This is a genomic window from Candidatus Nitrospira allomarina (genome assembly GCF_032050975.1).
Classification (GTDB): Bacteria; Nitrospirota; Nitrospiria; order Nitrospirales; family UBA8639; genus Nitrospira_E; species Nitrospira_E allomarina.
This window is the reverse complement of the sequence record NZ_CP116967.1, coordinates 1,211,029-1,441,714: the sequence shown is the minus strand read 5'-3', so window position 1 is coordinate 1,441,714 and position 230,686 is coordinate 1,211,029. Positions and strand designations below refer to the sequence as shown.

The window sequence follows — 230,686 nt, the reverse complement described above, 5'->3', positions numbered from 1 at the left end:
ATTCCAATACCCAGCCGGCATATGCTTATCCGCATATTCCGGTGGAGCAGGAGGAGGCGGTTGCGGGGGACCTTCTCCACCACCACATGCTGACATCGAAAGGCCCATAACGGCCAAACCACTCACTAAAAGGCTTTTTACTGTTTGATACTCGTTCATTGTTCCCCCTCGTTTACCTGATTCTTGATTTTCCAGATTCGACCTTCCTCAAAAAATCTTAGTCACTACGGAACGACACGGCATGATTGCCAAAAGTTTGGCGAAAAGATTCGCTCCGTCCCTGTATCAACCCGGCCAAACTCCACTCTCCGAATCGACCCAAACGCTCCAGATGGTATAACCAAGAGATGCCTCTGGCTTTCATTGTCAAAATGGAAATCGACTTTGTTAAATCCATGTCATCTGCTTTCCATTCCTCGAAACATCTGTCCGAGCATCCAGCACGGAAACAACAGCTGGCTCAAAGCCATTCCCGCCCTTTCCACAATCCAACCCTCGATCGTAAAGCGATGGTCTACATTATGAAGAGCATAAAACACACGGATAGGAAAAATGGTTTAACAGAGTAGAATTCAAGGTAGAACGACGTGACCGGAGTGCACCATATGCGTACACCCTACATCCCTCAGTTTTCACGAGCCTTCACATTTCCTTCCAATGAAAATACTCTGCCAACCCTATTTATCCCCTTCAAAAATCTTTGAGCTACATAGGTCTCCTGGGCCCAAAAAAGTTCAGGACTTCTATCACAGTCAGAAGCCAACCGTCAATTATTTCTTCCGTTCTTGCGCGCTGTTTCCCACTTGCCATGCCTGTGTTTTCAGAGAATAAACATATTAGTGCATGAGTCGAGAGAGAAATAAATTTCTCATCACGCCAGAGTCCGATGACAAGGAAAACCTGCTTTGATTTATATGGATGCTTCAGCACATTGGAGGGATAAGAAGGCTTGGGAGAATTGTGTCTTTAAGAGCTTGCCTCGGGCTTCTTCCACTTTTGCGCCCAGTCCTCCCAGGATCGACCAAACGCCGTATCTTGCCCTGAGAATACGATTCCAGTCACCTCTTGGTATAAAACCGTACGAGGCTGCTGATCTCCTGGCAGGAATAGCTTAATATACGGCTGAGGAGCCTCCTCCTGACGATCAAATACAAATCCTATAACCTGCTCCCCTGTTTTCAGGTGAATCGTCACATCGCCTCGATAATCAAATATGCGATCCATGGCTTCGTGCAATTCTTTCTCATTCGAAGGCTGCAGATGCCGTCCTTCCCATGATTGAGGAGTATCAGTTGGAGATACATCTAAACCCATGATGACCCCTTATTGACAGCTAAACGTGGAGACATTTTCCAGTGGACCCAGAGTTGAGGAAAGAAAAGAAAAACACAGAGGAGTAGCCTCACACAGCATTGGGAAACAGGGTCGCCCTGACCGTCCCAAAAAACCCACTCCATGAGCTGAAGGTATCTTTCACGGCAGAAGCTTCATACCCACAATGCACCATACAATCCCGGCATTGTTCATGTCGTCCCGTCCCATAACGCTCCCACTCCGTTTCTTCCATTAATTCTCGAAAAGTGGATACGTACCCATCCTGCAATAAATAACAGGGGCGCTGCCATCCAAAAATGTTGTACGTGGGATTCCCCCAAGGGGTGCACTCATACTCCCGTTTTCCCATCAGGAATTCAAGAAATAACGGAGATTGGTTGAACTGCCACGCACGTTTACGTTGGGCCAGCAATTGCGCAAATAACGAATGCGTCCGTTCACGGCTTAAAAAACTATGCTGATCTGGAGCCTTTTCATAACTATACCCAGGAGAAATCATCATGCCTTCCACACCCAACTCCATCATTTCATCAAAAAATCGCCTGACACGAGCAGGCGCCGCATCATTAAATAATGTCGTATTGGTCGTCACCCGAAAACCTTTGGCTAAAGCAGCCTTAATGGCTTTCACGGCAACGTCATAGACGCCATCTCGACAAACGGCATGGTCATGCTCTTCCTTGAGACCATCCATATGGATGCTAAATGTAAGGTATTTCGAGGGAGTATAGTCCTGTAATTTTCGTTCAAGCAGAATGGCATTTGTACAGAGGTAAACATATTTCTTTCGCTTCACAAGCCCTTCGGCAATGGCTGGCATTTCAGGATGAATCAGGGGCTCTCCTCCAGGAATACTCACAATTGGTGCACCACATTCCTCAGCAGCAGCCCAACATTGCTCAGGCGTCAGTCTCCGATTCAAAATATGATCCGGGTACTGGATTTTTCCACACCCTGCACATTCCAGGTTACACCGAAAGAGCGGCTCTAACATGAGCACAAGAGGGTATCGCTTCACACCCCGTAAGTGCTTTGAGAGGGCATAATGAGCTACGGTATACATTTGAGATACAGGTACCGACATGATTATTTTACTCCCTCTAGATTTTCACCATAATTCAAGCGCATCCACTCTTACCCCCAGCCTACATTCTAATCCTCTGCCTGGTTTAAACAGGATAAAATAATAAATAAATGGAGGCGCCGAGCGGGTTCGAACCGCTGAATCGCAGTTTTGCAGACTGCTCCCTTAGCCACTTGGGTACGGCGCCTTTGCGAGCCCATTATAAGAAGTCTATTTTCTCTTGTACAAGAAAAAGTCTGACTTTCTCTTTCTTTAGTCCTCAAAAGGCTGGAATCATTACTGACGAGGCAACACGGGAAGTTCTCTGGAGACAGATCGTATCGGGCTTAAGGAAAGATCTTCCATTGGGGATTGATGAATGGAGCCGGCATCGGGCGTCTCATGACCATTGACGCTCGAATCCTGACCACCCTGCTCTTTGGCCATCAACTCCACTTCTTCAATCAAAGTATGAAGAAGGTCTTCAGATGGCACACGTTTATATAATTTCCCTTTTTTAAAAAGAATTCCTACGCCTTGACCTCCGGCAATTCCAATATCAGCTTCTTTCCCTTCACCAATTCCATTCACTACACAACCCAAGACGGATACAGTGATTGGGGTGGTGATATGTCCCAGTCGATGCTCTAATTCGTTAGCCATTTTCACCACATCAATTTCCACTCGCCCACATGTTGGACAAGCAATCACATTGACACCACGATGACGAAGCTCCAGCGATTTCAGAATTTCAAATCCGACTTTGACTTCTTCTACCGGATCGGCCGCTAAAGAGACCCGAAGGGTGTCGCCGATGCCCTGAGAAAGCAGCCAACCTAACCCAATAGCAGATTTCACCGCACCTGTCATCGCAGTTCCTGCTTCGGTAATGCCGATATGCAATGGGTAATTGGCTTGCTGGGCAAACAACCAATAGGCATCAATCGCCATGTGCACGTCAGAGGCCTTCAGGGACACCTTCATATTCGTAAACCCAACATCCTCCAACGCATGAACCGCGTTCAATGCCGATTCCGCAAGTGCTTCAGCCGTGGGGTAGCCGTATTTTTCAAGAAGATGCTTCTCCAAGGAACCGCCATTCACGCCAATTCTGAGTGGAATGCCATAGTCATTGACAGCCTGAATCACTTCTTCGGTTTTCCACCATGGCCCAATATTCCCTGGATTAATACGGACGCAATCCACAACTTTGGCGGCTTTGAGTGCAAGACGATGGTCAAAATGGATATCTGCGATCAAGGGTACCGTCATTTGTGATTTAATTTTGGGAAGCGCATCAGCGGCTTCCATATCGGGTACGGCTACCCTAATTAATTCACATCCAGCTTTCTCTAATAGGTGAATCTGCTCCAGAGTCCCAGCAACGTCCCTCGGATGAGGAATCGTCATAGACTGGACCGTTATGGGGGCATCCCCACCAACTTTGACCGATCCAACCTGGATTTGTTTGGTTTTTCGTCGAGAAATATACACGAGAATAGACTAGCGTATCACTGCTTGCAGAGAAACCCGGTCATGTAACGCCTTGGCCTGATCATAAATCCCATCCGCCGTGAGACCGTATTTTTCCCTGAGCAAATCCTGAGGCCCTTGTTCAATGTACCAATCTGGTAATCCGAGTACTTTAGTCGGAATACTCCAACATTCCTCTTCCGATAAAAATTCTAGGACCGCAGATCCAAATCCGCCCATTCGGCACCCTTCTTCGACAGTAATTAAGCATTTTACTTTGTTGGCAATTTCTCGAATAAGGGTTTTATCCAGCGGCTTCACAAAACGTGCATTAATGACAGCCACGGATACGCCTTCTTCTTGTAAGCGCTCAGCCGCTTTCATCGCCTCCGAGACCATAACCCCAATTGCGATAATAGCCACATCTCGCCCATCGGATAATAGCTCACCCTGGCCGATAGTAAGGGGAATGGGTTCAGAATCTAAAGGCACCCCAAGGCTACTACCGCGAGGATATCGAACCGCCACCGGACCATCATGCACTAATCCTGTTTGGACCATATGTTGGAGTTCATTTTCATCTTTTGGGGCCATAATTACCATATTGGGAACATGCCGCAGAAACGCAAAATCAAAAGCCCCATGATGGGTCGTTCCGTCTTCGGCCACCAATCCTCCCCGATCAATACAAAAGGTCACCGGCAGATTTTGGGTTGCCACATCATGCACAACCTGATCATAGGCCCGCTGCAGAAAGGTCGAGTACATACAGATAACCGGCCGCATATTATCCGCGGCGAGACCAGCTGCATATGTCACCGCATGCTGCTCGGCAATCCCGACATCAATCAAACGGGAGGGAAATTCCTTTTCAAACTCAGACATTCCCGTTCCCTCGCACATCGCAGCCGTAATGACCAACACCCGGTTATCTTTTTTGGCTTGACGAATCAGGGTTTTAGCAGCAATAGAACTATACGAAGGGTGACCGGGCTTTTTCATCGGTTGCCCAGTCTTTGAATCAAACGGTGAACAGGCATGGAACCAAACAGGATTCTTCATTGCCGGCTGAAAACCCAATCCTTTTTTGGTAATCACATGCAGGAGAGTTGGCCCTTTTAATTTCAAAACATTCTCCAACGTCGGGAGTAAATGCTCAAAATTGTGTCCATCAATGGGACCGACATATCGAAATCCCAACTCTTCAAATAGCAGACCCGGGAGCAGTAAGCCTTTGGCCAGCTCTTCGGCCCGAATCGCCATTCGCTTTACGGGTTCTCCAATTTGCGGAATGGTTTCCAGGAGTTGAGAGGTTTCCTCACGAAGTCTTGTATAGAACTCCCCGGTAAAGGTCCGATTAAGATAGGCGGAAATAGCTCCGACGTTTCGTGAAATCGACATTTGATTATCATTAAGGATCACCACACAGTCCCGGCCCATATCTCCGGCATGCTGCAATCCTTCCAATGTCATTCCGGCAGTGAGTGCCCCGTCTCCTACGACGCAAACGACCTTATTGGACTTGCCTAATTGCTCACGTGCCTCCACAAAGCCCACGGCAGCGGACACACCGGTTCCGGCATGTCCGGCATTAAACGTGTCATAGATGCTTTCTTCTCGTTTACAAAATCCGCTTATTCCCCCGAACTGGCGGACCGTATGGAATTGTTCACGACGGCCCGTTAATAATTTATGTGTGTAAGCCTGATTACTGGTATCCCAGACAATTTTATCGTCTGGCGTGTTCAATAAATACTGCAAAGCCACCGTCAACTCCACCACGCCTAAATTGGAGGCCAAATGCCCCCCCCACATGGGAGATTACCTCTATAATGAGTTCCCGAATTTCCTGACAAAGTTCAGGGAATTGGTCCCGAGAAAGTTTCTTTAAATCTGCTGGACTTTCAATCCTTTTTAGCAAGGACATTGGGCATCCTTTCTTGAAGAACCTAACGTATTGTTGGGGAATAACTAAAAATGTCCAAATTCTGACATGACTAAACAAAATCTTCCCATAGCTGCTATTGCCTGTCAAGCATTTGGTCTAACTTCAGGGATGAGCAGTGGAACGGTCAACATCCACCTGGCCTAGGGCCTGCTGGAGCAGGGCTTGAGCTTCCGGTCGATGAATCCGTTCCCATATCCATCGCTTTTTAAGAGGGGGGGTATTTACAACCCGGTTTAGCTCCTTCACTGCCTCCAAATTTTGTCCGTGTTTCAGGTACCATTTCGCAAGATCCAACCCTGCCGGTGCATACCGGCTATCGAGAGAAACCGCTTTTTTCAAATGCTCTCCAGCTACGTTCTGATCGCCTCCTAACACCCAGGGTAACTCCTCATACATCCGTCCTAACATATGGTGAGCCTGAACATTGTTTGGATCAAGTTCCAAAACCCGATTCACATGCTTCTTTAACTTCTGAATCGTCAATGCCGCCGAAACCAAACCCTCCAACTCCGCCGCACTCCCAAGATTGGCGGCATACAAAAAATGGGCATCGGCAGAAGACTCACGAAGACCAAAGGCTTTTTGAGCGAGACGGGCTCCTTCCTGGAAAGCTGCCAACTTCTGCTCCCGATCAACGTATACCCCGTACCCTAGATCCAAATACAAACCGGCCATCCGAAGCAAGCGCGTAAGATCGTTTGAATTAGCTGCTCCCTCCCTCACCAAAATCTCCAGCTCCCTTTCAAGACTCTCGGGATTTTGCTGGTCGATTGAGTCCTCACCCTGCAATGCCCCAGAAAAAAGAATGAGGACTCCTACGAGGAAAAGTAACCCTATTGGCACAAATAAACGCGTAGTCCTTGATCTTGTCATTACATGTTTTTTTTGGAAGAGCAGATTGACTATGGGCTGTATCAAAAAGGATAGTTGAGGCCAGCAAAGACTGCTCCACCTTCCCTACTGTACCCCCAATCCACCCGGGCCATGACATTGGGACGGACAATGGCTCGGAAGCCTACTCCAGGTGTAACTTCCCAATCATGAAATTGACGAAATTTAAAATCCTTATAGGTTCTCCCCATATCCACAAATGGCGTTAATTCACATTCTATACTGACATTGAACATCTTCATCCCAAATAGATGTATACGTTCCTCCACATTAAATGCCACCATATGTTTATCAATAAACCGATCCTTCCCATATCCTCTCAGGTTGTCTTCTCCTCCCAAGGAACTTTGTTCGTAAAAGGGGATCCCATCGCCAAAACTTAATTGCAGCATCGCTCGGGCCACAAAAATATACCGTTTGGAGGGACTCGGTATCAGGTGCCTGATATCAAACCCTGAACGAAAATACAACAGATCCTCTTCTTTCCCAAAATCAAAGTTCTGCGCCAATTCCCCGAATGCTTCGACTCGGGTGCCCGCGGTCGGGGTATTGAGGTTATCTCTGGAATCATATTGAAACACCAGACGGTGGGCTAAAATCGTCGCACCTTTTATCCCCGGATCCCGCGGGAAACGATCCTTAGTATATGGCTCGTCATCTACACCTCCCGGTTGAATTTCAACATTTCGAAATCTTTGGTTAACGGATAATCGCGTCACATCATTCAAATGGATACCAAAGTTCCAATGAATGTGAATTTCACGCCCCGTATAGTTTGATTCATTACTTTTGGGAGTGGTTTGTCCTAAACCATAAAACCGCTTGGTCGCATTTTTGAAAAACTGTGCTCCAACATCCACAAAGAACAGCCCTTCGATAAACCCAGGATCCTGGTAACGAAACTTCAGCTTTCGTTCAATTTCCTCTGTATACGAACCGACTGTCTCCATTTGCCTCCCACCAGACCAATAATGAAAATAGTTCAAGGTTCCCCGGACTCCTAAAAATGAATTGTGAATCAACATGGGAGCAAAGAGAGAACGAAGGTTACCTTCCGCATCCGAATTCAATGACGGGGCAATCAACCCAAAGTCTTGTCCATCATTTTTGGAGGTAGAAAACGCAGGAACCACAAAAAAAGAATTTTCGGCGAGGACTTTAGAAGATTGAAGGATAACGCCGCCTAAGGCCAGGCACACCAATACCAGGCCCCACGAACGAAACGATATCACAAAACCGACTCCTTAGGACGAAGTCCCCAGGTCGGCTTTTGAACGAAGCTTCTCGAGAAGAGCTTCAAACGATGAGGAGTTAATAATACGGGAAAATTGCCCACGGTAATTTTTCATCAAACTTACTCCATCAATCACTACGTCATACACCCACCACTCTCCATTTTTTTGCAACAGACGATAGTCCAAGGGTATTTGCACTTTCGGAGACACCACTTTAGTCTGAACTTCAGCGAATTCTCCTTTTTCGCGCTCTTTGAGGTACTCCACTTCTTCCCCCGAATATCCGTCTACATTGCCGACATAGGAATTTGCCAAAAACTGTTGAAATAAAGTCACAAATTCTTGTTGTTGCTCTGTACTTAATCCCTTCCACTGAGAAGCCAGGGTACGCTTGGCCATTTCGCCATAATCAAACCGCTTTCCGATGATTTCTTCCAGCTTGGCTCGCCGTTCCGTCTCTCTCGAAGGATCCTTCAACGCTTGATCCCTCAGCACCACAAAAACCTGATCAACGGTTTCCTTAACTGCCCCCGTTGGAGTACCTCCTCCCCATGCGACAGTCATACAGGCAAAAGAAACTACTATCCAACCAAATAATAACACTGCCACATTTCTTGAAGAATGTTTAAACTGCACCCTTCGAGGTTCACCTGCACTGGCTCTCACCTTTAACTCAGGTTTCTTAACCCATTCCCTTTGCATATTTCCTCCACATCTATTTCACCAAACAAGCCTCACTCAACATTGCCATGGATAAATTGACTAATCACCTGCTCTAGGTCAATTCCAGATTCAGTGTCCACAATGGTTCCACCAGTCTTCAAACGTTCGCCCGCCCCGCCGGGAGATAATTCCATGAATTTTTCTCCGATAATGCCACGAGTCTTGATTGAAGCAATCGCATCGTCAAACACCGTGATCCCATCCTGAATCGCTAGGACCACTTGAGCCCGATCGTCGTTCAGTCCGATTTTTTTTACACGGCCCACCTCTACTCCGGCGATTTCTACCGACGCGCCGTTTTTCAACCCGGAAGTGGAAGAAAATTCTGCCTGGAGTTCGTAATAATCCCCTCCAACCAGCTCAAGCTTTCCAAGTTTGATCGCCAAATACCCAAGGCAGATGACCCCCACTAACACAAATATTCCGACGATTAATTCAAGTTTTCCACGTTCCATCATAATATTTCAGTTCGAGTAATTGATGTTTTATTAGGGCAAGGCCCAGGAAGGATAATGCATATAGTTCAGCTTGACACTTATCACTCCCTAACCCACTCCCGAGAGCCAGGAGATTCAGACTGGAGCGAGATTAATACCATTATTGACCGAAATAAACTCACGCACCACAGGATCGGCAGTCTGCTGAAATTCATTTGAAGGACACATAGCAATAATCTTTCCATTCTTTAACATAGCAACCCAATCCGAGATAGGGAAGATCTCTGGGATTTCATGGCTCACCATCACACCGGTAAAGCCAAAGGTTTTATGCATAGCCAAAATGAGGTTATGGATGGCATGGGCCATCAACGGGTCCAACCCCGTCGTCGGTTCATCAAATAATATAATCTCCGGCCCCATCACCAGCGCCCTGGCTAATCCTGCACGTTTCTTCATTCCTCCGCTCAGTTCTGCAGGAAATTTATGGCCCATCTTGTCCAACCCTACCCTCTCCAGCATCTCTGGTACCCATCGACAAATTTCCTGTTCAGTCATCATGCGTTTTTCTCGCAAGGGAAAAGCGACATTATCAAATACAGTCATAGAATCAAACAAGGCAGCCGATTGAAACAACATAGCAAATTTTTTGCGTATGTCATTCAATTCTTGGTCATTAATTTGCGTAAGGTCCGTTCCATCAATAATGACTCGGCCTCGATCCGGGCGAATCAACCCAATGATGTGCTTAAGCATCACACTTTTGCCCTCACCGCTCGGACCGATAATCGTCGTAATTTTACCTTTAGGAATATCGAGAGTGATCCCTTTGAGCACAGATTGTCCTCCTAAGGTCTTTTCCACCCCTTCCAGCTTAATGACCATCGGTAGACTCGTAGACATACGTAACGTTACATAAGGACGGAGGTTAAAAAATAGTCCCACACCAAAATAAGAACTGCCGCCAAGACCACAGATTCAGTGGTAGCTTTCCCTAAACCCTCGGCACTCATTCTCGTGTAATACCCTTTATAGCAGCAGACCCAGCTGATAATCAGGCCAAAACTAATCGACTTTAAGATCCCCCCATAAACATCTTTCCATTCCACCGCTGATTCGATTGAACTCCAATAGGATCCCCCGCTGACTCCGAGCAACTTGACCCCAACCAGATACCCTCCCCATATTCCCACCACGTCAAACATAGCAACCAACAAGGGCACCGAAATAAGCGACGCAACAACCTTGGGAGTAATCAAATACTGCAAGGAATTGATTGCCATAGTCTCCAATGCGTCAATTTGCTCGGTAATACGCATAATTCCAATTTCTGCGGTCATGGCTGATCCCGCGCGAGCCGTCACCATCAATGACGCTAATACCGGACCTAGCTCACGGATCATACTTATCGCCACCGCAGACCCTAGCAAACCTTCAGAACCAAACTTCCTCAGGGAATAGTACCCTTGAAGCGCTAACACCATTCCGGTAAATAACGCCGTCAGAATCACAACAAAAGAAGACTTGAATCCCACAAAATGCATTTGCTTGATAATTTGAGCGATTCTCACCGGTGGTCGGAACAACCATCCAAACGTCCGTATCAAAAACACAAACATGGCCCCCATTTCTTCTATCAAGAAAAGAGTCCGTTTCCCAATTTGTTGCAATAATATCATGGAATTTCTGCGCCAGATTTATTGATGGCCATGGAGAAAGTTTGAGCTGAAACAATCGGGAAAAAATTTTCAAAAAAACTAGAAAGTTGGATTCCGGCCTGCCTCGAATGCCGATACAAACGAAAAAATCCCTTCCAACATCGAGGTGAGGATAGGACCTGTCCTATACCCCCAACCCACCCAAATGGCTTGAGAAACATATTGAAGTCTACCGGTAAATCCTCGTTAATACCATCAGATATCGCACGAATAATCAAAAAAGGGAAACCAAACTGCTTCGCCACTTCGCCTATCGCTCCACTCTCCATATCTACAGCCATCGCTCCGGTCCGTTCCCCCAGAATACGTTTTTGTGTAGCCTGTGTCAGCACTCGATCCGTCGTTACAAACCGACCAACTTGAAGAAGGCACCCATCCGTCAATGGGACCCTTAATGCCGCCTTGACCCACTCAGGATGACACACAATTCGTTGCAGATCAGAATCAGAGAACATCTCTGTAGACTGCCCCAAGAGAACCTCTTGCCCGACCACCAGCGATCCGATTGGGGAAGAATTGAGAGCACCGGCAAAACCGGTAGAAATGACGACATCCCATGCTTCGCTCTCTAAAATTTGCCGGGTAACCCTTTCAGCCTTTCCTGGACCTATTCCCGTCTTCACTAATAAGACATGGGTTGAAGCGCCCTGACTCTCTAAGCCAGCATACCCTGGGAGATTGGCAGAGCACACACGGGGAAGAGTCCGGCCAACAGCGTTAAACTCTACATGGGTTGCAGTCAATATGACGATTTTGGTCAGAGGAGGCTCCTGCCATCATCGGGAAATGGGAAATATGCAAAAGGTAGGCAGTCAGGACCGAAATTACACAAGCTTACTCTGGCGTCTGGCCACTTGGGCGGCCTTTCGTAATTGATCGGCCCTTGCTTCCCCGGTTATTTTTACATTCCGGTACATACCCAGGGCCCAGATGGGGAAATATTTAAAATACCCATGATACCGTAAATAAAAGACCCTGGGGAACCCGGTACCCGTATGAAACGGCTCATCCCAAACTCCATTCTCACGTTGATGGCGAATGAGCCAATTGACTCCCCTGACAACACTTATGGAGTCCGATTCTCCAGCTTGAAGCAGGGCCATGAGGGCCCAGGCGGTTTGAGATGCGGCACTTTCTCCTCGCCCGGCCTTCTCCACATCAGCGTAGGAATCACAGGATTCCCCCCAACCCCCATCAGAGTTCTGAACGGACTCTAGCCAAATCACTGCCTGCTGGATCCACGGCACCGTCATATCAATGCCTATTGCACGAAGGCCTGAAAGGACACACCACGTCCCATAAATATAATTGACCCCCCATCGGCCATACCAACTTCCGTTTGGCTCTTGCTCCTTGCGTAAGAACTCAATTGCGGGGTTCACGGCAGGGTGAGACTGGTCGTACCCTAACGTTCCTAACATTTCCAAGCAGCGACCGGTTAAATCGGCCGTACTGGGATCCAAAAGAGCCTGATGATCCGCAAAAGGAATCTTGTTAAAAATTAATTTATTGTTATCCTTATCATATGCGCCCCAACCACCATCTGACCCCTGTAACGCCAAAGCCCATCGGAACCCTCGTTGAAGGACCTCATCTGAACCGAACACGTCGGCAGAATTAATCTTGGCCAACCCCGTCACCACAGCCGCGGTATCATCGACATCGGGATACCATTCATTTTCAAATTGGAACGCCCATCCACCAGCCCGAGCTTTTGGAGCCGACACCGCCCAATCTCCTACTTTTTGACACTGACGGGCTCGCAACCAAGCATCCGCATGTTGCAATGAGGAATGGTCCAGCGCAAGGCCCCGTTCGATCAACGCATTAATCGTCAAGGCTGTATCCCAAACTGGAGAATGACAAGGCTGTAAATGCAGCATAGTGGGCGTTGGGGTATTACCGGGATTCGAGTAAATTTCAAGTGCTTCTATTTCCCTCAATGCTTTTTGAACCAACGGATGATCGGTAGAGTATCCCAAAGCTCGAAGGGCAAAAACCGAATAGGCCATTGCCGGATAGATGGCTCCCAATCCTCCCTCTCCACCCATATGTTCAAGCATCCAAGACTGTACGCTACTCAAAGCTTTTTTCCGGAGGGCCTTTATGTGATAGGCCTCATATAAACGAAGCAGCCCATCGACCCAAACAAAAAAATTCCGCCAGCTTATCAGGGTGGAATCCCTGTGCAACGGTGGCACATGAGCATAGTCCACCTCCTGACGAGGCTGAAGAAAAAGTTCATCAATCCCTTGTTCCTTGGAGATGGTGCACATAGGTCGATGGGCAAAAATAATTAAAAGCGGGATAATGACTGCACGGGACCAATATGAAACGGCATATAAATTAAAATAAAACCATTGAGGGGCTAAAAATATTTCTGGAGGCATACACGGTATCCCGCGCCAATCATATTGCCCGAATAATGCTAAGGTGATTTTGGTGAAGACATTGGCCTGAACGACACCACCCTTGCCGAGGATGAAACTTCTCGCACGTTGCATCACGGGCTCATCAGGAGAAACCCCTGCCAGCTTAAGCGCAAAATAGGCCTTTACAGATGCACTGATATCTGCAGGCCCTCCGAAAAAAATGGGCCAACCCCCATCCTCGAGATGAGTATGAAGTAAATACCGAATAGCTTTCCGCTCTCGATCCAGATCAACCACATCCAGAAACCGTCGAAGCATCACATACTCAGAGGTCAGGGTCGTATCCGCTTCCAACTCCTCAACCCAAAATCCCTGTTCAGGATCTTGCATGTTCAGTAACCAGTCTTCCCCTTTTTGAAGAGCTGATTCCAGAGCACTCATATGGCCAAGATTGGCTGTTCGTTGGAGGGTACGATCCTGAGAAACCTCCGGATGAAGGTTATGGGAAACCAGCTTAAGGGGCGGTGGCTTTTGCTTTACACGATAGGGTCCCAACTTTGGATTCAGGGTCTCAAAGATATTCCCCGATAACCGTACTAAGAATTGCTTGAGCAACTTCATGCGGTAGGTCTTTCAGCGATTCAACTTTTGATAATGCAATTTTGGGGGGAGTGCTGCCAACAAATGAGAGATTCACAAGACACAAAAAAGCCCTGCTTAAACAGGGCTTTATAACTAAATACAGTAAGACTGTCAAGCCGATGTGTTTAGTATTGAAACGCTCCTTAGGTTGAAAGCAGCACAATACGATCACGGTGATGCTTCACCTGACGAGTTCCGTTACGGGTATCAAATACCACGGGAGCGTGCTCAACAATCAACTGGTAATCAAAAGCAGAATGCGCGGTCAAAATCAGAGCGCACGCACTGCGTTTTAACAATTCAGGGTTTATCTGTTGAGATTTATATTCCTTTCCTTGAATAATAATGGAAGGAGTAAAGGGGTCTGAATATTGCAAAGCTGCTCCTTCATGTTGCAATAGTTCCATGACTTTTGTAGCAGGCGATTCACGTGGATCTTCAATGTCGGCCTTATAGGTTACTCCCAACACAAAAATGATTGAATCTTTCAAGCATTTACCTCGTTGATTTAAAATCCGCTGAACCTTATTCATTACGAAATAGGGCATATTTTCATTGATCTCACCAGCCAGTTCAATGAACCTGGTATGGACATCATACTCTTTTGATTTCCATGCTAGGTAGTATGGATCCAGGGGAATGCAATGTCCACCCACACCAGGGCCAGGATAAAAAGGCATGAAGCCAAAGTTTTTTGTGGCTGCGGCATCAATCACTTCATAAACATTTATATTCATCCGGTCACACAACAAAGTGAGCTCATTCACTAATGCAATATTCACTGAGCGAAAAACATTTTCAAAGACCTTCGCCATTTCCGCAACACGTGGAGAGCTGAGAGGAAAGATTTTCACGATGGATTGTTCATAAAAGGCTTTGGCAACTTCCCCGCAAACTTTGGTAACACCACCCACCAATTTAAAGGTATTATGAGTCTTAAACTCTGCATTTCCGGGATCAACCCGTTCTGGCGAAAATGCGACAAAGAGATCTTTTCCAGCCGTTAAACCTTTTGCTGTCAAAGCAGGTAAAATGACCTCCTCGGTTGTTCCTGGATAGGTTGTACTTTCTAACACAACGAGCATATTCGGATGTGAATAATCGGCAAGATGCCCAAGAACTTTCACAATCGCCGAGATATCCGGTTCTTTATTTTTGGTAAGAGGAGTCGGCACACAGATAAGTATGACATCGCACTGTCGCAACACGGAGAAATCAGTTGTCGCCTGTAGTTTTTTTTGCTCTACGACTCCTTGTAACTCAGAGTCCACCACATCCAAAATATAATTACGCCCTTGATTTACCATTTCAACTTTGGCTACCACTTCATCCACCCCAAATACATGGTACCCCGCTTTAGCTTGAAGAACGGCTAAGGGAAGCCCCACATAGCCCAATCCAATCACTCCAACTTTGGCCGACCGATTTTTTATTTTTTCGAGTATGTCCACTGTTGCCCCCTCCTGAGGTCACGTTAACCGATTCAGTTTAAGTTCGGGGAAAATCAACTTTTCTTGAGTTGGTTTCCGTTGAATGCATTGCGCTCTGATACAACAACGCTAGGAAGACACATCATTTGTCACATTCGTGATGACCTTTCCCTCATTAATTGTCCACACGTCGCAGGTTGCGTCTCCATCAATGTTTCCAATGGCAACCGCCGTAAAGCCTAATGCACTCACAGAATCCAAATTCGGGTCGGTACACCCGGGAGGTAAAGTTCCAAGATTGGCATTGCCGATTTTATAAAAATATCGCTGCGAAGACCCACTCATGCCAAACCCAATTGCATTAAAATCGTCTATATATCCATTATTTTCAGCAAAATAGGCAATTTCTGCGGTATGGATTGCCACCAAATTGCTTTTGGCCTCTGTTTGCTTGGCCTTCGCCTGGTAACGCAAAAAATTTGGAATGGCTATCGTCGCCAAAATTCCAATAATTGCCACCACGATCATCAGCTCCGTTAAACTGAAACCCTTTTGTTCATTGAGTTGAGTCGGCATCCTACGAATCCTCCATGGAGAACTATCCTCCAACAGATTGTTAAGTATCTCACCCTCGGATGATGGTACACCTGGTCTTCTCAAGTAGCCAGGGCTCCACTGATAATTAACACAGCCTTAAAGACGGCAATAAAACGGCATTAAATGTCACCAAATTCATATAACGGACCATTTCAGGGACACAGAAAATGGAGGGCCACATCGTCATGCAAGGCAAATACAAAAAGGCGTGACTAGATTATTCGCCAGAAAGAAAGCAAATCTTAAGAATCAGCGGCTGAAAATGAATCAGACATGGAACCTATCAAGAAGGCTCATACCACCTTTTATAATGAACTGGAGGTATCACTTGATAAATTTATTGGCTAAATCACAGCGAAATATCTAGAATGACGAGAACCTAGGGAGCCAGGGTAGACTGATGGGAAAGGGTAGGAATCGGCTCCCCAAAACCGGCCTCACGAAACCGCTTGCCCAGCAACTTATTTGTTGAATCGAGTTGCAGTGAATGAAGCCAGGCCTCTCGTGCCTTATTTCGCTCGTCTTGCTTTAAGAAAATATCCCCCAAATGTTCATAAATAACAGGATCATCGGACACTAAAGAGACCGCTCGTTGAATCGTTTCCAGTGCTTCTTCAATACGTCCCAGCTTATAGAGTGCCCAAGCTAAACTATCTACGTAATACCCATTATTCGGTTTTAAGGCGACGGCACGTTGCGTAAGGGACAAGGCCTGCTCCCCCTTGATGCCACGATCGGCATAGCTATACCCCAAATAATTCAAGGCATCCGCATGTTCCGGATCCAACTCCAAAGCCTGTTCCATTTCCCGAACCACATTATCGAAATGGTCTAATTTGTCATAGACCGTGCCTAAATTAAAATGGAGTTCGGCATTTGAGGGGTCATGGTGAATACCCTCCTCTAATCTGGCCTTGGCCTTGTGATATTCTTCCATTTGAAAATGGGTCAGCCCCAGTAATAAATATGGCTCCGGCCGCTTAGGATTGAGGCTAACGGCCTGATCCAAATACGAGAGAGCTTCCTGGTTGCGTTTTAACCGATAGGACACAAAGCCTAAATGCAGAATACTATCAAAAAAAGTGTCGTCCATTTGGACATTCGTTCGATAGGCCTGAATCGCGCGCTCATAATCCTTCACTTCCTCATATAACAATCCCAGAAAGTCGCGAACGCGCAATTCGTTAGGTCTCACGCGCAAGATGGCGTTCAACTGCTCAATTGCAGCTGGGAAATTCCCCATTTCACCATAAATTTGAGCCTTAAGAATCTGCGCATGCAAATCATCTGGGTTTTGCTGAAGAAAATAATCCAAATGGTCCAAAGCCTTGTCCGTGTTATGTTGGCCAATATACAGCCGAATAACACGCAACCGGAATTCCCGGTGATGCGGATTTACTTCAATCAAGTAGCGCTCCAAAAGGTCAATAGCCACCTGGGGCTCCTCTGCTTCTTCGGAAATGGCCACTAACTTCAGGTACGCCCTTTCAAAGGTGGGATGAAGAGCAATGGCGTCCTGAAAATGTTCCTTGGCTTCTTGTTTCGTTTTCGCCTCCAGAGCAATCACCCCCAAATAATAATGGGCTTCAGCGGAGCCCGGGACATGAACCAATAAATCATGGAATACATTTTCAGCCATTTGAAGCTCTTTGATATTTAACAAAAGAGTCCCATGAGAAATGTATATCCGTTCATCCTGAGGAAAGTGTCGTTCCCCTTCAGACAAAATTTCCACGGCCCGTCCGATATCCCCTCCCCCGGCAAAAATTTTCGCCAAATCGAAAAACATTGCCGCCTGAGAAATTTCCGACACAGGGATTTGTTTTGCTAGGTCCACGGCTTCAGTCAGATGCGACATCGAGAAGTGCAGTTTGGCAAGGCGAAATTTCAAAAAATTCGAATTCCCGTCAAATGCCATACCTGCCTGGTATTCCTCTAAAGCTGTTGTGGCATTGTTATTCAACTCGGCAAGGGAACCTCGAAGGAAGTGATAGTAGGCCTGAGGGTGGACAGTTTCCCGCGTCGCCATGGACGCTTCCTGTCCATTCAAAGTGGGAGGGGGAGCTGTCCCGCAGGACACCACCAGCAGTGGAATTCCCCACAAAAGGGTTCTCAGACGACCCAACCACATTGGGAATGTCCGTCCTGACCTAACCTTCTTCGCCATAGCTTGCACAGTTGTAGAATTCATATACCGTCCCTCAACAATTTCTTTATACTATACCAGCCTGTCTCTCTCTCGTTAAGTTATTAAATTTGGCATACCGGTCATGAAATTGCAGATCCACTTCTCCAATCGGTCCATTCCGATGTTTTCTCACCAGGATTTGCGCAATGCCTTTCTGCTCAGTATCAGGCTCATAGACCTCCTCGCGATAGATAAACATCACCACATCGGCATCTTGCTCAATCGCACCCGACTCGCGCAAATCAGCCAGCACGGGGATGGGCGGTTTTCGATTTTCCACCGCCCGGCTTAACTGAGAAAGGGCAATCACAGGAATATTCAATTCTTTTGCCAATCCTTTCAAGGCCCGGGAAATATCCGAAATTTCTTGTTGACGAGATTCTGAATCTCCACGCCCTTCCATCAATTGCAAATAATCGACCACGAGGAGGTCCAACCCATGCTCGGCTTTCAACCGTCGAGCCTTCCCTCGCATTTGCTGAAGAGTTAAATTTCCAGAATCGTCTATGAAAATCCTGGCCTGCTCCAGCCGACTCGCTGCCTCAGTTAAGGCTACCCAATCATGTTTGGTTAACTGTCCAGTCCGGAGAGCATGAGAGTCTAACAACGCCTGGGAACTCAACATACGCAAAACCAGCTGCGCACGAGACATCTCTAAACTAAAGATTCCGACTACGGCATTGGATCGAAGAGAAGCATACTCGACCATCCCCAAGGCCAAACTGGTCTTCCCCATACTCGGCCTACCCGCCACGATAATTAAATCAGATGGTTGAAGCCCAGCCAGCATATTATCCAAGTCCGAAAAGCCGGTGGGCACTCCGGTGATCCGTTCTTTTCGGCTATACAACCGGTCAACAATCTCAACACTATCCTTAATGATACTACTGACAGGCGCAAAAGTTCCTCCCAAATGCCCCTGGGCCAATCGAAAAATTTCCCGTTCGGCAAATTCAAGGAGTTCATTCGTCCCCGTCGTCCCCTCATAGCCTCGCATGGCCACCTCGGTGGCAGTTTGAACAAGGCCACGAAGCAAGGATTTATCTCGAACAATATTACTGTGATAACGGATATTGGCGGCACTGGGAACCACCTGTACGATTTCTGCAATATACGAAGCGCCCCCGATCTGGTCGAGTTCGCCGGTCCCTCGCAAATAGTCTGTCAGAGTAATTTGATCAACAGGTTGATTCCTCTCTGACAATGCCACCATGCCACGGTACACGATCCGGTTGCCCGTTCGATAAAAGTCATCCTCCGACAAGATTTCCATCGCTCGATTAAGCGCCGCATTATCAAGAAGAATGGCGCCAAGAACGGATTGTTCCGCTTCGAGATTTTGGGGAGGGACTCGAATCTCTGGCGCTTCAGATATTGCCATGGCTGAATGCTTGTAACCGTTGAGGAAGTTCTTGAACTAGCATCCGGGTTTGCCGGGGCCTTTGAGAAAAAGAGGTGAATTCTAATAAGAGCACCGATTGCGGGGTGGATGTCTTTTCTTCAAAAATCATTGCACACGGCACCCCTCGACGCCGAACAGCTTTGGTAACCCAGCTCAAAGCCGATTTTGGAGAACCTTCTATCATTTCTTCAATCACACAAATCCCAGCCCCCCGTAATCGCTGAGCAAGAGCAAAGGATGCCTCGGACTGAAGAGGAGAAGTAAAAATTCTGACAGACTTCAATCCATTGCCGCCCACCTTTCCTCCCCGCTCCAAGGCGGAAAACACGCGGTCCAAATCCAACCCTAATCCAATGGCAGAAAGGTTCCGGCCAAACCGCCCAACCAAATGATTGTAACGCCCTCCTCCACCGATTTCACTGCCGAACGTAGAGGTAAAAACATCAAACACGACACCATCGTAATAGTCAAAACCACGAAACTCCCCAAGGTCCAAAAGAATATGATCTTGCACGCCGTTTGCGATTAATTGCCGGTACACCTGCATCAGACGTTGTAAGGGCTTAAGCAATTGCGCATCCTTCCCGGCAATTCGCATTCCCCATTCCAGCACTTCGTCACGGCCGTACCGTTCGGGCACCTGCAATATGTCCTTTACCTTGGAACGAGATAACCGTTCAGTCTCTAAAATTTTTTCAAGCTGAGGAAGGTCTTTATGGGCTGCCGCAATTTCTGCCTGCTTTCGCCCACTGAGAGACAAACCGGATTGGGCCAACAACGCCTTAAAAAATCCGACATGACCAAGAGAAATTTTCCATTCTGGCAACCCAATTCGTCCCAGAAGCCCCGCCAATAAAGTCACGACTTCAGCATCACTTTGAGAAGTATCCTTGCCAAGCAGTTCAAATCCGACCTGAAATACTTCACGGTCCCGTCCACGATGTTCCGGTTCATACCGAAAAACTGTGGTCCGATAGGAAAACCGCAAGGGAAGAGCATTTCCTCCGAGGCCCATGGCCACCATCCGAGCAATCTGAGCGGTCGCATCAGGTCGCAAGACCAGAATTCGGCCTGACCCCCAATCCGCAAATTTATAGCATTTCTCCAGGATTTCAGGAGCCAAGCCCACGGCTAATACATCAAGATACTCAAAGGTGGGGAGAATGATTTCCTGATAGCCCCAGGTGGAACAATGAGCCAACAATTGCTCTTCCAACCACCGGACGCTTTGCGCCGTATGGGGAAGTAATGTAGCTGTACCAATGGGAATAAGCGAGCGGAGTGGTTTCATGAGGCGTATGGAAGCGAACCTGCCAACTCGAAAAGTTTGGCTAAGATAGTCTGCAGAAAGAAGCCGTCAAGCTAGCTGAGATCAACCATGCGGACGGACAGAATATCTTTTTCTTTCTTGAGAAGATCCAACACGGCGGAAGCAAGCGGGGCATCCAGACCAATAATCAGCAGTGCTGATGCACCACGCTCGACTCTGGCGCATTGCATCCTGGCAATGTTGACATCATGCTGGCCTAAAATCTGACCAACCATACCAATTACCCCGGGGCGATCCACGTTATCGATCAAAATCATTTGGCCTTCCGACACCACCTCAACCTGAAATTGGTTTATTTCGACAAAACGCGGTTCTTGACGATGAAAAAGAGTTCCACCCAGGGAATACGTTTGAGAACCAGCTTCGACTTTGATCCGGATTAAACTGGAGAAGTCTCCGGCATCACTACTCTTCACTTCCTTAACTTCAATACCACGTTCTTTTGCCACGATAGGGGCATTCACGTAATTGATGACATCTTCCAAAATAGGAGAGAGAAGGCCCTTTAACACAGCGACGGTCACGGGTGCCACGGTCAGTTGAGCTACTTCACCAAAGTATTCAACGGTAACGGATTTAATCCCTCCATCTAATAATTGGGCCTGAAATCGACCCATACGTTCGGCCAAGACCAAATAGGGCTGCAGTTGGGGAAGCACTTCAGGGGCCACAGAGGGAACGTTCACAGCCCCTCTGGCAATACCTCGCTTGAAATAATCAACGAATTGTTCAGCAATTCCAATTGCCACATTCTCTTGAGCTTCTTCGGTAGAAGCACCTATATGAGGGGTGCAGATGAAGTTATCAAGATCCATGAGAGGATGCTTGGGATCCACTGGCTCATTTTCAAACACATCAAAGGCCGCCGCGGCCACTTTCTGAGATTTCAACGCTTCGCATAAATCCAGTTCATTAATGATACCGCCTCTGGCACAATTCACGATCATGACCCCATCTTTCATCTTTGCTAGGGTCTCGGTATTAATGAGGCCCCTCGTTTCATTGGTCAAGGGCGTATGAACCGAGATCACATCAGAACGATGGAACAATTCATTTAAGTCTACAACCTCAATCCCCATTTGTTTGGCCCGCTCCACGGCTAAATAGGGATCATAGCCAATGACATTCATTGACCACCCCTGGGCCAGTTTTGCAACATACGACCCAATCTGGCCTAACCCCACCAACCCCAACGTTTTATTATAGAGTTCCGTTCCCATGAACCGGGTTTTTTCCCACTTTCCTGCCTTCATGGACATGGTCGCCTGTGGAATTTTTCGACTCATCGACGCAATCATCGACATTGTGTGCTCCGCAGTGGTAATTGTATTTCCACCTGGAGTATTCATGACCACAATGCCGCGCCGGGTTGCCGCCTCACTGTCAACATTATCCAAACCGGTTCCGGCACGTCCCACAATACGAAGACGACTGCCCGCCTCAATCACGTCTTTAGTGACTTTGGTTGCAGACCGAACAACTAAACCTTCATATTTGGGTATTTCTTGAAGCAATTCCTCTTTCGTGAGCTTAGTTTTCACATCCACCGAAAATCCGGCCCGCTCTAAGACTTCAACTCCTTTAGGGGAAAGGCTGTCACTCACTAAAATATTCATAGTATCTCCAAATATAGGGGAGGCCCCACTTTAGTTTTCACAGGGAAATCTTTAGCAGTCATGCCATTTTTTGTGGCATCTCCCACACGCAGGGTTGTCGCAAACATATCCGGACTATTATCTGTCTTGTATATTTATTTTGTATGTTGGCGAGTCATTCGCAACCGGATTTCCGAGGAGACGTTAGGCTTTGCGTTTCTCAAAATCCGCCATAAAATCAATCAACGCATCAACGCCAGCTTCAGGCATCGCGTTATAAATACTGGCCCGCATTCCGCCAACAGATCGATGGCCTTCAAGTGTGGTTAATCCTGCCTCTGTCGCTCCTGCAAGAAAGGCCTTATCCAAATCCGGATTGGCCAAGACGAAGGGGACGTTCATCCAGGATCGAGAGGCCTTTTCTACGGGATTCCGGTAAAATCTAGACCCATCAATTGCTGCATAGAGTTTGCCAGCCTTCCGTTGATTAATGGCACTCATCGCCGAAAGCCCACCTTGTTTTTTTAACCATTTAAACACCAATCCGGCAATATACACGGCATAAGTTGGCGGTGTATTCAACATAGAATCCGCTTCTGCTTGTTTGGCATAATCGTACACGCTTGGGGTAATCGGCAACGCATTCCCAATGAGGTCGTCCCGCACAATCACTAATGTCAATCCGGCCGGGCCAATATTTTTTTGTGCGCCAGCATAAATGATTCCGAAGCGACTGACGTCAATGGGACGCGATAAAATAGTGGATGAAAAATCGGCAACTAACGGCACCTCGCCGGTATCTGGGACCCAGTGAAATTCAACCCCACCGATCGTTTCGTTGGGCGTGTAATGCACATAGGCGGCATCCTGACTTAATGCCCAACCTTCAAATGGCGGAATACTCGTAAATTTATCGCTTTCGGAAGATGCTGCAACATTGACCACACAGTATTTTTTTGCATCGCTTACAGCTTTTTTGCCCCACGCACCGGTTAAAATGTAATCAGCTTTACTTTTCCCACGTAAAATATTCATGGGAATGGTGGCAAATTGCGTGGACGCCCCGCCTTGCAAAAAAAGCACTTTATAATTAGCAGGTACTCCCAATAAATCGCGGACATCTTGCTCGGCTTCTGCAGCCACCGAGACAAACTCTTTCCCACGATGGCTCATTTCCATGATTGATGCACCAGACCCACGCCAATCCGGCAATTCGGTCTGAGCCTGCTTTAACACTTCTTCCGGCAAGATCGCCGGACCCGCACTAAAGTTGAATATCCGCGACATTATCTGACTTGTCCTCCATGCCTAAACTGGCGTCATACCTATTGAATTACAATCCTCACCAGGGTGAAAAAGAGGTTACGCTAGCACAGGGTCCTAAACCAGTCAAGAAGAGGACGCAACCTTGTTATTCCAATTTTGGATACCCTACAATGACCGGCGATTGGAGACGGCTTTCATAGATTTTCAAGAAGGTTGGAGAACAACTTGGGAACACAAACGGGTCTGAGATTAGAACAACGGGGGGACGGGAATTATTATAAAGTCATCCTCCACATCGGGAGTACTTTGATCCCCATCAGTGATGACATTGTTGAGGAATTGCGAACCCAGACTGCGCTTCCACCTGATCAATTTTTCGCCTTTTTCCTCAACAAGGTGGGATACTCGTCCTACCTACAAGAGCAGTTACGCCGGGAAGTACGAAACACCGGAGACCTCAATCCTCAAATATCAGCCATTCAAGAGTTTTTTCGGCAGGGATAACTTCACATCGCTTTCGAAGAATGCCTGATGCCTGTCCGTCCCCTTTTATCTAATTTATCCAAGCAATTTATCCATAAAATTGAGAATGCGCATCTTCTTATCCGGGTCTTTTTCTAAAGTCAGTGCCCGCTGATAATGCTGCACCGCCAATTCCGGCTTGCGCTTTTCTTCATAGATACGGCCAACCCCGAATGTCGCTTGGGCATCATCTGGGTTTGCTTTGAGCGCTCGACTGAAATAATCCATGGCAAAATCGTCTTGCCCCTTATCATATAAAAACCAGCCAATCGCGGTCGCGGCCGGCGCAAAGTTTGGTTCCAGCCGAAGGGCTTCTTCGTACTGTCGTTTCGCCAAATCCAGTCTCCCCTTGTTTTCGTAAAGGCCTCCCAAGGCGAAATGAACTTCAGCATCATGAGGATCAATCTGCAACGCCTTTTTATATTCTTCAATCGCCGGCTCAATTTTACCTTGTTCCGCTAAGGCACAGGCCAGATTGGTATGCCCAAAGGCATCATCGGGACGGAGCTTCAGGACTTCCCGATATTGTGGAATGGCCATCTCCAACTGCCCTTGATCCTGATAGGCCACCCCGAGTTTGAGGCGAGCGGCCACATAAGAGGGGTCCCGCTTAATTGCTTCGCGGTAGGCTTTAACGGCCTGATCGATGCGATCTTTGGCCTGATAAATTTGCGCCAGGAAAAAGTATGGATAGGGAGAGTCGGGAGCCAACGCTCCTACTTGTTCATAACTGGCCACCGCCTCCTCCAACCTTCCGGATTGTGTATAAAACACTCCTTCAAATAACAAAAAATTCGGCGCATCTGACCCCTGAACCCGCAAGCGTGCCATCCATTCCTGAAGCAGTTGCACATCGGCCTCTTCTCCAAAAGCCCGAGGATAGATCTTCCACGCTTCGGCAAAATCTCCCCGCAACATGCACACGACATTCAGCGCGAAATAGGGCAACGGCCCGCAATCAGCCTGTCCAGACCACTTTCGTGCCTCTGCGTAGACCACATCCCATGCTCCCTGGCAAATGGCGTCATTAATTACATGCTCAAAATCTATACTCATGCCCACATCCTTTTAATCCTAATCGAGTTCAATAATGCTTATTCATTCGCTACCGTGTCAGCGAATCTTCAATATCTGGCGACGTGGCCTCCATGAGGCTGCCTAGATACGGATGTCGCTCAAGCATCTTTTGTTTCATAAGCCAGGCCACGGTTCGATACGACCAATGGCCCTTTACCCCGGACCGCAATTTGGCAATATACTCAACTTCAGCAAAATCCATTTTAAACAAACACCGAACACGAAAACCAAATGGAATGGCATAGAGAGCCGCCTCCTGATTACTGACACGCAACCGCTCTATATCCATTCGCACGGCATCCATGGCTTGCCGATATTCTCTCTCCACTCCTGCCTCCGATAAAACGGACGGTACCTCGTACCCATGAATCGTCGTAAAATTTTGCTGAATCTGCTGACAACGCCGGTGCCGGTGCATATCCCTCCACCCACCGATATCCATCAGAATGTCAAAGATAAAGGCATATCCGGAGCGGAATTCCTTTATCAAATCGTCATGAGGACCACGACCGCGTAGCGCGGCATCGACCACTTCCTGTTTCTCTTTTTCCGACCACTCTTGTACCCACTCAAGGAGAAACCGGTAAGGGGCATGGCTCACTCGGTATACCAGCGTCGTCACTAATTCATCTAATGGCGCATGCGGTTCCAGCAAATCAACCGGCTGATCCCTTCCTTTCCAGGATTGCGGATCATCATAGCCAGCCTGTTTGAGTCGCCCTTTCACCTGGCGAAGTACGTCCTTATATACCGAACCTTGATATTCGTTAGCCCCTGCATACCGGGCTAAGGTCGGCGCCAAGGCCTCTAACCCTTTGGTCTCTTCTTGCTGCAACTCGGCCCATACCGTTGAGGGTGATTTGGCACATGCAGCCTTCAGATCTTCTCCAATTCCCTTTAATTCCGGCAATTGAGCAGACAGCAACCGCGTGATTTGCTTTTCCAATGTGCGAATACTGACCACCTGCCCCACATTCGTCATCGCCGCCAGTGGAAGCAGATAGCGAATGACATCATAGGTTCGAGCACTGAGGGTTCGATCGTAATCTGCGGATTTCATACTCTCCGGCCTGGGATATCGCTTCCCCAAATGGGTTTGGATCGGATCTTTCAACAACCGATAAATGTTATAGAGGCTGCCCAGGATGCCGCGATATTCCCCTTCGATTTCCGTATTAGCAATCTCGCTAGGCACGTAACAGCCGGCTGCCGCAAAGTTTTGATAGCGGCTGGATTTGGCTTGCCCATCCCACAGAGGTTCATCCTCAAGACGAATAGCCGCCAGTTCAGAAATATGTTCGAAACACACCGTCGCATGCCCAAGATCGGCAATCGAACCGTGCCCATAGGCAAAATAAAACTGCTCCCAAAACTTTTCGGAAGAATGGGAATGGACCCATCGCAGACTTTCCTCAATAGAATCCGGTGAACGACTATATCGAGCTAGGGCATAGGCAGATTTTTCCGGCGGCATGGGGGCCAGAGCAATCACTTTCCGATTTCGTTGCTCGTCACTCATCAATTCAATCCTTCCAACTTATCCCAAAGAAAACACAATCGAGACAGAGGAGACGACACTATAGTCAGACAGGAGTGACATCTCAAGTCAGGCATTATCTCTCCGCCAAACATGCTCCAAGGACCTTGAAAGTGCCTGACACCTTCACTACACTCCACCGGATCTCCAGGTAGAATTCCAATCCTCAATGAATATTTCCGATCGACAATCCATGCATGGCCAATGGTCCTCCCGATGGACCTTCATCCTTGCGGCCACGGGTGCGGCCGTGGGGTTGGGTAATATTTGGAAATTCCCCTACCTCACGGGACAAAATGGAGGAAGTGCGTTTGTCCTGGTGTATATCCTCTGCGTGGCAGCCCTGGGAATCCCCTTGATGATGGCCGAAATTTTGTTGGGCCGGAGAGGACGTTCCACGCCAATTCGTTCCATGCAAGTGCTGTCGGAAGAAACCAACACCACTCAATGGTGGCAAATTGTTGGCTGGTCCGGCACTTTGGCAGGCATGTTGATCCTTTCCTACTACAGTGTCATTGGCGGCTGGACGCTGGCCTATATTTTCAAATCAGGCGCCGGGACTTTCAGCGGGACGACGGGCCAATTTGCTGCAGACACCTTTAGCAATTTTGTAGGGAACGGAACGACGCTCTTCATTTGGCACACGGTATTTATGATCCTGACCATGACCGTCGTGGCAGGTGGGGTCAAAGGGGGATTGGAAAGAGCGATTCAATTTCTCATGCCGACTCTTTTCCTCCTTTTGCTGCTTATGGTCGCCTACAGCATGACCACGGGGTTTTTTGGAAAAGGTCTGGAATTTCTCTTTACCCCGGACTTCAGCAAATTGACCGGCGCAAGCATGTTGACAGCCATGGGTCAAGCCTTCTTTAGCCTCAGCCTGGGCATGGGCACCATCATGATCTACGGCTCGTATGTTCCCAAGGACACCTCAATTGCCTCCACCTCAATAATCATTGGCCTAGCTGACACCCTTGTTGCCTTATTAGCCGGGATGGCCATTTTTCCAATCGTATTTGCAAACAATATGGAGCCAGGCTCCGGTCCAGGTCTCATTTTTCAAACACTGCCCGTCGCGTTCGGCAACATGCCCGGCGGCCTTGCCTTCGGTTCGCTCTTTTTCATTCTCCTGCTTGTGGCCGCCTGGACGTCGTCGATTTCTTTGATCGAGCCCCTGGTCACATGGCTCATTGAAACGTTTGGATTATCACGAATCAAGGCTTCCTTGTATTCAGGGGTCATCACCTGGCTGATTGGCCTCGGTACAGTCTGGTCATTCAATTGGTGGGCAGAAATCAAGTTTTTTGGTTTAACCTTTTTTGACCTGTTAGATTTTGTGACATCCAATCTCATGCTCCCCCTGGGTGGGATTCTCATTGCCCTCTTTGCCGGGTGGCTCATGAAGGCCGAAAGCACCCAGTCCGAACTCAACATTCATCATCCCAGCCTCTACTTTGCCTGGCAGTCCCTCGTACGTTACATCGCCCCAATTGCTGTATTTATTGTCCTATTGAACGCCATCGGCATTTTATAGCCAGCAGAGGACAGCCTTCCCTGATCATTCCCGCATGCATGATATGAGGCAGAGCTCCTGAAATTTCCGCCCAAAATCGGTCAAGAATTCCGGAAACTGAACCGACAAGACCTTATAGGATAGGAAAGGAGACACCTTTATGAGTGAAATTTTTGCGTTAGCGGCCGCCAATTTTCTCACCCAAGCTTCGCTTCCGCTCATCCAAGCAGCTGTGGTTCCCCAACCCCAAGGAAATCCGTCATCTTCTTCCACCCAAGACACGGTATCGCTTTCATTGGAAGCCAAAGCCCTGCACGCCAACCACAGGTAGTCTCAACCTGAACGCTGGCCAAGGCAACCATAATTGTAAACCAGGGGACAGCATCGATCATTTCAACTGTCCTCATTAATCCCTTCATACTCCTAGTCTGGTAATTCCGGGGAATCTTTAGCAAGCATCGTTCAACTCTGTCATTCATCTCACCACATTACAAACGCGATTCAATTTCAGAAAACGTGCCATCCACTTGAGTGAAGCCGGGTCGAATCCCTGTCTGCAGCGGGGGCTCAAACATCTATTCGGCAACACGGCCAAATTCCCTCTGAGTTCACCTGACTCAAGAATCTCAAGACTCACAAGCCCTGGGAATTAATCTAAAGCAGGGCTCCCTCATTGTCCGCGCGATCACTTGCCAGGTTTCTCGGGAGACCGTTTGAGTTGCTTAGAATTTTGTTGAGAACTTTCACGGCCTGATCACGGAAAAAATGGGAATTCTTTTTGGTAGAGGAAAGAAATGAATTTTAAGAGGATTGAGGAAAATTGCTGTGACTAAATCGATCGGCGGCAGGGCTTTTGGGGTGGAATGCACTGCTCAGGCTGGATTGAGTGATCCATGGGGAGGGCTTGTTCTGAAAGATGAGCCAGTTGATTGGCCCGGTTGATGAGTTTATCTAACTCGCGGACGGCCAAGGACAGTCGCGCAAGGGGATCTTTCATTGCTTTCTTGGATGGCGAGTTCAAGGATAAAGGGGAAGATTCCATTTTTTTGACCTCAATAATCTAAAGATTGTAACCCTTTAGATTAAAAAGTTCATTGAATTGTTGGTTCCAATTATGGGAAATTCCTGCTCGATAATAGAATTTCTTGCAATGCTCCCGAGGAAGTTGCGGAAACCGGAAGCTGAATGAGGCTTAAATTGCAAATTCTCTGACTAACTCATGGGAATGATTTTCAGACAAACAAAAAGGAATTTTAATGTTTAAGGGATTCAAAAGGGAACAATTCATCATCGAAATGACTGGCATACTTTTTATGCTTTGTATGGTTGAAACCGCGTGGGGTGTGGATTTTGATGCCAGAGATCGTGTGACCAAGGGCACCCTCGAGTTCGGATTTCTCACCGGCTATTGGCAAGGGAATAACGCCTTTGGTAATGAACCGTCAGCTAATCGCAGCGCCGTCTATTTCCTACCTCAATTGGGTCTGGTGTTGACGGATGAAATTAGCTCAGGTTGGACCTCCGGTAATGTCGAAGTGTTAATTGAACCGTTGGCTGCGCACTATTACCAACCGTTTAGCGCCTCAGCGTTCGGAGGCTCGTTAATGGTGAAATATAATTTTCTCAACTTTGGACGGTGGATGCCATTTTGGGATGGTGGAGCAGGCATGTTGTGGACGGACCTGGGACCCCGGATTCCCGAACAAAGCACGCAATTTAATTTTGTCCTCCAAACGGGTCCGGGTGTCTCGTATTTTGTGACAGAAAATACGGCGGTGACCCTCGGTATTCGCTTCCATCATATTTCCAACGCAGGGATTGGGGAACGGAATATTGGGTTGAATGGCTGCCTCTTCAATGTCGGCATTTCTTTTTTTTCCCCGTGAAATATGGTCGTTCGAGAACCCGCAATTCTTGGATACTCGCCTGCTCGTGCCCACACTCTGAAAAAATCTGTCTCAACCCTTCCCGTGGTTGTCGTCTCTCGAGCAATTCAGAAAGTTTTTGAACACACAAAAGGGAGGACAAACCGGGGAAAGGGGAATCAACTTCTTAGACGGGAAAAACGCTACTATAATGGATTTCTTTCCCCAACAAGGATTTGAATAACCACGATATTTAGAGCAGGCTTCAAAGAATCGGATTTGCCCATTTTCAATGGGCGAATTAAAAGTTGGGACAAGGTAACGATCTTTGATAGAGAAGCTTACCGAACGAAAGTTCTACGCTCACCAACCTTGCACCAATCACCTACGTGCTACCGGGAAATTCTGTCGAGGACAAGGTCAGGCCATCCATGAGCCAGACCGCCACCTGTCCTGTACTGCGATTATGCCAGATCACATCGGCCTTTCCATCTCCATCTGCGTCACCAACCTGCGCAATACGCCACCCCGAGGGCATACCCGGTAAAAAACCGGATACCTCAATTGCCCCTCCGTCCATCAACCAGATCCCCACCTTCCCGGTGCTAGTATGACGCCAGACCATATCAGTCGTCCCATCTCCGTTTAAATCACCAAAGCCAGCTTTCTCCCACGCTGGTGTGGTCCCTCCGAGGAATCCCACCGAGGTGATCGTCGCCTCATCCATTATCCACACAGCAGATACCCCTCCGCTATGGCGCCAAATGATATCCGCCAGACCATCCGCATTCACATCACCTATCCCAACGATCTGCCACGCTAAGGGCACACCGGGCAGTGAACGGAATCTGCTAATTGAGGGCCCATCCATGAGCCAGACCGCAACAGCTCCGTTTTGCATATTGTGCCAGATGAGATCGGCACTTCCATTGCCGTCCATATCGCCCACTCCCTTAATTACCCAATCCAAGGAAGCGCTCCCGGGGAAACTGGCCGACGTGATCGTCAACCCGTTCAAAAACCATACAGCCACCGCGCCACTTAGAGTGTTGCGCCAGACAATATCAGCCATTCCGTCATTACTCACATCACCCACTCCAACGATCTGCCAATCGGATGAGACCCCACCCAAGAATCCAGAAGAACCAATCAAACCACCATTCATTAACCACACCGCCACTTCACCGGTTCTCACATTGCGCCAGACAATATCCGCCTTGCCATCTCCATTGAGATCAGAACTGACAGGGGCACGAGGAGAGGGTTCCTCTAAAGGAGGCTGAAGGCCAAGGAATACCCCAGATTCTGAGGTAAAGCTTACCCCCTTTGGCAGAATTAATCGGATAGTCGCACTTGGATCGCTGACATCAATGAGGTTATTCATCTCAACCCTGGCCGATAAAAACGCCTCAATGGGTAGCTCCTGCCCATCAACAACTGTGACTCTAACCTCCAATTCCTTTGGATCCGGTAGAGGAAGCCCAAGAGCCTGGTCACTCATCTCTCCCAAACGAATGATCGCATTGGTAAAACAATTGGAAGACAAATCCCGACAAGAGGGAAACCCGTCGACCCTCATAGAAAATCTGATGTTTGCAATGGCCACGCCCGGATCCAACCTAAACCTCAACCGATCATTGATTTGAATGGAGGCCAATCCCATGCCCTCTTGCGAACTTTGATCTGGAGTCGTCGAGGTCACTTTAAGCGCGAGGGTTCCAGTGGCTAAATTAGCTGTGGCATAGGCAGAGCCGGCTTCACCGTCTGGTCCGATTACCGGACCCGTGTCCAATTGGATTTCAGTACGTCCATTTTCCTCGACAACTGAATTTCCCCCAATCGGCCCTGAAACACCAATTTGGATTTTATACGCATGGCTCTGTGACGGGACAGACAGACCCACCATCCCCACCAGAATTAGGGATATGATAGTCTGGCTCAGACCGGGTAGGTAGGGTATTATCTGTTTCGACATCAGTTGATTTGACATAAAAGATTACATGAGCAAGGTTGACTAACCTTATCGGATAGACAATTCCATTCTTAAAAATCATGCACCACATTCCAGATTTTCCCTCCCTCGCCATTTCTTTATTTTCTTACCAGACTCTTCGAAAACGTCATCCTTTCTATTAAAACTCAACCGGAAATTACGGAGATTATGGGTTGAAAACAGAAGGAACCGAATGGCTATTCGTTTCTTTGATCCGAAGAAAAGGTACCAGGTTTGAGTGAAAAAGTCGGACCTTATCCTACTCGGAATGGTTTGATCAGGAAGCAGGGCACATGAACCGGACGAGCACGTTTTTATTAATTAGCAGGAGGGAGCAAACCATCGTGGAAGAGAAAACCAAACAGCAATGGAACAAGGGATTTGTCCCGAAAACAATATCGGCGAGATGCGTTAACCTGCGACAGAATTACAATGAGAGACCCTCCCCATTTATACGCAGGGAAAGTCTCTTCCCGTAACCTCAAGAGAGCAAAATGAAAAGTGAGGTAAGGTTTTCCATGCAAAAAGCCTCACACCCGAAGATGTGAGGTTTCCACAAAAAACAAAATATTGTCCTACCGCTTATATCTTAAATTTTCGCATTCTGTCGAAACAGCGGGATTGACAGTCCGGCTCCCTCTGCGCTTAGTAACACGAGTTCCGCCGTAGAGCTATAATGAAACCAGCATGCCCATGTTTGGGTTTGCGGTTTGGCCTTGAACATTTAGCCGTGCCAAATTACGAGATCATCCTTATTGAATCTCCCAGTCGGTAGAGGTGCCGCGCGGAAATTTGGTATCCATGACGTCTTTCCCGTTCATTAACCACAGCGCCACCGCCCCACTAGTGCGGTTTTGCCAAATGACGTCATCCTGACCATCCGCATTCACATCACCCATTCCCGTGATCTGCCAGTCCAGGGGCACTCCACCAGGAAATCCGACAAAGGCCACAGTGGGCCCGTTCATAATCCAAATGGCCACCGAACCATTTAACTTATTGTGCCAAACGATATCGGCGGTTCCGTTGCCATCCACATCCCCGATTTCCTTAATGACATAACTGAGAGGCGCACTCCCGGGAAATCCCGTCGACGTATGGGTCAAGCCGTTCATGAACCACACCGCCACCGCCCCGGTCGTCGTGTTCCGCCAAATCACATCGGCTTTTTCATCGGCATTCACATCACCGACACCGGTGACTTCCCATTGCACAGGCGCACTGCCAGGGAACCCAAATTTGGTAATGGTCGACCCGTTCATAAGCCAGATAGCCAAACCCCCGCTGACGCTATTGTGCCAGATAAGATCCGCGGTCCCGTTGCCATCCACATCACCGATTCCTTTGATTACATATTTGAGGGACGCGCTCCCGGGAAATCCCGTCGACGTATGGGTCAACCCATTCATAAACCACACCGCCACGACACCGGTCGTCGTATTTCTCCAAATCACGTCGGCCTGGCCGTCGGCATTCACATCGCCCGTACCCATGATCTGCCAATTCGATGAAACACCACCCAACACACCGGTGGTGGTCACCGCAGCATCATTCATGAGCCAGCCCACCACAAGCCCATTGAGGCTATTTCGCCAAAGGAGGTCTGCCGTTCCGTCAGCGTTCAAGTCGTTAGATAACTTCCTTGCGCCCTGATTGTTCGCGGTAATAGTCAAATCTGAACTACGTAAGAACTCACCATCCGTCACAGACAACCGCAACACATAGGTTCCCGCTTGGCTGAAACTGGCGGTTGTATTCAGGGCCGACGCATTACCAAAGGTCACCGTTCCCGGTCCGCTCACTTTACTCCAGGTACTGGATACCGTCCCTGGGGTAGCCGGCAGACCATCATCCGTCACCGTCCCGTTCAGCGAAGCCGTATTCGGCAGTGCAACTGTGATGGAGGGTCCTGCACTTACCGACGGCGGTTGATTTCCGGGATTCTGGGTAAAGGTAGCCGTCACCGTCCGTGCGGCCGTCATACTCACCGTGCAGGTGCCCGTGCCCGTGGCCTCACATCCGCTGCCACTCCAGCCTATGAACGTCGAGCCTGCACTCGCCACCGCCGTCAGCGTCACCGACGTTCCATTGGCATAGCCCTCCGTACAGTCGCTCCCGCAAGAGATGCCCGCGGGCACACTAGTCACCGTCCCACTGCCCGTCCCGGCTTTCGTGATTGACAGGGTCCGTTGCACGGGCGCAAACGTCGCGGTCACCGTCTGCGCCGCCGACATGGTCACGACGCACGTGCCTGTGCCCGTACACCCGCCGCCGCTCCAGCCCCCAAACGTCGAGCCTGTACTCGCCACCGCCGTCAGCGTCACCGACGTCCCGTTGGCATAGCCCTCCATACAATCGTTCCCGCAAGAAATGCCCTCGGGCACACTGGTCACCGTCCCACTGCCCGTCCCGGCCTTGGTCACTGTCAGGGTCTGTTGCACGGGCGCAAACGTCGCGGTCACCGTCTGCGCCGCCGTCATGGTCACGACGCACGTGCCTGTGCCCGTACACCCGCCGCCGCTCCAGCCCCCAAACGTCGAGCCTGTACTCGCCACCGCCGTCAGCGTTACCGACGTCCCATTGGCATAACTCCCCGAACAGTCGTTCCCGCAGGAGATGCCTCCGGGCACACTGGTCACGGTTCCACTGCCCGTCCCGGCCTTCGTAACCCTCAGGGTCCGTTGCACGGGCGTAAACGTCGCGGTCACCGCCTGCGCCGCCGTCATACTCACCGTACACGTCCCCGTGCCCGAACAGCCGCCCCCGCTCCAGCCCCCAAACGTCGAGCCTGCACTCTCCACCGCCGTCAGCGTTACCGACGTCCCATTGGCATAACTCTCCGTACAGTCGTTCCCGCAGGAGATGCCCGCGGGCACACTAGTCACCGTCCCACTGCCCGTCCCGGCCTTTGTGACCGTCAATATCCGTTGCACGAGCGTAAATGTGGCGGTCACCGTCCGCGCAGCCGACATACTCACTGTGCACGTGCCTGTGCCTGAGCACCCGGAACCGCTCCACCCAGCAAAGGTTGACAGGGATGCCCCGAAACTAGTCGGAGTGGCGGTAAGAGTGACGGAAGAAGGTGGTTGAACAAGGTCGTAGGGTATGGTTCCACTCCTAAATATATTGAATGTAGCGGTTCCTGTCCCACTTCCATTGACCTGTCCCGTTCCCGTTCCCGCAAAATTGACAGTAAGATTGACAGGGGGAGTGACCGGGGGAGTGACCGAAACCAGATCAAAGGTCACGGTCACTGTCTGGTTAGTATTTAGCACCACCGTGCACGTATTGCCAGACGATGATGGGCAACTGGGCCAACCAGCAAATGTGGACCGATCTGCACCTTGTCCCGTACCTATTGCCGTAAGGATAACAGGGGAGGATGGTGGTGTATCATAAGCTATGGTAACAGTTTTGGAAGAGGTGTTGAAAACACTAAATGGATCTGTATCCGGCGGCCCCGGACTTCCTTCAACCCTTCCTCCGGGCCCTGAACCCATAAAGTTAATGGTAAGGTCCACGGCCTGAGCCATGGACGGAAACACTCCACCTAACAATACCAGGACAAAAACGATAGCCCCCAAAGGCAATACCTTCATGTGAGCTTTCCGCATTGTGCGTCCTTTCTCATTTTGTTTCATCAATATTCTCTAGAGCGCCTAAGGCTTCTACATATCTTCAGGCTATCTGTTTAACAAAAAGGCATTCCTATCCACCGTATATGGCATTTCAATTAATATTCAAGGCGTCGTGATTCGGATCAGGGAAGCCTTGATCCTGAGGAATATATAAAAATAGTTTGGGAATTGCCTGAATCAGGCAGGTAGGCATGTCAGGAAAGGACGTTGGGGGCATGACACTATCCTGGTACACGATAACTCAGCTTAATTATGAAGTAAGATGTCGTAGTCTACATCATTCTACATATTAATGGAACTAAAAAATATGCTTTGAGGGAACATTCTATTGACCTGTTGACCAATTTGTTCATGATCATCTCCAAACGCCATTCCGATAATTTTCTGAACCGCGTTTCTCTCTATTCATGGGAAAACCACCGACCCAGGCGAGTCATGCAGATAAATCAATCCAAAAGAGTAAAGAGAGAACGGGATGCCATGAAGAATGCCATTCGAATGCTTCCCATGGTGCCTCGTGTGACCATCCTGAATAGCGTTTTTCAGTCCTCCTTAAAAATATCTTCAAAATTCGCACACACACATGAGTTCTTTTCGCATTTTCCCCTCCGATCCTCGTCCCGCGCCGATTGACCCTCCGATGAGTTCTTTGGTATTTATCTGATCCTCCCAAAATCCGGTTATATTCTATCATCAAATGTCCAACCGAGGGTCGGAAACGGAACCCTCAACGGAGTTCAAAAAATGACTGTGGGTATCTGTTTTCTTAAAAGTCCCCCTATTTTGGGTTTGCCTGTTCGTGCTCCGCAAACTTTGGAGGAATATTCTGTGGTGTCGGCACCGGTATCTCCTCTCTCGCACAGAAAACAGCTCCTGGAGAACACTTGCCCCTCGAATCTCCTAGCATATCCGGTGGCCCGGATATGCTGAATCGCCGACAGTTCCTCTTGGTGATGGGCGCTCTTGGTGCCTTGGCTGGACTCCCGCAGGCGCGAAGTAGAGCCGGGACTTACGGAATCCAGTTTGGTACGGCCAAACCTTTCTCATTTGATGAGCTGAAGCAACACGCCAAGACGATGGCCACCAGGCCCTATGAGGAGCCGCTGGTCCGTCATGACGAAGTCTTGGAATCGATCGACTACGACGCCTTTCAGCAGATCGTCTTTAAACGCGAGCGGGGCCTGGGCGAGGACGGTAGCGTGAATTTTCCTGCTCAATTCTTCCATCTTGGCCGGTATTTCAAAGTGCCTGTAAAGATTCATGCGCTTGAGGATGGTCAATCCAGAGAAATTCTCTACCGTTCCGAGTACTACACCTTCAGCGGAACCAGTCTCGGCCAAATCTTCCCAGATGATCTTGGCTTCTCCGGCTTTCGCCTCCAAGATGGACCAGGAGCGACCACTGATTGGATGGCGTTTCTTGGCGCCTCTTATTTCCGCAGCTCCGGGGAACTCAATCAATACGGCCTTTCGGCAAGGGGTGTGGCGATCGACCCGGCCCTCCCCACTCCGGAGGAATTTCCACGATTCACCGAATTTTGGTTGGAACCAGGAGCCCCGGACAGCAAGGAATATGTGATCTATGCCCTGCTGGATGGGCCGAGTGTGACTGGGGCTTTTCGCATGGTCTGTATTAAAAACCAGCAGATTGTCATGGATATCGACGCCAACCTCTATCCACGCCAGGACATCAAACGCCTGGGGGTCGCTCCGCTGACCAGTATGTTCTGGTATGCCGAGAACAATCGCCATCAGATCAGGGACTGGAGGCCGGAAATTCATGACAACGACGGTCTGGCGATGTGGACGGGCGCAGGCGAACGTATTTGGCGCCCACTCAATAACCCGACATCCGTCATGACCAACAGCTTCGTCGACACGAACCCCAAGGGTTTTGGGCTGCTGCAGAGGGATCGCGCCTTCTATCACTATGAGGATGACGGTGTATTCTATGACCGGAGACCGAGTGTCTGGATCGAGCCAATAGGTGAGTGGAACGAAGGCGAAATCCAATTGATCGAAATTCCGACTGACGACGAAATCCATGACAACATCGTCATCTATTGGTTGCCGAAGGAACCGGTGCAGGCAGGCTCCGAGTGGCACTACGCCTACCGGCTCCATTGGGTGGCAACCGAGCCCTATCTGTCAGAAGCCGTCGCACGGGTCAACCATACCCGACTCGGCAATGCAGGTATTCCCGGGCAGCCGCGCCCGAAAGGCGGCCGGAAATTCGTGATCGACTTCGAGGGTGGGCCGCTCAATGAGGTCGAAAAGCTGGACAAGGTTCAACCGGTCATCAGCACGTCCAAGGGCCGAATCGACAACGAATACGCGCTGCAGATAGTCGGCACGAGGAGCTGGCGAGCGTTTTTCGATCTCTATGTGGAAGGCAAGGAGCCGGTCAATCTCCGCCTCTTTCTCAAACTTGGAGATCGAACACTGACCGAAACCTGGCTCTACCAATACCTGCCCTTTAGCTATGACTAGAAGCCTGTCGAACTTCTGATGAATAGGCTCCAAAAGTGCCTAAGCGAGGGGAAATTTTCGTTATCGATTCCCAAAGTCCGACAGACTCCCAACAGGTAAAGTTTTTATAATTAGAAGTTTCCTGCTGGAGGTCTTTTTTTACCAAAAACATATCTTACGTAGCCTTAGCCACGCGATGAAAGTGTGTGGCCTAGAAAACGTACCCACACAAACAGATTCGCCTGCGTTGTAAAAATGAATGTGACGGGTGACGGGTTTCGAATGTACAGTGGAGATCACGCATCACAACTGGTTCGCCAGCATGGTCTGACAGGAAAGGAGACATGAGATCTCCTGTCCGCTAACCCGAAACCTCACGGTAACCTTAAAAGACTTTGTCGTCGGACTAATTTTTGAGGTGATCGATGGGAACCAATTCCTTGCCTTCCTCTCGATCTACTCTCTTCTAAATTTTCAAACTCTTTTGCCTGTTCGGTCAACTCTGTTGAGAAAATTTGTTATGGAAACGTGCCGCCCCTACCATCCCCCCGTACCCGTTAGGCCTTTAAACGGGCCAACAATTTCCCTGGTCACCCATCCTCCATAAAACCCGCCCGGTTGGGGCAGCACACGCTCATCATTGACGTAGCATTCCACGCGACCGGGGTAGAAGGAAAAATATCCGGCGATGGATTCAAATCCCGGATAAGGATGAGGATATATCCAGGCAACCGGATCCCCCTCATTCTGACCTTCTGCCAGTATCCAATACTGAGCGGTTCCTTTCCATTCACAGAGAGATGAAGCGCACGTAAGAACCAGACCGGACACATCCACATCTGCGGGGGAAAGATAAAAAGTCGGAGGGCTCGCCGTCTCCAAAAATCGAAACGTGGAGCTGGAATCAGCCAGAACCCTCTCCCGAATACGGACCACCACTCGGCGATGATCAGGTATCAGACGAGGTGGCCTCGGATAATCCCAAACGGATTCCTGGCCAGGAGACGGCTTTTCCGCAAATGGCGGTCTTTCCTGTCCACGATATTGCCATTTGGAACGAGCCGCCCGTAACCATTCAGGCACATGTTGGGTCATAAGGTTCCCAAGGTTTTCCGGAAAAGTGATTGGGGCATCATCGTTCTCATCCGGTTATTTAAAGGTCAGAATGGCCCAAGATGCCCACAGAATTATCAACAATTCACCGAGGAGAAGACAGCCCAAAACTGCAAGAACAATTTTGTACCACATGGGAGCCATAAGTTGTTCGAAAGACCCTCTGTGATTGGAATATCTCAACGCCCCTGGCTTCCTCAATTTCGAAGGATCATTCATGACCGGCACGCGGGCGGGTCGATCAAACTCCCAGGTGTGTCTTGTTTGCCTACCCGATCAATCCATGTATATCGTGGATCAACCCTTGCAGCTTCCTGGAGAAATGTGCCCGCTGATCCCCGGTCAGAATCCGGTCAATGTCCAAGACGGCCCGTTGAACTCCTTCACGCCATTCCCTGGAGACCACGAGATATTCCTCCGTGGCACCGGTCTTGGAGTCGGCCAGCCACTGAAAGAGACCCTGTTCCAAGCTAAACGGATCATGAGCGGAACGAAGAAGGTCAAGCAATTTTTCCTGCCGCCTTTTGCGATGGGCCAGCCACACATCCGTGGTATCAGGGATTTTCCTCATTCTCTCACGAATATATGTCTCTTGGTCCACCGACAACTCTCCCACCCATATGGTTAGGGTTTCCGATGTGGTTGCCATGCGTTTATCCAAACGCATCTCCGGGTCGTCTCCGATATCGGACACAAGCCGTCGATAGTCTTGATCCAACATTTCTTCGAAATGACGTATTTGGGCAGGCGTGACAGTGGCTAAAAATTCCGCACCCGGTGGAGAGGCTCGCCTGGCAAGATGAACACGAAAGTATTCAACAGACGCAAAGATGTTCTCCAGCTCTGCCTGACTCAGTTCATTTTTTGAAAATTCATCTATTTGAGCCAGAAATTGGGCGTACAGGGGAAGTTGATGGTGTCGATGCCAGACATGAAATGCCTCGACCTGGAGATCCAAATAATTTTCTTGAGAGGCAGACAGATCAAAATACCTATCCAGTTTCCATAAGAGGATCCAATCAGCCGTCGAATACGTGATGTGGAGAGTGTTACAGGAAACCAACAAGGGGCACAAAAGCAGAATTCTACACAACCCCCGCCAATATGACCGATGGAGGAAACCCAAATCTTTCATAGGTGCCCTGAAAAAAAAAGATCCGGTCGATGACCACCCTCACTTTCCATTTTACCCTGACGGGTCACCTCTAATCAGCTATAAGGTGGCTCTCCAGTGAATTTCACATACTGACCGAAGGAAATATCAAAAACAGAAATGGGCTTACCCCCCGGTCTGCTTGAGCGATGGAACCTCCATTCTCACAACCGGACTCCAAAAGAGGCCCTCGTACTCAGATGTTGACGCACGTCCTCACCACGGGGAAACAGAATGCGCTCGATTCAACGTTGCCGCAAACAAAAAAGCCCAGCACGGTGAGGAGCCAGGCTCTTGGAAACGTATACGGAAAGATATGATTCTTTCGCCCTATTGTATCTCCCAGCCTGTGGAGGCGGTCCCTGGGGAACCCTTGGTGGTGATGGTCAAGCCATTCATGATCCACACCTCTACTTCACCTGGACGGCTATTCCGCCACACGATGTCCGCTTTGCCGTCCCCATCGACATCTCCAACCTGTTCAATCTTCCATTCCGAGGGCATGGCACCAGGGAAGCCGGAGGACGCAATCGTTGCCCCATTCATCAACCAGATCGCGGTGGCGCCACTGGTGCCATGGCGCCAAATGACATCCGCCTTGCCATCCCCATCCACATCATCTACCTCATTGACAGTCCAAATGTTGGGCGCGCTCCCCGGAAAACCAACTGAAGTGATCGTCAGCCCATTCATTAGCCATATCGCCACTGTCCCACTAGTGCCATGGCGCCAAATGACATCCGCCTTGCCATCCCCATTCACATCACCTACGCCCTTAATCTGCCAAGCCAAGGGCACTCCACCGGGGAAGCCAGCGGAGGCAATCGTTGGCCCGTTCATGAACCAGATTGCTGTGGCCCCACGACTGTTGCGCCACACGATGTCCGCTTTGCCATCACCATTGACATCACCGACGGCTTGAATTTCCCAATCCGTCGACGGGCTGCCCGGAAAACCTACGGACCTCCTGGTCACCCCATTCATCAACCAGATCGCGGTGGCGCCACTGGTGCCATGGCGCCAAATGACATCCGCCTTGCCATCCCCATCCACATCACCCACACCCTTAATCTGCCATTCGGTTGCGACTCCTCCTGGGAAACCAGTTGAGGTGATTGTCACCCCATTCATCAGCCAGATCGCGACCATGCCATTGGTATTGCGCCACACGATATCTGCCTTGCCATCCCCATTCACATCACTGCTCGGTGAACTGGTTCCCTGATCTCTGGCTGTGATGGTGACATCCGAACTCCTGGAGAGTGCACCATCCGATGCAGTCAGCCGCAACACATACGTTCCCGCGCTGAAAAACAAAACGGTGGTATCTACGGCATTTGGATTGCCAAATGCCACAACGTTGGGGCCACTGACCTTACTCCAAGTCGTCATTACAGTACCTGGGGGATTCGGTAGGCCGTCATCCGTCACTGTTCCATTAAGCAGGGCCTGGCCAGGAAGGAAAATCGTTTGCATTGGACCCGCATCCACCATTGGCGCTTGGTTTATAAGCGGAGGCGGAGGATTAACGGTTATGGATATTTCATCACTAGCGGTTAAATCTCCATCATCAGCCGTAAGACGCACCACATAGGTGCCAGGGAGACTAAATCTGGCGGTGGTTTTGACTGCTGAGGGATCAGCAAATGTCACTGTTCCAGGACCACTAACCTTTTCCCAGATAGTAAGAACAGTGCCTGGAGGGTCCGGTAACCCATCATCCGAGACAGAGCCATTAAGATTGGCTATATTGGGCAAAATTATTGTTTGCGCAGGTCCTGCTTCTACTGTTGGAGCAATATTATCTGTGGCTATTTTCATTACAAATCCGTCAATTACACCAGCATTAAAGGCTTGAAATGGATTCATGATTGGGAAATCCGTTGACTCCGTTTGTCCTGCCACATAAATATTTCTCGAAGAATCTAGTGCAATATCTATCCCGCTATCATTATCTGATCCTCCAAGGTAACTGGAATAGCTGAGCGCCGAACCATCAGGAGTGATTACAGTCACAAAAGCGGCTTGAAAACCAGATTTGGTTTTTTGAATTGCGTCTGGAGTGGTCGGAAAGTCAGAAGATGCAGCTTGTCCCGTTACATAGGCGTTTCCGGCAGCGTCAACCGCTATGGCGTTGGCTTGATCCCTAAATGGCTCCGAACCCGACAGGTAGGTCGAGTAAATTAGACCTGATCCATTAATGGTGAATTTAGTAACAAAACCAGCCTGCTGTGTGAAGTTTGTATTAGATTCCAGGGCATCGGACTGCAAAGCATTGGCAGTTGGAAAATCATTTGAATTGGTCCATCCGGCCAAATAGGCATGTCCGGCATCGTCGACGGCTATTCCTGTTGCCTGTTCCAGGTGGGATTCTAAGCCGTCAATGGGACCAATACTCCCACCCAAATATGTGGAATAGATAAATGCGGACCCATCCGGACTCAATTTTGTTAAAAAGATATCACTATAACCCAACAAATTTTCCTGGAATGCGTTGACAGTTGGAAAGAAATCGGAAACTGTCACCCCCGTTATATAGGCATGGCCTGTTCGATCTACGGCTATAGCCATACCAGCATCATACCCCTGATCCACCAATCCCTCTGGATTAACCCCTCCGCCCAAATAAGTGGAGTAGATCAGCGCGGTTCCGTCTGGAGATAACTTGGTCACAAAGGCATCTCCGCCAGGACCCGAAGCGAGAAACCCACCTGCATTCTGAGGCTGAATAGCATTTTTTAATGGAAAATCATCAGACCCCGTAAAGCCTGTTATGTACGCGCTTCCGGCAGCATCAACTGCTATCCCGGTGGCCGCATCGTGTCCGAAAAGAAAAAGTTCTTCATGACTACTACCCCCTAAAAATGTTGAATAAATGAGAGACGATCCATCGGAGGCTAATTTGGTTACAAAGGCGTCTGCACTTTCGGCTTTTGTACCCTGAAAGGGATTCATAATTGGAAAATTGTCGGATGAAGTCCTTCCCGTCACATAAGCATTTCCATCCGCGTCTACTGCAATATCTCGCCCTTCGTCGATATTGCTACCGCCTAAATAGGTGGAATAGATTAGTTCCGAACCATCCGCTGTAAACTTTGCTATAAAAACATCGCTTTGAGAACTATCAGGTGCGGAGGGAGAGCCCCCCATATTGGATGCCTGGATTGGATTGGCAGTAGGGAAATTTGTGGAAAGGGTATGTCCGGTGATGTACACCTGCTTTTTAGAATCTACTGCAATTGCTTGAAGCCTTTCGGTTTTGCTCCCACCCAAATAAGTGGAGAAACTTATGACTGGATCTATTATTAGGGCTTTTGTGGGATCATATTTTTCCACCTGAAACCCAACCTGATGTGAACTTTTTACAAGATAGTGTCCTCGGATAATTTGTTTTTTCTCATTAATTTTCTGATAGATGACAGGCTTCCGTTGGCGAATAGTTCCACCTGGAGTCTGCAATAACAAATCACCATTGGGGTCAATGTTGAGGGTATCCACACCTTGGAAGTTAATCGTAATGCTTGCTGGATCTTTTCCAGGGGCTATTATGAAATCATATTCCAATTGCTGCTGATTGCCGTAGTACACTAAATCAATTCCCGGATAAATTTCTGCGTACCGTACTTGAGCATAAGTCGATACATTCTTCTGCCATTTATTGGGATCGTTTCCTTTGAAGTAATGCGCCTTTCCCGAAAGCTTCCTTTCTCCAGCAATGGTTGGAAAAGGATTACTAGTCACCAGCTGCATCCGTACTGTGGCGGTCCTCCTCGGCTCGGATTTGTTTGCAGATTCAGCTGTTCCTGTGTTTGTTTGGTCAGCTTTAGTTAAGGTTAATACCGCTTCATTTGACGTAAGAAAGAGATTATAGCCGTTTCCACGTGAGAGATATTGAACATGGGAATCCGTCTGTCCTTGGTTGGCTTCAAAACTTAATGGTGTATGGGAAAAAGTGGAATGGGGGGAAGGAAAGGAAGGATTAAGAGCCTTATAGAAATCGGGTTCATTGGTTGTGCAGCTTGGAAGAATTAAAAAACTTCCGGAAGCGAGGACTAGGAATAAATATTGGAGGAATCTCATCATTAATCATCCCCTCTGTTTATATATAAAACTAGGCCTGGAAATGCGGAATGATCCATTCAAAAAGCCAAAATTGGTTTCTTAAATAGCAGGGAAAACGTTTCACTACTTTACACTTTTCAGCTTAATAAGCAACGAAAAACGGAGGGGTGGTGGATGGTTGGGGAACATATAGGATATACGTATAAAAACTAAGTACCTATATCTATCCCGTAAAAAACTGTATCCCTCCGGTGGTTTTTTAAAGTATGAGTGAGCAGTAAATACCTACTGGGGTGATGCTCATATTCACTAACCAATCACGAAACAGTTTCCATTTCCTGGCTGGCTTTCCGCTTTTCGACATCGCCGAATTTCTGTCAGGATCCATTCACTATTTAAGCTATGATCAGAAGGGACCAGTAAGAGTTTGTCATGAACTCGGATGGCTGAATCAATTTGATCATAGAATGTCTTTCCACCTTTCATAAGGTTCAGACAAGTCGCAGCCACGGAGAAAAATGACAGCGATGGGCCACGACAGTCGAATCTTACGGAGATCTATGGCGGAGGTCCAAAATGAATACAATTTTCCAACTTAGCTTTCACAAGATTCGTAAATTAAAAAAACTGTTTCATAGAGCTTGGGATTCTGAAGGTTTATACGACAGACCGGATCGTTGTGGGTGGCCGATATCAACTTTCTGACCTATGAGAGTGGCTCTACTTGGCAGTGGTGATGGATCTCTACTCGCGGAGAATTGTTGGTTGGTCAATAAAGGGGACTTTGGTCAAATAGATCGTGCTGGACGCCTTACTGATGACCGTGTGTGGCGAGGCAAGCACGAGCAGGACGTGATTAACAGGGGTCAGGGGTCGCAGTGCAGTAGCGAAGAAAAAAATCGATTCTGCCAGACGCCATCAGCACCTTAGCCATTTCAGCCTAACCGCATATTAACAGCAGATGGAAACCCTAGTGTGTTTGCCTACAAAACTAGGGGATTAGGAATCGGTAGTTAGAAAATGATCGGGCCTCAAAACACTGGCATCCAGGACAAACACGCTTCCCGAATGCCGCTCGAGGAAAGGTTTCAGCGCAAAAAGAATGGGCTCAACCTTTTCCTCAGGAACGACGGTCAGGACCATTTGCAAACTGCTCGTATCATTAAACATGAGGTGACCCTCATGGTATCCGCTGTGGCCTTTTCCCGAAATATTACTGAAGACGGTATACCCGCTCGCTTTGATTCTATCCAGGACATCCGTGACAAAACGGATATGTTCTCCTTCAATAATGATCTTGATCTCTTTCATGGGAAATAGCCTGATGCTCATGGCCTGTCCTGCCTCCTCGCAATGATATTAAAGAATGATCCGCCAATCGTCGGATGAATGGTATAGAAAAAACTCCATGGTGATCGGATCAAGGGCCACCAGATTGACCCATTGATTACCCATCAGCTTCTGCAAAAGATCATGCCTCGCAATGATGGCGGATATGCGCTCCAAGGGCGCCTCGATGATGGCCATCAGCCGCATCGGTTCATGGTAGGGCGTGGAACCATCATAGACGGTCTGCACGGGCAGTCCGATGCGCATGTCACTTTGCGAGCCATACATCACCCCGATCCGGCCGACGACGTTATGGTACACTTTGCTCCCGGCTCCGTATACCTCCGGGTCCACCGTTGAAAAATAATGTTCCATGTTGATCCAATTGCCCACAATCAACGGCGCGGTCATGATAATTTCCAGATATTTTCCCGTGGTGTCCTGCAGGTAATCATAGGAATGTAAGAATGTCCGTCCTTCCAGATTGATGCCTCTCGTCAATAGCCGCCGCCCGACAATGAATGCCGTGTGTCTCGACAAGCCCCATTCGGGCCTCACTTGAGACCAATCCATACTTCGCCGTTTGGCCAGACGCAGACTTCTGTTCAGCGACGGCATGCCATGTTCATCCGGAAAGCGGGACAATCGTTCCTGACTATTTCTGCGTCCCGCCTCTTCCAGATCGCGTTCAAGGCGCAGGAGGTCTTTCCGGTGAGTGGCCGGAACATCCTCCAAATCGAACAACTCTACCTCGTCCGTGGTGGTATTATGCTGCCCCGGTAAAAAATATGTGTCTGCGGGAATGTGAATGCCTTTCTGGGCGAGAAGCTCCCGGACGTAGGGTTTATTCGCCATTTCCACAAAGGCCCGGGCGTTGGAATACCCCTCGTTGCCTCCGCAGGCGCCGCAGTCCAGCGCCGACTCATAGGGATTGTTTTCCGAGACACTTCCATGGGCGCAAATCAATATCAACCTGGAAAAGCCATGTGTAAAGCCGAGGATCCGCAGGGCGGTTTCTACGAAATAGGCCTGTTCTTTAGGAGTAAATCCTACCTGCGTGATCCGGTGCATGCGCCGGCTCACCGCCCGTTGATGAATCCCGTGATTCTGACGTAATTCCGCGAGAAATTGGTCATGGGTGGCGGTATTCCATCCTAACAACCGGCTTAAGGTTTCTTCGTCCTCACTGTCCGTTTCAGCTTGATAAAGAGCCTGTTTGCGAAGACGATCCACTTGATCATGTAAAACGGCTAGGCCCATGCGGCCGTACCGTTCAATTAAAAGACGATGAATGGTCGCCCGATGTTCGGCCGCCACCATTTCTTCCGCTTCCTCATGGGACAGCTTGTCGACCGTTAACGTGGTCCCAATCGGAATCGCAAACCATTCTTTCACCCACGACGTGAATGTCCGGTACCAGGCAGGCGCAATAGTCTGACCGAAGAGCCGGAACCCGAAAAACCAGCCGATCGCTTCGACCATGACATAGGGTGTAATCACATTTTCTTTCAGATCATGAAGTAGCGCATGTCCGGTTTTCGCCAGATTCTGACGTTGGAGGTATTGTTCAGCCGCTTTGCCCTGATAGGCCCTGGGAATTTCCCTGACCCGGTGTTTGGGTTTGAGCAGGACTGGACATTGATCCGTTTCCCGTTCGCTGCCGAACCTCTGAAAGCAGATGGGGACTCCGAAAAATCCGGCGAATCCGAACGTTTCATTTCCACCCACTTCCTCCAGATGCCGCCGGAAGCCCTCAGATCGCACATCGATGCAGAACATGGCCTGGGCCGGCGGTCTGGAAAATTCGGGCTTTTCCTGTTTGGAATCCCATTCACGAACGAGAGCCAGATTGGGGGCCAGATTGGTGACGAAACGTTTCATGTAGCTCATCTCGAATGCCTGAAGCCACAAGGGTCCATGGTTGGATTCGGGAAAATTCGTGATCCATCCCACCAAGGTATCCACAGTGTCAGGCGGACATTCCGTCACGTCCTTCAGGGCAATGCCGAGGGAATCGGCCAGATGATGAAGGATCAAGGCGTGCCCCTTTGCCGTTCTTTCACGTTGAATCCTTCCCCATGTACCGTCCGCTTCCCGTCCCCATGCATCAAGAGTTTGCAAAGGAAGGGGGTCCACGGTAAACATCCCTTCGTCCAAAGCCGGTAGCATCTCCGGATCTAGGTTTCCGGTACGAAAAACCTTGTAGAGACTGAATCCAAACGGGAACCGCTCCAGGGCGGACGTAATGGCCGAATAGGTGCCGGGTATCCCGAGTTGTTGGTGGCACAACCTGCTCACCAACTCACGCTCATAGAAGAGCCGTACCGCCATATACTGAACCAGATCGACGGGAAACGCCTTCTGCCACTCATGGTTCACCTGATCGGCACGCCACTTGAGAAATCCCGTCCATCCCGGCAATTGGGCCAAATGCAGGGTAAACACGTTGCTCCAGAGATTCTGAGGCAGATCCAAATCCTGGAGGCAGGCCAGCACGGCATCTTCCGGCCGGTCAGGAAGTTGCTGAAGTTTCAGCTTCCAGTCCGGGATGCCCAGAAGAATACCCGTGACCTCCTTCTGAGCCAGGGCTTTCCAACTCCCATAGAAGGTCTTTTCCCGCATAGGCATGGACCAGGGAGCGTGGCCTTCGTCCAGAAATCCGGCACACCATTTGATGAGTTCCTCATTGATCTGCTGCTGAAGAGAGGTTTCAAATGTCTGGTCGCACCATGCAGCAAGTGTATATTGATTGGCGACATCCTGGCGTGCGTGGTCTGTCTTTTGGCGCAACGACAGATCGGTATCCTTGAGGATGCCGCCGGATTGCAGGCGGGTGAACAATTCCACTACCTGGGAGTCTCGAGGCAGACTGTCGAATACGGCATCACTGATATCATGAGGGATCGTCCCGCTCCCATGAATCAGGATCGTCCGCAAGACTTCGATGTGAGAAATGTTTCGCGTGCCGATGGTGACATACCGGTTCTCTGAGAAGGGCATGACGGCATCGGTAATCGCCTCATCCAGGATCCGGCCCTGCCGGTATAGGTTTCGATATTCCTCATTGGGAAGATACCCGCGGCCTCCCAGAAATTTTTCGGCTTGGGCAATCGCCTGGTGGATATTCAAGTGTTCCAGGCCATGCAGCGGATTGTGGTGAATGAAGGTCTGCATGGGCCAAAATTGGGAAATGGTTTCCCCCGCCAAATGAATCAGCGATCTGACCTCGATGCGTTCTAATTCTTTATGAGATTCGACTTCACGTGCCGTGGAAACCGTCATCTTCTGTATCCTCTGGTGTTCTGCATAGGAGTTATAAGATTAAGCGGGTATTCCGAAAAAGCCTGCTGTGCCCATTAACAGGATGAGTGTCCACATTTCATACAGCGACAAATCGCGATAGGGTACGTCGGATCGGGCCTTTCCAAATGCGGTCTGATGCAGCATGGTGGTAAAGACCCAGCTGACTGAGAACCACACGATAAATAACAACAGCAACACGGGGAACAGTGAGGCCTCGGGGCCGTTAAGCGGGATGGTCAAAAATCCGGCTACCACCGGCAGAAGCGGTAGCAGCATGACCAGTGAAATCATGAACGTGAAGGCCCCCCGAAAGCGCGGCAACCCGGAACCCAACCCTTGCAACGATACCAGATTATGTGTCCCATACCGTTCGCGTAAAAAGGCAAAGGACTGCAACATCCCACTCATCAGCAATGCGACCGCGATTCCATAGGGAACTCCCCATACCCCCACATGGGAAAAACGTGGCGAGCAAACCCCACAGTAAGGCGAGGAGGGTGATGGCAGCATAGGCAATGCCTTCACGAGGGAGAAGATGTCCCGCGGCTTTCAAGGAAGCGTACCCGGCACTCACCAGCGCAAACACCGGAATGATCCACAGCCCTTCCAGATGAAAAAATTCCTCGACGTTCTTGAGTTGGGATAGACCTGTTGCCAGCCAGACCACGACCCACACCCCGGCGAGGGACTCCCGGGAAGACCGCACGACTCCCAAAAATGGCAGATGAAACGGAACCAGTGGCAAAAAGGTGACTAACAGAAAAAGCCCGGCGACCATGAGACCGGTTTCATCCAGGAAGAGCGTCACGATGCCAAACACCACGGCTAATCCGAGATGCACCAGAGCCAGGGTCTTTTGCAGAGAGGCAGCCATGTGCCGGGACAGAAAGAAACCCCCATAGCCGAGCAGGCCGATCATGAATAGCCGGTTGATCGGCTCCACCGCGATCACTCCACCCAGACCCAGGCCGGCAAGCAGGATGATAGGTACCGCGTCATCAGATATACGGGAGGTGTCCTTTTGCCACAGGATGGCACAAAAACAGGAAAGAAGTATGGCGCCGGCCGGAAGACTGACAAAGGAAGAGATCTCCGCTTCCCAACTAAACGCGACGAAGGCCCCCCCGGCTATCAGGACAGAGGCTAATCCCACACCCCACCATGCTGAGGGGGAGGTCCGTTTCATGATGTTTCCCGCCATGAAAAAGACCGGGACAAGAGAGAACAGTAGCAACAGATCATGATCAATCGACAACTCACCTGATGACGGTTAATACCGGTACGCGACTTTCTGCGCCAAACGGAGCAGGGCACTGCCGGTTTTTTTATAGATGCCGTCCACATAACACCGGTTGATTAATAGGACCCAGCCGGCTTGCCGTATCGCGAGCACCCAATTCGGATTGAGTATTTTTTGGCCACGGGCCGTGGTGTACAGAACCAGCCAGCCGAACAGCACCACCAGCGTAGAAAAAATGATCACCGCATCGAACACTTGCGGCGGGAAGGCCGCAGCCTTGAAAAACCCATCGGCGACGCCCGGCTCCGGATAGAGAAAATGCGTAAAGGCTTCGCCCGCCCATAAATAGACGAATCCGATGAAAAACAGCGTCACGATCATGGCACCGGCGACCTTCCAGGAAGCCACGGCATGCAGGCGGTAAATGCTGAAAATGGCTTGTGAGGCCGTGACCCATCCGAAAAAGAGAAAGATCACCGCCCCGTGATCATCTTGAAGAGGCACGTCCAGGACCCCATGGGCTACCAATAGAATAATCAGCGGCATGAACAGCGTGACGAGCAATCCTGTCGTCCACGTCAGTTTATTCGGCAGCCGGGTCGGCTGATGGCCCGAGGCCGGAGGAAATTTCGGTTCATGCCGCGCATCCTGAATAATACTGCCTGAGGCCAGAAAGAGGGAGGCTTTGAAAAATCCATGGGCGATGAGGTGAAAAATGGCCAAGGCAAAAGCGCCAAGGCCGCATTCCATGATCATGTACCCCATTTGTCCCATGGTAGAAAAACCCAAAGTTTTCTTGATGTCATTCTGAACCAACATCATCGAGGCTCCGAGCAGGACGGTGAGGACTCCCACGAGGAACACCAGATGGAGGGTCGAGGGAGACAGGGCGTACAATGGGGCCAACCGGTTCAGCAGGAACCCGCCGGCGTTGATGATCCCGGCATGCATCAGGGCGGAGACCGGGGTTGGAGAGTCCATTGTGTCCGGAAGCCAGACGTGGAGAGGAAATTGTGCGGATTTGGCCATTGCGCCGACAAAAATCAGCAGTGCGATGACCGGCACGATGCTGATTTCAAAAGTAGACCCAGCCCATAACCGGATCATCGGAGGATCTGCAGCCGCCCGTTGAAATACGTCCAAAAATTCGAACGTGCCGAAATACGCATAAATAAGCAGGAGGCCACAGAGAAAACTGATATCCCCGATTCGATGCACCAATAACGTTTTTCGCGCATACTCACATGCCGTGGGATAAGAGAAATTGAAAGCCAATAGGAGATACAATACCCAGCTCAGGAGTTGCCAGAATAGAAACAACATCAAAAAGTTTGCGCTGGCGACTAAGGAGAGGATGGTGAAGGTCATCAACCCGAGTAACCCGAAAAATCGCTGGTACCCCGGATCACCCTGTAAATAGCGGCGGGAATACAGATGAATGATGGTACTGACACTGGAGATGAGCACCATCATCACGGCCGTCAGTCGGTCGACCAACATCCCGAATGTCAGTGAAGGCGAGGGTCCGTGCCCCCACGACCAGAAGGTGAGCTGAAACGGGCCTTCGGTACTGACGTGGTACAGGGCCAGAAACGAAAAAACGCTGGACCCGGCAGTGGCAACGATCCCGATCAACGCCACGCGGGACGCCAGACGTTTACCCTGCCAACCAATCAGCATGGCGGCCAGCAGCGGAAGGAGAGGAATGAAAACGGCTGTAGTCATAGGAAACCAACCACAGTCTCAGAAGCGAGGCGGCATCGGGAACATCCCGATAGCGCATTCCCCGAGACGGAAATCCCTGTAATTAATATCGTGTTCCGTTCCAATCAAGCATAATCCCTTTACTTAACGTTTGATGTGGCGATAAGCAATAATGTGTTAGACCCAACTCATGGGCCTTTCGGGTTCTCATATCTTGGTGCCATTGGGGAGAGAAAATCATGCCCGCTGAAACCCGCGGCCCATATCTCAGATCAATGGGACAGAAAATTAAATCCCGAATCTTTTTTTAGACGAGACGTACCTGACCGATCGATTACCAAGATAGGACGGATAAACTGGCCTTCTACCGTCTGGAATCGACCAAAGCTTCCATACACCAGAACAGGGCAGCTCCCGTCCCTAACCGAAAAACAAACTAAACCTGAGGCCGATCTAACTAGTGAAGAGGTTCGCCCCAAACGCTTTACGCGGAGACCTGTCCTTCTGATTATTCTTCAATTTGTGCAGTTAAAGTGGAAAAATGGGGTGAGTGACGGGAATTGAACCCGCGACCTCCGGATCCACAATCCGGCGCTCTAACCAACTGAGCTACACCCACCATCACATGGAAGTTTCGAGCGGAATGAAGAGAGCGATCTTATCAGAGGACCATAGGTGTCGCAAGGCACATAACGATCGCGACCAAAGAGAATAGTTGACTAATTTTTCGAGAAAACCTCATATTTGAAGGGCCAAATAGGCATTTAAACACCCCGAAAATTTACCCCCCGTTCAATTGACCACTTTCATGGTATTGTGTTAAAAATCACACTTCGATTTTTTCTGGAGGAAATTATGGCTAATCGACATCATTCCGCAATTAAAGCAGCTCGACAAACTCTGAAGCGGCAGGAACGCAATCGGTCTATCATGCGACGCGTCAGGACTTTTATCAAGAAAGTTCATGGAGCGGTCAAAGAGAACAAGGGCGAAGAGGCTAAGGTTTCTTTGCGAGAAGCGACCTCTGAGCTGCATAAAGCCGTAACTAAAGGCACGCTTCATCGGAACACCGCCTCTCGTTGGGTTTCCCGTCTTGCATCCCGCGTCAACGCACTCTCACCCAAATAATATGGTCAAATAGGTACGGGTTCTCACAACTTGTGAGATTTGCGGCCACCGAAGACCTTGCTGCCTTGATCAGCTTTAGTGGCCCGGCAAAGTTGGATGACCAGGTCATCCAAGATGAGCTTCGGACGTGATGCCCGCCCTCCTTTAAGAGCCGAATCCGCTTGAGCGAATAATTCCCATGCTCGACGGAGGTGGGATGGCTTCCACCGCTGCACCTGCTGGATAAATTCCCGCGCACGAAACGGAGGAATGCCTGATTGGCGTGCGGCCTGTCCGGCATCATACCCTTCTTGCATCAACTCGTGCGTTTTCCAGATCTTCCGCATCTGCCACAAAAAGGCACCCAACATTCGTAAGGGTGCTTCGCCGGTTTCTAAATTTTTTGCCACGATATCCAATGCCCGCCCCTGATCCCCTCGCGCAACGGCTTCCGACCAATCAAACACCGAAATTCCAGGGGGTTTTCCTCTGAGCGTTTCCACGTCTTGTGCCCGAACTCGATGGCCCTCCGGCATAAACGCCACCAATTTCTCTAATTCACCGGCCGTCCCATACAACCCTTCGGCAACCTGATCCTTCAATATCTCGAGGGCACTGTCTTCCAACTGCAAGCCTAACTCTCGCGCTCGCTGCGTGACCCACCCTGCTCGCTGCCCCTCAAATAAGGGAGCGCATTCCACCACCGTCCCCCGCTTTTTAAGATCTTGAACCCACTTCGTCCGGCCGTCCAGTTTGGCTGCAGTGATGACCATCGTGGTCGTTTCATTGGGAGTCTGAAAATAGGGCATAAGAGCTTCCCCATCTCGAGCAGAGAGTTTTTCTGCCCATTTAATGATGAGGAGTCGTCTCGATGAAAAAAACGAGGTCTCTTCCGAAATGGCTAATATCTCGGACGCATCGGTTTCATCCCCATAAACGACATCGACATGAAACATCTGGGAGGAATCATAGGCCGATAAATGGTCCGATGATTTTGAAGCATCCTTTTTCTGACCTGCCTCACGAAGAATGCTCAAGGCCTGATCCCGGAAATAGGGCTCTTCCCCAATCACCAAATACAGAGGGGATAACCCATGCCGGTTGATCTGACTTTGAAGTTCATGAACTTTCATGGTGAATACGCCTCAAAAAGCAGACAATCCTGCTAACCCATTCAGGTAATCAAGGCATCTGGGAGCCTGGAGTAATGAGATCTCCGTAAGGCGCTGAGATCTCGGGGGATTCACCACCACCCGATTCCGGATCCGGGATGGTCTCCTTTCTATTCCTGTCAAAAACCCCCTGCTCCCTGGCCCCCAAAAATTGATCGGCTAAATCGGCAGCCACCTGTTGCCCCGCTTGCTCAACCGCCCGATCCTGCAAAACCCGGTTAAACTGCAATCCGGTTTCGGCATCTGAGGTGGATGTGGCACCCACAAAAAATTCGGCTGTACTGGTTCCGATTTGAGACCATCGGACTTTTCCCGTTTTCCGATCCTTCACCTTCAACAACACTTTCACCATAACCCGGCTTTCTTGTGTCTGCGTGCGAGTAAAGGCTAATGAAGAAAGCCCGACCGATAGAATCGCCCCTTCCATCACAAAATCGGCGGAGCCATCATCGACAAATTCTGCGCTTCCGACAGATTGGAACGCCTGGCGAAAGTATCTGGTGTATTTGAATTCCAGGTTTGGTTCAAAGCTGTTATTTTTGAGCACCGGAAAGACCATACGAATCGGCGGTCCTTGCGCCACATGGCCGGCACTCCCCCCGATGACCGGGCCCGGCCCCTCAACTGTGAATTGGTACCCACATCCGGCAATCAGGCACAGCCACACTCCCCATCCGGTCATCAGGAATCTCACCCGCTGAAGAAGCCTACCCGGTCGGCCTGGGTTAGATGACAAAATTCACCAGCTTTTGTTCCACATAGATAATTTTGCGAGCGACCTTCCCTTGCAACCATTCCACCAACTTTGGATCCGCCTGAGCGCCTGCAATGATCTGTTCCTTTGTCGAACCGGCTGGAACCACGATCTTACTCCGAAGTTTGCCATTCACCTGGAGAGGAATCGTCCATTCGGCACTGGCCACCAGAACGGGATCAAAGTCAGGCCACGCCTGCCGGCTCATCCCTGGGCGCTTCCCTAAGAGTTCCCACAACTCCTCAGTCACGTGCGGAGCAAAGGGTGCCAGCAACACTACTAACGTTTCCAACGTTGTTCGCCACTCCGCTCGCTCGCCAGCAGTTAAGGCCTCCCCCGGAAATTCTTTCCAGAACTTATACAACTCATTTACAAACTCCATAAGAGCCGCAATGGCCGTGTTAAATTGAAAGCCCCGCTCAAAATCTTCTGTGACCTTTTTAATCGTCTGATGCGTCGCCCGCTGCAATTGAGGCAAAAGCACCGACTCGCGGGATCCCTGATTGGAAGCTACCCCATTCAAGACCGGAAGAAGATCCTGTACCAACCGCCAGACCCGGTTAAGAAACCGATAGCACCCTTCAACCCCGGTATCGCTCCATTCCAAATCCTTTTCCGGTGGTGCGGCAAACAACGAAAACATTCTGGCCGTGTCCGCTCCATAGCGATCGCACAAGTCCTCAGGGGAAGCAATATTTTTTTTAGACTTGGACATCTTCTCCGTACGGCCTGTCACAATACTCCGCCCACAGTGAATACAGACCCGCTGCTCGCCCATTTTTTTTATTTCGGTGGGAAGCATCCATCGATGCTCTTCACACCAGTAGGTTTCCTTGGTCACCATGCCTTGGGTGAGCAAATGGATGAAGGGTTCATCAGCCATTGTGAGACCCAGGTCTCGTAAGACTTTGGTAAAAAAGCGCGCATACAACAGATGCAACACCGCATGCTCGATTCCGCCGACATATTGGTCCACCGCCATCCAATGTTGTGCGGCTTGGGGATTCACGGCTTGCGTGACGTCTTTGGGCGAGCAATACCGAAGGAAGTACCAGGACGAATCTACAAAGGTATCCATGGTATCGGTTTCGCGGCGTGCCGGACCGCCACACATGGGACAGGTGGCCTGTGAAAACGACGGAGATTCCTTAAGCGGAGACCCACCTTTCCCGGTGAATGGCACATCGTCAGGCAGCAACACCGGCAGGTCGCCTTCGGGAACCGGGACAATGCCACAGCGATCACAATACAACATCGGAATGGGCGTCCCCCAATAGCGTTGCCTGGAGATACCCCAATCTCTTAAACGGAAATTGATGGATCGCTTTCCCCATTCCTGTGTTTCCACATATTCGCCGATGGCCTGTTTGGCTTGCGACACGGACATGCCGGAAAAATTCCCTGAGTTCACCAGGAGTCCGGCGGCATCCTGTTCTTCATAAGCCGATTCCAGAGCTTCAGAGCTCAGCCGGCCTTCCGGATCTTGAATCACCAGTCGAGCCGGGATGCGATAGGTTTTCGCGAATTCAAAATCTCGTTGGTCATGCGCGGGAACGGCCATAATCGCCCCCGTGCCATATTCATACAACACAAAATTCGCCACCCAAATCGGGATACGTTCCTTGGTAAACGGATTGATGGCGTAGGCGCCGGTAAACACACCTTCTTTCTCCCGATCAGCAGCCGTACGCGTCGCTTTATCCACGCGAGACACACGAGTCACAAACGCTCGAACCCCGGCGGCCTCAGGTCTTCCGGCTATCAATTGTTCGACCAGGGGCGATTCTGGTGCAAGGCTCATGAAGGTCGCGCCATGAATGGTATCCGGTCTAGTGGTAAACACCCGGATCGCCTGTAGCCCGGCTACGGTCTCCGCTAAGGGAAAATCCAGCTCCACCCCTTCGCTCCGCCCAATCCAATGCCGCTGCATGGCCAGCACACGAGCCGGCCAGGTCCCCAACCGTTCACAGCCGTCCAATAATTCCTGCGCATAGGACGTAATACGGAAAAACCACTGCTCCAATTCTTTTTGAATGACGACCGACTCGCATCGCCAGCACACCCCTCCGTCTTTTCCTTCTTTCTCCAAGACCTGCTCATTTGCCAATACCGTTTCACAAGAAAGACACCAATTTACTGCCGAGCGTTTTCGATAGGCCAATCCACGCTCAACCATTTTCACAAAGATCCATTGATTCCAGCGGTAATAGTCAGGCTGAGACGTATTCACCTCACGATCCCAATCATAGGACAGACCCATCCGCTGAAGTTGTCCTTTCATATAGGCCACATTTTCTTGAGTCCAAACGTTGGGGTGCACCCCTTTCTCAATTGCGGCATTCTCTGCCGGCAACCCGAAAGCATCCCATCCCATCGGATGCAACACGTTATACCCACGCATCGTCTTATAACGGGCCACGACATCCCCGATGGCATATACGCGCACATGGCCCATGTGTATCCGGCCCGAGGGATAGGGAAACATCTCCAAACAATAATATTTGGGTTTGTCCGAATCTTCCTGAACCTGGAACGTCCCGGATTGAGCCCAATATGCCTGCCACTTTGCTTCAACAGCCTGATGATCGTACGTATGCGCCATGCTTATGCCTTATGAAAGAAAATACGGTGATCGCCTCGATGAATACGTTACAAAGACATCCCTACTTCGCTCGTCACATGTGTGAAGAAATGTCGGTATGGGTAAACACTTGTTCCGCGTCAAATTAGATACGGAATTCCGGAACCGTGAGGGTCATTGCCTCTGAATTTGACGTTGGGAAACGCTGCATTTTCAACAGCATCCTGAGGAATCTAGCATAGAGAAACCCACCCCACAAGCAAATCGCCAGGAGGCCGTTCAGACCACAGGATCGCGAATATTTGCACAAGGAAAAGGGGAAAAACAGAACGACTAAAAGGACCGCTTGTTCGCCTGGCGCGACTTCACGGAAATGGGTGAGGGAGGACGAGCGGCTGATCCGGAAATGGCACCAACCACTTCCTGATGTTCACGCTGCAGATGACGATGATGCTCAATTAACGGATCAAGGACTTCTCCACACATCAGACACCGCCAACCCGGCATCCAAATCTCGCCACTCGTGGCCATATCCACAAAGTGATCGACTATCATGGTCCCTTGACATCGAGGGCATTGCATCCGTCATACCTCCCTATAAGTGATGTATGTATCCATCGGTGAGGCCCTCAGAGACCTTAAATCTTTTAAAGAGGAGAAAGGGAAGCCCCGTGTTTGTCGAACAATGGACAGCAGGACGATACAACCTCAAAAAAACACTCTCTCTCTTCCTATCTCATCACCGCCATCTTAATGTTAGCAAGGAAACGAAAAACCCACTTGCTCCTAACAAAATTCCCACGCAGCATGTCGGAAATCCGCCCACACCTGTGTTCGAAGAAGTCCCAGATCACATTTTGCGATCATTGGTGGGCATCACAACCATCGCCGACACCAACACCATAATTTGGTGAAGGACTAGAAACTCCCCTTCGAAGTTTTTGCGGAACGCAGGGGAGAAAGAGGAATCATCGCGTCACCCCGCAGTTTGCGGTGAAAGGTGATAGCAAAGCGATGCGCTTCATCTCGAATGGTTTGGACCAGCCGTGTTGCCGGGGATTTCAGGGGCAGTATGATGGGCATCTTCCGACCCGGCAGAAAAATCCTTTCGTCTTTGTCACCCTTCGCTTTGGCTAAACCACAAATCGCGACATGTGAGAGATTAACGGCCGCCATCGCCTCCATGGCCGCGCCTAATTGTCCGGCTCCACCATCAATCACCACCAGGTCCGGCTCCGGTAGGGTTTTCCCTGGTTTATTAGCCAACGATCCGCCGTATCGGCGTTTCACCACTTCATGCATACTCGCAAAGTCGTTGGCTCCTTCTACCGTTTTAATCCGGAATCGCCGATAGTCTGACTTTTTCATTCTGCCCTGTTCCCAAACCACCATGGACGCCACGGAATTAGTCCCCATGGTATTGGAGATATCAAAACATTCAATTCGGGTCGGAATTTGTGGCAACGCTAAGAGCGACTGAAGTTCTTCCACCGACTCACTGGATTCGGTTTGCACCCGAAGATGTTCGTTGAGAGCCACCGCAGCATTTTCCTGTGCGAGCTGGAGTAATTCATATTTAACCCCTCGCTCAGGAACCAGTACCCGAACGGTTTCCTCTTTCTTCTCGGACAACCACCGCTGGACTAGCGATTGATCGTCAAACCCCACAGGAAGCAGAACCTCTTTGGGAGGCACGACTGTTTTGGCATAAAACTGTTCGAGCGTCGACCTCACCAGTTCCTCATCGGTGACGCCGTGAGCGTCGGACCAGAAAAAATCCCGACGGCCAATCAACAGGCCTCCTCGCACAAACAGCATCTGAACATCCACTGCCCCTCCCATTCTGGCCAATCCCACGATATCCTGCTCCCGGGCGCTTATTTGTGCCACCCGTTGTTTGGCCAACATCCGCTCAATGTTTCCAATCTGATCACGCAGTCGAGCGGCTTCTTCAAACGCCTCCCGCTCCGCCGCATCCTGCATGGCTGATCGTAAGGACTCGAGTAATTCCGTATCCCGTCCCTCTAAAAACCAACGAACCTGCTTTACAATCTGATGGTAGGCTTCCTTCGTCTGATTTCCCGTGCAAGGAGCCATGCAACGCTTGATTTCAAATTCCAGGCATGCCCGCTCAGCGCTTCCATTAATATCGATTGTGCAGGTGGCCAGGGGGAACACCTTACGAATAACTTTCAGGGTGTCGCGCATAGCTCCCGTAGGGACATACGGACCAAAATATAACGCCTTGTCCTGTTTGACCCGGCGGACTATCGACAGCCTCGGGAAATCATCGTGAATCGGCAACCGGAGATAGGGGTATTGTTTGTCGTCCCGGAGGACCACATTGAACCGTGGGCGATGCCGCTTGATCAGATTACTTTCTAAAATGAGGGCTTCGAATTCCGAGTGGGTGACGATCGTTTCCATATCCGCAATCTGCGAATACAGCACCCGGTTTTTAGGAGTGAGATCGGCCGCATGTTGAAAATACGATCGCACTCGGTCCGATAACACGGCGGCTTTTCCAATATAGATAATGTCGCCTCGTCGATCTTTAAAGAGATAGACCCCTGGTTGCTTGGGAAGATTATTCAATATTCCGCTCAAGCGACCTGGATGGTCCGAGAGGACCTGAGAAGTGCTCGTGGGTGTTTCCCTCATCTCTTGTTTTGTCACCTTGATCATCAGACGATGGCGACTCCCGCTGGTCGTTGTATCAACTCAATTTCATAGCCATCCGGCGCATCGATAAAAATAAACCGGCTGCCGGAGGAAGATTGGGTGGGGCCATCCGTGATCGGCACACCTTTGGCCTGGAGTTCCTGAATCGTCTGTTCCAAATCCTCCACTTCAAAAGCCAAATGCACAAGATCCTCTTGAACCTTGACCGTCCCGCTACTCGGAAAACTGCACAACTCAATCAATTCCTCACTGTTGGGGACAGCCAAAAATGCCAGATGCGAACCTCGTGGCGATACCTTTTGCTCCACGACTTCCAGCCCGAGTACCTCTCGATAAAAGCCCAGCGTCTGTTCCATGTCACTCACTCGCATTCGCGTATGCAACAGTTTTTTCACCCGCATGCCATTCTCCTTTTCAACATTCACCTGTCCGACCACGGGAACGGAATCCCTCTGCATGAATTAAACTTCTTCGAAAAACAGAGAGGAAGTCCGCAATCTCCGGTCTGGAGGTATGACTTTCGCTATTGTCACTCGTTGCTCATCCCTGATCAAGATTGCTATCTTCTCTTGTTTTTCATAGACTTCCCCGGAATTTCTGATCGGTTCCCGCTCTCAAGGAGGAGACGTGACGACATTGATCATCTGCCGCCTGGTCGCTCTATGCCTCATCCTTGGGCTCTTCAATACCATTATCACTCCTCAAACAGTTCGGGCTGAAGGTTTTCGTATTCTCGATCATGGAGCTTCGGCTACCGGCCAAGGCGCGGCCTTTACAGCCCAAGCCGATGATGCCTCAGCCCTGCACTACAATCCAGCGGGTATGACCCAGTTAAAAGGCATCCAATTTTATGCAGGGACTCTCTTGATCGGTGGCACGGTCAGATTCAAAAGCGACCTCGGACCAACCGTCAAGGGTGGTGTTGGTGGAACGATCTCCTCTCCCCCACCCAGTTCATTATTCCTCACTGCAAACCTTCCGGCCTTAGGCCTGGACAATCTCCCGAATTGGACCGTAGGAATTGGGGTTACCACCCCGTATGCCCTGAATATCGAATACCCCGATGATAGCCTAATTTCTCCCATACTCACGAGTGCGTCTCTTCCCCTTATCGATATCAAGCCCACGCTCGCCTACAAGGTGAATGACTATATCTCTGTAGGAGGGGGGCTAGATATTTATACCTTTGCCAGCTTTCTGGGAGAAGGTCAGGCAGAGCTCCAACAAAATGCGGCTCCAGGCAATCCGTTTGGTATACCCGCTGGGACAGGCCTGGAAGCGAACGGGACTGACTCGGCTTTGGGATTTAATGCCAGTGTCCTCTGGACACCTTTCCGCAATCAAGACGGTCATCCACTCGTCAATCTTGCGTTTGTCTATCGGAACGGACCCAATTTGGACCTCAAAGGGGATTTTTTAGCCGGTGGAACCCGCCTTGCCGGTGCGACCACAAACATTCAACTCCCCGATATCTACACGTGGGCCATCGCCGGATGGCCTATTCGCAACGCGCAACATGAGTGGAAGGTCGAAGTGGATCTCGATTATGCGGATTGGTCCGGATTCAAGGACCTCAACCTGCAACTCTCTAATGGAGCCGTCATCCAAAATCCCCGAAACTATGGAGATGCCTGGATACTCATGGTGGGAACGGAATTCAAAGCCCTCTCCCCCTCTGCGCTCCCTCATTGGGATGTGGCCTTTCGAACGGGATACGTCAGATCGGAAAGCCCTATTCCCAACCGGACATTCGAGCCAGCGGTTCCAGACTCCGATTTTAATGCCTTTTCAGCCGGGATGGGCTTTCTCTGCCATGCTCCAGGAAAATTTTTGGGGATCCTCCCCTGTGACATTTTTGGCGCAAAAGGCATCGGGATGGATTTAGCCTATCAAGCGTTGCTGTATGATGAACGGAATGTTCAGAATAACCAACAACCTCTCTTAAACGGCAAATGGGATACCACCCTCCACGTCGGAGCCTTATCCGTGCGGATGAATTTCTAATGCGTCTTCCCTGATTTTTTGCTCCCCCCCTTCACCCTTTTCGCCGATTCCATTACAGTCCCTCTACCGGTTGACCTTCTCAATAGGGACATTCATGTCGCTCTTACCAAAATCCCATCGCATTGTGGAACGTCCACTCATGGAGTTTCGTCCATTCGGGAAGGATACTCAGGGTGCAACGATCCAGGATGTGAGCGGAATCGCCATCCGCGCCAATCTTGAATATCTGGAAGAGGCCATACAGCAACACCAGGGACCGGAGGCCGCAGAAGAGGCCTTGCGCACTCTTGTCGCCCTGCTGAACGAGCGAATCCCCGACCGGACCTATCATGTGACCGTCGATTTCCTCAAGAATCACTGGAACAGCTATTCTTATGAGTTTGCCATGTTTCTGGCCGAATTTTCTGTTCAGCTCTCGCACGAGGAGAACTTTCACTTCAATCTGGGGCGGGAAAAATTTCTCTCCCCCATTATTCAAATCCTCGGGCGGCCCTTCTCCATAACCCAGATATATCGCCTCTTCCCGCACTTTGTCGAAAAATTCACCAAAGGTTCGCTCAAGCCGGAGGTTGTATCGGTCACCAATGGCCATGCCGTGATGCGGCTACAATTGTCCGAATCCACAATCAGGCAGTTCGGCCCGTATCTCCAGGGCTGTGCCGAACGAATATGCCACACTACAAAGGCGACGGTTGCAGAAGTCCCGGCCCGCATGTTTGGAAAACGGGCTGCCTCGATCCAGGATCGGAGCTGTATCGCCGAGGGTGCCCCCCATTGTGAATGGGCCTTTACCTGGGAACCCGAGCGACGGACCATGCGGGGATGGATTTTGGGCGGACTCGCCTTGTGGCTGGCCACGGTCACCACATTGAGAGTTTTTTCTCCCGATCAACCCTGGTGGGTCAGTGCGGGGCTGTCCCTGCTTCCCTTGCTCATTGTTCCCTTGGCAAAACGGCTTTGGGATGATCGGCTGGAGATTCAAGAGCGTGGGAAAATCATTCAAGAACAATTGGAGGCGGCAGAACAACGGCACGAAGAATTGCGGGAGGCCTACTTAGCACAAGAACATACATTGATCGAGATCCGGCGACGAGTCGATGAATTAACCATGCTGCATCAACTCACCCTCCACATCGGCTCAACCCTTGACCGCGAAACCATTATCGGCTCAGGCCTCAAAGCCATTGTGGGCTCACTCTCCTTTGACCATGCCTGGGCAGTTGTATGGGACGCACCGCATCAACATTTTCACAAGATTCAATCAGAAGGCATGTCGGAACAGTGGACGGCTTTGGTTCAAGACACCAACATTCCCTCAGCCCCACAGGACCTCCTTCACCGAACTCTCCACTCGCAAGAACCCATCCTCATAGAGGACATCACGGAAATTCTGAGTCAGTGCCATCCCACCACTCGACAGATTTTGATGGAAGCCGGGACGAAAAGCGGATTCTCACTCCCCCTGATTAGTCAGAATCAACCACTTGGTGTGTTGATCGTTGGGAGTATGCAACAGAAAGCCATCCCCATCTCTGAACAAAACTTATTATCTACGGTCGCCCATGAAATGGCGATTGCCCTTGATACGGCGATGGCCTATGACGAGATTGAAGCCTTGAACATCGGCTTGGAAAACAAAGTGCAGGAGCGAACGCTGGCATTACAACAGGCTAACACAGACCTGGAAACCGCCAATCACCGGCTCAAGGAACTTGACCGGATGAAATCCCAGTTTCTCTCACATTGCTCTCATGAATTGCGCACACCCTTAACCTCGATTAAGGGATTCACGGAAAATCTGCTTCATGGGATGGTGGGACCGCTCGCCGAACGCCAACACCTCTACCTCACCCGAATCAGTGCGAACGCCAATCGACTCACCCGTATGATTGCGGACCTTCTTGACTTATCGCGCATCGAGGCAGGGACCGTCCGGTTAGCCCATGGATCTGTGGCATTGTCCGATCTCCTTGAGGATGTCACGCAGGAATTGCTGCCACTCACCCAAACCAAGGCCCAACACCTGACGGTCGAACTCACAGAAGACCATTTGACTCTCTGGGGAGACCAGGACCGTCTCCATCAAATCGTCACCAATCTCGTCCACAACGCCCATAAATTTTCTCCACAAGAGGGACGCATCCTGGTGAGAGCTTCTCCCGCTCCACCGGATCACATCCTCCTCACGATCTCCGATACCGGTCCGGGTATTCCTCGGGAAGCTCAGGCCAGCCTCTTTCAGCCTTTCTTCCAGGCTCACCGGATGCCGGAAATCGGCACGCAGGGTCTGGGGTTGGGACTCTCAATTGTGAAACAATTGGTGGAACTGCACGGTGGGACGATCTCTGTAGAAAGTCAGCCTGGAGAAGGTGCCACGTTTCACCTTTGTCTCCCGGCAGTCTGCCCTTCAACGCTCTCACCGTCCGCTCAAGCCTGCCATGAACCTCCAATCTAGGAATGCTCAATAGACTGCCTACCTCAATACCATTCCCTCAGAATCCATTCTTCTGTTCGGCTTGTCACAGATCGACAAAAAATTCCATGTAATCCCTCAGGATTTTCATCGACCTACCGATAAACGTGGATAGTATTGCCTACGACATTATTGGAAGGGAGGTGGAACCATGAAAAAAGTCGCGAAAAAGAAGCCGGCAAAAAAAGCCGCCGTGCGAATGAAAAAGTCTCCGGGGAAGAAAAAGGCGTCACGATAACGCCCCTCGGGCATCACACTGTGTAGGGCCGGGGAGACGAATCTATTCCCCGGCTTACACATTTCTTTCCTCCAACCCCACACTCGCTTCCTCATTTATCTCAACCTCACAACCCATGTTCGCATTCGCACAAGTTGAGTTTGCAGTCCGGTTATGTGATAACTCCCGATCATTAATCCGCATGTATTACGAGAGCACCCGTTATGGACATTAATGCACAAACCCAACTCTGCGGCCTGTTAGGCAACCCGGTCGATCATTCGCTTTCTCCAACTATTCACAATGCAGCCTTTCGTCAATTGGGATTAAATTTTGTCTATCTGGCGTTTCCCGTCCAGGATCTCGAAGGCGCAGTTCAGGGCCTCCGGGCGTTGGGCCATATTCGGGGACTCAGCGTGACCATCCCACATAAAGTCACCATTTTACCCTTGTTAGATTCCGCCGAAACGACCGCCAAACACATTGGCTCGGTAAATACCATCGTCAAAGACCGTGGCCTGTTAGTGGGCTCCAACACTGATGCATCCGGCGCGCTCAAAGCCTTGCAACACGGTGGAGTGGAAACCACCGGACAACGGGTTGTCATTCTAGGATCCGGAGGAGCCGCTCGCGCCATCGCCTTCGCACTCGGCGTGGAAGGCAAAATTGAACATCTGACTCTCCTAGGCGTCGATGATCAGGAACGAAAGACCTTGGCGACCGACCTCAAAGCCAAAACATCCATCCTCTTGCACGACAACTCCTTAACTCCTGAAACCTTGCAATCTGCGTTGGCACAGGCCCAATTGCTTATTCATTGCACCCCCATTGGCATGCACCCAAAGGTCGAGGAAAGCTGTGTCCCCAAGCATCTGCTGCACCGCGATCTGACGGTGATGGATATTGTCTACAACCCACTCAATACGCGTTTATTGCAGGATGCACAGGCGGCGGGGTGCCGCACCATCCAAGGGATCAACATGTTTCTCTATCAGGCTGTGGGGCAATTTGAACTCTGGACCGGCCAATCCGCACCAATCGAGGTGATGCGTAACGTGCTCACCAGCCACTTCTCTTGAATGACGGATATCGGGTTCGGATTTTGCTCCCAGCCTCAACGAGAATCCTTGCGATGGAGAATTCCATAGGAGAAAGTGGCCATGGTGATATTCCTCCCCATGTGTCACCTGCCCGCTGGCCGGAACAAAATTCGCCCTGCCTCCCCTCCGGTATTCTCAACGATTCTCACAAGAATTTTCTCTCCGATACTGTTCCAGCCTGTCCGAAACTGGTTTCTTACCAACACCTCAAAACAGGAGATTTATGAATATTGTCTTCATAGGATACCGAGGAACGGGGAAAAGCACTGTGGCAACAATCCTGGGTCAACGTCTCGGACGAAGAGTCATCTCCACTGATGAGGAAATCGTCAAGGAGGCCAAGCAAACCATTCCTCAGCTTATCGAGCACTTCGGGTGGGATCATTTCCGCGGGCTGGAAACGCAGATGTGTCAAAAGCTCACGGGCCAGGACAATCTGGTTATCGACACGGGCGGGGGACTCATCCTGAAGGAAGAAAACGTCAAAATGCTTAAAGAGAATGGAAAGATTTTCTGGCTGACTGCCGAAGTTTCAACGATTGCCAGCCGGATTTCCGGCGATACGCAGCGGCCCTCTCTGTCAGGCACCAAAACGTTCGTAGAAGAAATCGAAGAAATTCTTGAGATTCGCAAACCTCACTACCAAGCCGCTGCCGATCATGTCATTCCAACGGACCAAATTTCCCCGGACCAAATTGCTGATGCCATTCTTTCCCACATTTCGACCTAGGAGCCTGTCGGACTTGGGGGATCGAGAGCGAAAAAGCGGCTGAGCGAGGGCAGATTTTGACGATTTCGCTGGCCCATAGTGGGACCATGGTCCAAGAAAGCGGCGAAATATGGACCGCTTAGACACTTTTGCAGCCGATTCATCCTAAGTCCGACAGGCTCCTAGACCGTTCACTCAGGGAACTGGACAGCAGGGATCAGTCATTGCCAAAGAAAAGAGAGTGCGTAAGAGACTCCGCTGGGCTTGCATCCTGTCCGCATTTTTTCCCATGTCGGCTATACGGTTTCGCCACGGCCACAGACCAGGTTCCCTTTCCACCCTCCCCCCATTGGGGCAAGAGGAGTCGCCAAACAGTATAGGAGTGTAGATTAAAGCAGTCTAATAATGCAGGTAACCAACTATGGTATCCATGTCGTTTTTGGAGATGCCGGGTTTCGCCCCGGCGAACGAGGTCCTTTTGTTTCGGCAAAAGGACCCAAAACCATTAACGCCCAGACAGGCTTCATTGGATGGGACCGACGCGAACCTTTGGAGAGCAGACCAACTCGCTACGCTCAGACAAGGTCTGCTGAATGCCCAGAGCGTCGGTCCCGTGAGCCTGTCAGCAGGCGTCGAATAAAACAAAGAGGGAAAGGTAAAGTTGGGTTTGACGTTGGCCGCAATCTAAGATTTGAATTTGCTGTTTTCTTTATTCAATGGAATTTGTAAAATTATTCCTTCTAATAACGAAAGATTTGTTTAATAATAGGAATATCCTCCTTTAACTCATGAAAGAGCTTAGACAACGGCAGCTATTTAAGGAATGCTGAGCGGTCGGGAAAATAATTTTCTTGAAACCAAAATTTCTTTGCTTAGCCAGAATAATATTTGAAATAATAAAGAATGAATCCTTTAAAAACTGATCAAAAGAAAGTCGGGCCTGAACTATTTTTTGGGTTGGCAGGTGCAATCGGGACAGATCTCGGTGCAGTAAGTCGTGGGCTTATTAAAGCACTTGAATTTGTTAATTATGATTCTAGGATTATTCATATCATCGAAGAGATTCACCAAATCGACCAATATAGGTCTTTGGAAGAAACCGCCAAATTACAGCGATATAGAGAGCATATGAATGCAGGGGATGATTTTCGTGAAAAATTAAAACTTCAAGATGGATTGGCTCGTATGGCAATTGTGTCCATTCGTGAAAAACATAGAGCCCCTAATAATGAAGATTGCAGGACGCCTAATGAACCTTATAAACCTTTGTCTAATACAGCCTTTATTCTTAGATCTTTTAAGCGTCCGGAAGAAGTTTCCCTTTTTAGAAAAGTTTATGGAAAGAGTTTTTTTCTAATTTCAGCATATACACCCCGTGAAACAAGAATTCAAAACCTAGCCAGTGAATTAGCTTCCTCTCACTATGACAGCAATGTATCAAAGTATCGTGAACATGCTGAAACATTGGTAAACCGAGACGAGGAGGATCTATATAAAGACTATGGACAAAAGGTTAGGGACACTTTCCCAGAGGCTGATTTTTTTGTAGATGCGCAAAAAGCCAGCCACATAAAAGATTCAATTCTAAGATTTATTGAAATTCTTTTTGGAAATACGTTCTTGACACCTACCCGTATGGAATACGCCATGTTTCACGCTAAAGCTGCAGAATATCGTTCTGCTGAATTGGGACGCCAAGTAGGGGCCGCAATAATTAATTAATAATGAAGGAGATATCTTGGCAGTGGGTACTAATGATGTCCCAAAATTTGGTGGAGGATTGTATTGGGGGGAAGATTCTGATGATGCTAGAGAGTTTCATGGTGGTTGGGATACCAGGGATAGGAAAAAGGAAGAAACTTTTGCGGAGATACTTAAAGTTCTAAAAGAAAATGAATGGTTAGGAGAAAATTTAAAAAATTTAGAAATCCCCGAATTAGTCAAGAGAGCCACGCCACTTTTGAAAAGAACCAGATTATTTAATTTAATTGAATTTGGAAGAGCTACTCATGCTGAAATGGAAGCTTTGTTAAGTGCAGCACGGAGGGGAATTTCAATTAAAGATTGTACTTTATATACCACAACTTTCCCTTGCCATGATTGTGCCAGGCATATTGTTGCCTCCGGTATAAGAAAAGTTGTATACATAGAACCCTATGCAAAAAGTCTTGCTTCTCAATTTCATTTAGATTCATTTTTGGTAGATCAAAATATTGAAACATCTGGCTTTGTTTCATGCCATTCATTTGTGGGTATTGCCCCTAGAGTATACATGGAATTATTTCCAATGCTTCAAAGGAAAGATAAGGAAGGAAGGGTTAAGCTTTGGAATAGAGAAATTGCCATTCCAAGAATGCATAGCTCACCTTTAGCTTATATGGATAACGAGGCGAAGGAGGCTAAAACACTTTCTGAGAAAATGAATGAGGCAGGATTTAAACCAATTTAAAATAGGAGGATTCGTCTCATGAGGCAGTCTTGGTTAAGGGAAGGATTGGAGAAAGTAGAAGCAGAAATTCAAAAATGGCCGGAGTGGAAAAAAACAACTGATTCTGAAACGATAATTGTTTACCATGAAAAACAGGAGCTTCCTGTAAGAATTTCATCTGCAGTAAAAAGAGAGACTAGTTCTGACCCGCAAAGAACATAAGAATTTAATATTTTATAGTTGCGAATTTTTCATCTTTTAAAAAACAGTAAATCCTCTATCCTGCTTAGATTTTGGCTTATTAATCTGAATGGGAGGCATTTTCGCGATTATTAAAGTTTTTTCTCTGATTCAGCCAGTCTTTCCTACGCCAACCTTTTTCAATAATTCCTAGGGGCTCACATCCTGTCCTTCTTTTCTCCCATGTCGGCTATACGGCTTCGGCACGGCCACAGATCAGGTTCCCTTTCAACCCTCGCCCCGTTGGGGAAAGAGGAGACGCCAAACGGAGTGGGGAATAAATCAGTCTAATCATGCAAGTAACCAACTATGGTATCCATGTAGTTTTTGGAGATGCCGGATTCGCCCCGGCGAACGAGGTCCTTTTGTTTCGGCAAAAGGACCCAAAACCAATAATGCCCAGACAGGCTTCATTGGATGGGACAGACGCGAGCCTTAGGAGAGCAGACCAACTCGCTGCGCTCAGACAAGGTCTGCTGAATACCCAGAGCGTCCGTCCCTTGAGCCTGTCAGCAGGCGTCGGATGAGACAAAAAAGGGGGAAGTGGATATTAAATACCACGTTCCAAAGCAGCACGAACGGTTTTTGTGATGCCGCAATTCGTACCGAAAGGTCAGAGCATCATTAGAATCCCGTGGCCTTGTGGCAAGGCCTAGTCGTGTTGCCGACTTCGGAGGAAGGCGCGCATTGTTTGAGCCCTTCGGCTTCGCTCAGGACAAGCTCCGCGAGTTTGCGCGCCGCCGGAGTCGGCAACACGGCGCAGGGCACCCGAAGGGGCACGCCACGGCCACATTGGTTTTGGGTCCTTTTGCCGAAACAAAAGGACCTCGTCCGCCGGACGATAGCCGGCACAAAAAGATATCAAGAAGGCGCCGGTTCATTTTTGGATACAAGCCATCCTTGCCCAGGCAAGCAGCCATGGGATCCACCACGGCCGGACCAGCTCAGATGATCTCGACTTGAAAGATTCATGATTGCCAGACCTGTCCCCAAATGCGCTTTGGGGCTTTTTCATCGGCTATGAGGTTATACCAGCTAGGGAAGGAGCGCATATCTAAAGCGGTTTCTCAAGGTCAAACCAGGCCTTGGTCCAACAATTTGTCAAGTTGGTCTCGAAACTGCAGATGCAGATCCGCCGTGTTCTTATACCTGGTCCAAAAGTGCCCAAGCTCACTAAGCTTATCCTGAAACTTCCATAGGGATTGCAAATCATTCCTGTTTCCCGAAACTGTGGAAACCTGAGCATCTTGGAAAAAGGTATAGATCCGAGGTGTGCCTTGCTCCTTAAATGCGCGATGAGCCACATCAAACTCATCCTCGGTATACCCGCCGGTTTTTGTCTTAAATAAGCTCACAAAAATATTACAAGACCGGACCTCACGGTTGTACTCATCCTGAAGCCCACTGTCGGACATGGCATCCAGAAAATTTTCCCACCGGACAATCTCCAAGTACGCGCCGTGTTGACGCAACCGATCATTCTGCTGTCTGAAATACAGATCGAACGCATCCCGGTCCTCACGTAGCTCCTCAGAAGAGGCCAGGAAGATTTTAATGTTTTTGACTGGGGCCTGTTCGGGAGAAAAAGCGTCATATTCACCATTCCGGTCATCTGACGGCTTGTCGGCCCAGCGCGGAAGGTTCTCCAATTTCAGGCCATCGAGCAACTCCAGCAGGCTGACATCTTCGTAACTATCAGCTGGACAATCAATTGTGAACCGACGACCGTCTTGCTTACGTTTAAGCAGACGTTTCTGTTCAAACATTCCAGGTGAAGCTGAGACCACACATTTAGAACAAATACATGGAACCCATTTACTCAGCTTTTCCTCGAGGCCAGGAAAGCCCGCATTGAGCGCGTCCAGGTCGCTTGAAATGACGCTCAAAAGCGCTTGCCGCTCAGGTCCTCTTGCCCGGAGGACAATTTCATTGCCTCTGGGTGTGATCTGAACAAGCACTTGAGTCTCCTCTCGTTCGAACAGCACGCCCGTGACCCACGCCATCTCTGGCCGCGGAACAAAACGATGCATGCGAACCATCAGACGGCTGACAAGGCCTTTGGGTAGGAACCCATACCGGTAGCTTAAGACCAGATCGCCTACTTTGGCCCACCCATCCAGCGCCGGATGAACTGAAGGTGAGAGCAGTTGAGGGGCCAGCCAAGTGTCGTTCTGATCTCGCAGGGCATAACACAATTCAAATTTTTCCATCAGCGCCAGCAGCTCAGGATGCATGTTGGCGTATTCCGAGGTCGCCCAGACCCGTTCGCAATCCGTAAACGTAAAACGGCCGAGACGCTCCACCACCGTGGGATCGTCCAAGATGCGGAACACCGCTTCGGTCGCCCAGGGGTTTTGTAATATTACGGTCCGGCGCAATAAGCGGTCGTCCTGGAAATGCAGAAAGACACCCAGGTCGTGCAGGTAGCGGCTCAGATGCAGGGCCTTGGTGGGGGCGAACTCAAGATACCGACGGTAGATGCTGAAATAGTCTTCCTGCGACATATAGGGCCGGTGAGTGGCTTCCTCCTCGAGAGCCGCCCGGATGGAAACCCATTTCGCAGGGACCTCCTCTCCCACATGAGGAAGACGCTGCACAGAAAATTCAATCGCCGCAGAGAGGGTTTTGACTGAGTCGGGTTTATCCAAATTGCCCCGATACACCTCCTTCACATTCGGAAATCGGCTTTTGATTCCGGCTTCGTCAATTGCCTTACTCCGTCCACCCTTTTCATTCTGAAAAATCAAGACCGGACTCCGGGCACTAAGAAGCTCGATTACCTCCAGCCAATACCTGAACCCTTCGTCAGTGAGTGACTTGTGATTTTTTGCCGTATCGTCCAGGAGGATGTAGAGGGAATTTTTCGTCAGAAAAAACTGGTGTGTGGCATGGTAGATCTGTTGTCCGCCAAAGTCCCACACATTGAGCCGAAACGTCCGGCCATTGGCCAGTTGAAAATCATGCCGATGGATATCGATGCCTTTGGTGGTCTCTTCTTCATCCGGCAATGGTTGATCGGGCTGATAGAGACGACGTAACAGACTCGTTTTCCCAGCCCGTCCTTCTCCCACGATCAGCATTTTGGCCTCGAAGAGCCGATCCACACCCTGTGACTGGATCTCCCGGAAATAGTTCACGACCGCCTCGTGCCCTTGCTTGATCACCTCTGGGGGAGGATGGATAAGCGGACAACCCTCCACAAATATGCCCTCCTCCCATCTACTCTCCGGCTCCCATCTGGCAGGTATGCCCTTCTCAAACAGAAGCTTGAAGGGCGATAAGTCAGTCACCTCCGCCTTGTTAAGATTAAGGATATTGAGGTTGCACAGCTGCCCCAGGGCCTTGGCCCCCTCGTCGCCAATCCGTGTGCTCCCCAGCTCAAGCGTCGTGAGGTTCCTCAGCCCCGCCAGATGCTTCACCCCGGCGTCCCCAATCTGATTGTTCCTCAGCTCGAGCGTCGTGAGGTTCCTCAGCCCCGCCAGATGCTTCACCCCGGCGTCCCCAATCTGATTGTTCCTCAACTCGAGGGTCGTGAGATTCGTCAGCCCCGCCAGATGCTTCACCCCGGCCTCCCCAATCTGGTTGTTCCACAGCTGGAGCGTCGTGAGGTTCCTCAGCCCCGCCAGATGCTTCAGCCCCGCGTTCCCAATTTCGTTGTTCCTCAGATCGAGCGTCGTGAGGTTTGTCAGCCCCGCCAGATACTTCAGCCCCGCGTCTCCAATCTGGTTGTTCCACAGCTGGAGCGTCGTGAGGTTCCCCAACCCCGCCAGATGCTTCACCCCGGCCTCCCCAATCTGGTTGCTCCGCAGCTCGAGCGTCGTGAGGTTTGTCAGCCCCGCCAGATACTTCACCCCGGCCTCCCCAATCTGGTTGTTCCACAACTGGAGCGTCGTGAGGTTCCCCAACCCCGCCAGATGCTTCATCCCGGCGTCGCCGATCCGGTTGTCCCCCAGCTCAAGCGTCGTGAGGTTTGTCAGCCCCGCTAGATGCTTCACCCCGGCCTCTCCAATCTGGTTGCTCCGCAGCTGGAGCATCGTGAGGTTTGTCAGCCCTGCCAGATACTTCACCCCGGCCTCCCCAATCTGGTTGTTCCTCAGCTCAAGCGTCGTGAGGTTTGTCAGCCCTGCCAGATACTTCACCCCGGCCTTCCCAACCTGGTTGTCCCCCAGCTCGAGCGCCGTGAGGTTCGTCAGCCCCGCCAGATGCTTCACCCCAGCCTCCCCAATTTTGTTGCTCCGCAGATCGAGCCTCGTGAGGTTTGTCAACCCCGCCAGATGCTTCACCCCGGCGTCGCTAATCTCGTTGTTTCTCAGATTGAGCGTCGTGAGGTTTGTCAGCCCCGCCAGATGCTTCACCCCGGCGTCGCTAATCTCGTTGTTTCTCAGATCGAGCGTCGTGAGGTTTGTCAGCCCCGCCAGATGCTTCACCCCGGCGTCGCTAATCTCGTTGTTTCTCAGATCGAGCGTCGTGAGGTTTGTCAGCCCCGCCAGATGCTTCACCCCGGCCTTCCCAATCTGGTTGCCCCCCAGCTGGAGCGTCGTGAGGGCAGAGAGAGCGAGAAGTTTTTCTGCCAGGCTGTCCACAATCTCGGTCAACTGAAACACACATGGATAATCTTTCAACCTGTCCGGCCAGTCTTCAGAAGATGGGCTTAATCTCGCACCTGGGCCAAGCAGAGCAAGCGAGGAGCACTCCAGGCTTCTCATTTTCGAGATCAATTCATTCAGCTCAGTAGGTAAAATTTTTTGTAGGGTCTTTGTCTTTTCCGTCATGTCCCCGTCTCCATCCCCCAGTTTGAGCGATCACCAACATGGTGCCCGAATAGCTTTTCACCATTTCGGCTTATTGGCATTGCCATAGCGGTAAACAGGGCGAACTTTAGCATTCAGATTTAAGGAGTCAATCCTTAGGCATTGGGAAAGAGCGTTAATTAAAGTTAGGAAGGGAAGTTCCTGGCTGGGGTGTTTTCCTGTTTTCTAGAATAGAAAAAAAGCAGTTGGTTCGACGAAAATCATCTAATAGGACGTGTGAAATGTGGGCAATGGCAGGTTGTTACGGATACTGAATCCGATGTGTTCGCTTTTCGCTGTTTTGGAAAATTAGTAATGCTTGGTCCTTTTCAACGAATCCAAAAGAGCATTACACTGCTTCTGATTCCACGCCCACCATCATAACCCAGATGAATCCCTCCACTGACAAACAGATGAACCAGTTTGCCGATCATTGGCGGAGACCATGGGTTATCGAATGGACCCAATACCTGCTGGATAGCTATGCCTATTGGTTAAAAAATGAACTAATTCCCCGTCAGGGTACTGCGCTGGAACAAGCCGAATGCTTGTTTAACTCACCATTTGTGGTCGTCTCTCACGGATTGGAGGATGACCCTATCCTCAATTATGGAAACCGGACCGCGTTAACCCTGTGGGAAATGGATTGGGACCAACTGACTCAAACGCCCTCCCGGCAAACAGCCGAACCTGTGAATCGTGAAGAACGGGCCCGCATGCTGCATCAGGCTAAAACCAAAGGGTTCATTGCCGATTATCGTGGTGTCCGGATTTCCCGATCCGGAAAACGTTTTTTAGTGGAACACGCCACGGTATGGAACATTCGCAATCCGGATGGGACTCCGCTCGGACAGGCGGCTACCTTTTCAACCTGGACGTTTATATAGGTCGTCGAACGTCTCCTCCTCACAGTATGGGTCTGTTGAAAAAAGCCGCCAACTGCGTTCTCGCCATTTTTCCGTGCTCACGTACTTCATGTACGCTCCGCGCGCAAAAATAGCTGTGGCCTTGCTGTACGCACTTTTTTGAACCGCCCCGAAACCTCTGGCCTTCAAAGTTGCCATGGGGGTTTTAGCCCATGGAGAACAGTATTATTCAACACTCACAGTATATTCGACCTTTCCCCCGTGATGCGGAATTTCCAAGAGAGGCTCCCCAGGCTCTCCCTTGCCCTGAGTATTTTAGCTGGGCTATGGTGCCGCAAGTCTGAAAATTGACGCTTCAAGTAATTTTTACGGGAAACATGTCATGATTTTAGCAGCTGATGTTGGTGGGACAAAAATTAATCTGGCCCTATTTGACTGGGATAAGGAACGGGTAAAGCCTATTCGTGAGGACACGGTCTATACGGCTGATTACGAGTCTTTCGAGGAAGTGTTGACCGAATTTCTTGAAGAGCCGGCTTCTACCGACACCGAATCGGAAGAAGCCTCTGGCGACAGTGAGGCCCTTTCGTCTGAACCCGCCACTCCTTCTCCACTGAAACCCCTGACCGCCGCCTGCTTTGGCGTACCGGGACCGGTCTTGAATAATACCTGCAAAACCACAAATATTCCGTGGATTATCGAAGGAGACAAGCTCGCTGAGTTTCTGAATATTCCACATGTCCGTTTATTAAATGATTTGGAGGCTACTGCCTACGGGCTACGGCTCCTTCAACCGGATGAAATCGAGGATCTCAACCCCAACGCCTCTTCTTCCCCACTTGATGGCACGCGGGTCTTATTGGCCGCGGGAACAGGCCTGGGAGAATCGCTCCTCCTCTGGACAGGGAAGGACTACCACATCTGTCCGTCCGAGGGGGGCCACGCCGATTTCGCACCCACCAACGATTTGGAAATCGATCTGCTGCGATATTTGCGAACCAGCTACTTACATGTCAGTTACGAACGGGTTCTTTCCGGCCCCGGTCTCCATAGCATTTATCAATTTCTCCGGGACACCAAGAAAAACGAGCCCACCTGGTTTGCCGAAAAGCTCCCAACCGGGGATCCGACCGCATTGATTGCGGAAGCCGGACTGACAGGCAAACCAGAAATTTGTAAAGAGGCCCTGCAGATCTTCGTCTCTATTTACGGGGCCGAAGCCGGCAATATGGCACTCAAAACTCTGGCCATGGGTGGCGTTTATCTTGGTGGGGGCATTGCTCCAAAAATCATATCCGCGTTACGGGAAGACACCTTCATGAAAGCCTTTCTGGCGAAGGGCCGGTACAAACGATTATTGGCCAAGATTCCCGTTCGGGTGATTTTGAATCCCCATACCGCATTGCTCGGAGCGGCGTCGGTCGCTGCAGGCATGGCTGGCTAACACCATGAAAACAAAACTTGTCCTGGGTATTCCTCAGGACTTAGACCCCACATCCTCCCTTCGATATCATACTGCCAGACATTTGCCTCTGTTTTATTCCCCCTCGTCACAGCCGTTTTTCCCAATAACACTCGCAGAGCTACAGATTTGAGAAAGAATGTCTGCTAGTTTCAATGAAACCAACGCCTTCGGCCGTTTGCCAACGAATACATCCCGAGCGTGAGACCCTTCTATGCCATCCTTATCGACGCCATTGACACCCGATCAGCAAAAAGCTCAAGCCGCCCTCAAAGCCCTCGAGTTCATACAAGATGGCCAGATCTTGGGACTCGGCACCGGTTCCACGGTCCATCATTTTTTGACAGCCTTAGGCCAGCGCGTACAACAAGGATTACGAGTCCGTGGGGTGCCAACCTCACAAGCCACAGCAGCTTATGCCAGACAATTGGGCATTCCTTTACTGAACAATGATGACCCCTGGGACATTGATGTGGCGGTAGATGGGGCCGATCAGGTCGACCCCCAACTGAATCTGATTAAAGGTGGAGGGGGGGCGTTAATGCGGGAAAAAATTGTGGCAAACGCAGCTCAGCAATTCATTGTTATTGTGGATCAGGCCAAACAGGTGGACCGTCTTGGACTTCCCTTCCCCCTACCCGTTGAGATCGTGCCATTCGGTTGGCGTACGACACAACGGCATCTTGAGAATCTGGGATGGCCTTCCCTGTTGCGAAATAGAGCCGGCCAGCCATTCCTCACCGACAATGGAAATTATGTGGCAGATCTCCATATTCCTGAAATTACCGACCCCTCCGCGGTCGAATTGTCCCTGAGCCAAATTCCGGGCGTGGTTGAATGCGGGCTCTTCCTGATGATGACATCCCTATTGATTACCGGCACGAATGAGGGTCCCGTGCTCACCCGCGCATCTTGAGTCATGCGTCTTCTTTGGTAGAATTAACCGAAGATTTGTTTGCCGTTGCATGCTACCGCCCTTGCAATCAAAGTTGATAAAATGGGAAACATGGATAAGGAACAAGAAATTAGGGGTCTGCTAAGAAGACTCCCGTAACCGACAGAGGAAAAAGGTATTCTGCATGAGAGGACGATATCAGGGGCAAATTTCCTCCGTAAGAAACAGACACCATTTTGGGAGAGTCGCGATCGCGGTGGCCCTCCTGGGATTTATCTTTATTCAATGCTCCCAGGCACCATCCTCCCCTCCTCCGGAGACTGCCCCTGCCATCACCGCAGCCCCCATGGAGACCGAGCTGCCCCTACCTGTCGTCCATGCAGCTGATTCGCCGACCGGGGTTAACGTCTCGACCCCACTTCTGGCTTCGAACGAAACCTTTGTGAAAATCGCCAAAGAGGCCATGGCCTCGGTTGTGAATATTTCGGCGACCAAGCGCACAGTTCAATCTCCCGGCACGAATCCCCTGTTTGAAGACCCATTTTTTCGAAGATTTTTTGGAGAGGAATTTGAACGGCGGTTTAAACAACCCCGCGAACGGCAGGAGCAAGGCTTAGGTTCCGGAGTGATTGTCAGTGATGACGGATACATCGTCACCAATAATCACGTGGTAGAACAGGCCGATGATTTGATGGTCCTCTTGGGAGATAAACGGAAACTTCCTGCGACACTTATTGGCACGGATCCCAAAACCGATTTAGCGGTGATCAAAATTGAAGCCACCGGATTATCCACCTTACCCTGGGGAAATTCTGCGGCACTGGAAGTTGGAGAATTGGTGTTGGCGGTCGGCAACCCCTTTGGATTGAATCAAACGGTCACAATGGGGATTATCAGCGCTGTAGGCCGCGCCAATGTGGGCATCGTCGATTATGAAAATTTCATTCAAACCGATGCCGCCATTAACCCAGGCAATTCCGGAGGTGCTCTCGTCAATCTACAAGGCTATCTTATCGGCATAAATACCGCCATCTTCTCCCGAACGGGTGGCTACATGGGTATTGGCTTTGCCATCCCCAGCCAAATGGTCAAAAGCGTGATGCAAAGTCTGATTGGGCATGGAAAAGTCATTCGTGGGTGGCTGGGCGTGTCTATCCAAGAATTGTCGCCGGATCTCGCGACTCAATTCGAGGTACCTGATACCCAGGGCGCGTTAGTGGGAGATGTTTTTAGCGAAAGCCCGGCGGGGCAGGCCGGATTGAAACGAGGTGATATTATCCGCACCTATAATGGCGTCACCGTGAAGGATCCGAACCATTTGCGCACGCTGGTGGCCGAAACGACACCGAAAAGTGCCATCCCTCTTGTGGTGTGGCGAAACGGCAAAATTGTCAATCTTTCGGTTTCCATCACTGAAATGCCTAAAGATACTGCTGCCTTGACAGAAATGGCTCCTAGTTCAGTCTCAGGGAACCACGCTCTCTCCGGGCTTTCAGTAGAACCCGTCCAACCGGGACAAACACGAGATGGCCAGGGGGTGGTCGTGACTCAAATCTCACCAAACTCTCCGGCTGAACGGGCTGGCGTTCAACCGGGTGATGTAATACTGGAATTGAATCGCTCTCCCATTGGATCCGTGAAGGATTTCGAACAGCTTGTGAAGCGATTGGAAGCTGGAGACTCGGTCTTAGTGCTCTTGCAGCGCGGAAAGGGCGCCATTTTTCTGACCATCAAACCCTAGCGACTGGAAGAACCAGAGCCTCTCCCTGGCCAGACCTGACACCCTGAGAGCCGAACATCCATGACGCCACCGTGTTCATTCGGGACATTCCTTCAACTAAGCCAATTGCTCTGCTTTACGGTTTTTCTCCTATTCCCGGTTTCCACGCAACCAATTCTGTGGGCTTCTTCTCCGCAGATTGCCATCCAGGCTGAACCGCCATTTTTTTCTCCGACCCACCTGACGATCCGCCTGGATACCGCCCTCACGTGGAAAAATCAAACTCGAGAAGCCCATTCGATCGTGGCAGACGACTGTCAGTCCCGGTCCCAGTGCTCATTTGACTCAGGCGTCATTCGTCCCGATCAACAGTTTGTCTTAACCCGCTTAGCCCCCGGGCAGTACCCTTACCATTGTGGACTCCACCCCTTTATGCGGGGTTCGTTAACTATCCATTCCGCGCACTCTCCGTCCTCTGATATCTGATTCAAAATCCTTATTTTTGTGGTCGCAACTTTCCTCCCTTGTCAACACAGGTGATTGTACGTCCGTGATCCCTGACATCTGCCCTTTTTTCGTTGCATGCCACAAGTCCCTAATGGTACATTTCTGACATGCCTGGTATGGGCAGAGAGTACGACTTTCAATTAAAACAGACACAGACTGGTCCCATCGTCTAGCCTGGTCTAGGACGGCACCCTCTCAAGGTGCAGACACGGGTTCAAATCCCGTTGGGATCACCAATCGCTATTAGGAGCTGATGTTCGCCCCTTCCTGATTGTTCGCACCCGCTCCCGCTAGAATCAGACTCTTCGTACTCCCGTCTGGTTATTTCTTTCATCTATGCCGTAAGGATCTGTGATGACTACGAGAACTTTTCACGATGGCGAAAGCGACGGCCTGGAAGCCCTGGAGGCTCTGGATCCGGAGACGATTGAATCTTTTTCCGACCTGCTCTCAGCCATGAAAAAGACCGCCTTTGGGGGGCGACGTCTGGGCGATGCCTTTGAGATTTTGGACAAAATGGTCGAGGATCCCGATTGTACCGTGATCTTAACCTTGTCTGGGGCCATGACCATCGCGAAAATGGGAAAGATTATCTGCAGCATGATCGACCGAAATATGGTGCAGGCCGTGGTATCCACGGGGGCTTTAATTGCCCATGGCTTGAGTGAAGCCGTAGGCAAAACACACTATAAATATCACCCATCCATGACGGATACCGAACTGTATGAAAAGGGCTATAACCGCGTCTACGATACGCTGGAGATGGAATCCAATCTCAACCACGTCGAACGGGTCGTCAGCCAAACCTTAAAGCGCATGACTCCCGACACACCCATCTCCTCGGAAATTCTGACTCGCGAAATCGGGAAAACCCTCCACGACCATTACGAAGGACCCGGGATATTGAAAAGTGCCTATGAAAAGGGTGTCCCGGTCTATATTCCTGCATTTACCGATTCTGAAATGGGGCTGGATGTCTCCATTTGGGCCATGAAGGAGAGGCGACAATCTCAAGCCACACCTCAATCCCCCGATCTCTCCGATCAGGAAACCTGGCAGATCTTGCAGCAATCTCGTCCGTCATTTAATCCGTTCTTAGATCTCAATAGTTATACCGAAAAACTGCTGTCTGCCAAACGGTTGGGGATTTTCACCATCGGAGGCGGAGTTCCCCGTAATTGGGCACAACAAACGCCACCATATATCGATATTCTCAACCTCCGGATGGGTACCCAATTAACCCCTCCGCGGTATCAGTACGGTGTCCGCATCTGCCCGGAGCCTGACTACTGGGGTGGTCTCAGCGGATGCACGTATGAGGAGGGTGTATCATGGGGAAAATTTGTGCCTCGAAAAGAGGGAGGAATGTTTGCTGAAGTGTTGAGTGATGCCACAGTGGTTTGGCCACTTCTCATGATGGGGCTCCTGGAAAAAGCCCGTCGCCGTTAAATTCAACCCCTTGGCACGATCAACCTCTTCTCTCGACACGGTCCGCCAGGAATGTAACAATAGCCCATAGCCATGGAGTGATGATGAACATTGCCCAAACCCTCAAATCGACCGTTTTGCCCGCCATCCTTCTTGGCACGCTGCTGATGAGTCCCACGATTCACGGGAAAACTCCTGACTTTTTGATTCAGGATGATGATGTAGTGCGAGGGAATCCCAAGGCTCCCATCACCCTGTTGGAATACTCGGATTTCACCTGTGGCTTTTGCGAAAAGTTTTTTCATGAGACCTTTCCTAAATTGCTTTCGGAGTACATAGAGACCGGAAAAGTGCGTTTTGTCTATCGGGATTTCCCGAGAGGCATGGGCAGTCCACTTCGAGCAGCTGATGCCGCTCGATGCGCAGGAGAGCAAAACGCCTACTGGCCTATGCATGATCGGCTCTTTAACAGTGAAGGCCAGTTGTCTCCGGATCATCTCAAACAATATGCCAAGGAACTCAATCTCAACGGAGAACAATTTTCAGAATGCTTGGCTTCCCATCGCTACATGAAAGATATTGAGAAAGATTTACAGGATGCGGGTTCCCTGGGAATTCGGGGCACGCCGGCTTTCGTTCTCTTTCCGACAACCCTGCCAGAAGATCCTCATCTTATTTTAATTCCCGGCGCCTTTCCCTATGAGACGTTCAAGGAAGAAATTGATAAATTGCTCAAGCTGCATGGAGGCTCGACTTCTTCACTGTCTTTGCCAGTCCTGTCCTCTACTCACATCGAAGGAGCATGAATCCTCCATGCATTCCCTCTCTACACAATTCCTCATTGATCTGACAGCGTGATTAGGTGTACATTTGCACAGGCAATCCTAAAATTCATGTTTTTACCCACAGAATGGTTTTGAGTCATGACGGAATCCCAATCTTTTTGGCCTGTTGAATGCGCGCAAGGTGAACCTGATTTGTTTGTGTGCTTAACCTGTTTTGATGAGGTATTCAAAGCCAAGATGCCGGTCGACGGGTGTCCGAGCTGTGGAGCCATCGCCGCATTCGAACCGTTTAGTTTGGATGCAATCAGGGAATGGGGAACGGAGAATCTTATTCAGAAAGCTGAACGGTTGCCTTCTTCATCCCATCCCGGTTCCGACCAGCCAGCTTCATCAATCTAACCACCTCCATTTCACGAGGTTTTCACCTTTTCATGACTGTGGCCACGGCAAAGCCAATCCTTATAGGCGGCCAATGGGTCCAGACTTCCTCTGCGGAGCCGGTACGCAACCCCTATTCCAATGACGTGGTAGCCATGGTCTGCCAGGCCGAGCCTGAGCATATCCACCAGGTCACCAACTCTGCCAAACGGGTCTCGGCCGAAATGTGCCGGGATACCGGCACATGCCAGAGCAAAGGCGCTCCTGCATATCGCCACAGGCCTTTCCACCAGACGGGAAATGTTTGCGGCCACAATTTGTCAGGAGGCCGGGAAACCGATTACCGATGCACGCCGTGAAGTCGATCGGGCCATTCAGACCTTTCGCTTGGCCGCAGAGGAAAGCACCCGCATCCCTGGAGAAATCATTCCGATGGATCTCACCCCAGGAGGAGAGGCGTACTCGGGATCTGTCCAACGCTTTCCGATCGGGACGGTTCTTGGCATTACCCCGTTTAATTTTCCCCTTAACTTGGTGGCCCACAAAGTGGCCCCTTGCCTGGCAGCGGGAAACCCGATGGTATTGAAACCAGCCCCCCAAACCCCGCTAACTTCGCTCATGTTGGGTGAAGTGTTTTTGACGACAGAATTGCCTCCGGAAATGCTGACGATCATCCCCTGTTCCAATACCCTGGCAGAACAGATGGTGATTCATCCCAATTTCCAAGCCTTGAGCTTTACCGGCTCTATGACGATTGGGTGGATGCTGAAAGGAAAGGCCGGATACAAACGGGTTCTGCTCGAACTCGGAGGAAATGCCGGGGTCATCATAGAACCGGATGCCAATCTTGATGTGGCCATAGACCGTTGCGTAGCCGGAGGGTACGGGTATGCCGGACAAACCTGCATCTCTGTGCAACGAATCTTTGTCCATGAATCGCGTTACGACGACTTCCTCAAGACCTTTGTGGAGCGAGTCCGATCATTGCCAATGGGCGATCCTTCCCTCGAAAACACCGTCGTCGGTCCCCTCATTAACGAACAAGCCGCCCGCCGGGTCGAGACGTGGATCCAAGAAGCCGTTTCGCATGGGGCAAGAGTCATGACTGGCGGGACACGAAAAGATTCATTCATCGAGCCTACCGTCCTGACCCACGTCAACAACAATATGAAAGTCTGTTGTGAAGAAATTTTCGGGCCGGTGGTAACCGTCACCCACTATGCAGACCTTGAAGAAGCGTTTGCCCTCCATAATGATTCTGATTTCGGGCTCCAAACAGGGATTTTCACCAGCAACATCGACACCATGTATCGGGCATACTCACGGTTAGAAGTGGGCGCCCTTCTGGTGAATGAAATTCCGACTTTTCGGGCCGATCACATGCCTTATGGAGGAATCAAACAGTCAGGATTAGGGCGAGAAGGGGTGCGGTATGCTATTCAGGAACTGACCGAGCCTAAATTGTTGTTGGTCAAAAGGCCTTCTTAGGCCACCGTATTTTTTCTTGAACGTTCAGTCCTCACAATCTTGCACCTTGCCAACCAGTCTTGGTAAAAATACCGGCGTACGTGGCAAGGCTGTTCTTTCCCGTGGTATTCGAATCGTCCAGGCTTTCCCATATAGAGTTTGCGCCAACAGATTGGAGAGCGAGGTTGTGAATCAGATTCGACGATCACCTAGTTATCTCCTGCCTATCCCAATCCACCACTAACTGATCGACGAAGGAGTCGCGATGGTCCCAACGCAAATGTTTCTCACCAGAGGTGTGGGCGTCCACAAGGAAAAACTGGCATCTTTCGAAGAAGCCCTCCGGAGCGCGGGAATTGCGTATTGCAACCTGGTGACCGTCTCCTCCATTCTTCCTCCAGATTGTAAAATCATCTCGAGAAAACGTGGCGAACAGTTACTGAATCCAGGCGAAATTACCTTTTGCGTCATGGCCAGATCTGAAACCAACGAGCGGAATCGCCTGATTTCGGCTTCAATCGGCGTGGCCATTCCCTCTGGAAGGAAGGTTAATTATGGCTACTTGTCGGAACATCATGCTTATGGCGAAACGGACGAAGAAGCGGGAGAATATACCGAGGACCTCGCGGCCCAAATGCTCGCAACCACGCTTGGCATCAAATTCGATCCAAATGTTGCCTGGAAGGAACGTGAGCAAGTATTCAAAATGGGAAGGGATATTGTTCGAACCCAGAACATTACTCAATCTGCGATCGGCAAGCCCAATCTCTGGACGACGGTAGTTGCGTGTGCGGTCTTTATTCCCCTTGAAAACATCACTGACGATCCAAAGCCCCGTCAGAAAAAATCAAAATAGGATCGTGGATTGGGCAACCCATGCTGATGAATAATTGCTTCTCTTTCTCGAGTCTTTAGCAACCTGCCAAGACCACATTCGTAAATCTTTTTATGCAATAGAATTAACCCTCTTTTACCACAATCGGTTCTGCAAGAGCCGCCCTTTTCCCTCAAAGTGGGACTGTTGAAAAAAGCCGCCAGTGGCGTTCTCGCCATTTTTCCGTGCCCACGTACTGAAAGTACGCTCTACGCGCAAAACAATAGTTGTGCCCTTCGGGACACGGAAGGCAATTTGCGGCCTTCCCTAACGACATGACTCAGGGCAGGACTGGACGAACCCTTCGAAAGGCTCAGGGCATGCTTTTTTGAACTGCCCCGAGGCCCCTGATATGCAACGTGCCTGTGGGTCAATATGCCCTTGGAAATTATTATTTAACACTCTCACAGTGAGAATTCAGCGCACAGGACGGTATGGTCCGAGGGGCTTTCCGCACGACGCGGCTGAACATCCACCTTCACCTTGTGAGAATAGGGAAGAAGCGGCGGAGTAACCAGAATGTGGTCTATTCGCCACCCGCGGTTAGCTTCCAAAGCCCCTGGACGTCGATAATCCCAAAACGTAAATTGCTGACGATGCGGAAAATGATGCCGAAACACATCCTCGAATCCCCAGGACACCGTCTCCTGATAGACACGACGCACTTCTTCATGGAAACACACATGCTTGAGGTGTTTTTCGGGACTATGTACGTCAACCGGTTCAGGGGCCACGTTCATATCTCCACACCAAATCACGGATTGTCCTGGTGAGATCACACGCGAGAAATACCGCCTCAATCGCTGGAACCACCTTAATTTATAGGCATACTTCGGTGAATCAATCGCAAATCCCTGCGGAACGTAGGAATTAATAATCATGATGCCATTGACCACCACTCGAACCAGGCGAGTGGAATCCTCCGGTAGTTCCCCGTCCTCAAAACCAAAGGCCACCGTTTCCGGCGATGCCCGGCTGAATATGGCGACGCCGTTGTAGGATTTCTCACCACAAAAGTTGATGACATAGGGTAAGTCGGAAAATGCTTGAAGCGGAAACTCATGATCCTGTACTTTAGTCTCTTGAAGGCACATCACATCGGGGTTGTGTTGCCGTAACCACTTGTGAAGAATACCGATCCGCTTTCGAATTGAATTAACATTGTAAGTCGCAATTTTCATTCTTCTTAAAACTCCTATTCACCACTCACGCTGCAGATATTCCTTCACAAACGATCATGGGTAAGTGAGGTACATAAACTTATGGCTACCAGTCCTCTCTTCACTCCTGACGAATTGGCCATCCTGGCCGATCAGGATTTTTTTCGGAAGAAAGCCGTAATCTCGGTCAAAATCAAACAGGTCCTGGAACACCTTCATGACCGGCTCGAGGCAGAAATCGGCTTACATCACCTTTTGGCTCCTGAAGGGTTCGACCCTCAAGCCAGCCAGTTCGTCAAAGGCGAACATCTGGAAAATTTCCCCTATCAATATGTCGATTTCCCAAGATTGTATACCCGTGAGAACAAATTCGCGTTCCGTTCCCTCATCTGGTGGGGACACCACATGGTCTTTGCTCTGATTGTTGAGGGCCCGCTTGTGAAGCAGTATCGACGCAATTTATTTAATCGATACTCGGAGGTGGCAGACCATCATCTCTGCCTGTGTCTCAGCCCATCTCTCTGGGAGTGGAAAATGGGACCTGGGTTGACACTTCCAATTACACACGGTCGACGATCAGAAATCGCGGCAACACTCGACCATCGTACATTCTTTAAAATTGCCAGGTTTCTTCCCATGCATGATCCGGCAGTACAAACAGGTACCATCGTGGATGAAGGTCTGAAAACCTTTCAGGCGATCCTACCGGTCATAACGGCTTAGGAGCCTATCGGACTTCGGATGAATCGGCGGCAGTTGCGCTCCTAGACACACAACATTTGTCGCACACAGGGACCCAATCAAAAAATACCCCTCGGTTTTCGGTCCTATTCTTCCTCAGCCAGGCCAAGTAATCCGGTGATCTGATCCACCGAATACTTCTGTGTGGTCTGAAGAATGATCGATTGAATTCCCGCCGCCTTCAACAGAGTCTCCACAAATCGATCTCGGTCTTCGCGTCCTGCCGTAGGTGGAGCCTCCTTGTTCAAGGTAATCACTGTCATGACTTTAAGTGACCCGGGATGGGCAAGAACGACATCACAGCGAACAGGCTGAATCGTTCGCATGGCTGCCTTTCGAGCTTCTTCATCTTTATCGACAACCGACAGAACACTCAGAAGCGGGATTTTGGCCAAAACCAGCATATGATCACGAGCCGCTAAGGTAATCAGATTGTAGAGAGTCGCTTCTTCCGGCGACATGATAGGCCGAGCGGTCACCACACTCTCACCGGATTCAGGATTCAAAGCTGGTAGAACCCCTGCCGGAAGGGGACGGCGCCAGATCCATCGCAACAAAAACACGACTCCGAGCATGAACCCAGCCAGGAGAATCAATGAAAGTCCGTTCTGAGACATCAATCTGTCCGTCATTTCACCAGTGGGAAAAAGCCCGAAATAAAAAGGAACGTTCTAAGGAAGTCCGTGAATCCCGGGAGTTACCGTCCCCAAAATAACCGAATGGCGAGCACCCGTGACCTTAGGCAAATTGGCACAGACACCCTTCACTGTTTGATAGGCCAGCACCGCAAAGGCCTGCGCCTCAAAGGCCTGGCTGGATGCTCCGCATTCATCCATGCGCATCACGGGAATGGGATCGAACACACCGGACAGTTCTGACCAGAGCCGAGCATTTCGCACCCCTCCACCGCCAAACACCAACTCATCAGGGACTTTCCTCATCCACTTTTGCGCCTGGTGAATCACCTGAGCAATAAACCGGCAGCTCGTCGCTAAAAGGTCAGAAATAGCCAAATGGCGACGCTTCGCTTGAGCCCACACACGCTGGATATAGTCCTCTCCAAACATCTCACGTCCCGTGGATTTGGGAGGCCTGCGAGACACATAGGGATGCGTCAGCAGCCAATGAAGCAGGCCCTCATCTACCTGCCCCTTCAAGGCAAGGCGACCACCCCGGTCAAACCTAGCTATGCCCTTTGTCTCCATCGCCACCAATCCATCCAACAACATATTACAAGGGCCTGTATCAAACGCCCGAACCGTTGACAGACTTCCCCCGCTGGGTAATAGGGTCACATTAGCAATCCCTCCCAGATTGACCACCATTCGTGTGGCATGTTTCTGAGCAAAAAGAAGGGCATGGACATAAGGAGCTAATGGAGCTCCCTCTCCACCGACCGCCAAATCTCTGCCTCGAAAATCCGATACAGTCGTGATTCCGGTACGTTCCGCAATCACATGAGGATCTCCAATTTGCAGTGTCGAACGGATCTGACCAATACCGGGCTCATAGATTGCGGCAGGCCGATGATGAATTGTTTGACCATGCGAGCCGATCAGCGCCACTCGTTGAGGAGAAATTCCGGAATGCTTGATGGCTAATAACGCGGTTTTAGCAAATACTTCGCCCAGGACCACATTGAGGTGACAGATCTGCCCGACGGTTCCCTGCTCACAAACTTGTAAAATTCGTTGCCGAAGTTTGGGAGCATACGGACGACCGACATGTTTGAGCAGGACACTCTTGAGACGATGTCCGGTTCCTCGAATATCTACAACTGCGGCATCCACCCCATCCGCCGATGTCCCTGACATCATCCCCACAACAATCATTGTTTACCTCAATTTATTGGCCTACATGCCTTAATGGAATGACACTCGATATGTTGCAGGACTTGCCATGGCCCATCTCTATTCATTTAATGGTTTCGTGGGAGGAGCAACATGCTTGCTCCGATCCCAAACCATACCAGTCTGTTCTTTATCAGAAAATCCCAAAGAAGCGTAAAACCCCTGATAGCGCCTGGTGCAAAGCCAAAACAATTCCACCCGTTCCAACTTGGGATGCGTTAAAATTCGCTGGATAATCCCTTTACCAATATCCCGATCCTGATAGGCCCGATCCACGATCACATCCCAAATCGAAGCCCGATAGGTAAAATCTGTCAACACCCTCCCATACCCGACGAGTCTTGATTCATCCCAGGCGGAAATGGCCAGATCCGTATGAGCGAGCATATGTTCAGTGTCCTCCAATGAACGATGACTAGCCCAATCCGTTTGGCAAAACAGTGCCAACAGCTGTTGCGCCTTAACGTCATGGGAATCCAAAAAATTGATCATGCGTTGGCAGATTGTGGCAAGATGTATTACACTAAGTCTACTAGAAATCCGTGACAAAAAACTGGAGTCGTGCCGATGCCGATGTTAGTCAGAAAATGTCCAAAATGCAGTAAGTTATTTTGGAAAAAAGAAGAAGAGGTCCAATATGCCGACGAGAATACCCTGAAAGTCGTTTGCAATCACTGTCACCAGACTTTGCGAATTCCGCTCATCACAGAAGGTGCCAATGCCGGCGCCCCGAAAATGGGACATTAGGATTTTTGAACGTTCCCCTTCCAGCATCAGAGTCACATGTTTACCCAATCATAGCCAATTGAAAATATTCCCCTTCTCTCTTCTTCATCATTAGACTTTTGACTGTATGCGACACGAACATTGGGCCGGTTTAGACGTCTGCATTACAGGGGGTATGGATCGCCATGGGAGTGGTGAAGGTCCCCTGGTGGTTCTCTTGCATGGATTCGGAGCACCAGGGGATGATTTAGTCGCCTTATGGCGGTATCTGAATGTCCCGGATGATGTCCGTTTCCTCTTTCCTGCCGCTCCACTCCAATTAAACATGGGCTTTGGGGACGCCCGAGCTTGGTGGATGCTGGACATGGAACGCCTCACACAAGCCAGAGCCCAAGGGCAGTGGGAGACCTTGTCACAAGAAATTCCCCGTGGCTTGCCTCCGGCCCGCACCCAAATGCAGGATGTCCTTTCTCTTGCCACAGAAACCTTGTCCGTACCTTCACCATCGCTGATCCTTGGAGGGTTTTCCCAGGGAGCCATGCTGGCGACCGATTTGGTCCTTCATACCGATATTCCCTTCGCAGGATTGGTACTACTTTCGGGCACCCTTATCGCCAAGCAAGAATGGCTTACTCGCCTACCCAATCGCCAAGGCCTCCCGGTGTTTCAAAGCCATGGGACCGACGATCCCATATTATCCTTTTCCATGGCGCAGCAACTTCGTGAGCATATCCAAATGGCTGGCTTACCCGTCAGTTGGGTAGAATTTCGTGGGGGCCATGAAATTCCCATTCAAGTGTTGCAGGGCCTCGGAGCCTTTCTACAATCACATCTCTACCCTTCTCCGATCTAAAAGGAATAATGGGGGGGAAAATTTAGGAGTCCGGAGACAAAGGAGGACCCCATCCTCACCTTCTTCCTTACCTCATCTGCATTTTTCCTCTTCACGCCTCGCATTTGACCTCGGATAGGATCTTTCCACACCGCACGAACGGGATTAAATAACCATCGTACCCCGTCGGAACCATTTATTCAGAGAAGATTCCGGACCCGCATTGCGCAGAAAATTCTCTCTCCGGTATAGTGGGGTCTGAATATTACATCATTTTTCACCAGGAATAATTTTTTCTATGATGACATTTGAAGAGCTGAGCACTCAACTTCAACAAGCGTTAGGCGATGCTGAAGTTTCGGTCCTTGATCGAACCGGTACCATGGACCATTTTACGGTCAAAGTCATTTCCAATGCCTTTGAAGGAAAGAATTTGCTGGACCGTCATCGAATGATTTACCAAGCCCTCGATGCGCCCATGAAAGACGGACGCATTCATGCCCTAGAAATTCAGGCCAAAACCCGCAATGAAGCCCAAGGAGGATAATCTTATGAGTACACCCATTGAAGACGAAATTAAAAGAGAAATCGCTCAACACAAAATTCTCATTTACGGAAAGGGCACCAAGTCTGCCCCACAGTGCGGATTTACCGTGGAGACCATGGAGTTTTTTAACAAATTCGGCTATCCCTATGAATTAATCAATGCCTTGCCAAATCCTGAAAAGCGGGAGGCTCTTTCTAAAATGACCAATTGGCCCACTTTGCCAAAAGTTTTTATTAATGGCCAGTTTTATGGGGATACGGATGTCTTGGGTCCAATGGAAGAAAAAGGTGAATTACAGCCACTTTTAAAAGCCGCTTTTCCTGATCAAGCCACCTAACAATCAAGCCCAACGTTTCCTGGTTTAACAAGACCCTCCTCAAATTGAGGAGGGTCATGTTATTCGTCTCAGACCTTCCCCCAGTCGGGAACACTCCTCCAGCATGACCCGAACTTCCTTCATTGATACCTCAAGGACCCTGTGGCCGATCGTTGATTCAAGGAATCGTGTCAGGACCATCATGCATCTCTAATAAACCCTCCGACTATCTCACAACCCTATGTATTCTTTTGTTGGCCGTTCCTAGCTTATTGAGTCGGGTTTTTGGAAACTTGGTTAACACTTCACGCGTAATCCCTTAAGCATGTTGCCTATTGGCCGATAGGTTCAATCTGGAACCACTGAGGCAATGAGGCATCATGAGACATCCCATCTTAGTACCAAGGGCAAAAACCAAAGGAACATCTAGAATCCCAGGATCATCTTCGGGCACGTTCATCCTCAGTATTATCCTTGGTCTGGGAATAATGACCTGGTCTACCGCCCAGGGAAGTCATTTGACGCTTCCCGGCTCCCAGGACTTGAGTCATGGAGATGAATCCGACCTTCAGCCTTTTATCCGGCAACTAGAAAAGATCAACAACTATATCCCTCCCCAGGCTCAGCCTGATCGCAAAAACGCCGCCTCATCAAAGATTGAGCACTCCACTCTTCCTACACATTCCCTTCACCCGTCGCCCACTGAACCCAAACCCACAGGTTTTGAGCAATCCCATTCTTCTCCATCAAAGAAACCTATACACATCGCCATCCTGCTTCACAACAATGACACTGAAGACCAGACGAATACGGGATGGCGGTCATTGTTAAATGGTCGGCCGGGAGACGCAATAGCGGCTTATCAAGAATCCCTCAGGATCGACCCCAAATCAGCCGAGGCATATCTCGGCATGGGCATCGCGCTGAAAAGCCTGGGCTTTATTGACCATGCCAAAGATGCCATTCAACAGGCGCTTGAACTCAACCCTCATCTTTCTTCAGCACTCGTTCATCTGGGATATCTTTATGCAGATGGCCACATCGGGCCATCAGATTCCAAAGCCGCTCACCGACTTTTCAGTCAAGCAACTCAACTCGGGGATCCATTTGCCAGTATCGCACTCCTAGACCTGCAATCCCGCTCACGGCCGCGATCCTGATTTCCCGGCAAGACAAGATGGGTTTAAGAATGCTGTCCCATATGCCGATGGACTTTTTATGGGCGGGTCATCAATACCATTTTCCATATTCAGCCTGAAACTTGGCGGAACGACGCGCCCTTCGTAAAGGAGAACTGACAGATGCCAAAAAAACTATTCCGGCCGCTTCATCATTCCCAGGGGTTTACCCTGGTGGAAATGATCGGGGTATTGGCCATCATCGCCATACTAATTGCGTTGTTACTGCCAAAGATTTTCACTCTGATTGCCTCGTCTAAAGCCAGTTCCATGGCTGCTGCTGTGAGAACGTATGAGACCGCCGTCGCAAAATATTATGGCGATATCGGAACCATCTGGCCTCTCAATGCCGCTGGAACTCCGGCGCAAGAGACCGGAGGTAACAGCGCCACCGTTACCTCTCTTGGAGCTCGTTTAACGCTCGACGCCTCCGATCCGTTAAATACCGGAACCAATCAATGGAGCCGATTCCGAGGACCCTATCTGGAAAAATTTAACACCAATACGCCTCCGGGACTGGGCACAACCATGTACATGCCGGCTCAAACGGCAGTTGCACTCGGAACAGCGACAACAGGGACGAATGTAGGATGGGATCTGAAGGGTGATGATGGCAATAGCGATCTCCCCACTGGAGCCCGAGTGGCCTATCTCAGAGTCGACGGAGTTTCCGATACGGAATTCAATGAAATTGATGGGGTCATCGATGCCGGTATCGGTGCAAGCTTAACCGAACGCCAATTACGCGGACGCGTGAAATACAACCCGAGCAATGATCGCATGTATATTTATCTTACACATCAATAAATTCACATCCTCGTTCATTGAGGGATGATTGAGAAAATCCCAACAATGGCTGTGCTCCCTCCTCCTATGCGTTCCTCACAAGCGAGCACCCATTTGCTGTCGCCTAAAATCTTCTCCTAGCAGTCCGGCCCATGCCAACCACACCCACACCTCCAACAGCCGCACGGCCTCTCCTCGGAACGTCTCTCCTCCAGGACGGCTGGATCACTCAAGAACAATTGGACTTGGCGGTCCGGGAGACGAAGAGAAAAGGTGTGATGCTCGGCCAAACCCTCATTGGTCTGGGATTCATTACCGAAAAAGTCCTGGCCCATTACTTGGCCGAGGGCACCCAAACCGGCTTAGTCGACCTCTCCACGATCTTCATCCCACCGGACATTGTCAATCTCATTCCCTACGACATCGCTACCCAGTTTCAAGTCCTCCCTCTTAGCAAACAGGGGAATGTGTTAAACCTGGCCATGGCAGATCCGTTGAATATTGTCGCGGTGGATACCATTGAAAGTCGCATCGGGCTCAACGTCCACACCCACACGGCCCCTGCCCAAGAGTTAATTGAAGCGATCGAGCGACACTATGCGCACCGGGAATCCATTAAGCAACTGCTTGATGAATTAATGGTCAAAGGGATCTCCGATCTCGGGGAAGACGGGAGCCGGGTAGCGCCGATGATCCGCTTGTGCAATCAACTCATTACCGCTGCCATTCAATCACGGGTAACAGATATCCATGTCGAGCCGGATGAGTACTATTTACGGGTCCGAATGCGCATTGACGGCATCCTCACGCAAGAAATTCTCATTCCAAAACCCCTTCAGGCGCCCATTACCGCCCGGTTTAAACTCATGGCCAATCTTGATCTCACAGAAAAACGAACTCCCCAGGACGGCCGGATTCCCTTTACATTAGGCACTCGCCGAATTGATCTTCGTGTGTCGACCCTTCCAACGAATTTCGGAGAAAGCATTGTCCTACGAATTCTGGATAAAGGGGCATTGAAATTAGAATTCCTGGCGTTGGGGTTTACACCCAACGACCAATCGCGCATTCAATCCCTGATCCACCGTCCCCATGGCATTATCCTCGTGACAGGTCCCACAGGGAGTGGAAAGACCACGACGTTATATACGGCCCTCCGTCATGTCGATGCCAAAGAAAAAAGTGTGTTTACACTGGAAGACCCGATCGAATATCAAATGCCTCTCATTCGCCAAACGCAAGTCAATCCAGACATCGGCATGACCTTTGCTGCCGGACTTCGTGCCCTACTTCGGCAGGATCCTGACGTCATTCTTGTTGGTGAAATCCGTGACCAGGAAACGGCCGATCTGGCCATGCGCGCGGCTTTAACCGGACATTTGGTTTTTTCCACACTTCACACCAACGATGCGTTAGGAGCCATTCCACGTTTAATCGACATGGGTGTGGAAGCCTTCCTCCTCGCCTCCGCTCTGACCGCCATTATCGGACAACGACTTGTTCGGTGTATTTGTCCCGAATGCAAGGTTGAACGAACGGATGCCGCCACTGTCCTTGCGGATCTTCGAATGGAATTGCCGGACAACATTCCCCCGACTCTCTGGATAGGAAAAGGATGCCACGCATGCGGCCAGACAGGCTATAAAGGCCGGGCAGGTATTTACGAAATAATCCAGATTTCAGAGGAACTACATGGGCCTATCGTGCACGGCCCGGATATGGCAGGTATTCGGGCAATTATCCGGCGGGATCGAATGCCAACGATGTTTGATGACGGACTCATGAAAGCCCTCCAGGGAATCACCACTCTCGAAGAAGTGTTGAGGGTGACCGGTGGCTAATTTTCAGTACCGCGCCATCGACGCCCATGGGAAGCCGATTGAGGGAGAAATGGCGGCGCCGGATCTTTCCCACCTGGAACGCCAGCTCCAGGACATGGGACTCTGGCTCGTGCGCACGTTGGAATCCAAACCGAAGTCACTCGCGCGAACTACTCAAAAAAGAGGGAGAGTCAAACCCCGCGATCTGATGGAATTCTCCACACACATGTTTACCCTCCTCGAGGCCGGCATTCCCCTTACCCAGGCTTTAAAAAGTTTGTCGATCGAGACACCCAACCTTCATTTGCGTACGACCTTGCAGGCAATCTTTCAACAAGTCGAGGCCGGAAACACCTTGCATGATGCCATGAAGCAACATCCCAGGATTTTTCCTCCTCAAATCACCAATCTGGTGCATGCCGGAGAAGACAGCGGCACCTTGACCGAGACCTTCAAAGAATTAGAACGATATCTGGATTGGCTCGATCAGATCCGTGGAGATGTCCGTCAGGCCACCATTTATCCGAGCATTGTCATGGTAGCGGTGATCGGATTACTGGTCTTGCTCTTTACGTTCGTCATTCCCCGATTTGTCCCTATCCTGGAAGGCCTGCATGTGCCTCTCCCGACTATCACCATTCTCATTATCACCCTCAGTGAACTTTTCGTCGGGAGCTGGTGGCTCTGGAGTTCGTTCCTCCTGCTCGGCCCAATGGTGTGGACCCTGGGGCGAAAATACCTGCCGGGATTCGCTCACTGGCGGGACCGCATGGTCTTACAACTCCCCGTTCTGGGGGAACTCATCCGGATGCTCACGATATCCAAATTTGTTCAAAATTTTGCCGTCTTGTATCGAGCCGGCATCCCTGTTCTGCAATGCCTGCAACTGTGCCAGGGACTGGTGGGCAATTCTGTGATGGAACGGGCGCTTCAGGACACACAGCGCGCCGTGTCCGAGGGTTCCACCATCAATGAATCATTAAGCCGTCATCCGGTCTTTCCGCCAATGGTGATTCAAATGATCTCGGTCGGGGAAGCCACCGGGACATTACCCCACACACTCATGAATGTGGCGAATTATTATAATCGGGAAATTCCCCGTAAAATCAAAAAAGTTTTTGGCATTCTCGAGCCTCTGATTACTCTGGGATTAATCGCGATCGTGGGAATCGTCGCGCTATCTCTCTTTATGCCCATGATGAGTTTAATGGGTGGAATCCATTGACAAGCTACCTGGGCCAGCTTGGCGTCGCCTTACCTTCCCCGTCCCGCCAACCGAATGTCTCTGACCCGGAAGCCGGAATGACCCTCATTGTTTTTATCGGCCTGTTGGCGATTCTATCTATCGGGCTCGCTGTTGTGTCGCCCTCCATGGTCAGAGTCTGGGATCCAATGAGTGAAGACCGTGAAACTCGTGATCTTCAACTCATCGCCAACGGAATCATCTCGTATCTTCGACAGAACCACGCGTTCCCCCCTTCGCTACTCATCCTTTCTCCTGACTTTGCGCCATTGCCTCAAGCCCAAATGACGCGAAACGCACGAGGGTTCCCCCGCTATTATGCGGTGCATCCCTCCATAACCGGATTTCAAAACTCGACCGGACTGACTGGCGGTGAACTCATCAATGCCCGGTTTCTTCTCATATCCCATCTCGCACAAGATGCGGCCCCGGCCATCACCACACCCGCCTCCTTTGAAACCTGGTGGAACATGAATGACAGCACGACCCCTCCGCTCATTATTCATCGTGGAACGGTCAGCCATCTTTTTTATATGGTAGACCTTATCCCCAACGGAAATGGCGGAAGTTTTTCCATTGACCACCAACCAACTCATTCCAACGGCGCGCTTCTTCCAACACATAGCCGCCTTCACCTTCTAGGCACCGAAATCGGTTTGGACGAGGACAATAGCTACAACATCCCTGATTTTGAGTTCTCTCTTACCACCAATACCGGTTATTGGTTCGATCCCTTGTGTGTCCCCACCAAACGATGGAACCCTCTGTCTCCACCCTGTTAGGCGAAAACATTCTCGAGACTTTCTCGCTCTCTGACCCGGCAAAAAATGCCTGCTTTTCCACCCCCATAACCTGACCTCCGGCTGATCGTTCCGCCCCCTTGTGGTCTTCGCAAACCCGCCCTGTGCATTTGAAAAGTTTAAGAAAATTAAGATTGGCTTTTTAAACACCGAAAGAAAGGTTGGTGGACTACCAGGCGGGATAGGCCCGATGGAGAGAAGAGTACGTACACTCACCCCCGAGACAACTACCTCGCTGAGAAATAGCAAGTCGGGATCGGACTCATGACAAGACGCAACGACTTTCCCACTCAAGCCATAGGGCTCCAGACGGCCTCGATCGCATTCGAGACAGGCTGGCGTCCCGGCACCGGCCTCCAGTTCAACCGGTGCGGAAACCGGAACACCGATCAAAGAATAGGCCGGAATTTTTTCAGATTATTTGAGGCCTCACGCTGTCTTTCTACAAATGGATTTACGCTTGTGGAAATGATTGGCGTCCTGGCAATCATCGCCATTCTCGCCAGCCTTATTGCGCCAAACGTGATCAATCAACTGGCCGCCGTGAAGCGGGATGCGGAGGATGAACAATTAGCAACAATTGCCCGAGGTATTGAACTCTACATTCGGCAGACCCGTTCATTTCCGGCAACACTCACCGCGTTGAGTCCGGATTATGTCGCGGCCGCTCTAGGACAACTCACCACGAACCCTAATGGATTTCTCCGCTATTACTTCGTACAACCCAACATCAGTGGATTCACCAACTCCACAGGTCTCTCCACGACAGCCTTGGCGGATGCACGATTTATGGTCATTACCCATCTGTCCCAAAATGTGAATCCCTCCATTACCACGGATGCCGACTTTGAAACCTGGTGGAGCACCGATGAAACTGGAATACCGGATCTGAAAATTCATCGCAGGCACGTTGGCCATTTATTTCTTCTCCTCAGCCTTTCTGCCAATGGAGCCGGAGGCAGTTACGCAGTCGATGGGAGCCCGACTGATTCCGGTGGCGGCACGCTTGTGCCGCATAGTCGCTATCACTTCTCGGGAACCACGGTTAGTTTGGACGAAGCGAATACATTTAGTGTTCCAGAAACACAATTCACCCTGACCACCGAAGCCGGATTTCAATTTGACCCCGACTGCGCGGCAGGATCCAAATGGCGAATCAACAGTAGCGGTTGCTATAGCCCCTGATACTATGATCGACACCCCGCAATCACCCCCATCATTTGCCGACGCCCAGACACCTATGCTGGAGATCCCCCTGAACCTCCAGAAGACCCTGGTGAAGAAAAAACAGACGATTTTAAGCGTCAGCCTTTCAAATGGTCGATTGAAAGCCTTATCAATTGTGAAAAATACTATTGGACGGAGTTGGGAACGTCCAGGCCGGCACGTGTCCCTCGACACGCTTCGCGAAGCATTGGAAGAAGCAATTCACCACACCCAATTTCCCGGCACGCACCTCGCAATGCTCGTTGACCATCCACGGCTTGCCTCGCGAACCATTCAAATCCCTCCGATGCTCCTCACTGACCTCCTTCCCTTTCTTGAACGAAAGGTCCAACAGGAAAAACCGTGGGAGGGACCAGCAGCTTGGCGATATCGGATTGGCCTGGAAGCGAGAGGAAAATTAAATATTCACCTTGATATATGGCCCCAAGACTATATCGATAAGATCGTGCACATCTGCCAAGAGTTGGGCTTATCTCTTCGCCAGTTGGCTCCTCTTTCTACTCTGGCTGAGAGTCAACTCAGCACGTTGCCCGTCGAACCGGGAAAAGGTTCGATCCTGATAACCATGCTCGAAAGCAAAATCATGATTGTCGCAGGAAATGATGAGGGAACCCCCATTTGGACTCGACATCTGTTCCCCGCTCAAGACTGGGTTCCACTTGGAGAGCGGGTCGGAACCGAGGCCAATCGAACGATAATGTTTATCACCCAACAAACCAATTTAAAGTTTCCCTGCATCTGGTTTTGGGACGATGAAGAACGATTAACGGCGGGTGAAATACAGCCACACGTCAACACTCCCCTCATACCATACCCCATCAAGCCGGACTGGAATTACTGGCTGTGGGTCGGTGCGATGCTTCCGGTCAATCTGCATAGCAACTTCACACCCACGCAGGTTCTCCAAGCCCCGCTACGGAAGACCCTTACCAAGGCTTTTGTCGCCATCCTTGCGGTTTTTATTCTTTTCGGAGTCGCAACAACCAGCGTCATCGAAGGTTATTTAGCCAGACATCGCACAGCGATGCGGACCATGACCGACCAGGTCAGCGCCCTCCAGCAGGATTACGCGCAATGGGAAAGTCGCCTCATGTCATTAGACACGAAACGACAATGGGCTCATTCCGTCAACGAAACCACCGCGCCGGAATTAGAAGGCCCGTTTCTCAGTTATTTGGGAACCATTATCCCCAGCCAGGTCATCTTGCGCAAAGCCTTTGTGGAGCGAACCCAGGACGGATGGAACGTGGAGCTGGACGGCAGCACTTCTACCAATCTTGCCGCCACATTGCTTGTGGTGGATCAATTCGTGCAACAGCTGGCGGATGGACCATATCATGTGTCCCTGCATGAGGATTGGCGAGATCAACTCTTGACCCAAACTGCCACCTCAAGCAATGAACGCTCACTCTATCGGTTCACCTTGAAGGGAACCATGTCATGAAGTGGCTTCCCCGTTTTGAGTGGCCCAATCCCCAACAACTCAAAAGCACGACACTCGTGGTGCTACTGATTGGCACGTTATCCATTGTGGGCTGGGTGAGTCTGGATAAACTTTTCACCATTCAGAAGCGCCAATCGTTGACTCAAGATGCGATCGGCTTGGAACAACAGGTGTCGGAACTTCGCTCTCAATACCTTCAGGCTCGTCCGGATGCGCTTGACACTCACCTCCAACTGGCTGAGCAACGCTTACTCCACAGCTTCACCCATTTGGCGCAATGGGCGCAAACGCTTCAAATCGACGGGAAACAGTGGAATCTCCTCATCCAGTATCGGATTCTGAGCACAGAACGCACCACCTCTCCAATCCAGGGAGTGACATTGGTTCCATTGGAAATTCAAGTCAACTCGCAGGGAACCCCCAATGCATATCGTTCCTATCTTCAGTTTCTCAAAGCCCTGACCCGGTCCGGACCAAGAGTCGACATTCAGAATGTGACGGTCATGGGGGATGGTCAACAAGCCACTCATTTAACCATTGGATTGTCGGTATGGATGAAAATCAACGATTCCGTCGAGCTTTAAAAAATCCGTTTGTCGCGGTTGGTCTGTGCCTTCTCGCAGGATTCGCGGTCTATACCAATATCGTGGACACGGCATCCGATGCACCGGGAATCATCTCCGTGGGATTGAATCGACTGCTTTCGGCTCCGACTCTCCCTTCTCTTTCCCCTACGGGGCGACCCCATGACGATGAGGCTGGTCAATGGATCGAATACGCCAGTCGTGATCCTTTTGCTCCTATCGTGGCGGCCTCTCAGGTTCAACAGGACCCAGCTTCGATGGGAGCGGACCAAACAGAGGAGAAGCAGGTGACGAATACGTTTACCCTTAAAGCCATTGCCCTCGAAGGTGAACAACGGAGTGCCGTGATCAACCGGACCGTGGTGTATGAAGGAGAAATGATTAACGGGTATCAGGTCCTGTCCATTCAGCCCAAAGGTGTGTGGCTCAAGCATCAGGGCAAAAACCAATGGTTAACATTTTCCAAAAAAGCCACGTCATAACTTTACTCATTACCCTATGAAAGACGACATGCCACACAACACCATAGTGATTCTTCAGACGTCCATTATTTCCAATCGACCGTTCTACGGAGCATCCATCACATGGGGGGGACGAGTTATTAAAATTTTGGCTCTTTTGGGCATGTTCAGCCTGTGGGGATGCACCATCGCCAATCCAGATGCAGATCGGTCAATCTCAGATGCCGACACCACACAGACTTCACAGAGACTTTCCCTGAGCTCAGATTTGGCGGCATCATCCGTGAGCAACCCTCGGGGGACATTTTCCCTTGAGGATCGCATGTTGCTCACCAGCGATCTCCCCAAGCCTCCGACACCGCCACCTTCCCCTTCTTTGGGGCCCTTGTATTCCTTTCGCGCACAAGATCTGCCTGTCATCGACGCGTTGGCGTTGTTTGCTCGAAGCAATCATTTAAATATTGTGGCCGGGCCAGAAATCACCGGCACCATTACCGTGGACTTTCATCATCTGCCTCTGGAACAGGCGATGTCAGCCATTTTGGAAGCCCATGGCTTTTACTGGGAACACCACCAGAACCTGATCCAGGTCAGGCAATTCAAAACGAAAACATTGAACGTTGATTACATCCGTCTCGTTCGGAGTGGGACAGGACAAAACCGCGCGCAGCTCAGCTCCGGTTCCAGCGGGGGGAGCGGAGGCGGCGCATCACAGGACACCGGACAAATCACGGTGAACCAGGAAGACGAAATAAAATTCTGGGAAGAATTGGAAATGCAAATTAAGACTCTGATGTCCGAAGAGGGACGACTCGTGGTCAATCGTCTCTCAGGAACGATTCAGATATCCGATCGGTACAAACGGGTCGATGAAATTGACGATTTCCTTAAAAGCGTTCACGAGGCCCTATACCGACAGGTAGAGATCGAGGTGCGGATTTATGAAGTCGCCCTGGATGATCAGTACAGTTTGGGCATTGATTGGAGTAGGATTAATTTTGATGGCACAAATGGCGCCATTGCCCTCGCAAACATAATTACCGCACCCTTCGGAGGTTTCATGGCGAAAGCTGCCACGACCACTATTTCCTTCGAGGATGGGAGTTTTGATGGAGTGCTTACAGCCCTGGAAGAACAGGGCGACATTCGTGTGATCTCTCAACCTCGCGTGGTCACCATGAATAACCAACCGGCCTTAATTAAAGTCGCCACCGATGAACCCTTTTTTTCCTCAACCGTTGCTCAAGGAACAGCGGGGAGTGGCAATATTGTCACTGAGCAGGTGCGATCCGTGACGGTCGGCTTGGTCCTTTCCGTTACGCCCCAAATCTCCGAAGATGGATGGATTATGCTGGATGTAACTCCTATTCTTTCCCGACTCCGTGAAATTAGAGAATCGCCAGGTGCTAAAAGGGGGGAGGGCGGAGCCACTGCTCCGGTTTTAGATGTCAAGCAATCATCCGGATTGGTCAGGTTGAAAGATGGAGAAATGGTCATTATCGGTGGGCTTATCCAAGAAGAAAGCTCAGAAACCGAGCGCAAGGTTCCGCTTTTAGGGGACATTCCCTATCTTGGTCGCTTATTTAAGGGAACCTACACAGCTAAAAAGAAAAGTGAACTGGTCATCTTTCTCTCTCCTAAGATTATACGAGCCTCATGATGACGACGTTAGATCTCAGCATGTGCTATCAGGAATTGGGGTTTTCGGAACCCCCATTTCGCCTGACACCGGACACCGATTTCTTTTTCCCCGGCAGCCACCATCTGGAAGCGCTGAACCATCTCAGATTTGGCATTGCCAGTGGTGGACTCACCATGCTGACTGGAGAAGTGGGTCTCGGCAAAACCCTGTTGTGCCGGCACCTGCTTCGCCATCCGCCGACCGGCGTCCGGTTCGCTTATCTCATGAATCCGGATCAGTCCTATTCTGATTTACTTGTATCCATTTATGAAGATTTGACCGGGACACTGCCTGAGGATCAGTCCCTTGGGGCGTTACAACGGGAACTGCCTAAGCTGTTGCTCCGTCTGGCCGTGGAAGGAGAACGGGTCGTCGTGTTGGTGGACGAAGCGCACCGGCTCAGTGGAAAAGTTCTGGAAGGACTTCGACTTCTCTCCAATCTGGATACCGAAAAGGATAAATTGATGTGCCTCCTGCTGGTTGGACAACCGGAGTTGGAACAAAAGTTGGCGACTCGGGCCTTTCGACCATTGCGGCAGCGCATAAGTGTTCGCTATCGGCTGGAGTCATTTACCTGGCAGGAGACTCGTGCGTACATTCGACATCGATTGCATATTGCCGATGCCAGACACCGATTTCACCTTGGTGTAGGAGTTCTCTGGCTCATTTATGCTTGGAGCCGTGGAGTCCCACGCCGCATCAATCAACTGTGCGACCGGGCCCTGTTAGCCGCTTATGCCCAAGGCCGACATACGGTGACTCCCATGATGATCTGGCGCGCAACCAGGGAATTTCTCCCGTAGCAATTACGGAAATCCAACAAACCATGAGTATCATCGCAGACACCCTCCAGCGACTTCAGACCCAGACAAAAAATGAAGGGACTGACACGCCCCAGCACGCACCTCTTGTTCTTCCGGCTAGAGTGAGAAGAGAACCGGGTTGGCACCGCCGGCCCTCTCCATTAAAGTTTTGGTTGATCGGGATCGGCATGGCAATCGGATTGAGCAGTCTAGGGATGGGTGCCTACTGGATCGGCTTACATCTGGACTTCGGAATGCCAACGGAAGCCTCTTCCTTACCCAGACAGCGTGTGGCTCTTTTACACTCCCCTCCACTTTCGGAGACTCCATCTGCTGATTCGCTGTCTTTTGAAGCCACGCAGATACCAACTGCTGGCCGAGTGGAGAGCCTTCCCGTACCTGCTGCCCAGGAACCCGACGAGGAATTGCCCGCACCCCAAAAGGAAGCTTCAATGGAGACATCCTCTCCATTGAAGGTCGAACTTGCCCCCCCCGCAAAATCCGTGGGAGAAACTCCCGCATCCTCCCCCCCACCTGCAACACCAGGAATAACCTTCACATCCGATAACACTCCACAGAAAACCGTGGGCATATCCCTTTCAACGCCACACACAACAGCCGCCCGAGCACCGAACCCCCCGAGCACTGATCCGATGAAAATCGCAACCAGTCCTCCAAACCCAGTCCTTGCCCAAACAGAACAACCTGATTCGGGCCTTGTCGCAGTCGCATCCGTCAATGAACCAGGCACACCCATCCCCTTAGAAACCGATTTAGAGGAAGAAAAAATCACTTTGCATGGGCTCACAACCGCCACGTCTCCTGAGAATGACGAGGTTCCTGTCCCGCTCAACACGACAGCCCTGAATCTGAAAAACGAGGGATTTCAGATGAACGGTCACAACACAGGTCCACCTCAACCATCTCCAGCCAACAGGCTCCATCGGGCCCGAGAACTTATTCAAAACGGTGAATACAAAGAGGCACAGGCCATGCTCTCACCCCTCTTCCGTGATCCCCCCGTCACCTGGGAACCATGGTTTTGGATGGGAACGGCATACTTGGGGGCAGGCCAGCTTGACCAGGCCGATCAGTATTTTTTGAGCGGCCTCGCACGTAACGACAAAGTTCCGCAATTATGGATCCAACGTGCTCTGGTGGCCCAGCAACAAGGGAGTTTCCAACTTGCGGTGCATGAACTTCGGCAAGCGGAGGCACTGCAACCGGATTTACCCCATATCCATTTGAATATGGGCTATGCCTATGAGCGAATGGGAAATAACCGGTTAGCGAATCAATATTTCGGTAAATTTTTACAATTAACCGAAGGCCAGCCGGAGTTCTTTGCTACCAGAAAAAAACTGTTTGCCCGATTGACGTCCATGACCAGGGCCCAGGACTCGACAATAGACACTCCTATAGGCCTTCGGGGAGAATGATAATAACCGCGCCGGACAGGGTCTTCATCATTGTGAGCGAGTGTCGGGACCCGATCCCCTCAAGGGTCTCCGCGTGTCCTCGCTTCGAATAGTTATCAGACGTATTCCATGTGAAATTTGGCCATTCCGTCATCACAATGCCCTCGCAACCGTCTCGGCCCCATCCTGTAAAGAGCCTCCGTGTCTGGGGATCCCGTGTGGAGAATATCCCATGCCACTAACACCAACGTTTCAACCGCTGACCTGGATGCTGACCTGTACCTTGGTCCTGCTGATGTAGGCGGGATTTACTTGTTTGGAAGCCGGCATAGTCCGAGCCAAAAACAGCATCAATGTCGAACTGGCCCAATTGGGTTACAAATCGAGATCATCGGCAAGGTCGGAGAGGGACCCGTTCCACCTGACGGGGAAACCCAACTTTAAGACGCCTTTTAACAAACCCGAACCGAACTCGAGAATGTTTTTAAAAGACAGAAATGGGGGAAAGCGTTGGTATAGAAAAATCCTCGCCTTTGTCTCTTCACCACTTTTAGCGCAAGACTCCTCTTCCAAACCATTCCTTCCTGCTCCAGGCTTCTTTCCAAATCAAAAGGCACGTTACTTCAAGTTTCATTCGTTTTGACCGACATAAACAAAAGATAAATACCATCCCCAGGCGGAAAGAATCGCTCAGGAATGGATGCAACGACTACCCAATCTTATGGTTGGCAGCCGTCCACCCGACCTCATGCTCAATGAATACGTTGATCCTTTGATGTCAGACGGACTTCAATGATTTCCCAACAGCAATGCCATAACGCCTGCATTTTGATCGTTGATGATCAAATGACCAATATCATGCTCCTGGAGAGCATTTTACAAAACGCCGGGTACAGCCGAGTCCATTCAACTCAAGATCCCACTCAGGTATTGCCACTGTTTAAGGAGCTGAATCCCGATCTGATTTGCCTTGATATCCGCATGCCCAAACTCAATGGCTTTCAGGTGATGGGACAACTCAATATTATTCACAAGCACGCATTTCTCCCGATTTTGGTGCTCACGTCAGAAGACGACCGTGAGACCCGCCTCCGCGCATTAGAATCGGGCGCCAAAGACTTCCTGCATAAACCATTCGACAAGGTGGAAGTGTTAATGCGAATCCGAAATTTATTGGAAGCCAGCCTACTTAACAAGGCGGTGTCCCAGCAAAAGGCTTCGCTGGAGGAAACCGTCCGGATCCGTACACAGGAACTCAGAGAAACCCAACTCGAAATTGTCCACCGCCTTGCCCGTGCAGCCGAACATCGCGACCATGAAACGGGGGCACATATCATCCGAATGGCTCATTTTGCCGTGGCCTTAGGCCGCGCAGCCGGCATGACAGAAGATGAGTGCGATGTGCTCTTTCACGCGACCCCCATGCATGACGTCGGGAAATTGGGGATTCCGGACCGGATCCTCTTGAAGCCCGGAAAATTAGATCACGAAGAATTTGAAATCATGAAACAACATACAGTTATCGGCGCCCAACTCCTCTCCAACAGCCACTCTCCCGTCCTACAAATGGGAGAGGCGATCGCCCTTACTCATCACGAAAAATGGAATGGCTCAGGATACCCAAATCGCCTGGCCGGAAAGGATATTCCGTTAGTCGGCCGAATTTGTGCCATCGCCGATGTCTTTGATGCGCTCTCATCCAAACGATGCTATAAAGACGCCTGGCCCCTGGATAAAACCCTCAAGGAAATGCACTCCCTGTCAGGTAAACAGTTCGATCCCCACCTGGTAGACTTGTTTAACGAACTCCTGCCTGTGATTACCGACATCCAGCAAACCCACACGGATATTGAGATTCCCAAATTCGACCTCATGGAATCCAATTACCACGCCTAAGCAACTCCCTCCCACCATTTTCGCTCCATAGACCTGTTTCCTCCCTCCCTCTCTCTCATTCACTCACTTGCTCATATTTATTATGCTTCATATTTATTATGCTTGATTTTCTCACCCCCACTTGACGCTCAGAGAGTGTTCCATTCATTGCGTCCCCAAATGGACCTGTGTGGTCAATAGGATGTGATCCTATTCCCCGAATCATTTGGCTCCAGGCGAATTTCCCACGGGTCTGATTGGTGTGTGGATGCAATGACCCCTTGGAATAACGTAGGATAAATGCCATGCTTCAACTTCCCTCATGGCCCATGGCACTTCATTCGCATTTCTTTGTTACTTTTTTCCCGGATTTCCCCTTAATTTCACATTTCTTCCTTCCGACAAAGTCAGTAGCAACATTGTTGTAGAAAAACAGCCCGCAACGGGGCAGATAATTTGTATATTCTTTGCCCCATGACCACACACAACCAGAGGTCTCAATTGTCAGACAAACCCGATCCGGACGTATGACTGAAATCGAGAGTTAACATGTCCTTCGTTCGACTTCATGCAACCGCTCTGCGACTGGGATTGTATATCAAGATTGAGGGATCTTGGTTCAGTCATCCGTTCCCAACCAATTCATTCAAAATCGAATCGGCGAAAGATCTCGAAACACTTCGTGGACTCATGAAGGTCAAGTTGTATTTCGATCCAGATCGTTCAGACCCGGAAGGGACTCCTTCCGACCACACCAAGGCGCTTGACCGGAAGGGGGTTCAAAGCCCTGAAGAAACGGATCAAGAACCTTCAAACGGATCTGAGGCCATCACCCCACACGATTCCATAGAAGAGGGAGCAACTCCGGAAGATCCAATACAACGAAAAGTCGCCCAACACCAAGCTTTCCAGGTCTACCAGGAACATTTGCAAGCAGTTGGTGGTCAATTTCAGGAGGTGGTTCAAGAAGCCAAACAGGTCATGCAGGACGTGATCACTGGTCGACCCCGAGGACTCCGGACGGCCCAGAAAATTGTCGGAGAGCTTTATGAGATTCTTGATATCGCGGACAACTCGAGAGCACTGCTAAACCTCATCGGTTCCAACGAACCGAATGAGGAATTTTTCCTGCATGCGCTCAATGTCTGCTCATTATCTCTCATGGTCGGACAGGATTTAGGATTATCACGGGAAGAAGCTGAAAAGCTGGCTCTGGGAGCTTTGTTCCATGACATTGGGGAACTCAAGTTTCCGGCAGAGCAATTATTACGAAAAGGGTCGATGTCTGCTTCCGAACGGAAGAATTTTTTGAGTACGCATCCGAAATACGGCGTGGAGTTGGCCGAGAAATTGCCTAATTTCCCTTATGAAGCGATTGACGTGATTCGCCAGCACCATGAACGCCTCAACGGATCAGGATTCCCAACAGGGAAAAAAGACGACCAAATCAGTAAATTCGCCAAAATTGTTATGGTAGTGGATGAGTACGATGAATTGTGCCATCACCCGGACCCAGCCAAATCTCTCATTCCCTCAGAGGCCCTATCCTATTTATACGTCAAATGCCGGCCCACCCTATGGCATGACGTGGTCGTTTCGTTAATCAGTCAGTTGGGTGTCTACCCTCCAGGCTCACTGGTTAACCTGAGTAATCAGAAAATTGGAATCGTCACCAGCGTGAATCTCGCGAACCGGCTCAGGCCGGTCATCCTCGTCTATGATGAACACACCTCTTCAGATGAACCCATTATTTTGAACCTGTCCGAAGAGGATGAGTCGCTCTCCATTGTCAGTGCCATTCGACCCGTTGACCTTTCTGCCAAAATCAGGGAATGCCTCAACCCTCGTCGAATCATCAGCTACTTTCCCTCTGCCTCTTCCGCAGAATCCGGAGTCGGGGGCCTGCGAACGTTGGCCGGATCCACATAATCCCTGCACAGGAACGCCTCGCTAGACCATCCTCACGAACACATCTTTTGTCGTGGGCTACGTGGAGACCTATGAGCGAAAAGACCGCCCAACGATCTGACGGATCCAGGCCACCCATGTTTTCCTCGCTTCAAGAGGAACCTCGGGATCAGGATACTCCACCCACAGCTCCTGATTTCCTAGATACTGCTCACCAATGAAGATGCGTTGGGTTCGTAATTGCCGATAGCCCCTCTCATGCAACATGTGAATGAGACCGTGCAGGACCTGATCTTCGGTAGGAACGGGATCGACATTTATCTGAAGCGATTCATAGCGGAGCCTGGCCTGGAATCCTCCTTCACAGGGAATGACATGAATTTGCCGATTAAATCCACGGTCACGGTCATCCAACCCGGCTACATGATAGATATGGACGTGAGGAGATGTAGAACTCATACGCGTAAGGGCCTATCATACCTCGGCTTGTCATCTTCGCATAAGAGGAAAAAGGCCGTCGAGCCCCCGGAGGCACGTACAGCCTTTGCCCGCACCCATACAGATTCTCTTCAGCCCACAGCATGCCTTCGTCCAAAAGTCGGCGCTCTCGACTACCGGCATAATTCATCATTTTCCGCTAACTCCCCTTGCACTCACTGGCGCGCTTTTCGTATCGTGTTCCCGAAGTATTGTCACTGAATGCTGGGGGAATATTTATGTCGTATTCCTCATTTTCATGTATTCCCATAAGACCCCATGCCAAGTCCGCTGTCCCTTCAAAACTCGGTTGAACGCCCTCAAAAAAATCGGGGGCAAGTCTTAGGTCTAGCCTTGCTTGTGGCCACAGTGGTTTTTGTCGTGGACCTCTTCCTCCCTATGGGAGTCGCCGAAGCGGTCCCTTATGTCGCTGGCGTGTTGATTGCCCTCCGGTCTCCGGATAAAAATGATCCGTTGCGTCTGGCCGGTCTCTGCACCCTTTTAACAATCATCGGGTTTTATTTTTCGCCTTCGGGAGCCGAACCATGGATTGGCATGACGAATCGATCGATTGCCTTATTTGCGATTTGGTCGACCGCCCTGTTAGCCATGCAGGTGAGAGAGTCTGACGAGGCGACTCGTGACCAGAGTTCCATGCTGACCGGCATCTTGTCGAATATGCCGGCTGTGGCATTTCGAATCGATCAGGAAGGGGTCATGCATGATTCCTTCGGGCGCGGCCTGGCTCGTTTCGGGTTAAAGGAACTGGCCGCCATTGGCCGTATTCCCTTGGAGCCACCTGATCGGATAAAAAACCAAGTCAAGCAAGGAACTCTTGCCAATTCAGTGTTTTACGAAAGCAATGGAATCCTGCAGGGTAAGCCCTGGTGGTTTTTAAATTGCCTGTGCAAATTGGAAGGCGACCAACCGGACCTCATTGGGTTCGGCATTGATATTACTGATCGTAAGCGTGCGGAGCGACGTCTGGCCTTGCACGATGCCATCGCAGACATCCTGACCACCGCATCTAACATTTCAGAGACATATCCCCAAATTCTCAAAGCCATTTGTCACACACTGGATTGGAAGGTGGGAATCCTCTGGCGAATGGACTATCACCGACAGGCTCTGGGAGCCGCCGTCATTTGGCCACCGGACTCTCCTCAAGCTCAAGCGATGTCATCATCAAACTCCAGTTGGTCGCTCACGCCTCCTGTAGGATTGGCTGGACAGGTGTGGGACATTCGAAACCCTCTCTGGATCAGAGACCTCGCCGACTACCACAAAGACCCTAGAAACCAGGTGGCCTTGGAAGTGGGACTTCACGCCGGATTCGCCATTCCCATTTGCCTAGCTGGGAATACGAGAGCGGTGCTCGAATTTTTCTCCCCATTCCCGGAGGAAGCGGATGATATGCTGCTTCAACGGCTTTCCAATATCGGTTTTCAAATTGGGCAGTGTATCGAACGGGAGCATAAGGAACGTCGACTGGCCACGCATCACAGTTTAACCAATGTTCTCGCCGAATCAGCTGGAATGACTCAGGCGGCCTCCCTTATCCTGGAAGCCATTGGTGACAATTTAGGATGGGATCTCGGAGCTATCTGGACACTGGACTCCTCGCAACAGGCCTTGCGTTGCCTCAATGTCTGGCATTCCCCTCACCTAAACCTGGATGCCTTTCGGCAGGCCTCCCAAGCGATCACGTTTGCACGGGGTGTGGGATTACCCGGTCGAGTTTGGAAAAGCGGCAAACCGTCATGGATCACCGATGTGGTATCCGACCCGAATTTCCCGCGCGCGGCCGCTGCCGCACAGGAAGGTCTCCATTCCGGATTCGCCTTCCCCATGAAATCGGGGACCGAAATTGTCGGCGTCATCGAATTTTTCCACAGAGATATTCAAAAGCCCGACGAAGAACTGCTGGCCATGTTTGACTCCATTGGTCTTCAAATTGGCCAATTCATCCAGCGGACCGCCAAGCAAAGTTTCAATGGATAATCGATGGTCGCGTGAATTAATTTACGGCCCGACTGATTGGTAACCACGACATGCACCGGGTCTATCATTTCCTAAGAGCATTTGTGACCTATCATCCGAATCTACCGCCTCCCTCCTAAAAAATGGCTGCTACTTTTCCAGTGCTTTCATGGGTTCATGGCCTTCATTTCAATAACATACGGGGAGACCTGTATGGTGGATTAGTGGCGGCGGTTGTAGCCTTACCGCTAGCCTTAGCCTTCGGAGTGACATCTGGACTCGGGGCCATTGCCGGTCTGTATGGAGCTATTTTTGTGGGGTTTTTCGCAGCCCTCTTCGGCGGGACTCCTGCACAAGCCTCAGGACCAACCGGTCCGATGACCGTCGTGATGGCCGGCATTATCTTGAACTTTGCCGATGAACCGGCATTGGCATTTACCGCTGTCATCCTCGGCGGGGTCTTCCAAGTCTTATTTGGACTGATGGGATTTGGTCGGTATATCACTTTGGTCCCCTATCCGGTCATTTCAGGATTCATGAGCGGCATCGGAGGAATTATTCTCATTCTTCAGGTTGCCCCCTTTCTCGGTTTGGAAGCAAAGTCCAAAGTCGTGGCCAACCTCATGGCCATGCCTGATTACCTCCAATCGTTTTCTCTCCCCGCCATGTTGGTGGGTTCTCTCACATTGGCCATTGTCTATTTCACTCCCCCCACTATCGGCAAACGCCTTCCCCCGGTGTTGTTGGCTCTCATCGTTGGAACGATGGTCGCTGAGATGTTCTTTCCAACCCTTCCGGTTATCGGAGACATTCCCACAGGATTTCCCACCCCGATTTGGCCGGCCATGCATATCAATGCTCTCGTCGTAATGGTTGAAGAAGCCCTCGTCCTGGCATTATTAGGAACGATTGATAGCCTACTGACTTCTCTCGTGTGTGACAATATGACACGGACCCAACATGACTCCAACCGAGAATTAATCGGCCAGGGCATTGGCAATATGGCTGCGGGGTTTTTCGGAGGCCTCCCTGGAGCCGGCGCCACTATGCGATCCGTGGCAAACATTCGAACTGGAGGCCGCACACCTCTTTCTGGCATGTTTATGGCGGTCGTCCTTCTCGGCACTCTTCTTGGCTTAGGCCCTCTGGCTGAAAAAATTCCACTTGCGGTTCTCGCCGGTCTGCTTATCAAGGTCGGAATCGATATTATTGATTGGCGATTTCTGAAACATATGGCGCAAGCTCCACGAACCGAAGTTTTGGTGATGATCGTAGTCTTATTGGTCACGGTGTTGGTCGACCTCATCACGGCGGTTGGCATTGGCGTGGTACTGGCCAGCGTGATGTTCGTGAAGCGAATGGCCGATCTGGAACTTGAAAACCTCAGTGTGATCACGGGTGCCTCGACAGAAACACCGCTGTCGAAAGAGGAGCAACGCATCCTGAACCGAAACCGCGAGCGCATTATCATGATTCATGTAAATGGGCCGATGAGCTTCGGATCAGCTAAAGACATGGTTCGTCGCTTAGAATCGGTGAAAAGTTTCAATACCTTTTCCAGCGTAATTCTCGATCTCACATCGGTACCTTCCATCGACGGAACCGCTGCGTTAGCCATCGAAGACATGGTGGCGATGGTGAAAACTCATCAGCAGGATGTCTTTTTTGTGGGTATGCGTCCGGGAGTCGCTCGAGTTCTCAAAGGACTCGGGGTGCTCCATAAGGTCCCACCTGAACATCGATACCCTCTTCGGTTGGATGCATTACGCCACGCTGCTTATATAGGCGGATCCACCCATCCGTACGATGTCCCTCCCACAGAAATTCAATCTAATCATTCAATACCTTCATGAGGTAGTTTTTGATAATGTAGCCTTCTCTGTTTCTGAAAAAGCATTAATAGTGTAGCTGAGAAACTCTGCCCTGCACCCACCCCTTTTAAGGCCGGGATGCGAGAAAGGTCACCAATCAGTGCATTGACCCTAAAAGTATTGGTTTAATCAGTCAGACTCTATCTGGGACCGCCGGTCCGAAAGGTTACCTAACTGAAATGAAGACAACAGTCCCTCAAGCGCTCATACAGAATTTCCTGAACCACACTCCAACGTGGTACAAGCTGACCATTCTAGGATTTTTAATCCTCAATCCCATCTTGTTGATGAGCATTGGACCGTTTTACACCGGATGGGTCCTCATCCTGGAGTTTATTTTTACGCTGGCCCTGGCTCTCAAAAGTTATCCACTGCAACCCGGTGGTTTGCTCGCACTTGAAGCGGTCCTATTGGGAATGACTACACCCGCTACGGTCTATCATGAAGCACTCAATAATTTTCAGGTGATCCTGTTATTGATTTTCATGGTGGCCGGGATTTACTTCATGAAAGATTTGCTTTTGTTTCTGTTTACGAAAATTTTATTAGGCGTCCGTTCAAAAATTTTGTTGGGACTCTTGTTTTCCATTATGGGTGCCTTCCTTTCGGCATTTCTCGATGCCTTGACGGTCACGGCGGTCATCATTGCCGTCGCCTTGGGTTTTTATAACATTTACCACCGGGTGGCCTCTGGTAAATCGTCTCAAACCTCTCATGATTCGACAAGCGATCAGGAAATCGGCTCGCTTCACCGCGAAAATTTAGACAGCTTCCGAGGCTTTCTTAGAAATTTATTAATGCATGGAGCGGTGGGAACAGCCTTGGGCGGAGTCTGTACTCTCGTGGGGGAACCTCAAAATTTATTGATCGCGGACAAGGCGGGCTGGGAATTTATGGAGTTCTTTTTGCGCATGGCACCTGTGACAATTCCAGTTTTAGCCACGGGATTGTTAACCTGTATGTTTGTTGAAAAAATACGATGGTTTGATTATGGCTTTCAACTCCCGGATCCCGTTCGCCTCATTTTGGTGGAATTCGAAACTGAACAACAGAAACGACGGGATTCCGGGGACACGGCCAAGCTTATTATTCAAGCGATTGCCGGCATTTGGCTGATTGTTGCCTTGGCCTTTCACCTGGCGGAGGTGGGAATTATCGGACTCACGGTGATCGTATTTATTACCGCCTTTAACGGGATTATCGAAGAGCATCAGCTTGGAGAAGCGTTTAAGGAAGCGCTCCCTTTCACGGCTCTCCTCGTCGTCTTTTTCGCCATTGTGGCGGTCATCCAGGATCAGAATCTGTTTTCCGGCATCATCGGGTATGGATTAAGTTTGCAAGGATCTCATCAAATCGGCATGTTTTATCTGGCCAACGGTGTTCTTTCGGCTATCAGCGACAATGTCTTTGTTGCAACGGTTTACATTCAGGAAGTGCTCCGTGCCTTCCAGGCGGGCACCATTACCCGGGACCAATTTGACCTTTTGGCCGTTGCCATAAATACCGGCACGAATATCCCCAGTGTGGCAACCCCCAACGGACAAGCCGCATTTTTATTTTTATTAACCTCCTCACTGGCTCCGGTTATCCGCTTATCCTATGGGAAAATGGTATGGATGGCACTTCCCTATACGTTGACCATGGCCAGTGTCGGCCTGTTTTCCGTGTATTTTTTGTTGGATCCGGCGACAGCATATTTATACGAGACCGGACTCATCCAACACCATAGCTTGGATAGCTCGGGCCATCCCACAGAACCGCTGGCACATTAATGATTGAAGAGGTCAGATAATAAGATCGGGAAAAGAAACGGCATCTCTGCATCAAGGTTGACACATGGCTCGATGCAAGAGAGGAATGAAATGGTGAACCACTTCTGAAGCCCAATCGTTTGTTGTGGCCCTCGCCTCTTATTACGGGGCGAGTGTCGCCACAGTTTCATTGCCCTGAATCACTCGTTCCGGATAGAGGACAATTTCCACACGACGATTTTGAGCTCTTCCCTCTTCTGTCTCATTCGTCATCACCGGTCGCATATCGGCATAGCCCGTCGCTGAAAATTGTTTGGGATCCATTCCGGTTTGTTCAATCAGATACCGTAACACTGTCGTGGCGCGTGCCGTTGAAAGTTCCCAATTAGTGGGGTACTGTTTTTGTAGTTGTCCATATATGCGGTGATTGTCCGTGTGGCCTTCCACTTGAATATTTTTCCCTGGCACGGTCGCTAACACCTGACCCACCTGCTTCATAATCCTGAGACCCAGAGGGGTCAAATCTGCTTCACCCGATTCAAACAGGACTTGTCCCAGCATGGTCAGGACCAATCGATCATGGTGTTGAGTCACCACCAGACTGTTGCCAAATTTGTCCTCAAGGGCCTTGGTAATGCGATCAATCTCCTCCCCGACTGTGAGTACTTCATATTTGACCTTCTCCAATTGCGCTTCCTGAGCCTCCCGAGCTTTTCGGACCAATTCCAATTCATGTTTTAAACGCTCCACCTCTTTGAGCCTGGCCTCCAGCGCCGAAAGCTCTTTTTCCAACTGACCATTCTGTTCACGAAGGTGGGACATCTGACTGATTTGCCGGTCCAAACCCGACCTGACCTTTGTGAGCGCAGCCGCCAAATCATGAAAATCCACCGGTTCTCCTCCAAAAAGAGGATCAGTCAAAGACCCGGCTCCTTCCGAGTTTACGAGTTTTCGGATTTGCGTATACACCGCTTCGACTTCTTGTTGGACCGCGGCTAATTGTTCTTCCTTGATTTGATCTTGCACTTCAACGGTATGCTCAAGGGCCGTCTTAGTTTCTTGAAGCTGCAGGACTTCTGCTTGCTTCTCTTCAACAGCCTGCTGCAAGCGCTCAAGTTCCGCTATCGTGGACTCTTGACTTTTTTCGAATTCTTGGAGAGCACGTTCATGTGATTGTTGACTCACACAACCGACTACAACCGCACATGCCACTGCCACAAGTAAAGTGTTCCACAGTTTCATAGTGCCTGCTCCTTCACGTTTCCCGCCTCTCCTCACCCCAGGTTCTCTACTATTAATGACACCTGAGCATTCAAGACTGGTTGGTAACTTTTGGCCTATATGGTTTCAATCTACTCTTCTGGGTGCGATGGCCAACCTGAGTGACCGGAAGGTTCATTCGCCACCAGAGAGAGCAGTGAAGATTATTCTCGGCATTCTGGATCGGTCACTTGAGAAAACCTGCAGAAACAAGGAGGAAGTTGCTCCAAGAGGTCAGAATGACCTGTCAATATTTCCCAATGAGCACCACCGACAGTGTTTCAATTCGCAGGGGATCAATGCGGAAAGAGAAAGGGAGAAAATGTTGGCGCGGAGGGGTATTGAGGATAGAAGAAATCATGATCTCTCGTTCTCACCAACCGAGAGACGGCCAACCCATGGTTTATCGGAAACTATCGTTTTTATCGCGATTGCCGGCCTCGTCCCTCACCGAAGAGACACCTCGTGGATCATCCCCACCTGGTACTGTGCCATATGCTGAGCCAAGTGCGTGACGCTCGAATCCATCATCTCCATGAGTGGTGACGGGTACAAGCCGATCCCCAAGATTAAAACGGCAAGAGGCATCACCGTGACCAACTCTCGCATGTTCAGATCCGGTAGTTGTGCAATGGTCGAATTTTTTGGTTGACCCAACACCACTCGTTGGAGCATCCAGAGCATATACGCCGCCGCAAGGACAATGCCCCCCATGGACAACAAGACCATGACATAGCTTTCAAAAGACGTTCCGACCAAGACCAAAAATTCTCCAATAAAATTGCATGTACCAGGCAGTCCGAAGGATGCCACTGAAAACAGACAAAAAAGAGCCACAAACCGGGGCATCGATTTTTGCAATCCTCCGTAATCCTGAATCGACCGGCTATGGGTTCGATCATACAATTGACCGACCGCCAAAAAGAGGGCTCCTGTGGTTATTCCATGGTTCACCATCTGCAAGATGGCTCCTTGAATACCATAATTATTGAACACGAAAATTCCCAATGTCACGAATCCCATATGCGAAATGGACGAATACGCCACCAGTTTTTTCAGGTCCGATTGGGCCAAGGCCATATACCCCCCATACACAATAGCCGCCACGGATAACCACAAGATAAAGGGGGCAAAGGTCACTGAGGCCTCAGGAAACATGGGGAGACAAAATCGTAAAAATCCATATCCACCCATTTTCAAGAGGACCCCGGCCAGCAGGACGCTCCCGGCGGTGGGGGCTTCGGAATGGGCATCCGGTAACCATGTGTGAAACGGCAGCATGGGTAATTTAATGGCAAAGGCTAGGAAAAACGCCAAAAATATCCAAAACTGGGCGTCGGGGGAATAGGTGTTCTCTGCCAAGGCCAAAATATCAAATGTCCGCCCCCCTTCCACGTACAATCCGAGTATCGCCAAGAGCAAGATCAGGCTTCCGGACAAACTGTACAGAACGAATTTGATGCCGGCCGCTATGCGTTGGGGGCCACCCCACAGAATGATCATGAAATACATGGGAATCATCGTGACTTCCCACAACATGAAAAACAAAAACAGGTCCAGGGCCGTAAAGACCACAATCATGGCCCCTTCGACCAACAGAATCATGGCCATAAAGGAGCGTACACGAGTGGTAATTGACTTCCAGGAGCATAGGACGCAAAAGGGACAGAGCAGAGTGGTGAGTAAAACCAGAAGAAGACTGATACCATCCACTCCGACAGCATATTGAATATTAAAGGTGGGCATCCATGCCATGCGTTCCACAAATTGCATCCCTTGAAAGGAAAAATCGAACTCTTTCAATAGAACCAATGAGAGAGCACCATCCCCCAGCGTACACCCGAAAGCCACACGCCGAATCCATTCCTGATCCTGAATGAAGGCAATGATCGCAATGCCCAAAAACGGAATAGCAATCATGATACTCAAAAGATGTTCGGTGAAGATTGTGTTCATAGTCTCCCCTTCATGACATGCCGGTCATGGCACCTCCAGGACATGAAAGACGCCCTCTCGTTTTTCACACTTCGCGGGCTTGAATTTCAGTGTCGTGTTCGTTATCCCTCAATCACTGACAAGCTATCTGCGGAATCACACGACAAACCAAAACAACAACCCAATCCCCACAATGAGCCAGAAAATCATGACCAGTAAATGGTGCTGTAACGTGCGAGGCTCTAGTTCCTGTATCATATTCCCTGTGCTCGCAGCCTGATTCCCGGCACGGACCACATTCTTGTCGAGAACTTTGATCTCGATTCTTTTCCATAACCAGTTGGCGATACCAAGGCTGCGTTGGCCGACACCCACAACGACCCGATCGACACCACGAAGGTCCACCACCCGCCAAAGCCAACCGGCCATTCCTACGCTGTTCCGTCCCAAACCTACTACCAGCCCGTCAATTCCCCGAAGGTCCACCACCCGCCACATCCACTTCGCCGCCAACACCGACACATTTGCGATTCCCATGATCAGGGCGTCAAACACATTCCGGTCGACAACCCGCCATAGCCATCGGGCTAACCGGAGAGTGGGCACCACAACATACGCCTCATATATTTCATCGAAATACAATTTATTCAGAAAGTGGACATACCATCGCTTGCTCATATCCGATTGCTGGAACCAGGAACCAGAAAATTTTGTCAAAGAAAAATACCCGACCGCGGTACCGCCTATAGCCACGGCACATGCAAAAAGAAGTTGCAAGCCGGCCTCATTCGAAGTTTCCTTTGGAATCTGAGCCATCCGATGTCCCACGACAGGGGACAGAAATTCCGAAAACCAACTCCACAAGACCAGCAACAGGCTTCCAAAAATTCCAACGACAGCCAAAATTCCCAGAAAGTGGATGGGGGAAAAGAAACGAGGCTGGATGCCCTGCCTCCCCATTCCACTTCCATGACCTATCACATGCGGTTGACCAAACAAGATTAGGACACCCCGCATGACATACACGGCAGAAAAAAATACCGTCAGAAATCCCAACATCCAAAAAGTCCATTGGGCGGAGGATCCCGGTTGAATCATCCACAATCGCTCATACGGGCCGAAAAAAATGAGGAACGGCGGAAGACAGGCCAACAGCAAAGCGCCTAACACTAAGGGCCCCGTAAAACGCATTGATGCCCCATGAGGAAAATGCGACGAAGACACATGTTCATGGGAGCCAACGGAACGAAGTGCATTTCCAGTCGACAGAAATAAGAATCCTTTCAAACATCCGTGGGCTAACATATGAAAAATAGAGATGACAAAGGCTCCGACTCCGCAAGTCAGGATCATGAAGCCGATTTGACCAATGGTGGAAAACGCCAGCATACGCTTAATATCCACCTGAGTCAGGGAGACAAGGGTTGCAAACAGTGCGGTCACGCCTCCAACCAATGCAATAACGGCCATGGCGTCGGGCGAAAGGATCACGAGAGGACTCATGCGAACCAACAAGAAGGGTCCGGCATTCACCATGGTCGCGGCGTGAATCAACGCGGAAACGGGTGTGGGCGCTTCCATGGCAAAGGGGAGCCAGACATGGAATGGCACTTGTGCGGACTTTCCCATGGCTCCCAGGAAAAGAAAAAGTGTAATGAGCGTGAGGATATGAATGGGTACGTCTCCCCCTAGCCAGCCGAACAGGTTGATGGTGTTTCCCTGTATGGATGAGGCTTCCCCTACAATCGTCTGAATATCCAGTGTTCCAAAAGTGGAATAGGTCAGAATGACCCCAAAACCTAAGCCCACATCCGCGACCGAATTCACGAGAAAGGCCTTGGTCGCGGCCTGAGCAGATGATTGCCGCTCCCCCCAATGAGAAATTAACAAATATGAACAAATCCCCATGATCTCCCAGAACATAAACAGCATGAGCAGATTATTGCTCATAACCAGCATGATCATCGAAAACGTAAACAGCGCGATGACCGCAAAGAAACGGTTATACCGGGGATCGCCGATCATATAACGTGACGCATACACATGCACCACACTGCTCACACCGGTCACCAAGAGCAGAAGCAACACCGTAAGCTGGTCGACATAGAGACCCAAATCTACAACCAGGTCTCCCGATTTAAATAGTCGGTAGAGTGGAATGGAGAAGGCCCCGTCTGATGCGACTCGAGCAAACGCGATGGCGGAAAACGCGAAGGAGAGAGCCATCGCAGGAATGCCGATCTTGTGGCCTTGCTCTCCAAGCCAGGGTTTCCCCAACACGAGAATCAGGACGGCCATCAGAGGAAGGAGGGGAATAAGGATGAGGAATGTCATAATCAGGATGTCACCAATGCCCGATCCTGCTAAAGCCCGGGTGGAACCGCGTTTTTGAGGAGAAAGCTGACAATGTGATCGCTCATCAGTCCCAAAACAATGACCGCCACCGACGTGGCGCCGAGACTAATTTTCACCGCCAATGGAATCTCACGTATGAGAGCAGGTTGCTGGGCGGAGCGGTCGCGAAATACCCGTTCAAATAATTTCACGAAGTAGGCCAGAGTTAACAGAGTCGCAATCAGCACCGCGACAATGGCAAGGTAATTTTGCGCTTCCACCGCGCCAAGAATGATATACCATTTTCCAAAAAATCCCCCGGTTGGAGGAATCCCGATCATCGACAGGGCTATGACGACCAGAGCCACCGACATCCATCCCGTGCCTCCCTGCAGTCGCCCAAGATCCTCAATCGTGCGAACCCCGTAGAGATGAATAATCGCCCCCGCCCAAAAAAACAATCCCGCTTGCATCACGGCATCATTCAAGAGGTAAAACACTCCTCCGACAAAACCGGTTTGATTTCCGAGACTAATCCCCACCAGAATCAATCCGATATGCGAAAGCCCTCCATACGCAAACATGCGTTTGATTTCTACTTGGGACAGAGCCAGGAATGCGCCAACCAGGGCTGCAAGAGCCCCAAGAATCCCCACTAACACCAAAAGGCGGATCTGATAGACCACCGCCTGGGCCCCAAGAACCCAAAACATAATGCGAATCCATCCATACAGCGCGACCTTCGTCACTAAAGATGCCAGCATCGGTGACACTCTATCTGGCGCATACGTATACGCATCCGGCAACCACCCGTGGAGGGGTACTAATGCCATCTTGATACCCAGTCCGATGAACATGAATAACACACCAACGGCAAGGGCCTTGGATGTCACCAGAGGGGGCACCCGTTGAGCCAGATCTGCCATATTGAGCGTACCCGTCTCGGCGTACAAATACCCTACTCCCAGGAGATATAAGGAGGCTCCGAAGGTGCCTAAAATTAGATACCGGAACCCGGCAACAAGCGCTTTCCCACCGGCCAACCCGACCAAGGCATACGCACACAGTGCGGATACTTCTAAAAACACGAAAAGATTGAACAGATCCCCGGCAAACACCATGCCGGTCAGGCTGGCGATCAATAATAAGACCAGGGTATAAAATGGGACAATCCGACTTCCAAGGTAAGGAAACAAGACTGAACTGAGGAAAGTGATACACACCAATCCAACGAGACTCAAAGCCACGGTCATGACGCTGGCCAAGCCGTCCGCCACCCACTCAATCCCGACCGGAGCGGCCCATCCCCCAAAGTCATAATGAATGGTCCCGTTTTGAAGAACTCCTAGCAAATTAGCGAAGGAAACCGGGACCATCGCAGCCAGCACACCAATTGATAATGGCCGACACCACTCACGATGCTTGATCCCGATTAATGGTAAACAAATGGCCAAACCGAGAGGTAAGAGGAAAAGAATTGCGGGCAGGTGTCGCGTCATTCCAGCCTTTTTAGAATTTCTTCTTCGTCCAGGCTGCCGTATTTTTTATAAATGGCATCGGCCAGCGCCAAAGATACTCCCAGGGTGGCAACACCCACCACAATCGCCGTCAATGTCAGCACATGAGGGAGAGGATTCGCATAGACTTCCGGTCGAACGATCTCGGTAGTGGAGAGCAAAATAGGCACCGTGGCGCCTTGCTTGGCACTTGTGGTGACAAGGAAAAAGATCACGCTCGTTTGCATGAGATACATACCAATGAGTTTTTTCACCAGATTGTACCGGGTCACCATAATATAGATGCCCCACAGAAACAGCAGGACAAAGGCAATGTAGTTGGGGCGCTGAAGCCACCCTCCGATCATCTCAAACATCATATTCCTGCTCGGTATCGTGGTAAGCCAAGCTGAGAACGATAGAAATCCCTGTCACCGCCACATCCACGGCCACGCCGATTTGTGCCAGCAAAATCCCTGTATACCGACGAGCGGGAGCATCCAAACCCGGAATCTCCAAATTGGCATAGTTCAGAAATTCCCCACCTCCGATGAGGCATAAGCCACCTACTCCTACAAAAATAATCAATCCGATCCCATCGCCATGCAAGACCTTTTCCACCAAACGTCCCTGGGGTGACTTCAGCCCGAACACCAAAAAAGTCAGGATCATACTGGTGGTCCAAATGACGCCGGCTACAAATCCTCCTCCAGGACCGTACTGGCCGAAGAACAAGACGTACAACGCAAACAACTGGGCCAGAGGGATAAGTAAGCGACTCATGGTCTGAACAATGATGCTATCGTGGATCTGTTTCATGAACCTGGCTCGCGTAATAACAAGGCACAGGCAATGCCGGCCGTAAATATCACCACGGTTTCTATCAACGTATCAAATGCCCGATAGTCCATCAGCACCGAGGTGACCACATTCGGCGTGAGCGTGTCGGCATAGCTATTCTGTAAGTAGACGGGAGAAATGTGCACGTTGGGCGGAGAGGTAGGGTCGCCAAACTGAGGAAGATCATTCGCCGCTAATAACAACAGCAGGCCCAGCAAGGGCAGTCCGAGGACTCCCGCTAGAGGAGGAGGGGGACGACGAAGGCGGCTATCCTTCGGAGCGGTATCAAACAACGTGATAAGGAACAACACGGTACCCAACCCGGCGCCGATAACGGCTTCGACAAATGCCACATCCACCGCGCCTAACCAAGCCCAAACCAGGGACAGAAAGAAACTATACGACCCGAGGATAAACACTGAACTCATTAATTCCTTGACCAAAAATGTGGCGCTGGCCGCGGTCAGGACCAGAAGTAACAGCAAGGCAATATTCACGGAATACATCATTGGTCTTCCTCCGTCTGAGGTTTGAGGCCAGACCGATAGGCCGCTCGAATCGTGGCATGAGCAATGACCGGATTCAACAGGATGAGCAAAACCAGGACGACCAGAATCTTCAACATATTGATCCCGAAACCCTGGTACAAAGCAAGGCCCGCCAGAACACAAATTGCGCCTAAGGAATCAGTCAGGGAGACTGCATGGGATCGCGAAAACACATCAGGGAGGCGTATTGTGCCAATTGCGGCCACCACCAGGAAAAATACCCCCGCCAGAATTAACCCGATGGCAATAACGACCATTTAGGGCGCTCCTCGTTGCTCAAGAAACTTGGCAATGGCAAACGCTCCCACCAGGTTCAGAAGCGCATACCCCGTGGAAATGTCCACAAACATTTCCACACGGTCATAAACTGTTCCCATGACGACGCCCAAAATGATGGCTTTGGTCGATATACCCGCCAATCCTAAAACCCGATCAAACACCGTGGGCCCCTGGATCACCCGGTATAAATACACGAGGATCAGAAATGACAACGTAATTAATAAAACCAGAAAAAAATCAATCATCACAAATTCGTATCTTCCTGAAAGACCCGGGCAATTTTGCGCTCCATCCGGCCGGTGGTGAGATCATTGCCTGCTGCCTGATCTATGGCATGCACGAGGAAAGTATTGCCGTTAATTTCCACGGTAATGGTGCCTGGCGTTAGGGTCACAGAATTCCCAAGCACAACGATCGCGCCCCGATGTTTTAATTGAGATCGATAGGTGATAAGTCTGGGCTTAATGGGTAACGAGGGATTCAGAATGAGTTTCGTCAAATGCAGACTACTCTCCACAATCCGTAAAAAAAGCCAGGGGCCGTACAGCACCATACGGCCCCATGGGAATTGCTGAAAGGGAGAATGAGGGAACCCCGTATTTAACCAGGCAACTCCACAAGAAGCCGTGAATCCGAGAACGAGGTGAAAATTGTCGTACTTCCCTGATAACACAAGCCAGCCACAAAATAAGGCCAAGGTGTTAGCGATAAACTGTTTGGGGAAGGAAGATTTCATCTACATTATCTTCAGATCAAAACCGGAACGGCTCGAATCACAACCCGATAAAGTATAAAAAAAGCCAACCAAACGTTTTTCGAATGAGGTGTTCAAAAAACCTGGTTGGCTTGTACTGTCTCCAGCCAATCGGAATTAACCAAATGCTGGGAACCCTACTGCCATGCTGAACGATATTTCGGCAAACCGGATGCTCCCACTCTCCCGATTCAGCCTGCGCCAAATTAAAAAAGGTGGCCTCATCCTTTTGAACAATCTGAAAGCCTCCGACCTTATACCAGGCACCCTCTTCCATCCACAACTCCGAATCAAAGAGATAGGTTCGACCGGAGTCGATTAACCAACCTGCTGAAGACTGCTTGATCCTATAGATGAAACCGAAAGCCTTAAGGCATACTTAATCCCCCGTGGGAGATGATAGGAGATTCGATCAGGAATCAAAAGCACGGCAGCAGTCAAAAAGTCATTCCTTCTGATCGGGAAATTATATGTTCATCGTGACTGGTTCCCAGGTTAAGTCAGAGAGATACCGTGAAAAGTTTTTAGGGCCCGGATCAAACGCGATGAGGTTCATCCATTGGTTATGGAATACATGCTGAAGCAAAGCGTGCTTTTGAATGATAGACCGTATTCGATCCGGCGGCGCCTCAATGATGGCCAGTAAGCGCATGGGCTCATGATAGTGTCGCGCCCCATCGTTAACCGATTGAAGAGGAAGACCTTTTTGCAGGTCACTTTGACTCCCTAACATCACGCCAACTCCGGCAACCATATTGTGAATGACCTTGCTCCCACCCCCGTAGGCCCAAGGATCCACCGACGAAAAGTAATACGTTAAATTAATCAATTCGCCCACGATGAGGGGTGCGGTCATGATTTTTTCAAGTAGACTCCCATCAGAATCCGGCGTAGGGTCGTAAGAATGCAAAAAGACTCTCCCATCTAAATCCAGACCTTTGGTAAGTGCCCGCCTTCCAATCAAAAATGCGGCATTCCCTGACAATCCCCATTCAGGACGCGAATTAGCCCAATCCATGCTCCGCTGCTTGACATGCTTGAACGCGTCACTGGGAGAAACTGTGGTGGGAGCACCTGGAATGCGCTGGCATCGTTCCAATGCCTGATGTGTGCCAGCCTGCTCCAAGTCTCTTACCAACTGTGCTAAATCCTCTATATGGGTAGCAGGAACATCGACCAGGTCATACATCGTCACTCGATCTGTGGTCGTGTTGTGTTTGGCGGGAAGAAACCAGGTGTCTTCTGGGATGACCAGACCCCGATCGCTCAGAATTTTCCGAACCTCAGGATTATTGGCCATGGCGGCAAAGACACGAGCATTCGGGTCACCATGACTGCCTCCACATGCGCCACAATCCAGCGCCGCATAATAAGGGTTGTTTTCGGACTGGCTCCCATGACCGCAGATCATCACAAATCGGCCAAAGTTTTTCGTGAGCCCGATCACTCGCAATCCCCCTTCCACAAAGGCCACTTGCTCCAATAGGGTGAAACCTAGTGCCAGTGTTTCCAATCGTGCATGTCCCTGCTCGTTTCCACGTGAAGCCTCAACGGGAATTTGCGTGGCAACGGTGCCCCCCAACCATTGGTGCAACCACTGCTTGACGGCATCGAAGGATCCTCGAAACAGGGTTTTTCCTACCAACCCGACGCTAAAAAACATCCCTAGCACATCAATTAACATACAAGACGCAAATGGATTGTGTTTCAAATCATGAAAGAGATGATGACTGAGTTGATGCCACCTAGTTCCCGAGAGATAGTCCTCCACCCGATCATTCTGCCCGACTCGCGGAACTTCGGTCACTTCCGCATTTGGTGTCAACAAAATCGGACACAAAGCCAAGTGGTCGTGGCTATCAAATGCCATATGACTCATGGGCACCCCAAAAAATCCCGCATATCCCAATGTTTCATACGACCCTTGAGCTTCAAGATGACGACGAAACGACTCCGAGCGAGCATCGATACAAAAAATCCCTTGTGCCCGCGGCCGCTCATGGTTAACGGGTGCCACTCCTTGATGTCCGCTGATGTTTCGCAGCAAATACTCCCGATAGATATCCTCATACGCCTCAAGCCATACCGGTCCATGTGCAGATTGGGGGAAGAGGTCCAGCCACTCCAGTAAGGTTGACATGTCGCTGTACGACAAGTCATGGACCTCAATTGGGGTCAATTCCAAAAACTGAGCCAAGTGAAAAAGTCGCCAAGCTTGATGACACACTGCATGATTATTCGGGTCGATGACATGATAAGGAGGAAGGCTCAACGCCTGTTCACGCTGACGTTGTTCGTTCCAATAACCGAGGAGTGCAGGTAACGTCCCTTCGATGTCCCATTCCCGTTGGCAAAGTCCCTCTACCATTCCAGATTCATAAAAAAGGCGAACGGCCAGATATTGCAGTGGATCAATGGGATAGTGTTGTTGAGCAGGATACCCGGTGTGGTCACTACGCCATCGGATAAATCCTGCCCAACCTGGCAATTGAGCCAGATGCCGTGAGAGATAGCTTTGCCAACGTTCCTTTGGAATTTTGAGATCTTCCAGATGTTTGCACAACATTTCCTCCGGTGCTTCAGACAGTTCACCAAATTTTTGTTGAAGATCTGGAATCCCGAGGAATCTACCTGAGAGATCCCCTTCGGCTAATTCTTTCCATGCAGCATAAAACCCCTTGTTTCTTGAAGGCATACTCCATCCCGCAACACCTTCGTCGACAAATGCCCCAATCCATTTGATCATGTGGGTATTGATGGTCTCAACCAGCACGCTACCCGTCTCACTATCCAGCCAATCACCCAGCGTCCTGTCTATAGGTAAATCAACCGGGACGAATGCAGTCTTACGTTCTGATGTATGAGCGCTCCGACTGGGATCAGGTGCATGAAAAGAAGGCAGACCCGACACTGGGTCAGACAACTGGCACGCCGCCAACGAACTTTTCCAAAGGTTATGCAGGTAGGCGGACTCCGGATCATGGCGGCACTTCTCGCACTCCCGAATCGTTCGGTCAATAATGGAGGAACGAGAATCCTCAGGAAGATCGGATCGAAATCGTGTGGTCAGACCCTCTAATTCCAGGTTCCACGTCAGCAGCACAGCAGGTAAGATTTCAATCCCATATGCCGCATGAATGCGCCAGACATCTTGGACATGTATGGTGCGTGCTCCAACTCGAATGGTAGCCCGTGAAGGTAATGGGGGCCCTACCCGGCCAAGTGCCCGCTCAAGAGCCGGCAGAGTAATCCGACCTTGATAAAAGAATTGGCGATACTCTTCAACAGGCAGAAATCCCTTGGCGCCCAGCAACTGATTCGCTTCCTCAATCGCACGGGCAAAGGGTAAATGCTCGAGGTCCCGAATGGGATTGTAATAGGCAAAGGTTTTCATCGGCCAATACGGACCGATGGGCTGACACGCCTCCTCAACGATTTCTCGCAGCCATTTCCAATTCGTCACCGTTGAACGATCTTGCTCAAGCCTGTTCATTGCTCCATTTCCCCATTTTAAGAGCACGGACATCCCATAGCGTCAAATCAAGGTTTAAAGAAATCATTTGTGCTCTTACTGGTTAAAATAACGGGAATCAGGCTGAAATGGCAGAGGGGAAAGCCTGACAAGATCATGCATCCATTTCCCTAGATTTAAGTGAATTGAGCCGCGTGCAAAAAACTCTATTTTCAATAAAAAAGCCAACCGATGGGCGTCTCCTTTTTTTAGCTTCAGGAGATCACTCGGTTGGCTTTTTCCATCGCGTACCTCAATCCCACGCTGAATGATGCAAGCGATCCGACAAACCCGTTCTACGATCAAGGTCAAAATCAGCACAATTACCACCCTCCTCAGGCATTCGAGGAGAAGCCCTAACTCTTCTTGACCTCACATGAACAATACGCTTATATCAGGGGGATAGGTTGCTCCTCAAGTTCCTGAGATTCTTTCATAGGGAATTGTGAAAGATCGATAGTGAATGGGCCAAGCTTAGTCTTGCCGGAAAGCATTACTCTATGAAACCCCTCTTCACACGAGGTGAAATGGAATCGGCGATCCGAAATGCCATCATTAAATTCGAACAGGAATTCATGGGCCGTGGACCCACCGATGTTCGAGCCAGCATTCTTCGCGACACCATCCTCATTCGTCTCAAAGGTGTTCTTACGCCAGCCGAACGCCAATTGGCTAAGAGTGAAGAAGGCATTGGAATGGTCAAACAGATGCGCCAAAATCTCATCTCCCAGGGAAGAGAGCAACTGTGTCGTGAAATCCTGGAGATCACCGGTGCGGAAACCACTGCCCTGTTTACGGATATCGATACTCGGATCGAAGAACGCATCATCGTCCTGACGTTAGATCGTGATTTGGAAGCGACATTCCGGTAAACAGCCTCTTTTCGAGATATCAACCACTTCACAGATACCCTGTAAATAACCGGGGTGGTCAGACCGTCTGCGATTTCTCATGTACCGGCTTTCTACTTCCTTTGTTCTCCATTTCCCGGATTTTTGGTGGACAGAAAAATTTGAGTCTTGACTTCCCGTGGATTTGCCTTATCTTTGAGAGTATGAAAGCCCAACGTGTTTTAACCCATGATGAGAAAAAAGCTTCTGAGGCGGCCTTTCGGGGATTGCCGATGGATGATGCGTGGACGGATTCTGCCAAAGCCGTTTATGAAGGTCTTCTTCAAGCATTAGGGAAGACCCCTTTGGACAATCTAATTCCCTCAAAAAGTGAACACACCCAGTCTCCAGAAAGTTCCGATCTTGTGCATTCAGATTTCTCTGAACCGTCCCAATCGCCTCTTTCACTCAGTTCAGGGGATATTCCTCCTGATTTTGAATCACTCCCGATCCGATCCAGGAAAGAGGCTATTGAATCCGGAATACTCAAGGATGTCACACCAATCGCACAAAGCGTGGGGCTGGATTTCTCCGTGGGCATGACCAACCCCCTCTGGGATCAATACATCACTCCCTCCCGGGATTACACCGAAGAACTCATTCAAACCCGTCTACGCGATACACTCGTGGCTGTCCGCCTCAGGTTGGCCACCTTGAAAACACCTACGCCGCTGGTGGATGTTCCTATCTTGTTACAATTTCCTCCTGAACCCACCCCTCAGCTCTGCCTCACTTTTGCACTATTTCACAAGGATCCGGTTGATGGCGATTGTCTGCTTCTGATTCATCCAGGCGAGGTCTTCGCTACCCGTCAAGCATTTGAGAACAATTAACCCGCTCATCTGCCATACCTCAGGACATTGCTGTCGGCAAGCAAACTCTCCTCCCGATTCCACCCCATACCGATTGTGATTGCTGCCGGCCAATATGGCTCAAAATAGACCCTCAACACTGTTTTGGGGCCTCTACCAATTAGTGATGAGTCGAAAAGCCAGGGAATGATAAGGAAAAATTTGAAAACCAGGTGGCTTGTTCCTCCTGCTTGTACCACCGCACAACAATAAAAACGGCAATGGCGGGACATCTCTCATTGCAGGAAAGGGTTCAAACCCGTGAGCTTTTAACCCACGGGTTTGATGCCAAGAGGCAGGGAAGAACGAGGAAAAATCCCTTTATTCCAAATCGCTTGGATCGTTAAATAATGAAGGCAACGCAATATTGCCATGTTCATACTGAGGGAAATTATGTGATTGAGAATCACCCGGGTTCAAATTGGAGGCCGTATCGTCAGGTGGAAACAACACTAACGTCTGGAGAAAATCAATTATCTGCCCCTGCTTCACTTCCGGTAATCGGGCAAAGCGATCGCGAGCATTTTGCGCTTCACCACCGTGCCGCATGATAACCGACCACAGATCAATACTCCTCCCGTCATGCCCATAAGGGGCAGTCGTCCCCACTCCCCATAGCGGTTCGGTCATCAACTCCTTGGTCAAGGTACCATCCCAATTGCGTTCCCAGAATTTTGGGCCAAGATTATGCCGTTTGAAATCTGCATAAATATTCTTCACAACAAACCGCTGACCCTTGGGTTTTTTCACCGATGGAGTACCTGAACCAGGAACTTCTTGGAACAAAGGAGTCGCCACGGCAAACAGGTCATTGAAAATCCCTCGGCGGCGGTCAAATGAAGTTTCCACATCAGCCACCCGTCGATCTTTTTCAATGACTAAATTTTGGATATGGCAACCGGTGCATTGAATGTCCTGAAAGAGTTTCTGCCCTTGTTCAGCATCTCTGGTCTGGCGGCCTATGGCGGGCTTAAAATAATTCAACAAATAGAATTCCAGGTGGTCCACCAGACTCACGGGAATTTCATTGGCCACCCCATCCCGATCCAGATCATCACTTTCACTCAGAGCCGGAGGTGCTTCAATGGTATCAATCTTTCCATTCAACACCATTCCCGATGGCGTTACCACTTCTCCACCCTTAGCCGCCTTGGCCAAATCCGGATCAAAAGCCTCCATACCCATTTCTCCATTCAATGCCCCGACAACAAATTCCCTGATGGAAATGGTGCCGCCATGATGAAAAAATGGCCGTACCCGAAGATCCTCATCAACCCCTTCTAATCGGGATGGATCCACCGAACCGTCAGGATTCACTCTAATGGTTCCATAGGAAATCCCCTTACTCTTTAACGACACCTCCACCGATTGTCGTCCCCCCTTGGCTTTGGCAATGGCCTGATCCCGGGTTTGCCGGAGGTCTTGAGAAATTTCATCCGCAAGCATTTCGATAATTCCTAACCCGAACAAATGTGGGGCATCCCGGCTATCCGGACGGGTAAACACAACTCCACCAAATCCTGCCGATCCTCGTGGACGTCCGTGGCAGGCCGCACAACTATCGGCTAACCCTGCGCCCAGCGAAGCATCGGCGCTAATATCTCCGAATCCGTCACCATTGCGTGGGCCCATTCCTTGAGATATGGTGAATTTTCGTTGAAAGAGATTTCGACCACGACGAATGGAGCGAAACGGATCCCGGCTAATGATGTACAGCGAGGAATCGGGAGTGTTAATATCTCCCCTGCCAGCCCCAATTTGCTGCTCCAAAGATTTCTTAATCCCTGCCTGTTCAGTATTAGGATGTTGAAAAATATCCGTTTCCTGTGCCTGGGCTCCAGGTAAACCTGTTATAAACGATATCGTGCTCAGCACTATGAACACAAAGAACATGGACATACCATTCTTCTCATACCGTCGCATAAGGAAGCTCGCTTTCCTGGGGGAAAACAGTTGAAATTATTGAGGGGGAGTCAGAATTCTCTGACAAAAGCAGTTGAAATTACTGATGGCGAAACAGACTTCTCTTTTAATGCAGAAAAAATAATGCAGAAAATTTCTTGGATCATTAAAAAATAAATTTAGACAAAAAAGACTTTAGAATTTATTTTTTGTACAAGAAGAAAGTCTCAGCAATTTCAATACCAAAAATAGCAAATGTCAAAATTACAGGATTTTTCCCCTTATATCGGGCATTGGATCTTGAATAATTAAATGTCAATTTAAGGAAATTCTGTATGGTTTACCCTTCGGTTTGAATTCATCTGCTTGAGGACATTCAATTCATTTTTGGTCACCATAGATTTCATGGCCCACGTTTGACAGAACTATTTTGCAATAGGAGATGGCCTTGTCCGCTGAACACTCACCTCTTTACGAACCACCACCCAATCCTTTCGGGGGAAAAACGTTAATTGTAGATGCGGAGCACCCAGATTGCTTCACCCTACCCAGCGAAGCTCTCGCTCACGCACAACAAGATGATCAAATATTCATTCGACCGGGGGTCTATGAAGATCGGTTGGTAATGACTGAACGAAGCATCCATCTTGTCGGCGCCGGTCGGGATCAGGTCACAATATTCAATCGGCGGAGCGGTCCTTGTTATCTTCAACGAGTTTCCGGCGGACAGATCAGTGGTATCACGTTTCGGTATGTGGGCAGCGACCAACATTCTGCCCTGAATATTTTAGATTCGGTGTGCACCATATCTCACTGCAGGGCCACAGAAGGGCTTTTATCCGGAGTTGTTATTTATGGACCGGATTGCCGCCCGACCTTGTTCGACAACGAGATCTCTCATAATCGGGAGTCCGGTATTTTTTCGTTTGCCGGCGCTCAACCGTATCTCCGGGAAAATACATGTTTTGGCAATCATCATTTTGGAATGGCCGCACGGGACGAGGGCACTCGACCCGATATGATTAAAAACATCTGTCGGGAAAATATGCTAAGCGGCATTCTGCTCTTTCACCTCGCTAAGGCGCTTATCCTCGAGAATACTTGTGAAGAAAATGCGCATTGGGGAATCGTGCTCACTCCGGATTGTGAAAGCACCCCAAAATCTGATGACCTCCCTCAGTCAAACCATTTGGTCCATAACCCTCGCGGAGCCTATACCCTCACCACCGAACCTTTGGCTGATATTGGTCGCTAGATCGAATCGCCGCACGGCTGGTCATTCACCAAAACCATACAGGATGCTGGGGAACGAGGGTCTATGATATGGTGGCCGACGTTGACAGGACTTTTCAGGACAATTTGAGATGAATGATCATTTGTGGCATCAACTGAACGCTGTGTTGGGAAGCCTCACCGTGACGGTGGGTCTCTGGTTATTGGTGGGAGCCCTATCGGTACCTTTGGGGGTGGCTCTGGCCATCGGATTGGCTATCCTATTGGCCTGGAAAAGTCCGTCTATTGGATCTATCTGGGCGATTTCCACACTTCTCTTAGGAGTGGAAAGTCTGGCGTGGCCCATCATGCAAATGGCCGATCTTCAAAAGCTGGGACCAGAACCTCCATTAGAAGAATTGGAACGGATTTTCACCGCCGTGTTGTTTGGCTTGTTTTCCGGCGTGTTCTGGATGACCTTTGCCTATGGCATCTTCAAACGCACTCGAGAGAAGAACACCCCGACCTCCCCTTCAACAACCCTTCCCAAAACAAAAAACCAGAAGAAACAGTCAAGAAGGCGATCAGGGTAATCCCGTGATAAGACCAAACCCCTGCTATTGAATGTCCATGGGGTCCACATTAAATTCAACGATTACCGGATCTTTGGGAAATTCTGCTTCATACGCCCGCTGAAGGCTGCGAAGACCTCGCTGTGCTTCCGATAAATCAACCGTTTTTATCAAAAAGATTACACGATTTTTCTTAATCCGTCCTGGTTTCTTGGATGCCATCGGCCCCAGGACCATTGGGGTTCCCATGCCCCCTTTTCCCGCTGCACCTGAAGGTCTTCTCCCTTCAAACTCTTTCAATCGTTGTTGGAGAAAGCCCACGATTTTTTGCACCCGTGTCGCCTGCTCCCCCGTCACAACCAACAAAATTACGTGGGTAGTCGGGGGATACCCTAAGAGGTCACGCAACTCCAGTTCCTGGTCATAAAACATTCGGGGCCACTGGTGCCCAATGGCTGTAAGTACATGATGATCAGGTATTCGGGTTTGGAGAATCACCTCCCCGGGCTCCTGTCCATTCCGGGCCAATCTGAGAGCCCTCGACAACATCTGAAACGTTCGTTCGGCTGATCGGAATTCAGGAATATGGAGCCCAAGATCAGCTTGAGGTAACCCAATGACAGGAGCCGTAGGTGGCTCTGATTGATGAACTAAAAATTCCGTCCCGATCATTACCCCAATATCCCTCTGCCGGAATTGGCGTAACATCGTATCAGCCGCTTCGGGGGTTTTTACATTTTCCCGATCGAACCGAGCAACCGGGACTGCGGGAAAAAGACGCCTCACCTCTTCTTCCAGTCGCTGCGTTCCCATGCCGGAGAATCGAAACACCCTGCCCTGACATGTGGGGCAGGTTTCAGGGGTTGGTTGAATTCCCTCACAGTAGGTGCACACCAAACGGGAAGGTCGCTGATAGAGTTTCAAGGCAACCCCGCAGGTGGGGCAGCTCGGAGCCTTTCCACAATCCCGGCACACCAGCGCACCGGAAAACCCTTTACGATTGAGAAGTAAAATTACTTGCTTCCCCTCGTCCAAGGACTGCGTGATCCTGGTGATTAAAACCGGGGACATGATGGTCTCATACGAAAAGGTTCGCAAATCAACCATATTCACATGGGGAATCTGCTGTGATGAGCGTTCCAATGCCTCACCGACCTGCTCTGTAAATCGTCCGTAGAGTTCCAAGGAAGGCGACGTCGAACTATATACTACGAGAGCCTGGTCACATTCTCCCCGCATTCGCGCGACTTCCCGGGCGTGAAAATACGGAAGATGCTCATCTTTGTAGGACGGATCTTCCTCCTGATTGATCCAAACGAGCCCCAAATTTGGGACTGGCAGAAATAGTGCTGATCGAGTCCCCACCACGACCTGCACGTCGCCCTGTCGAATTCGTTCCCATCGAGCAGCACGAACCATTGTCGAAAGATGGCCATGGTAGACCTCAACCTGAATATTGCCAACAAGTCGTACCTGTTCGCCAAGGATTTCGGCTTGCTGAACTTCTGGAGCAAGGATGAGGACGCGGCGGCCTTTATTCAGAATGGTCTCAATCATCGTGAACAGCAGATCCTGTCGAATTGATTCCAATCCCACAACAGGCACCTCCTGAAAACCGCCGGTTTGGACGGCAGTGAATAAAAGGTTCCATGTCCGGTTGTCTTTAAAGCCGGACGCCGAACGTTGAAGAGATTCCGGGATTTCCCTTGATTCTTCTGGAGAATCAAATAACCCTCGGGAAGCTGAATGCATGGGGTTTCGTCCAACTCTGCTTCCACGAACCGGACTTTGACCCTTGGATCCTGAAGGCAGGGTCGTCTGTTCGATAATCCATCCCTTCCTTTTCGCACGAGCCAGAATATCTGACCCATTGTTCATCGTTCGCATAAGAGAGGATCGGAGCAATCCCCTGGGAGCCTGTTCTAACTTGCGAAGCACCAACTGGACGTCAGATGCCAGCGAGCGGTCCGATAAGGCCTGTCGACCGTCGTCCGTTAAGGATATTCGCCTTATTACCGGTATCGAATGTGGAGGGACAATCAACCGCAAGCATGCGGAGAAAGGAGCCAGATAATAATCTGAAATTTTTTCAACCAGCCGAAGAAGGTTGTGTTCCAACGGACGGTTCCCGGCATCGGCCTCCAACGAAAGAATGGCACGTAACGGTTTTTGACGGAACTGCGTTTGCAGGGAAGAAGAGTTTTGTGTTTCAAAAAGCGACACGACCACTCCAGAGACAACAGTAGAGCCTAAAGGCACCATTACGGGACTTCCTACCTGCAACAGGGAAAGGAGATGGAGGGGGACTTGATAGGTAAAGACCTGGAACCGTCTGGCCGGCAGGACAACGTCAGCAAGCATGAGTGATTACGGTTTTCATGAGCACACAATTCTATCAGCGAGTTATTCTGCCTACAACGCTATTCCACCTCAGCCCTCAGATCAAGAAACATCTTGGGGGCCACAAGCAGATAAGCACTGAGCCTATAAAGCTTCCAACCGACTTGCCTGCTCATCCTCATAATCAATGCCTGAAAAGCAGGTTATCATCTTTCATCACTAAAGCTTGCAGAGATCCTGTTTGATACGGCACCTTGACGATTTCGATAAAAACAGGAAAGATAGAAACAACCGGATGAAATCCTATCCAGCCGGTTAAGCAAGAATCGGTCGGTTCACAGGCTTTTGACCATACAACATACCGCAAGAGAGATTCACAACGAAGCCACGCAATCGGAGGAGGATAGCAAGATGGGAGGCTTGGAAACACTTGGAATCTTGGCTCTGTTGATTGGAATCATTGGCATCGTTGTTCTTGTAAAAAGTCGAAAAAATTCCCAATAAGTGCCGGTTCATTCTCCCTGGCCACCTCAAGGTATCAACTTGTTCTCTTGTTCTGAGAGACGAACATATAAACACCTTCATAAAAACAGCGTAGGATACCCCTCAGCCTGCTGAGGGGAGGAATGCGCAATTGCAATCAGACAACACAATTAAAAGATGCCCCCAGTTTGCTGGGGGGAGCTTCACTTGGCGGTTATTTCAGGCACCAACAGATAGGATCAAGACTCGGGGATTTTTTTGAGACGGCGGTCCAAAGCAAAACGGGTAATGCCAAGATATTTGGCAGCGAGACTTTTATTATAATCAGATAACCGCATGACTTCTTCAATCAAATCGCTTTCAATCGCCGCAAGGGATTGCTCTCCGAGAATCATTTCCATGCGCACCACCTTTTGATCTCCTCGAGTGACCGCATTTACTGAGGAACGAGCCTCTTCATGGACTTCACGAGGCAGATCCCCTTCCGTCAAACTTTTCCCACGACAAAAAATAGCCGCACGCTCCATAATATTTTCCAGTTCACGAATATTTCCCGGATAGGGATAGCGCTCCAACAGTCGTTGGGCCTCCGGCTCAATAGCCGAAACCTCTTTGCCAAGGTCGCTACTTTGTCGAATCAACGTCGCAAGAGCCAGAGGGATAATATCTTCTATCCGATTCCGTAATGGTGGGAGATTTAATGACACCACATTCAGCCGAAAAAACAAGTCCTCCCGGAATCTGCCTTGCGCCACATCTTTGCGCAGATCCCGATTGGTGGCCGCAATCAGACGAAAATCCACCTCAATATCCTCTTGTCCACCCAACCGTTTAAACGAACGCTCCTGTAACACTCGAAGCAATTTCGCCTGCATGGAAGGATTGAGGTCTCCAATCTCATCTAAAAAGAGCGTCCCGCCTTCCGCCTGCTCACAGAGGCCGGGTTTGCGCTGGTTCGCACCCGTGAAGGCCCCACGCTCATAGCCAAATAACTCACTTTCAAATAATTCCTGGGGAATGGCTGTGCAATTCACCCCCACAAAAGGACCTTTGTCCCGAGGCCCGTTATGATGAAGTACTCGAGCGACAAATTCTTTTCCCGTTCCCGTTTCTCCAAACAGGAGAACCGTCGTCTTCAGATTCTTTGCCATTTCCTGAATTTGCCCAACCAATTCCTTCATACTGGGACTATTGGCAATCAAACTGTTGAAGGCATATCGACCAGGCCTATCCTGCGTTTCAAAATCGATACGGCGCCGTAGGGACAGATAGTCAAGCGCACGATCGATCACAGGTTCCACGCTGGAGAAATCGACGCTTTTAATCAGGAAATCATAGGCCCCGAGTTTGATGGCCTCCACTGCATCTTCCACCGTGCCATAGGCTGTGAGGAGAATGACAAGGGACTGTTGAGATTTCGCACGAATATGTTTGAGAGTCTCCAGTCCGCTTAACCCGGCCATTTTCAAATCTAACAGAATGAGATCTGGCGCATCATGATCAAGGGCTTCCAATAAGGCCTCTCCCGAAGCAAAGCTTCGCACATGATGGTGTCGTTTTGCGATCCGTCGGCTGATGGCTTGCCGAACCACATCATCATCATCCGTCACAAAAATGTTCGCGCGCATGGGTTACACCGTGGGAAGTTGGGGTTGGCAAACGCAAGGCAGCCACCATGTCATGGTGGTCCCAATACCTGACTGACTTTCCGCATGGATCTCTCCTCCATGGGCTTCAATAATATTTCGACAAATAGGCAGTCCCAGTCCAGTTCCACGATGCTTGCCGGTGGTAAAAAACGGCTCGAAAATTCGAGGAAGAGCACTTGGACTGATTCCCTTTCCATTATCTTGGACTTTAATTCGCAGCCCCGGTATTCGTTCAATGGTTTCCTCTTCAACGGACAGACGAAGACATCCGCCCTCCGACATCGCCTCAACGGCATTTTGGATCACATTTAGCAACACTTGCTTCAGTTGATCTCGATCAGCCTGGATGGAATTCAGTTTGGCAGGCGGATGAAAATCGATCTGAATGGCCTTTTGTTTGATGGGTTCATTGAGGACCTGCAAAGACTCCTGTATCAGATCTTGCAATTGAAAGGTTACCGGAAGCAAGTCTCTTGGCCGCGCAAAGTCAACAATTTGGTTCACAATGCGATCCAGTCTTCGGGTTTCCTTGAGAATGGTTACGAGGTCTTCATGCCGGGAATCACCATCAGGAAAATCCTCCATCAGCAACGTCGTGGTTGACCCAATACCCACCAGCGGGTTTCGAATCTCATGGGCAATACCTGCAGCCATTTGTCCCAATGTGGCCAAGCGGTCAGACCGGTTCAATTGGGCACGCATATACTCTAAAGCCGTGATATCCACATTGAATCCCTGGTACACCATGGTCTGCCCACCGTGATCTTGAATGGGAACCGCGCGACATAAGACCTTGCGCACAGCTCCGTCTGGATGCAAGAAGCGAAGGACCCGCTCAAAGGGCTCACTTTGAAGGCAGGCATCTTGAAATGTTTCGCGCACCCCCTCCCGATCGTCCGGGTGAATCGCTTCCCACATATGTTCAGGATCCAACACCTCATCGGGATTTCTCCCGGCCAGGATCCAATTCTGCCGGTTGCTAAAAATCAGATGATCTTTTTTTGCCGTGAATATTCCGATGGGCGCATAATCCACAATCCCTCGATATTTGGCCTCAGAAGAAGTTAAATCCTGGTTCAGTGTTCGGAGTTCCTGTTCGGATTGTTCAATACGCCGGATATGATTCCGGATTTGGGTGCCCATTGTCTGCATGACTTTCGTCAGTTCGCCAATTTCATCGTCCCGTTGGAAAACGGGAATATTCGGAATATTCCCTCCGGAAACATTTTCCACCGCCTTGACCAAGGTCGTTAATGGTCCTGTAATGGACCGCGCAATGAGATGAAGAGGCACCAGCAACAAAATCAACGCCAACGACCCTCCCCACACGACCACCCCCATCAGGGCCGCCCGGTCTGCGGCACTACTCCCAAGGGCGTGTTGCAATTGCGTGACTTCTCGCCGGTCAAATCGAGCCATTTCTTCACGAATGGCAAGCATGAGGATACGCCCTTTTTCACTCTCGACATAATCCGTGGCCTCCTGCGGAAAACCCGCCTTGACCCGTTCAATCAGCCGATCTTTGTCATTCATCAATTGCTCGACCATTCCTTGAACAGTTTCGATTACCTGTCGCTGATCCTCAACAGACTTGACCATCTGTCTCAATGAATTCCCGAGTAACAACACTCGTTGCCTGGCTGCCAAATAGGGCTGTAAAAAGGGAGCCTTTTGAGTCAGAATAAATCCGCGAAATCCGGTTTCGAGATCCACAACTAAGCGCATATATTCAGCCGAGGCACTTTGCACCAGATACACATCATTCAGGCGATCTTCATCCAAAGAAAAAGTCTGAACGCTTCTATAGGTCACCAGGCTCAAAATCAAGACGGCCAAAACCGGGACTCCGGAGACTAAAAGCAGCTTTCTGGCAATCGGAAGATTTAAAAATAATTTATTGAGAGACATAGGGAATTCTCCGAAATTCTCTTACAATCTCATCAAACCCTTCGCTGACAGGCCTGACACAGCCCGATCCTCACGCCACTATACCCCAATAGCTGGTCTAATCTCATTATAGGAAGTCCCTAACTTAGGATCATTCCTCTACATAGAGTCAATTGCTTGAACAGGTTGACCCGGTGGTCCGCCCCCAACTCACGGTGAAAGATTCCATGTTCAGATCAGGGGAATCTGTGATCACAGGCAGAAATACATGGCTGGCAAAACCGCATAGTGAAATTCGGGGAGCCTGCAAGCATGAGGAAGAGGTAAGAAGTAGACGCACCCAAGACTTAATTATAAAAGGTTTGAACCAACCATGAATGCGGGAATTCCTTGAGCTGAATGGGGTGCTGCGACAGCGGCCACTTGATGCGTCAAGACCCCTTGTCCATAATAGGTTCCGTTACTGATTGCAACACCACATACACAGCCAGGAGTCCCCAGAGGGTCATGGTGACTGTATAGGAATGAGCCATCCACACCATCCGGCCATACGAAAGGCGAATAAGTGTGGCGAGAGCGGACGTCAACAGAAAAAGAAAGGCCGCCTGCCCATCTGAAGTGGCCACATTAGGAATATGAGGCCCCCTGTAATAGCGACCGCCAAAAGATTCAATTGATCACGGGAATCCTCCCTGCTGAAATGCCCGCAGGACCGTTTTATATAGATCGTGGCGACAAAGACGTTGTCGCTGATCAAAGTAGTTGCTCCTGGATCACTACCACAAAAAACACTACAAGGACCGTAAACGGGAGAGCCTCTTAAAATGCCTCCCCCAACTGACGCTCCTCAATAATTTCATTCAAGGCCGTCACTCCCATGACTCGTAAGCAAGCAAAACGACCACGCTAACCTCCCGTCAAAACCGGTTCTATGTGGGCTTGTAGCCTAACCTCCACAGCCTTTTTTTCCACGATCTGCATAGCGGTATCCAAAGCTTCATTAAAATGTGTGCAGATATAGTCTTCCTTCAGTCTGGAAAGCTCATTCAAATCGGCAAGAATTTGTCGGGTTCGAGGGGACATGCCGGCGGTTAACACCGCCACCCCGCGACTGTTGGCCGCTTCAATTAAATCGCCTAACGCATAAGCACCGGACAAATCCAATTCATCCAACCATTTGCAACGAATGATGAGCACATCTTTACTGTCAAGATGTTCCACCGTCTCGTTCAGCCAATCGATCGCACCGAAGAATAAAGGACCGTGAGGACGGACGATGGTAATCCGGTCTCGAACGATATGTTCAAAACGACCGCTCAGCTCTCCCATATTGGCCCCATTCCGGCTGATTTTTCTGGCATAATCCCTGGCGAAGGAAAAAATGAGGTCCTCTTCTTCCTGTTTCACATCTTCATCGCGTTGGCTGAGATCCGCCTTATAGCGATCGGACTGATCCTTCACAAAACGGAAAAAGGCCACTGCGAGTCCCATCGCCATGGCGGACAACAGGTTCCAAAACACGGTCATTAAGACCACCAGACCGAATACCATCAAATCAGACGTCGGCAATCTTCGGACGACAGGCAGCACCCGCATATCCAGAATGTCATACCCCGCCTTGAGAAGAATCCCCGCCAATGCGGAAAGAGGAATGGATGCGGCAAGGGAACCCAGACCGAGAATGAAGGAAAGCAGGACCAGTCCCATCGTTACCGAAGCCAACCGGGTTCGGGCTCCGCTCTGGATATTCACGACACACGGCATCGTATTGGTGGCTCCACCCAACCCTCCAACCAACCCCGAAAAGAGATTAGCTGATCCTTGGGCCACCAATTCCCGGTCGCTGTTGTGGTGAGTGCCGGTCATATTATCAACGATGAGACAGGTCAGGAGACTATCGAATACACATAATCCGGCCAAAGCCGCAGCCGGGACAAAGGCTTTTTCCAGAAGGGAAAGATCGGGAAGGTACAGGTCAGGTAAGCCCGTGGGAATATCTCCTATTTTCGGAATGTCTAACCCGAGAGCAACCGTAGTTCCCGTGCCGGCCAATAATCCGATTAGTGGACCTGGCAGCCAGGTCACGGGAGAAATTTTCGGCCAATATACGACGATGAGTAAAGTCAACAGCCCGACTCCCACTGCCACAGGCGACGCATGAGCTAAACTGGAGGGTAATTCCGTGATGGCGGAAGTGATACTTTTGACGCCGGGAAGTCCCAAAAATGGGTTGAGTTGCAACAGCATGTACAACACACCCAAACCCGTCATAAATCCCGAAATAACTGAATAGGGAGTAAACTTGATAAACTGCCCGAGCTTCAACAGGCCCATCACAATTAAAAGAAAGCCAGCTAAGGCGATGGTCGTAAATACGAAAACCAGATCGGGACTCCCATCGGCCAATTGATTGGTTTGAGTCATGGAGAGGATTTGGATCGTCAGCGGCCCCGTGGGCCCGCCCACCGACCACGCTGAGCCACTTAATGGACCCGCGATAAGGCCGGCGGCCACTGCCGACCACATTCCCGCAATCGCTCCCAGCCCGGAAGCCACGCCAAAAGCCAGTGCCATGGGGAGCACCACCATGGCTACCGTAATCCCCGCCAACACATCCCCTCTCACATTGCTGGCAATCCCTTTAAAATTATCTTTAAAATTGAAATCTTTAAGATATACACGAATACCCGCAATCAGGTGCTCCATTCCTAATTTCCTCCGACTCATTCGCCTAATTCGTTATCGCCTAAACAAAAAGACAAAAATTTTCCTTTAAAATTTACAACAAGCTTCACGCGCAACTTACATGCCAATAATCGAACCATGAGGGTTCAAAGAAATTCCGTTGATTTTTTCTTTATATTTTCAATAATATCTGTAACCAAATCCCTTCCAAATTAAAGACAAATTTTTTTCGCTAAGGCCTCCTGTGCGAATTCGTACGGTGTGACCTGTGCGAAATAACTCCCGATACGACATGAACAAGAGAAGAGGACGCTTCCCTTATAGGAAGGATGAAGGGAGGGGCCGGTGAAACCCTATCAGGATTAACCGAGGAATTAGAATGTCAATGTCGCCATGGTATAGACATAATCGACATCGGCCGTCCCAGGGCTTTGTGGCACTCGGTTAAAATAGGAGCCTTTGAAAAAACGCGTATATCCCACCTCAAAAGTTGTATGTCGGAAATAACCGTTCTGAGGGGCCCACGTTATGGAGCTATCCAACATATTGCCAAGGAAGGTGCCCGCTTGACCGGTCGGATCCTGCAGACCGCTACCCACAAAAGGGCCGCGGCCATCTGCCAGCCAGAAGGCTCGATAAGATGCCATCAATCTGACCGTGGAGATCGGTTGGAGAGTCGAGCGAAACCCAAGAGGTGAAAAAATATTGGATGGAAAGATAATTCCCAAAATTCCGCTTGGTCCATATTCTGCGCGGCGTTTTGCGAACAAGAAATCAAAATTCTTTTCCGGATTCCGATTTCCGGACGAGTAGTCGAACAGATAGACAAATCGTAAGGGCCATTCAGTCGCAAAACTATAGCCCACCTCACCGTGATGTCGATGTGCAAAGTGTTTCGGATGATCGACCTCTCCAACCTGGTACATCGATTCTATTTCGTAATCAAATTGTTCTTTTGCAGGTTTGGAAAATACCCGAAATCCCATAGTGGAAAGATTACGTTTTTGAAGATTACTCCCCTCATTCAACTGAAAAATATATAACTCCCCATTAGCCCAGGGGACATGACGGCTGGAAATCGCCGCACCGGAAAAGTAGCTAATGGGGCTAGTCCAATCCGGGCTAACCGTATGACGTTGGACCGGTTGTGTGACAAAGGCACGGAGACCCCAATCAGAGCGTTTATCTCCCCCGAGGGTTAATTGCACACCATCAAATGATGGAGTAAAGCTTCCAAAACGATGCCCTGCGATGAGACGCCCTTCTCCGAAATCCATGACTAAACGACCGACTTCCAGCTTACCTGAGGTCCCTGTTCCTAAAAAATTCTGCGACACCAGATCAAGATGGAGTTGAAAAATATCCAGATGATCGACAAAATTGGGATTGTGATCCTGCCCCCGATCAGCCACAGGGGCCCGAAAATCTGCGAGTTCTAGTGTGAATCGGATAGGGTCCCAAATATCCTTAATTCCCAACAGAATTCTCGTCCGCTGCGCAACCATCTGATCACTTCCTGCTGTGCCTTTCGTAAAACTTTGATTAAACGTTTCATAGCGTGTTCGATGTTCAACTCCCAAATCCAGCCATTCCGGCGTCAGAGCAGAAAGAGTATTCGGCTGTTGCAAAACAGTTTTTAAGCGATCAAAATCACTCGGAAATTCTTTGGTATGAGTGCCATTTTCAGCCCCATGTGCAGGATTTTCCTCTAACAGACCTCCAAGCAAGAAAAGGAGGCCTAAACAAACCACCCCAATATTTTTCATCGAATCTCCATACAAGACAGAAGCCGATCATAATAATTTTCATTTTCAAAATTTTCCTATTTTTCTTTTGCTACGCAAAACTAGTACCAATTTCTAGACATCGAGGAATCTGGGAACGGTAGTTGAGAATCACAAACAATATAGGATGCATTCCTGCCGCCTTAACCGTCAGGTTAAGGGTGAGGCAGTGGATTCCGATTAATTTTCAAAATTTGCCTTATGTTCCTATCCATTTTCCCTGGCTTCTGCCTTCATGCACAGTGACCAAAATCTGAACAATGGTGCCATTTCACACATAACCCCCTGTGCATCATCGCACGCCAGCTGATCGTGTTTGGCAATAGGGCGCAAACTTTATTGATAAGGCATGACTGATAATTGTGGGGAACCAACGAATACCATTGGTGGGGCTCAACTGTTGAGCCCCAAAATTCCAGAGGTCCCCTAGGGTATAGACTTTGCGTAATAGCGTTTAAAATGAGGACGCGACAAATACATTAACGAAAGCATGGCTGTTTATTGTCATTCTGGGATTGGCGATCGGCATCTACCTGGCCGAAACGTACAACTACTTTGAAATGGTTGAACCTCTGCGCTATGCGTGGGAGCCATGGTGAGTGCGGCAAAAAAAGATGATATACGACATTCAAACGCATTGCCCAAACGCAATGCCTCTACTCCCAATCATGCTTCATTGAGGTCGAGTTCTTCCGAAAGTCAGTCATGACAATTCCATTACCCATGAATTCAGGACGATGGCTGAGGCTCTCTTTTCAATTATCACAAAAGACCCATACCGAAAAAAATCACTGCTTCCGCAACTCCTCTGCGGTTGATATCGATGACCAAAGATGGGAAAGTACAAAAAATGCCGGTACAACTTCTTTAAAGATCTCCTAAACAAGGACTGCTATGCGTGCAACAATTTATGTGACCGACGATGATCAAAACGTATGTTCTGCGTTAAGTCGCCGGTTGGTGAGAAAAGGGCACCTCGTAAGAAGTTTCCATTCAGGACCCTCGCTCATTGAGGCTTTGGAACATGAACTGCCTGATTTGCTGTTCCTGGATCTTAAAATGCCGGAAATGGATGGACTCGAAACCTTACGCCAAATTCGACAAAAGATCCCGAAAACCCTGGTTGTCATGTTGACTGCTTATGGAAGCGTGGAAGATGCGGTGGAGGCGATGCGGCTCGGAGCTTATGATTTTTTGATAAAATCCATTGATTTCTCAACGGTTGAACCAGCCTTACATCGAGCCATCACCTTCCTGGAGCTACGGCGTCGAATTGAGTTTTCTGCTTCTGAGAAACAACGGCAATATTCATGGGAACATGTGATCGCCAGGAGTCCAGCCATGACCAAGGTCATTGAACAACTCAAATTTTTCGACGCCCAAGACGTCCCCTTAGTGTTTCTTCAAGGGGAGGTTGGGACGGGGAAAGAATTCTTGGCACGCATTCTTCATTATAATAGCCACAAACAGCTCGGCCCGTTTGTCACCGTCAGTTGCAACGAACAGAGGGGATCACTCCTTGAACCTCAAATATTTGGATATGAACGCGGGGCATTCAGTGGTGCCAGCCAAAGCATGCCGGGAGCATTTGAACATTCCGATGGGGGAACCCTATTTGTTGATGAGATTGAACATCTGCCAATTCCCATTCAGGGATCATTGGCCGAGGCCATTCGAACACGTGCATTTTGTCGAATGGGAGGATTTGACAGACTCCCCATCAACAATCGAATTGTAGTGACCAGTTCGATTCCGCTGGATCAACCGGGCTACCAGGAAATATTTCATCCAGAATTACGTTCGCTACTCGAAAAACAGCAACTCTTCATTCCTCCCCTGCGGGAACGAAAAGAAGATATCATCCCTTTGGTGATCAAAACCATTCACGCCTATGGTGAAGAGATCGGCCGTCCAAAACTCGATATTGATTCTTCGGTACCTCCGCTATTGGATACCTACCAATTCCCGGGGAATATTCGAGAATTAGAGGCTATGATTCGCAGAGCGGTGTTGTGCTCGCAAGGACCTGTCCTTACTTCTCTGGATTTTTATTCTCAACATCCTGGCAGCGGAGAAGGTCTTCCTCCAAATACTGGTCGGGTGCTCTTTGAAATCGGCCAACACAGTCTACAAAATATTCAAGTCATGGTGATTAATGAAGTCTTGAGATTCACCAAGCAGGACAAAGAACAGGCAGCTGGCTATCTTCACATTTCCACACGGGCACTGGATGAACATATTCAATTATGGAAAAACTTCTCCCACGAGACAGAGGGATCCTGAGAGAATAGGCGGTAGTCCCTCCATTCATTCGCCTTTCTCTTTTTTCATTCCTCTCCTATTTAATACGGGGTAGAATTCCTACATATTCCCTGAGCTCGAAGGCAGGCCTTTAAGACTTTATGGGGCAGTTGTCATGGTCCCACCGATTATTTAAAAACATTCGCCATAACTTTCCTCCCAATATCATCCTCGAAGCTGTCCATTGAATAGGGCGTAAATTTTTTGAACAAAGAAGCTTCCTTTCCAGAGACCCAAAATTTCCGCCTGGGAAAGATTTTTTTATCAGTTCAATAGAGCTATGCATTGCAACCATTTTTTGTCCTTTCCTGAATCCGAACAATTATTATTCAAGAAATTTTTAGCACAGTTCACATGGTGCAATCCCGCACCCATTCTCTACCGTTGCGTTGTCTAAGGAAAAGCAAATACCGATATACCCAAGTAAATTCTAGTATTTGTCAGGTAAAAGCAGAGTCCAGGGCTGGCACTCCTTTTGCTTCGATCAATTCGTTATTGAGAATCTATCCACATTCCGAAAACTCATCGAAAAAGGAAAATGCACCCATGCCGACTCTGTCAGCTCCCATTTCTCCTTCAAAGATAAATCATCCAGAATCTTTCGATTTCATGAAAAACTTGGAAGGGAATTTCCCAGGTGCCTACCCCTCCGATGCCTTCGTGGAATATTCCCAATTCCGGTTACATCCTTTTGGCATAAATCAGAAGAACTCAATCGCTTGCGTGAGCGTGTGTCGAGACGAGATAGCCACCCCATTAATGAACAGACTCCATAATGCCTGAAATGGAGCATTTAACTTTTCAAGTCTGGCCGGAATGCTGTATCTGGGAGTCACGGGATTTCAAGCGGCCCATCATCATGCACCCAATACTGATGGCAGAGAAAGATACGTATGTTTTGCCTTTCCCCATATTGCCATCGATGAAAATGGCGCTTTCGGAAATTGTCGCCGCACAGGGCGCCAGGCCTTGTCTCAAGCTTGTGGCGCATTGATTAAGATTCTCCAAGACCGTTCTCGAGGAGAAGCCAGCCTTGACCTGAATCCGGACGACGTGGAGCAGAGCCTCCTAACCCATCGCCTGTTTAGAAAATTTGGATTCGGAGAAATTCCCGATTTGGTCACTTTGACCAAAGCCACCCAACATATCATCCGAGAAGATCTGGAACGGATGATCCAACTAACCGTCGATCCCAGCAAAACCGACTATGCGGTATTTATCGGTGCGCAGATTCACGGTCCAACCCATAAAGACTGGATTTGGATCGAGACTTCTTATGTTTTCGTTGATGGGAAAAGAAACCCATTACTGTAAAAATTTTAATTCTTTTTTACTAATTAAAATAATTGTTTGACCATGCAAATTCTCATTTATTAAATGAGTGACGCCGGAAACGTCTCATAAAACTTCAACGAACAAAAAAAAGATCTCCCGATTTCAGGCAATTACCCTGAATGGGCCACCCCTTTTGGCGATTTCATCAAGGCATAACCGGCAAATTCCTAATATGAATGAAATCCTATAGGCAATGGTGAAATTTATAGGTTTAGGGAACTAGCTCTAGGACATCCGAGCCCCCATCTTCACACCTGACATATCCTGTTTCTGGCTACTCCGAAATATGGTGAAAATTTGAAAGTCCTTGGCTGATTTCTCAAAGGTTTCATGTTCTTAACCAGAGCGGCATTCCATCCGGGCCCCACCCTCCTTTTATAGCCACGGTGATTGTATTTCTTATTGTCTTATATCCTTTCCCTTCAAAATTAGAGCGATATCGCACAGGCCTTACTTAATAAATCCGCTCATTTTCATGGGTAGAAATGAATGCACTTTTCTTTTGGATATATAAGATAATGAAATATTTAATGAATTTCTCAATCATCCCACTTCACCAATTTGGCATTTACCTTGCTCTTTTAGTGGTCACACAAGATTAAAAAGTATTAGGAGGATGATAAAAATGGAAGGCTTTACCCTTATTTTACTTATCACCTGGGCGGTACTTTCGAGGTTCTAACATGGAACATGTCCCTCTCATCGCAATTTTGACAATCATAGTCATTGCATTGATGAATCGATTGGGTTTGGATTAATTTCCGAACCTCCCTTCGGTTTTCCTAATTCTGTTTTTTGCTGCTCTTCGTCTGCTCTTCGCCCAACGTCCGATTGCCCTATACACAATTTAATGTTTTAAAAGGTATGAGGTCTTATTGATCTCCTGCTATAGTTTTGTATAACTCCCACTCAGGCAAAGAGTGAACTGTTTGCAAGAAAAATGGTATGTAGACTCACAAGTTAGATTAATTTATGACTCGTCAGTTCTTTTTTATACTCCTTTTCTCCATTCTCATTTCCTTGGGAATTGGTGTGGGTATCGGAGGACGACTTGCACCACAGGAAGGCATGCCTATTCGTGTGGTTGCAAACTATTTACATGCCGTTCTTCAAGCAGACCGGACCTTTTACACCCAACATGTCGTGGAACGGATGGAAGACATGCTTATTGTGACTGCAACAGAAAATTGGCGGGAAGAACGGACATTGCCCTTGCCCGCACAATTTTTTAAAGAAGCCTCCCGTGGATTACAGGTTGCCGGCAAACCGTTTCGATACCGGCTGATGGGTCTTTGGCCTTTGAATCCAGAAAATGCACCTCACAATGACCGTGAGCGTAAAGCCCTGGAACAAGTTGTGGAATACGGAGAAGTGACCGAACAAGAAATCCAGATAGACAACCAGTCTTATTATCAAGCTATCTTTCCTGATCGAGCAGTGAGCCGAGCCTGTGTCAACTGCCATAATGCCCACAAGGAAAGTCCTAAACGGGACTTTAAATTAAATGATGTCATGGGAGGACTGGAAATTTTAATTCCCCTTAACTAACCTTCACCGTATTAAATTTATAGCCCTTTTCGGTCACCTCCTTTTCTCTAATCTTATTCTTTTTCTCCTCGTTACACTTGTGAAAACCTTTTTCGCTTCCCACTTGACGAAGAACGGTGTGATAGAGTGAAATCCTCGCCCAGTTTGTCTTCATTTTTATCCTAGGATATGCCCTATGGGGCTTGTTCACGGGTTACATTTCAACAACCTTCGCGGTGATATCTACGGAGGGATGGTTGCCGCTGTGGTGGCCCTACCGTTGGCGCTCGCTTTTGGCGTCGCTTCTGGCCTAGGAGCCATTGCGGGTTTATACGGGGCGATATTCGTCGGATTTTTTGCTGCGCTTTTCGGAGGTACCCCCGCTCAGGTTTCCGGCCCCACGGGCCCCATGACTGTGGTGATGGCTGGAATCGTCACAATCTTCGCAGGCAATCCTGGTTTAGCCCTGATGGCCGTGATTCTTGGCGGTGTCTTTCAAATCCTGTTGGGACTTTCCAGGGTGGGACAGTACATCGCGTTGGTCCCGTATCCAGTGGTCTCCGGGTTCATGAGCGGCATCGGCTGCATCATTCTCATTTTGCAATTAGGCCCCCTAGTTGGCCATGCTTCCAGCCCCGAGGGTGTAGTCACGACACTCAAGTCAATTCCGGGATTTTATGGAAACCCGGTGTGGGATGCCGCCCTCGCCGGAGTCCTTGTTTTGGTCATTATGTATTTGACTCCCGGCAGGATTGCGAAGGTGGCTCCTCCTTCTTTATTGGCCTTACTCGTGGTTACCCCACTCGCCTATAATTTTCTTCCTGATGCTCCTACCATCGGAGAGGTTCCGCGGGGATTCCCCACCCCTCTCATGCCGACATTTACCTGGGACACCCTGCAAATCGTACTAGAATCAGCCGCCATCCTGGCTGTTTTGGGAGCGATCGACAGCCTGTTAACCAGCCTGGTCTGCGATAACATGACCCGGGCCCAACATGACCCGGACCGTGAGCTTATCGGCCAGGGCATAGGGAACATGGTCGCCGGTGTATTTGGAGGTCTCCCAGGTGCCGGAGCCACCATGCGGTCAGTAGCCAATATCCGAACCGGAGGACGGACACCGATCTCCGGCGTACTTCACTCCATAATTTTATTGGCAGTTCTTTTGGGACTTGGCCCTTTGGCCGAGAAAATTCCCTTGGCCGTTCTCGGGGGGATTTTGTTCAAGGTTGGCATTGATATTATTGACTGGCGGTTCTTACGACACATCCTGCAAGCCCCCCGTATTGATGTCGTCATCATGACAGTGGTGTTACTGACCACCGTGCTCGTGGATCTCATAACCGCCGTGGCGGTGGGAATGGTCTTTGCCAGTCTGTTCTTTGTCAAACGCATGGCGGATTTGGAACTGGCTAATCTCCACATCGTGACGAATCCGACTCCCAGCACCCCTCTTTTACCGGAAGAAGCTACAATTCTGGAACAAGCCAACGGGAAAATTCTCCTGATTCATGTGGATGGCCCTATGAGCTTTGGATCGGCCAAAACCATGGTCCGCCGCTTGGAAACCGTCCCGGGCTTTAATACGTTTTCTAGCGTTGTTTTGGATTTATCCAAGGTCCCGGCCATAGACGGGACAGCGGCATTGGCGGTGGAAGATATGTTGAATATCGTCAAGGCCCACCACCAACATCTCTTCTTTGTTGGCATGCAGCCTCACGTGACCGAGGCATTGGATGGCTTGGGAGTACTGGTGCAGATTCGGCCCGGCCATCGCTTTGCCAGCCGTTTGGAGGCCCTACAGAAAGCCTCCTTGGTAGAAAAAGCCCACTCTAAGGAACCACCACGACCTTCGGCACCAAACACGAATCTTCCTGCAACTCCCTCTGAATAGGCCTGATTTTTGGACCCTAAGAATTAGGTTATTGGAATATGCACGAAACACCCATCCAGACCATCTTTGGTCTCTCCCCACTTTGGATAGCTACATCAATTTTAATTTTGACCTATGCCGTTATTATCGCTGAACGGTTTAATCGGGCGATTGTAGCGCTTCTTGGAGCCTCTGCCGTTATTGGAACAGGAGTCCTCACACAGGACCAAGCGATTCAAGGCATTGATTTCAATACTATCGGCCTACTCACCGGCATGATGATCCTGGTCGGAATTACCAAAGAATGCGGCATCTTTCAATTTCTCGCGATCAAAGCCGCGAAGGCCGCCAAGGGTAGTCCGTGGGGCATCCTGGTTATGCTCTCAATGGTCACCGCAGTGCTCTCGGCATTTTTAGATAATGTCACAACGGTGCTGTTGGTCGCACCAGTGACCCTGCTCATCGCCGACGAGCTGAAAATCAATCCGTATCCTCTGCTCTTTGCAGAGATTAATGCCTCGAATACAGGGGGCACGGCTACGCTGATTGGTGACCCCCCCAACATTATGATTGGCTCTGCCACCAGTTTGACATTTAATGATTTTGTGATTCACCTGGCTCCCGTCGCCATTGTGGCCTTCAGTGCCACACTCATTCCTCTTTGGTTTATATTTGGAAAAACCATGTTCGCATCACCAGAAGCCCGAGCCCGCATTATGGCTTTCAACGAATATGAAGCCATTCGGGATGTTGGTTTATTGAAACACTGTCTCCTGGTCTTTAGCCTGGTTATTCTCGGATTTATCTTAGCCCATTCGATAGGCATGGAACCCGCCACCATTGCTCTGGGTGGCGCCGCCCTGCTCCTGTTACTCGTTACATTCTCCTTAGACAACGAACAGGCAGGGCATAAAGTTCATGCATTATTCGGGCAGGTGGAATGGATTACCATTTTCTTTTTCTGCGGCTTGTTCATTATCGTCACCGGTGTTGAACATACCGGCCTTTTACAGTTCATTGCAGATTGGACCTTAAGTCTCACCGCAGGAAATTTCACCGTGACAACCCTGGCCATTCTTTGGGTTTCGGCTATTCTTTCCGCTATTGTGGATAATATACCGTTTGTGGCCACCATGATCCCTATGATCAAAAGCATGCTCCCGGTCTTTCAGCAGGCTGGCATTCCACTTGAACAGGCCGAAACCCTCTGGTGGGCATTATCGTTAGGCGCATGTTTAGGAGGGAATGGGACGTTGGTGGGAGCTTCCGCCAATTTGATTGTGGCGGGAATTGCGGAACGGAATGGCGTGCCATTTCGATTTTTGCCATTTTTGAAAGTCGCCTTTCCCCTGATGATCCTACAAGTCTTGATCAGCACCGGTTACATTTGGATGAGGTATTTATGAAGGCCCAGGACATCATGATCCGTCAGGCACACACCATCCCGCCCCAATGCACGATCGGGGAAGCCCTTCGCCAAATGACAGATCTCCGCCTCCAAGACTTTCCGGTCGTGGGTGAGAAGAAGATGTTACTGGGAACACTGAATTTCTGGCAGATTCTTGAACGGGCCATGCCTCCCTACATTTCTCAAGGGGATCTTCCCGATGTTCGTTTTGCTCCGAACCTTGTAAGGTTTCATGAACGCCTCGGAGAACTTAAACCAAACCCGGTCACTCAGGTCATGAATCCCCACCCTCCATGTGCCCGACCGGATGACTCCGTACTGGCCTGCGCCGCTTTGATCATGAAAACTCCAAAAACGGTCTATTTACTGCCCGTGGTGGAAGGAGATCATCAATTGGTGGGAATTATCTCTGCCTGGGACATCATTAAAGAAATCGCGGGGTAGAAGATAAGCCGGGACATGGCTGCATCATCCTCTGCAGCTCCCGACTCCTTCCGATTCAAGGACCCGTATTAAACGATTCCGTATATACTTCCACCTGATCGATTACCCACCTGCCCTCAGGATTCTTCAGCAGGACATACAACTCATCCTGCGGCTGATCACCCATCAGCGTGACAATGTGAGCATGGACAATCACATGGGCTTCTTCTCCCACCATCTTCTCATGGGCTATCTTGGCACGCACATATTTCAACTGGAGGTCCCGAAGATACGGGCCTCGGATTGCAATCCATTCTTCTTTGGATACCCCTTCCCTAAAGGCCGTTGTCGTCAGCTCAGCGGCCCGTTCCATATTTCCCGGGTAAACTGCAAACCACTGTTCCACCACCTGGCGAGGTGTGGAAAAAGATAACTCTTGAGACCCCGCTATCCCGCCACCGGCCATGCACACGGCAATCGCTAGGCAGATCCCTGCCCCCCACCAGACAACCCCTCGCCCTTTGCCTTTTGACTTCATGGTAGAGTCCCCCTTATCTGGCAAATTCCGGATATCGTGAAAGCGTCCTTGGCCATATCAATGGACTAAACGGGTAGGGTCCAGAAGAAAACATGAAATGCTGTTCCAACTTTGCACGGTCATTACTTGTCCCCTCCCCTCACAGATATTTTTGTTGGCATCGAGAGTGCCACGAAAATTGGTAATGTAAAGAAAATTTTAAGAATTAACTCGACATGGCACCATTGACAAACAAACCTGGAATCCATCAGGGGGAAAAAGCTCACCCCCAGGAACATCTCACCCGTCTCCTAGCCATCCTCTTTACCGGAATTGTGGGTTTCCTCATCTTCGTCATTCTTTGGCCAAATCAACCGTCTCTACTCGACATCGTCATTCGGCTTTTGGGCATCACGCTGGGCGGCGCCTGGTTGTACCGCTTCCTGACTCGTCATATTCGGCACCGGGCGAGGATTCGTCAAGCCCCGTTTCCTACCGAATGGGAAAAAATTCTGGCACAGAATGTCCCATTCTATCAGGCGCTTTCTCTCCGCGACCAAAACCGTTTTCGAGAAGAAGTTCATATTTTTCTTCGTGAAAAGCGAATCACCGGCATCAATACGTCGGTTGATGACACCGTCCGGGTATTGGTTGCAGCAAGTGCCATCATTCCCATATTTGGATTTCCAGGCTGGGAATGGGAACATATCAGGGAAATCCTGATTTATCCGACCTCCTTCGATGAGGGGTATCAAATGGGATCAGCTCAAGAGCACCCTATCTCAGGCATGGTTGGAACAGGGGCGATGAACCGCATGATGATTTTGTCCAAACCGGATTTATTGCAAGGATTTCTCCAACCCTCACATGGACATAATGTGGGTATCCATGAGTTTACCCATTTATTGGATAAATCTGATGGCACCGTAGACGGGGTTCCTGAGGTTGCCTTGCCCGGCCAGGCCATTAGACCCTGGCTTAACCTGGTTCAGAATGAAATGAACCAAATCCGAAAGGGGCATTCAGACATCAATCCCTATGGGCTCACAAACGAGGCGGAATTTTTCGCGGTGGTCTCAGAATATTTTTTTGAAAAACCCGCGAAGATGAAACAGAAACACCCTGCACTCTATGCAATGTTGAAACAGATCTTTCGCCAGGATCCCCAATCACGAATTACCGGTGCTCTCAAGGCCATGCTCCGCCCAAAACAGGCTTCTCTGAAAGATCCTGCTCCCTGCCCATGTGAAAGCGGAAAGCCTCTTTGAACAGTGCAGTCTCACCAATGATGCAAATTCCATCTTCGACAAATGACGCCGCTTGAGAAAACAGGAATAATGCCAAACGATGGAAGCTCAACAATTCTTTGATCCTTTTGGGGACATCTCGACTTGAGTGCCTGAGTCAAGATAAAAAACATACAGGGCTGACCGACGACCCAAACCCCAGTCACAGAGCGTCTAAGAAGGCAGGACCATGCAAGATCACCATGAAAAGATGAAAGAGGAGAAATGACCAATGCGAGTACTACTGGCCACTGATGGATCGGAACAATCCTCCCACGCCACAAAGGCTGTCATGAGCTTAACCTCAGTCAGGACCCTGACCATTCTGCATGTTATAGATCTCCCTCGGTTAACCTTTTCTATGCTCGGGCCTGAAATTGCCTTTGACCTGTCGAAAGTCGCAGAGGAAGCACTCCGCAAAGACGGGGAGCAGGCTTTAACACGCAGCAAGACTCTCCTCTCAGACAAGGTGAAGTCGCTGGAAACCCGATTGGAAGAAGGCTCACCGGCCGAGCTCATTTTATCGGTGGCCCAGGAGGAACATCCTGATCTCATTCTGATGGGCGCTCGTGGAAGGGGGCAGGTAGAGGAGCTTTTTCTGGGGAGTGTTTCGCAACGGGTTCTGACCCACGCAGTATGTCCAGTCCTGATCACCAACGGGCCATTAACGGAAATCAGGAAAATTCTGATTGCCATCCAAAGCTCCACTGATGTTGAAAAGGTGCGCCAGTTTTTAACCAAACACCCCTTTCAACCACAGACAGAGATCACCCTCTTGTCGGTGGTACCGCTTCCACGGTCCCTCTTTCGGGGAGGCGTCTCTGCACCGGAGGACAAAATCGAACAGGCCTTAAAGAGCACCGAAGCCTTCCTTGAGCAGGCCGTCAGTCAACTCAAGGGTTGTTACGATTCAGTCAAGGGATATGTGGGATTAGGAGCCCCGGCGAATACGATATTGGAACAGGCCTCAATCACAGAACCAGATCTCCTGGTGATGGGAATACACCATCCTTCAACGATCACTCGGTTTGTGTTGGGCACCGTGTCCCATACCGTGCTCCACCAGACAACGCGATCCATTCTCGTGATTCGGTAAACAGGACGGGCTGCGCTCGGCGTTAGCGTTCTTTGGCTTTTACTCCTGGATGATAGGTGGAATAGACATACACGGAAATGGGTAAATCTCCGAGATGCTTTTCAATTAATGGTTTCACATCCTTCCAATCCAATCCCCCCACTCCGGTCGCAAGCCGTGGTAACGCCACACTGCTGAACTTTTCGGATTCAATCATTTTCCGAAGCGCTTTCAAACAATGATTGATATTTTCAACCGATGCTTTTCCCGGATTGGCCCCGTGACTCGGTGGAGCTTCCTGTGTCAAGAGATTGATAATCCGCACGTTTCCGGCCCCGGCCCAACTCCATAATTCACCGGACTTCGGATTGGAAACCTGGCAATAATGACGAAAGTCTTTGTACATCGCGGGCCACCGCTCCCGTAACGCGAGCGCCAATCCATTTGCGAAATTGTCATGTGGGGCTACACCATGGGCAACAGCCACGGCCTCACTTAATAGAATGTCACCTTCCACTTCATCAATCATGCGCTTCTCTCCTTGTCAGATATCCCCCTTTGTCTGGTAAAAGAGAAATAACCATAGCACAAGGCGCTCAGACGATTCATGCCGGCCTTTCTCGCATGATCATTTAAGACGACTCTCGCCCCTACCGAAATACATAAAAGAGCGATCGAGATATCCGTCCCTCTTCAACAGGTCCTTCTAGAAATGAGAAATCCAGTACCAGCCTCCGGCTGGCTCAAGGGCCAACGCTCAAAAGGGATATCCCTGGCCGACCGGCTCCGATCGGGCTATCATCGATTCTGGTATGAAGCCTCGCAAGCTCTGCGATGGTCTCGTGGACCATTCCGCGAAGGTCTCAAAGGGCCATTGACCAATCTGACATCGATCCAAGAACATAGAATCGACCAGCTGGCGAAGTCATATCGTTCGCGCTTCGAAATATCGCTTACTCCCGAAACTGCTCTTCTGAATTATTCATATTTGGACATTTTGGATCGTGCCAGACATGCTCTTGGTTGGCCTGTTCCCCTCAATCAACGGGTCTGTGATCTCGGGAGTGCCAATTTCGCTTATGCTGCGGCCCTACACACATTCTTCCATCCCAACCGCCTGACCGGCGTCGAGATAGATGGGCATCGTCTGTATTGTAACGGGCGAAGCCGCATCGATTATGCCAGGGGCCACATTCAAGATTTGTCGCAAACCCAGTATGTGGTTGCAGACTTTCGCCAGTTCACCGGACAGGCCGATATTATTACGGCCTGGTATCCCTTCGTCACCCCCCAACCCCTACTGGCCTGGCGATTACCGCTTAGCTTATTCAATCCGAGCGCTATATTCGCCCGAGTGGCCAATAATCTCGTTTTTGGCGGAACCTTCGTCATGATCAATCATAGTACCGCCGAAGCAGAGGTGGCGGGAGGCATCGCGGAAGACATCGGCCTCGTTTGTGTCGGCCACTATCTTCACCAAGCTCCCCTCCGTCCGCGAACGGCAGACCCGGTGTTAACCATCTGGCATCATGGGTAATGGGAATTAACTGGTTGGTGCTTGTTTGTCACAGGGAACGATCTCCGACTCCATCTCACGATTTTCAATCTCTCGTGACCCCTACAAGACCAAATTGCCAAAGGCTCTACTAAGACTCCCCACTAATAGAAACTATCATACCGTCCTCCACTCAACTATAATGCCGCAAAATTTGTTTGGCGCTTAAGGCCGGATCCCGGAAGGGCACTTCGATTCTCACGTTCGTCCACTTGGAGAAAATCCTTGCAGAACGTAAAGAGAAGAGACCGCAGCCTCCAACATCCACAATCGAGGATGTGGGCCCTGTCCCTTCTCCTAATTGTCGCGACGTTCTATGTAGACCTTCACATACCCTTAGGAGTTGCCTGTGCCATACCGTATATCTTAGCCGTCTTGATCGGGTCTTTTCTGCATCCCGCATGGGCTATGCCCGCAATAGTCCTTGTGTGTTCTATCTTGACCATTGTCGGGATTTTTCACTCACCCGAACCATTGGTTGTCCCAATTTGGAAAGTTTTTACGAATCGTGGATTAGCGCTTTTTGCAATGTGGATCATTGCCATACTGTTGTATCATCGCAATGCGCTCATCGCCCGAAGAGAAGAGACCCTCACACGAATCCAATTGCTGGAAGGACTTTTACCTATCTGCGCGGATTGCAAAAAAATTCGTGATGAGAGGGAGACCTGGCACCAACTGGAAACCTATTTTACCGCTCACTCCAATATGACCTTTACCCATGGCATTTGCCCGGAATGTGAGAAACAAGCCGTGGCAAATTTTAAACGTGAACAAATAGTTCAATAATGTTTCATATTTTGTTGAGAAAGAAGATGAGAACAGGACAGGACAATAAGGAGTACCTGCGCGCGGCGGTCCAGGGAAAATTCCTCACACTCCCCGCATAAAATCCTTTACGGGTTAGCTAAAGTCGGGAGAGCAAGCCCACGCAGAACCGGGACAGGAGGACGGTTGAATATGTTCTCAGGCCATTTGAAAATTTTTCGATCCAATCAAGCCAATTGTTGATGTGAGAAGATGCCGATTGACACAACCTTTATAATCGATGGCTAAAAAGGGGGCCAATCAAGGAATGACTCAAAACCGAAAACCCAGGAACGGAGTGAAATCTTCAAAAATGGGTTCCATTACTTGCGAAATACACTTAGTCTTTTGATTGAATCAAAACTCCCTTTCGTGCTGTTCCACCACCTGTCTCAATATTTAAAAATGTGACGCCGGATCGTAACCCTTCCGGTACGACCACTTCCACGCGTTCATCATCCACAAACGAAAATGCCTTGGCCGGGACAGAACCAAAAGTCACACCGTGCAAACACTCCTTTTTCTTTCCGAAATACTTTCCCTCTACCACAACGCTATCACCGGTTTTCATTTCGTCCGGTTTTACATGATCAATTTGAGGACGGACGCTGGAATCACAGATGGGATCATTTTTGACCTTTTGCTCATCAAACCCCTTAATCGATTCCGGAATCACAAAACCACCTGATTCTTCCACAGATTGACCAGGTACCCCTTGTCCCCAGGAACCATCCACCCCGATCAGGCCAAACGCTAAAAAGACAAGGGGTCCAAATAGGTAGGAAATCCTCACCAACATGAGAAACCTCACAAGTTTAAGTGTTAGGAAAGTGTCTCTTATCCCAATTCCTGAATCAGAGCACGCATTTCCGGAACGAGATCCCCACCCCCGCTGGACCGGCCTGACAAAGCCGCATCGATACCAGCCACCAGCACAGTCTTGGCCTCCTCATGACGCTTCAGTCCAGCCAATGCCCGCCCTAAAGCCAAATGGGAGGCGACATGAATGGGATCCAATGTGACAGCAACACGCAAGTGCTCCACCGCTTCTTCAAGATGCTCCCCTTCCTTCAGTAGCTTGTCTCCAAGCCCATATCGTCCTAAAAACCCATCGGGTTTTTTCGCCACCATTTGGCGAAATATGTCAATATCCATACTTTGACCACCCTCTCCAAGAGAATTAATGTAGGATCCCATCATACCATCTCCCTCAAGGGATCAGCCAGACACAAGCCACATGCAATGCACACCCTCACATTTTTGTGAAAAGACGAGAGGAAAAGATTGGCCACACGAACCGTAACCCATCCCCACTTAGACAAATTCACGAACTGAAAAAGCAATAATCCATTCCTGTCATCTGAATTCATCAAAGCCCTTTTCATAATTTGGTGCCTATTGATCTGTATATTCCTATACAGCCGGAAAAGATTAGAAGGATAGACTCTTTTCCCAAGCTACTAGGAGCTGGCGTTCGCTTTGGTGAGGGTATGGACAGCGAAGGGGTGGCGATGGAGGTGGGTTAACCTTTTCAGAATGCCTGCCAAACCGTTCATGACATCTGCATTTTAATTGACCAGAACGACCCACATAAACCCCTGAGTGAAATGGACGATGCATGGGGAACGAACAGAAGACACCACAACGAACCCGGAGATGGCTGGTGATTATCAAAACCTGCCAAATGTAATTTTTTTTGTAAATCCTGCAGTTTCACGCCCTGGCAAACACATATGGTTAGCTTAAGGGAAAATTTCCTCCCCATTTCCTTCATCCCGGTTCACATATCCTGAAGATTTCCCTGAAAACCCATAGATTTTTGCAAGACTTTTCCTACGAGAGAACTCAGCTCAGGAAGATCATGCGGCTTTTTCAGCACTGCCTCGAATCCGGACTCTAACGCCTGCCTACGAATCTCCTGATTGGGACTGCCTGTCACCAAGACAAATGGGGGGCAACACCCATTACCCACATATTCAAGGTTTCTCCGTAACTGAATGCCATTCATCGCAGGCATTTGGAAATCCGTCAGGACGAGGTCATAGTGACTCATTTGAATATGGGTAAATGCCCAAGCCACATCTGAAACTTGACTGCATAGATACCCTTCGAGTTCCAAGTATGATTGATAAAGGTCCAAAAGTTGGCGGTCATCATCAATAAGCAGAATTCTTTTAGTGTGGCCTCCTGACCCAGTGCTGAGAAAATTCTTCTGCCGATTCTCACCTGGCAACATTTCCAGGGAGTAGGCTTCAAGCATAATGGCTCTCATCAGGTGAAGGAAATTTTCCCAAGCATCATATGTTTTTCCATCCATGCTTTCCCCACCCAATTCCATCAGCACATGTAAGAGCGCATATACGACAGGAGGATAGTGCTTGCTTTTAATACCATATTTCCTATGCCGTTCCCCCAATTGAACGAGGGATGAACGTAATTCCTCAGAGTTTTCCATGTGCATGACCAGGGTGCGGAATCCGCTTAGAAACGCCGCATATTGTTGGGCTAACTGGGCCTGAGAGAAAAAGGTCTGAAACTCCGGAAATTTATCAAACAACACATGATAAAATCGGAAAACGATCTGCTCTCCGTGAGAGGCCACGACCTCAAAACTTTCCTGAATTCGTGATATATCAGGAGTGGGAATTCCCCGAGAAATATTCAATTTACCATTCTTCATGGCTTCCTTTCTGAGGATAAAAATCCTTCCTGGGTTGACAGATTTCTAATAAAAGAGTCGGAGACATTTATCGGTCAATATGTCTGGAGCGATCGGCTTGATGAGATAGTCCATCGCTCCCTTAATAATGGCAAGCTGCATTTCCGATCGGTGTTCAGAGGGTGACATCACGATCACCGGCGGAAGCGTTGAGGACTGCGCTAATTGTTCCAGCATAAGCAGGCCTCCCATGACCGGCATGCATAAATCGAGAAGTACCCCATTGACCGTGTGATGTTGAAGAGCCTCAACCCCTTCCTTCCCATTGGCAGCAGTAAGAACCTCAAAGCCCAGGGCATTCAGACGATCTCTCAAAAACAGGAGGACGTCCGCATCATCGTCGACAATGAGAATGCGCTTTTGACTTTTCATCGGTCGTCAACCGTCATCTTATGGAGAGGTCCTCCCATCCATGACGATCCATAGAATGGATGAACGAATGAATATGGAATACCTACCCACCCCCATCTCACTCCCTAGACTCCCTGACATCGACATCAGTGACCGTGAAGTGTTCGTGTATCGTACCTTGGCTTATAACCGTGTGATGGGGAAGAACAATAATTTCACCCCTCATGATGGGATGAAGCACGCAATAATAAGGATACCGACCGGGAGGCAGTGAAGGGATCGTGAATTCCTGCCCGGGTTGAACGCCACCCGTATCAAATGCGCAAGGCCCACCTGTTCGACAACCATCGTGTGTGACGCTATGCGGTGATGAAGTCGGATTCACAACATGAATCGAGACTCCATCGGGGACAATTGCCAAAGCCGGTCTATAATAGGGTGCCCAATAATCCATTGAGACCCTCACATCCGAAGACTGGGTGGAGGCCAAGGAAGGGCCACAGATTGATAGAAATAAAAGGAAAATTCCTAACCCAGTCAGAGCGGGAGAGGCCGTTGTCCAATTCAAATTTTTCATCTGTTCACCTCCCGATTCCTTCTTCTTCCAAGCGGTTGTAGTGGTTTATCTAGATGGTAATTATCAAACCCATAAAGAATCTATTTGATTTGTGTCCCGTTCAAATAAAGATTTCATAAAGATTCCTGATAGCGCCATTTCCTGATTCCTGTTTAGATCAACACGGTGTTGGGCAGGGACGAATGCCATGGAATGAAGAAGAACGGATTGAGCCACTCACCAGCCCACGAGCGAGTAAAGAGGCCATACACTCTATCCGGATGAGCATGGCAGGGCCTGCCGACGCGGTTTTGGAAGGACGTTGCGCTGGAAGAAATTTAATCCAAGGGGGCCTAAGAAATTACACGAGAGACCACAAGGAGAGGGAAGGATTACAGCAACTGGGAAGGCAACAGGCAATGATTGATAAGGAACACCTCACATGCAAACGGTCAATCAGGAAAGGCTTTCATTTTCCTCAAAATCGGTGGCAAATCGATAGCCGACTCCAGGATCGGTGAGAATATACTGAGGTCTTGCCGTGTTTTTTTCCAATTTTTTCCTTAAATTTCCAATAAAGACACGTAAATATTGAGCCTGCTCGCTATATCCCGCACCCCAAATGGCCCGGAGAATGGTTCCATGCGTCAAAACTTTTCCGGAATTCTGAATGAGGTATTTCAACAGATCATATTCCGTCGGGGTTAATTTCACCGCCTGGTTCCGAATGCAGACATTTCGACTCTCGAAGTCAACCTGTAAATTTCCAAATGTGAACACGGGATCGGTGCCGTAAATTGAGGAGGTCCTCCGCAGGACTGAGCGGATTCTCGCCGTCAGTTCTTCCATGCTAAACGGTTTGGTAACATAGTCATCTGCCCCGATTTCGAGAGCTTCAATTTTTTTCGCTTCCTCTCCAATTGCGGAAAGGATAATGATTGGAATCTGGTAGGTTTCACGAATTTGACGGGTCAGGTCAATGCCATCCATTCCGGGAAGCAGTAAATCCACGAGGGCCAGGTCCGGAAGGCGGTGGCTCATAATTTGGAGGGCCTCTTCTCCGGTGTCAGCCGTCAGGACTTCATATCCTTTTGCCTCAAGATTGATCTGTAGGGAACGACGTATTTGCCGCTCATCATCAACAGCTAATATTCGAGATCCATGCGCCATGGGTAAACCGTTTACTCCTCTTCCCGGTCAAAATCTATCATAGGGGGTGTATCAGGAGTCGGCAACGTAAAGCTAATCGTCACGATTCGATTCTGTGATTCGGCCCAAATTCGACCACCATGGGCTTCGACCATACCTTTACAGATCGCCAATCCGAGACCGGTACCACGAATGAGTCGTGTCCGCGGACCCTTTAACCGGTAGAATCGGTTGAAAATACTTACCAACTCTTCCTGAGGGATTCCTTCTCCATCGCTGGAGACTCTTACCTCCACCTGGTTAGGCGTCATGCGGCCAACAATGCTGACCAAGGAGCCTGGGGGAGAATATTTAATGGCATTATCCAACAGGTTGATCAGAACTTGCTGAATTTCCATCCCATCCACAAAAATAGGGGAAATTTTCTCCCCCAGGTTCACTTGCAAAGATCGGCCTTTTAAAGACATTTCCAACCGTCTGATTGCGCCTTCGACCAGATCTTCCAATAAATGCCATTCACGATGAGGAACCAGGGTTCCCGCTTCAACCTTTGACATGTCCAGAAGATTATCAACCAATCCATTTAAAAAATCGATTTCCTGATTGATACCCTGGAGAAATTCCTGCTGCACCTTGGACGCATCCTGTCTGGAAAGTTCAATCAACCCGGCTATGGAGGCCTTGATGGCAGTAAGTGGAGTCCGTAGTTCGTGGGAAACCAAAGACAGCAGAGCGGTTTTCAGGGCATCGCTTTGGCGAAAGGCCTCAACTTTTGCGGCTTCACTTTTTCGTAAATTTTCCTCTACCCGTTGCCGTTCGAACCCATTCACGAATATTTCTCCGGCCATTTGGAGGAGCCTGATGTCTTCTTCAGACCAGGTCTTTTCTTGCATCACTGAATCAAATCCGAGAAACCCGAACAACTTGCCGCGCAAGGTCATGGGCACAATCACCAGCGATTGGATTTGCTGCATTTGAAATAGCTGCTTTTCGGCATTCGCCTCGAGCGGAAGATTTGCCACGCTTGAGATTTGATAAAACGGGCAGGAGATAAGACGTTCTGCAAACCAGGGTATGTCCTGCATTCGAAGGCCCTGAAGTCTTGATAGCTGGGCCTCAATACCGGTCTGACACCATTCATGGGTATTATTCATGGTCGTACCGTCATCCTCAAATATAAACACATAACTTCGATCCACCCCACCAAACGTTCCGATGGCTTCCAGCGCCCGATTTATCTCCGCATCCAAATCTTTTGCTTCAAGACTGATGAATTGGGTTGAAAGATTTGTCATGAGATTTTCAATTTCGATTCGATAGCGTAGAGCCGTTTCTATCCTGGAACGTTCCTGGATTTCATGTTCAAGTTCCTGATTGGCCAGTTTGACCTGTCTCGTTATCAGAATTCCGAAAATTATCACTACGGTACCGATCAACGATTCCCAAACGATCATGTTCGAGATCTTTTCCCGGGAATTTCTGCTGTATAACTTGACCGCCTTGTTGGCAAGTTCGATTAACCGGGCATTTGAAGCCAGGAGCCCGTCTAACCCCAAAGAATATCCGGGATGATCGGATGGCGTTTTCAAAAAGGTGTCGGCCCGCTGCATAAATTCGGTCATGAGTGTTTGTTGCGCACCTAATGCCAATTGTATGTCCCGGGTTGGAGGGGGAAGAAGGACCGCCGTATCCCCACTTTCCTGATTTATCACAACCTGTCCACCGAGGAGTAAGGCATCCAGATTTTGATTCAGGATCTTTTTGGTGAACCCGTAATCAGCAGGAATCCCTTGCGAAATCAATAAAATTTCATTCATGAGTCGTTGAGACAACATCCGCTGTTGTCCCGCCAGATCTACCATCACACTGTCGAGCTTTTGATTCTGAATTGTGGTGATTGTATAGAGCAGGATGCCGAACAAGGCTAAAATAAACACGGTGGAGAGAATCAATAACGCTCGCCCGATTGATCCTGTTCCTAGCCATGCACGTTTGGGTGGCTTCACGACTTTCCATCCTTTAATGTAGACCCTGGTCGCTCAGTCCCTACAATAAAGGAATTTCCTGACTTTCTCATCCTACCCTAAATTCTTCGATATTTTTCCAAACTCATGGCTTACGGATATGTGAGGTGCCAGTAACCTCAGGAGGCTTACGAAAAAGTTTCGCTCCGACTCGATATTTTTGATCACACGATCTATACTGTGCCCCAGTAACGAATCATTCAAGTCCCTACCCTCTTCATTCTTCATTTCGCTTAATGTCAGTCCAAGACCTCATACGATTCCAGCTATTGCTCTATATCGCTGAAATTCCACAGGCCTTTCCCTTCACGGTTGTCTTCTTTCTTGGAGAAATTCATGAATAAACAATCTCAAATGCACTTAGACAGACAGAAGGTAAGCGACGCTCTCATTGTCCTTGAAGGCTCTGCGTCCCGGTCCGGGAAATCGCCTCTCCCATCTGATTTAAGAAAAACGGGTCTTCACCCGGACAATTGGTATCCGCTCGCACGCTCCAGAGATCTGAAAAAAGGGAAAATGCTTGGGGTGTCCTTTGCCGGCAATCCCATCGTGTTAGTCAGAACCGAAAACGGCATCGTCTATGCGCTCGAAGACCGATGCGCCCATCGGCAGGTACCGCTCCATTGCGGGGTGGTGCATGGGGAATATGTCCAGTGTGGGTATCATTCCTGGACATTTGACCAGACAGGGCGATGCATGGGTGTACCATATTTAGAAAAAAACCAACCACGACCAGCAGGAGTCAGGAGCTTTCCCTGTCGTGAAGCCTATGGGCTGGTGTTTGTGTTTCCGGGAACAGTAAGCCGGGTGAATGAGGTCGGGTTCCCGGATGTATCCTTAGCAGATGATCCACAATATAAAACTCGATACCTTGACCGTCAGGTAGGCTGCCATTACTCATTCATGCATGAAAACCTTATGGATATGAACCATCAATTTTTGCATCGTCGACTCATGGGCGGGATCCGAACGGTCTTTCTGGAACTTCGGGAGCGGCCGCATGCCGTGGAAGTCGATTACACCTTCTCTCGAATCAAAGGCGCACAACCACTCGGGGAGAAACTCATTCTAGGGAGAACCAAGGCATCAGCAGATGGGCCAAAGCATGATCTGATGACCATCTGTACCAACTACCCCTATCAAACGCTCCAGTTTTGGACAGCCGGAAGTATTCACCCTGCGTTAAATCTCTGGAATGTGTACGTTCCCGTTGATCCTGCACAACGAATCAATCACACTTTTGGATTGATGATGGTCCGGAAACCTTCAATTCCCGGTCTCATCCACCTCTTGTGGCCGTTTATTGTATGGTTTACCAATGGAATTTTTGCACAAGATCGGTGGATTGTAGAGGAAGAACAGAAAGCCTATGATCGCCAGGGTGCCGACTGGAACCAGGAGGTTTTTCCGGTAATTCAGAGCTTAAGAAGTTTGTTAGGTCGCGAGGGCATTGCCATGTGAGAACTTTCCCCCGTCATGCTGAAAAGGGTTTACAAGCCGGCAGCCGGATTGCCCCTGTGTGCCCTCGGTTTTGGTACCTTGATCAGACCATATGGTACCGAAAAGAGGACGGAGCCTCATTCTTTTGCAGGATCCTGCGACAGGCTTCCTTGAGAGATTTCAGATGAACCGGTTTCAAAAAAAACCCTTGAGCCCCCTCCTGTAGCAGTTGCCGGAGGGCTCGTTCGTCCGACGCGCCAGACATCATCATCACAGGCATTTGATGTCCCAACCATCGTAATTCATCCAACATGGTCCTCCCATCCATAATGGGCATATCCATATCCAATAGAATGCCATTCACTGTTTGACGGCTTGCCACAGCCAGACCTTCCCATCCATTTCTCGCAACGAGGACCTTATATCCCCATTCCTTGAGCGTCTGACTTAACAGCCTGCCCACAGAAGGATCATCATCGACCACCAACAGACATGGACGGACTTCCTGGGTCTCGGTTTCATCAGAAGGCACACTCCCGGATGCTGTGTTGAGTGCCTGAAGGGTTTGCAAACAAGAGGGACAATAGGTATGCACAAGATCGATCTCAGAGAATTTGAGATGGTCCATCGACAAGAAGGACGCTAATGTCTGCCTTCCTTTCGCACCAGCCGGTACGACAAAGGGACCCGGCAGGCGTTCACACCATGCGCACGAAGAAACGAATCGGGAGGGAGTCGAAGTTGGGAGACAATGCCGTAACACATTGGCCTTGGAGATGACTCCGACAAGAATCTGATCACACACCACAGGCATTCTCTGGATGTGTCTTTGGGTCATCAGATTCAACACGGTATCAAGCGTTTCACTCTCATGCACATAAACGGGCGAAGTTATGGTGTCTTCGACTCTAAGCTCATCCAGCGAATCCAAGCGTGAAACGGCCTCGAACAGCCGGAGATCCGACACGACTCCAAGAATTTTGCGGGTGGAATCAACTACCGGCCATCCACAATATTGACCGGAGAGGAATTGTAAGGCCAGATCGTTCTCGAATTTCCCACTTCTAAGTGGTAAGGCTTTTGGGTCCATTAAGTCTTTTGCCAATGGAGGCGATGAAGGCAGGTGGTTCATGAGAGGGCCTCTCTTTCAAACCGGTTTTAAACAGAAAACCATTGGGTGAAGGGGGGTGGGGGATGAACCGATCAATGATGATCGGACTAACTATAAAGAACTAGACGAAAGCAAAATAGAACTATAATTAAATTACAGCAATATACAGGCCAAAAAATATTAGAAGAGCCATCTATCAAAAAACGCTTTTATTTCATATGGTTTAGGAGAGCCTGGATACCTGCCAATAGATTCCATAAAGGTTGGACGTATCAACATAAACAATATCATTAGGGTAAATCATACAATCTGAGGGTGGAACAATTCCATGGACTGAACGTTAAAACCTCATCAAACATCCAGGACAGGTAACGGTTTGAGCCATAAGACCTTACCTTTGGCACCCACTTAACCCCCATGGGTGCCAACTCTCAGAGTGTATGCAAGTTACGTCTCCCCACATTAAAGGCAGCAATGGAATGGGTAGCCCGCGCTACCGAGACTCTTTTATTTATCATTCGAGCCAGGGGGAAGATAAGAAGCGGTATAGGCCTCAACTCTTAAATACTTGTCTGCAAGTTTGTTGGAGAGATTGAAGATGAGGCGGTTTCAAAAAGAAGCCTTGGGCTCCTTCCATCAACAGTTGACGGTGAACCTTTTCGTCCGACTCGTTTGACATCATCAGCACAGGAATCTGATATCCCAACCATCGCAATTCACGAAGCATGGTCCGCCCGTCCATGATAGGCATATCCATATCCACAAGCATTCCATCCACCGGTCGGCGACCCACCAGAACCAAGGCTTCCCATCCATTTCTTGCCGCTACGACTTGGTATCCCCATTCCCCTAGTGGTTCTTTTAACATTCCCGTCGCAGAATCATTACTCACAATCATTAAACATGGACAATTCTCATTGGTATTCCATTGAGATTTAAACTTCCTGGAAGACGCGATCTCCGATGTATTCAGAGGAGAGGCCAGTGTAGGACAAAAGGAGAATTGTTCCATGAGTAGCCCGCCTTTCCAAACGGTTTCGAAATTAAAACCGGCACATATTAATGTATTAATAAGGGTAATATTCAGAAATGGGTACTCTATAAAACCCTAGTTTTATCCAAATTATCTTCAATGCCATCAATTCTTTTAAAAAACCTTAAGGGCAGCGTTGTAGATCTAGTCAATTTGAGGGGTAATATTATCCTGGTGAGCAAAGCAAAAACCTATTTTTTACAATTTAAGTCTTTTAACCGTGGACATCCACCATCTCTGCTTCGGCTCCATTTGAAGGGTCTCTGGACTGCCAAAACTGTCTGCCGGTTTTGGACTGAAAACTGGATTGGGAATTAGCATGGTTTTTTAATTTTGGTTGCGTCAGCCTGCTCTTGTTCCTCGGATTCGCTGAATCGGGTTGGAGTGCGACGATTGTCGGAGGGGATGTGTTGTTCACTGGTCGGGCAAAGGCAATATGTTCGAAATGGAAGACTACCGGAAATTTTTCCATGGAGAGGTAAACGGCATACTTGAAGAGCGCCCTCCTTTGCGGAAATCGCCAGGGCTCTTTAATCGGGCACAGATCCGTTGCCAGGTTTGCCATAAACTCTAGCCTTCTCTCATCAAATTGCATGTTTTTCAAATTTTAAATCGTGCAAATTCCTGTTGAGTCGATTCTGCCAGGTCCTAGATCCGCTCTCGATAAGATGAACGCCAGTGCTACCCATGATAGAGTGAGGAGAAATTTTGTACACCGAAGTTATTGCTTCCGGGAAGCCATCAAGAAGAGAACACCATGCCCGCTGAGGCATCTTAAGAATCATGATGAAGTCGTTGAGGACGCGATGAGCAAAAAACCACAATTTCCTGACGAACAATCCAGTGACGGCGCTTTTACACGGCAAGGCGATGCGTTTCGGGAATGGGTGACTGATGATGGGAGTTCAAAATTTCCTGCGGCGCGTGGACGGTATCATCTGTATGCCTCTTGGGCATGTCCGTGGGCACATCGCACAATTATTGTGCGAAAGCTCAAGCGATTGGAAGACGTGATTGACATGACGGTGGTTGATCCTATCCGGGATGAGCGAGGTTGGGCCTTTCGAGACGGCCCTGGACATTCGACCGATCCTATCAATGGGTTTCAGTTTCTGAGTGAGGCGTATCGTTTGACCGATCCGGCCTATCGCGGACGCGTGACGGTGCCCGTATTATGGGATTCTGAAACCAAACGTATCGTGAGTAATTCCGATGACGACATCCTGCGGATGTTGAATTCGGCATTCAATCAGTTTACCACCAGTACGTTAGACCTTTATCCGGTTGATCTCCGGCAGGAGATTGACCAACTGAATAACGATATTTATGAACAGGTGAATGATGGGGTCTACCGCGCAGGATTTGCGACGTCTCAATCAGCCTATGAACAGGCTGTCCGGCGTCTTTTTGAGGCGTTGGATGGATTAGAATCGCGATTAAACATACAACGATTTCTCTTTGGCATGAAACCGGTGGAAACAGATTGGCGTCTGTTCGTGACGCTCATCAGATTTGACGCGGTGTACCACGGACATTTCAAATGTAATATCCGGCGCATTGTGGATTATCCCAATTTGTTTGGCTACCTCAAAGATCTCTATCAGTGGGACGACGTGGCGGAAACCGTCAATATGGATCACATCAAACGGCATTACTACATCACTCACGATGACATTAACCCCACGGGTATCGTTCCCCTCGGTCCAGAACAGGATCTTCGTTCTCCCCATGGCCGGGAACGTCTGTAAAATGCCAACCGTCAACCATGGCAAGTGATAGTGCGTCTCCTGGGAAATTCGCTGCCCAGGCAGTCCATGACCCCATTCCTGACTGGGGGCAAATTCAACAGCCCTTTCCATTTCTCCAAAAATACCGTCTGAATACCTGAAAAATACAAGTGAAGTCGCTAGAATAGGTCCCACATTTCCATCTTTCCACTAAAGAAATTGGACAGGAAGAAGGCAAAACGGGTAGGTCGTTGAATCTGGAGGAATCGTTATGACATTGATCGCACATAATAATGTCCCCCTTCCCTCGTTGATGTATGGCACGGCGTGGAAAGAAGGTGCTACGACCCATCTGGTGCAATTAGCGGTGGCGTCGGGATTCACGGCCATTGATACGGCCAACCAACTCATTCATTACCGGGAAGACCTGGTGGGGGAAGCTCTGCTGGTCCTCGACAAGCAAGGAGTGAAGCGGGAGGCCCTGTTTTTGCAAACGAAATTTACGCCGGTGAACGGACAGGACCATCGAACCCCCTATGATGCCTCAGCCGATCTCACCACTCAGGTGCAGCAATCATTTGCCAGTTCGCTGGCACACCTCCACACCGACTATGTGGACTCATATGTCTTGCACGGGCCGTATTCACGATTCGGTTTGGGAGAATCGGACCGGGAAGTGTGGGCGGCCATGGAGGAGCTCTATCAATCCGGGAAGACGAAAATGATTGGCATCAGCAATGTCACAGCCGGACAACTCACCCAACTGTGTTCGGAAGCGAAGATCAAACCCATGGTCGTACAGAACCGGTGTTATGCCTCCCAAGGATGGGATAGAGAAGTGAGGGGGATTTGTCAGACTCATGGCATCATTTACCAGGGCTTTTCACTCCTTACGGCCAACAGGGACGTGATGGGCGATCCCGACATACGGGCCATCGCCAAACGGTTAGGGACAAGTCCGGCGCAAGTGGTCTTTCGCTTTGCCATGCAGATCGGGATGCTCCCGTTGACCGGAACGACCAGCGACCAACATATGAAAGATGATCTCCAGGCCGGACAATTGGCGTTATTGCCTGAAGAAATCGAACTTCTTGACACCATTGCCGATTGACCAGACCACTCCTTCCCGAGGGGGAGATGTGGACCACCCTTTTCCTGGATTATCCCGGCCACATTTGACGCCTGATCGTATCGACCTGTCGGATTCGGGCCGCAGGCTTCAGAACTGCCTGCTTCCGGTTATTCTCCTCATCATTCTTCTTCCCTTCTCTGCCGGAGAAGGCAGCGCGATCCCCGAGCTGATGTTGGCTGACGTCTATCGGCAGGGTCTTGATCTCAGCCAATACCGGGTCAGCGAAAAACTTGACGGCGTCCGCGCTCGTTGGGATGGGACACATTTGATTTCGCGAGGAGGCAAGGTGTTTGCGGCACCGGAATGGTTTATCACAGGATTGCCAGCCATGCCCTTGGACGGAGAGTTGTGGGTGGGGCGAGGTCGATATGAAGAGGTATCGTCGATTGTCCGGACACAACACCCCCATGATGGGTGGGGACATGTGCGTTACATGATCTTTGATCTCCCGACACACGGCGGAACCTTTGCCCAACGGGTGATCGCGATGAATGGCTTGCAGACGGAAAGCGCCTCTCCCTATTTAGGGATCATTGAACAACAGCGGGTCGGGAGCGAAGAGGACTTGTTGAAATGGTTGCACAGAGTGATCGATGAAGGCGGTGAGGGGTTGATGCTGCACAGGGACACCGCGTTATATGCCAGTGGCCGTAGTCAGGATTTGCTGAAGTTAAAATTATTTACTGATGCCGAGGCCACAGTCATCGGGTATCGACCAGGCAAAGGTCAGTTTGTCGGTCTGATTGGTTCACTCGAGGTGCGCTCGGATAATGGGATTATCTTCTTTATCGGAAGCGGGCTCAGTCATGAGCAGCGGCGTCGCCCGCCACCGTTACAAAGCCGGATCACGTTTCGGCATCAGGGATTGACCGGAAACGGCATCCCTCGCTTTCCGGTTTTTGTACGAATCCGCGATGAGGAACCCCGTTAACCAGAGGTTGTGCCCACGGGGGTAAAAGATATCCATGGCCTGGCTCCGTTCGGCAAGGCTGTCTTCTTACCCGCCAAACCCCGGCACGCCAAGACGTGCCTCTCCGCGGGCAAAGCCGCAAGCGGCGAAGAGGGCGAGGCGCAAAGGGGAGGGTACGTTGAGCCCCTCGAGTAACGAGAAGGCCGCTGGTGGACTTTTTCAACCGTTCAATTCAGTAACCTTCCCGCTTCACACAGCCATACCTTAACTTCACATTGGCCCGCCGACACGTCCTTCCCAGCAGCTGATGATGCCCAGGCGAATCGGTGACGGCAACAAGACTCAGGTGTCGGCAGAGCTGAATACTATAGTTCAGAGCTGCAGATGTTTTTATCAATCCAAATCCATACTCAAATGTCAGTTTCTCCTGTTCAGACAACCGCCTTCGGCTCATGACTTGAAGGTTTTCGACGGTATAAGACGCGAACTCTCTTTCCGGCTGTTGGAATGCCGCCAAAAGCGCAACGTCTGTCGGAACGGAACTTCGCCCTTGGCTATCCTGGGAGAACGCCACTAACCCTCTCTGAAACCGTCGATTATCCTTCAAGGCCTCATGAAAGATCGAGCGCCAAAGAGGATCGGCGAGATCATGATTGACCGCCGTAACCATCGTCGGACTCAGTGCCCCACTGACACCATGCCCTTGGATGATTCTACCTGTCTCTAATAGTTCCGGATAATAATCTCCCATCCGGTCTGGAAACCCTGTTGCCCCCATGAATGGGGTTAATTGCAAGGCCATAAAATCCAGAAAATGGACATGTGAATAGTTCTCCACAAGCTGATGGAGAGTCTTTTCGTGACACAAATGAAAGGGGTAATACAATGCATCCATCGGGGGAGAGCCTGGCAAAATTGTTTCAAGGAGCGTGGAGTAAGGTGAAACCGGCTCTCGTAACGAGTGTGGTATTAGGAAAAACAATCTCGTTGCGACCCGAGTTTTGAGAAAAGCTCCTGGCAGGCGGTTGAAAAATCAATAATTTTCTGAGGCATATCAGGATAAAAATTCTTAAATTTTCCATGAGCAAAGCAGGATGTTCAAACAGGCCCATCCAGTCCTGCCCTGAGGCCTCTCGAAGGGAACGCCGCAGCCGCTTGGACGGGCGGAGCGTACAAAAATAACCTGAGCACGGACAAGGGTCGACTGCCTGCATGAAGCCGCACCGGCGAAGCAGGAACGTCGCTGGCAGGCTTTTTCAACACCCTGCCAGCACTCAAGACATACCTTAACTTCCACCGGTGAAACAGATCTTACCGGAATTCGGCGCAACGTTGGACTCAACGGGAGGAATAAGAATGCCCGTAAAAGTCCTGTGACAATCCTTCTGACGGGTTAGACCAATATCAACGTGAGCATTTACCCGCCCACATGGGCCTGAAGAATTTTAGAACCGGCAATCATCGGATCAGCCGGAGCCAGCTCCAAGGCCTTTTTGAAATGGTTCGTCGCGTCGGCGTGGTTTCCCAACTTATCCAAGGCGAGCGCAAGATTGTAATGCGCTTCCGGAAGGTCAGCATTGGCGGCTATGGCTTTCGTAAAATGTTCTTGGGCCACGTCCCAATGCCCCTGTTGAAAATGGTTGACCCCTTCCTCATTTTCTGCTGCACCGGCAACTCCGGCAGTTACCATCAGGGCACCTTCAACCTGTGAAGTTTCCGCCATGCCCGGAGCCTCGGCCGGCGACATTGGCGTACTTTCCGCTTTGGGTTCCGGTTTCGTTTCTTTTCCGTATTCGCCGGAATCACATCCACTCAAAACCAACATCATGAGGAACAGTAATCCGAGACCGAAAGATCGCTGATTCATCGTATCCTCCTTATGAAATGGTGAGCGGCCCTCCAGCAGACCGCGAAACACTCCTGGGAAAGTAATACATTCACGATTTGGATTGAACAATGTCAATAGCGGCCAGATTGTTCACCCTCATGGTCGTCATGGCCCGAACGCCCATACACCAACACAAATACGGTTTACACAAAGACGTTTTCAAAAAACTTTCCCCAATGTCGGCGAACAATTCCCATCCTACGATCAGGATAAGTCTTGTCTGTTTTTCCGACAAACAGGCACGCCATTACAAGGTTTTGGCATTCCTTATCGGATTCTCTAAAAGGCCTTACGGTTGAAGCGAGAGGGTTGTGGTCATGGCTTTCTTCAGGTCAATTACGCTGATTGGGCTCCCTCTGTTTCTCATTATTTCCGCTTCCATTCTCGTTCCTACCTCGATCTGGTGTCCCAAACAATCTCCCACTCCTTTTACGCATTTCCCCCGAAAATGATCGTCCTACTTGACTCCCGGAATTTTGAAATTATTTTATAAGTAACATCGATGAATGTGTGACCTTCGAAGGTATCCCGACAAATTACCTAGCATTTGGAAGAATGAAGTAGGAGAAGTTCAAAGAGGAGGGGTAAACTATGGTCATTCGAAGATTTGAAAATTGGCCGTTTGATGGTTTTTCGGGCGGAGTTTCAGAGCTAGACCGGCTTCGACGAGATCTTGGTCACTTGTTCAATGGACTATCCAGGGTAAATGGTTGGGATTCTCCAGCGGGCGTCTATCCGCTTATGAATGTGTCACAGGATAGCGATAATGTATATGTTCGCTCGGAGGTTCCAGGCATGACGCTCGATAAATTGGAGGTGTCGGTCACAGGCCGGAATCTTACTGTCACAGGTGAGCGGGCGATTCCGGATGAGCAATCTAATGTGCGATATCATCGCCGAGAACGGGAATCTGGAAAAATCCGGCGACAGTTAACATTGCCCACTGATGTGGACAGTGAGCGAGTGCAAGCAAAATATCAACACGGTATTTTAATGGTGGTCTTGCCTAAAGCCGAAAAGGCTAAACCAAAAAAAATCGCCATTACAGGATAAAGATTGAAATTGAGGCGAGTAATGGGGAAGACCCCATTCAATACAAAGGAGGATGAACTTATGACAACACAAACGCAGGATATACAAGTGCGGGATAAGCGGGAAGTCAAATCGGATGCGGAACAAACAATCCCTGGTCGAGTGTTTTCACCCAATGTTGACATATTTGAAGACGATCAGGCCCTGACAATTGTGGCGGATATGCCCGGGGTGCCATCCGAAAATGTCTCAATTGATCTGCGTAACGATGTGCTTTCTTTGAGCGGTGTGCCGTCAGTTTCTGTTCCTGAGAAAGAGGAGCATGTTTTACGCGAGTACGAGACCGGGAAATATTTCCGCCAATTTACTCTTTCTGAAGTAATTGATCAGGAACACATTGAAGCCAAACTGAATAATGGAGTATTGCGAGTAACCCTGCCAAAGGTGGGGCCTGCAAAACCTCGCAAAATTCAAATCACTGAAGGGTAATCAGATCTCAACATTCGAGGGGGAGCCGTTCAAGTACGGCGGCTCCCCTTTTTTTGCGTGGGTGATCGCTCACCGGGGATGGACGATTTTGAGCCCTTTGATACGCTGCCAGGAGGTCCGCCTCAGGTCAGAAGTCTCTGCCAGAAGACTGAAGCCCATGGGTGAACCACTGGAGACCCCCGTTGGCCCAAGCCCGTCAACATGGTCATCTTAAATTAGTAATGGGAGAGCGTAAGTCCGCTTTGTCCCATTCCATCGTGAGCGACAATATAGACGGCATCTCCATCGTAGACTTTAGTCTCTTCACTGGCAATTCGTTTATTCACGGTTACCATGACTTTTTTTTCTTTTAACAACTGAAAGATTTCCCGAAGCGGTTTACCTTGTTTTCTGATCAGTTGCTTCACGGTGACGGAGTCAGCAATCTCGCATCCAAGGGCTCGCTCCCCATCAACAGTTTGCAAATCACCCATTAACGTAATCGTAACCATAATTTCCTTTTGTTCATTATCAATATTTCTCCAAGGATCTTCATGAGAGCCCGGAAACCTTTCATTCGGTGGTTGATCTGATGAGCCCCTAAGGCACGGTTGCAATAATTCGAGCCGGTCCTCCTGTGCCTCCATGAATCTTCATCGGGAGGGCCGTCATTCGAGCTCCTCTGGGTGGCAACAGTTCGAGGTGCGCCACATTCTCCAACGCATAGCGATTTGCTCGACCCAGAATTTGATGAACTGGAAAATCTCGTGACTGCCCGGCATCAATGCTGGCTGTATCTATTCCAATTCCTAAAATTTCTCTTTTCGTAAGCAGAAATGTGATGGCTTTGGCGGAAAACCCGGGGAAATGGAGCGTAGCGGGATCTTCCGGAGTGGAGCTACCAAGATATCGGACCTTGTCCGGCCAATACCGTCCAAACCCGGTCAAGAGTAACACGATGGCTTTGGGAGGGATTGGACCGTAAGAGATTTCCCATTGGGCAATATCGTCAACCTGTAAAGTATAATCCGGATTGGACTCCACCTGTGCTCGAATATCCAGCACGATCGCGTCACCTGTTAACTGGTCGACGGGGATTTCGTCCACACTCCATCCGGACTCTGCAAAATGAATTGGGGCATCGAGATGAGTGCCACCATGCTCTGAAGCGGAGTAGACTGCCGATGCATACCAATGCCCCTGCTTGCTGGGACCCCAATTCGTTTTCTTCCAGTGAAAGGACTCATTCGTTGGCCAATACACGGTATGCTCATCAAAGGGATAGGTCAGATCGACGATTGTTCCCGTAAGGGGTTGGCTCATGGTGCATCCCCCGAATGCGAGAACCATTAGCAAGACCCGGATCAACATGGGCTGAGACCTACGAGATTCAGAATAATGACCAACGGCAGCATAGGGAAAATCCTAACAAGTTGAGAAAGGGCACAGCAATGAAAGAAAGTCCCTGTGAATCAACAAACATCTTTGGGAAATGCCGTTGACGGCATATGTGGAATCAAAACTGAAAACATGGTACAAAATGCTATCTATCTCAAAAGGCCCATCACACATCATGTATAAAATAATTACAATTCTCATTCTTTTAGTGATCTTATTCTTTATGGTTCGTCGAGCTTTCCGTGAATGGAGTCAGCCCAAACTTGACCCCGCCACCCCAGGAAAAGATGTGATGATTCAAGACCCCGTCTGTAAGGTATACGTAGCTGCGGGCACAGCGATTGTACAGGAGCTCAAGGGAAAGAATTATTATTTCTGTAGCCAGGATTGCGCCAGGCATTTCAAGCTTGAGGACGTCACCTAAAGAAAGACCGGATTCGAAAACTGATGATAGACGATGGAAGGCAGGCGAATTAGGTCAGGGCTCCACCACACGATGAACCGGAACCTGCCGTACATCCCAGGCAATGGGGTCCGACCGCAATTGGTCGGTGTTTCAGTTCCGTCAAATTGAACCGGTCGATCCAGGCTTGAGATTCCGGCTGGATCGGCAGATCCAACATTTGATTAAAATCACAGTCATAGAGCCGCCCGTCCCATCCCACACTCAGCAGAGACCGACACATGAGCCCATTGATAGCCATTGGATTAAAATGATTCAACAAGAGCGTGTAGTAATGTTCAAGTTGTCCGGCCTCGTGTAATTCATCCCAGAAACGACTGATCGGCATATTGGTAATGGTATAGAGCCGGTTAAACCGAATCCCAAATCGCTGGCCCAATTCTCCTTTAAAGTCCTGTTCGAGTTCGATTTGAGGCGGCGGAAGGACCGGACCTAATGGGTTGTAGACCAGATCCAGCATGAGGCCGGTGCCGTCTGTTCCATATCCCAAGCCATTGAGAGTCTGCAGCGCGGTAATGCTCCGATTAAACACGCCTTTTCCCCGTTGCTGATCGACATTGTCGGCTTCATAACAGGGGAGGGAGGCGACAATGTCCACGTGATGGTCTGCAAGAAATTGAGGAAGATGCGCTTTCCCCTTGACATAGAACACCGTCAAATTACAGCGGTCGATCACCTTCCGGTTTCGGACCCGACATTGCTCAACCAGATACTCAAAATGGGGGTTCATTTCCGGCGCCCCACCGGTGATATCCACCGTCATAATCTGAGGGGTGCGATCGAGCACGTCCAGGATTTGATCGATAGTGGCTTTGCTCATGCTTTCCGTCCGGTGAGGCCCGGCATCGACATGGCAATGGTGACAGGTTTGGTTACAAACCTTCCCGACATTAACCTGAAGCGTGGAAATAGATTGGGCCTTGAGGGGCAGGGAATAATGGGGGGCCAGCGCTTTCTCAAACGACGGAACCATCCCAGAAGATTGATTCGGGGCAACCATGGGGAGAGCTGAAGTTTTCATCGTCTTGATGGCCGTAATTCTTCACACACCGAGAGGGTGATTTTCCGGATATTCCTAACAACACCCGGTGGATGGTCCACAAATGACGGGTTCGGAGTCCACGCCCTCTCTGGATCGATTAATGATCGCAAAATAGGGTTGATACGAAGTGGTCTGGAGGACGTTGTGTGTTTTAGAGCAAATTTCCACCGGCTCACCGCATCGATACGTATGGTCGTCATCATCACAGACCTCTAAGAACGGTCCGGTCAACACGGCAAATTGTCCTTCCCAAAGACACGGCGCATCTTCGGGATAGACCGCCAGCATTCGAGAATCTTGAACCGTCAGAGCCACCGGTTTCTCGTCAATAATGAATCGCTCATGATAAGGAGCTAATGCCAATAATTCGGCCGTTCGTTCATCGATTTGCTGAGGATTGCCTCGAGTAAATGTCGTACCCAGCTCATCCAGCACCTGGGAAAATGGCCCGGTAAGGGTTGCAAAGACGGACGACGGAGCGGTCGATGTGGAGGCCAGTTTATACCCCGTGAGTGTCACCGAGAGGAACTGGATGCCGTCAATCACTCTCCATGGAATACTATTGACCTGATGAAGCCCTTTAAATCCGGCGTCTCGAAGCCCGCCCCAATAGTCTTTGATCGTAAGGGCGCCGGACAAACAATCGCCCCATTTGGCCTTGTCATAGATTAAGTAATTCGGAATGGGTTGGTCGGCAACAATATCGGAAATGGTGAACCGTCCACCAGGTCGAAGCACGCGCAACATTTCCTGGAAGACCTTCCTCTTATCCGGAGCGAGATTAATGACACAATTCGAAATAATGAGATCCACCTGATCGTCTTCAACAGGCATGGCGTCGGCAAATCCCTTTCGAAAGTCCACATTCGGCTCCGGATAACCCAGATTGCTGGCAACGGTTGGGGCGTGCGTACGCGACAACGCCAACATTTCATCGGTCATATCAATGCCAATGACACGACCTCGGGGCCCGACTTTCCGGGACGCTTCAAAACAGTCGATCCCGCCTCCAGAACCAATGTCCAGGACGACTTCACCAGGTTGGACAGTTGATAGGCCAACCGGAGTTCCGCAGCCATACGACACATTTAAGACCGGTTCTGGTATAAATTGTCCCAAATCTTCATGGTTATACCCGGTCGGGCAACACAACTGTTCACCGTTGGTTACCGCTTTAGCGTATCGCTGGCTGACCGCCTGGGTGATAGAATGATTTTCCTCTTTTGTTTCATTGGTCATAGTACCCTCATGGAAATTTGAGAAACCCTGTTAGTTCCTTGCATCCTGTCATACTAAGACATAGGACAAGGAATCAATCCAAGATAACACTGTCTGGACATGCCTGGAAATGTTACACATTTTACCCCTAAAAGAGAACAGAGAGATGAAGTCAAGAAACCCAATTGTGAAAAAACCCGCCCTCCCTTGAGAAGAGCAAATCAGATGAGAGAGAATAGCGGAAGGCTAGCCTCTTCCCTTCATCTCTGATTCGGTTCAAGAAGGAGGAAGACACTCCTGCATTTACACATCATTCAAACAAATCTTCCAGGTATCGACGTTGCCTTCCTGAAAGATCAGGAAGAAATATGCTCGAAAAATCTGTGAAATAGCGAAAACGGAAATTTACTCCATGGCCCTTGTTCCCTGCCCTGAATGTCACAAAGAGGTCTCGACCGAAGCTCGAGCCTGTCCTCAATGCGCCTTCCCTTCTCCCGGGAAGCATGCGTTAGAAGAGGAACGGGCATCCGGACTACACACCTGCCCACAATGTCACGGTCTGGTCTCGCCGGATGCCCGCACATGCCCATATTGCCGGGTGTCGTTAGCCGGAGGACACCCACAGCAGGAGGATAACAGCGAATCAATCCAGGAAACGCTGGTGTGTCCCCATTGTCGAGCATCCTATATCCATACCAGGAAAGTTCCCCAACCTGTAAAGCCAGAGACAACGTCACCAGGGAAGATACCCTCAGTCGCCCCAGTGAAAAGGGGAGCCACAAAAGCCTCACGAGTCAGTCAAGTGGAACCTCTCCGGAAAACCACAGCACTTCTGGGGCCACGACGACCCTCCGCATTGTGGCAAGACCCGTCGGGGTCCCAAAAAGTTCCTCTCCCCCGTTATCCCCGTAGCAAAAAAAATTCGATCCTCATCGGTCTGATTCTCTTAGTGATTGTGACCATATCCGTGGTGTTCGGAGCGATGTGGCAACTTAATGGGCTCAATCCCCTAGAAACCATCTTCTCGTGGCGGATGTAAGTCCACCAAATTTCCCTTTTTCCTAATACCCCATCAAGCTGTGCTCATCCTTAGCGCACATTTCCTCCCTTCAAGGAGGTCATGTGGAACTGCGGAAAAAGAAATTGTGCCTGTCAATCCGGAGAAGGAGGGTGGAACGCCCCAATATCCGGCCAGGCGATTATCCGCCAGGAAGTAGGGACGCGGCGGCGGTGGGTCCTGCGATATTGGAGAACATAAGGGAGGCACTAACGGCCCAGTCGATAAACGGTCCTGGGTACACACCCAACAACACGGTTCCGACAATCCCGACGTACACCGCAACTTTGATCGGCATGGATGCAAGAATTGGCGAAGAATCGGTGGGTTCGTTGATGTACATCTTTTTAACGACAATTAAATAGTAGTACATGGAGATGACGATATTGATGAGTCCGACAATCAGAAGGGTGTATAGCTCCTCTTTCATGGCAGCAATAAATAAATAGATTTTCCCGATAAATCCCGCAAGCGGAGGGACTCCAGCCAGCGACAACAGGAAGAGCAACATGGACGCCGCCAAAAACGGGGAACGTCGATTCAGACCATTATAATCTTCAATTTCGTCGCTTTTCATGACCCGGCTCACGGCAATGATGACGGCGAAAGCTCCCAAATTCGCAAAAAGATATGTCAGGAGAAAAAACATAATCGCATCGCTGCCTTGTTTCGTTCCTGCGGCTAATCCGATCATGATATTTCCAATTTGCGCAATACCGGAATAGGCCAACAGCCGTTTAATATTCTTTTGGGCAATGGCCACGATATTGCCGTAGGTCATCGAGAAGATGGATGCGACGACAAATAACAACACCCACATCGGCTTGAATGAAGCAAGAGACACGTAAAACATTCTGATAAGGATAGCCAATGCTGCGGCCTTCGGTGCAATGGAGAGGAAGGCCGTCACAGGTGTCGGCGCGCCTTGGTAGGTATCAGGAATCCAGGCGTGAAAAGGGACGGCCCCGATCTTGAATCCCAGGGCGGCAAAAATCAAAATGTAGCCAATCGCCAATCCATAACTTCCTGGGGTGCCGGTCATTTCAGAGAATATTAAGGTCCCGGTTTCGCCATAGACCAAACTGATGCCATAGGCTAAAAGGCCAGCCGCAAATACTCCTAAAATAAAAAACTTGAGGCCGGCTTCCGATGAGCGCTGGTCATCTCTGAGATAGGCGACCAGGACATAAAATCCAAATGTTGAAAACTCCAGGGTGACAAAGACGGAGAGAAGGTCATTCGACGAGGCCATGAACATCATACCGAGGGCCGACATGACGACCATGACATAATATTCGCCACGAAAGAACCGGAAGTCCTGCACATAATCAATCGACATAAACAGAACAAGGGCGGTGGCGCCCACAATAACGAGCTTAAAGAAGATGCCCATCCGGTCCAGCACGAACATGTTTTTAAACAAGGCCCCTGTGGTCCCGGTTTGGTCAAATCCCAATAGGATCAGACCGGTGACCGCCAACCCCGCAATACTCAGGTAGGCCAATTGCTGGTGGGTCATTCGCTTCAGCGAAAAGTCCAGTGACAGAAGGAGACACAGCCAGAGTGTGAGAAAAATCTCAGGCAGAAGCAGGAGCAGATCAGCGACGGAAAGGTCAAGTTGAAAGATCATTGCAAAATAATCAGACAGTCCTCAGAAGGTTCAATGTTGAATCGTTTACGGTAAAAGGCCCTGAGTGTTTTGGGTAATGAGTGGGGCCACCTGGTTAATCCGGTCTACCATAGGCTCCACAGTCGACCGTACCACTTCGTAAAAATGCCCGGGGAAAATCCCAAGAGTAATACTACAGACTATTAAAAGAAGTAATGGCATGCGATCCACCCATTGTCTGGCATCGGTGGCATGAGCGTATTCCGGATCTAATCTTCCGTAAAACAGCCCCCGCATCATTTTGAACATATACGCAAGGGTCAGAACGATGCCGAGCACCGCCACGACGACTTGAAAGGGATATGCCTCCCAACTCCCCACAATAATCATCACTTCAGCAATGAAATTGATCGTCCCCGGCATGCCGATTGATGCCATACAGGCGACGATAAAGGCCCCGGCAATAAACGGCATCTTTTCCACGAGTCCTCCCAAGGATGGAATGTCTCGTGAATGGGTTTGGTCATACACCCAGCCAGCCATGGCAAACAACATGCTGGTTGCCAGAGCATGGGCAAACATATAAATAACGGCGCCGGAGAGACTGATATAGCTCAATGCGGCCATGCCCAGGAAGATATAGCCCATATGGCTGGAGCTGGAATAACCAATGACATATTTGGTGTCTTTGGCAAAATAAGAAACCAGTCCCCCATAGACGATCGAAAAAACGCAGAGAACAGCCGCCACCCACATCCACTCCCGCGTCGCATCAGGCAGGATTTCAAAGGCCACACGAATAATGGAAAAATGTCCAAGCTTCATTAACACACCGGCATGCAACATGCTGGTAGCTGCCGGGGCAGCGGCATGACCGACGGGTGACCAGGAATGCAAAGGCCATATCGGGGCGATAGAGGCAAAACCAAAAAAGATCAGAAACCAGATTAACGTCGCGACCGTATCCGAAAAATGAGCCTGTTCACGCAACACCACAATGTCAAAGGTGTGGAGACCGGAAAGGTGGTAAATCAAGAGGATCCCCATCAAAGCCACCACCGCCCCTGCAGACAGAAATAGGGTCAGCTTCATGGCTGCGTATTCTTTGCTGTTGGATCCAAAGTTGAAAATAAATCCGATAGAATCCCGAAGCTTTCGCTCTTCGGGATCGGTCATGGCGAGATACCCTTTGGTATGACTTCCCCACACGCCCAGTAATAAGTACATGGGCAACACCGACATTTCATAAAAGAAATAGAGGAAAAAGAGATCCAGCGACATGAAGACCCCAATGGTCGCGGCCGCAAGGATTAGGAGGAACATATAGAACTCTTTGGTCCGATCCTTGATGTGCCACGAAACAAAGATGCCCGCAAATAACAAGATTGCGGAGGCAAAGACCAACGGGCCACCGATGCCATCCACCCCGAGGTAAAAGGCAATGCCTAATTCTTCAGACCAGACATACCGCTGGACAAATTGAAATCCGCCTTTCGCCGTATCATAAGCATAAAAAATGTAGAAGGAGGCCAGGAGGGAAATACCCGCAGAAATAGCCGCAGTCATTCGCACCAGGAGCGCTTCCTCCCTGGGGACGAACATTAAAGCGATCGCGCCAAAAAATGGCGCAAACAGAATAATGAGTAGGGAATATTCACCCATAATCGTTAATTCCTGATGACCTCAGTGGAAAGCAGGAAGTCATCATGCTGTTGAGCTGTCGCCATTCCTGGGTGCAACCGATCTACGACCTCCTGCACGGATCCATTAACCATCCGCAAGAACGGGGAAGGATAAATGCCGATCCAAAAAATCATGACCGACAATGCCACCCCGATTGCCCATTCACGACTATTTAAATCCTTAATGGCTGCCGGCACACTGTCTTTTAATGGTCCAAAGATGGACCGCTCATAAAACCACAAAAAGTATGCTGCAGCAAAAATGATCCCGGTGACCGCGATTGCTCCATAGAGCCACCAGACTTGAAATACGCCCAATAAAATGAGGAATTCCCCTATAAAACCGTTGGTTCCCGGCAAACCAATGGAGGCCATCCCAATGATTAGCATGAACGTGGCAAGAAGCGGCATTTTCTTTGCCAACCCACTGTATCGTCGTACGTCATTATGGCCCAGACGTTCATAAATGAACCCGGCCAGGAAGAATAATCCCGCGGTACTGAATCCCAAATTAATCATGGTGATCAGGCTGCCTTGTATTCCTTGAAAATTCAGCGCAAACATGCCCACGACCACAAAACCCAAATGGCTAATACTGCTAAACACGAGCAAACGCCGGAAGTCAGGCTGGATGATTGCGACAATCGCTCCATACACAATAGCGGTCAGACCCAGGGTCATGAGAATGGCGACCACCGTGGCGTGCTGAGAGGCGTCGGGGAGCAAAGGGAATGAAAAACGAAGGAAACCATAGGTACCCAATTTAATCCCCGCCAGCATGACAGACATCGGGATCGGCCCTTGAACCAAGGCATCGGGCAACCAGGAATGAAATGGAAATATGGGCGCTTTAAAGGCCAGCCCCAAAAATACCAACCAAAAAATCAGCAGTTGCTGACTAAGAGGAATCTGAACAGCAAGCAAATCGAGTAAGTCAAAGCTATACACCTGCTTCGCTTCAAAATAGTTCAAGCTCAGAAGGCAAAAGCCCACAAGCATGAACACACTCCCCAGGAGAGTATAGAGGACGTACTTCAACGCGGCATATTGGCGTTGTTCTCCAGGGCCCCAGAGTTTAATCAGGAAATAACTGGGTATGAGCATGAGTTCCCAAAAGACAAAAAAGAGAATCAAATCAATAGAGACGAAAATCCCCATCATCGTCGCTTCCATGCCCAGCAGGCACATATAAAACGCTTTTGGACGAGCATGAACCGTATCCCAAGCGTAGAGAACCAGAAGCAGGATGAGGAAAGCGTTCAGGCCCACGAACAGAACACTGATTCCGTCCACCGCCAGGTGATAACTAATCCCTAGGAAAGGAATCCATTCATGACGTTCAGCGAACTGCATGGCCGCTGTCTCCGGGACGAATCGCCATAACATCAGCGACGCCACGACCATTTCCAGGCTCGCAATCCCCAGCACACTTTTCCGGATCAGGTCTTGATCCTTCAAAGCCCAAATAACCATCGCCCCGAGAAACGGAAAGAACGTCAGAAAGGTCAGAATGGGGAACCCAAATTGTAATTCTTCTTGCATGATAGTCAGTTACCGAATGGACATGCCGGCGGCGGAAGATCCAATAAACCAAACCAGGGCCAGATGAATGAGCAGCGCCAGCCCAATAACAATAATGGCGGCATAATGATGGACCATGCCACTTTGTATTTTTCGCCACGACCACGAGAGAAGATGATTGGAATAACCCACCACATTCAATCCTGCGTAGATCACGTGCTTTTCAGTCCAGGTAATGGCTGCTGCGCTGATATCGGTTCCTTTGCCAATTCCTATAACAAAGCGGTCCAGAATCTGGCGATCAAACCAGTCCAATAACATCCCAACCTTCTTAAAGAATTCCACAATCAAGAAGTCATAGATCTCATCGACGTAATATTTATTCAGAATCGTGGTGTAGGCCCGCGGAGATTTTGCAGCCCATTCGTCGGCCATCTGAGGACGCATGGCATACATATAATGCGCTAACCCCCATCCACCCAAAGCGATAGCTATGGCCACACTCATGAGACCCAACAACATTCCCCATCCCACTTCATGGGCCTCAGCACCCAATGGAGTCGCCACATCATGTAAAAATCCATGAAACCAGCCATGCTCAGGGGGTACGCCAAGGAATCCTCCGAAAAGGGCCAACCCCGCCAAAATCACGAGCGGAACGGTCATCACCGAAGGTGATTCATGAATATGGTGGGCCACATGCGGATCGACTCGAGATGATCCATAGAACGTAAGATACGTGAGCCTGAACATATAAAAACTGGTCAAGAACGCTCCAACAGCGGCTAGAAGATACAAGTGATAATAGCCATGGACGAAGGCATGGGCCATAATTTCATCTTTACTCCAAAAGCCTGCCAAGGGAGGTATACCCGCAATGGCCAGAGTTCCGATCAGAAACACCCGATAGGTCGTCGGGATCTTGTCATGGAGTCCGCCCATCTTCCGGATATCTTGCTCCCCACCCAATGCATGAATGACGGAACCGGCCGACAAAAATAGAAGAGCTTTGAAAAATGCATGGGTCATCAGGTGAAAGATGGCGGCAGTATAGGCGCCAACCCCACAGGCCAGGAACATATAGCCCAACTGGCTGACGGTTGAATAGGCCAACACTCGTTTAATATCGTTTTGAACGAGTCCAATTGTGGCGGCAAACAGTGCCGTGACGCCTCCAACAATGCCCACGGTAGCCAAAGCCATCGGCGCCATATCAAATATCACATGGTTTCTCACCACCATATAGACCCCTGCGGTGACCATGGTGGCCGCATGGATAAGCGCACTCACCGGAGTTGGGCCTTCCATCGCATCGGGCAACCAGGTGTACAGGGGTAATTGCGCCGACTTGCCGATCGCGCCAACTAACAAACAGAGCGAGATGGCGGTGGCCATTTCAGTTGAAAGGGTCGAGGCTTGGGCCATCACGGCCGTGTAATCGAGTGTGCCGAAATGGGAAAAGATCAGGAATATCGCCAACAAAAATCCGGCGTCGCCAATCCGGTTCACGACAAAAGCTTTGGTCGCCGCCTTCCCCGCCGAGATTTTTTCATAGTAGTACCCGATCAACAGGTAGGAACAGAGACCCACGCCCTCCCACCCAATGAACAACACGACATAATTGTTTCCCATGACGAGCAGCAGCATGGAAACCATAAAAAGGTTCATATAGGTGAAGAAGCGGGTAAACCCTTCTTCACCATGCATATAGCCTACGGAATAGACATGGATGAGGAACCCCACACCGGTCACCACTAACAGCATGATGACACTCAGCGGGTCGATGAGGAAGGCAAGATTTATGGAGAGATCGCCGCCGAAAATCCAGGAGTAGGCGATGACTTCACGCGGTGTAGGATCTCCGAGAATCGAAACGAACACACCGAGCACACATAGAAATGACAATCCGACGGAGCCAAAAGCCAGGCGCCCTGCCATATCGTGGGAATAGCGAGAGCCCAACAGCCCGTTGACCAACACGGCCAGCAGAGGAAAAAGAGGAATCAGAAGAACGAGCAGATCGAACACGTTACCACTTTAAAATATTAATTTGATCGACGTTCGTGGCCATTTTCCCGCGAAACACCACAATGATTATCGCTAATCCGACAGCGGCTTCCGCTGCGGCCACCGCAATGATAAAGAGTGCCGCCATTTGCCCGGACATGGAATGAAGGTAATGAGAAAAAGCCACCAGATTGATATTGGCCGCATTCAACATAATCTCCACGGACATCAGGACGACAATAAAATTCCGGCGGATCAAGACCCCGACGAGTCCGGTCATAAACAAAATAGCGCTAAGGGCCACATAGGCTGAAAGAGGAATCATGAGTTATGGGGCTTTAGGGCATGGAAGAAATGCCTGGCTCTTCTTGTGGGTCAGTCTTGGCTGGTGTTTTAGCAAGAACGATGGCACCAATTACAGCCCCTAACAGGAAAATCCCAATCACTTCAAAGAGCAATAAATAATCGCTAAACATCGTGATCCCAATAGCATGGCTGGGTCCCGTTTGCAGGATGAGGTCAGGCGTGGCCGCTCCAATCACACCGCCATAAGGGGACTGAATGAGGAGAATCAGAAGTTCTCCAAATATTGCGGTTCCGGCAAATACTAAAAAGGCATACTTTTTATGGAGATGCTGCTCCTCTGTTTTCAAATTCATCAACATCAACACAAAAAGATACAAAATAAGAATGGCTCCGGCATACACGATGATTTGCACCGCGAAAAGGAATTCCGCATTCAGCAGGACAAACAAACCGGCCACATGGAGCAGGAGCGTCAGCAAGGCCAAGGCACAGTGCACGGCATTTCGCAATGCCACAGTCAAAACCCCTGCCACGACACTCACCGTGGCAAAATATCCGAAAAGAAGCCACATCATGATGAAACTACGGTTCCTGGGTGCTTTTTATTGAAACAGGAAAATGGTAGCGGTAGGCGCGGCCTTCCTCCCCTTCCTTCTCTTGGTTATGAGCATAGAGATACTTTTTGGCATCATCTATATGACGCTCTCCAATCTGGTAGAGCCGCGCCTTGTCAAAGAGGAGGGTCCGCTTATCATGAGTCGAAAATTCATAGACCTTCGTCATCGCCAGGGCATTTACCGGACAGGCTTCGACGCAGTATCCACAAAACACGCACTTCGTAATGTCGATGTAAAATTCGGAGGCATACCGTTGGAGCGGGAGAGTTTTGTCTTCTTCGCTGATAACCTTAATGCAGCGTGAAGGGCAAGCCGCTTCACACAAATCACAGCCCACACAGCGTTCGGTCCCATCTTCATACCGTAACAGGCAAAGTGCGCCACGATGGGCATCAGGAATCGTTCGTTTCTCCCGTGGGTATTGAAACGTAATGGGGCGATGCAGCAAATGCTTAAGCGTTACCTTCATCGCATCCCAGATTTCTCGGAAGAGCACGGCGTCAAAAAACTTTTTTGTCGTTGGAGAATTATTCATGGTCTGACGACTGGCCTTTCTGATCAGGCCTTTTCAATAGAAACATAGGTTAACTTGAAATAAGGAACCCCTGTGACAGGATCGACCTGAACCGACATCAGGTCTTTTACGGGTGGATCATTGAAATGTTCAGGAACTGTACAGGTCCCTGGCAATAACGACGTATCCTCTTCTACTCCCATCTCCACTGTGCCCTGATCTGAAGTGACCCGCACCCGGTCATGAACTCCGAGCCCAAGATTGTTGAAGTCCTGGGTGCTCATGCAAAGACGGGACGTATTGGGTGAAATTTCCATCAGGCCGGAAGCCCGGGTGGAAAGTTTCCCTGAATGATAAATTAATTGAATCATGCGTAAGGCAAAAGGCCGTTGAGTAGGACTCTTCATCCCTACGGGATACCGCAACGCCACTTCCTCGGAAAAAGCCTTTGAGAAATACTCCGAAGGGGCAGGAGCCACATGAGAGACCTTCCCCAGATTATAATAACCCGGAAGGACCTTTCGGATTTCATTTTGAATATCCTGGGTCGTTTCGTATTCCATGGGCGAGCCTAACCCGTTTGCCATGCCGACCATGATGTGCCAATCCAAGGTGCTTTCGCCGAGAGAATCCAGGGCCGGACGGAGAAATTGAACCTTTCCTTCCTGATTGGTCACTGTGCCGTCTTTTTCCGCAAAGGTGGAAGCTGGAAAAACCACGTGGGCCATTTTGGCGATTTCCGTTAAGAAGGGGTCCTGGCAAATGAGAACTTCTAACTTCGCTAATGCACTGGTGACATCATAGGAAACGGGAAGCGTTTCTAATGGATTTTCGCCAACCAGATAAAGGGCCTTAATTTCCCCCTTTTGACAACGATCCAGAATTTCCGTGAGATTGGCTCCGCGGTCAACGTCCGGAAGGTTGTTGCCCCAGACACGAGCAAATGTTTCCCGGGCTTGGGAATCAGTGAAGGAAACCGGACCGGGCAGATATTCCGGTGCGACACCCATATCGACTGCCCCTTGTTCGTTCGCTTCCTCGGTATAGGTGTTAATGCCGCATCCCTTTCGACCAAGCTTTCCTGTTATCCAGGCTAGGTCGATAAGATTCAACATATGCTGATAGCCACCGGCATGCCGGAGAATACCCTCCCCGCAAATGATGATCGACCGGGACGCTTCAGCAAAAATTCGGGCTGCCTCATGAATTTGCTCCAGACCCACCCCAGTCCGGCTGGCCATGTCCTCAAGAGAAAGTAGCCCAACTGCCTGCCTTAACGCATGCAAGGCTTCGGGAAATGCCGACGTGGCTTCTTCGTCAATCAAATCCTGATCCAGGACCGACTTCACCAGACCTTGAACAAAGAGGCCCTCGGTCCCTGGCTTCACCATCATGGGATGAGAAGCCAATTTCGCGATATTAGTTTGCATGGAATCCACAACAATGGTTTGAGCCTTATACAACCCCATAGCCGATTTCACTCGCAAACTGGCAACCGGATTGGTCTCGGTAATGTTGGCTCCAATGATGAGGACTGCCTTCGCTTTATTGATCTCTTCCGAGGTATTCATCATGCGATGAAGGCCCAAGGCATGCTTCATGGCCCTGACAAAATTCAGATGCCCGTATCTGGCACTGCTGTCCAGATGATTGGTGCCAATAACCGAACGCATAAATTTTTGAAACACATACAGATCTTCGTTGGTACACCGGGCTGTAATAAGCCCCGCGATGGCTTGCGCACCATATTGCGCTTTGACATTGGCTAAACGACCTGCAGCCAAATCTAACGCATCAAGCCAGGGGGAAGGTTGCAATCCGGATTCGGTACGAACCAATGGAGTTTTCAGACGGGTGTCACTATCAATGAACTGAAATCCAAAGCGGCCACGCACACAGATACCGTCATGCCCATTTACCGTATCTGTGCGATCTCCCCATTTGTTTTTCCAGGAAAGGGGGGAGGTCACCCGAACCACTTCCGTATCTTTGGTTTCCACATAAATTTGGCAACCGTCACCGCAATAATTGCACGTCGTGGTCGTTTTTTTGAGCTGCCAGGGTTTATAGGCATATTTTGAAAATTTATTGGTGATGGCTCCAACCGGACACACCGCCAGGCAATCCCCGCAGAATTCACAATCCAGCGCTTGATCGCCTTTCGCCACTACCTGGGTAAACCCGCCCTTTTTCATAAATTGCAGGGCATCGATGCGTAGCACGTCTTTGCAAATATTGATGCATTCTCCGCAAGCGATGCAGCGGTTCATGTTGAAATCAAGAACCAGGCTGCGCGTATCTTCCGGAATGTTTTTTTGTTTCGCGTTGGCTAAGTTGGTCACGCCATGTTCAAAGGCCATGTCTTGCAATTCACAGTGGCCATCGGCGTCACACACCGGACAATCCAGCGGATGGACGGACAGATGCTTCTCCACGGCTTTTTTCCTGGCCAGAAACAGATCTTCGCCCTCGGTCTGGATGACCATTCCGGCTGCGGCCTTCGCGGTACAAGACCGGACAGGCGCTTTTTTCCCTTCTTGAAAAACAAGACACATCCCACAGGATCCGAAGGGGTCGAATGTATAGTGGTAACACATCGCAGGCACAATTTTGCCCGTGCTGGATATGACGTCGTAAAGAGAGACCCCTTCCTTGGCCTGGACCACTTCACCATCCAGGGTCAGTTCAATCGTCGCTGCTTCAACATCAGGCGTCGTGACAGGCTTTAATCCCATTGAGGTCCTTTTCTAACCGTAGCCGATACCATAATTCAAGCCGTAGTCCGGTAGGGCATCCCTACCGATCACACTCCCCCATGACAATATCGTACGTGCCAAAAATGGTGACCGCATCGGCGATCATATAGCCTTTGGCCATATAATCGAATGCGCCCATATGAATAAAGGAGGGAGCACGAATTTTCAGACGGTAAGGCCGACCGCCACCAGTACTGACGATATAAAATCCCAGTTCGCCTTTATGGGCTTCCGTTCCGCAATAGATTTCCCCGGCTGGTGCATCAAATCCCTGCGAAAAAAGTTTGAATTGTTGAATCATCGACTCCAGATTCGTAAACACCCGATCCTTCGGAGGCAAAGTCACACTCGGCACATCCGCCAAAATCGGCCCTGGCTCCATTTGCTGCAAGCATTGTTGAATAATTTTGAGGCTTTCACGCATTTCCTCAATCCGAATCCAGTACCGGTCGTAGGTGTCTCCATTTTTTCCCACCGGCACACTAAATTCACATTTAGGATACGCGCTATAGGGTTCATATTTCCGCAGATCGTAATCAACTCCGGATCCTCTCAAGGTCGGACCGCTCAATCCAAAACTCAGCGCATCTTCGGCAGAGATCACCGCCACACCCCGTGTTCGGGCCAACCAGATGCGGTTTTTTTCCAAAAATACCACATATTCCTCAATTTTGGGAGGAAAGTAGTCCAGGAATTTTTGGACTTTTTCCGTCAACGAAGGGGTGAAATCGCGTTCGACCCCTCCAATGCGATACCAGCTTGTTGTCAGTCTGGCACCACACAGTTCGTCGAACCAATCCAACAATATCTCCCGGTCACGAAACGTATAAAAGAACACGGTCATCGCCCCGATATCCAAGGCCTGGGTGCCCAACCAGAACAAATGGCCGATAATACGCTGCACTTCAGCCACAAGAGTCCGGAGATATTCCGCCCGGTCGGGAAGAGTGATGTCCATGAGTTTTTCCACAGCCCGACAGTACGCGAAGTTGTTATACATCGCGCAAACATAATCCAGCCTATCGGTATGGGGTATAAACTGGTGATACGTTCCACCCTCAGCCAGTTTTTCAACTCCTCGGTGAAGAAAGCCAAGTACCGGGGTCGATTTTACAATCCGCTCACCCTCAAGCTCTAAAATTACCTTCAACACCCCATGGGTGCTCGGGTGTTGTGGCCCCATATTTAAAAGCAGTTCTTCCGTCCGGAGCGTGGGCAACGACTCCGTTTCCGGGTGGTTCGGATCGACTTTATAGACGGTCGTACGTTGATCTTCCAGTTTCATGATATCGGCCTAGAGCCTGCCGGATCACCTTGCCCCGATAAGGGGGGACTCGGCAATCACGTCGGGTCGTTTAAAAAATCAAAGGTATCACGCCAGCCTTTTCCCTGAACGGGGAAATCTTTGCGAAGCGGATATCCTTCGGTGTAATCATCCGGCATCAAAATGCGGCGAAGGTCCGGATGGCGATTAAACCGGATCCCCATCATGTCAAACACTTCACGTTCCATAAAATCCGCTCCCATCCAAAGATCCGTCATGGAATCCACCAGACAATCGTGTTCGGGAACTCGGGTTTTGATTCGGATGCGATGGCGTTTCCGAATCGAGTAGACTTCATAGACCACTTCAAATCGTTCTTCATCATCAGGCCAATCCACTGAACTGACATGTACCATGTAATCGCAGTCCAGGTCAGGATCCTTCCGGATATATGAACAGACATCATGCAGGGCTTCCCGCTTGACAGTAATCGCCAAGTCCCCCCGCCATTCATTGGCCCCCACAAACCCTCCAGGAAATCGGTTCTGGATCATTTCTGCGATCGGATGCATGAATTGTTCGTGACTTTCCTTAGACTTTGACCTGCTCCGGTTGTTTGGTGAACACCCGTTTTTGCATGATCCGATCCTGTAATTTCAAAATCCCATCAAACAATGCTTCCGGGGTCGGGGGACAACCCGGCACATAAATATCAACAGGAACGAACCGATCGACACCCTGAACAACGCTATAACTATCATAAATATTTCCGGATGTGGCACATGACCCCATGGAAATCACATATTTTGGTTCAGGCATCTGGTCATAAATTTTTCGAATAACCGGAGCCATTCGGCGACAGACGGTTCCGGCCACAATCATCAAATCAGATTGACGGGGCGAGGCACGGAACACTCCTGCGCCATACCGGTCAATATCATAACGGGATGACACGGCGGCGATCATTTCAATGGCGCAACAGGCCAAACCGAATGTCATGGGCCAGAGAGAGCCTTTTCGGGCCCAGTTTACGGCTTTTTCGAGGGAAAGAGTCATAATCCCCAGATCGCCGTCTTTTTGTGGCTTCCCGATTTGAATTAATCCCATTCCAAGGCCCCTTTACGCCAAGCGTACACATACGCCACGACAAATAATCCAATGAATATCATCATTTCAATAAACCCGATCATGCCCAATTGATTAAAGGTAATTGCCCAAGGATAAAGGAAGATCACCTCGATATCAAAAATCACAAACAGCATCGCAATGACATAATAGCGAATGGGGAACGGCATACGTGAATCCGAAAAGGGTTCAGATCCACATTCGTAGGTCGAAAGCTTTTCGGGTTCGGGATATTTAGGTTGGACCAGATAGGACAGAGCAAGAGTGACCAGCCCAAACCCCATGGCAAGACCAATGAAGATCAGGATAGGAAGGAATTTGGTCAGATACTCAAGGAGAAGGTCTGAGCCAGACATCCGGGGACTCCCCTAAAATAGTTTACAATTCAAAGCCTTCTACCGAGGCCGGCATCGTAGCACTCTATTTTTTTGTGAATCAATGGAACGAAAGACCTAACAGACTAAGGACCATTCAGACCAACACCACTCGAAATGAAGATTAACGTAAAGTTTTCATAAGATTTCATCGCATACTGTGCCTGGAAACGTAGACAGGTAATAGTCTTGTAAAAAATTTTCCACCAGCTTGAGTATATGAATATCCCGAAGTGGAAGAGAATAAATTCCCCACCCATCAGACTGGACGGCTTGGGCCTCCTGGCATTTCAATCAAGGTTCGGCACATGCCTGCTGTTCCTCTGTTCAAGACAGAAAGGCAAAGGTAATCCCGACACTCAATTGACATTTAAAGCTTTAATGGTTGTGGGAAATATCGCACAACTAGGTATAAAAGCTTAAATACATTCTAGAAAAATGTCATCTTTCTTGCTATATAACTCTTTTAATTCAACGTCTGCCTCCGATTTTCACCATAAAAATGGAGGAAGAGGGAAATGGTACCTAACCAAAAGAATCTGAAATTTTTGTGCCCGATGTCCTTATTATATTTTTAAGGGGAGAAAGGTCCCTGAAGAAAGCAATATACACCGCCAAATCTGAAGCCATGAAGGAAATGACGTACAAAGGAGAGGGTTGAGGCGGATATTCCCCAAAATCCTGAATGGTCTTAAAAGCCTTTCCTGCTTGAAGATGCACCCCCCACAACAAAACAACTTAGTGTTTTTTCATCTCCGAGGATGGAGTGCGAAGATGAGGCGGGGTATCTGATTGGTCATTCCACTCGTCTTCCAGAGGAGAAACCGCTTTTGCTTTCTGACGACGGTGAATTTGAGTTTGGATCCTTTTTTGGGGTTGAAGCGAGGGTGCTCCTTCTGGATCACTTGCGGGTTTTTGTGAACGTTCCGAGTGCATAGAAATAGGATAGCATCTCTAGACTCTAAAAAGCTGTATTTATCAGAACACGGATCCTTTGGATTTAGCGGCTTTTTTGGAAAAAAATACGGAATGGGGTCATTGCTTCGAGGTTTAAATGAGTGAGTGAAGAACACATGGGGAAAAATCCATTTATTTTCTCGGTTAAAAATAGGTGATGACACACGAAGTAGCCCGAGGCCGATATTGGTTTTTTGAAAAAATTTCCAATACCCACTTTTGAAGTGGCAATAATCTGCGAAAGAATTCCGCCTTTTTTGGTGATCTCCCGGAGTTGTTCCGGCCCGTATAAGGTAAATCTTGTTAGGTGATGACCGGTCCTGCCTAATCGATTGGCCTTTGATTTAGAATAAAAAAGAACGGTGACGGTATGGGAAAATTGGTATAATATAAAAAGATTACAAACATCAATCATCAGAAGGGAACCATACATGATCGTCCAAATTATGCAGAAAGAACTGAAAACCATTTCTGAAGGTTTTTCAATCACTCAAGCGGCCGAAAAGATGCAAAAAGAAGGAATTGGAAGCTTGTTGGTTGAACGGAAGGGTATTCCAGTTGGAATCATTACTGATACAGCTATTGTTCATAAGGCCGTTGGCCTCAAGAAAAACCTGGATGAGACCAAAGTAGAGAATCTCATGACCTCCCCACTCCCTACAATTCAGTTGGCCCAAACTTCGCACGATGCGTTGGATTTGATGGGTGACTTAGGCGTTCGCCATCTCGTTGTGTGTGATGGACCGAAAATTGTCGGTTTAATTTCAGCACGGGATCTTCTGGTGTATTTTGGAAGTGTCTCGGAACCCAGAATAGGGGTAGATTAATTCAGCGAATCAAGGTGGCAAAAAAAATTTGTAATATAGGGGGGAAATACTCGCGAGCCATCAATGTTGTGTAGGGTATTATTCCCACGTGATTGTTACGCCTGTAAGCAAAAGGGTTTCTTTAATCTTGCCTCATGTCATCCTCTCTAGTGAATAATCTTTCATGTCCGCTTCTTAAGAAAGTACGCCTAGATTCGATACGACTCAGTGCCTCTACTGACATAGGACTCGCAATCCTGAGGGGTCTTGTTCGTCCAAAACATTTCAGTTCACCCACACCTCCGTTGCATTTTTAAGCTTGAGCCATTTTTAAGCTGGCTTTGTAGAAAAATGCCCCATCTTTATAGGGTTGAAGTGGGGTCTCCTTATCTGTTACTAAAATTACAGGCCTTAAAGAATATTATGCTCCCACACAATGAAGCGTATTTCTCACCTATTTGTTGTCGTCCTGGTTTTTTGTTTACTGACCCTGAGTGGCATACTCGCCGCCCAGGCTGTTGAACACAGTCAACACCATTCCCAACACCATCAAGGGACTCATTCCACACTTCTCTGCACCTGGTTTTGTGCTGCAGGGCAAACACTAGAAACTAAACAGGTGCTGGTGGATGGGCCGGTTGAGTCTTTTCTTCAAATTGGAGATTGGCGTCCAATCACTCATCAAGTTATTTTTGTTATCCCTCCAGCTTCCCGTGCCCCCCCTTCCTCCCTTTAGCTTTTATCATTACGCATTTCATTGGTTATAAAAAAACATTCGATTTAGAGTGTTTCATTCGTAAGCTTTGGTTAGACAAGCTTGCGAGCGGAATTTTGCACTGCGGAAACACCCTTTACCCTAAACAGGTTTTATTCGGAAAGAATTCGCCATCATTCATTTATTGGACCTGTATTGACTGAAAATTTATTCAAGACAAGGATCGGCAAGAATATGACTAGGAGTATTCGATATCTATGTTTTGGGCTCATCGTTGGAAGTGTTGGCATCGTTTATGCCCTCCCGCCTGCTGAAGGGGCGTTATTGGATGGTCTCATGGGGGGAGTGGAGGAATCATTAGGGAAGAAGGCCGACGAAAAAGGGGAGCGGCTCATCATCGGCAATTTTTATCAGGCGGAGCGCCCCGATTCCCACGCTCCCATCGGGGTCATGCAGGATCATACGCATAACAAGGGTGAGTTCATGTTTACCTACCGGTATATGTACATGTATATGGACAAGATGCGGAATGGAACCGACAATCTTTCCAGCAATGACGTGTTAAAGGATTTCGCAGTGACTCCTAAAAACATGACGACGCAGATGCACATGTTCAGTGCGATGTATGGCTTGAATGATACAATTACCCTGATGGCCATGCTTCCCTACGTCATGAAAGAGATGGAACATCAGAACAGAGCCGGGGTTAATTTTACGACCAACTCCAGCGGATTCGGGGATACCAAGTTGGCGGCCCTTTGGCGACTGTATGCGTTTGAAACACCCAGTATCGGTTCCCATCGGTTTCATTTGAATACGGGCGTATCGCTGCCGACCGGCGATATCAATCCTACGGATAACACACCGTTAGGGAACAACTCATTGCTGCCCTATCCAATGCGATTGGGTTCAGGCACCGTCGACCTGTTACCCGGACTGACCTATACCGGGGTTCGGAACAATGTGTCGTGGGGGTTTCAGGCACTTGGAACGGTTCGTCTCGGATACAATCAGCAGGGTTATAAGGAGGGCAATCAATATAAGGTGAACTCCTGGGGGGCCTACCGTTGGGCTGATTGGATCAGCACGTCTGCGCGCTTGAACTGGCAACAATGGTACAACATCAAGAGAGAAGACGGCCAACTCCAAACGACAGTTGGACCCGCACAAATCCCTCTCGTCCCAACCGCCGACCCTGATCGACAAGGGGGACAGCGGTTGGACCTTATGGGAGGTGTGAATATTCTGTTTCCGGAGTTTATGGGCCTCGAGAATCACCTGAATGTTGAAGCCGGCGCGCCTATTTATCAATATCTTGACGGTCCGCAATTGAAGCAAGCCTGGTCTTTTTGGGTTGGATGGCAAATGGTTATGTAGAAAAAAGATTGTGTAGGGATGGCTCAAATTCCGGAGAGTCTAGGAAAACGCAAAATAAGGAGATGGATCATGAATATCAACAATGCTTTGTGGATATTACTGGCTAGTCTATCCCTGGTCATGGGTCCCGGTGCGTCCCATGCGTATGAAGTGGGACATGTTCAGACTGGTGGATCCATCCATGGGAGGGTTTCTTTCCTAGGCTCCCCGCCAGAGCCTTTACACTTTAAGGTAGAAAAAAATCCAGAGGTTTGTGGCCAAGAACGCAGGCTCATGAAAGTTGAATCTCGAGATGGATTCCTGACTGGTGCGGTGGTCGTGCTTGAGGGCATTGATACGGGAAAACCGTTCTTTCCAAAAACCTTCACGGGGAATTTACCTGGAACGGGTGAATTTCGATACCTGGGAGGGGAATCCCTCGGACTTCAGGTCGAGACCCAAGATTGCAATTTTGGTCCTTTCACGGGTGTGATCGCAGCCAATGAAGCGGTGCGCTTTGAGAACCAAGATTCGATCAAGCATGTCCTGCACTCCTTTGTATCCAAGGATACCAGGGGAAGAATTCTGCGCACGGTTCATAATCAGGATCTTCAACCTCATGATGAGATCGTCCAGGTATTTCCCTCAGACAAAATGGAAGACGGGGTCGTGGTGCGGATCATATGTAATCGGCATGACTTCATGCAGAACTGGTTGTACGTCGTGGACAACCCGTATTTTGCCATTTCTGATCAAGAAGGCCGGTTCACCATTGAACAAATTCCGCCGGGAACCTATACGTTGTTAGTCCGGCATCCGGTGTTGGGTGAACAGCGCCAGGAAGTCACCATTGAAGCACGGGGAGATTTGCAGGTGGGATTTGCCTTCGTGGATGAATGAAGGGCAACTGAAGAAATGAATGGTCCCGGGGTATCATCAACACCCGAACCGTGAATCGCAGGGCGGGAGCTTAAAACCTCCTTGTGGAGGAGGGTTCCATTCCGGTCCAGGACCCGCAGGCTCTTGAAGATCGCTATTATCATAAGGCTCTTCATTGCCGGTGACCCCATCCTCATAGGAATCCTTGAACATCTCACCCAGCTCCTGCTCAAACTTCCCGTTTCCATTTAAATCAATCCAAAAAAACACCGGATCGCCCACGGTCAAGACGACCGGGGTGCCGAACTCGTCGAGCCATACCTTATAGGTTCGACGTGCCGTCATAAAATTAACGGACCCGGAGCCGGTCAGGTCAAATTCCCTGAAGAACATATCGTTGCGCCAATCATAATAGGCGTTGATCTCCCGAGGATCGAACTCATCCGGTTCCACCGGAAGCTTTGGGCGTGTTTGAAGCGACGAAAACGGATTGGTATTCATGGCCACAGGCTGAACCCGGATTGAAGGTTGGTGATCAGCTTGATAAGGGAAGACAGCCTCCTCCCGGGAAGTGAGATGGAATGCCCCAAGCAAGGCAATACAGAGAAAGGGAAATGGCGTCATAAAAGTTGCTCTTATCCTCGTCATTCAGGGAGACTAGCAAAATTGTATTCTTTGCCAGAGCAAAGGTGCAAATTTTGGTGAAGGATGGAACCCGATTGAACCTTATCCGAATTACCCGCGGGCTAACAGGTTTGAGGAAATTATGTCAAATGGGATGACATCCCCTTCCAACCTCTTACCCTATTATATTCATCAGAAGATTTCTCCCGACTGGAAAAATTGAAAAGGATTGACCATACGATGAAAGCGGAACCACCCTGGATAACGGGATGGAGGCTTGCTCCGGCCCACATGAAAGAATGGGTATTGCTCATCTGCTTTTGTGGAGTGTTGGGAGGGTGCGCCTCCATAGAATTGCCGGATAGTGCAGAACAGAGGGGCAGCGAATTTAATTGCGCCGTGGGAGATGTGACGCCGCATGAAGCCATCGTGTGGTTGCAAAGCACTGGCCCCCAAACCCTGAAAATTCAATATTCCCCTGACCCAGAGTGGTCCACCTTTCAAGAAACCAAAATGGTGACAACCTCTCCGGAAACCGATTTCACCACCCACATTCCCCTGAGGGCTTTGACCCCGAAAACACGGTATTGGTATCGGAGCCTGGAGCCGGGAAAAGATCCCGGACGACCATGTCAATTCATCACGGCTCCACTTGAAGATGACGTGACGACCGTGACCTTTGTGGTTGGAGGAGATACGCGCCATAGTTTTCAACCTTTTTCAATTATGGAAACCATGCGCACGGTGAGTCCAGACTTTTTTGTGTTTTTGGGAGACACTATTTACGCGGACAAAGACACGCCTGCCCGAGAATTATCGGACTATTGGCACAAATATCGAGAAAACCGTGACGGATTGGCTCGACGGCTTTTGGCAGAAACAAGTGTCTATGCCATCTGGGACGATCACGAAGTGGACAGTGACTTCACTTCAACGAATCCACTCATGCCTATTGGTCGCGAGGCCTTTTTTACCTACTGGCCCATTCGCCAGTATACGCCGGATCCCACCCGTCTCTATCGGACATTTCGCTGGGGAAAAGCCGTGGAACTCTTTCTCCTGGATACCCGCCAATATCGAAATCCGGCAACCAACACGATGTTGGGAGCTGATCAAAAACAATGGCTTCTGGCCCAGCTCGAGGCCTCTTCCGCCAGATTTAAATTTATTATCTCCTCCGTCCCCTTTTCCGATCCTCGGGTCGATAAATGGGGAGAATATCCCGATGAGCGAGATGAGATCTTGCGGTTTTTAGACAAAATGGGCATTACGGGAGTGGTGTTCCTTGCCGGTGATGTGCATCTTGGAGCGGTGAGTCGCATGCCTGGTTTGACGGATCGCAAAGAATTTATTTTCGGTCCCCTGGCCGCTTCGATGAATTACAGAATTTCTGATCGAGAGCCACGATTTGAGTACTTTAACGACGCCTCACGAAATTTTGGGAAAATCACCGTTGATCCTAATGGCTTGAAGCCCTCGGTCCACATAGAGTGGTTTGATGCCAACAAGACTTTGCTTCACCAAGTCATCCTTGAAGAAAATTAAACCGATTTCCTGTTCTCTCAGTTGGTGAAGCATGCCTTGAAAGCCGTTGTCATGACTCGATCACTTCCCCTAACAGCCCCTGAATCCCTGGAAAATGTGCATCCTTCCAGCCCAGAGCTCCAAGAACGGGATCCGCTTGTGCAGGCAGAGCCCACTCCGTCAATCCCGTAGATTCCAAATATGGGGGATTGTGGACACCACGGAATGGTTAGATCTCAAGGCCCTCACAGGAAAAAGCGCCACGTTTTCTTTGAATTTCATGTTTCCCCGTTCTCTGTTTCAGACCCAGAACAGGATTGAACAACAAAGGAAATTGAAAACTGTTGTGGGGGCTCTCCATGCAGGGGTTTCCCGGGAACAGCCCTTTTGAGAATGTGGGGGGTGCAAGGGCACTCGAATAATCCGCTCTCACCATGCTAGGGTTTCATTGATGCTCAGCCGCGGTGGTTCATGATGCCCACTCCTTCCCATTCATCTTCGTTGAAGAACCCGCCGGCATGGCTGTGTGAACTGCCGAAAAAAGATCCCTGGTCCAGACCATTTGCCGAAAGCCTGTTGACCCACTTGGATCTCTCTGAAGGCGCAACCATACTGGATGTGGCCTGTGGAGATGGGATTCCTGCCTTTTATCTCGCTCATCATGTTGGACCAGGTGGCCATGTCATTGGAATTGATGCCAATCACGCCCAACTCATTCGTGCCCGCGCCGTTCAGGGACCATATTTCCCCTGGCTGGAGTTTCGCCTTGGGGATGTCCGAACCTTGCCCCCCGATCTCGGCCAATTCGATCGCATCACGGGCAACCTGTCCTTTATGTTTTTTCGGCCTCACCGTCTGGAGGCCCTTCAGCAATTGGCTCGATTTCTCAAGCCTGGAGGGCAATTGGTTCTCACATTTCCCTCCCTTGGAACGTTTGATTCCCTATGGAAACGCGTGGACCGGGAAATGACCCAACAAGGGCTCACGAAAGAACGAGAGGCATTTGCCGATTATCTTGCCGAACGGCCTTCGGCGGTGGATGCCCGAACATGGCTGGCAGCCTGCGGATTGGTCAACATTGACGTGACAGAATATCCCCTGGAAGTGCACACCGGTCCAGGTCAAGAGTTCCTGTATCATCCGTTGCTCCGTGGGGGATTCTTAGACGATGTCTATGAATGCTTCGCCGATCAAACATTGGCAGACCAATTCATGAATACGATTTCCCTCGACACCCGAAGCTTTGTGCCGCTTTTCGCGCAACGCTGTGTCATGGCTGGTTGGTTGCCAAAGCCATAAGCATCCTGGGGCTCTAACCGAATTCAACGAGCACGATTATTTTTCCACACGGCTCTTATAGAAGAGAAGGGAACTGGAAAATGGCAGAGGAAGTGACGCCGGATCGAATCATGCAATTGGGAATGGCCTTCTGGGGCTCCAAGACACTGTTGAGCGCCGTGGAACTCGGCGTCTTCTCCGAGTTGGCCAAACAGCCGCTTGATGCCCAGGTCCTGCAGGCACGTCTGGGGCTTCATCCTCGCAGCGCGAGGGATTTTTTTGATGCGCTTGTCGCACTGGGCATGTTGGATAGGCAGAATGGACACTATGCCAATACATCCGAGACCGACCTGTTTTTAGATAGAGCCAAACCCACCTACTTGGGAGGGTGGCTGGAAATGGTCAATTTCCGTCTTTACCGATTTTGGGGAAATCTGACCGAGGGATTACGGACCGGGCTACCGCAGAACGAAGTCAAAGAAGGCAAGAATTTCTTTGAAGAATTATACAGCGATCCTCAGCGCCTGAAAGAGTTTTTAAGTTCCATGACAGGGTTGAGCATGGGAGCCAGCAGGAAGATCGCCTCTCAATTTCCCTGGAAACAATACCACACCTTCATTGATGTCGGATCCGCCCAAGGCGGATTAGCGGTGCAGGTGGGATTGGCGCATGAACATATTACCGGCGGTGGGTTTGATTTACCCGACACGGGTCCAATTTTTAAGGAATACGTCCACTCCTTCGGACTGTCCTCCCGATTGCAATTTTATCCAGGAAATTTTTTCTCGGACCCCCTTCCAAAAGCCGAAGTGCTCTCGATGGGCCATATTCTCCACGACTGGAATTTGGAAGAAAAGAAAATGTTGATCGCCAAAGCTTATGACGCCTTGCCCCCAAGCGGCGCCCTGATTATCTTCGAGTCGTTGATCGATGATGAGCGACGCTCAAACGCCTTCGGTCTCTTGATGAGTTTGAATATGTTGATCGAGTTGCCAGGGGGGTTTGACTATACCGGCGCGGACTGCACCGGGTGGTTGCGGGAAGCCGGATTTCGCGAAACCCGCGTGGAGCATTTAATCGGAGCGGATTCCATGGTAGTAGGCATCAAATGAGACCGGTTTTGGGAGCTGATTCTCTGCCGGTTGAATGTAGAGATACCCTCACGGCTCACAAGCAACCGTGATGAAGTCGATTGTTGCCGCTCATATGAGTCATACAATTGGTGATTGATGCAATCCGATGGATGCCGCGACGGAACCTTCAAACATTGCTGAGTCTGATGCATCACCTCATAACCTTTTTAAGCTCATCCCAGGCGTATCCGGCCAGCCCCCTGGCACAAGCAATCCCAAAAATTCAAAGGTTAATAAAAATTGATGACGATCCAATTCCTGTTTCATCACATAATCCTATCGTAACAATCCTTCGGAATGCCAAATAACACCGCACCTCAGTCGGCAGATACACGGGCAGGAATGAATCGGCCCTGATTCTGAAAGGTCGAAGGAGAAAGGTGAACACTTCACGGTGGGTCGTCATGGCGGGAACCTTGATCGTTGTGTGTGCAGGAGGATGGTACGGAATGATTTGGATGCCGGGGAGCAGTTATCAAGGCGCCTTGCCATTAGCGACCGACGAAATACGTGACCTGGAGCAAAAACTTCACACCCATGTCCACACGCTGAGCACACAAATAGGAGAACGCAATCTCTTTCACTATGACAAACTCATGCTCGCGGCCGAATACATTCGCACTGAATTCAAAGCCGCCGGATATGATGTCCTCAGCCAAAAATTCGACGTTTCCGGAAACATCTGTGAAAACATCGAAGCCGAGGTACGCGGGACGGATCGCCGGGAAGACATCCTTCTTATTGGCGCACACTATGATTCCGTCAAAGGGAGTCCCGGCGCGAATGATAACGGGACCGGAATCGCGGCGATGTTGGCCCTGGCCCGGGTATTCGCCCAATCCCCTGTTTCTCGCACTCTCAGATTTGTGGCCTTCGCCAACGAAGAACCTCCATTTTTTCAAACCCCAAGCATGGGGAGCCGCGTGTATGCCCAGCGCAGTCGCCAGCAGAATGAACGCATTATCCTCATGCTTAGCCTTGAAACCATTGGCTACTATACAGAGGCACCGAACAGCCAAAGATACCCACCGCCGCTCAGCCTCATTTACCCGTCAAAGGGAAATTTCATCGGTTTTGTGAGTAACCTTGCGAACAGGGATTGGGTGCAGCAGGCGGTATGGTCCTTTCGACAGCACACCCAGTTTCCTTCAGAAGGGGCTGCGTTACCTGAGTGGTTGCCTGGAGTAGGCTGGTCGGATCATTGGGCATTCTGGCAGGAAGGATTCCCCGCCCTCATGGTCACGGATACCGCTCTGTTTCGGGATCCGAATTACCACACCTCGAACGATACACCTGATCACATTCACTTCGACCACCTCGCACGAGTGGTCACCGGACTGCAACATGTCATCAGGGACTTGGCCAACCAACCTTGAAGAACATCATGACGAAGGACCCGTCTTAGACCCGATAGCACCCCCCCTTGGGCTTTCCAATAAAAAATATAAAATATTGTCAACAAATGCGGGGTCCCTCGTCATCCCCAGGTGATCGGAGAAAATAAACAGCACCTGGCTCCAGTGGATAGGCGAGGTCAATCGGCTTCCCAGCATCTTCTCATTCCTCTCATCCATTAACGCGCTTCGCCGTAAGACGACTCCATCTCCTGGGGCATGCTTGGTAATCTTCAGACGCCCGTCCTCTTGAATTTGTGCCGCCGACATGGTCGGCATGGAATCCCCCGCAACCAGCAATAACCGTGTGGTTGGCGGAGGCGTCGCGGTGAGGTCCAACGCGGAGGTCAATTGCTTGGCCCGGTCTAAGGCCTTTCGTTGATGATCCAACGCCACTCTCCTCCGCTCCTGCGGGTCGGCGATGTCGGGTAACAATATCTCAAGAATCCAGTCCTGAGATGGATCGGCCAATCCCCATCCGTGCCGCTCCCACAAGGTTGGATCAAACACATTCGTAACCGGTTGATCATTGACATCTAATAAAGGCTGATGACGGCTTCGGGGAAGCAACTGATACACCGATGGCATCGTGCCCACGATGGCTGACGGATATGTCGAGAGTAGGGGAGCTGGCTTTAACCCATCCACGAGAATTGTCAGGGTTTCCACCGAACCCGCATTGGGTGGACCAATCACCACTAGATGATCCACGTGTCTGGCACCCTCCCAGGTCACGGGAGGCAGGCTGCCATCGGCGGGAAGATCGGCCGCCCCAAAACGTAGATAATACCGGGCCACCAGACTTCCCATGGAGTGCGCCACCAGATCAAATTTCACCGGGCTTCGTTTCATTCCGAACCGTCTGAAGATCTCCTCCTGGACTTCCGCTTCCTTGGCTTTGATAAACCGGTCCAAACCCTGAGCAGATTCCACCAGATCGCGCCGCCAGTCGTATGCATATTGAAAACAGGTAAAGTGCCGGTTGCCATATTGCACCGCATGACTCTCCGCCAGTTGCTGGTCACGATAGCCTCCCACACCGAGGGTGCGTAGGATGTTGTAATAGGCATTCAGTTCCAGGGGAATACCAAGAAACTTCAAGACCACCCGGTCTAAAGCTCCGGCCTGCCTCACGGTATCCCGCAGATCATTCAGGGCTACGCCAGGCGCCATAGGCAATGCCAATAAGCGCGCTCCTTCGGCCGTTGTCGGATCGACCGCTCCCGAACCGAATGCCCCCCAGACCACTTCTCCGGTATTTTCCTCTTCTAAGCGGGAACCCAGGATTCCGGGAATGACGATGACCGGATTACGAAGGGGGTCCTCCTGCTGCGCCAATTTGTTATACAGATTGCCCAGATCCGGAACAGTTTGGAAGGCCGAACAGCCGATTAGCGAAAACAGGCCACCCACGCAAAGGAGAAAAATTCGGATCATCAAAAAAATCCTCCAGCCGCGGTTCGCGGGACTAGAAGCCCCGGAACTATGGCTTTCGATAAATATCGTGGTCCTCTTGTAGTCTTTTAATCCCTGGCTAGGTTACATCCATCCGGTTGATCCCTTGGAGTGAGTATGGTGGGATAGGCGGCACTCGAAAAAAACGCGTGAAGCTGAAGGTGGGAAAAGATTCAATTCTCAAAAAAATCCAAAAGCTAAATCCCGAACGGGATCATGAACGTATTGTCTTTTTGTCCACCTGTTACGATTTTTCCTTCGACACGACCCGGGCTCTCGAGTTGGCCTTGTTTCGCACCTTCTGTGTGCCGAGTATTTCCGGGCTGCTGGATCGGACCGGAGAATTCGGGCAAAGAACTCAAAAACGCTATGACGACACCGACATTCTAGTCAGCGAATTGTTGGAATGGGGATACAGCAGTGAACGGGGACGGCGGGCCATCCAACGAATCAACCGGTTGCATGGACGTTTTTCGATTGCGAACGAAGACTTTCTGTATGTTCTTTCCACCTTCCTCTTCGAACCCATCCGGTGGAACCGGCATTATGGCTGGAGACCCATGTGTGAGCAGGAATGCCTCGGTCTCTTCTACTTCTGGCGAGCCGTCGGAAAAGGCATGCAAATCCAGGAAATTCCAGAGGATTACCAGACCTTTGAGCGTTTCAATGTCGAGTATGAACGTGAACGATTTCGTTTCACCCCATCCAACCACCGTGTCGGAACCGCCACGGTTGAGCTGTTTGTAGGCTGGTTTCCAAGAATACTGGCCCCGCTGGTTCGCTCGGCCATCTATGCCCTGTTGGAGCCTCCGCTCATTAGGGCATTCGGCTTTCCTGAACCGTCGCGATTGATGCGCTGGGCGGTGCCCTCATTCCTGAAGCTGCGAGCCGGTATATGGCGATACCTCCCACCCCGGCGGCATCCCCGGCTACGAACGGAGATGGTTCATCCTTCACAGCCGGACGGTTATGTGATCGAACATCTGGGTCCGCCGGAGGAGACGAAAGGGAAATGAGGATAGGAAAGCTGGGCTGCCTATCTCTCATCCTCTTGTAGCGTGGCCACGCAAATACCATAAATTAACAGTTCTTCTCATAGGCCTATTCATTCACAAATGGGAGATTCAATCATGAAAATAGAGTCCATTAATTCATTCACACGACATTCTCGCCTGGGGTTTTGCTGCCTCCTGCTGGCGTTTCTTCTTACCGGTCTGACTGCCGGCTGTTCACATCAACCGTGGGACATCGACACTTACATCCAGAATCTTGAACGGCCTGAACGGGACGACTACCAACAGCCGGAAAAGGTTGTCGAAGCGTTGAACATCATGCCCGGTATGGTGGTGGCTGATGTGGGAGCAGGATCAGGGTACTTTACACGCCGGTTTGCCAAAACAGTTGGAGAGACAGGACAGGTGCTGGCCGTGGATATCGAGCAGAAAATGCTGGACTACAACAAACAGGAATTGGAGAAACTCGGGATGGCCAACCGGGCCATATTCATTCTGGCTAAACCGGACGATCCGTTACTTTCCGAAAACAGCGTGGACCTGGTCTTTTTGTGCAATGCGTATCATCACGTCGAACATCATGTGGATTACTGGGCCAAAATCAAATCCGCGTTAAAACCCAATGGACGGCTCGTCATCATCGATTTCTACCACGATGAGCGGTCCGGCAAACTCAGCTTCTCCAAACACCATCTGGTTCCCAGAGAACGTGTCATTGAGAACATGGAGAAAGTGGGACTCACTTTGTCAAAGGAGCACACCTTCCTCTCACGGCAGTATTTCCTGGAATTTGAGAAAACCAAATAAAAAAATTTAAGAGAAATTAGAAGTTGTTCGCGTCATTATATGTTTTTATATGATGACTGGACGAACTTTTTAAAACAAACATAAATGAAATTAAAACATTTTTCTTGGTCTGCTAGACAAAGTAAAGGCATCCCTAAGTTACTTTCATCTCTCCCCCTCTTCGGAATGAACTTGCAGGCCACGGCCAAGGTGATGTTGTTGTAACTCTTCCACGGGCTTATTCCGCTTTAACATTGAATGTGGCAGATTCCTGAAACCAAACCGTTATTGAACAATGAACTAAAATGGATTCCATCCAAGAGTAGTTCGTGGTTGACCTCATCCCTTGTGTGTAAAATCACCCAGACTTTAGCCCCGTCCACCAACACAACTGGGCACGCTGGCTTATAAGGCAGCTTCCCTATATTCCGTCCTGATAAAGCCTACTTATTCCTTTTAGCGCATAAAATAAATTTATACGTTAATTAGGATATTGTTATTTTATACGTTTTGGCGCATAATAAGGGTAGAGGTGAAACATGTCCGACCTTGCACGCAATCCGAAACAGATCGGGAATCTGATCCGGCGGGCCCGAAAGCAACGCGGCTTGAGCCAGACGCAGCTCGGAGAAAAGACCGGATTGCGCCAGGCGACGATATCGCTCATCGAGACGGGGAATCCGGCCGCGACGCTGGAGACGATTCTGACGGTGCTCAGCGTCCTCGATCTGGAGTTCCGGATCGCGCCGCGATCGAAGGGGACGGCGGCTGATATCGAGGATATTTTCTGATGGCCCGCAACCGCCGGCATGCCCCGTTACGCGTGCTGCTGAACAACCACCCGGTCGGTCAACTCCACAAGGCCACAAGCGGAGCCATTGCCTTTCAGTACCACCCGGACTGGTTAGGATGGCCACACGCCCTACCGGTCTCACTCTCGCTCCCTTTGCGCGAAGACGCCTATAGAGGAGAACCGGTCGCTGCCGTGTTCGAGAATCTATTGCCGGATTCGGATGCGTTGCGCCGTCGGGTTGCGGAAAAAGTCGGAGCGGGCGGAACCGATGCCTATAGCTTGCTTGCTGCCATTGGCCGCGATTGTGTAGGGGCGTTGCAATTTGTGGGGGCGGACGATGGCGTAGAGGAGATCGACGATTCCGCCAAGATCACCGGGGAGCCCGTCAATGAAAGGGCCATTGAAATGCTCCTCAACGGATTGGCGCAAACCCCTTTGGGGCTGAGCAGTGATGATGCGTTTCGAATATCACTGGCCGGAGCGCAGGAAAAGACCGCACTGCTCCGGCATAAGGGCAAATGGCTTAAGCCCCGCGGCTCCACACCCACCTCCCATATTTTCAAAAAACAGATCGGCCGATTGCCGAATGGACTCGACCTCTCGAATAGCGTCGAGAATGAATTCTATTGCCTGAAACTGGCGGCTGCATTTGGCCTGCCGGTCAACCGGGCGGACATCTACACATTCGGAGAGACCAAATCGCTTGTGATCGAACGCTTCGACCGGCGCTGGACAAAAGACAAGCGGCTGTTGCGGCTACCGCAGGAGGATTGTTGCCAGGCGCTTTCGGTGCCGCCCACCCGGAAATATCAAAGTGAAGGCGGACCGGGAATGATCGAAGTGCTTGATCTGCTCAAGGGCAGCGATCACCCCCTTGAAGACCAGGAAACCGTATTAAAGGCCCAAATCTTCTTCTGGCTTATTGGCGCAACGGACGGGCACGCCAAAAATTTCAGCATTTTTCTCAATCCAGGAGGCAGTTATCATCTGACGCCCCTCTATGACGTCCTCACCGCTCAGCCGAGCTTCGAAATGCGTCAAATTGAAAGCAAACAGATGAAACTAGCCATGTCGGTGGGGACCAAGCGGCACTATCGAATCGGCGACATTCTCGGGCGGCATTTTATTCAGACCGTGGAAGGGGCGGGACTGCCGAAAAGATTCGCCCTTGAGACTATTGAGAAAGTGGCTGATACAGCCGGGCAGGCATTGGAAGCCACCGAACGCGTCCTACCGGTGGATTTCCCCGAGATCATTCACCGGGCGGTCAAAGCCGGCGTGACCAACCGTCTGTCCAAGTTGCAAATTGCGTAACTTGTAGGGGAGGGTACGTGTGATGGACTCATCCGGCTATTCGGCCCCGTTTATCATGGGCATGCCCCGCTGTTTCCAGCCTGACATGTGACCGTCCAGGTACACAATATTTTGATACCCCGCCGTCCAGAGAGCGAATTTACCGATCCACGCTCTCGGACCATGCTCGCAATATACGACAATCGAGTCCTTCGGTGTGGCGTTGATCTTTTTATGGCGGCTCCAAATGGCGTAAAAAGGCAGATGCACAGCGCCCGGTACATGCCCGGCATCGTATTCACTTTGCGAGCGGACATCCACAATCACCGGAGCCGTGTGTGTTTCAATTGAGGCTAACAGTTGCTCGGGAGTCATATCGTGAAGGCCTTTCTCCGAACATGAGACAAGGGTGGTAAACACGACCAAACCGACACACCAAAGCAAGACGGTATCCAAATAGGGAACAAAGGGCAAACCCGTCAGGAAATTGAGAGATGGTTTCCAAATTTTCGGAGTCAACAATTCACCGCAAGGCTGACCAAGATGGCTCCGCGTGATCCCCTCATCAATAAAAAAGCTTTGTGCCTTTCCGACATAGCAGGGAAAATCCTGTGAGCGGTCTTGCCACCTACGATGATCCGATTATTCACACATGAAGTGATCTATAGGTTGGGGTTCGCACTAATGCCCTCTGGTAAGCATTCATTGAAAAAAAGACTTCATTGGTCCTTTATTCTTGATGTCCTATTCTGGGCGGAGAAAGCGGGGCCCGCTTCAGGGTAATCCATTGAGAGGTTATGTCGTGGACGAATCCGACGCCACACTCGCAATGGTCGTCACCAAGGTGCCAAAATCGCAAATCGCGGCAAGAGCTAATAGAAAGCCTACCGAAATGCCCTCAGTTGCGTCCTTCAGCGGTAGAAGCCACGCACAGCTCGTGGGAATGGGCGCCATGATGTTACCAACCTCGGTCCATCCGTTTTGATAGCTTGGGTCCTTTGCTTGTTCGACCGAGGCCCAAATACCGGTTGCCAGGAGCCCCGTCCCTGCAACGCTCAGTGTAATAGGCCCTACCACAGGCGCGTATTTACAATTCGCCTTCACCGATGAATAGATTGTAAAGGCCAGATTGAGAGCGACTGGGACGAACCCGGCACCCCAGTATGTCACAGTGGCCGTGTCTGCCTTCGACCAATCGGATGGTGACTTCTCCAGCACCTGATAAGGCACAGTAAACCCTTGAAACATCAGTGTCAGGACAATACCTGACCACGATAGGAAGGTGGCGATTGGATCTTCCTCGCCGTCGGATAGAGCAGCGAGACCATCGTTGGCGAGATCATCGGCCGTGTAAAGAAAATATGAGATGCCGGCGAGGAGCAACATGACCTCCTGGAGCGACGAGAGTTCTGCTGTTGGACCCCCCCCCTTGGGCAGTGCCTCTGTGTCTCCCGTTTTGAAGGACGGCCAAGGTATAGGAGAAGATGTAATGGTGCTGACCTGAGTGCTGGTAAAAGGAGGACTGGGCTTGGCAGGGTCACTCTTGGACCCAAATAACAGCTTATAGAGGATGGTGGCCGGCACCGCAAGGATCAGGCTGAGTACATCCAAGATGGTCAGGTCGTCTCCCGGATTCTCAGGTGTGCCCGTAATGACGTACTTGTACAACCACGAGAGTATGGGAATGTCGATAGTCTTGTTCAGAGCTGCCTGAAGAGTGGAGATTGCCGTGCCAAGCAGATTCAGCAGCGCAATGAGGATATCTTCGACCATATCCAACACGAAGACCACAACATCCTCAGCGGCCTGAAGGAAGTCCAGCATGGCGACATCAAAGAACTTTTTCGGATTGCTTTTCTGAATCTGCAGAAAGTTCTGAAGCGATTGAGTCTTATCTTGGAAATCCTTGGCCTGGGCCTGAACCATGTTGTAGAGCGTATCGAACGGACTCGTGTCTGCCAGAGGAGGCAACGCCGCGGCCAGGCTTGAGGTATTCGCAAAGTGATGCTGCGCCTTGGAAGAGACGTAATTACAACGTGCGGCATGGGCATGAAAGGTGTGATGGTACGGTTGCCCCTGCAGCACGATTGACGAGCCGCCCTTTTGCTTGTTTGCGTACTGGTTGAAAGACAGGCCTGATTCAAAGACCTGTTCAGCATTCGTAAAGGCACTCTGAACCTCACTTTTGAGCGCAGCGAACTTTTCCTGTATGAGGCTCACCGCATCCTGATCGCTTGCCTGCAAGTTTGTCATGACGGAATTGATGTAATACTTGATAACGGCATGCGTATTCAGGATATCGGACCACTCAAACAGTTCCCGTAAAAAGATTATCACTTCCTTGATGACGTGAATGGCTTTCTTGATGTAGTTGACAAGGACCTCTAAAAAGTCGCCGATGTCGTCAACGGTCTGAAGAACAAATTTTTTAACGGCGTGGCCAACAGTAATGATCACATTCACCACATCGTTTTCGACGGTGTGAAGAATATGCACGATATCCTTGAACACGTGTTTAAAGAAATTCGCGACATCCCCCCAAAAATCGGAAAAAGAGAAGTCAGCCTCAAGATTCGCGTGAGACCGTATACGATCCTGTGCCTCCTCCAGGGAAAGGGGTCGAATTCTCGGCCCGCTCTCCGCGGTGAAGTCGAGTTCCCAGTGCGGCATATCAAGTTGGCTCAGATCGAAATGCGCCGACGGTGCGGTCCTCTTCTGCCACATCAACTGCCCTGCAGTTTTGATGGTCGAAGCAACTGTATCGGCCTCCGGGTAGCCAGACGGCAGAATCCCGGCACTTTCAAGAGAGGCTCCGGTGACGGGAAGACTGAGATCCTGACCTGCCAGACGGCTGAGGGTGCCTTGGTCAGCCGGACACGCTTTCCATTCGCCTGAGGACATATAGTCGGGCACATTGATGCTTAGCACCGGCGCGGTCAGCGTCATGGCCCGTATGGCGACGGTCAGCTTGCCCTGTGTGTTGGTGACGATCTGCGCCGATTCCTGCGGGCTGACATGATAAGCCAACTCGTTGGCGATAATCACGGTCGCACGGTCTGCCATGATGTTTATCACCACTGAGGGTACCGGACTACCATACTGATCCACGGCGACAATTTCTGTACTGTACGTGCTCACTGTCTGGGGTGCCTGGGCGGGCGGGGTGGGACCATCCAACTGCTGCACAAACCATGATCCATAGATCGAATGTTCTCCATTGGGCACTAACTTCTGGCTCAAGTGTTGGACGTCTTCAGTAAGGCTGACATTGAACACTTCCGGACCAAGCGCCATGACGGTGGGACATGCAATGACTTTTAACGCGTTACCGAGCGAAACCCAGTTCGGGTTAAAGACCGGATTTCCGGATGACTCGGTCTCCGTCTGCCGCAGCAACCAGAGCTGCCCCTGAAGGTCGAGCGCGAACACCATATAGCGGTTCTCGCCATCCACACCGAGGGCCATGGACTGGACGCCTGCCGGCGCCGTTCCCGTCGCAAGCAAATCCAAGGTCGTGGGGGCATCGGCGAAAAAATCTCCCACATAGAACAATTGATCGTTGTTGGTACGCACCAAAAAGGCGCTTTGCCCCACTGTCGCCGGCAACCCATGGAACCGGGTAATTGTTAACGGACCCGTCGCGAGAGGAAAATTCTTCCATTGGGAGTTGGCCGCCCACTGGAACACCCCACCCACAATTCCACCGCACCGGTAATTGACCGTAGTCCCCTCCGCAGATGTTACCGGCTGCAATATGGTCAATTGGGTCGATTGCAGTCCGATGACGACAAGATATGCGGGAGTTGTCGAGGCGGTTTCCATTTCGAAGTTTTGCGTCCACAAGTCAGTACTTTCATTTCGGGAGATCAGAAAGAACGTGGGCTGCGCTTCTGTGACGGAAATGCCATAGAGGAAATGATTGCCCTTGGGATCGCGATACACATCCGCTTGCGTCGTCTTAGCCAAAATACCCGGTGGAGATGGCATGGAATTCCAGTAACCCTCCGATGAGCGCTGCATCCAGATAACGGACTGCGTGCTGCTTCCTGATGTTGCCGGATAAAAGACAAGAACGTTTAGCACTCCCTGGTCGTAAAACCCGAGGAGTGTCGAGATAGGGTTCGGGACCATGATTGGAATGGGCACAAGATTTTGGTTCCAGCCGGAGTGGGAGGTCTGATCCCGCACAAAATGCAGCACACTTGTGTTGTCATTCCCCACGGTGAGCAACTCGTTTACCAAGGTGCCATTCACCTGATTTGTGACGACGATAAATTTACCGGTGAGTTCGCTGGCAACCGGCGGAGTCATCACGGACAAATAGTCTTCGATCAAGCTCGAACTTACGGTCATACCGGAAGCGGTACGTGTCATGTCTCCCTCCCTGGATTGGATGATGCGAACGCCATAAGGGCTGCGCGGCAGCACGATCGAAGTGCAAAGCCCGAAAGACGGACGTTTCGGTCCGGTCTCCTCCTCCCGTAGTACTTCAACAGTTAGCCCTTTTCACATTGAAGTATCTGCATATAAGGAAGTCCGGTCGATGCCGTGCCGGATTCTCCGGAATAGTTTTGAGCCCCCGAATGGCCGTAGCCCCATGCCTTCCACCATGGAGCTTGACTTAATGACTTACTGTCAGGTGTAAAACTATCCGAAAACGAATGCGCATGTGTGCGATCTTCATGTGGAGCTAACGGATCTCCCCCGAATATGGCAAGCGGGCTGCCCCCTGGAGGGAGACCGACCATGAACCGTCCCTGGGTTGCCGCCGGCTGGCTCCATCCGGAAGGGCAGTCAAGGCCCGCGGTAAATATGAGGACCCCGCTGGGAATGTCGCCCGAGTCGGGCCCCTCAGTCTTTATGCATACAAGAAGCTGCACGTATGGGACTTCAGAGCTAGAGGGCGCTGTCGTACCGCTGAACGTATAGTTTCCCTCCGACGTCTGGCTATTGTCGCAACAGCCGTCAACGCCGTTAATATACGTGGAAGAAAGTGTAATGCTCGAGCTGAAACTGTGAGTATGGGTCCGATTTTCGCCGCTGGCGAGCGCGGCTTCGACTGTATGTTGTGTGGTCCCGTTCGGCATCACCGGAACGAAAAAACGCCCTGCCATCCCGTCTAGAAGTTTTCCTGTGGGAGTCCATCCTCCGGGACATTCCTTGGCGTTAAAGAAGGCGATGGCCTGATTTGGATACGGGTCTTGAGCATATACCACCGAAGGAACACTGAATACCGCCGCAACAAGAATCATGATGACGAGTGGTGCTGGCGAGAGTTTGTCGAAGAATTGTGGCAGGCTCGATACGCGCATGAGTACCCCCTTACTATTCTTTTTGACACACCACAAGTTGAATAAACGGCAGGTCTGATGTCGCCTCTTGCATGTCTCCAGAGATAGTGTACTTCCCCGACTTGGCATACCTGTCATCACTGCCACCGGTGGCTAGTGCAGCATGCTTGGTCGGAAGCGTGATATCGGTCTTGTAACTATGGATATGCCCCGGTGCCGTCTTGTCCTGAAGCGGAGTACCGACCGTGACGCCAAGATCCGATGAATTTTGAACCGCGACCACGGCGCGTCCTTGTACGTTGGTGGCCACATTCCAGCCCGGGGGACATGATGTCGTGGTAAAGAACGCCACCATGCCGGAAGGTGTGCCATCAGTGCCCGGGGGATCGGTCGCCATAGCATTCGTTCCTGCTAGGAAACCGGCGACCACAGCTGTCAGGACAAATCCCTTGACGCACCGTTGAAGGCGTTTGTTCTGCATGTCCATACCTCCTTGCAAGATTTTCCGTTGGCGGCCGAGCCGAATGGTACACATCATATATTCATAATGTCTATAAATTTGTTTAGAGAGTTTGCATCGAGAACACCAATGGAATTTTTTCACAAAATGAAACATACCTTAATCCGCTATCCGGGAATACACACCAACACTGGCCATTCGTTGTAGCGGATTAAGAGAGCTGAAAAAGGCGATGCTGCTGCTGGCTTCTCACGCACACTTATGCGTTTCGTTCATTTTCATGAGCACAGCTTAAGGACTTCGGTTATTTTAAATGGCTCAGTTTCTTTGCCCAGTAAGTTGCCAAGAGCCGGCGAACCATTTGTTTGGCATCTTTTTTGGCATTTAATCCGAAATATGCCGAGTACCTTCGTAAACCGTGGGACAAACATAATATCCGAGGGATTTCCTTTTTTCGATCGAGGCTCGAAGATGGTTCAGGGTCATAGACCCCTTAGAGGGTTTCAGCCAAGCCGTCCTTCCGATACAATCCCCCTGAAATCAATGTTGCCTTCTACCCACTGGATTTGTCCCTCCTCTCCTGACATTTTTAGGAGCCTGTCGCCAGGCGTGGTCCATGTGTGGCGGGTTCATTTGGATATGTCACCCCGGCAGGCTGATCTCTACCGTGCCGACCTATCTGAGGAAGAACGGGCACGGGCAGAACGGTATCGGCTTCCTCACCACCAATACCAATTTATTTCAACCAGAGGCATTCTTCGAAATTTGATGGGTCACTATGTGGGCATTTCCCCTGGTACTCTCAGACTTGAGAACAACATACAAGGGAAACCCTTTCTGATCGAACCACCACATCTATTACAATTCAATGTCTCTCATACGAGTGGAATGGCATTGTTGGCCTTCACAATTGAACACGCTGTGGGGATCGATGTGGAACAGGTCAACCGGAATGTCAGCGATCAGGATATCGCCACAAGGTATTTTTCTCCACAAGAGGCGGCGTACCTTGCCACCCTTTCACCTGACAAGCGGACGCAAGATTTTTTGACCTACTGGACCTGCAAGGAAGCATATCTCAAAATGCAGGGGATTGGATTATCGGGTGGAATGGCTCAATGTGAGATCGCACTCGGCCAGGACGGATTGAAGGCTACTGTGCGGTCAACACATGAACCCGATCGAGAAAACGACTGTTCACTCTTTCGCATCAATGCAGGCCAGGCCTACATCGGAGCCCTATCCGTAGACTGTCCTTCGGTTGAAGTGGTGTTTTGGGATTGGAAGGATTAAGGGGGAGCTGAACAAGCCCACCAGCGGCGTGCTCGCCCCTTTGCCATGCTCACGTATTCCCTTGCAGGTTCCGCGTTAAAAAGAGTTAAGACTATCGAACGGAGCACGCCATACGGCCTTGCCGGAGAGAACCTTTTGCACCCCTCTCATTGCACTTGGTCGCTCTGCAATGAAAGAGTCGGGTGTGGAACTGTGGGAAATTGAATTGATCCACAGTCCTATTAATGCGCGGCCTCTCCCTTAAATCGAACGGGTTCATTGCCTTGTAAATGGTCCGGGGTAAGATAGTATGTGCCTTTGAGACTGGCGTCCCAAATTGATTGAGCCGCCGGTTCGTTCCCTCCGGTCAACAGATAAACAAATCCTCCAAATAACCCCCCCACGCCGGCATAGACCACTTTGAAGGGCGTATACAAAATCGATAAGGCTCCACTCGCGATTTGAAGTCCCAGAGACGAATCGTCTGAGTTCCCTGAATTTTCGGCAACCACCGGCGCCGCCACATCAGACGCGGGCGTGATTTCCTCAGCAACCGGTTCAGTTAAGAGGGTCACTTGCTCTTGTGCCATCTCGGTTGGCGGCCCCGGCGGTGCCTGGGTAGCAGCACCTGGATTAGGCGAATCCAATAGGACGGTCGCCGACTGAGTTGTGGTAGGTGAGCTGGAGGAATCACCCGCTACCGGCGCCACCTGAGGAGCGGGAGGATCGGTCGGACTCTCTGCATTCGCCTCCTGTTGCGCGGAGGGGGAGGACGCTGGTTTCTGCCAAGCCTGTTCAAGGGCCAGGATGGTCAGATCTTGTACCACCGGCTCGGACACCACCACTGGGTCAGAACTCCAAGCCTTGCCTTCAAAGGCCACCTCGCCTGCGCCGGTATTCATTCCAAGAATATCAACGACGACTTTGTTCATGGGTAAAGATCCCCCACTTACGGGCTCTATTTTGGAATTCAATGAAGATTCGTTTACATGCACAAATACCACCAATGTTGCCCCAACCTTACGAGCTCCCCCTAGAGCCTGAGCTTGTCCTTCCGTCCCATTTCGAAAAGCAGATTCAGGAACTCCCTCCCCTTGTACAACCTGTCGATTGACCACCAGTAATTGATGGTCATTCAACCAATCCAAAGCCTGGTTGACGGCGGCCACATGATTTCCACGCACCACCACCTTCGTTCCCGGGCTTGGTTGAGTAACCTGAAACCCTTCTTTTTTATAGGCTTCATTCCCGTTGGGACCGCCAGCGCATCCCAACGAAATACTAAAAGCTCCAAGCAGAACGATCAGGTTTCTGATGTGCCGACAACCTAGATCCGACATAGTGATGTTCCCTTCATAACCATTTCTATTGTAATGAAGCGCGTTTGTAGGCCCGATAAGAAGTTTTTCAGAAATCCAGCTCAACAATCACGTGGCCCGGGTTTCCTGTCCAAACATTCACATGAGAACGGGAGGATTTTGCGTGTATGGTCCGCTTTCACATGAAAAATTTACCATATGACGACTGTCTTGAAAAATAAAATACCACAAATCGAGCCTTTAACGGAGAGAGAACCGTTATTTCCTCTCTTTTCTGATAAAATGGAGAAAACTCCTATTTGAAGATCTTCCTATTCCGGGAACAGCCATGAACGAAAAAAAGAGAATCGGTTTTAACCTCTTGACCCATCTTTCACTAAACACTGTATCTTCCATCACGACTCTTGTCGTGACTGGAATTGCGTGAGCCCCAGGTTCCCTAGTATGCTAATGAATCGAATGATTCGGCCGATATACTTGCACAAACGATACACGCTCAAAAAATTTTCTTAAACTTGGCATGGCTTTACGAATTCTGTCATTCTTCATCGAAGGCGTCACCTGGCGAGTGGCGAAAACCCCTACGGGCTATTGCCACCGTGGGCTTTCAACCATGCCAGAGTGGATTCCGGGAATTCCCTCAGGCGTATCCAAGGATATTGTCGAAAGCACCTTTCAACAATTTCCCTCTGATGATGACTCCCTCCAGCCCCACAACATCACATTCAAATTGACCTATCGTGTCGGGTCTTCCAATATTGAGTGCTTTATCTTTTCCTCCCCTGACGACGATCTCTTTTCTGTCAAGATTCCTCCTGGTACTTTCATTGCACTTCAAGAAGCACTTCCATCCCAGACCATCCCACGCATGAGAGTCGCCCGTTTGGCTGTGCAGCATGCGATTGCATCCGGAATGCCAGGAATAGAACTTCTTCCAGGAAGTCCTATTTACGAATCAGTCAAATCGCAATTATCAGGGTCCTGTCTCCAAAAAGCCCAGGTATAAGCCCTTCGCTTTCTCTATCGAACTGACTTGTCCTCTCCATACCAGGCCGTTATCCAGGGATACCGGTTGAAGAAAATTTTTGATGAACCAGATGGCAATCTCTGAAAATTTTGATATCCGGCACAATCTACCTTCTGATTCTCCCAAGCCCCGAGGTGTCACCGGTTCTCTCCTCAATCATTGTGTTGTTGATAAAAAATAACACAAGATATACGGTGAGGGTATTCCCCAAGTCACATTACGTATGCAACAATAGGGTACATTTGCCCTAAAAGAACGAACAAACTGATCCTAGAAAAAAGTTGAATGTTCTTATGGTGTTTCCGAGGAACACATCGTGGTGAACAAACATTCTCCCTCTCTCAGAAAACTTGTACTGATTGTGGATGATGAGCCTGCCGTCCGCCGAACTGTACGGGGAGCATTAGAATCCTCCGGAATTGAATGCGCCGAGTCGGAAAACGGCGCCGAAGCACTTGCGTGGTTAGAAGACAACGAAGTCGATCTCGTCCTGGCTGACTATCACATGCCTATCATGAGTGGACTGACCTTATTGGAAAGAGTCAACGGAACCTTGAACGGCAGAACTCCTCGGGTCATCCTGCTCAGTGGAGTTATTGACGAAATACACAAGCACAAAGCCATGGGACTTGGCGCCTATGCCATTATTGACAAACCCTGTAATTTCCGTGAGCTTGTCGAAAAAGTACACGAGGCTCTCGATTTCTAAACTCCCCCCTCCCTGTTGATCGCATCAAAGGTCGTATCGACTTAGATAACTCAAGAGTAAGCCTGCTGTAGGGTCATCCCCCACATTTCAGGAAATGTTTTAAGGCATTGCCGTTTGCTGGGAATCAGCCAACTACCGCTCGGCAATATTGAACTTCCCATTTTTGGCTATGGCTTGCGGATTCTTTTCATCTCTAGGTATTTCCCTGATCCTGATCGCCTGCTTGAGTTGGTGGATTTTTCCACAACCGGCAAGGTCGGAAAGTTCCGCGCCAGGTATTCATTGGGGCGCGCTCGACTTTCCCGATCAAGAACCGGTGCTTACCACCGGACTTTCCATATTTCGCTTTACTGAATTTAATGGGGAAGGGGAGCGGTTTAATGGCATTCGGGAAACCATCGGATTAAACCTTATTACCACCAGTTGGACCCGCCACTGGTCAAATTCCCTCGAAGGATGGAGCACCAATCTGACATTCGGAATTGGCCCTACGAGAAATCAGCCTTCAGAATCCCTTCAAAACGATTTCGTCCATGACCAGCTGTTTGATATCCCTCAGGTTCCGGTTGGAACGAAACGAAAAGAGACCGATTTTACCATATCCGGTTCAATCACCCGATGGGGAGAACTCCCGGGACAGCGCCGGATACTGTTTCTTGGGGGCGGGGGACAGACGGGAAGCCTCTATCAGGAACTCTTTGCCCGTGGGGGTTTTCGCCGCTGGTCACCGTTAAAAACCATCGACTATCTGAGTGGAACACAGAACGGCTGGATTGCGGATCTGTTCAGACCTCTCCGATTGTCCGGAATGGTGAGGGCCGGGCGACTTTTCAACGGCGCCGCATTCCAGGACTTAGCCAACCATTCATTTGCCGCACAAGGCTCTCTCAGCTATGGCTGGTATGATGAGAAAACGTTACGTCCCTTGTTTGAAGTCGAAATCGGCGCCACCATTGATTCCGGAATGTTTAATGGAAACCAGGGAAATTCCTTGGAGGAGCGCTTTTGGACTGTTGCGATCCGTGCCCACCCGTTTACGTTTGAAACATGGAACGATCAATTAAACGGGCAAGACTTCGGCCCAACTTATGGGGGCAAACTTATGATGGACCTCTCGTTCCTGCTTCCTGATTCCTGGAAGGGGCAATAACTCTTGCTTATGTAGGCACCCATGAAACAGATATTGTAGGGAAAGATTCGAGGCTCCTATTCACCAGATGCCGGAGTAAGAGGTAACCGGCTCCAGGAGTCTCCGGCATCCGTGGTTCGGTACAACCCTCCTCCATTCGTGCCGACATACAAAGTGCGGGGATCCAGGGGGCTCATCTGAAGACTTCGAATACTGGCTGCCTCCAATCCCTGTATTTTCGGTTGCCAGGTTTCTCCTCCGTCCTCACTTTTTTGAACCCGATCACTTGTCGCCATATACAGGATTGACGGGTTAGTGGGATCCAGTTGAATGGCACTGATATAGGCATGTTGAACGCTACCTCCGATCTTTGTCCAGTGTTCGGCCTGGTCGGTTGATTTATATAATCCATCTGTGGTCCCTGCATACACCACGTTACTATTCGTTGGATCAACCACGATTCCATTGACTCCCAACACCATTGAAGCCATTTTGGCATCTGAAGCCACCATGCCCGTCGATGCTTTTTCCCAACTTTCTGTGGCATTGAACGTGCGATAGACGCCTCCCGTCGTCCCCGCGTATAAGACATTTGGACGCTGGGGATCAATTGCCAGGGTCACCACAAAACTCACCTCCGTCATGCCTTGCATCCGTTCAGTCCAATGTCGACCACCATCCAAACTTCGAAAAACTCCAACGGTTGTCGCCGCATAAACCATCTCCGTCCCTAAAGGATTAAACACAATCTGATTAACAATGGCCGAGATCGTGCCTTTCTGAATCCCGGAATTGTAGGGATGCCACGTTCGGCCCCCATCCGGGCTTTTATAGGTCCCATCGCCCATCGTTCCCGCAAACACGGTGGCAGACAGTTGGGGGTCAAGGGCAAGAGTAATCACTCGGGTCCGGGCTAATTCTCCCGCAAATCTGGTCCATGTGGCCCCCGTATCGGAAGACTTGTATACAGCTTCATCCGTGGCCACATAAATAATGTTGGGTTTGGTGGGATGTAAGGCAATGGACACAATGGTATCGCTTCGTTGACCGCAGGCCGTCAATCCGAGCACCAGGGACACAACAAAGGTCACAAGAATTCGGGACATCTTAAAAGGGATTGTCATTGCCAAATGTCAAGAAGTCCCACGTTATCGTGATGGGCGATACGGTTCGGCATATCCGGTCAGTTCGACATAGCCCTGGCCATGAATATTCTCTCCCTTCCAAAGCCCGGTGACATCCACGGCTCCTTCCCAGTATGTCACAGCGGTACTTCGCCCGGTTATGAGTTCTTGATTGGCCATTCTGGGAGAGATATTCAACTTCACCTTTTCCGACGGAATAGATAACGTCCATTGACTAGGGTAACGCGCACCACTGGCCGGACTGGTCCAATGGTCTTGAACGCTTACCTTGAGCGCATCAAGGGAAAAGGATGTCGAGGATCCGTTTGGCCTCACCAATGTTCCACTGGATGCAGGATCAAAGGTTCCATCCGAACGGCGAAGCCCATAGGCCATGATGTCATAATCATTCTCAAGTTGCAGGCTGAACCAATCCCATCCAACGAGACCTTCCGAGAGGTCCGCAGATCCAAATTCATGATCCATCCAACTAACGCCGTTGACCGCCAGCGGCACCCCCTGTACTACCACCGATCCAGTGGTCTGAAGTCGGGTCATTGAATAATAATGGGAGGTGGCCTCTGCCTCCCGGCCTTTCCGGCTCACTCCGTCTATGCCATGAATGACAGGGGATTTACCCGATTCGAGCATCAAATTAATGGAAAAATCTTCAGCCTGCGCCTGTAGATGAAATTGTCGATGATCGGGTGCCACCGCCTTCAGCAACCACCGATCGATCCACACATGGAGCCGATCCCCTTCAGCTCCGGCCTTGTTGATTCCGGCACGACTCAGCTTCTCTGCAAACCGGAATTGGTTATTTGCTTCGTCGGTTAATGCAAAATGGGCAAAGTACAGGTGTCGCATGGCCCATGCAGAAGGATTACTCCAGGCATCGGGTGAGTCAATTCCACGACGAAAAAAGGTCAATTCGTACCCAAACCGTCGGCCATTCGTGGTGGACAGATGTCCGGTAAAATACCACCACTCTGTCTGAAATTGCTCATGACTGCCATGATCCCGGGGGAACGCATAGACGTATCCGGGGCGGGCAGGAGTAAATTCATGAAATCCAACGCTGGGAGTCTCTGCAAAGACCTCCGAAATCCCAAGAATTGAAAACATGAACAGGAGCGAGATCTCTCGCCACAAGGATCTCGTGCTCACCTCAAGACCTGCAGAACCGTCGCGTGGGTGAAGGCGTTCGTCCACTTCATGTTTCCGTTTATACCACGACCTTACATAGCGTACAAATCCCTTGGCACACAAGGATTTTCTCAGTTTACCGAACTCCTTTGGGTCACGATCTTACGTTGACTTTCCCGAAAAATCTCCGCTATCGTACCCCATGCCTTCAGATTTTCCATCAGCCGAATTCGGCAAATTTCCGATACCGGACAGCGTGCCAATTTTTCCACTGCCCAACGTCGTATTTTTCCCTGAAACCTATTTGCCTTTACACATCTTTGAACCCCGATACCGGGAAATGGTTCACGACGCATCCGGTCAGGGAGATTGCATTGGCATGGTCTTGCTCAAGGACGGTTGGGAAGACGAGTATGAGGCGGATCCGCCGATTTATCCCATTGGATGTGTGGGGCGAATTATCAGCTCACACAAACTGGCTGACGGTCGGCTTAATATTGTGTTGCAAGGCCTTCAGCGATGTACCTTTGAAGAGCAAGAGGTCTCAACGCCCTACCGCCAAGCACGAATTATTCCGAATGCGCAAAAGGGCGAACCCTCCCTGGACACCGAAACCCGCATCAATCTGGAGCAAATTACCCAAGAATATTTGACCTGGAAAAAGGCTCATGAGTTGTGTCAGGTGATCGCTTCTGGCAAACTCACGGATTCCATTCTTGTTCATAACCTTTCAGCCGGTCTTGATTTGTCACCCGTGGAAAAACAATTTTTACTTGAATCCGGCCATCTCATCCAGCAAGCTCGCCGCCTGATTGATCTCATCCGCTTTAAACTTGCCGATCTTCGAACGGCACAAGGATAACACACCATGTCTGATGCCGTTGCCATTGAGGTTAAAGGGCTGGGGAAAACCTACGACACCGTGACCGCGGTGAAGAATCTCTCCCTCTCCGTCATGCAGGGAGAAATTTTTGGCCTTCTGGGACCCAACGGAGCAGGAAAGAGTACCACGCTTCGAATTTTAATTACGACCCTCAGTCCCTCCTCCGGGACCGCAACCATTTTCGGACATGATGTCGCCAAAGAAGCCGATACCATTCGACGGATGATCGGCTACGTTCCGCAGGAACGGGCTATCGACCGCTTTCTTACCGGTCGGGAGCATTTGCTGTTGCTTGCGGATCTCTATCATCTCCCAAAAAATGAAGCCCTCACCAGGATTGCATCGCTCCTGAGGCTGGTCGATCTGGAAGAGCATGCCGATCGCGTGGCCAAAGGATATTCCGGTGGGATGAAGCGCAAATTGGATATTGCCTGCGGTTTATTGCCCAATCCCAAGGTACTCTTTTTGGACGAACCCACACTCGGCCTTGACGTTCAAAGCCGCCTCAACATCTGGCAATACCTGCGGAAATTGCGCGAGCAGGGCATGACCATCGTCATGACCACCAATTACCTGGATGAAGCCGACCAGCTTTGTGATCGAATTGCTATCATTGACCGCGGTGAAATCCGCGCCATTGGCTCTCCAAAGGACTTAAAGGCCAGTTTAGGTGGCGATGGCGTCTGGCTCACTCTTGGAGACCCTCAGCCTCAGGCTCTCGAAACCCTCTCAACCGCCTTAAAAGCCTTGCCCTTCGTACGTGCCATTCGTCCCACTCCACAAGGGCTTGATATCCGCGTCGATGCTCCCGAGAAGGCATTGCCTGCTATTCTCGAGGCCACAAATCGAGTAGGATGTCTCCTTGATGGAATCGAATATCATCGGCCGAGGCTAGACGACGTGTTTGTGGCTCACACAGGCCGGTCCCTCAAAGACCAACCCCCTGAACCCACGACCTAAGATCTTATCCTATAGTTTTTCACTGTGCTGGAAAGGTTTCTCCATGAATGAGCAAATTCAAGAGGTACTTGCCCTGACCAATCGATGGGTCAAGCGATTGAGCCGGGAAAAGTTCAGTATGTTGTTTACGCTGATACAGCCCATGCTGTTTTGGCTCATCTTTTTCGGCAACCTGTTTCAGCGAGCAGCCGATATACAGGTCGTCCAAGCCCCGAATTACATGAGTTTTCTTGCAGCCGGTGTTGTCGTGATGACCGTTCTCAATAACGGGCTGGCCGGTGGCGTCGACCTACTGTTTGATAAAGAAAACGGGTTTCTGGAGCGACTGATGGCAACCCCCATCAGACGTTCGTCCGTGATCCTTAGTCGGTTTTTATTTGTGATGGCCATCACCGCCATGCAAATTCTGGTTATTCTGGGCGTGGCCTTTTTATTCGGCGTGAGTGCGGAAACCGGGATATTAGGAATCGCACTCATATTGGTGATCGGCATGCTGTTTGGTGTCGGGCTCACGGCCATTTCCATGGCCATGGCGTTTTCCGTGAAGAGTCATGGAGATTTCTTCTCGGTGTTGGGCTTCCTTTCGCTCCCGATGATCTTTCTCAGCTCCGCGCTCGTACCATTAGCGGCAATGCCGGGGTGGATGAAAACACTGGCATTTTTCAATCCGATGACCTGGGTCATTGATGCCATCCGGCCATTGATTCTTACCGGTTGGAGCGAGGCGCTCCCTCAGGTAGCTATCGCCCTTGGAGTCCTCGCCGCCTTTGACGCCTTGTGTCTCTATGGGGGAGCCCGCGCGTTCAGGCGCTCGGTCGGCTAACGCTTTTTACCACATTATAAACTCCTCGATGGGACGCTTCTTTATCCTTTGGGGAGGCGTTGTCGTATTTACCCGGGACGAACTTTCTTGCACTCACCTTCGGAGACAAAAATTCAGGCTCTGCTTCGTTTGTTATCCGACCCCAACGAACAGGTCGCCAAAACGATCCAGCACGAATTCGTCCGTATGGGGCCCTCAGCCTTACCATTTCTGGAAAAAGCCGGCACGGATGATACGACATTGGAATCCCGGGTCGCTTTTGTCAAAAATGAAATTCTTTTTGAGCAACTTAAAGAGGAATTCAGCACGTTTGTTACCCATTGCTCCCGGAAGATGGATTGGGAGCAGGGGGCCTTCCTCATCGCCAAGATGGCCTACCCGAATGTCGATATTCTCCATTATCAGCAATGCCTCGATCAGCTCACTGAAGAGTTTCGAAAGAAATGGTATTCCGAAGGTTCTGCGCCTGGTAAAGTCGCCAGACTCCTCAGCGCGTTCCTCTTTAAAGACAAGGGATTTTCCGGCAACCGCATCCATTACCACGACCCAGACAATAGCTATCTGCATCGGGTCATCGAATCGCGGCAGGGGATCCCCATTTCTCTCTCGGCCATCTATGTGTTTGTGGGAAACCGTTTAAATTTGCCCCTCTGCGGGGTCGGAATGCCTGGACATTTCCTGGTAAAGATTGAAGGAGAGCCGATTCCGCAATTTGTGGATTGCTTTAACGGTGGAGCACTCTTACGGGAACAAGACTGTGAACAATTTATTACGGCATCCGGCTTGGACTATTCTCCTGAGTTTTTGGAAAAGAGTCCGACACGGTTGATTCTTGCCCGCATGCTCCGAAATCTGTTGAGTATTTATGAGCGGGAAGAACAGAATCCCATGACGAAGCGGGTAGAGACTCTGCTTCAAATCCTGCAGGAATCTTCCGCCGATCAGGATCCCTTTCCCTAAAGACTTTCCCAAATAAGTGACCATCATTCGAGATGGCGCATGATGCGTCCAAGATTCCGTGTCCCAATAGCGCCATTATTTTTCCATTCCCAGTTCAGCCTATCTTTTTTTAAGTTTTGTGCTTTCTGATCTCTGGATCAGTCGTTTTTTTGCACTTTTTCACCTCACGGGCTAGTCTAAGCCACCTAATCAGAAATATTTTATACTTGGTATGGCTCAACAACGAAATCGTGTGGAGTGCAATAGAGGGACGTTAAAATCAAGTTGATCCGGCAGAAAGCAGGCTGGCTATTCCTGCCGTGAGGCTTTCACAACCAAGCCTTGGAGCCCTAGTGATGAAATACCTTCAACAAATCTGGGGATCGATCCCGGCCAAGAAAACAATGAACTCGGTGATTCTCACTTACCTGCTTGTTCTACTGGGGTTGATTACATTTGAGTTGGTCGAAGAATTCTTTTATCCCGATTTCGAACGATGGCAATCGCAGGTGACTACCATCATTTTCGGCAGTCTTTGCGCTGGTATAGTGGCTTTCATCGTTTCGCATCGGCACGATACTCTTCGACAACAGCTCATTGAGGAAATCGATGAACGGAAGAGAACACAAGAGGAACTGCAAAAGTATCAAGAGCAGCTAGAAGCGCTAGTCAAAGAGCGAACCCGTGATCTTGAGGCCAAAACTGGAGAGCTTGAACAGGCAAACATTTATCTTCAGCGTGCCAATCGTCACAAATCTGTCTTCCTTGCCAGCATGAGCCACGAGCTGAGGACACCATTGAATTCCATTATTGGCTTTACGGGTATCATGTTGAAGGGAATGGCTGGCGAGATTACCGAGGAGCAAAGGAAACAGCTTGGCATGGTGAAGAACAGCGCCAATCATCTTCTAACCCTTATCAACGACGTTTTGGATGTCTCTAAGATTGAGGCTGGGAAAATAGACTTTTCCCTTGAGGAATTTGGGATTGATGAACTGGTGACCGAGACGAAGGAGAGTGTCTCTCCTGCTGCTCAGACCAAGGGCTTGGAAATTCTCACGAACGTACCCGAAGACATCACGATTTTCAGTGATAAAAGACGCACAAAACAGGTTTTGTTGAATCTGTGCAGCAATGCTGTAAAATTCACTGACCATGGAACCATAGAGGTGGCAGCCAAGGCGTTAAACGATGAAAAAGTAGAGATCACGGTGAGGGATACCGGGATAGGGATCAAAGGAGAGGACATGCATGAGCTCTTTGAACCCTTTCAACAGGTTGGTGTGTCCATTACCAAACGGCAAGAGGGAACCGGACTTGGATTGTATCTCACCAAGAAGCTGGTCAATCTACTTCGGGGCGAGGTCTGGGCCAAGAGTCGTTATGGCGAGGGTAGTGAATTTACCGTTGTTCTACCCTTGAGGTATAAGGAGGAATCAAAGGAGTGAAGAAAATCCTGTTAGTCGATGACAACGAAACCAATATGTATTTGGCAAGATTCATCCTTCAGCAACATGGGCATGAGGTCATCGAGGCAAGAAATGGAGCGCAGGCAGTTGAACTGGCAATCAAAGAAAAGCTCGATATGATTATCATGGATATACAGCTTCCTGACCTCAATGGCCTTGAAGCCACAAAAAGGATACGAGCCTCTGAGGTAGGATCAAAGATTCCTATTATCGCTTTTACTTCTTATGCCATGCCTGGTGACAGGGAGAGATCCCTCGCTGCTGGCTGCACCGGTTATATCGAAAAGCCCCTTAATCCCGACACCTTTATGGCAGAGTTAGGAAAACACATGTAGATAATCGCTATGAAGTGAGAAGAACATGAGAATCCTAATCGTGGATGATAAAAAAGAGAATCTCTATCTCTTAGACTTTCTGTTGAAGGGAAATGGGTATGAGGTTGAGACAGCGAATAACGGAGCCGAGGCTTTGGAAAAACTTCATGTGAGAAACTTTGATCTCATAGTTTCTGACATTCTTATGCCTGTCATGGATGGTTTTCAGCTTTGTCGGAATGTCAAGAAAGAAGAACAATTGAAGGCGATCCCATTGGTTTTCTATACAGCGACGTATACGGACGAAAAAGATGAAGAGTTCGCTCTAGGATTAGGAGCTGACAAATTTATTCGGAAACCCAAAGAGCCGGATGAATTCATGAAGATTATAAAAGGAATAGTCAGCGATAGAAAGCAAGGCAAGGTCATCTCTAAACCGCCTGATTCACAAGAGGAGAAGGAAGTCTTCCGGTTATATAGCGAACGGCTGGTGATGAAGCTAGAGAAAAAGATGCTGGACCTTGAAAAAGAAATCACAGAGCGCAAACATGCGGAAGAGAGACAAGCAGAATTTGGACGGATCTTAGAGACCTCCTTGAACGAGCTCTATGTGTTTGATGGTGAAACCCTACGATGTATACTGGTGAATAAGGGTGCACGGGAAAATCTTGGGTATTCAATGGAGGAGCTTCGAGGCCTCTCGCTTCCCGATCTTTTGGAAGAGGTTTCTCCTGGGCCGCTTAGAGAACAGCTCGAAGCACTCCGGATTGGGAATCAACACCGTGTTCAGGTTATCTCTGCTCACCGACGAAAGGATGGGACGACGTATCCGGTCGAGATGCATCTCGAGTGCTCAACTTTTGAATCTTCACCAGTGTTCGTGGCGATCGTTCTTGATATTACTGAACGGCAGAAAGCCGAAGAGGCTCTTAGTCAAGCGGAGACTCAACTTCGCCAAGCGCAAAAGATGGAAGTCATGGGCATTCTCGCTGGTGGAATTGCTCATGATTTCAATAATATCCTGTCGGCGATCCTCGTATACGCTGATCTCAGTATGCATCTCGTTCAAAAGGAAAGCCGAATCTATAGCAACCTACAAGAAGTGCTCGCGGCTGGGAATCGAGCTAAAGATCTTGTCAGGCAGGTCCTCGCATTCAGCCGTCAAAGTGAACAGGGGCAGAGACCAATACAGCTTCGCCCAATCATTCAGGAAGCCCTGTCGCTACTTCGGGCATCCCTGCCTGCCACCATTGAGGTCCAGCAACACTACAACACGGAATCGGATGTCATTTTAGCAGATCCCACACAGATTCATCAGGTGATGATGAACCTCTGCACGAACGCTTACCATGCAATGGGGGAGAAGGGGGGCATCCTGAAAATACGGTTGGAGTCTATCGAAGTACCCTCCGAAGTCGCTGCTTCCCAACTACATCAGAACCCAGGAGCGTATGTTCGGATCACCGTAGCAGACACAGGCCTTGGTATGGCCGCCGAGGTACGTGAGCAGATATTCAAACCCTATTTCACCACAAAAGAGGAGTCGGGTGGAACCGGCTTAGGTCTAGCAATAGTACACAGCATTGTCACCAAATACGGAGGAGTTATCAGAGTGGAAAGTACACCAGAGCAGGGTACTGTCTTTGAAATCGATCTCCCTCATCTCGACGTGCCTGCTGCAGTTGAGACACCTTCTGAGGATTCCATCCCCGGAGGGAGTGGA

At 49.8% G+C, this 230,686-nt stretch carries 191 protein-coding genes, 3 tRNA genes and 2 pseudogenes (2 of these 196 running past the window's edge); 91 read left to right on the top strand and 105 right to left on the bottom strand.

Features of this window, described 5'->3' with window-relative positions:
* The 21 genes and pseudogenes from PP769_RS06250 to serC all read right to left on the bottom strand — a co-directional run.
* On the bottom strand, positions 1 to 159 hold the 5' end (the start) of the coding sequence (locus PP769_RS06250) for a c-type cytochrome (RefSeq protein ID WP_312646094.1). Its footprint begins 402 nt before the window's first position; the window shows 159 of its 561 coding nt (coding positions 1-159); its start codon is at positions 157 to 159; its stop codon lies beyond the left edge, outside the window.
* 807 nt (positions 160 to 966) lie between these two features.
* The gene (locus PP769_RS06245; protein WP_312646093.1) at positions 967 to 1,314 is read right to left on the bottom strand and encodes a hypothetical protein; all 348 of its coding nucleotides are present in this window, start codon (positions 1,312 to 1,314) and stop codon (positions 967 to 969) included.
* A gap of 88 nt (positions 1,315 to 1,402) precedes the next feature.
* Positions 1,403 to 2,419: an adenosyl-hopene transferase HpnH gene (gene hpnH, locus PP769_RS06240; RefSeq protein ID WP_312646092.1), complete on the bottom strand. Its 1,017-nt coding sequence runs from the start codon at positions 2,417 to 2,419 to the stop codon at positions 1,403 to 1,405.
* Positions 2,420 to 2,530: 111 nt separating this feature from the next.
* Positions 2,531 to 2,606: transfer RNA gene (locus PP769_RS06235), tRNA-Cys, on the bottom strand.
* A gap of 89 nt (positions 2,607 to 2,695) precedes the next feature.
* Positions 2,696 to 3,892, bottom strand: a complete 1,197-nt coding sequence (gene ispG, locus PP769_RS06230; protein WP_312646091.1) for a flavodoxin-dependent (E)-4-hydroxy-3-methylbut-2-enyl-diphosphate synthase — start codon at positions 3,890 to 3,892, stop codon at positions 2,696 to 2,698.
* Positions 3,893 to 3,901: 9 nt separating this feature from the next.
* A pseudogene (gene dxs, locus PP769_RS06225) lies at positions 3,902 to 5,798 on the bottom strand (1-deoxy-D-xylulose-5-phosphate synthase).
* Between the two features lie 123 nt (positions 5,799 to 5,921).
* Positions 5,922 to 6,692 (bottom strand): tetratricopeptide repeat protein, encoded by a 771-nt coding sequence (locus tag PP769_RS06215; RefSeq protein ID WP_505542332.1) that lies wholly within the window; start codon positions 6,690 to 6,692, stop codon positions 5,922 to 5,924.
* Between the two features lie 41 nt (positions 6,693 to 6,733).
* Positions 6,734 to 7,942 (bottom strand): BamA/TamA family outer membrane protein, encoded by a 1,209-nt coding sequence (locus PP769_RS06210; protein WP_312646085.1) that lies wholly within the window; start codon positions 7,940 to 7,942, stop codon positions 6,734 to 6,736.
* Between the two features lie 12 nt (positions 7,943 to 7,954).
* Positions 7,955 to 8,509, bottom strand: a complete 555-nt coding sequence (locus PP769_RS06205) for an MlaC/ttg2D family ABC transporter substrate-binding protein (RefSeq protein ID WP_312646084.1) — start codon at positions 8,507 to 8,509, stop codon at positions 7,955 to 7,957.
* Positions 8,510 to 8,679: 170 nt separating this feature from the next.
* On the bottom strand, positions 8,680 to 9,123 hold the full coding sequence (gene mlaD / locus PP769_RS06200) for an outer membrane lipid asymmetry maintenance protein MlaD (protein ID WP_376753427.1): 444 nt from the start codon (positions 9,121 to 9,123) through the stop codon (positions 8,680 to 8,682).
* Between the two features lie 117 nt (positions 9,124 to 9,240).
* Entirely contained in the window at positions 9,241 to 9,990 is a 750-nt protein-coding gene (locus tag PP769_RS06195; RefSeq protein ID WP_376753426.1) for an ABC transporter ATP-binding protein, read from the bottom strand.
* A 26-nt stretch (positions 9,991 to 10,016) separates the two neighbouring features.
* Complete coding sequence (locus PP769_RS06190) at positions 10,017 to 10,784, bottom strand: MlaE family ABC transporter permease (protein WP_312646081.1); 768 nt, start codon at positions 10,782 to 10,784, stop codon at positions 10,017 to 10,019.
* Positions 10,781 to 11,566, bottom strand: a complete 786-nt coding sequence (locus PP769_RS06185; RefSeq protein ID WP_312646080.1) for a phosphorylase family protein — start codon at positions 11,564 to 11,566, stop codon at positions 10,781 to 10,783. The genes PP769_RS06190 and PP769_RS06185 overlap by 4 nt, the downstream gene beginning before the upstream one ends.
* Before the next feature lie 81 nt (positions 11,567 to 11,647).
* Complete coding sequence (shc, locus tag PP769_RS06180) at positions 11,648 to 13,816, bottom strand: squalene--hopene cyclase (protein WP_312646079.1); 2,169 nt, start codon at positions 13,814 to 13,816, stop codon at positions 11,648 to 11,650.
* 164 nt (positions 13,817 to 13,980) lie between these two features.
* Positions 13,981 to 15,288, bottom strand: a complete 1,308-nt coding sequence (locus PP769_RS06175) for a nucleotide sugar dehydrogenase (protein WP_312646078.1) — start codon at positions 15,286 to 15,288, stop codon at positions 13,981 to 13,983.
* A 108-nt stretch (positions 15,289 to 15,396) separates the two neighbouring features.
* The gene (locus PP769_RS06170; RefSeq protein WP_312646077.1) at positions 15,397 to 15,843 is read right to left on the bottom strand and encodes a type IV pilin protein; all 447 of its coding nucleotides are present in this window, start codon (positions 15,841 to 15,843) and stop codon (positions 15,397 to 15,399) included.
* Between the two features lie 400 nt (positions 15,844 to 16,243).
* The gene (locus PP769_RS06165) at positions 16,244 to 17,893 is read right to left on the bottom strand and encodes a tetratricopeptide repeat protein (protein ID WP_312646076.1); all 1,650 of its coding nucleotides are present in this window, start codon (positions 17,891 to 17,893) and stop codon (positions 16,244 to 16,246) included.
* Between the two features lie 184 nt (positions 17,894 to 18,077).
* A complete protein-coding gene (gene dnaB / locus PP769_RS06160; RefSeq protein ID WP_312646074.1) occupies positions 18,078 to 19,433 on the bottom strand; it encodes a replicative DNA helicase in 1,356 nt (451 codons plus the stop codon).
* Positions 19,420 to 20,745 (bottom strand): ATP phosphoribosyltransferase regulatory subunit, encoded by a 1,326-nt coding sequence (gene hisZ / locus PP769_RS06155; protein WP_312646072.1) that lies wholly within the window; start codon positions 20,743 to 20,745, stop codon positions 19,420 to 19,422. The genes dnaB and hisZ overlap by 14 nt, the downstream gene beginning before the upstream one ends.
* A gap of 71 nt (positions 20,746 to 20,816) precedes the next feature.
* Positions 20,817 to 22,400: a phosphoglycerate dehydrogenase gene (gene serA, locus PP769_RS06150; RefSeq protein ID WP_312646070.1), complete on the bottom strand. Its 1,584-nt coding sequence runs from the start codon at positions 22,398 to 22,400 to the stop codon at positions 20,817 to 20,819.
* A 183-nt stretch (positions 22,401 to 22,583) separates the two neighbouring features.
* Positions 22,584 to 23,666 carry a 3-phosphoserine/phosphohydroxythreonine transaminase gene (gene serC, locus PP769_RS06145; protein WP_312646068.1) on the bottom strand — a complete coding sequence of 361 codons (1,083 nt, stop codon included), beginning with the start codon at positions 23,664 to 23,666 and terminating at the stop codon, positions 22,584 to 22,586.
* Positions 23,667 to 23,870: 204 nt separating this feature from the next.
* On the opposite strand from serC, the gene PP769_RS06140 reads away from it, so the two are divergent.
* Positions 23,871 to 24,149 (top strand): hypothetical protein, encoded by a 279-nt coding sequence (locus PP769_RS06140; RefSeq protein ID WP_312646067.1) that lies wholly within the window; start codon positions 23,871 to 23,873, stop codon positions 24,147 to 24,149.
* Positions 24,150 to 24,203: 54 nt separating this feature from the next.
* Here the strand turns inward: PP769_RS06140 and PP769_RS06135 are convergent, their stop codons facing one another.
* Positions 24,204 to 25,223 carry a tetratricopeptide repeat protein gene (locus PP769_RS06135; protein WP_312646066.1) on the bottom strand — a complete coding sequence of 340 codons (1,020 nt, stop codon included), beginning with the start codon at positions 25,221 to 25,223 and terminating at the stop codon, positions 24,204 to 24,206.
* Positions 25,224 to 25,272: 49 nt separating this feature from the next.
* On the bottom strand, positions 25,273 to 26,763 hold the full coding sequence (locus tag PP769_RS06130; protein ID WP_312646065.1) for an FAD-dependent thymidylate synthase: 1,491 nt from the start codon (positions 26,761 to 26,763) through the stop codon (positions 25,273 to 25,275).
* A gap of 187 nt (positions 26,764 to 26,950) precedes the next feature.
* On the opposite strand from PP769_RS06130, the gene PP769_RS06125 reads away from it, so the two are divergent.
* Together PP769_RS06125 and PP769_RS06120 are read left to right on the top strand one after the other, a co-directional pair.
* Positions 26,951 to 28,315, top strand: a complete 1,365-nt coding sequence (locus PP769_RS06125; protein WP_312646063.1) for a sodium-dependent transporter — start codon at positions 26,951 to 26,953, stop codon at positions 28,313 to 28,315.
* Between the two features lie 139 nt (positions 28,316 to 28,454).
* Positions 28,455 to 28,625, top strand: coding sequence for a hypothetical protein (locus PP769_RS06120; protein ID WP_312646062.1), 171 nt, complete (start codon positions 28,455 to 28,457; stop codon positions 28,623 to 28,625).
* A gap of 498 nt (positions 28,626 to 29,123) precedes the next feature.
* On the opposite strand, the gene PP769_RS06115 is transcribed toward PP769_RS06120, so the two are convergent.
* Complete coding sequence (locus PP769_RS06115; protein ID WP_312646061.1) at positions 29,124 to 29,291, bottom strand: hypothetical protein; 168 nt, start codon at positions 29,289 to 29,291, stop codon at positions 29,124 to 29,126.
* Positions 29,292 to 29,607: 316 nt separating this feature from the next.
* Between PP769_RS06115 and PP769_RS06110 the strand changes: the two genes are divergently transcribed.
* Positions 29,608 to 30,180, top strand: coding sequence for an acyloxyacyl hydrolase (locus PP769_RS06110; RefSeq protein ID WP_312646060.1), 573 nt, complete (start codon positions 29,608 to 29,610; stop codon positions 30,178 to 30,180).
* A gap of 364 nt (positions 30,181 to 30,544) precedes the next feature.
* Here PP769_RS06110 and PP769_RS06105 read toward each other — a convergent pair whose 3' ends face one another.
* The gene (locus tag PP769_RS06105; RefSeq protein ID WP_312646059.1) at positions 30,545 to 32,149 is read right to left on the bottom strand and encodes an FG-GAP repeat domain-containing protein; all 1,605 of its coding nucleotides are present in this window, start codon (positions 32,147 to 32,149) and stop codon (positions 30,545 to 30,547) included.
* 755 nt (positions 32,150 to 32,904) lie between these two features.
* Complete coding sequence (locus PP769_RS06100) at positions 32,905 to 35,751, bottom strand: InlB B-repeat-containing protein (RefSeq protein WP_312646058.1); 2,847 nt, start codon at positions 35,749 to 35,751, stop codon at positions 32,905 to 32,907.
* Between the two features lie 962 nt (positions 35,752 to 36,713).
* Between PP769_RS06100 and PP769_RS06095 the strand changes: the two genes are divergently transcribed.
* Positions 36,714 to 38,279 carry an OpgD/OpgG family glucan biosynthesis protein gene (locus tag PP769_RS06095; RefSeq protein WP_312646057.1) on the top strand — a complete coding sequence of 522 codons (1,566 nt, stop codon included), beginning with the start codon at positions 36,714 to 36,716 and terminating at the stop codon, positions 38,277 to 38,279.
* 516 nt (positions 38,280 to 38,795) lie between these two features.
* Here the strand turns inward: PP769_RS06095 and PP769_RS06090 are convergent.
* The 9 genes from PP769_RS06090 to PP769_RS06045 all read right to left on the bottom strand — a co-directional run bounded on the left by PP769_RS06090 (position 38,796) and on the right by PP769_RS06045 (position 52,781).
* A complete protein-coding gene (locus tag PP769_RS06090; protein WP_312646056.1) occupies positions 38,796 to 39,353 on the bottom strand; it encodes a DUF427 domain-containing protein in 558 nt (185 codons plus the stop codon).
* Positions 39,354 to 39,639: 286 nt separating this feature from the next.
* Complete coding sequence (locus tag PP769_RS06085; protein WP_312646055.1) at positions 39,640 to 40,506, bottom strand: DUF6279 family lipoprotein; 867 nt, start codon at positions 40,504 to 40,506, stop codon at positions 39,640 to 39,642.
* A 348-nt stretch (positions 40,507 to 40,854) separates the two neighbouring features.
* Positions 40,855 to 44,604 (bottom strand): DUF7948 domain-containing protein, encoded by a 3,750-nt coding sequence (locus PP769_RS06080; RefSeq protein WP_441303061.1) that lies wholly within the window; start codon positions 44,602 to 44,604, stop codon positions 40,855 to 40,857.
* Between the two features lie 981 nt (positions 44,605 to 45,585).
* Positions 45,586 to 45,918: a P-II family nitrogen regulator gene (locus tag PP769_RS06070; protein WP_312646053.1), complete on the bottom strand. Its 333-nt coding sequence runs from the start codon at positions 45,916 to 45,918 to the stop codon at positions 45,586 to 45,588.
* 27 nt (positions 45,919 to 45,945) lie between these two features.
* Complete coding sequence (locus tag PP769_RS06065; protein ID WP_312646052.1) at positions 45,946 to 49,197, bottom strand: DUF2309 domain-containing protein; 3,252 nt, start codon at positions 49,195 to 49,197, stop codon at positions 45,946 to 45,948.
* 39 nt (positions 49,198 to 49,236) lie between these two features.
* The gene (locus tag PP769_RS06060; protein ID WP_312646051.1) at positions 49,237 to 49,509 is read right to left on the bottom strand and encodes a hypothetical protein; all 273 of its coding nucleotides are present in this window, start codon (positions 49,507 to 49,509) and stop codon (positions 49,237 to 49,239) included.
* A 61-nt stretch (positions 49,510 to 49,570) separates the two neighbouring features.
* A complete protein-coding gene (locus tag PP769_RS06055; RefSeq protein WP_312646050.1) occupies positions 49,571 to 50,404 on the bottom strand; it encodes a hypothetical protein in 834 nt (277 codons plus the stop codon).
* Between the two features lie 84 nt (positions 50,405 to 50,488).
* Positions 50,489 to 52,183: an NADH-quinone oxidoreductase subunit 5 family protein gene (locus tag PP769_RS06050; protein WP_312646048.1), complete on the bottom strand. Its 1,695-nt coding sequence runs from the start codon at positions 52,181 to 52,183 to the stop codon at positions 50,489 to 50,491.
* Positions 52,184 to 52,704: 521 nt separating this feature from the next.
* A tRNA-His gene (locus PP769_RS06045) sits at positions 52,705 to 52,781 on the bottom strand.
* Positions 52,782 to 53,017: 236 nt separating this feature from the next.
* Between PP769_RS06045 and rpsT the strand changes: the two genes are divergently transcribed.
* Positions 53,018 to 53,290: a 30S ribosomal protein S20 gene (rpsT, locus tag PP769_RS06040; RefSeq protein WP_312646046.1), complete on the top strand. Its 273-nt coding sequence runs from the start codon at positions 53,018 to 53,020 to the stop codon at positions 53,288 to 53,290.
* Between the two features lie 23 nt (positions 53,291 to 53,313).
* Here the strand turns inward: rpsT and holA are convergent, their stop codons facing one another.
* The 6 genes from holA to PP769_RS06010 all read right to left on the bottom strand — a co-directional run bounded on the left by holA (position 53,314) and on the right by PP769_RS06010 (position 60,859).
* Positions 53,314 to 54,402, bottom strand: coding sequence for a DNA polymerase III subunit delta (gene holA / locus PP769_RS06035; RefSeq protein WP_312646045.1), 1,089 nt, complete (start codon positions 54,400 to 54,402; stop codon positions 53,314 to 53,316).
* A 49-nt stretch (positions 54,403 to 54,451) separates the two neighbouring features.
* Positions 54,452 to 55,123, bottom strand: a complete 672-nt coding sequence (lptE, locus tag PP769_RS06030) for an LPS assembly lipoprotein LptE (RefSeq protein WP_312646044.1) — start codon at positions 55,121 to 55,123, stop codon at positions 54,452 to 54,454.
* Positions 55,124 to 55,166: 43 nt separating this feature from the next.
* Positions 55,167 to 57,797: a leucine--tRNA ligase gene (leuS, locus tag PP769_RS06025; RefSeq protein WP_312646043.1), complete on the bottom strand. Its 2,631-nt coding sequence runs from the start codon at positions 57,795 to 57,797 to the stop codon at positions 55,167 to 55,169.
* A 312-nt stretch (positions 57,798 to 58,109) separates the two neighbouring features.
* Positions 58,110 to 58,358, bottom strand: a complete 249-nt coding sequence (locus PP769_RS06020; RefSeq protein ID WP_312646042.1) for a hypothetical protein — start codon at positions 58,356 to 58,358, stop codon at positions 58,110 to 58,112.
* A gap of 336 nt (positions 58,359 to 58,694) precedes the next feature.
* On the bottom strand, positions 58,695 to 60,437 hold the full coding sequence (uvrC, locus tag PP769_RS06015; protein ID WP_312646041.1) for an excinuclease ABC subunit UvrC: 1,743 nt from the start codon (positions 60,435 to 60,437) through the stop codon (positions 58,695 to 58,697).
* A 23-nt stretch (positions 60,438 to 60,460) separates the two neighbouring features.
* Complete coding sequence (locus PP769_RS06010; RefSeq protein WP_376753425.1) at positions 60,461 to 60,859, bottom strand: VOC family protein; 399 nt, start codon at positions 60,857 to 60,859, stop codon at positions 60,461 to 60,463.
* Between the two features lie 226 nt (positions 60,860 to 61,085).
* On the opposite strand from PP769_RS06010, the gene PP769_RS06005 reads away from it, so the two are divergent.
* From PP769_RS06005 to PP769_RS05975, 7 genes are all read left to right on the top strand, one after another.
* Positions 61,086 to 62,462 carry an OmpP1/FadL family transporter gene (locus PP769_RS06005; RefSeq protein WP_312646039.1) on the top strand — a complete coding sequence of 459 codons (1,377 nt, stop codon included), beginning with the start codon at positions 61,086 to 61,088 and terminating at the stop codon, positions 62,460 to 62,462.
* A 94-nt stretch (positions 62,463 to 62,556) separates the two neighbouring features.
* Complete coding sequence (locus PP769_RS06000; protein WP_312646038.1) at positions 62,557 to 64,917, top strand: GAF domain-containing sensor histidine kinase; 2,361 nt, start codon at positions 62,557 to 62,559, stop codon at positions 64,915 to 64,917.
* Between the two features lie 459 nt (positions 64,918 to 65,376).
* Positions 65,377 to 66,231, top strand: coding sequence for a shikimate dehydrogenase (locus PP769_RS05995; protein WP_312646037.1), 855 nt, complete (start codon positions 65,377 to 65,379; stop codon positions 66,229 to 66,231).
* 244 nt (positions 66,232 to 66,475) lie between these two features.
* Complete coding sequence (locus PP769_RS05990) at positions 66,476 to 66,982, top strand: shikimate kinase (RefSeq protein ID WP_312646036.1); 507 nt, start codon at positions 66,476 to 66,478, stop codon at positions 66,980 to 66,982.
* Positions 66,983 to 67,864: 882 nt separating this feature from the next.
* Positions 67,865 to 68,683 (top strand): nucleoside/nucleotide kinase family protein, encoded by an 819-nt coding sequence (locus PP769_RS05985; RefSeq protein ID WP_312646035.1) that lies wholly within the window; start codon positions 67,865 to 67,867, stop codon positions 68,681 to 68,683.
* 22 nt (positions 68,684 to 68,705) lie between these two features.
* Entirely contained in the window at positions 68,706 to 69,410 is a 705-nt protein-coding gene (locus PP769_RS05980; protein ID WP_376753424.1) for a deaminase, read from the top strand.
* An 18-nt stretch (positions 69,411 to 69,428) separates the two neighbouring features.
* Positions 69,429 to 69,611 (top strand): hypothetical protein, encoded by a 183-nt coding sequence (locus PP769_RS05975; protein WP_312646032.1) that lies wholly within the window; start codon positions 69,429 to 69,431, stop codon positions 69,609 to 69,611.
* Positions 69,612 to 70,702: 1,091 nt separating this feature from the next.
* On the opposite strand, the gene PP769_RS05970 is transcribed toward PP769_RS05975, so the two are convergent.
* Entirely contained in the window at positions 70,703 to 74,401 is a 3,699-nt protein-coding gene (locus PP769_RS05970; RefSeq protein WP_312646030.1) for a leucine-rich repeat domain-containing protein, read from the bottom strand.
* Positions 74,402 to 74,808: 407 nt separating this feature from the next.
* On the opposite strand from PP769_RS05970, the gene PP769_RS05965 reads away from it, so the two are divergent.
* The 11 genes from PP769_RS05965 to PP769_RS05915 all read left to right on the top strand — a co-directional run bounded on the left by PP769_RS05965 (position 74,809) and on the right by PP769_RS05915 (position 84,783).
* Positions 74,809 to 75,306, top strand: a complete 498-nt coding sequence (locus PP769_RS05965) for an MEKHLA domain-containing protein (RefSeq protein WP_312646028.1) — start codon at positions 74,809 to 74,811, stop codon at positions 75,304 to 75,306.
* Positions 75,307 to 75,667: 361 nt separating this feature from the next.
* On the top strand, positions 75,668 to 76,729 hold the full coding sequence (glk, locus tag PP769_RS05960) for a glucokinase (protein WP_312646026.1): 1,062 nt from the start codon (positions 75,668 to 75,670) through the stop codon (positions 76,727 to 76,729).
* Between the two features lie 232 nt (positions 76,730 to 76,961).
* Positions 76,962 to 77,663, top strand: a complete 702-nt coding sequence (gene rpiA / locus PP769_RS05955) for a ribose-5-phosphate isomerase RpiA (protein ID WP_312646025.1) — start codon at positions 76,962 to 76,964, stop codon at positions 77,661 to 77,663.
* Positions 77,664 to 77,826: 163 nt separating this feature from the next.
* Entirely contained in the window at positions 77,827 to 79,383 is a 1,557-nt protein-coding gene (locus tag PP769_RS05950) for a DegQ family serine endoprotease (protein WP_312646024.1), read from the top strand.
* Between the two features lie 60 nt (positions 79,384 to 79,443).
* Complete coding sequence (locus PP769_RS05945; RefSeq protein ID WP_312646023.1) at positions 79,444 to 79,848, top strand: cupredoxin domain-containing protein; 405 nt, start codon at positions 79,444 to 79,446, stop codon at positions 79,846 to 79,848.
* A 179-nt stretch (positions 79,849 to 80,027) separates the two neighbouring features.
* Positions 80,028 to 80,105, top strand: a tRNA-Glu gene (locus PP769_RS05940).
* A 118-nt stretch (positions 80,106 to 80,223) separates the two neighbouring features.
* On the top strand, positions 80,224 to 81,318 hold the full coding sequence (locus tag PP769_RS05935) for a deoxyhypusine synthase family protein (protein ID WP_312646021.1): 1,095 nt from the start codon (positions 80,224 to 80,226) through the stop codon (positions 81,316 to 81,318).
* 80 nt (positions 81,319 to 81,398) lie between these two features.
* Positions 81,399 to 82,103 (top strand): DsbA family protein, encoded by a 705-nt coding sequence (locus PP769_RS05930; protein ID WP_312646020.1) that lies wholly within the window; start codon positions 81,399 to 81,401, stop codon positions 82,101 to 82,103.
* A 117-nt stretch (positions 82,104 to 82,220) separates the two neighbouring features.
* A complete protein-coding gene (locus PP769_RS05925; protein ID WP_312646018.1) occupies positions 82,221 to 82,481 on the top strand; it encodes a hypothetical protein in 261 nt (86 codons plus the stop codon).
* A gap of 153 nt (positions 82,482 to 82,634) precedes the next feature.
* Positions 82,635 to 83,948: an aldehyde dehydrogenase family protein gene (locus PP769_RS05920; RefSeq protein WP_312647034.1), complete on the top strand. Its 1,314-nt coding sequence runs from the start codon at positions 82,635 to 82,637 to the stop codon at positions 83,946 to 83,948.
* Between the two features lie 244 nt (positions 83,949 to 84,192).
* Positions 84,193 to 84,783 (top strand): pyruvoyl-dependent arginine decarboxylase, encoded by a 591-nt coding sequence (locus PP769_RS05915; protein WP_312646016.1) that lies wholly within the window; start codon positions 84,193 to 84,195, stop codon positions 84,781 to 84,783.
* A 422-nt stretch (positions 84,784 to 85,205) separates the two neighbouring features.
* Here PP769_RS05915 and xth read toward each other — a convergent pair whose 3' ends face one another.
* The gene (gene xth, locus PP769_RS05910; RefSeq protein WP_312646015.1) at positions 85,206 to 85,982 is read right to left on the bottom strand and encodes an exodeoxyribonuclease III; all 777 of its coding nucleotides are present in this window, start codon (positions 85,980 to 85,982) and stop codon (positions 85,206 to 85,208) included.
* An 81-nt stretch (positions 85,983 to 86,063) separates the two neighbouring features.
* Between xth and PP769_RS05905 the strand changes: the two genes are divergently transcribed.
* Complete coding sequence (locus tag PP769_RS05905; protein ID WP_312646014.1) at positions 86,064 to 86,684, top strand: hypothetical protein; 621 nt, start codon at positions 86,064 to 86,066, stop codon at positions 86,682 to 86,684.
* Between the two features lie 104 nt (positions 86,685 to 86,788).
* Here the strand turns inward: PP769_RS05905 and PP769_RS05900 are convergent, their stop codons facing one another.
* The 3 genes from PP769_RS05900 to PP769_RS05890 form a co-directional block, all read right to left on the bottom strand.
* Complete coding sequence (locus PP769_RS05900; protein WP_312646013.1) at positions 86,789 to 87,319, bottom strand: DUF2726 domain-containing protein; 531 nt, start codon at positions 87,317 to 87,319, stop codon at positions 86,789 to 86,791.
* Between the two features lie 54 nt (positions 87,320 to 87,373).
* Complete coding sequence (locus tag PP769_RS05895; protein ID WP_312646012.1) at positions 87,374 to 88,534, bottom strand: anhydro-N-acetylmuramic acid kinase; 1,161 nt, start codon at positions 88,532 to 88,534, stop codon at positions 87,374 to 87,376.
* A 78-nt stretch (positions 88,535 to 88,612) separates the two neighbouring features.
* Entirely contained in the window at positions 88,613 to 89,044 is a 432-nt protein-coding gene (locus PP769_RS05890; RefSeq protein ID WP_312646011.1) for a GNAT family N-acetyltransferase, read from the bottom strand.
* Between the two features lie 361 nt (positions 89,045 to 89,405).
* On the opposite strand from PP769_RS05890, the gene PP769_RS05885 reads away from it, so the two are divergent.
* From PP769_RS05885 to PP769_RS05800, 18 genes are all read left to right on the top strand, one after another.
* Complete coding sequence (locus PP769_RS05885; RefSeq protein WP_312646009.1) at positions 89,406 to 90,131, top strand: alpha/beta hydrolase; 726 nt, start codon at positions 89,406 to 89,408, stop codon at positions 90,129 to 90,131.
* A gap of 277 nt (positions 90,132 to 90,408) precedes the next feature.
* A complete protein-coding gene (locus tag PP769_RS05880; RefSeq protein ID WP_312646008.1) occupies positions 90,409 to 90,657 on the top strand; it encodes a BolA/IbaG family iron-sulfur metabolism protein in 249 nt (82 codons plus the stop codon).
* 4 nt (positions 90,658 to 90,661) lie between these two features.
* On the top strand, positions 90,662 to 90,994 hold the full coding sequence (locus tag PP769_RS05875; RefSeq protein ID WP_312646007.1) for a glutaredoxin family protein: 333 nt from the start codon (positions 90,662 to 90,664) through the stop codon (positions 90,992 to 90,994).
* Between the two features lie 467 nt (positions 90,995 to 91,461).
* On the top strand, positions 91,462 to 92,133 hold the full coding sequence (locus PP769_RS05870) for a tetratricopeptide repeat protein (protein WP_312646006.1): 672 nt from the start codon (positions 91,462 to 91,464) through the stop codon (positions 92,131 to 92,133).
* Positions 92,134 to 92,274: 141 nt separating this feature from the next.
* Entirely contained in the window at positions 92,275 to 92,958 is a 684-nt protein-coding gene (locus PP769_RS05865) for a prepilin-type N-terminal cleavage/methylation domain-containing protein (RefSeq protein WP_312646005.1), read from the top strand.
* A gap of 131 nt (positions 92,959 to 93,089) precedes the next feature.
* On the top strand, positions 93,090 to 94,778 hold the full coding sequence (locus PP769_RS05860) for a GspE/PulE family protein (protein ID WP_312646004.1): 1,689 nt from the start codon (positions 93,090 to 93,092) through the stop codon (positions 94,776 to 94,778).
* Positions 94,771 to 95,982 carry a type II secretion system F family protein gene (locus tag PP769_RS05855; RefSeq protein WP_312646003.1) on the top strand — a complete coding sequence of 404 codons (1,212 nt, stop codon included), beginning with the start codon at positions 94,771 to 94,773 and terminating at the stop codon, positions 95,980 to 95,982. Before PP769_RS05860 ends, PP769_RS05855 begins: the two co-directional genes overlap by 8 nt.
* Complete coding sequence (locus PP769_RS05850) at positions 95,979 to 96,782, top strand: hypothetical protein (protein WP_312646002.1); 804 nt, start codon at positions 95,979 to 95,981, stop codon at positions 96,780 to 96,782. The genes PP769_RS05855 and PP769_RS05850 overlap by 4 nt, the downstream gene beginning before the upstream one ends.
* 282 nt (positions 96,783 to 97,064) lie before the next feature.
* Positions 97,065 to 97,985 carry a type II secretion system protein gene (locus PP769_RS05845; protein ID WP_312646001.1) on the top strand — a complete coding sequence of 307 codons (921 nt, stop codon included), beginning with the start codon at positions 97,065 to 97,067 and terminating at the stop codon, positions 97,983 to 97,985.
* Between the two features lie 91 nt (positions 97,986 to 98,076).
* Positions 98,077 to 99,471, top strand: a complete 1,395-nt coding sequence (locus PP769_RS05840) for a hypothetical protein (RefSeq protein ID WP_312646000.1) — start codon at positions 98,077 to 98,079, stop codon at positions 99,469 to 99,471.
* The gene (locus PP769_RS05835; protein ID WP_312645999.1) at positions 99,468 to 100,055 is read left to right on the top strand and encodes a hypothetical protein; all 588 of its coding nucleotides are present in this window, start codon (positions 99,468 to 99,470) and stop codon (positions 100,053 to 100,055) included. Before PP769_RS05840 ends, PP769_RS05835 begins: the two co-directional genes overlap by 4 nt.
* Positions 100,022 to 100,537 (top strand): hypothetical protein, encoded by a 516-nt coding sequence (locus PP769_RS05830; RefSeq protein ID WP_312645998.1) that lies wholly within the window; start codon positions 100,022 to 100,024, stop codon positions 100,535 to 100,537. Before PP769_RS05835 ends, PP769_RS05830 begins: the two co-directional genes overlap by 34 nt.
* Positions 100,538 to 100,565: 28 nt before the next feature.
* A complete protein-coding gene (locus PP769_RS05825) occupies positions 100,566 to 102,176 on the top strand; it encodes a type II secretion system protein GspD (protein WP_312645997.1) in 1,611 nt (536 codons plus the stop codon).
* The gene (locus PP769_RS05820) at positions 102,173 to 103,000 is read left to right on the top strand and encodes an ExeA family protein (protein ID WP_312645996.1); all 828 of its coding nucleotides are present in this window, start codon (positions 102,173 to 102,175) and stop codon (positions 102,998 to 103,000) included. The genes PP769_RS05825 and PP769_RS05820 overlap by 4 nt, the downstream gene beginning before the upstream one ends.
* 23 nt (positions 103,001 to 103,023) lie before the next feature.
* Positions 103,024 to 104,439 (top strand): tetratricopeptide repeat protein, encoded by a 1,416-nt coding sequence (locus tag PP769_RS05815; protein WP_312645994.1) that lies wholly within the window; start codon positions 103,024 to 103,026, stop codon positions 104,437 to 104,439.
* Between the two features lie 180 nt (positions 104,440 to 104,619).
* On the top strand, positions 104,620 to 104,862 hold the full coding sequence (locus PP769_RS05810) for a hypothetical protein (RefSeq protein WP_312645992.1): 243 nt from the start codon (positions 104,620 to 104,622) through the stop codon (positions 104,860 to 104,862).
* 348 nt (positions 104,863 to 105,210) lie between these two features.
* The gene (locus tag PP769_RS05805) at positions 105,211 to 106,314 is read left to right on the top strand and encodes an HD domain-containing phosphohydrolase (RefSeq protein ID WP_312645991.1); all 1,104 of its coding nucleotides are present in this window, start codon (positions 105,211 to 105,213) and stop codon (positions 106,312 to 106,314) included.
* Between the two features lie 528 nt (positions 106,315 to 106,842).
* Positions 106,843 to 108,222: a cyclic di-GMP phosphodiesterase gene (locus tag PP769_RS05800; RefSeq protein WP_312645990.1), complete on the top strand. Its 1,380-nt coding sequence runs from the start codon at positions 106,843 to 106,845 to the stop codon at positions 108,220 to 108,222.
* 69 nt (positions 108,223 to 108,291) lie between these two features.
* Here the strand turns inward: PP769_RS05800 and PP769_RS05795 are convergent, their stop codons facing one another.
* Positions 108,292 to 108,660 carry a hypothetical protein gene (locus PP769_RS05795; protein WP_312645989.1) on the bottom strand — a complete coding sequence of 123 codons (369 nt, stop codon included), beginning with the start codon at positions 108,658 to 108,660 and terminating at the stop codon, positions 108,292 to 108,294.
* 297 nt (positions 108,661 to 108,957) lie between these two features.
* On the opposite strand from PP769_RS05795, the gene PP769_RS05790 reads away from it, so the two are divergent.
* The 3 genes from PP769_RS05790 to nhaB all read left to right on the top strand — a co-directional run bounded on the left by PP769_RS05790 (position 108,958) and on the right by nhaB (position 114,301).
* Complete coding sequence (locus PP769_RS05790; RefSeq protein WP_312645988.1) at positions 108,958 to 110,679, top strand: GAF domain-containing protein; 1,722 nt, start codon at positions 108,958 to 108,960, stop codon at positions 110,677 to 110,679.
* 140 nt (positions 110,680 to 110,819) lie between these two features.
* On the top strand, positions 110,820 to 112,511 hold the full coding sequence (locus PP769_RS05785) for a SulP family inorganic anion transporter (protein ID WP_312645987.1): 1,692 nt from the start codon (positions 110,820 to 110,822) through the stop codon (positions 112,509 to 112,511).
* A 197-nt stretch (positions 112,512 to 112,708) separates the two neighbouring features.
* Positions 112,709 to 114,301: a sodium/proton antiporter NhaB gene (nhaB, locus tag PP769_RS05780; RefSeq protein WP_312645986.1), complete on the top strand. Its 1,593-nt coding sequence runs from the start codon at positions 112,709 to 112,711 to the stop codon at positions 114,299 to 114,301.
* 141 nt (positions 114,302 to 114,442) lie between these two features.
* Here the strand turns inward: nhaB and PP769_RS05775 are convergent, their stop codons facing one another.
* From PP769_RS05775 to PP769_RS05715, 13 genes are all read right to left on the bottom strand, one after another.
* The gene (locus tag PP769_RS05775; protein WP_312645985.1) at positions 114,443 to 115,522 is read right to left on the bottom strand and encodes an OmpA family protein; all 1,080 of its coding nucleotides are present in this window, start codon (positions 115,520 to 115,522) and stop codon (positions 114,443 to 114,445) included.
* Between the two features lie 465 nt (positions 115,523 to 115,987).
* Complete coding sequence (locus PP769_RS05770) at positions 115,988 to 117,496, bottom strand: complex I subunit 4 family protein (RefSeq protein ID WP_312645984.1); 1,509 nt, start codon at positions 117,494 to 117,496, stop codon at positions 115,988 to 115,990.
* A 135-nt stretch (positions 117,497 to 117,631) separates the two neighbouring features.
* Positions 117,632 to 119,809: an NADH-quinone oxidoreductase subunit 5 family protein gene (locus PP769_RS05765; RefSeq protein WP_312645983.1), complete on the bottom strand. Its 2,178-nt coding sequence runs from the start codon at positions 119,807 to 119,809 to the stop codon at positions 117,632 to 117,634.
* A 29-nt stretch (positions 119,810 to 119,838) separates the two neighbouring features.
* Entirely contained in the window at positions 119,839 to 121,308 is a 1,470-nt protein-coding gene (locus PP769_RS05760) for a complex I subunit 5 family protein (RefSeq protein ID WP_312645982.1), read from the bottom strand.
* Positions 121,305 to 121,673, bottom strand: a complete 369-nt coding sequence (locus PP769_RS05755; protein WP_312645980.1) for a cation:proton antiporter subunit C — start codon at positions 121,671 to 121,673, stop codon at positions 121,305 to 121,307. Before PP769_RS05755 ends, PP769_RS05760 begins: the two co-directional genes overlap by 4 nt.
* Before the next feature lies 1 nt (position 121,674).
* Positions 121,675 to 122,124 carry an MnhB domain-containing protein gene (locus PP769_RS05750; RefSeq protein ID WP_312645979.1) on the bottom strand — a complete coding sequence of 150 codons (450 nt, stop codon included), beginning with the start codon at positions 122,122 to 122,124 and terminating at the stop codon, positions 121,675 to 121,677.
* The gene (locus tag PP769_RS05745) at positions 122,121 to 122,654 is read right to left on the bottom strand and encodes a DUF4040 domain-containing protein (RefSeq protein WP_312645978.1); all 534 of its coding nucleotides are present in this window, start codon (positions 122,652 to 122,654) and stop codon (positions 122,121 to 122,123) included. Before PP769_RS05745 ends, PP769_RS05750 begins: the two co-directional genes overlap by 4 nt.
* Positions 122,651 to 122,950, bottom strand: a complete 300-nt coding sequence (gene mnhG, locus PP769_RS05740) for a monovalent cation/H(+) antiporter subunit G (protein WP_312645977.1) — start codon at positions 122,948 to 122,950, stop codon at positions 122,651 to 122,653. The genes PP769_RS05745 and mnhG overlap by 4 nt, the downstream gene beginning before the upstream one ends.
* Complete coding sequence (locus tag PP769_RS05735) at positions 122,951 to 123,217, bottom strand: MrpF/PhaF family protein (protein WP_312645976.1); 267 nt, start codon at positions 123,215 to 123,217, stop codon at positions 122,951 to 122,953.
* Positions 123,217 to 123,708: a Na+/H+ antiporter subunit E gene (locus tag PP769_RS05730; protein ID WP_312645975.1), complete on the bottom strand. Its 492-nt coding sequence runs from the start codon at positions 123,706 to 123,708 to the stop codon at positions 123,217 to 123,219. The genes PP769_RS05735 and PP769_RS05730 overlap by 1 nt, the downstream gene beginning before the upstream one ends.
* 37 nt (positions 123,709 to 123,745) lie before the next feature.
* Positions 123,746 to 124,003: a hypothetical protein gene (locus PP769_RS05725; protein WP_312645974.1), complete on the bottom strand. Its 258-nt coding sequence runs from the start codon at positions 124,001 to 124,003 to the stop codon at positions 123,746 to 123,748.
* Between the two features lie 189 nt (positions 124,004 to 124,192).
* Entirely contained in the window at positions 124,193 to 127,219 is a 3,027-nt protein-coding gene (locus PP769_RS05720) for a DUF2309 domain-containing protein (protein ID WP_312645973.1), read from the bottom strand.
* Between the two features lie 75 nt (positions 127,220 to 127,294).
* Positions 127,295 to 127,558 (bottom strand): hypothetical protein, encoded by a 264-nt coding sequence (locus PP769_RS05715; RefSeq protein WP_312645972.1) that lies wholly within the window; start codon positions 127,556 to 127,558, stop codon positions 127,295 to 127,297.
* A gap of 206 nt (positions 127,559 to 127,764) precedes the next feature.
* On the opposite strand from PP769_RS05715, the gene PP769_RS05710 reads away from it, so the two are divergent.
* On the top strand, positions 127,765 to 128,109 hold the full coding sequence (locus PP769_RS05710; protein ID WP_312645971.1) for a Na-translocating system protein MpsC family protein: 345 nt from the start codon (positions 127,765 to 127,767) through the stop codon (positions 128,107 to 128,109).
* 182 nt (positions 128,110 to 128,291) lie between these two features.
* A complete protein-coding gene (locus PP769_RS05705; protein ID WP_312645969.1) occupies positions 128,292 to 128,960 on the top strand; it encodes a hypothetical protein in 669 nt (222 codons plus the stop codon).
* A gap of 339 nt (positions 128,961 to 129,299) precedes the next feature.
* On the opposite strand, the gene PP769_RS05700 is transcribed toward PP769_RS05705, so the two are convergent.
* On the bottom strand, positions 129,300 to 130,877 hold the full coding sequence (locus tag PP769_RS05700) for a di-heme oxidoredictase family protein (protein ID WP_312645968.1): 1,578 nt from the start codon (positions 130,875 to 130,877) through the stop codon (positions 129,300 to 129,302).
* A 451-nt stretch (positions 130,878 to 131,328) separates the two neighbouring features.
* On the opposite strand from PP769_RS05700, the gene PP769_RS05695 reads away from it, so the two are divergent.
* A complete protein-coding gene (locus PP769_RS05695) occupies positions 131,329 to 132,135 on the top strand; it encodes a right-handed parallel beta-helix repeat-containing protein (RefSeq protein WP_312645967.1) in 807 nt (268 codons plus the stop codon).
* A 109-nt stretch (positions 132,136 to 132,244) separates the two neighbouring features.
* Positions 132,245 to 132,685, top strand: coding sequence for a hypothetical protein (locus PP769_RS05690; protein WP_312645965.1), 441 nt, complete (start codon positions 132,245 to 132,247; stop codon positions 132,683 to 132,685).
* A 24-nt stretch (positions 132,686 to 132,709) separates the two neighbouring features.
* Here the strand turns inward: PP769_RS05690 and priA are convergent, their stop codons facing one another.
* The 6 genes from priA to PP769_RS05660 form a co-directional block, all read right to left on the bottom strand.
* Positions 132,710 to 135,025, bottom strand: a complete 2,316-nt coding sequence (priA, locus tag PP769_RS05685) for a replication restart helicase PriA (protein ID WP_312645964.1) — start codon at positions 135,023 to 135,025, stop codon at positions 132,710 to 132,712.
* Positions 135,026 to 135,726: 701 nt separating this feature from the next.
* Complete coding sequence (locus PP769_RS05680; protein ID WP_312645963.1) at positions 135,727 to 137,115, bottom strand: sigma-54-dependent transcriptional regulator; 1,389 nt, start codon at positions 137,113 to 137,115, stop codon at positions 135,727 to 135,729.
* Between the two features lie 3 nt (positions 137,116 to 137,118).
* The gene (locus tag PP769_RS05675) at positions 137,119 to 139,044 is read right to left on the bottom strand and encodes an ATP-binding protein (RefSeq protein ID WP_312645962.1); all 1,926 of its coding nucleotides are present in this window, start codon (positions 139,042 to 139,044) and stop codon (positions 137,119 to 137,121) included.
* A 410-nt stretch (positions 139,045 to 139,454) separates the two neighbouring features.
* Positions 139,455 to 139,649 carry a hypothetical protein gene (locus PP769_RS05670; RefSeq protein WP_376753395.1) on the bottom strand — a complete coding sequence of 65 codons (195 nt, stop codon included), beginning with the start codon at positions 139,647 to 139,649 and terminating at the stop codon, positions 139,455 to 139,457.
* 280 nt (positions 139,650 to 139,929) lie between these two features.
* Complete coding sequence (locus PP769_RS05665) at positions 139,930 to 141,729, bottom strand: SulP family inorganic anion transporter (RefSeq protein WP_312645961.1); 1,800 nt, start codon at positions 141,727 to 141,729, stop codon at positions 139,930 to 139,932.
* Between the two features lie 353 nt (positions 141,730 to 142,082).
* Positions 142,083 to 143,474, bottom strand: a complete 1,392-nt coding sequence (locus PP769_RS05660; RefSeq protein WP_312645960.1) for an alginate export family protein — start codon at positions 143,472 to 143,474, stop codon at positions 142,083 to 142,085.
* Positions 143,475 to 144,386: 912 nt separating this feature from the next.
* Here PP769_RS05660 and PP769_RS05655 point away from each other — a divergent pair.
* From PP769_RS05655 to PP769_RS05630, 6 genes and pseudogenes are all read left to right on the top strand, one after another.
* Positions 144,387 to 145,775 carry a sigma-54-dependent transcriptional regulator gene (locus PP769_RS05655; RefSeq protein ID WP_312645959.1) on the top strand — a complete coding sequence of 463 codons (1,389 nt, stop codon included), beginning with the start codon at positions 144,387 to 144,389 and terminating at the stop codon, positions 145,773 to 145,775.
* Positions 145,776 to 146,147: 372 nt separating this feature from the next.
* Positions 146,148 to 147,107 (top strand): annotated as a pseudogene (locus PP769_RS05650) (LCIB family protein).
* Positions 147,108 to 148,100: 993 nt separating this feature from the next.
* A complete protein-coding gene (locus PP769_RS05645) occupies positions 148,101 to 148,676 on the top strand; it encodes a Tll0287-like domain-containing protein (protein ID WP_312645958.1) in 576 nt (191 codons plus the stop codon).
* A gap of 175 nt (positions 148,677 to 148,851) precedes the next feature.
* Positions 148,852 to 150,549 carry a SulP family inorganic anion transporter gene (locus PP769_RS05640; RefSeq protein ID WP_312645957.1) on the top strand — a complete coding sequence of 566 codons (1,698 nt, stop codon included), beginning with the start codon at positions 148,852 to 148,854 and terminating at the stop codon, positions 150,547 to 150,549.
* Positions 150,550 to 150,587: 38 nt separating this feature from the next.
* On the top strand, positions 150,588 to 151,934 hold the full coding sequence (locus PP769_RS05635) for an ArsB/NhaD family transporter (protein ID WP_312645956.1): 1,347 nt from the start codon (positions 150,588 to 150,590) through the stop codon (positions 151,932 to 151,934).
* Positions 151,931 to 152,380, top strand: a complete 450-nt coding sequence (locus tag PP769_RS05630; protein WP_312645955.1) for a CBS domain-containing protein — start codon at positions 151,931 to 151,933, stop codon at positions 152,378 to 152,380. Before PP769_RS05635 ends, PP769_RS05630 begins: the two co-directional genes overlap by 4 nt.
* 55 nt (positions 152,381 to 152,435) lie before the next feature.
* Here the strand turns inward: PP769_RS05630 and PP769_RS05625 are convergent, their stop codons facing one another.
* Complete coding sequence (locus tag PP769_RS05625) at positions 152,436 to 152,897, bottom strand: hypothetical protein (protein ID WP_312645954.1); 462 nt, start codon at positions 152,895 to 152,897, stop codon at positions 152,436 to 152,438.
* A gap of 215 nt (positions 152,898 to 153,112) precedes the next feature.
* On the opposite strand from PP769_RS05625, the gene PP769_RS05620 reads away from it, so the two are divergent.
* Positions 153,113 to 154,144: a M90 family metallopeptidase gene (locus PP769_RS05620; RefSeq protein WP_312645953.1), complete on the top strand. Its 1,032-nt coding sequence runs from the start codon at positions 153,113 to 153,115 to the stop codon at positions 154,142 to 154,144.
* A gap of 250 nt (positions 154,145 to 154,394) precedes the next feature.
* Positions 154,395 to 155,258, top strand: a complete 864-nt coding sequence (locus tag PP769_RS05615; protein ID WP_312645951.1) for a universal stress protein — start codon at positions 154,395 to 154,397, stop codon at positions 155,256 to 155,258.
* Between the two features lie 22 nt (positions 155,259 to 155,280).
* On the opposite strand, the gene PP769_RS05610 is transcribed toward PP769_RS05615, so the two are convergent.
* Entirely contained in the window at positions 155,281 to 155,766 is a 486-nt protein-coding gene (locus PP769_RS05610) for a macro domain-containing protein (protein WP_312645949.1), read from the bottom strand.
* Between the two features lie 183 nt (positions 155,767 to 155,949).
* Between PP769_RS05610 and PP769_RS05605 the strand changes: the two genes are divergently transcribed.
* Positions 155,950 to 156,774: a class I SAM-dependent methyltransferase gene (locus PP769_RS05605; protein WP_312645947.1), complete on the top strand. Its 825-nt coding sequence runs from the start codon at positions 155,950 to 155,952 to the stop codon at positions 156,772 to 156,774.
* Positions 156,775 to 157,017: 243 nt separating this feature from the next.
* Positions 157,018 to 157,581, top strand: coding sequence for a hypothetical protein (locus PP769_RS05600; RefSeq protein WP_312645946.1), 564 nt, complete (start codon positions 157,018 to 157,020; stop codon positions 157,579 to 157,581).
* Between the two features lie 358 nt (positions 157,582 to 157,939).
* On the opposite strand, the gene PP769_RS05595 is transcribed toward PP769_RS05600, so the two are convergent.
* From PP769_RS05595 to PP769_RS05565, 7 genes are all read right to left on the bottom strand, one after another.
* Entirely contained in the window at positions 157,940 to 158,398 is a 459-nt protein-coding gene (locus tag PP769_RS05595) for a hypothetical protein (RefSeq protein ID WP_312645945.1), read from the bottom strand.
* A 38-nt stretch (positions 158,399 to 158,436) separates the two neighbouring features.
* Positions 158,437 to 158,799: a hypothetical protein gene (locus tag PP769_RS05590; RefSeq protein ID WP_312645944.1), complete on the bottom strand. Its 363-nt coding sequence runs from the start codon at positions 158,797 to 158,799 to the stop codon at positions 158,437 to 158,439.
* A 580-nt stretch (positions 158,800 to 159,379) separates the two neighbouring features.
* Entirely contained in the window at positions 159,380 to 160,279 is a 900-nt protein-coding gene (locus PP769_RS05585; protein WP_312645942.1) for a response regulator, read from the bottom strand.
* 45 nt (positions 160,280 to 160,324) lie between these two features.
* Positions 160,325 to 160,690, bottom strand: a complete 366-nt coding sequence (locus PP769_RS05580) for a response regulator (protein ID WP_312645941.1) — start codon at positions 160,688 to 160,690, stop codon at positions 160,325 to 160,327.
* Positions 160,691 to 160,787: 97 nt separating this feature from the next.
* Positions 160,788 to 161,246: a cupredoxin domain-containing protein gene (locus tag PP769_RS05575; RefSeq protein WP_312645940.1), complete on the bottom strand. Its 459-nt coding sequence runs from the start codon at positions 161,244 to 161,246 to the stop codon at positions 160,788 to 160,790.
* Positions 161,247 to 161,681: 435 nt separating this feature from the next.
* Entirely contained in the window at positions 161,682 to 162,395 is a 714-nt protein-coding gene (locus PP769_RS05570; RefSeq protein WP_312645939.1) for a response regulator transcription factor, read from the bottom strand.
* An 11-nt stretch (positions 162,396 to 162,406) separates the two neighbouring features.
* Positions 162,407 to 164,380 carry an ATP-binding protein gene (locus tag PP769_RS05565; RefSeq protein WP_312645938.1) on the bottom strand — a complete coding sequence of 658 codons (1,974 nt, stop codon included), beginning with the start codon at positions 164,378 to 164,380 and terminating at the stop codon, positions 162,407 to 162,409.
* A gap of 354 nt (positions 164,381 to 164,734) precedes the next feature.
* On the opposite strand from PP769_RS05565, the gene PP769_RS05560 reads away from it, so the two are divergent.
* A complete protein-coding gene (locus tag PP769_RS05560; protein ID WP_312645937.1) occupies positions 164,735 to 165,859 on the top strand; it encodes a Rieske 2Fe-2S domain-containing protein in 1,125 nt (374 codons plus the stop codon).
* A gap of 82 nt (positions 165,860 to 165,941) precedes the next feature.
* Here PP769_RS05560 and PP769_RS05555 read toward each other — a convergent pair whose 3' ends face one another.
* Entirely contained in the window at positions 165,942 to 166,970 is a 1,029-nt protein-coding gene (locus tag PP769_RS05555; RefSeq protein ID WP_312645936.1) for a response regulator, read from the bottom strand.
* 532 nt (positions 166,971 to 167,502) lie between these two features.
* On the bottom strand, positions 167,503 to 167,847 hold the full coding sequence (locus tag PP769_RS05550; protein ID WP_312645935.1) for a response regulator: 345 nt from the start codon (positions 167,845 to 167,847) through the stop codon (positions 167,503 to 167,505).
* Between the two features lie 941 nt (positions 167,848 to 168,788).
* Here PP769_RS05550 and PP769_RS05545 point away from each other — a divergent pair.
* The 3 genes from PP769_RS05545 (at position 168,789) to PP769_RS05535 (ending at position 171,772) form a co-directional block, all read left to right on the top strand.
* A complete protein-coding gene (locus tag PP769_RS05545; protein WP_312645934.1) occupies positions 168,789 to 169,730 on the top strand; it encodes a glutathione S-transferase family protein in 942 nt (313 codons plus the stop codon).
* 250 nt (positions 169,731 to 169,980) lie between these two features.
* A complete protein-coding gene (locus tag PP769_RS05540) occupies positions 169,981 to 170,820 on the top strand; it encodes an aldo/keto reductase family protein (RefSeq protein WP_312645932.1) in 840 nt (279 codons plus the stop codon).
* Between the two features lie 28 nt (positions 170,821 to 170,848).
* Entirely contained in the window at positions 170,849 to 171,772 is a 924-nt protein-coding gene (locus PP769_RS05535) for a DNA ligase (protein ID WP_312645931.1), read from the top strand.
* Between the two features lie 211 nt (positions 171,773 to 171,983).
* On the opposite strand, the gene PP769_RS05530 is transcribed toward PP769_RS05535, so the two are convergent.
* Together PP769_RS05530 and PP769_RS05525 are read right to left on the bottom strand one after the other, a co-directional pair.
* Positions 171,984 to 172,646 carry a hypothetical protein gene (locus tag PP769_RS05530; RefSeq protein ID WP_312645930.1) on the bottom strand — a complete coding sequence of 221 codons (663 nt, stop codon included), beginning with the start codon at positions 172,644 to 172,646 and terminating at the stop codon, positions 171,984 to 171,986.
* Between the two features lie 522 nt (positions 172,647 to 173,168).
* Positions 173,169 to 173,618, bottom strand: coding sequence for a tetratricopeptide repeat protein (locus tag PP769_RS05525; RefSeq protein ID WP_312645929.1), 450 nt, complete (start codon positions 173,616 to 173,618; stop codon positions 173,169 to 173,171).
* Between the two features lie 612 nt (positions 173,619 to 174,230).
* On the opposite strand from PP769_RS05525, the gene PP769_RS05520 reads away from it, so the two are divergent.
* Complete coding sequence (locus PP769_RS05520; RefSeq protein WP_312645928.1) at positions 174,231 to 174,692, top strand: Hsp20/alpha crystallin family protein; 462 nt, start codon at positions 174,231 to 174,233, stop codon at positions 174,690 to 174,692.
* Between the two features lie 60 nt (positions 174,693 to 174,752).
* Positions 174,753 to 175,160: an Hsp20/alpha crystallin family protein gene (locus tag PP769_RS05515; protein ID WP_312645926.1), complete on the top strand. Its 408-nt coding sequence runs from the start codon at positions 174,753 to 174,755 to the stop codon at positions 175,158 to 175,160.
* Positions 175,161 to 175,375: 215 nt separating this feature from the next.
* Here PP769_RS05515 and PP769_RS05510 read toward each other — a convergent pair whose 3' ends face one another.
* Entirely contained in the window at positions 175,376 to 175,651 is a 276-nt protein-coding gene (locus PP769_RS05510; RefSeq protein WP_312645925.1) for a MoaD/ThiS family protein, read from the bottom strand.
* An 88-nt stretch (positions 175,652 to 175,739) separates the two neighbouring features.
* Entirely contained in the window at positions 175,740 to 176,462 is a 723-nt protein-coding gene (locus PP769_RS05505; RefSeq protein WP_312645924.1) for a cyclase family protein, read from the bottom strand.
* 250 nt (positions 176,463 to 176,712) lie between these two features.
* Between PP769_RS05505 and PP769_RS05500 the strand changes: the two genes are divergently transcribed.
* Positions 176,713 to 176,961, top strand: a complete 249-nt coding sequence (locus PP769_RS05500; RefSeq protein ID WP_312645923.1) for a YHS domain-containing protein — start codon at positions 176,713 to 176,715, stop codon at positions 176,959 to 176,961.
* A 49-nt stretch (positions 176,962 to 177,010) separates the two neighbouring features.
* On the opposite strand, the gene arsS is transcribed toward PP769_RS05500, so the two are convergent.
* Both arsS and PP769_RS05490 read right to left on the bottom strand, forming a co-directional pair.
* Positions 177,011 to 178,021, bottom strand: coding sequence for an arsenosugar biosynthesis radical SAM (seleno)protein ArsS (arsS, locus tag PP769_RS05495; RefSeq protein WP_312645922.1), 1,011 nt, complete (start codon positions 178,019 to 178,021; stop codon positions 177,011 to 177,013).
* A 54-nt stretch (positions 178,022 to 178,075) separates the two neighbouring features.
* The gene (locus PP769_RS05490) at positions 178,076 to 179,281 is read right to left on the bottom strand and encodes a methyltransferase domain-containing protein (protein ID WP_312645921.1); all 1,206 of its coding nucleotides are present in this window, start codon (positions 179,279 to 179,281) and stop codon (positions 178,076 to 178,078) included.
* Positions 179,282 to 179,672: 391 nt separating this feature from the next.
* Here PP769_RS05490 and PP769_RS05485 point away from each other — a divergent pair, with 391 nt between their 5' ends.
* Positions 179,673 to 180,299, top strand: a complete 627-nt coding sequence (locus PP769_RS05485) for a zinc ribbon domain-containing protein (protein ID WP_312645919.1) — start codon at positions 179,673 to 179,675, stop codon at positions 180,297 to 180,299.
* A 160-nt stretch (positions 180,300 to 180,459) separates the two neighbouring features.
* Here the strand turns inward: PP769_RS05485 and PP769_RS05480 are convergent, their stop codons facing one another.
* From PP769_RS05480 to PP769_RS05425, 12 genes are all read right to left on the bottom strand, one after another.
* A complete protein-coding gene (locus PP769_RS05480; RefSeq protein WP_312645918.1) occupies positions 180,460 to 181,947 on the bottom strand; it encodes an NADH-quinone oxidoreductase subunit N in 1,488 nt (495 codons plus the stop codon).
* A gap of 45 nt (positions 181,948 to 181,992) precedes the next feature.
* The gene (locus PP769_RS05475; protein WP_312645917.1) at positions 181,993 to 183,588 is read right to left on the bottom strand and encodes a complex I subunit 4 family protein; all 1,596 of its coding nucleotides are present in this window, start codon (positions 183,586 to 183,588) and stop codon (positions 181,993 to 181,995) included.
* 5 nt (positions 183,589 to 183,593) lie between these two features.
* On the bottom strand, positions 183,594 to 185,150 hold the full coding sequence (locus PP769_RS05470; protein ID WP_312645916.1) for a complex I subunit 4 family protein: 1,557 nt from the start codon (positions 185,148 to 185,150) through the stop codon (positions 183,594 to 183,596).
* A gap of 9 nt (positions 185,151 to 185,159) precedes the next feature.
* Positions 185,160 to 187,157, bottom strand: a complete 1,998-nt coding sequence (gene nuoL, locus PP769_RS05465) for an NADH-quinone oxidoreductase subunit L (RefSeq protein WP_312645915.1) — start codon at positions 187,155 to 187,157, stop codon at positions 185,160 to 185,162.
* 1 nt (position 187,158) lies between these two features.
* Positions 187,159 to 187,461, bottom strand: a complete 303-nt coding sequence (nuoK, locus tag PP769_RS05460; RefSeq protein ID WP_312645914.1) for an NADH-quinone oxidoreductase subunit NuoK — start codon at positions 187,459 to 187,461, stop codon at positions 187,159 to 187,161.
* A 13-nt stretch (positions 187,462 to 187,474) separates the two neighbouring features.
* Positions 187,475 to 188,017: an NADH-quinone oxidoreductase subunit J family protein gene (locus PP769_RS05455; protein ID WP_312645913.1), complete on the bottom strand. Its 543-nt coding sequence runs from the start codon at positions 188,015 to 188,017 to the stop codon at positions 187,475 to 187,477.
* Between the two features lie 7 nt (positions 188,018 to 188,024).
* Positions 188,025 to 188,594 (bottom strand): NADH-quinone oxidoreductase subunit NuoI, encoded by a 570-nt coding sequence (nuoI, locus tag PP769_RS05450; protein WP_312645912.1) that lies wholly within the window; start codon positions 188,592 to 188,594, stop codon positions 188,025 to 188,027.
* A gap of 23 nt (positions 188,595 to 188,617) precedes the next feature.
* Positions 188,618 to 191,308, bottom strand: a complete 2,691-nt coding sequence (locus PP769_RS05445; protein WP_312645911.1) for a molybdopterin-dependent oxidoreductase — start codon at positions 191,306 to 191,308, stop codon at positions 188,618 to 188,620.
* A gap of 61 nt (positions 191,309 to 191,369) precedes the next feature.
* A complete protein-coding gene (gene nuoD, locus PP769_RS05440; protein ID WP_376753423.1) occupies positions 191,370 to 192,512 on the bottom strand; it encodes an NADH dehydrogenase (quinone) subunit D in 1,143 nt (380 codons plus the stop codon).
* A 158-nt stretch (positions 192,513 to 192,670) separates the two neighbouring features.
* Positions 192,671 to 193,165 carry an NADH-quinone oxidoreductase subunit C gene (locus PP769_RS05435; RefSeq protein ID WP_312645909.1) on the bottom strand — a complete coding sequence of 165 codons (495 nt, stop codon included), beginning with the start codon at positions 193,163 to 193,165 and terminating at the stop codon, positions 192,671 to 192,673.
* 19 nt (positions 193,166 to 193,184) lie between these two features.
* A complete protein-coding gene (locus PP769_RS05430; RefSeq protein ID WP_312645908.1) occupies positions 193,185 to 193,700 on the bottom strand; it encodes an NADH-quinone oxidoreductase subunit B in 516 nt (171 codons plus the stop codon).
* Positions 193,691 to 194,074 carry an NADH-quinone oxidoreductase subunit A gene (locus PP769_RS05425; protein WP_312645907.1) on the bottom strand — a complete coding sequence of 128 codons (384 nt, stop codon included), beginning with the start codon at positions 194,072 to 194,074 and terminating at the stop codon, positions 193,691 to 193,693. Before PP769_RS05425 ends, PP769_RS05430 begins: the two co-directional genes overlap by 10 nt.
* A 1,406-nt stretch (positions 194,075 to 195,480) precedes the next feature.
* Between PP769_RS05425 and PP769_RS05420 the strand changes: the two genes are divergently transcribed.
* The 4 genes from PP769_RS05420 to PP769_RS05405 all read left to right on the top strand — a co-directional run bounded on the left by PP769_RS05420 (position 195,481) and on the right by PP769_RS05405 (position 198,826).
* Positions 195,481 to 195,876, top strand: coding sequence for a CBS domain-containing protein (locus tag PP769_RS05420; protein ID WP_312645906.1), 396 nt, complete (start codon positions 195,481 to 195,483; stop codon positions 195,874 to 195,876).
* A 415-nt stretch (positions 195,877 to 196,291) separates the two neighbouring features.
* On the top strand, positions 196,292 to 196,591 hold the full coding sequence (locus PP769_RS05415) for a hypothetical protein (RefSeq protein ID WP_312645905.1): 300 nt from the start codon (positions 196,292 to 196,294) through the stop codon (positions 196,589 to 196,591).
* A gap of 213 nt (positions 196,592 to 196,804) precedes the next feature.
* Positions 196,805 to 197,947 carry a transporter family protein gene (locus tag PP769_RS05410; RefSeq protein WP_312645904.1) on the top strand — a complete coding sequence of 381 codons (1,143 nt, stop codon included), beginning with the start codon at positions 196,805 to 196,807 and terminating at the stop codon, positions 197,945 to 197,947.
* A 69-nt stretch (positions 197,948 to 198,016) separates the two neighbouring features.
* The gene (locus PP769_RS05405; protein ID WP_312645903.1) at positions 198,017 to 198,826 is read left to right on the top strand and encodes a hypothetical protein; all 810 of its coding nucleotides are present in this window, start codon (positions 198,017 to 198,019) and stop codon (positions 198,824 to 198,826) included.
* 36 nt (positions 198,827 to 198,862) lie between these two features.
* On the opposite strand, the gene PP769_RS05400 is transcribed toward PP769_RS05405, so the two are convergent.
* A complete protein-coding gene (locus tag PP769_RS05400) occupies positions 198,863 to 199,429 on the bottom strand; it encodes a hypothetical protein (RefSeq protein WP_312645902.1) in 567 nt (188 codons plus the stop codon).
* A 240-nt stretch (positions 199,430 to 199,669) separates the two neighbouring features.
* On the opposite strand from PP769_RS05400, the gene PP769_RS05395 reads away from it, so the two are divergent.
* From PP769_RS05395 to PP769_RS05380, 4 genes are all read left to right on the top strand, one after another.
* Positions 199,670 to 200,974 carry an alkaline phosphatase D family protein gene (locus PP769_RS05395; protein WP_312645900.1) on the top strand — a complete coding sequence of 435 codons (1,305 nt, stop codon included), beginning with the start codon at positions 199,670 to 199,672 and terminating at the stop codon, positions 200,972 to 200,974.
* Positions 200,975 to 201,424: 450 nt separating this feature from the next.
* Positions 201,425 to 202,252, top strand: a complete 828-nt coding sequence (locus tag PP769_RS05390; RefSeq protein ID WP_312645899.1) for a class I SAM-dependent methyltransferase — start codon at positions 201,425 to 201,427, stop codon at positions 202,250 to 202,252.
* Positions 202,253 to 202,332: 80 nt separating this feature from the next.
* Entirely contained in the window at positions 202,333 to 203,343 is a 1,011-nt protein-coding gene (locus PP769_RS05385) for a methyltransferase (RefSeq protein WP_312645898.1), read from the top strand.
* A gap of 401 nt (positions 203,344 to 203,744) precedes the next feature.
* Entirely contained in the window at positions 203,745 to 204,740 is a 996-nt protein-coding gene (locus PP769_RS05380) for a M28 family peptidase (RefSeq protein ID WP_312645897.1), read from the top strand.
* Positions 204,741 to 204,746: 6 nt separating this feature from the next.
* Here PP769_RS05380 and PP769_RS05375 read toward each other — a convergent pair whose 3' ends face one another.
* Positions 204,747 to 206,195 (bottom strand): esterase/lipase family protein, encoded by a 1,449-nt coding sequence (locus PP769_RS05375; protein ID WP_312645896.1) that lies wholly within the window; start codon positions 206,193 to 206,195, stop codon positions 204,747 to 204,749.
* Between the two features lie 179 nt (positions 206,196 to 206,374).
* On the opposite strand from PP769_RS05375, the gene PP769_RS05370 reads away from it, so the two are divergent.
* From PP769_RS05370 to PP769_RS05355, 4 genes are all read left to right on the top strand, one after another.
* A complete protein-coding gene (locus PP769_RS05370) occupies positions 206,375 to 207,229 on the top strand; it encodes an oxygenase MpaB family protein (RefSeq protein ID WP_312645895.1) in 855 nt (284 codons plus the stop codon).
* 114 nt (positions 207,230 to 207,343) lie between these two features.
* Positions 207,344 to 208,033 carry a class I SAM-dependent methyltransferase gene (locus PP769_RS05365; RefSeq protein WP_312645894.1) on the top strand — a complete coding sequence of 230 codons (690 nt, stop codon included), beginning with the start codon at positions 207,344 to 207,346 and terminating at the stop codon, positions 208,031 to 208,033.
* 518 nt (positions 208,034 to 208,551) lie between these two features.
* Positions 208,552 to 208,803 (top strand): helix-turn-helix transcriptional regulator, encoded by a 252-nt coding sequence (locus tag PP769_RS05360; RefSeq protein ID WP_312645892.1) that lies wholly within the window; start codon positions 208,552 to 208,554, stop codon positions 208,801 to 208,803.
* Positions 208,803 to 210,119, top strand: coding sequence for a type II toxin-antitoxin system HipA family toxin (locus PP769_RS05355; RefSeq protein ID WP_312645891.1), 1,317 nt, complete (start codon positions 208,803 to 208,805; stop codon positions 210,117 to 210,119). The genes PP769_RS05360 and PP769_RS05355 overlap by 1 nt, the downstream gene beginning before the upstream one ends.
* Positions 210,120 to 210,155: 36 nt before the next feature.
* Here PP769_RS05355 and PP769_RS05350 read toward each other — a convergent pair whose 3' ends face one another.
* From PP769_RS05350 to PP769_RS05335, 4 genes are all read right to left on the bottom strand, one after another.
* Entirely contained in the window at positions 210,156 to 210,617 is a 462-nt protein-coding gene (locus tag PP769_RS05350) for a rhodanese-like domain-containing protein (RefSeq protein WP_312645890.1), read from the bottom strand.
* Positions 210,618 to 210,893: 276 nt separating this feature from the next.
* Positions 210,894 to 214,472: a hypothetical protein gene (locus tag PP769_RS05345; RefSeq protein ID WP_312645889.1), complete on the bottom strand. Its 3,579-nt coding sequence runs from the start codon at positions 214,470 to 214,472 to the stop codon at positions 210,894 to 210,896.
* A gap of 122 nt (positions 214,473 to 214,594) precedes the next feature.
* Positions 214,595 to 215,410, bottom strand: coding sequence for a hypothetical protein (locus tag PP769_RS05340; RefSeq protein ID WP_312645888.1), 816 nt, complete (start codon positions 215,408 to 215,410; stop codon positions 214,595 to 214,597).
* A 13-nt stretch (positions 215,411 to 215,423) separates the two neighbouring features.
* Complete coding sequence (locus PP769_RS05335; protein WP_312645886.1) at positions 215,424 to 215,870, bottom strand: hypothetical protein; 447 nt, start codon at positions 215,868 to 215,870, stop codon at positions 215,424 to 215,426.
* 588 nt (positions 215,871 to 216,458) lie between these two features.
* Between PP769_RS05335 and PP769_RS05330 the strand changes: the two genes are divergently transcribed.
* Positions 216,459 to 217,142: a 4'-phosphopantetheinyl transferase family protein gene (locus PP769_RS05330; protein ID WP_312645884.1), complete on the top strand. Its 684-nt coding sequence runs from the start codon at positions 216,459 to 216,461 to the stop codon at positions 217,140 to 217,142.
* Between the two features lie 221 nt (positions 217,143 to 217,363).
* Here PP769_RS05330 and PP769_RS05325 read toward each other — a convergent pair whose 3' ends face one another.
* Positions 217,364 to 218,461, bottom strand: a complete 1,098-nt coding sequence (locus tag PP769_RS05325) for a hypothetical protein (RefSeq protein WP_312645883.1) — start codon at positions 218,459 to 218,461, stop codon at positions 217,364 to 217,366.
* A 499-nt stretch (positions 218,462 to 218,960) separates the two neighbouring features.
* Here PP769_RS05325 and PP769_RS05320 point away from each other — a divergent pair, with 499 nt between their 5' ends.
* The 3 genes from PP769_RS05320 to PP769_RS05310 all read left to right on the top strand — a co-directional run bounded on the left by PP769_RS05320 (position 218,961) and on the right by PP769_RS05310 (position 221,326).
* On the top strand, positions 218,961 to 219,446 hold the full coding sequence (locus PP769_RS05320; RefSeq protein ID WP_312645882.1) for a hypothetical protein: 486 nt from the start codon (positions 218,961 to 218,963) through the stop codon (positions 219,444 to 219,446).
* Positions 219,447 to 219,783: 337 nt separating this feature from the next.
* Entirely contained in the window at positions 219,784 to 220,176 is a 393-nt protein-coding gene (locus tag PP769_RS05315; RefSeq protein ID WP_312645881.1) for a response regulator, read from the top strand.
* A 223-nt stretch (positions 220,177 to 220,399) separates the two neighbouring features.
* Positions 220,400 to 221,326: a hypothetical protein gene (locus PP769_RS05310; RefSeq protein WP_312645880.1), complete on the top strand. Its 927-nt coding sequence runs from the start codon at positions 220,400 to 220,402 to the stop codon at positions 221,324 to 221,326.
* Between the two features lie 56 nt (positions 221,327 to 221,382).
* On the opposite strand, the gene PP769_RS05305 is transcribed toward PP769_RS05310, so the two are convergent.
* Both PP769_RS05305 and PP769_RS05300 read right to left on the bottom strand, forming a co-directional pair.
* Positions 221,383 to 222,411: a WD40/YVTN/BNR-like repeat-containing protein gene (locus PP769_RS05305; protein WP_312645879.1), complete on the bottom strand. Its 1,029-nt coding sequence runs from the start codon at positions 222,409 to 222,411 to the stop codon at positions 221,383 to 221,385.
* 42 nt (positions 222,412 to 222,453) lie between these two features.
* On the bottom strand, positions 222,454 to 223,554 hold the full coding sequence (locus PP769_RS05300) for a lipocalin-like domain-containing protein (RefSeq protein ID WP_312645878.1): 1,101 nt from the start codon (positions 223,552 to 223,554) through the stop codon (positions 222,454 to 222,456).
* 277 nt (positions 223,555 to 223,831) lie between these two features.
* Here PP769_RS05300 and PP769_RS05295 point away from each other — a divergent pair, with 277 nt between their 5' ends.
* The 7 genes from PP769_RS05295 to PP769_RS05265 form a co-directional block, all read left to right on the top strand.
* Complete coding sequence (locus PP769_RS05295) at positions 223,832 to 224,437, top strand: LON peptidase substrate-binding domain-containing protein (RefSeq protein ID WP_312645876.1); 606 nt, start codon at positions 223,832 to 223,834, stop codon at positions 224,435 to 224,437.
* Positions 224,438 to 224,443: 6 nt separating this feature from the next.
* Positions 224,444 to 225,418: an ATP-binding cassette domain-containing protein gene (locus PP769_RS05290; RefSeq protein ID WP_312645875.1), complete on the top strand. Its 975-nt coding sequence runs from the start codon at positions 224,444 to 224,446 to the stop codon at positions 225,416 to 225,418.
* A gap of 43 nt (positions 225,419 to 225,461) precedes the next feature.
* Positions 225,462 to 226,241 carry an ABC transporter permease gene (locus tag PP769_RS05285; protein ID WP_312645874.1) on the top strand — a complete coding sequence of 260 codons (780 nt, stop codon included), beginning with the start codon at positions 225,462 to 225,464 and terminating at the stop codon, positions 226,239 to 226,241.
* Positions 226,242 to 226,328: 87 nt separating this feature from the next.
* Positions 226,329 to 227,201, top strand: coding sequence for a SirB1 family protein (locus PP769_RS05280; RefSeq protein WP_312645873.1), 873 nt, complete (start codon positions 226,329 to 226,331; stop codon positions 227,199 to 227,201).
* Positions 227,202 to 227,536: 335 nt separating this feature from the next.
* Positions 227,537 to 228,628 carry a sensor histidine kinase gene (locus PP769_RS05275; RefSeq protein WP_312645872.1) on the top strand — a complete coding sequence of 364 codons (1,092 nt, stop codon included), beginning with the start codon at positions 227,537 to 227,539 and terminating at the stop codon, positions 228,626 to 228,628.
* On the top strand, positions 228,625 to 228,984 hold the full coding sequence (locus PP769_RS05270) for a response regulator (protein WP_312645871.1): 360 nt from the start codon (positions 228,625 to 228,627) through the stop codon (positions 228,982 to 228,984). The genes PP769_RS05275 and PP769_RS05270 overlap by 4 nt, the downstream gene beginning before the upstream one ends.
* A gap of 25 nt (positions 228,985 to 229,009) precedes the next feature.
* On the top strand, positions 229,010 to 230,686 hold the 5' portion of the coding sequence (locus PP769_RS05265) for a response regulator (RefSeq protein WP_312645870.1). The gene runs 378 nt beyond the window's last position; 1,677 of the gene's 2,055 nt are visible here — the first part of the coding sequence; the start codon lies at positions 229,010 to 229,012; its stop codon lies off the right edge, out of view.

Excerpts from the sequence above, each read along its gene's own strand:
- PP769_RS06245 (WP_312646093.1), bottom strand. The coding sequence starts at position 1,314 with ATGGGTTTAGATGTATCTCCAACTGATACTCCTCAATCATGGGAAGGA.
- hpnH (WP_312646092.1), bottom strand. The coding sequence starts at position 2,419 with ATGTCGGTACCTGTATCTCAAATGTATACCGTAGCTCATTATGCCCTC.
- PP769_RS06215 (WP_505542332.1), bottom strand. The coding sequence starts at position 6,692 with ATGACAAGATCAAGGACTACGCGTTTATTTGTGCCAATAGGGTTACTT.
- PP769_RS06205 (WP_312646084.1), bottom strand. The coding sequence starts at position 8,509 with ATGACTGTCGCATGGGGAGGAGGTACTCCAACGGGGGCAGTTAAGGAA.
- mlaD (WP_376753427.1), bottom strand. The coding sequence starts at position 9,123 with ATGGAACGTGGAAAACTTGAATTAATCGTCGGAATATTTGTGTTAGTG.
- PP769_RS06195 (WP_376753426.1), bottom strand. The coding sequence starts at position 9,990 with ATGGTCATTAAGCTGGAAGGGGTGGAAAAGACCTTAGGAGGACAATCT.
- PP769_RS06190 (WP_312646081.1), bottom strand. The coding sequence starts at position 10,784 with ATGATATTATTGCAACAAATTGGGAAACGGACTCTTTTCTTGATAGAA.
- shc (WP_312646079.1), bottom strand. The coding sequence starts at position 13,816 with ATGAAGTTGCTCAAGCAATTCTTAGTACGGTTATCGGGGAATATCTTT.
- PP769_RS06170 (WP_312646077.1), bottom strand. The coding sequence starts at position 15,843 with ATGCCGACTCAACTCAATGAACAAAAGGGTTTCAGTTTAACGGAGCTG.
- PP769_RS06165 (WP_312646076.1), bottom strand. The coding sequence starts at position 17,893 with ATGGCGACGCGGGAAACTGTCCACCCTCAGGCCTACTATCACTTCCTT.
- dnaB (WP_312646074.1), bottom strand. The coding sequence starts at position 19,433 with ATGGCAATATCTGAAGCGCCAGAGATTCGAGTCCCTCCCCAAAATCTC.
- hisZ (WP_312646072.1), bottom strand. The coding sequence starts at position 20,745 with ATGAAACCACTCCGCTCGCTTATTCCCATTGGTACAGCTACATTACTT.
- serA (WP_312646070.1), bottom strand. The coding sequence starts at position 22,400 with ATGAATATTTTAGTGAGTGACAGCCTTTCCCCTAAAGGAGTTGAAGTC.
- serC (WP_312646068.1), bottom strand. The coding sequence starts at position 23,666 with ATGTCGCGGATATTCAACTTTAGTGCGGGTCCGGCGATCTTGCCGGAA.
- PP769_RS06135 (WP_312646066.1), bottom strand. The coding sequence starts at position 25,223 with ATGAGTATAGATTTTGAGCATGTAATTAATGACGCCATTTGCCAGGGA.
- PP769_RS06130 (WP_312646065.1), bottom strand. The coding sequence starts at position 26,763 with ATGAGTGACGAGCAACGAAATCGGAAAGTGATTGCTCTGGCCCCCATG.
- PP769_RS06125 (WP_312646063.1), top strand. The coding sequence starts at position 26,951 with ATGAATATTTCCGATCGACAATCCATGCATGGCCAATGGTCCTCCCGA.
- PP769_RS06120 (WP_312646062.1), top strand. The coding sequence starts at position 28,455 with ATGAGTGAAATTTTTGCGTTAGCGGCCGCCAATTTTCTCACCCAAGCT.
- PP769_RS06115 (WP_312646061.1), bottom strand. The coding sequence starts at position 29,291 with ATGAAAGATCCCCTTGCGCGACTGTCCTTGGCCGTCCGCGAGTTAGAT.
- PP769_RS06110 (WP_312646060.1), top strand. The coding sequence starts at position 29,608 with ATGCTTTGTATGGTTGAAACCGCGTGGGGTGTGGATTTTGATGCCAGA.
- PP769_RS06105 (WP_312646059.1), bottom strand. The coding sequence starts at position 32,149 with ATGTCAAATCAACTGATGTCGAAACAGATAATACCCTACCTACCCGGT.
- PP769_RS06100 (WP_312646058.1), bottom strand. The coding sequence starts at position 35,751 with ATGAAGGTATTGCCTTTGGGGGCTATCGTTTTTGTCCTGGTATTGTTA.
- PP769_RS06095 (WP_312646057.1), top strand. The coding sequence starts at position 36,714 with ATGCTGAATCGCCGACAGTTCCTCTTGGTGATGGGCGCTCTTGGTGCC.
- PP769_RS06090 (WP_312646056.1), bottom strand. The coding sequence starts at position 39,353 with ATGACCCAACATGTGCCTGAATGGTTACGGGCGGCTCGTTCCAAATGG.
- PP769_RS06085 (WP_312646055.1), bottom strand. The coding sequence starts at position 40,506 with ATGAAAGATTTGGGTTTCCTCCATCGGTCATATTGGCGGGGGTTGTGT.
- PP769_RS06080 (WP_441303061.1), bottom strand. The coding sequence starts at position 44,604 with ATGAGATTCCTCCAATATTTATTCCTAGTCCTCGCTTCCGGAAGTTTT.
- PP769_RS06070 (WP_312646053.1), bottom strand. The coding sequence starts at position 45,918 with ATGAGCATCAGGCTATTTCCCATGAAAGAGATCAAGATCATTATTGAA.
- PP769_RS06065 (WP_312646052.1), bottom strand. The coding sequence starts at position 49,197 with ATGACGGTTTCCACGGCACGTGAAGTCGAATCTCATAAAGAATTAGAA.
- PP769_RS06060 (WP_312646051.1), bottom strand. The coding sequence starts at position 49,509 with ATGATTTCACTGGTCATGCTGCTACCGCTTCTGCCGGTGGTAGCCGGA.
- PP769_RS06055 (WP_312646050.1), bottom strand. The coding sequence starts at position 50,404 with ATGAAACGGACCTCCCCCTCAGCATGGTGGGGTGTGGGATTAGCCTCT.
- PP769_RS06050 (WP_312646048.1), bottom strand. The coding sequence starts at position 52,183 with ATGACTACAGCCGTTTTCATTCCTCTCCTTCCGCTGCTGGCCGCCATG.
- rpsT (WP_312646046.1), top strand. The coding sequence starts at position 53,018 with ATGGCTAATCGACATCATTCCGCAATTAAAGCAGCTCGACAAACTCTG.
- holA (WP_312646045.1), bottom strand. The coding sequence starts at position 54,402 with ATGAAAGTTCATGAACTTCAAAGTCAGATCAACCGGCATGGGTTATCC.
- lptE (WP_312646044.1), bottom strand. The coding sequence starts at position 55,123 with ATGACCGGATGGGGAGTGTGGCTGTGCCTGATTGCCGGATGTGGGTAC.
- leuS (WP_312646043.1), bottom strand. The coding sequence starts at position 57,797 with ATGGCGCATACGTACGATCATCAGGCTGTTGAAGCAAAGTGGCAGGCA.
- PP769_RS06020 (WP_312646042.1), bottom strand. The coding sequence starts at position 58,358 with ATGCAATGCCCTCGATGTCAAGGGACCATGATAGTCGATCACTTTGTG.
- uvrC (WP_312646041.1), bottom strand. The coding sequence starts at position 60,437 with ATGAGGGAAACACCCACGAGCACTTCTCAGGTCCTCTCGGACCATCCA.
- PP769_RS06010 (WP_376753425.1), bottom strand. The coding sequence starts at position 60,859 with ATGCGGGTGAAAAAACTGTTGCATACGCGAATGCGAGTGAGTGACATG.
- PP769_RS06000 (WP_312646038.1), top strand. The coding sequence starts at position 62,557 with ATGTCGCTCTTACCAAAATCCCATCGCATTGTGGAACGTCCACTCATG.
- PP769_RS05995 (WP_312646037.1), top strand. The coding sequence starts at position 65,377 with ATGGACATTAATGCACAAACCCAACTCTGCGGCCTGTTAGGCAACCCG.
- PP769_RS05990 (WP_312646036.1), top strand. The coding sequence starts at position 66,476 with ATGAATATTGTCTTCATAGGATACCGAGGAACGGGGAAAAGCACTGTG.
- PP769_RS05985 (WP_312646035.1), top strand. The coding sequence starts at position 67,865 with ATGAATCCTTTAAAAACTGATCAAAAGAAAGTCGGGCCTGAACTATTT.
- PP769_RS05975 (WP_312646032.1), top strand. The coding sequence starts at position 69,429 with ATGAGGCAGTCTTGGTTAAGGGAAGGATTGGAGAAAGTAGAAGCAGAA.
- PP769_RS05970 (WP_312646030.1), bottom strand. The coding sequence starts at position 74,401 with ATGACGGAAAAGACAAAGACCCTACAAAAAATTTTACCTACTGAGCTG.
- PP769_RS05965 (WP_312646028.1), top strand. The coding sequence starts at position 74,809 with ATGAATCCCTCCACTGACAAACAGATGAACCAGTTTGCCGATCATTGG.
- glk (WP_312646026.1), top strand. The coding sequence starts at position 75,668 with ATGATTTTAGCAGCTGATGTTGGTGGGACAAAAATTAATCTGGCCCTA.
- rpiA (WP_312646025.1), top strand. The coding sequence starts at position 76,962 with ATGCCATCCTTATCGACGCCATTGACACCCGATCAGCAAAAAGCTCAA.
- PP769_RS05950 (WP_312646024.1), top strand. The coding sequence starts at position 77,827 with ATGAGAGGACGATATCAGGGGCAAATTTCCTCCGTAAGAAACAGACAC.
- PP769_RS05945 (WP_312646023.1), top strand. The coding sequence starts at position 79,444 with ATGACGCCACCGTGTTCATTCGGGACATTCCTTCAACTAAGCCAATTG.
- PP769_RS05935 (WP_312646021.1), top strand. The coding sequence starts at position 80,224 with ATGACTACGAGAACTTTTCACGATGGCGAAAGCGACGGCCTGGAAGCC.
- PP769_RS05930 (WP_312646020.1), top strand. The coding sequence starts at position 81,399 with ATGATGAACATTGCCCAAACCCTCAAATCGACCGTTTTGCCCGCCATC.
- PP769_RS05925 (WP_312646018.1), top strand. The coding sequence starts at position 82,221 with ATGACGGAATCCCAATCTTTTTGGCCTGTTGAATGCGCGCAAGGTGAA.
- PP769_RS05915 (WP_312646016.1), top strand. The coding sequence starts at position 84,193 with ATGGTCCCAACGCAAATGTTTCTCACCAGAGGTGTGGGCGTCCACAAG.
- xth (WP_312646015.1), bottom strand. The coding sequence starts at position 85,982 with ATGAAAATTGCGACTTACAATGTTAATTCAATTCGAAAGCGGATCGGT.
- PP769_RS05905 (WP_312646014.1), top strand. The coding sequence starts at position 86,064 with ATGGCTACCAGTCCTCTCTTCACTCCTGACGAATTGGCCATCCTGGCC.
- PP769_RS05900 (WP_312646013.1), bottom strand. The coding sequence starts at position 87,319 with ATGTCTCAGAACGGACTTTCATTGATTCTCCTGGCTGGGTTCATGCTC.
- PP769_RS05895 (WP_312646012.1), bottom strand. The coding sequence starts at position 88,534 with ATGATTGTTGTGGGGATGATGTCAGGGACATCGGCGGATGGGGTGGAT.
- PP769_RS05890 (WP_312646011.1), bottom strand. The coding sequence starts at position 89,044 with ATGATCAATTTTTTGGATTCCCATGACGTTAAGGCGCAACAGCTGTTG.
- PP769_RS05885 (WP_312646009.1), top strand. The coding sequence starts at position 89,406 with ATGCGACACGAACATTGGGCCGGTTTAGACGTCTGCATTACAGGGGGT.
- PP769_RS05880 (WP_312646008.1), top strand. The coding sequence starts at position 90,409 with ATGATGACATTTGAAGAGCTGAGCACTCAACTTCAACAAGCGTTAGGC.
- PP769_RS05875 (WP_312646007.1), top strand. The coding sequence starts at position 90,662 with ATGAGTACACCCATTGAAGACGAAATTAAAAGAGAAATCGCTCAACAC.
- PP769_RS05870 (WP_312646006.1), top strand. The coding sequence starts at position 91,462 with ATGACCTGGTCTACCGCCCAGGGAAGTCATTTGACGCTTCCCGGCTCC.
- PP769_RS05865 (WP_312646005.1), top strand. The coding sequence starts at position 92,275 with ATGCCAAAAAAACTATTCCGGCCGCTTCATCATTCCCAGGGGTTTACC.
- PP769_RS05860 (WP_312646004.1), top strand. The coding sequence starts at position 93,090 with ATGCCAACCACACCCACACCTCCAACAGCCGCACGGCCTCTCCTCGGA.
- PP769_RS05845 (WP_312646001.1), top strand. The coding sequence starts at position 97,065 with ATGACAAGACGCAACGACTTTCCCACTCAAGCCATAGGGCTCCAGACG.
- PP769_RS05835 (WP_312645999.1), top strand. The coding sequence starts at position 99,468 with ATGAAGTGGCTTCCCCGTTTTGAGTGGCCCAATCCCCAACAACTCAAA.
- PP769_RS05830 (WP_312645998.1), top strand. The coding sequence starts at position 100,022 with ATGGATGAAAATCAACGATTCCGTCGAGCTTTAAAAAATCCGTTTGTC.
- PP769_RS05825 (WP_312645997.1), top strand. The coding sequence starts at position 100,566 with ATGCCACACAACACCATAGTGATTCTTCAGACGTCCATTATTTCCAAT.
- PP769_RS05820 (WP_312645996.1), top strand. The coding sequence starts at position 102,173 with ATGATGACGACGTTAGATCTCAGCATGTGCTATCAGGAATTGGGGTTT.
- PP769_RS05815 (WP_312645994.1), top strand. The coding sequence starts at position 103,024 with ATGAGTATCATCGCAGACACCCTCCAGCGACTTCAGACCCAGACAAAA.
- PP769_RS05805 (WP_312645991.1), top strand. The coding sequence starts at position 105,211 with ATGATTTCCCAACAGCAATGCCATAACGCCTGCATTTTGATCGTTGAT.
- PP769_RS05800 (WP_312645990.1), top strand. The coding sequence starts at position 106,843 with ATGTCCTTCGTTCGACTTCATGCAACCGCTCTGCGACTGGGATTGTAT.
- PP769_RS05795 (WP_312645989.1), bottom strand. The coding sequence starts at position 108,660 with ATGAGTTCTACATCTCCTCACGTCCATATCTATCATGTAGCCGGGTTG.
- PP769_RS05790 (WP_312645988.1), top strand. The coding sequence starts at position 108,958 with ATGCCAAGTCCGCTGTCCCTTCAAAACTCGGTTGAACGCCCTCAAAAA.
- nhaB (WP_312645986.1), top strand. The coding sequence starts at position 112,709 with ATGAAGACAACAGTCCCTCAAGCGCTCATACAGAATTTCCTGAACCAC.
- PP769_RS05775 (WP_312645985.1), bottom strand. The coding sequence starts at position 115,522 with ATGAAACTGTGGAACACTTTACTTGTGGCAGTGGCATGTGCGGTTGTA.
- PP769_RS05770 (WP_312645984.1), bottom strand. The coding sequence starts at position 117,496 with ATGAACACAATCTTCACCGAACATCTTTTGAGTATCATGATTGCTATT.
- PP769_RS05765 (WP_312645983.1), bottom strand. The coding sequence starts at position 119,809 with ATGACATTCCTCATCCTTATTCCCCTCCTTCCTCTGATGGCCGTCCTG.
- PP769_RS05760 (WP_312645982.1), bottom strand. The coding sequence starts at position 121,308 with ATGACGCGACACCTGCCCGCAATTCTTTTCCTCTTACCTCTCGGTTTG.
- PP769_RS05755 (WP_312645980.1), bottom strand. The coding sequence starts at position 121,673 with ATGATCGGAGGGTGGCTTCAGCGCCCCAACTACATTGCCTTTGTCCTG.
- PP769_RS05750 (WP_312645979.1), bottom strand. The coding sequence starts at position 122,124 with ATGAAACAGATCCACGATAGCATCATTGTTCAGACCATGAGTCGCTTA.
- PP769_RS05745 (WP_312645978.1), bottom strand. The coding sequence starts at position 122,654 with ATGATGTATTCCGTGAATATTGCCTTGCTGTTACTTCTGGTCCTGACC.
- mnhG (WP_312645977.1), bottom strand. The coding sequence starts at position 122,950 with ATGGTCGTTATTGCCATCGGGTTAATTCTGGCGGGGGTATTTTTCCTG.
- PP769_RS05735 (WP_312645976.1), bottom strand. The coding sequence starts at position 123,217 with ATGATTGATTTTTTTCTGGTTTTATTAATTACGTTGTCATTTCTGATC.
- PP769_RS05730 (WP_312645975.1), bottom strand. The coding sequence starts at position 123,708 with ATGAAATCTTCCTTCCCCAAACAGTTTATCGCTAACACCTTGGCCTTA.
- PP769_RS05725 (WP_312645974.1), bottom strand. The coding sequence starts at position 124,003 with ATGGAAGAGGGTGCCTGGTATAAGGTCGGAGGCTTTCAGATTGTTCAA.
- PP769_RS05720 (WP_312645973.1), bottom strand. The coding sequence starts at position 127,219 with ATGAACAGGCTTGAGCAAGATCGTTCAACGGTGACGAATTGGAAATGG.
- PP769_RS05710 (WP_312645971.1), top strand. The coding sequence starts at position 127,765 with ATGGAATCGGCGATCCGAAATGCCATCATTAAATTCGAACAGGAATTC.
- PP769_RS05705 (WP_312645969.1), top strand. The coding sequence starts at position 128,292 with ATGAAAGCCCAACGTGTTTTAACCCATGATGAGAAAAAAGCTTCTGAG.
- PP769_RS05700 (WP_312645968.1), bottom strand. The coding sequence starts at position 130,877 with ATGTCCATGTTCTTTGTGTTCATAGTGCTGAGCACGATATCGTTTATA.
- PP769_RS05690 (WP_312645965.1), top strand. The coding sequence starts at position 132,245 with ATGAATGATCATTTGTGGCATCAACTGAACGCTGTGTTGGGAAGCCTC.
- priA (WP_312645964.1), bottom strand. The coding sequence starts at position 135,025 with ATGCTTGCTGACGTTGTCCTGCCGGCCAGACGGTTCCAGGTCTTTACC.
- PP769_RS05680 (WP_312645963.1), bottom strand. The coding sequence starts at position 137,115 with ATGCGCGCGAACATTTTTGTGACGGATGATGATGATGTGGTTCGGCAA.
- PP769_RS05675 (WP_312645962.1), bottom strand. The coding sequence starts at position 139,044 with ATGTCTCTCAATAAATTATTTTTAAATCTTCCGATTGCCAGAAAGCTG.
- PP769_RS05665 (WP_312645961.1), bottom strand. The coding sequence starts at position 141,729 with ATGGAGCACCTGATTGCGGGTATTCGTGTATATCTTAAAGATTTCAAT.
- PP769_RS05660 (WP_312645960.1), bottom strand. The coding sequence starts at position 143,474 with ATGAAAAATATTGGGGTGGTTTGTTTAGGCCTCCTTTTCTTGCTTGGA.
- PP769_RS05655 (WP_312645959.1), top strand. The coding sequence starts at position 144,387 with ATGCGTGCAACAATTTATGTGACCGACGATGATCAAAACGTATGTTCT.
- PP769_RS05645 (WP_312645958.1), top strand. The coding sequence starts at position 148,101 with ATGACTCGTCAGTTCTTTTTTATACTCCTTTTCTCCATTCTCATTTCC.
- PP769_RS05640 (WP_312645957.1), top strand. The coding sequence starts at position 148,852 with ATGGGGCTTGTTCACGGGTTACATTTCAACAACCTTCGCGGTGATATC.
- PP769_RS05635 (WP_312645956.1), top strand. The coding sequence starts at position 150,588 with ATGCACGAAACACCCATCCAGACCATCTTTGGTCTCTCCCCACTTTGG.
- PP769_RS05630 (WP_312645955.1), top strand. The coding sequence starts at position 151,931 with ATGAAGGCCCAGGACATCATGATCCGTCAGGCACACACCATCCCGCCC.
- PP769_RS05625 (WP_312645954.1), bottom strand. The coding sequence starts at position 152,897 with ATGAAGTCAAAAGGCAAAGGGCGAGGGGTTGTCTGGTGGGGGGCAGGG.
- PP769_RS05620 (WP_312645953.1), top strand. The coding sequence starts at position 153,113 with ATGGCACCATTGACAAACAAACCTGGAATCCATCAGGGGGAAAAAGCT.
- PP769_RS05615 (WP_312645951.1), top strand. The coding sequence starts at position 154,395 with ATGCGAGTACTACTGGCCACTGATGGATCGGAACAATCCTCCCACGCC.
- PP769_RS05610 (WP_312645949.1), bottom strand. The coding sequence starts at position 155,766 with ATGATTGATGAAGTGGAAGGTGACATTCTATTAAGTGAGGCCGTGGCT.
- PP769_RS05605 (WP_312645947.1), top strand. The coding sequence starts at position 155,950 with ATGAGAAATCCAGTACCAGCCTCCGGCTGGCTCAAGGGCCAACGCTCA.
- PP769_RS05595 (WP_312645945.1), bottom strand. The coding sequence starts at position 158,398 with ATGTTGGTGAGGATTTCCTACCTATTTGGACCCCTTGTCTTTTTAGCG.
- PP769_RS05590 (WP_312645944.1), bottom strand. The coding sequence starts at position 158,799 with ATGATGGGATCCTACATTAATTCTCTTGGAGAGGGTGGTCAAAGTATG.
- PP769_RS05585 (WP_312645942.1), bottom strand. The coding sequence starts at position 160,279 with ATGAAGAATGGTAAATTGAATATTTCTCGGGGAATTCCCACTCCTGAT.
- PP769_RS05580 (WP_312645941.1), bottom strand. The coding sequence starts at position 160,690 with ATGAAAAGTCAAAAGCGCATTCTCATTGTCGACGATGATGCGGACGTC.
- PP769_RS05575 (WP_312645940.1), bottom strand. The coding sequence starts at position 161,246 with ATGAAAAATTTGAATTGGACAACGGCCTCTCCCGCTCTGACTGGGTTA.
- PP769_RS05570 (WP_312645939.1), bottom strand. The coding sequence starts at position 162,395 with ATGGCGCATGGATCTCGAATATTAGCTGTTGATGATGAGCGGCAAATA.
- PP769_RS05560 (WP_312645937.1), top strand. The coding sequence starts at position 164,735 with ATGAATAAACAATCTCAAATGCACTTAGACAGACAGAAGGTAAGCGAC.
- PP769_RS05555 (WP_312645936.1), bottom strand. The coding sequence starts at position 166,970 with ATGAACCACCTGCCTTCATCGCCTCCATTGGCAAAAGACTTAATGGAC.
- PP769_RS05550 (WP_312645935.1), bottom strand. The coding sequence starts at position 167,847 with ATGATTGTGAGTAATGATTCTGCGACGGGAATGTTAAAAGAACCACTA.
- PP769_RS05545 (WP_312645934.1), top strand. The coding sequence starts at position 168,789 with ATGAGCAAAAAACCACAATTTCCTGACGAACAATCCAGTGACGGCGCT.
- PP769_RS05540 (WP_312645932.1), top strand. The coding sequence starts at position 169,981 with ATGACATTGATCGCACATAATAATGTCCCCCTTCCCTCGTTGATGTAT.
- PP769_RS05530 (WP_312645930.1), bottom strand. The coding sequence starts at position 172,646 with ATGGATGCATTGTATTACCCCTTTCATTTGTGTCACGAAAAGACTCTC.
- PP769_RS05525 (WP_312645929.1), bottom strand. The coding sequence starts at position 173,618 with ATGAATCAGCGATCTTTCGGTCTCGGATTACTGTTCCTCATGATGTTG.
- PP769_RS05520 (WP_312645928.1), top strand. The coding sequence starts at position 174,231 with ATGGTCATTCGAAGATTTGAAAATTGGCCGTTTGATGGTTTTTCGGGC.
- PP769_RS05515 (WP_312645926.1), top strand. The coding sequence starts at position 174,753 with ATGACAACACAAACGCAGGATATACAAGTGCGGGATAAGCGGGAAGTC.
- PP769_RS05510 (WP_312645925.1), bottom strand. The coding sequence starts at position 175,651 with ATGGTTACGATTACGTTAATGGGTGATTTGCAAACTGTTGATGGGGAG.
- PP769_RS05505 (WP_312645924.1), bottom strand. The coding sequence starts at position 176,462 with ATGAGCCAACCCCTTACGGGAACAATCGTCGATCTGACCTATCCCTTT.
- PP769_RS05500 (WP_312645923.1), top strand. The coding sequence starts at position 176,713 with ATGTATAAAATAATTACAATTCTCATTCTTTTAGTGATCTTATTCTTT.
- arsS (WP_312645922.1), bottom strand. The coding sequence starts at position 178,021 with ATGAAAACTTCAGCTCTCCCCATGGTTGCCCCGAATCAATCTTCTGGG.
- PP769_RS05490 (WP_312645921.1), bottom strand. The coding sequence starts at position 179,281 with ATGACCAATGAAACAAAAGAGGAAAATCATTCTATCACCCAGGCGGTC.
- PP769_RS05485 (WP_312645919.1), top strand. The coding sequence starts at position 179,673 with ATGGCCCTTGTTCCCTGCCCTGAATGTCACAAAGAGGTCTCGACCGAA.
- PP769_RS05480 (WP_312645918.1), bottom strand. The coding sequence starts at position 181,947 with ATGATCTTTCAACTTGACCTTTCCGTCGCTGATCTGCTCCTGCTTCTG.
- PP769_RS05475 (WP_312645917.1), bottom strand. The coding sequence starts at position 183,588 with ATGGGTGAATATTCCCTACTCATTATTCTGTTTGCGCCATTTTTTGGC.
- PP769_RS05470 (WP_312645916.1), bottom strand. The coding sequence starts at position 185,150 with ATGCAAGAAGAATTACAATTTGGGTTCCCCATTCTGACCTTTCTGACG.
- nuoK (WP_312645914.1), bottom strand. The coding sequence starts at position 187,461 with ATGATTCCTCTTTCAGCCTATGTGGCCCTTAGCGCTATTTTGTTTATG.
- PP769_RS05455 (WP_312645913.1), bottom strand. The coding sequence starts at position 188,017 with ATGATGTGGCTTCTTTTCGGATATTTTGCCACGGTGAGTGTCGTGGCA.
- nuoI (WP_312645912.1), bottom strand. The coding sequence starts at position 188,594 with ATGAATAATTCTCCAACGACAAAAAAGTTTTTTGACGCCGTGCTCTTC.
- PP769_RS05445 (WP_312645911.1), bottom strand. The coding sequence starts at position 191,308 with ATGGGATTAAAGCCTGTCACGACGCCTGATGTTGAAGCAGCGACGATT.
- nuoD (WP_376753423.1), bottom strand. The coding sequence starts at position 192,512 with ATGGGGCCACAACACCCGAGCACCCATGGGGTGTTGAAGGTAATTTTA.
- PP769_RS05435 (WP_312645909.1), bottom strand. The coding sequence starts at position 193,165 with ATGCATCCGATCGCAGAAATGATCCAGAACCGATTTCCTGGAGGGTTT.
- PP769_RS05430 (WP_312645908.1), bottom strand. The coding sequence starts at position 193,700 with ATGGGATTAATTCAAATCGGGAAGCCACAAAAAGACGGCGATCTGGGG.
- PP769_RS05425 (WP_312645907.1), bottom strand. The coding sequence starts at position 194,074 with ATGTCTGGCTCAGACCTTCTCCTTGAGTATCTGACCAAATTCCTTCCT.
- PP769_RS05420 (WP_312645906.1), top strand. The coding sequence starts at position 195,481 with ATGATCGTCCAAATTATGCAGAAAGAACTGAAAACCATTTCTGAAGGT.
- PP769_RS05415 (WP_312645905.1), top strand. The coding sequence starts at position 196,292 with ATGAAGCGTATTTCTCACCTATTTGTTGTCGTCCTGGTTTTTTGTTTA.
- PP769_RS05410 (WP_312645904.1), top strand. The coding sequence starts at position 196,805 with ATGACTAGGAGTATTCGATATCTATGTTTTGGGCTCATCGTTGGAAGT.
- PP769_RS05405 (WP_312645903.1), top strand. The coding sequence starts at position 198,017 with ATGAATATCAACAATGCTTTGTGGATATTACTGGCTAGTCTATCCCTG.
- PP769_RS05400 (WP_312645902.1), bottom strand. The coding sequence starts at position 199,429 with ATGACGCCATTTCCCTTTCTCTGTATTGCCTTGCTTGGGGCATTCCAT.
- PP769_RS05395 (WP_312645900.1), top strand. The coding sequence starts at position 199,670 with ATGAAAGCGGAACCACCCTGGATAACGGGATGGAGGCTTGCTCCGGCC.
- PP769_RS05390 (WP_312645899.1), top strand. The coding sequence starts at position 201,425 with ATGATGCCCACTCCTTCCCATTCATCTTCGTTGAAGAACCCGCCGGCA.
- PP769_RS05385 (WP_312645898.1), top strand. The coding sequence starts at position 202,333 with ATGGCAGAGGAAGTGACGCCGGATCGAATCATGCAATTGGGAATGGCC.
- PP769_RS05375 (WP_312645896.1), bottom strand. The coding sequence starts at position 206,195 with ATGATCCGAATTTTTCTCCTTTGCGTGGGTGGCCTGTTTTCGCTAATC.
- PP769_RS05365 (WP_312645894.1), top strand. The coding sequence starts at position 207,344 with ATGAAAATAGAGTCCATTAATTCATTCACACGACATTCTCGCCTGGGG.
- PP769_RS05360 (WP_312645892.1), top strand. The coding sequence starts at position 208,552 with ATGTCCGACCTTGCACGCAATCCGAAACAGATCGGGAATCTGATCCGG.
- PP769_RS05355 (WP_312645891.1), top strand. The coding sequence starts at position 208,803 with ATGGCCCGCAACCGCCGGCATGCCCCGTTACGCGTGCTGCTGAACAAC.
- PP769_RS05345 (WP_312645889.1), bottom strand. The coding sequence starts at position 214,472 with ATGACACGTACCGCTTCCGGTATGACCGTAAGTTCGAGCTTGATCGAA.
- PP769_RS05340 (WP_312645888.1), bottom strand. The coding sequence starts at position 215,410 with ATGCGCGTATCGAGCCTGCCACAATTCTTCGACAAACTCTCGCCAGCA.
- PP769_RS05335 (WP_312645886.1), bottom strand. The coding sequence starts at position 215,870 with ATGCAGAACAAACGCCTTCAACGGTGCGTCAAGGGATTTGTCCTGACA.
- PP769_RS05325 (WP_312645883.1), bottom strand. The coding sequence starts at position 218,461 with ATGTCGGATCTAGGTTGTCGGCACATCAGAAACCTGATCGTTCTGCTT.
- PP769_RS05320 (WP_312645882.1), top strand. The coding sequence starts at position 218,961 with ATGGCTTTACGAATTCTGTCATTCTTCATCGAAGGCGTCACCTGGCGA.
- PP769_RS05305 (WP_312645879.1), bottom strand. The coding sequence starts at position 222,411 with ATGTCCCGAATTCTTGTGACCTTTGTTGTGTCCCTGGTGCTCGGATTG.
- PP769_RS05300 (WP_312645878.1), bottom strand. The coding sequence starts at position 223,554 with ATGTTTTCAATTCTTGGGATTTCGGAGGTCTTTGCAGAGACTCCCAGC.
- PP769_RS05290 (WP_312645875.1), top strand. The coding sequence starts at position 224,444 with ATGTCTGATGCCGTTGCCATTGAGGTTAAAGGGCTGGGGAAAACCTAC.
- PP769_RS05285 (WP_312645874.1), top strand. The coding sequence starts at position 225,462 with ATGAATGAGCAAATTCAAGAGGTACTTGCCCTGACCAATCGATGGGTC.
- PP769_RS05275 (WP_312645872.1), top strand. The coding sequence starts at position 227,537 with ATGAAATACCTTCAACAAATCTGGGGATCGATCCCGGCCAAGAAAACA.